At 67.1% G+C, this 214,885-nt stretch carries 218 protein-coding genes, 5 tRNA genes, 3 pseudogenes and 5 riboswitches (2 of these 231 only partly in view); of the genes and pseudogenes, 118 read left to right on the forward strand and 108 right to left on the reverse strand.

Annotated features, from left to right (window positions below; translation table 11 throughout):
• The 7 genes in view from FHW81_RS06535 to murB are tightly spaced (at most 37 nt apart) and all read left to right on the forward strand, a layout consistent with a single transcriptional unit that may run on beyond the window.
• Positions 1-418, forward strand: partial view of a MotA/TolQ/ExbB proton channel family protein gene (locus FHW81_RS06535; protein ID WP_003091163.1) — the 3' portion only. It extends 218 nt beyond the left edge of the window; 418 of the gene's 636 nt are visible here — the last part of the coding sequence; the start codon falls outside the window, past its left edge; the stop codon is at positions 416-418.
• Positions 415-855, forward strand: a complete 441-nt coding sequence (locus FHW81_RS06540; protein ID WP_003091161.1) for an ExbD/TolR family protein — start codon at positions 415-417, stop codon at positions 853-855. Before FHW81_RS06535 ends, FHW81_RS06540 begins: the two co-directional genes overlap by 4 nt.
• Positions 855-1,853: a tetraacyldisaccharide 4'-kinase gene (lpxK, locus tag FHW81_RS06545; RefSeq protein ID WP_003091159.1), complete on the forward strand. Its 999-nt coding sequence runs from the start codon at positions 855-857 to the stop codon at positions 1,851-1,853. Before FHW81_RS06540 ends, lpxK begins: the two co-directional genes overlap by 1 nt.
• A 37-nt stretch (positions 1,854-1,890) precedes the next feature.
• A complete protein-coding gene (locus FHW81_RS06550; RefSeq protein WP_003091157.1) occupies positions 1,891-2,076 on the forward strand; it encodes a Trm112 family protein in 186 nt (61 codons plus the stop codon).
• Positions 2,076-2,840 (forward strand): 3-deoxy-manno-octulosonate cytidylyltransferase, encoded by a 765-nt coding sequence (gene kdsB / locus FHW81_RS06555; protein WP_003091155.1) that lies wholly within the window; start codon positions 2,076-2,078, stop codon positions 2,838-2,840. Before FHW81_RS06550 ends, kdsB begins: the two co-directional genes overlap by 1 nt.
• Positions 2,840-3,304 (forward strand): low molecular weight protein-tyrosine-phosphatase, encoded by a 465-nt coding sequence (locus FHW81_RS06560; RefSeq protein WP_003091154.1) that lies wholly within the window; start codon positions 2,840-2,842, stop codon positions 3,302-3,304. The genes kdsB and FHW81_RS06560 overlap by 1 nt, the downstream gene beginning before the upstream one ends.
• Entirely contained in the window at positions 3,301-4,320 is a 1,020-nt protein-coding gene (gene murB / locus FHW81_RS06565; protein ID WP_003124431.1) for a UDP-N-acetylmuramate dehydrogenase, read from the forward strand. Before FHW81_RS06560 ends, murB begins: the two co-directional genes overlap by 4 nt.
• Before the next feature lie 158 nt (positions 4,321-4,478).
• Here the strand turns inward: murB and rne are convergent, their stop codons facing one another.
• Positions 4,479-7,652, reverse strand: a complete 3,174-nt coding sequence (rne, locus tag FHW81_RS06570) for a ribonuclease E (protein ID WP_031758917.1) — start codon at positions 7,650-7,652, stop codon at positions 4,479-4,481.
• 576 nt (positions 7,653-8,228) lie between these two features.
• On the opposite strand from rne, the gene rluC reads away from it, so the two are divergent.
• The 3 genes from rluC to sppA are packed head-to-tail and all read left to right on the forward strand — an operon-like array spanning position 8,229 to position 10,843.
• Complete coding sequence (gene rluC, locus FHW81_RS06575; protein ID WP_003104143.1) at positions 8,229-9,185, forward strand: 23S rRNA pseudouridine(955/2504/2580) synthase RluC; 957 nt, start codon at positions 8,229-8,231, stop codon at positions 9,183-9,185.
• Positions 9,178-9,870 carry an HAD-IA family hydrolase gene (locus tag FHW81_RS06580; protein ID WP_003104140.1) on the forward strand — a complete coding sequence of 231 codons (693 nt, stop codon included), beginning with the start codon at positions 9,178-9,180 and terminating at the stop codon, positions 9,868-9,870. The genes rluC and FHW81_RS06580 overlap by 8 nt, the downstream gene beginning before the upstream one ends.
• On the forward strand, positions 9,863-10,843 hold the full coding sequence (gene sppA, locus FHW81_RS06585) for a signal peptide peptidase SppA (protein WP_003091146.1): 981 nt from the start codon (positions 9,863-9,865) through the stop codon (positions 10,841-10,843). The genes FHW81_RS06580 and sppA overlap by 8 nt, the downstream gene beginning before the upstream one ends.
• 66 nt (positions 10,844-10,909) lie before the next feature.
• Here the strand turns inward: sppA and FHW81_RS06590 are convergent, their stop codons facing one another.
• Entirely contained in the window at positions 10,910-11,488 is a 579-nt protein-coding gene (locus tag FHW81_RS06590; protein ID WP_023091174.1) for a Maf family protein, read from the reverse strand.
• A gap of 109 nt (positions 11,489-11,597) precedes the next feature.
• Here FHW81_RS06590 and FHW81_RS06595 point away from each other — a divergent pair, with 109 nt between their 5' ends.
• From FHW81_RS06595 to FHW81_RS06655, 13 genes are all read left to right on the forward strand, one after another.
• Positions 11,598-12,134, forward strand: coding sequence for a YceD family protein (locus FHW81_RS06595; RefSeq protein WP_003091144.1), 537 nt, complete (start codon positions 11,598-11,600; stop codon positions 12,132-12,134).
• Between the two features lie 13 nt (positions 12,135-12,147).
• Positions 12,148-12,330 carry a 50S ribosomal protein L32 gene (gene rpmF, locus FHW81_RS06600; RefSeq protein WP_003091143.1) on the forward strand — a complete coding sequence of 61 codons (183 nt, stop codon included), beginning with the start codon at positions 12,148-12,150 and terminating at the stop codon, positions 12,328-12,330.
• 3 nt (positions 12,331-12,333) lie between these two features.
• Positions 12,334-13,344, forward strand: a complete 1,011-nt coding sequence (plsX, locus tag FHW81_RS06605) for a phosphate acyltransferase PlsX (RefSeq protein ID WP_071533934.1) — start codon at positions 12,334-12,336, stop codon at positions 13,342-13,344.
• Between the two features lie 105 nt (positions 13,345-13,449).
• On the forward strand, positions 13,450-14,388 hold the full coding sequence (gene fabD, locus FHW81_RS06610; protein WP_003104134.1) for an ACP S-malonyltransferase: 939 nt from the start codon (positions 13,450-13,452) through the stop codon (positions 14,386-14,388).
• A 22-nt stretch (positions 14,389-14,410) separates the two neighbouring features.
• On the forward strand, positions 14,411-15,154 hold the full coding sequence (gene fabG / locus FHW81_RS06615) for a 3-oxoacyl-ACP reductase FabG (RefSeq protein ID WP_003091137.1): 744 nt from the start codon (positions 14,411-14,413) through the stop codon (positions 15,152-15,154).
• Positions 15,155-15,349: 195 nt separating this feature from the next.
• A complete protein-coding gene (gene acpP / locus FHW81_RS06620; protein ID WP_003091135.1) occupies positions 15,350-15,586 on the forward strand; it encodes an acyl carrier protein in 237 nt (78 codons plus the stop codon).
• Positions 15,587-15,714: 128 nt separating this feature from the next.
• The gene (fabF, locus tag FHW81_RS06625; protein ID WP_003104132.1) at positions 15,715-16,959 is read left to right on the forward strand and encodes a beta-ketoacyl-ACP synthase II; all 1,245 of its coding nucleotides are present in this window, start codon (positions 15,715-15,717) and stop codon (positions 16,957-16,959) included.
• Positions 16,959-17,774 (forward strand): aminodeoxychorismate lyase, encoded by an 816-nt coding sequence (gene pabC, locus FHW81_RS06630; protein WP_003110198.1) that lies wholly within the window; start codon positions 16,959-16,961, stop codon positions 17,772-17,774. The genes fabF and pabC overlap by 1 nt, the downstream gene beginning before the upstream one ends.
• 5 nt (positions 17,775-17,779) lie before the next feature.
• Entirely contained in the window at positions 17,780-18,829 is a 1,050-nt protein-coding gene (mltG, locus tag FHW81_RS06635; protein WP_003104128.1) for an endolytic transglycosylase MltG, read from the forward strand.
• 28 nt (positions 18,830-18,857) lie between these two features.
• A complete protein-coding gene (gene tmk, locus FHW81_RS06640; protein WP_003091125.1) occupies positions 18,858-19,490 on the forward strand; it encodes a dTMP kinase in 633 nt (210 codons plus the stop codon).
• A complete protein-coding gene (locus FHW81_RS06645) occupies positions 19,483-20,469 on the forward strand; it encodes a DNA polymerase III subunit delta' (RefSeq protein WP_003104126.1) in 987 nt (328 codons plus the stop codon). The genes tmk and FHW81_RS06645 overlap by 8 nt, the downstream gene beginning before the upstream one ends.
• A gap of 33 nt (positions 20,470-20,502) precedes the next feature.
• The gene (locus tag FHW81_RS06650) at positions 20,503-20,859 is read left to right on the forward strand and encodes a PilZ domain-containing protein (RefSeq protein ID WP_003091119.1); all 357 of its coding nucleotides are present in this window, start codon (positions 20,503-20,505) and stop codon (positions 20,857-20,859) included.
• A 14-nt stretch (positions 20,860-20,873) separates the two neighbouring features.
• A complete protein-coding gene (locus tag FHW81_RS06655; RefSeq protein ID WP_003091117.1) occupies positions 20,874-21,650 on the forward strand; it encodes a TatD family hydrolase in 777 nt (258 codons plus the stop codon).
• Between the two features lie 225 nt (positions 21,651-21,875).
• On the opposite strand, the gene FHW81_RS06660 is transcribed toward FHW81_RS06655, so the two are convergent.
• Complete coding sequence (locus FHW81_RS06660) at positions 21,876-23,009, reverse strand: aminotransferase class V-fold PLP-dependent enzyme (RefSeq protein WP_003118082.1); 1,134 nt, start codon at positions 23,007-23,009, stop codon at positions 21,876-21,878.
• An 85-nt stretch (positions 23,010-23,094) separates the two neighbouring features.
• Between FHW81_RS06660 and FHW81_RS06665 the strand changes: the two genes are divergently transcribed.
• From FHW81_RS06665 to FHW81_RS06680, 4 genes are all read left to right on the forward strand, one after another.
• Positions 23,095-23,733: a TetR/AcrR family transcriptional regulator gene (locus FHW81_RS06665; RefSeq protein ID WP_003091114.1), complete on the forward strand. Its 639-nt coding sequence runs from the start codon at positions 23,095-23,097 to the stop codon at positions 23,731-23,733.
• 149 nt (positions 23,734-23,882) lie between these two features.
• Positions 23,883-24,779 carry a radical SAM protein gene (locus FHW81_RS06670; RefSeq protein ID WP_003091113.1) on the forward strand — a complete coding sequence of 299 codons (897 nt, stop codon included), beginning with the start codon at positions 23,883-23,885 and terminating at the stop codon, positions 24,777-24,779.
• 64 nt (positions 24,780-24,843) lie between these two features.
• On the forward strand, positions 24,844-25,476 hold the full coding sequence (locus FHW81_RS06675; RefSeq protein ID WP_003091112.1) for a DUF4823 domain-containing protein: 633 nt from the start codon (positions 24,844-24,846) through the stop codon (positions 25,474-25,476).
• Entirely contained in the window at positions 25,469-26,038 is a 570-nt protein-coding gene (locus tag FHW81_RS06680) for a DUF1285 domain-containing protein (RefSeq protein ID WP_003160628.1), read from the forward strand. Before FHW81_RS06675 ends, FHW81_RS06680 begins: the two co-directional genes overlap by 8 nt.
• 48 nt (positions 26,039-26,086) lie before the next feature.
• Here FHW81_RS06680 and FHW81_RS06685 read toward each other — a convergent pair whose 3' ends face one another.
• Positions 26,087-27,742 carry an electron transfer flavoprotein-ubiquinone oxidoreductase gene (locus FHW81_RS06685; protein ID WP_003102932.1) on the reverse strand — a complete coding sequence of 552 codons (1,656 nt, stop codon included), beginning with the start codon at positions 27,740-27,742 and terminating at the stop codon, positions 26,087-26,089.
• Between the two features lie 320 nt (positions 27,743-28,062).
• Between FHW81_RS06685 and FHW81_RS06690 the strand changes: the two genes are divergently transcribed.
• The 3 genes from FHW81_RS06690 to fabV all read left to right on the forward strand — a co-directional run bounded on the left by FHW81_RS06690 (position 28,063) and on the right by fabV (position 31,122).
• Positions 28,063-28,812: an electron transfer flavoprotein subunit beta/FixA family protein gene (locus tag FHW81_RS06690; protein ID WP_003091107.1), complete on the forward strand. Its 750-nt coding sequence runs from the start codon at positions 28,063-28,065 to the stop codon at positions 28,810-28,812.
• Positions 28,812-29,741, forward strand: a complete 930-nt coding sequence (locus FHW81_RS06695) for an electron transfer flavoprotein subunit alpha/FixB family protein (RefSeq protein ID WP_003091099.1) — start codon at positions 28,812-28,814, stop codon at positions 29,739-29,741. Before FHW81_RS06690 ends, FHW81_RS06695 begins: the two co-directional genes overlap by 1 nt.
• Before the next feature lie 184 nt (positions 29,742-29,925).
• The gene (fabV, locus tag FHW81_RS06700) at positions 29,926-31,122 is read left to right on the forward strand and encodes an enoyl-ACP reductase FabV (RefSeq protein ID WP_003102929.1); all 1,197 of its coding nucleotides are present in this window, start codon (positions 29,926-29,928) and stop codon (positions 31,120-31,122) included.
• A gap of 72 nt (positions 31,123-31,194) precedes the next feature.
• On the opposite strand, the gene FHW81_RS06705 is transcribed toward fabV, so the two are convergent.
• The 5 genes from FHW81_RS06705 to FHW81_RS06725 form a co-directional block, all read right to left on the reverse strand.
• Positions 31,195-32,142, reverse strand: coding sequence for an alpha/beta fold hydrolase (locus FHW81_RS06705; protein ID WP_003091085.1), 948 nt, complete (start codon positions 32,140-32,142; stop codon positions 31,195-31,197).
• Positions 32,143-32,270: 128 nt separating this feature from the next.
• Positions 32,271-33,023: a precorrin-4 C(11)-methyltransferase gene (gene cobM / locus FHW81_RS06710; protein WP_003102926.1), complete on the reverse strand. Its 753-nt coding sequence runs from the start codon at positions 33,021-33,023 to the stop codon at positions 32,271-32,273.
• Positions 33,020-33,448 carry a cobalamin biosynthesis protein gene (locus FHW81_RS06715; protein ID WP_003118080.1) on the reverse strand — a complete coding sequence of 143 codons (429 nt, stop codon included), beginning with the start codon at positions 33,446-33,448 and terminating at the stop codon, positions 33,020-33,022. The genes cobM and FHW81_RS06715 overlap by 4 nt, the downstream gene beginning before the upstream one ends.
• Positions 33,449-33,520: 72 nt before the next feature.
• On the reverse strand, positions 33,521-34,222 hold the full coding sequence (locus FHW81_RS06720; RefSeq protein WP_003091061.1) for a CbtA family protein: 702 nt from the start codon (positions 34,220-34,222) through the stop codon (positions 33,521-33,523).
• A gap of 17 nt (positions 34,223-34,239) precedes the next feature.
• Entirely contained in the window at positions 34,240-34,422 is a 183-nt protein-coding gene (locus FHW81_RS06725; protein WP_003091059.1) for a CbtB domain-containing protein, read from the reverse strand.
• A 102-nt stretch (positions 34,423-34,524) separates the two neighbouring features.
• Positions 34,525-34,674: riboswitch (cobalamin riboswitch) on the reverse strand.
• A 58-nt stretch (positions 34,675-34,732) separates the two neighbouring features.
• Positions 34,733-34,923, forward strand: a riboswitch (cobalamin riboswitch).
• Positions 34,924-35,044: 121 nt separating this feature from the next.
• Between FHW81_RS06725 and cobW the strand changes: the two genes are divergently transcribed.
• Both cobW and cobN read left to right on the forward strand, forming a co-directional pair.
• Positions 35,045-36,097, forward strand: coding sequence for a cobalamin biosynthesis protein CobW (gene cobW / locus FHW81_RS06730; protein WP_003102922.1), 1,053 nt, complete (start codon positions 35,045-35,047; stop codon positions 36,095-36,097).
• Between the two features lie 75 nt (positions 36,098-36,172).
• The gene (gene cobN / locus FHW81_RS06735) at positions 36,173-39,919 is read left to right on the forward strand and encodes a cobaltochelatase subunit CobN (protein ID WP_003113999.1); all 3,747 of its coding nucleotides are present in this window, start codon (positions 36,173-36,175) and stop codon (positions 39,917-39,919) included.
• A gap of 28 nt (positions 39,920-39,947) precedes the next feature.
• On the opposite strand, the gene FHW81_RS06740 is transcribed toward cobN, so the two are convergent.
• Positions 39,948-41,042 carry a 3-deoxy-7-phosphoheptulonate synthase gene (locus tag FHW81_RS06740; RefSeq protein ID WP_003114000.1) on the reverse strand — a complete coding sequence of 365 codons (1,095 nt, stop codon included), beginning with the start codon at positions 41,040-41,042 and terminating at the stop codon, positions 39,948-39,950.
• A gap of 570 nt (positions 41,043-41,612) precedes the next feature.
• Between FHW81_RS06740 and FHW81_RS06745 the strand changes: the two genes are divergently transcribed.
• The 3 genes from FHW81_RS06745 to FHW81_RS06755 all read left to right on the forward strand — a co-directional run bounded on the left by FHW81_RS06745 (position 41,613) and on the right by FHW81_RS06755 (position 44,555).
• Positions 41,613-42,629 carry an ATP-binding protein gene (locus FHW81_RS06745; RefSeq protein ID WP_003114001.1) on the forward strand — a complete coding sequence of 339 codons (1,017 nt, stop codon included), beginning with the start codon at positions 41,613-41,615 and terminating at the stop codon, positions 42,627-42,629.
• A 20-nt stretch (positions 42,630-42,649) separates the two neighbouring features.
• On the forward strand, positions 42,650-43,294 hold the full coding sequence (locus FHW81_RS06750) for a vWA domain-containing protein (protein WP_023123122.1): 645 nt from the start codon (positions 42,650-42,652) through the stop codon (positions 43,292-43,294).
• 121 nt (positions 43,295-43,415) lie between these two features.
• The gene (locus tag FHW81_RS06755; protein ID WP_003114002.1) at positions 43,416-44,555 is read left to right on the forward strand and encodes a thiolase family protein; all 1,140 of its coding nucleotides are present in this window, start codon (positions 43,416-43,418) and stop codon (positions 44,553-44,555) included.
• Positions 44,556-44,641: 86 nt separating this feature from the next.
• On the opposite strand, the gene paaP is transcribed toward FHW81_RS06755, so the two are convergent.
• Complete coding sequence (gene paaP, locus FHW81_RS06760) at positions 44,642-46,252, reverse strand: aminopeptidase PaaP (protein WP_003101464.1); 1,611 nt, start codon at positions 46,250-46,252, stop codon at positions 44,642-44,644.
• A gap of 428 nt (positions 46,253-46,680) precedes the next feature.
• Between paaP and FHW81_RS06765 the strand changes: the two genes are divergently transcribed.
• A complete protein-coding gene (locus tag FHW81_RS06765) occupies positions 46,681-48,210 on the forward strand; it encodes a nucleobase:cation symporter-2 family protein (RefSeq protein ID WP_003162544.1) in 1,530 nt (509 codons plus the stop codon).
• Between the two features lie 55 nt (positions 48,211-48,265).
• Here the strand turns inward: FHW81_RS06765 and FHW81_RS06770 are convergent, their stop codons facing one another.
• Together FHW81_RS06770 and FHW81_RS06775 are read right to left on the reverse strand one after the other, a co-directional pair.
• Complete coding sequence (locus FHW81_RS06770) at positions 48,266-48,514, reverse strand: hypothetical protein (protein ID WP_003091048.1); 249 nt, start codon at positions 48,512-48,514, stop codon at positions 48,266-48,268.
• A gap of 155 nt (positions 48,515-48,669) precedes the next feature.
• The gene (locus tag FHW81_RS06775) at positions 48,670-49,251 is read right to left on the reverse strand and encodes a cytochrome b (protein ID WP_023123123.1); all 582 of its coding nucleotides are present in this window, start codon (positions 49,249-49,251) and stop codon (positions 48,670-48,672) included.
• 457 nt (positions 49,252-49,708) lie between these two features.
• Between FHW81_RS06775 and FHW81_RS06780 the strand changes: the two genes are divergently transcribed.
• Positions 49,709-49,840, forward strand: coding sequence for a hypothetical protein (locus FHW81_RS06780; RefSeq protein WP_003091046.1), 132 nt, complete (start codon positions 49,709-49,711; stop codon positions 49,838-49,840).
• Between the two features lie 19 nt (positions 49,841-49,859).
• Here the strand turns inward: FHW81_RS06780 and cif are convergent, their stop codons facing one another.
• The 3 genes from cif to FHW81_RS06795 all read right to left on the reverse strand — a co-directional run bounded on the left by cif (position 49,860) and on the right by FHW81_RS06795 (position 53,194).
• Complete coding sequence (cif, locus tag FHW81_RS06785) at positions 49,860-50,819, reverse strand: CFTR inhibitory factor Cif (protein ID WP_003114004.1); 960 nt, start codon at positions 50,817-50,819, stop codon at positions 49,860-49,862.
• A 21-nt stretch (positions 50,820-50,840) separates the two neighbouring features.
• Positions 50,841-52,019, reverse strand: a complete 1,179-nt coding sequence (locus tag FHW81_RS06790) for an MFS transporter (RefSeq protein ID WP_003091044.1) — start codon at positions 52,017-52,019, stop codon at positions 50,841-50,843.
• Between the two features lie 65 nt (positions 52,020-52,084).
• The gene (locus FHW81_RS06795) at positions 52,085-53,194 is read right to left on the reverse strand and encodes an alkene reductase (protein WP_003101455.1); all 1,110 of its coding nucleotides are present in this window, start codon (positions 53,192-53,194) and stop codon (positions 52,085-52,087) included.
• Positions 53,195-53,319: 125 nt separating this feature from the next.
• Here FHW81_RS06795 and FHW81_RS06800 point away from each other — a divergent pair, with 125 nt between their 5' ends.
• Positions 53,320-53,910 (forward strand): TetR/AcrR family transcriptional regulator, encoded by a 591-nt coding sequence (locus FHW81_RS06800; RefSeq protein ID WP_003119828.1) that lies wholly within the window; start codon positions 53,320-53,322, stop codon positions 53,908-53,910.
• A 10-nt stretch (positions 53,911-53,920) separates the two neighbouring features.
• Here FHW81_RS06800 and FHW81_RS06805 read toward each other — a convergent pair whose 3' ends face one another.
• Positions 53,921-54,847 carry a LysR family transcriptional regulator gene (locus tag FHW81_RS06805; protein ID WP_003110292.1) on the reverse strand — a complete coding sequence of 309 codons (927 nt, stop codon included), beginning with the start codon at positions 54,845-54,847 and terminating at the stop codon, positions 53,921-53,923.
• Positions 54,848-54,912: 65 nt separating this feature from the next.
• Here FHW81_RS06805 and FHW81_RS06810 point away from each other — a divergent pair, with 65 nt between their 5' ends.
• Together FHW81_RS06810 and FHW81_RS06815 are read left to right on the forward strand one after the other, a co-directional pair.
• A complete protein-coding gene (locus FHW81_RS06810) occupies positions 54,913-55,527 on the forward strand; it encodes a LysE family transporter (protein WP_003114008.1) in 615 nt (204 codons plus the stop codon).
• A 122-nt stretch (positions 55,528-55,649) separates the two neighbouring features.
• Positions 55,650-57,158: a PA2928 family protein gene (locus FHW81_RS06815; protein ID WP_023123124.1), complete on the forward strand. Its 1,509-nt coding sequence runs from the start codon at positions 55,650-55,652 to the stop codon at positions 57,156-57,158.
• 55 nt (positions 57,159-57,213) lie between these two features.
• On the opposite strand, the gene FHW81_RS06820 is transcribed toward FHW81_RS06815, so the two are convergent.
• The gene (locus tag FHW81_RS06820; RefSeq protein WP_003101445.1) at positions 57,214-58,545 is read right to left on the reverse strand and encodes an esterase/lipase family protein; all 1,332 of its coding nucleotides are present in this window, start codon (positions 58,543-58,545) and stop codon (positions 57,214-57,216) included.
• 99 nt (positions 58,546-58,644) lie between these two features.
• On the opposite strand from FHW81_RS06820, the pseudogene FHW81_RS06825 reads away from it, so the two are divergent.
• Positions 58,645-58,857, forward strand: a pseudogene (locus FHW81_RS06825) (GNAT family N-acetyltransferase); the annotation flags it as partial.
• A 9-nt stretch (positions 58,858-58,866) separates the two neighbouring features.
• Here FHW81_RS06825 and FHW81_RS06830 read toward each other — a convergent pair.
• Genes FHW81_RS06830 through FHW81_RS06850 form a run of 5 tightly spaced genes read right to left on the reverse strand, consistent with a single transcriptional unit; the run spans position 58,867 to position 63,124 of the window.
• A complete protein-coding gene (locus FHW81_RS06830; RefSeq protein WP_003091036.1) occupies positions 58,867-59,634 on the reverse strand; it encodes an ABC transporter ATP-binding protein in 768 nt (255 codons plus the stop codon).
• A 20-nt stretch (positions 59,635-59,654) separates the two neighbouring features.
• Positions 59,655-60,368 (reverse strand): ABC transporter permease, encoded by a 714-nt coding sequence (locus FHW81_RS06835; protein WP_003091035.1) that lies wholly within the window; start codon positions 60,366-60,368, stop codon positions 59,655-59,657.
• A complete protein-coding gene (locus FHW81_RS06840) occupies positions 60,365-61,054 on the reverse strand; it encodes an ABC transporter permease (RefSeq protein ID WP_003091034.1) in 690 nt (229 codons plus the stop codon). Before FHW81_RS06840 ends, FHW81_RS06835 begins: the two co-directional genes overlap by 4 nt.
• 55 nt (positions 61,055-61,109) lie before the next feature.
• Complete coding sequence (locus tag FHW81_RS06845; RefSeq protein ID WP_003114013.1) at positions 61,110-61,895, reverse strand: ABC transporter substrate-binding protein; 786 nt, start codon at positions 61,893-61,895, stop codon at positions 61,110-61,112.
• A 59-nt stretch (positions 61,896-61,954) separates the two neighbouring features.
• Positions 61,955-63,124: a M20 aminoacylase family protein gene (locus FHW81_RS06850; protein ID WP_003101441.1), complete on the reverse strand. Its 1,170-nt coding sequence runs from the start codon at positions 63,122-63,124 to the stop codon at positions 61,955-61,957.
• A gap of 100 nt (positions 63,125-63,224) precedes the next feature.
• Between FHW81_RS06850 and FHW81_RS06855 the strand changes: the two genes are divergently transcribed.
• Together FHW81_RS06855 and FHW81_RS06860 are read left to right on the forward strand one after the other, a co-directional pair.
• The gene (locus tag FHW81_RS06855) at positions 63,225-64,214 is read left to right on the forward strand and encodes a LysR family transcriptional regulator (protein WP_003119833.1); all 990 of its coding nucleotides are present in this window, start codon (positions 63,225-63,227) and stop codon (positions 64,212-64,214) included.
• A gap of 84 nt (positions 64,215-64,298) precedes the next feature.
• Positions 64,299-65,936 carry a methyl-accepting chemotaxis protein gene (locus tag FHW81_RS06860; RefSeq protein WP_003114016.1) on the forward strand — a complete coding sequence of 546 codons (1,638 nt, stop codon included), beginning with the start codon at positions 64,299-64,301 and terminating at the stop codon, positions 65,934-65,936.
• Positions 65,937-65,944: 8 nt separating this feature from the next.
• On the opposite strand, the gene FHW81_RS06865 is transcribed toward FHW81_RS06860, so the two are convergent.
• The gene (locus tag FHW81_RS06865; RefSeq protein WP_003101434.1) at positions 65,945-66,202 is read right to left on the reverse strand and encodes a hypothetical protein; all 258 of its coding nucleotides are present in this window, start codon (positions 66,200-66,202) and stop codon (positions 65,945-65,947) included.
• A gap of 50 nt (positions 66,203-66,252) precedes the next feature.
• Complete coding sequence (locus tag FHW81_RS06870; RefSeq protein WP_003101432.1) at positions 66,253-67,026, reverse strand: SDR family oxidoreductase; 774 nt, start codon at positions 67,024-67,026, stop codon at positions 66,253-66,255.
• Between the two features lie 210 nt (positions 67,027-67,236).
• Between FHW81_RS06870 and FHW81_RS06875 the strand changes: the two genes are divergently transcribed.
• The 3 genes from FHW81_RS06875 (at position 67,237) to FHW81_RS06885 (ending at position 69,703) form a co-directional block, all read left to right on the forward strand.
• Positions 67,237-68,073: an AraC family transcriptional regulator gene (locus FHW81_RS06875; RefSeq protein WP_003091026.1), complete on the forward strand. Its 837-nt coding sequence runs from the start codon at positions 67,237-67,239 to the stop codon at positions 68,071-68,073.
• Positions 68,074-68,123: 50 nt separating this feature from the next.
• Complete coding sequence (locus tag FHW81_RS06880; RefSeq protein WP_023123125.1) at positions 68,124-68,717, forward strand: LysE family translocator; 594 nt, start codon at positions 68,124-68,126, stop codon at positions 68,715-68,717.
• Between the two features lie 119 nt (positions 68,718-68,836).
• Positions 68,837-69,703, forward strand: coding sequence for an MBL fold metallo-hydrolase (locus tag FHW81_RS06885; protein ID WP_003101427.1), 867 nt, complete (start codon positions 68,837-68,839; stop codon positions 69,701-69,703).
• Here the strand turns inward: FHW81_RS06885 and FHW81_RS06890 are convergent, their stop codons facing one another.
• The 4 genes from FHW81_RS06890 to FHW81_RS06905 are packed head-to-tail and all read right to left on the reverse strand — an operon-like array spanning position 69,704 to position 74,682.
• Positions 69,704-70,735 carry a FecCD family ABC transporter permease gene (locus FHW81_RS06890; protein ID WP_003101425.1) on the reverse strand — a complete coding sequence of 344 codons (1,032 nt, stop codon included), beginning with the start codon at positions 70,733-70,735 and terminating at the stop codon, positions 69,704-69,706. It abuts the gene before it with no gap.
• A complete protein-coding gene (locus FHW81_RS06895; RefSeq protein WP_003101423.1) occupies positions 70,732-71,703 on the reverse strand; it encodes an ABC transporter substrate-binding protein in 972 nt (323 codons plus the stop codon). The genes FHW81_RS06890 and FHW81_RS06895 overlap by 4 nt, the downstream gene beginning before the upstream one ends.
• Positions 71,700-72,473, reverse strand: coding sequence for an ABC transporter ATP-binding protein (locus FHW81_RS06900; protein WP_003101422.1), 774 nt, complete (start codon positions 72,471-72,473; stop codon positions 71,700-71,702). The genes FHW81_RS06895 and FHW81_RS06900 overlap by 4 nt, the downstream gene beginning before the upstream one ends.
• A 52-nt stretch (positions 72,474-72,525) precedes the next feature.
• A complete protein-coding gene (locus FHW81_RS06905; RefSeq protein WP_031806069.1) occupies positions 72,526-74,682 on the reverse strand; it encodes a TonB-dependent receptor in 2,157 nt (718 codons plus the stop codon).
• Positions 74,683-74,781: 99 nt separating this feature from the next.
• A riboswitch (cobalamin riboswitch) is annotated at positions 74,782-74,986 on the reverse strand.
• 157 nt (positions 74,987-75,143) lie between these two features.
• Positions 75,144-75,312, forward strand: a riboswitch (yybP-ykoY riboswitch).
• 6 nt (positions 75,313-75,318) lie between these two features.
• Here FHW81_RS06905 and mntP point away from each other — a divergent pair.
• Positions 75,319-75,888, forward strand: a complete 570-nt coding sequence (mntP, locus tag FHW81_RS06910; RefSeq protein ID WP_003091017.1) for a manganese efflux pump MntP — start codon at positions 75,319-75,321, stop codon at positions 75,886-75,888.
• 54 nt (positions 75,889-75,942) lie between these two features.
• On the opposite strand, the gene FHW81_RS06915 is transcribed toward mntP, so the two are convergent.
• From FHW81_RS06915 to FHW81_RS06925, 3 genes are read right to left on the reverse strand one after another with little or no spacing between them, the layout of a single operon-like run.
• Positions 75,943-76,671, reverse strand: coding sequence for a cobalt-precorrin-6A reductase (locus FHW81_RS06915; RefSeq protein WP_003119843.1), 729 nt, complete (start codon positions 76,669-76,671; stop codon positions 75,943-75,945).
• Positions 76,668-77,768: a cobalt-precorrin-5B (C(1))-methyltransferase gene (locus tag FHW81_RS06920; protein WP_003114022.1), complete on the reverse strand. Its 1,101-nt coding sequence runs from the start codon at positions 77,766-77,768 to the stop codon at positions 76,668-76,670. The genes FHW81_RS06915 and FHW81_RS06920 overlap by 4 nt, the downstream gene beginning before the upstream one ends.
• The gene (locus FHW81_RS06925; protein ID WP_023100938.1) at positions 77,761-79,008 is read right to left on the reverse strand and encodes a bifunctional cobalt-precorrin-7 (C(5))-methyltransferase/cobalt-precorrin-6B (C(15))-methyltransferase; all 1,248 of its coding nucleotides are present in this window, start codon (positions 79,006-79,008) and stop codon (positions 77,761-77,763) included. The genes FHW81_RS06920 and FHW81_RS06925 overlap by 8 nt, the downstream gene beginning before the upstream one ends.
• Positions 79,009-79,093: 85 nt before the next feature.
• Positions 79,094-79,344: riboswitch (cobalamin riboswitch) on the forward strand.
• Positions 79,345-79,434: 90 nt separating this feature from the next.
• Here FHW81_RS06925 and cobG point away from each other — a divergent pair.
• From cobG to FHW81_RS06990, 13 genes are all read left to right on the forward strand, one after another.
• Positions 79,435-80,805, forward strand: coding sequence for a precorrin-3B synthase (cobG, locus tag FHW81_RS06930; protein ID WP_023100939.1), 1,371 nt, complete (start codon positions 79,435-79,437; stop codon positions 80,803-80,805).
• A complete protein-coding gene (locus FHW81_RS06935) occupies positions 80,802-81,428 on the forward strand; it encodes a precorrin-8X methylmutase (RefSeq protein WP_003107929.1) in 627 nt (208 codons plus the stop codon). The genes cobG and FHW81_RS06935 overlap by 4 nt, the downstream gene beginning before the upstream one ends.
• Positions 81,425-82,177, forward strand: a complete 753-nt coding sequence (locus FHW81_RS06940) for a precorrin-2 C(20)-methyltransferase (protein WP_074241074.1) — start codon at positions 81,425-81,427, stop codon at positions 82,175-82,177. The genes FHW81_RS06935 and FHW81_RS06940 overlap by 4 nt, the downstream gene beginning before the upstream one ends.
• On the forward strand, positions 82,170-83,849 hold the full coding sequence (gene cobJ, locus FHW81_RS06945) for a precorrin-3B C(17)-methyltransferase (RefSeq protein ID WP_012613915.1): 1,680 nt from the start codon (positions 82,170-82,172) through the stop codon (positions 83,847-83,849). Before FHW81_RS06940 ends, cobJ begins: the two co-directional genes overlap by 8 nt.
• Before the next feature lie 69 nt (positions 83,850-83,918).
• Entirely contained in the window at positions 83,919-84,767 is an 849-nt protein-coding gene (locus FHW81_RS06950) for a substrate-binding periplasmic protein (RefSeq protein WP_003091009.1), read from the forward strand.
• Positions 84,764-85,123, forward strand: coding sequence for a DUF4398 domain-containing protein (locus tag FHW81_RS06955; protein WP_003091008.1), 360 nt, complete (start codon positions 84,764-84,766; stop codon positions 85,121-85,123). The genes FHW81_RS06950 and FHW81_RS06955 overlap by 4 nt, the downstream gene beginning before the upstream one ends.
• A complete protein-coding gene (locus tag FHW81_RS06960) occupies positions 85,123-85,932 on the forward strand; it encodes an OmpA family protein (RefSeq protein ID WP_003091007.1) in 810 nt (269 codons plus the stop codon). The genes FHW81_RS06955 and FHW81_RS06960 overlap by 1 nt, the downstream gene beginning before the upstream one ends.
• A gap of 193 nt (positions 85,933-86,125) precedes the next feature.
• Positions 86,126-86,764 carry a response regulator transcription factor gene (locus FHW81_RS06965; RefSeq protein WP_003091005.1) on the forward strand — a complete coding sequence of 213 codons (639 nt, stop codon included), beginning with the start codon at positions 86,126-86,128 and terminating at the stop codon, positions 86,762-86,764.
• A gap of 85 nt (positions 86,765-86,849) precedes the next feature.
• Entirely contained in the window at positions 86,850-87,218 is a 369-nt protein-coding gene (locus FHW81_RS06970; RefSeq protein WP_003107036.1) for a hypothetical protein, read from the forward strand.
• A 221-nt stretch (positions 87,219-87,439) separates the two neighbouring features.
• A complete protein-coding gene (locus FHW81_RS06975) occupies positions 87,440-88,879 on the forward strand; it encodes a PLP-dependent aminotransferase family protein (protein WP_003091003.1) in 1,440 nt (479 codons plus the stop codon).
• Positions 88,880-89,207: 328 nt separating this feature from the next.
• Positions 89,208-89,792, forward strand: a complete 585-nt coding sequence (gene sbrI, locus FHW81_RS06980) for an ECF family RNA polymerase sigma factor SbrI (RefSeq protein ID WP_031628350.1) — start codon at positions 89,208-89,210, stop codon at positions 89,790-89,792.
• On the forward strand, positions 89,789-90,553 hold the full coding sequence (gene sbrR, locus FHW81_RS06985) for an anti-sigma factor SbrR (protein ID WP_033981080.1): 765 nt from the start codon (positions 89,789-89,791) through the stop codon (positions 90,551-90,553). The genes sbrI and sbrR overlap by 4 nt, the downstream gene beginning before the upstream one ends.
• 345 nt (positions 90,554-90,898) lie before the next feature.
• On the forward strand, positions 90,899-91,321 hold the full coding sequence (locus FHW81_RS06990; protein ID WP_003091000.1) for a hypothetical protein: 423 nt from the start codon (positions 90,899-90,901) through the stop codon (positions 91,319-91,321).
• Between the two features lie 13 nt (positions 91,322-91,334).
• Here the strand turns inward: FHW81_RS06990 and FHW81_RS06995 are convergent, their stop codons facing one another.
• From FHW81_RS06995 to FHW81_RS07030, 8 genes are all read right to left on the reverse strand, one after another.
• The gene (locus tag FHW81_RS06995) at positions 91,335-93,161 is read right to left on the reverse strand and encodes a long-chain-acyl-CoA synthetase (RefSeq protein ID WP_003117644.1); all 1,827 of its coding nucleotides are present in this window, start codon (positions 93,159-93,161) and stop codon (positions 91,335-91,337) included.
• Between the two features lie 161 nt (positions 93,162-93,322).
• A complete protein-coding gene (locus tag FHW81_RS07000) occupies positions 93,323-94,147 on the reverse strand; it encodes an SDR family oxidoreductase (RefSeq protein ID WP_003101741.1) in 825 nt (274 codons plus the stop codon).
• Between the two features lie 51 nt (positions 94,148-94,198).
• The gene (gene atuF, locus FHW81_RS07005) at positions 94,199-96,184 is read right to left on the reverse strand and encodes a geranyl-CoA carboxylase subunit apha (protein ID WP_003160590.1); all 1,986 of its coding nucleotides are present in this window, start codon (positions 96,182-96,184) and stop codon (positions 94,199-94,201) included.
• A 45-nt stretch (positions 96,185-96,229) separates the two neighbouring features.
• Positions 96,230-97,024 (reverse strand): isohexenylglutaconyl-CoA hydratase, encoded by a 795-nt coding sequence (gene atuE, locus FHW81_RS07010; RefSeq protein ID WP_003143706.1) that lies wholly within the window; start codon positions 97,022-97,024, stop codon positions 96,230-96,232.
• 20 nt (positions 97,025-97,044) lie between these two features.
• On the reverse strand, positions 97,045-98,205 hold the full coding sequence (gene atuD, locus FHW81_RS07015) for a citronellyl-CoA dehydrogenase (protein ID WP_003101733.1): 1,161 nt from the start codon (positions 98,203-98,205) through the stop codon (positions 97,045-97,047).
• A 116-nt stretch (positions 98,206-98,321) separates the two neighbouring features.
• Entirely contained in the window at positions 98,322-99,938 is a 1,617-nt protein-coding gene (atuC, locus tag FHW81_RS07020) for a geranyl-CoA carboxylase subunit beta (protein WP_003114738.1), read from the reverse strand.
• 1 nt (position 99,939) lies between these two features.
• Complete coding sequence (locus FHW81_RS07025) at positions 99,940-100,818, reverse strand: SDR family oxidoreductase (RefSeq protein ID WP_060774208.1); 879 nt, start codon at positions 100,816-100,818, stop codon at positions 99,940-99,942.
• Between the two features lie 69 nt (positions 100,819-100,887).
• The gene (locus tag FHW81_RS07030) at positions 100,888-102,690 is read right to left on the reverse strand and encodes an acyclic terpene utilization AtuA family protein (protein ID WP_003130781.1); all 1,803 of its coding nucleotides are present in this window, start codon (positions 102,688-102,690) and stop codon (positions 100,888-100,890) included.
• A 253-nt stretch (positions 102,691-102,943) separates the two neighbouring features.
• Here FHW81_RS07030 and atuR point away from each other — a divergent pair, with 253 nt between their 5' ends.
• The gene (atuR, locus tag FHW81_RS07035) at positions 102,944-103,567 is read left to right on the forward strand and encodes an atu genes transcriptional repressor AtuR (RefSeq protein ID WP_003117641.1); all 624 of its coding nucleotides are present in this window, start codon (positions 102,944-102,946) and stop codon (positions 103,565-103,567) included.
• Here atuR and FHW81_RS07040 read toward each other — a convergent pair whose 3' ends face one another.
• Positions 103,568-104,332, reverse strand: coding sequence for a CPBP family intramembrane glutamic endopeptidase (locus FHW81_RS07040; RefSeq protein ID WP_003090986.1), 765 nt, complete (start codon positions 104,330-104,332; stop codon positions 103,568-103,570).
• A 232-nt stretch (positions 104,333-104,564) separates the two neighbouring features.
• Positions 104,565-104,732 carry a DUF2897 family protein gene (locus FHW81_RS07045; RefSeq protein WP_003090984.1) on the reverse strand — a complete coding sequence of 56 codons (168 nt, stop codon included), beginning with the start codon at positions 104,730-104,732 and terminating at the stop codon, positions 104,565-104,567.
• A 236-nt stretch (positions 104,733-104,968) separates the two neighbouring features.
• On the opposite strand from FHW81_RS07045, the gene FHW81_RS07050 reads away from it, so the two are divergent.
• Together FHW81_RS07050 and FHW81_RS07055 are read left to right on the forward strand one after the other, a co-directional pair.
• Positions 104,969-106,270, forward strand: coding sequence for a sensor histidine kinase (locus tag FHW81_RS07050; RefSeq protein WP_003160587.1), 1,302 nt, complete (start codon positions 104,969-104,971; stop codon positions 106,268-106,270).
• A gap of 1 nt (position 106,271) precedes the next feature.
• Positions 106,272-107,183 carry a response regulator gene (locus tag FHW81_RS07055; RefSeq protein WP_003122517.1) on the forward strand — a complete coding sequence of 304 codons (912 nt, stop codon included), beginning with the start codon at positions 106,272-106,274 and terminating at the stop codon, positions 107,181-107,183.
• Between the two features lie 8 nt (positions 107,184-107,191).
• On the opposite strand, the gene FHW81_RS07060 is transcribed toward FHW81_RS07055, so the two are convergent.
• Complete coding sequence (locus FHW81_RS07060; protein WP_003101714.1) at positions 107,192-107,662, reverse strand: multidrug/biocide efflux PACE transporter; 471 nt, start codon at positions 107,660-107,662, stop codon at positions 107,192-107,194.
• 91 nt (positions 107,663-107,753) lie between these two features.
• Here FHW81_RS07060 and FHW81_RS07065 point away from each other — a divergent pair, with 91 nt between their 5' ends.
• Complete coding sequence (locus FHW81_RS07065; protein WP_003090978.1) at positions 107,754-108,644, forward strand: LysR family transcriptional regulator; 891 nt, start codon at positions 107,754-107,756, stop codon at positions 108,642-108,644.
• 22 nt (positions 108,645-108,666) lie between these two features.
• On the opposite strand, the gene FHW81_RS07070 is transcribed toward FHW81_RS07065, so the two are convergent.
• Positions 108,667-109,308 (reverse strand): DUF924 family protein, encoded by a 642-nt coding sequence (locus FHW81_RS07070; RefSeq protein ID WP_003122518.1) that lies wholly within the window; start codon positions 109,306-109,308, stop codon positions 108,667-108,669.
• A gap of 45 nt (positions 109,309-109,353) precedes the next feature.
• On the opposite strand from FHW81_RS07070, the gene FHW81_RS07075 reads away from it, so the two are divergent.
• From FHW81_RS07075 to FHW81_RS07105, 7 genes are all read left to right on the forward strand, one after another.
• Positions 109,354-110,247, forward strand: a complete 894-nt coding sequence (locus FHW81_RS07075; protein ID WP_003101696.1) for a LysR family transcriptional regulator — start codon at positions 109,354-109,356, stop codon at positions 110,245-110,247.
• Positions 110,248-110,343: 96 nt separating this feature from the next.
• Positions 110,344-111,042, forward strand: a complete 699-nt coding sequence (gene pyrF / locus FHW81_RS07080; protein ID WP_003090975.1) for an orotidine-5'-phosphate decarboxylase — start codon at positions 110,344-110,346, stop codon at positions 111,040-111,042.
• Between the two features lie 229 nt (positions 111,043-111,271).
• The gene (locus FHW81_RS07085; protein ID WP_106120630.1) at positions 111,272-112,189 is read left to right on the forward strand and encodes an AAA family ATPase; all 918 of its coding nucleotides are present in this window, start codon (positions 111,272-111,274) and stop codon (positions 112,187-112,189) included.
• Positions 112,189-113,142, forward strand: coding sequence for a DUF58 domain-containing protein (locus FHW81_RS07090; RefSeq protein ID WP_003122519.1), 954 nt, complete (start codon positions 112,189-112,191; stop codon positions 113,140-113,142). Before FHW81_RS07085 ends, FHW81_RS07090 begins: the two co-directional genes overlap by 1 nt.
• The gene (tgpA, locus tag FHW81_RS07095) at positions 113,139-115,145 is read left to right on the forward strand and encodes a protein-glutamine gamma-glutamyltransferase TgpA (protein WP_043086523.1); all 2,007 of its coding nucleotides are present in this window, start codon (positions 113,139-113,141) and stop codon (positions 115,143-115,145) included. The genes FHW81_RS07090 and tgpA overlap by 4 nt, the downstream gene beginning before the upstream one ends.
• On the forward strand, positions 115,142-115,912 hold the full coding sequence (locus FHW81_RS07100; RefSeq protein ID WP_003117634.1) for a CHAD domain-containing protein: 771 nt from the start codon (positions 115,142-115,144) through the stop codon (positions 115,910-115,912). The genes tgpA and FHW81_RS07100 overlap by 4 nt, the downstream gene beginning before the upstream one ends.
• 80 nt (positions 115,913-115,992) lie before the next feature.
• Complete coding sequence (locus tag FHW81_RS07105) at positions 115,993-116,790, forward strand: acyl-CoA thioesterase (protein WP_003090970.1); 798 nt, start codon at positions 115,993-115,995, stop codon at positions 116,788-116,790.
• Positions 116,791-116,798: 8 nt separating this feature from the next.
• Here FHW81_RS07105 and FHW81_RS07110 read toward each other — a convergent pair whose 3' ends face one another.
• From FHW81_RS07110 to FHW81_RS07130, 5 genes are all read right to left on the reverse strand, one after another.
• Positions 116,799-118,376: a GGDEF domain-containing protein gene (locus tag FHW81_RS07110; RefSeq protein WP_003119859.1), complete on the reverse strand. Its 1,578-nt coding sequence runs from the start codon at positions 118,374-118,376 to the stop codon at positions 116,799-116,801.
• Positions 118,377-118,385: 9 nt separating this feature from the next.
• Positions 118,386-118,874, reverse strand: coding sequence for a hypothetical protein (locus FHW81_RS07115; protein ID WP_003119860.1), 489 nt, complete (start codon positions 118,872-118,874; stop codon positions 118,386-118,388).
• 86 nt (positions 118,875-118,960) lie between these two features.
• The gene (locus tag FHW81_RS07120; protein WP_060774209.1) at positions 118,961-119,320 is read right to left on the reverse strand and encodes an Mpo1-like protein; all 360 of its coding nucleotides are present in this window, start codon (positions 119,318-119,320) and stop codon (positions 118,961-118,963) included.
• 125 nt (positions 119,321-119,445) lie between these two features.
• Positions 119,446-120,918: a methyl-accepting chemotaxis protein gene (locus FHW81_RS07125; protein WP_003110283.1), complete on the reverse strand. Its 1,473-nt coding sequence runs from the start codon at positions 120,916-120,918 to the stop codon at positions 119,446-119,448.
• A 138-nt stretch (positions 120,919-121,056) separates the two neighbouring features.
• Positions 121,057-121,860: a TatD family hydrolase gene (locus tag FHW81_RS07130; protein WP_003160580.1), complete on the reverse strand. Its 804-nt coding sequence runs from the start codon at positions 121,858-121,860 to the stop codon at positions 121,057-121,059.
• Between the two features lie 246 nt (positions 121,861-122,106).
• On the opposite strand from FHW81_RS07130, the gene FHW81_RS07135 reads away from it, so the two are divergent.
• Together FHW81_RS07135 and FHW81_RS07140 are read left to right on the forward strand one after the other, a co-directional pair.
• Positions 122,107-123,537, forward strand: a complete 1,431-nt coding sequence (locus FHW81_RS07135) for a transglycosylase SLT domain-containing protein (RefSeq protein WP_003452390.1) — start codon at positions 122,107-122,109, stop codon at positions 123,535-123,537.
• Between the two features lie 98 nt (positions 123,538-123,635).
• Positions 123,636-124,070: a DoxX family protein gene (locus FHW81_RS07140; RefSeq protein ID WP_003090958.1), complete on the forward strand. Its 435-nt coding sequence runs from the start codon at positions 123,636-123,638 to the stop codon at positions 124,068-124,070.
• 167 nt (positions 124,071-124,237) lie between these two features.
• On the opposite strand, the gene FHW81_RS07145 is transcribed toward FHW81_RS07140, so the two are convergent.
• The 3 genes from FHW81_RS07145 to thpR form a co-directional block, all read right to left on the reverse strand.
• Positions 124,238-125,260: a lipase secretion chaperone gene (locus FHW81_RS07145; protein WP_106120631.1), complete on the reverse strand. Its 1,023-nt coding sequence runs from the start codon at positions 125,258-125,260 to the stop codon at positions 124,238-124,240.
• 49 nt (positions 125,261-125,309) lie between these two features.
• Positions 125,310-126,245 carry a triacylglycerol lipase gene (gene lipA, locus FHW81_RS07150; RefSeq protein WP_003143713.1) on the reverse strand — a complete coding sequence of 312 codons (936 nt, stop codon included), beginning with the start codon at positions 126,243-126,245 and terminating at the stop codon, positions 125,310-125,312.
• Between the two features lie 195 nt (positions 126,246-126,440).
• Entirely contained in the window at positions 126,441-126,989 is a 549-nt protein-coding gene (thpR, locus tag FHW81_RS07155; RefSeq protein WP_023084132.1) for an RNA 2',3'-cyclic phosphodiesterase, read from the reverse strand.
• A 176-nt stretch (positions 126,990-127,165) separates the two neighbouring features.
• On the opposite strand from thpR, the gene FHW81_RS07160 reads away from it, so the two are divergent.
• Positions 127,166-127,483, forward strand: a complete 318-nt coding sequence (locus FHW81_RS07160; RefSeq protein ID WP_003104187.1) for a hypothetical protein — start codon at positions 127,166-127,168, stop codon at positions 127,481-127,483.
• 12 nt (positions 127,484-127,495) lie between these two features.
• Here the strand turns inward: FHW81_RS07160 and greB are convergent, their stop codons facing one another.
• From greB to FHW81_RS07175, 3 genes are read right to left on the reverse strand one after another with little or no spacing between them, the layout of a single operon-like run.
• A complete protein-coding gene (gene greB / locus FHW81_RS07165; RefSeq protein ID WP_003090951.1) occupies positions 127,496-128,002 on the reverse strand; it encodes a transcription elongation factor GreB in 507 nt (168 codons plus the stop codon).
• A gap of 51 nt (positions 128,003-128,053) precedes the next feature.
• Positions 128,054-130,546, reverse strand: a complete 2,493-nt coding sequence (locus FHW81_RS07170; RefSeq protein WP_079280093.1) for an ABC transporter permease — start codon at positions 130,544-130,546, stop codon at positions 128,054-128,056.
• 8 nt (positions 130,547-130,554) lie between these two features.
• Positions 130,555-131,238, reverse strand: coding sequence for an ABC transporter ATP-binding protein (locus FHW81_RS07175; protein ID WP_003119866.1), 684 nt, complete (start codon positions 131,236-131,238; stop codon positions 130,555-130,557).
• 10 nt (positions 131,239-131,248) lie between these two features.
• Here FHW81_RS07175 and tesA point away from each other — a divergent pair, with 10 nt between their 5' ends.
• The 3 genes from tesA (at position 131,249) to FHW81_RS07190 (ending at position 133,237) form a co-directional block, all read left to right on the forward strand.
• Positions 131,249-131,854, forward strand: a complete 606-nt coding sequence (gene tesA / locus FHW81_RS07180) for an esterase TesA (protein WP_003114753.1) — start codon at positions 131,249-131,251, stop codon at positions 131,852-131,854.
• A gap of 55 nt (positions 131,855-131,909) precedes the next feature.
• Entirely contained in the window at positions 131,910-132,188 is a 279-nt protein-coding gene (locus FHW81_RS07185; RefSeq protein WP_003090947.1) for a hypothetical protein, read from the forward strand.
• A gap of 77 nt (positions 132,189-132,265) precedes the next feature.
• Positions 132,266-133,237, forward strand: coding sequence for a L,D-transpeptidase family protein (locus FHW81_RS07190; RefSeq protein WP_023091193.1), 972 nt, complete (start codon positions 132,266-132,268; stop codon positions 133,235-133,237).
• Between the two features lie 123 nt (positions 133,238-133,360).
• Here FHW81_RS07190 and oprI read toward each other — a convergent pair whose 3' ends face one another.
• Positions 133,361-133,612 carry an outer membrane lipoprotei OprI gene (gene oprI, locus FHW81_RS07195; protein WP_003090944.1) on the reverse strand — a complete coding sequence of 84 codons (252 nt, stop codon included), beginning with the start codon at positions 133,610-133,612 and terminating at the stop codon, positions 133,361-133,363.
• 413 nt (positions 133,613-134,025) lie between these two features.
• A tRNA-Ser gene (locus tag FHW81_RS07200) sits at positions 134,026-134,115 on the reverse strand.
• 155 nt (positions 134,116-134,270) lie between these two features.
• Between FHW81_RS07200 and earP the strand changes: the two genes are divergently transcribed.
• Together earP and efp are read left to right on the forward strand one after the other, a co-directional pair.
• Positions 134,271-135,401, forward strand: a complete 1,131-nt coding sequence (earP, locus tag FHW81_RS07205; protein ID WP_003143720.1) for an elongation factor P maturation arginine rhamnosyltransferase EarP — start codon at positions 134,271-134,273, stop codon at positions 135,399-135,401.
• 42 nt (positions 135,402-135,443) lie between these two features.
• On the forward strand, positions 135,444-136,010 hold the full coding sequence (efp, locus tag FHW81_RS07210; RefSeq protein ID WP_003090942.1) for an elongation factor P: 567 nt from the start codon (positions 135,444-135,446) through the stop codon (positions 136,008-136,010).
• Between the two features lie 87 nt (positions 136,011-136,097).
• Here the strand turns inward: efp and ohrR (FHW81_RS07215) are convergent, their stop codons facing one another.
• The 3 genes from ohrR (FHW81_RS07215) to FHW81_RS07225 form a co-directional block, all read right to left on the reverse strand.
• On the reverse strand, positions 136,098-136,526 hold the full coding sequence (gene ohrR, locus FHW81_RS07215; RefSeq protein WP_003104171.1) for an organic hydroperoxide resistance protein OhrR: 429 nt from the start codon (positions 136,524-136,526) through the stop codon (positions 136,098-136,100).
• 144 nt (positions 136,527-136,670) lie between these two features.
• Complete coding sequence (gene ohrR, locus FHW81_RS07220) at positions 136,671-137,126, reverse strand: hydroperoxide stress response transcriptional regulator OhrR (RefSeq protein ID WP_003090940.1); 456 nt, start codon at positions 137,124-137,126, stop codon at positions 136,671-136,673.
• Between the two features lie 85 nt (positions 137,127-137,211).
• Positions 137,212-138,168: a LysR family transcriptional regulator gene (locus FHW81_RS07225; protein WP_003104167.1), complete on the reverse strand. Its 957-nt coding sequence runs from the start codon at positions 138,166-138,168 to the stop codon at positions 137,212-137,214.
• A 100-nt stretch (positions 138,169-138,268) separates the two neighbouring features.
• On the opposite strand from FHW81_RS07225, the gene FHW81_RS07230 reads away from it, so the two are divergent.
• A complete protein-coding gene (locus FHW81_RS07230; protein WP_003104166.1) occupies positions 138,269-139,018 on the forward strand; it encodes a sulfite exporter TauE/SafE family protein in 750 nt (249 codons plus the stop codon).
• A 1-nt stretch (position 139,019) separates the two neighbouring features.
• Here the strand turns inward: FHW81_RS07230 and FHW81_RS07235 are convergent, their stop codons facing one another.
• Positions 139,020-139,874 carry a LysR substrate-binding domain-containing protein gene (locus FHW81_RS07235; RefSeq protein ID WP_003090936.1) on the reverse strand — a complete coding sequence of 285 codons (855 nt, stop codon included), beginning with the start codon at positions 139,872-139,874 and terminating at the stop codon, positions 139,020-139,022.
• 96 nt (positions 139,875-139,970) lie between these two features.
• On the opposite strand from FHW81_RS07235, the gene FHW81_RS07240 reads away from it, so the two are divergent.
• Both FHW81_RS07240 and FHW81_RS07245 read left to right on the forward strand, forming a co-directional pair.
• Positions 139,971-140,204 carry a DUF1127 domain-containing protein gene (locus tag FHW81_RS07240; protein WP_003104163.1) on the forward strand — a complete coding sequence of 78 codons (234 nt, stop codon included), beginning with the start codon at positions 139,971-139,973 and terminating at the stop codon, positions 140,202-140,204.
• Between the two features lie 82 nt (positions 140,205-140,286).
• Positions 140,287-141,495, forward strand: coding sequence for a winged helix-turn-helix domain-containing protein (locus FHW81_RS07245; RefSeq protein ID WP_014833944.1), 1,209 nt, complete (start codon positions 140,287-140,289; stop codon positions 141,493-141,495).
• A gap of 40 nt (positions 141,496-141,535) precedes the next feature.
• Here the strand turns inward: FHW81_RS07245 and FHW81_RS07250 are convergent, their stop codons facing one another.
• Positions 141,536-142,882: a class II 3-deoxy-7-phosphoheptulonate synthase gene (locus tag FHW81_RS07250; RefSeq protein ID WP_003104160.1), complete on the reverse strand. Its 1,347-nt coding sequence runs from the start codon at positions 142,880-142,882 to the stop codon at positions 141,536-141,538.
• 175 nt (positions 142,883-143,057) lie between these two features.
• Between FHW81_RS07250 and FHW81_RS07255 the strand changes: the two genes are divergently transcribed.
• Positions 143,058-143,807 carry a spermidine synthase gene (locus FHW81_RS07255; protein ID WP_003119872.1) on the forward strand — a complete coding sequence of 250 codons (750 nt, stop codon included), beginning with the start codon at positions 143,058-143,060 and terminating at the stop codon, positions 143,805-143,807.
• 25 nt (positions 143,808-143,832) lie between these two features.
• On the opposite strand, the gene FHW81_RS07260 is transcribed toward FHW81_RS07255, so the two are convergent.
• Positions 143,833-144,624: a crotonase/enoyl-CoA hydratase family protein gene (locus FHW81_RS07260; RefSeq protein WP_003104155.1), complete on the reverse strand. Its 792-nt coding sequence runs from the start codon at positions 144,622-144,624 to the stop codon at positions 143,833-143,835.
• Positions 144,625-144,934: 310 nt separating this feature from the next.
• Here FHW81_RS07260 and FHW81_RS07265 point away from each other — a divergent pair, with 310 nt between their 5' ends.
• Entirely contained in the window at positions 144,935-146,638 is a 1,704-nt protein-coding gene (locus FHW81_RS07265) for a DEAD/DEAH box helicase (RefSeq protein WP_003119873.1), read from the forward strand.
• Positions 146,639-147,004: 366 nt separating this feature from the next.
• Here FHW81_RS07265 and FHW81_RS07270 read toward each other — a convergent pair whose 3' ends face one another.
• From FHW81_RS07270 to FHW81_RS07295, 6 genes are all read right to left on the reverse strand, one after another.
• Positions 147,005-147,775 (reverse strand): DODA-type extradiol aromatic ring-opening family dioxygenase, encoded by a 771-nt coding sequence (locus tag FHW81_RS07270; protein WP_003106098.1) that lies wholly within the window; start codon positions 147,773-147,775, stop codon positions 147,005-147,007.
• A gap of 90 nt (positions 147,776-147,865) precedes the next feature.
• Entirely contained in the window at positions 147,866-148,837 is a 972-nt protein-coding gene (locus FHW81_RS07275; protein ID WP_003106096.1) for a LysR family transcriptional regulator, read from the reverse strand.
• A 36-nt stretch (positions 148,838-148,873) separates the two neighbouring features.
• Positions 148,874-150,313: an efflux transporter outer membrane subunit gene (locus FHW81_RS07280; RefSeq protein WP_003114759.1), complete on the reverse strand. Its 1,440-nt coding sequence runs from the start codon at positions 150,311-150,313 to the stop codon at positions 148,874-148,876.
• The gene (locus FHW81_RS07285; protein ID WP_009876715.1) at positions 150,310-151,374 is read right to left on the reverse strand and encodes an HlyD family secretion protein; all 1,065 of its coding nucleotides are present in this window, start codon (positions 151,372-151,374) and stop codon (positions 150,310-150,312) included. Before FHW81_RS07285 ends, FHW81_RS07280 begins: the two co-directional genes overlap by 4 nt.
• Positions 151,375-151,385: 11 nt before the next feature.
• Positions 151,386-152,978: an MFS transporter gene (locus FHW81_RS07290; protein WP_003114761.1), complete on the reverse strand. Its 1,593-nt coding sequence runs from the start codon at positions 152,976-152,978 to the stop codon at positions 151,386-151,388.
• Between the two features lie 137 nt (positions 152,979-153,115).
• Positions 153,116-154,075 (reverse strand): LysR family transcriptional regulator, encoded by a 960-nt coding sequence (locus FHW81_RS07295; protein ID WP_003143729.1) that lies wholly within the window; start codon positions 154,073-154,075, stop codon positions 153,116-153,118.
• A 129-nt stretch (positions 154,076-154,204) separates the two neighbouring features.
• On the opposite strand from FHW81_RS07295, the gene FHW81_RS07300 reads away from it, so the two are divergent.
• Positions 154,205-154,651 (forward strand): universal stress protein, encoded by a 447-nt coding sequence (locus FHW81_RS07300; protein WP_003106084.1) that lies wholly within the window; start codon positions 154,205-154,207, stop codon positions 154,649-154,651.
• A gap of 55 nt (positions 154,652-154,706) precedes the next feature.
• The gene (locus tag FHW81_RS07305) at positions 154,707-155,363 is read left to right on the forward strand and encodes a thiopurine S-methyltransferase (RefSeq protein ID WP_003106082.1); all 657 of its coding nucleotides are present in this window, start codon (positions 154,707-154,709) and stop codon (positions 155,361-155,363) included.
• 31 nt (positions 155,364-155,394) lie between these two features.
• On the opposite strand, the gene FHW81_RS07310 is transcribed toward FHW81_RS07305, so the two are convergent.
• From FHW81_RS07310 to FHW81_RS07325, 4 genes are all read right to left on the reverse strand, one after another.
• Positions 155,395-156,522 (reverse strand): M14 family metallopeptidase, encoded by a 1,128-nt coding sequence (locus tag FHW81_RS07310; protein ID WP_003114765.1) that lies wholly within the window; start codon positions 156,520-156,522, stop codon positions 155,395-155,397.
• 140 nt (positions 156,523-156,662) lie between these two features.
• Positions 156,663-157,538, reverse strand: coding sequence for a protease HtpX (gene htpX, locus FHW81_RS07315; protein ID WP_003090915.1), 876 nt, complete (start codon positions 157,536-157,538; stop codon positions 156,663-156,665).
• Between the two features lie 133 nt (positions 157,539-157,671).
• The gene (locus FHW81_RS07320) at positions 157,672-158,124 is read right to left on the reverse strand and encodes a hypothetical protein (RefSeq protein ID WP_003115276.1); all 453 of its coding nucleotides are present in this window, start codon (positions 158,122-158,124) and stop codon (positions 157,672-157,674) included.
• Between the two features lie 51 nt (positions 158,125-158,175).
• Positions 158,176-159,387 carry a pyridoxal phosphate-dependent aminotransferase gene (locus FHW81_RS07325; protein ID WP_003090913.1) on the reverse strand — a complete coding sequence of 404 codons (1,212 nt, stop codon included), beginning with the start codon at positions 159,385-159,387 and terminating at the stop codon, positions 158,176-158,178.
• A gap of 184 nt (positions 159,388-159,571) precedes the next feature.
• On the opposite strand from FHW81_RS07325, the gene msrB reads away from it, so the two are divergent.
• The 3 genes from msrB (at position 159,572) to ospR (ending at position 161,055) form a co-directional block, all read left to right on the forward strand.
• Positions 159,572-159,970, forward strand: a complete 399-nt coding sequence (gene msrB, locus FHW81_RS07330) for a peptide-methionine (R)-S-oxide reductase MsrB (protein WP_003090911.1) — start codon at positions 159,572-159,574, stop codon at positions 159,968-159,970.
• Positions 159,971-160,081: 111 nt separating this feature from the next.
• On the forward strand, positions 160,082-160,567 hold the full coding sequence (locus FHW81_RS07335; RefSeq protein WP_003090910.1) for a glutathione peroxidase: 486 nt from the start codon (positions 160,082-160,084) through the stop codon (positions 160,565-160,567).
• The gene (gene ospR / locus FHW81_RS07340) at positions 160,564-161,055 is read left to right on the forward strand and encodes a hydroperoxide stress response transcriptional regulator OspR (protein ID WP_003114767.1); all 492 of its coding nucleotides are present in this window, start codon (positions 160,564-160,566) and stop codon (positions 161,053-161,055) included. Before FHW81_RS07335 ends, ospR begins: the two co-directional genes overlap by 4 nt.
• A gap of 18 nt (positions 161,056-161,073) precedes the next feature.
• On the opposite strand, the gene sagS is transcribed toward ospR, so the two are convergent.
• A complete protein-coding gene (gene sagS, locus FHW81_RS07345; RefSeq protein WP_003158678.1) occupies positions 161,074-163,434 on the reverse strand; it encodes a two-component system sensor histidine kinase/response regulator SagS in 2,361 nt (786 codons plus the stop codon).
• 82 nt (positions 163,435-163,516) lie between these two features.
• Here sagS and FHW81_RS07350 point away from each other — a divergent pair, with 82 nt between their 5' ends.
• The gene (locus tag FHW81_RS07350) at positions 163,517-164,407 is read left to right on the forward strand and encodes an ATP-binding protein (protein ID WP_003090906.1); all 891 of its coding nucleotides are present in this window, start codon (positions 163,517-163,519) and stop codon (positions 164,405-164,407) included.
• Positions 164,404-164,886, forward strand: a complete 483-nt coding sequence (locus tag FHW81_RS07355; protein WP_003090905.1) for a GAF domain-containing protein — start codon at positions 164,404-164,406, stop codon at positions 164,884-164,886. The genes FHW81_RS07350 and FHW81_RS07355 overlap by 4 nt, the downstream gene beginning before the upstream one ends.
• Before the next feature lie 9 nt (positions 164,887-164,895).
• On the opposite strand, the pseudogene FHW81_RS07360 reads toward FHW81_RS07355, so the two are convergent.
• Together FHW81_RS07360 and FHW81_RS07365 are read right to left on the reverse strand one after the other, a co-directional pair.
• Positions 164,896-165,557 (reverse strand): annotated as a pseudogene (locus FHW81_RS07360) (glutathione S-transferase family protein).
• 61 nt (positions 165,558-165,618) lie between these two features.
• Positions 165,619-166,392 carry a hypothetical protein gene (locus tag FHW81_RS07365; RefSeq protein WP_003090903.1) on the reverse strand — a complete coding sequence of 258 codons (774 nt, stop codon included), beginning with the start codon at positions 166,390-166,392 and terminating at the stop codon, positions 165,619-165,621.
• A 217-nt stretch (positions 166,393-166,609) separates the two neighbouring features.
• Between FHW81_RS07365 and FHW81_RS07370 the strand changes: the two genes are divergently transcribed.
• From FHW81_RS07370 to FHW81_RS07380, 3 genes are all read left to right on the forward strand, one after another.
• Positions 166,610-166,685 (forward strand) — tRNA-Glu (locus FHW81_RS07370).
• A 2-nt stretch (positions 166,686-166,687) separates the two neighbouring features.
• A tRNA-Gly gene (locus FHW81_RS07375) sits at positions 166,688-166,763 on the forward strand.
• A gap of 84 nt (positions 166,764-166,847) precedes the next feature.
• Positions 166,848-166,923 (forward strand) — tRNA-Gly (locus tag FHW81_RS07380).
• Positions 166,924-167,132: 209 nt separating this feature from the next.
• Here the strand turns inward: FHW81_RS07380 and FHW81_RS07385 are convergent.
• From FHW81_RS07385 to FHW81_RS07445, 13 genes are all read right to left on the reverse strand, one after another.
• On the reverse strand, positions 167,133-167,453 hold the full coding sequence (locus FHW81_RS07385; protein ID WP_003108983.1) for a RebB family R body protein: 321 nt from the start codon (positions 167,451-167,453) through the stop codon (positions 167,133-167,135).
• 62 nt (positions 167,454-167,515) lie between these two features.
• Positions 167,516-167,836 carry a RebB family R body protein gene (locus tag FHW81_RS07390; protein WP_003108980.1) on the reverse strand — a complete coding sequence of 107 codons (321 nt, stop codon included), beginning with the start codon at positions 167,834-167,836 and terminating at the stop codon, positions 167,516-167,518.
• Between the two features lie 150 nt (positions 167,837-167,986).
• The gene (locus tag FHW81_RS07395) at positions 167,987-168,532 is read right to left on the reverse strand and encodes a hypothetical protein (RefSeq protein ID WP_003116566.1); all 546 of its coding nucleotides are present in this window, start codon (positions 168,530-168,532) and stop codon (positions 167,987-167,989) included.
• A gap of 53 nt (positions 168,533-168,585) precedes the next feature.
• Positions 168,586-168,825 carry a hypothetical protein gene (locus FHW81_RS07400; RefSeq protein ID WP_003116567.1) on the reverse strand — a complete coding sequence of 80 codons (240 nt, stop codon included), beginning with the start codon at positions 168,823-168,825 and terminating at the stop codon, positions 168,586-168,588.
• Positions 168,826-168,848: 23 nt separating this feature from the next.
• On the reverse strand, positions 168,849-169,043 hold the full coding sequence (locus FHW81_RS07405) for a hypothetical protein (RefSeq protein WP_003090898.1): 195 nt from the start codon (positions 169,041-169,043) through the stop codon (positions 168,849-168,851).
• Positions 169,044-169,053: 10 nt separating this feature from the next.
• Entirely contained in the window at positions 169,054-171,195 is a 2,142-nt protein-coding gene (locus FHW81_RS07410) for a hypothetical protein (protein WP_023912603.1), read from the reverse strand.
• 50 nt (positions 171,196-171,245) lie between these two features.
• A complete protein-coding gene (locus tag FHW81_RS07415) occupies positions 171,246-171,878 on the reverse strand; it encodes a hypothetical protein (protein WP_003108962.1) in 633 nt (210 codons plus the stop codon).
• A gap of 30 nt (positions 171,879-171,908) precedes the next feature.
• Complete coding sequence (locus tag FHW81_RS07420; RefSeq protein ID WP_003090893.1) at positions 171,909-172,151, reverse strand: RebB family R body protein; 243 nt, start codon at positions 172,149-172,151, stop codon at positions 171,909-171,911.
• A gap of 68 nt (positions 172,152-172,219) precedes the next feature.
• Complete coding sequence (locus tag FHW81_RS07425) at positions 172,220-172,813, reverse strand: RNA polymerase sigma factor (protein WP_003116572.1); 594 nt, start codon at positions 172,811-172,813, stop codon at positions 172,220-172,222.
• Between the two features lie 65 nt (positions 172,814-172,878).
• Positions 172,879-173,604: a Crp/Fnr family transcriptional regulator gene (locus FHW81_RS07430; protein WP_003090891.1), complete on the reverse strand. Its 726-nt coding sequence runs from the start codon at positions 173,602-173,604 to the stop codon at positions 172,879-172,881.
• A gap of 264 nt (positions 173,605-173,868) precedes the next feature.
• The gene (locus tag FHW81_RS07435; RefSeq protein WP_003090890.1) at positions 173,869-174,279 is read right to left on the reverse strand and encodes a PA2817 family protein; all 411 of its coding nucleotides are present in this window, start codon (positions 174,277-174,279) and stop codon (positions 173,869-173,871) included.
• Between the two features lie 58 nt (positions 174,280-174,337).
• On the reverse strand, positions 174,338-174,718 hold the full coding sequence (locus FHW81_RS07440; RefSeq protein WP_003119883.1) for a PA2816 family glutamine-rich protein: 381 nt from the start codon (positions 174,716-174,718) through the stop codon (positions 174,338-174,340).
• 128 nt (positions 174,719-174,846) lie between these two features.
• A complete protein-coding gene (locus FHW81_RS07445) occupies positions 174,847-177,294 on the reverse strand; it encodes an acyl-CoA dehydrogenase (RefSeq protein WP_003108955.1) in 2,448 nt (815 codons plus the stop codon).
• A 152-nt stretch (positions 177,295-177,446) separates the two neighbouring features.
• On the opposite strand from FHW81_RS07445, the gene FHW81_RS07450 reads away from it, so the two are divergent.
• From FHW81_RS07450 to FHW81_RS07465, 4 genes are all read left to right on the forward strand, one after another.
• Positions 177,447-178,118 (forward strand): transglutaminase-like domain-containing protein, encoded by a 672-nt coding sequence (locus FHW81_RS07450; protein ID WP_003098789.1) that lies wholly within the window; start codon positions 177,447-177,449, stop codon positions 178,116-178,118.
• Positions 178,119-178,232: 114 nt separating this feature from the next.
• Entirely contained in the window at positions 178,233-178,853 is a 621-nt protein-coding gene (locus tag FHW81_RS07455; protein WP_003108953.1) for a glutathione S-transferase family protein, read from the forward strand.
• Between the two features lie 75 nt (positions 178,854-178,928).
• The gene (locus FHW81_RS07460) at positions 178,929-179,861 is read left to right on the forward strand and encodes an ABC transporter ATP-binding protein (RefSeq protein WP_003090885.1); all 933 of its coding nucleotides are present in this window, start codon (positions 178,929-178,931) and stop codon (positions 179,859-179,861) included.
• Positions 179,858-180,637 carry an ABC transporter permease gene (locus FHW81_RS07465; protein ID WP_003090884.1) on the forward strand — a complete coding sequence of 260 codons (780 nt, stop codon included), beginning with the start codon at positions 179,858-179,860 and terminating at the stop codon, positions 180,635-180,637. Before FHW81_RS07460 ends, FHW81_RS07465 begins: the two co-directional genes overlap by 4 nt.
• 49 nt (positions 180,638-180,686) lie before the next feature.
• Here the strand turns inward: FHW81_RS07465 and FHW81_RS07470 are convergent, their stop codons facing one another.
• Entirely contained in the window at positions 180,687-182,018 is a 1,332-nt protein-coding gene (locus FHW81_RS07470) for a sensor histidine kinase (protein ID WP_016852701.1), read from the reverse strand.
• Entirely contained in the window at positions 182,015-182,695 is a 681-nt protein-coding gene (locus FHW81_RS07475; RefSeq protein WP_003098784.1) for a heavy metal response regulator transcription factor, read from the reverse strand. The genes FHW81_RS07470 and FHW81_RS07475 overlap by 4 nt, the downstream gene beginning before the upstream one ends.
• A 125-nt stretch (positions 182,696-182,820) precedes the next feature.
• On the opposite strand from FHW81_RS07475, the gene ptrA reads away from it, so the two are divergent.
• The 3 genes from ptrA to queF all read left to right on the forward strand — a co-directional run bounded on the left by ptrA (position 182,821) and on the right by queF (position 184,749).
• Complete coding sequence (ptrA, locus tag FHW81_RS07480; protein WP_003090881.1) at positions 182,821-183,012, forward strand: T3SS anti-activator PtrA; 192 nt, start codon at positions 182,821-182,823, stop codon at positions 183,010-183,012.
• Between the two features lie 171 nt (positions 183,013-183,183).
• A complete protein-coding gene (locus FHW81_RS07485) occupies positions 183,184-183,801 on the forward strand; it encodes a cupredoxin domain-containing protein (protein ID WP_004344471.1) in 618 nt (205 codons plus the stop codon).
• 117 nt (positions 183,802-183,918) lie between these two features.
• Positions 183,919-184,749 (forward strand): NADPH-dependent 7-cyano-7-deazaguanine reductase QueF, encoded by an 831-nt coding sequence (gene queF, locus FHW81_RS07490; protein WP_023091197.1) that lies wholly within the window; start codon positions 183,919-183,921, stop codon positions 184,747-184,749.
• A gap of 66 nt (positions 184,750-184,815) precedes the next feature.
• On the opposite strand, the gene FHW81_RS07495 is transcribed toward queF, so the two are convergent.
• From FHW81_RS07495 to FHW81_RS07505, 3 genes are all read right to left on the reverse strand, one after another.
• Positions 184,816-185,079 carry a DUF4404 family protein gene (locus FHW81_RS07495; RefSeq protein ID WP_003090878.1) on the reverse strand — a complete coding sequence of 88 codons (264 nt, stop codon included), beginning with the start codon at positions 185,077-185,079 and terminating at the stop codon, positions 184,816-184,818.
• Between the two features lie 73 nt (positions 185,080-185,152).
• Positions 185,153-185,734, reverse strand: a complete 582-nt coding sequence (locus FHW81_RS07500) for a phosphonate degradation HD-domain oxygenase (protein WP_003090877.1) — start codon at positions 185,732-185,734, stop codon at positions 185,153-185,155.
• Positions 185,731-186,474, reverse strand: coding sequence for a phosphonoacetaldehyde phosphohydrolase-related protein (locus tag FHW81_RS07505; RefSeq protein WP_003162384.1), 744 nt, complete (start codon positions 186,472-186,474; stop codon positions 185,731-185,733). The genes FHW81_RS07500 and FHW81_RS07505 overlap by 4 nt, the downstream gene beginning before the upstream one ends.
• Before the next feature lie 133 nt (positions 186,475-186,607).
• Between FHW81_RS07505 and FHW81_RS07510 the strand changes: the two genes are divergently transcribed.
• On the forward strand, positions 186,608-187,327 hold the full coding sequence (locus tag FHW81_RS07510; RefSeq protein ID WP_003104061.1) for a UTRA domain-containing protein: 720 nt from the start codon (positions 186,608-186,610) through the stop codon (positions 187,325-187,327).
• A gap of 1 nt (position 187,328) precedes the next feature.
• On the opposite strand, the gene FHW81_RS07515 is transcribed toward FHW81_RS07510, so the two are convergent.
• A complete protein-coding gene (locus tag FHW81_RS07515; protein ID WP_004350269.1) occupies positions 187,329-187,733 on the reverse strand; it encodes an acyl-CoA thioesterase in 405 nt (134 codons plus the stop codon).
• Between the two features lie 102 nt (positions 187,734-187,835).
• Here FHW81_RS07515 and FHW81_RS07520 point away from each other — a divergent pair, with 102 nt between their 5' ends.
• The gene (locus FHW81_RS07520) at positions 187,836-188,540 is read left to right on the forward strand and encodes an MlaA family lipoprotein (protein WP_003114777.1); all 705 of its coding nucleotides are present in this window, start codon (positions 187,836-187,838) and stop codon (positions 188,538-188,540) included.
• A gap of 57 nt (positions 188,541-188,597) precedes the next feature.
• Here the strand turns inward: FHW81_RS07520 and pilZ are convergent, their stop codons facing one another.
• Positions 188,598-188,897 carry a cyclic di-GMP-binding protein PilZ gene (gene pilZ, locus FHW81_RS07525; protein WP_003104055.1) on the reverse strand — a complete coding sequence of 100 codons (300 nt, stop codon included), beginning with the start codon at positions 188,895-188,897 and terminating at the stop codon, positions 188,598-188,600.
• 246 nt (positions 188,898-189,143) lie between these two features.
• Here pilZ and rssB point away from each other — a divergent pair, with 246 nt between their 5' ends.
• Complete coding sequence (rssB, locus tag FHW81_RS07530) at positions 189,144-190,328, forward strand: two-component system response regulator RssB (protein ID WP_003119890.1); 1,185 nt, start codon at positions 189,144-189,146, stop codon at positions 190,326-190,328.
• Positions 190,325-190,807 (forward strand): anti-sigma factor antagonist RssC, encoded by a 483-nt coding sequence (gene rssC, locus FHW81_RS07535; protein WP_003104052.1) that lies wholly within the window; start codon positions 190,325-190,327, stop codon positions 190,805-190,807. The genes rssB and rssC overlap by 4 nt, the downstream gene beginning before the upstream one ends.
• An 87-nt stretch (positions 190,808-190,894) precedes the next feature.
• Here rssC and tal read toward each other — a convergent pair whose 3' ends face one another.
• Complete coding sequence (gene tal, locus FHW81_RS07540) at positions 190,895-191,818, reverse strand: transaldolase (protein WP_003090868.1); 924 nt, start codon at positions 191,816-191,818, stop codon at positions 190,895-190,897.
• Positions 191,819-191,897: 79 nt separating this feature from the next.
• Complete coding sequence (dusA, locus tag FHW81_RS07545; protein ID WP_003104050.1) at positions 191,898-192,896, reverse strand: tRNA dihydrouridine(20/20a) synthase DusA; 999 nt, start codon at positions 192,894-192,896, stop codon at positions 191,898-191,900.
• Positions 192,897-193,197: 301 nt separating this feature from the next.
• On the opposite strand from dusA, the gene FHW81_RS07550 reads away from it, so the two are divergent.
• The 5 genes and pseudogenes from FHW81_RS07550 to FHW81_RS07570 all read left to right on the forward strand — a co-directional run bounded on the left by FHW81_RS07550 (position 193,198) and on the right by FHW81_RS07570 (position 199,222).
• Positions 193,198-194,514, forward strand: a complete 1,317-nt coding sequence (locus FHW81_RS07550) for a sialidase family protein (RefSeq protein WP_003119892.1) — start codon at positions 193,198-193,200, stop codon at positions 194,512-194,514.
• 437 nt (positions 194,515-194,951) lie between these two features.
• Complete coding sequence (locus FHW81_RS07555) at positions 194,952-195,986, forward strand: hypothetical protein (protein ID WP_003090863.1); 1,035 nt, start codon at positions 194,952-194,954, stop codon at positions 195,984-195,986.
• An 80-nt stretch (positions 195,987-196,066) separates the two neighbouring features.
• On the forward strand, positions 196,067-196,663 hold the full coding sequence (locus FHW81_RS07560; protein ID WP_003114780.1) for a hypothetical protein: 597 nt from the start codon (positions 196,067-196,069) through the stop codon (positions 196,661-196,663).
• Between the two features lie 93 nt (positions 196,664-196,756).
• Positions 196,757-196,962 (forward strand): annotated as a pseudogene (locus tag FHW81_RS07565) (hypothetical protein).
• A gap of 328 nt (positions 196,963-197,290) precedes the next feature.
• Positions 197,291-199,222 carry a right-handed parallel beta-helix repeat-containing protein gene (locus FHW81_RS07570; RefSeq protein ID WP_023088218.1) on the forward strand — a complete coding sequence of 644 codons (1,932 nt, stop codon included), beginning with the start codon at positions 197,291-197,293 and terminating at the stop codon, positions 199,220-199,222.
• A gap of 77 nt (positions 199,223-199,299) precedes the next feature.
• Here FHW81_RS07570 and FHW81_RS07575 read toward each other — a convergent pair whose 3' ends face one another.
• A complete protein-coding gene (locus tag FHW81_RS07575; protein WP_106120632.1) occupies positions 199,300-199,785 on the reverse strand; it encodes a hypothetical protein in 486 nt (161 codons plus the stop codon).
• 434 nt (positions 199,786-200,219) lie between these two features.
• Complete coding sequence (locus FHW81_RS07580) at positions 200,220-201,299, reverse strand: hypothetical protein (protein ID WP_003104038.1); 1,080 nt, start codon at positions 201,297-201,299, stop codon at positions 200,220-200,222.
• Between the two features lie 243 nt (positions 201,300-201,542).
• On the opposite strand from FHW81_RS07580, the gene mcpN reads away from it, so the two are divergent.
• A complete protein-coding gene (mcpN, locus tag FHW81_RS07585) occupies positions 201,543-203,138 on the forward strand; it encodes a nitrate chemoreceptor McpN (protein WP_003114783.1) in 1,596 nt (531 codons plus the stop codon).
• A gap of 21 nt (positions 203,139-203,159) precedes the next feature.
• On the opposite strand, the gene FHW81_RS07590 is transcribed toward mcpN, so the two are convergent.
• The 6 genes from FHW81_RS07590 to bamI all read right to left on the reverse strand — a co-directional run bounded on the left by FHW81_RS07590 (position 203,160) and on the right by bamI (position 208,514).
• Positions 203,160-204,398, reverse strand: a complete 1,239-nt coding sequence (locus FHW81_RS07590; RefSeq protein WP_017149136.1) for a M20/M25/M40 family metallo-hydrolase — start codon at positions 204,396-204,398, stop codon at positions 203,160-203,162.
• A 66-nt stretch (positions 204,399-204,464) separates the two neighbouring features.
• On the reverse strand, positions 204,465-204,932 hold the full coding sequence (locus tag FHW81_RS07595; protein ID WP_003104034.1) for a GAF domain-containing protein: 468 nt from the start codon (positions 204,930-204,932) through the stop codon (positions 204,465-204,467).
• A 114-nt stretch (positions 204,933-205,046) separates the two neighbouring features.
• On the reverse strand, positions 205,047-205,241 hold the full coding sequence (locus FHW81_RS07600; protein WP_023109912.1) for a helix-turn-helix domain-containing protein: 195 nt from the start codon (positions 205,239-205,241) through the stop codon (positions 205,047-205,049).
• Between the two features lie 8 nt (positions 205,242-205,249).
• Positions 205,250-205,807 carry a DUF2975 domain-containing protein gene (locus FHW81_RS07605; protein ID WP_003090849.1) on the reverse strand — a complete coding sequence of 186 codons (558 nt, stop codon included), beginning with the start codon at positions 205,805-205,807 and terminating at the stop codon, positions 205,250-205,252.
• Positions 205,808-205,977: 170 nt separating this feature from the next.
• Positions 205,978-207,777 carry a metalloendopeptidase Mep72 gene (gene mep72 / locus FHW81_RS07610; RefSeq protein WP_023122016.1) on the reverse strand — a complete coding sequence of 600 codons (1,800 nt, stop codon included), beginning with the start codon at positions 207,775-207,777 and terminating at the stop codon, positions 205,978-205,980.
• Positions 207,778-207,854: 77 nt separating this feature from the next.
• Positions 207,855-208,514, reverse strand: coding sequence for a biofilm-associated metzincin protease inhibitor BamI (gene bamI, locus FHW81_RS07615; RefSeq protein WP_003124476.1), 660 nt, complete (start codon positions 208,512-208,514; stop codon positions 207,855-207,857).
• 154 nt (positions 208,515-208,668) lie between these two features.
• Between bamI and FHW81_RS07620 the strand changes: the two genes are divergently transcribed.
• Positions 208,669-209,277, forward strand: a complete 609-nt coding sequence (locus FHW81_RS07620; RefSeq protein ID WP_071537008.1) for an NAD(P)H-dependent oxidoreductase — start codon at positions 208,669-208,671, stop codon at positions 209,275-209,277.
• Between the two features lie 53 nt (positions 209,278-209,330).
• On the opposite strand, the gene FHW81_RS07625 is transcribed toward FHW81_RS07620, so the two are convergent.
• Positions 209,331-209,675: a helix-turn-helix domain-containing protein gene (locus FHW81_RS07625; protein WP_003115217.1), complete on the reverse strand. Its 345-nt coding sequence runs from the start codon at positions 209,673-209,675 to the stop codon at positions 209,331-209,333.
• A gap of 407 nt (positions 209,676-210,082) precedes the next feature.
• Here FHW81_RS07625 and FHW81_RS07630 point away from each other — a divergent pair, with 407 nt between their 5' ends.
• The 3 genes from FHW81_RS07630 (at position 210,083) to FHW81_RS07640 (ending at position 212,481) form a co-directional block, all read left to right on the forward strand.
• On the forward strand, positions 210,083-210,481 hold the full coding sequence (locus FHW81_RS07630) for a PA2779 family protein (RefSeq protein ID WP_003090843.1): 399 nt from the start codon (positions 210,083-210,085) through the stop codon (positions 210,479-210,481).
• 32 nt (positions 210,482-210,513) lie between these two features.
• Complete coding sequence (locus FHW81_RS07635; RefSeq protein ID WP_009876701.1) at positions 210,514-211,443, forward strand: PA2778 family cysteine peptidase; 930 nt, start codon at positions 210,514-210,516, stop codon at positions 211,441-211,443.
• A gap of 81 nt (positions 211,444-211,524) precedes the next feature.
• Complete coding sequence (locus FHW81_RS07640; RefSeq protein ID WP_003107204.1) at positions 211,525-212,481, forward strand: formate/nitrite transporter family protein; 957 nt, start codon at positions 211,525-211,527, stop codon at positions 212,479-212,481.
• A 50-nt stretch (positions 212,482-212,531) separates the two neighbouring features.
• Here FHW81_RS07640 and FHW81_RS07645 read toward each other — a convergent pair whose 3' ends face one another.
• Entirely contained in the window at positions 212,532-213,815 is a 1,284-nt protein-coding gene (locus tag FHW81_RS07645) for an NAD(P)/FAD-dependent oxidoreductase (protein ID WP_003114430.1), read from the reverse strand.
• A gap of 183 nt (positions 213,816-213,998) precedes the next feature.
• Between FHW81_RS07645 and FHW81_RS07650 the strand changes: the two genes are divergently transcribed.
• The 3 genes from FHW81_RS07650 to tse4 form a co-directional block, all read left to right on the forward strand.
• Positions 213,999-214,075: transfer RNA gene (locus FHW81_RS07650), tRNA-Val, on the forward strand.
• 191 nt (positions 214,076-214,266) lie between these two features.
• Positions 214,267-214,704 carry a type VI secretion system immunity protein Tsi4 gene (gene tsi4, locus FHW81_RS07655; RefSeq protein WP_003099162.1) on the forward strand — a complete coding sequence of 146 codons (438 nt, stop codon included), beginning with the start codon at positions 214,267-214,269 and terminating at the stop codon, positions 214,702-214,704.
• A 4-nt stretch (positions 214,705-214,708) separates the two neighbouring features.
• Positions 214,709-214,885, forward strand: the 5' end (the start) of a protein-coding gene (gene tse4 / locus FHW81_RS07660; protein ID WP_003099160.1) for a type IV secretion system toxin Tse4. 411 nt of this gene lie beyond the right edge of the window; 177 of the gene's 588 nt are visible here — the first part of the coding sequence; it begins with the start codon at positions 214,709-214,711; the stop codon falls past the right edge of the window.

A 214,885-nucleotide genomic window follows, 5' to 3' on the forward strand; every position in this document is an offset into this window, starting at 1 on the left:
CCTCGCCGCCGGTCTGGCCAACTCCAAGCACGGTCGCGAGATCATGAAGGAGTGCATCGAGGAGGCTGCTTCCGGTGTCATCCACGAGCTGGAGCGCTACCTCAACGCCCTCGGCACCATCGCCGCGATGGCGCCGCTGCTGGGCCTGCTGGGTACGGTGTTCGGCATGATCCAGATCTTCGGCGCCTTCATGGACAACGGCATGGCCAACTCGCCGATGCTCGCCGCGGGCATCTCCAAGGCATTGATCACCACCGCCGCCGGCCTGCTGGTGGCGATTCCGGCGGTGTTCTTCCATCGCTACCTGCTGCGGCGGGTCGACGAACTGGTGATCGCCATGGAGCAGGAGGCCATCAAGCTGGTGGAAGTGGTGCAGGGCGATCGTGAAGTCGACTACGTCGAGGAAGGCAAAGCGTGAAATTCCGCCGCAGACGGGCGGGTGCCGCCCGTGAAGACGTCTTCATCAACCTGGCGTCGCTGATCGACGTGATCTTCGTCCTGCTGCTGTTCTTCGTGGTCAGTACCACCTTCACCCGCCCTGAGCAGCTCAACATCGAGCTGCCATCGGCGGAGAGCGGCGAAACCGCCGGCACCGAGCAGAAGCAACTGGAACTCTCGGTGGATGCCGAGGGGCACTACGCCTTGAACGGGCAGGCGCTGGCCAAGAGCGACCTGGCCACCCTGATGGCGGCGATGCAGCGTGAATCGGCGGGCGACAACAACCTGCCGGTGGTGATCAGCGCCGATGCCAAGTCCACCCACCAGTCGGTGGTCACGGCGATGGACGCAGCGGGCAAGCTGGGCTTCGTCCACCTGCGCATCACCACGGTCGAGAACACGGCGGCCAAGCCCTGATGTCGTTCTCCGAGCGACTGCTCGCCGCCTGGTACCAGGGGCATCCGGCGCTGGCGCTGCTGCGTCCGCTGGAGGCTCTCTATCGTCGGGTGGCGAACGGCCGCCGGGCGGACTTCCTGTCCGGGCGCAAGCCCGCTTACCGGGCACCGCTGCCGGTGCTGGTGGTAGGCAATATCACCGTCGGCGGAACCGGCAAGACGCCGATGATCCTCTGGATGATCGAGCACTGCAGGGCTCGCGGCTTGCGGGTTGGCGTGATCAGCCGCGGCTATGGTGCCCGGCCGCCCACCACGCCGTGGCGGGTGCGGGCCGAGCAGGACGCCGCGGAGGCCGGCGACGAACCGCTGATGATCGTCCGGCGCAGCGGCGTGCCGCTGATGATCGACCCGGATCGTCCGCGCGCCCTGCAGGCGCTGCTCGCCGAAGAGCAGTTGGACCTGGTCCTCTGCGACGATGGCTTGCAGCACTATCGCCTGGCGCGCGATCTGGAACTGGTGCTGATCGATGCCGCGCGCGGTCTCGGCAATGGTCGTTGCCTGCCGGCCGGTCCGTTGCGCGAACCGGCGGAGCGTCTGGAAAGCGTCGACGCGCTGCTTTACAACGGCGCCGACGAGGATCCTGACGGCGGTTACGCATTCCGCTTGCAGCCTACTGCGCTGATCAACCTGCAGAGCGGCGAGCGCCGACCGCTGGAGCATTTTCCCGCGGGCCAGGAGGTCCATGCCCTGGCCGGGATCGGCAATCCGCAGCGTTTCTTCAGGACGCTCGAGGCGCTACACTGGCGGGCGATTCCGCATGCCTTCCCGGATCACGCGACCTACACGGCGGCCGAACTGGCGTTCAGCCCGCCGCTGCCGCTGCTGATGACCGAGAAGGATGCCGTTAAATGCCGGGCTTTCGCAGCGGCCGACTGGTGGTACCTGGCGGTCGATGCGGTGCCTTCCCCAGCATTCGTCGCCTGGTTCGACGCCCGACTCGAGCATCTCCTGGCGCGCTGACCGGCGGCCGTGCCGCCATTGTATGAAGGACTCCGCCATGGACCCGAAACTCCTCGATATCCTTGCCTGCCCGTTGACCAAGGGCCCGCTGGTGCTCAGCGAAGACAAGACCGAACTGATCAGCAAGCAGGCCGGCCTGGCCTATCCGATCCGCGACGGCATCCCGGTGATGCTGGAGAGCGAGGCTCGCTCCCTGAACGTGGACGAGCGGCTGGACAAGTAATGACCCAGGCGTTCACTGTCGTCATTCCCGCCCGCTACGCCTCCACTCGTCTGCCCGGCAAGCCATTGCAGGATATCGCCGGCCAGCCAATGATCCAGCGCGTCTGGAACCAGGCCCGCAAGAGCGCCGCCAGCCGCGTGGTCGTCGCCACCGACGACGAACGCATCCTGGCGGCGTGCCAGGGATTCGGCGCCGAGGCGCTGCTGACACGTGCCGAGCACAACTCCGGCACCGATCGCCTGGAGGAAGTCGCTTCCCGGCTCGGCCTGGCCAGCGATGCCATCGTGGTCAACGTCCAGGGCGACGAACCGCTGATCCCCCCGGCGCTCATCGACCAGGTGGCGGCCAACCTGGCGGCGCACCCGGAAGCTGCCATCGCTACCCTGGCCGAGCCGATCCATGAGGTCTCCGCGCTGTTCAATCCGAACGTGGTCAAGGTCGCCACCGACATCGACGGCCTGGCCCTGACTTTCAGTCGTGCGCCCTTGCCCTGGGCTCGTGACGCCTTCGCCCGCGATCGCGACAGCCTGCCGGAGGGCGTGCCCTATCGTCGCCACATCGGCATCTACGCCTATCGCGTGGGTTTCCTTGCCGATTTCGTCGCCTGGGGACCGTGCTGGCTGGAGAACGCCGAAAGCCTCGAGCAATTGCGCGCGCTCTGGCACGGGGTGCGAATCCATGTGGCCGATGCCCGCGAAACCATGCTTCCGGGCGTGGATACGCCGGAAGACCTCGAACGCGTTCGCCGCGTGCTGGGGGGCTGATGCGCGTCCTGTTCGTCTGCCTGGGCAACATCTGCCGGTCGCCCACCGCCGAAGGCGTGTTCCGGCGCAAGGTCGAGGAGGCCGGGCTGGCCTCCCGTATCCATGTCGATTCCGCCGGCACCGCCGGCTGGCATGTCGGCAAGGCACCTGACCAGCGCACCCGCCTGGCCGCGCAAAGGCGCGGCTACGATCTGTCGGCACTGCGTGGACGCCAGGTCGGCATCGAGGATTTCTCCTGCCATGACCTGATCCTGGCCATGGACCTGTCCAACCTGGCCGACCTCGAGACCCTGCGTGCCGGGCGCGGTGCCGCCGAACTGGATCTGTTCCTGCGTCGCTACGGGTCCGAGCGGGACGAAGTACCCGATCCCTACTATGGCGGCGAAGAAGGCTTCGAGCAGGTCCTCGACCTGATCGAACATGCCTGCGACCGTCTGTTGATCGAAGCCAAGGGGCGACTGTGAGCCTGGAACTGCAAGAGCATTGCTCGCTGAAGCCCTATAACACCTTCGGCATCGACGTGCGCGCCCGCCTGCTGGCCCACGCCCGGGACGAGGCTGATGTGCGCGAGGCCCTGGCCCTGGCTCGGGAGCGTGGATTGCCGCTGCTGGTGATCGGTGGTGGCAGCAACCTGCTGCTGACCCGTGACGTCGAGGCGCTGGTTTTGCGCATGGCCAGCCAGGGGCGGCGAATTGTTTCCGATGCCGCGGATTCGGTGTTGGTCGAGGCGGAGGCGGGCGAGGCCTGGGACCCATTCGTACAATGGAGCCTGGAGCGGGGCCTGGCCGGTCTGGAAAATCTCAGCCTGATTCCCGGCACCGTGGGTGCGGCGCCGATGCAGAACATCGGCGCCTATGGCGTGGAGCTGAAGGATGTCTTCGACAGCCTGACGGCGCTGGATCGCCAGGATGGAACCCTGCGTGAGTTCGATCGCCAGGCCTGCCGTTTCGGCTACCGCGACAGCCTGTTCAAGCAGGAGCCTGATCGCTGGCTGATCCTCCGCGTGCGCCTGCGCCTGACACGGCGGGAGAGGCTGCACCTGGACTACGGGCCGGTACGCCAGCGCCTGGAGGAGGAGGGCATCGCCAGTCCGACGGCCAGGGACGTAAGCCGGGTAATCTGCGCCATTCGCCGGGAAAAGCTGCCCGACCCCGCCGTATTGGGCAATGCCGGCAGCTTCTTCAAGAACCCGCTGGTGGATGCGGCGCAGGCCGAACGCTTGCGTCAGGCCTTCCCGGATCTGGTTGGCTATCCGCAGGCGGACGGTCGGCTGAAGCTGGCTGCAGGCTGGCTCATCGACAAGGGCGGCTGGAAGGGCTTTCGCGATGGCCCGGTGGGGGTACACGCGCAGCAGGCGCTGGTTCTGGTCAACCATGGCGGTGCCACCGGTGCCCAAGTCCAGGCATTGGCGGAGCGTATCCAGGAGGACGTCCGTCGGCGTTTCGGCGTCGAATTGGAGCCTGAACCCAATCTCTACTGAGGGTGCGGCTGGAGAATGAAAAAGGGATGCCGGCGGCATCCCTTTTTCATTGTGCGTGTTCGGCGGCTCTGGTCATGACGGGCGGTATGCCGGAGTGCCGCGGAATGACACGCAAAAAAAAGGGGATGCCATGGCATCCCCTTTTTTCAGTCTGTCACTCAGGCATGCGGGCGCGAGGTTTCGCTTTCCTCGGTCTTTTTCGCGTGCTCCGTGTCGGTGGCGTCTTCGCCGGAAGCTTCAGGCTCGGCCTGTACCGCTTCCTGGGCTTCGTCCGCCTGGGACGGAACGTCGGCCTGGGCGATTTCTTCAGCCTGGGGTGCAGCAGGTTCCTCCTGGGCCGACGCTTCCTCGCTCGCTACAGCCGGGACCTCCTCGACGGCGGGAGCGGCCTGAGCTGCCGCTTCGGCTGCTGCTGCGGCTTCGCGTGCCAGACGCTCGGCTTCGCGTTGCAGGCGACGTTTTTCCCGTGGGTCGTTGAGGGCACGGCCGGTCGCGTTGGCCGGCACCGCCGCGATGGCCGGGGTCGGCTCCTCGGTGGTTGCGGGCTCGCTAGGGGCTGCTGCTTCGACGGGCACCGGGGCGGCAACTTCTTCGGCCGCTTCCGTTGCCGGTTGCACGGCGCTCTCGGCGTCTTCGCGGCTTTCCACGCTTTCGCTGGCGAAGGGAGCTTCTTCAGTGGCTTGCGCGACCAGCAGGGTGCTCTGGCCGGCTTCGTCCCGGACCACGCTGACGGTCACCGGCGCTTCGATGTCGGCGGTTTCGCCGGTATTGGCCTCGCTGTCCGCGTCCTGGGTTTCGACGGCTTCGCTGGTCGACGCGTCGGTCTCATCGCTTGCCGTGGTTTCGCTGGCAGCCTCGCTGGTAGTGGCCGGGGCTTGCTCCACGTTTGCTTCTACGGCTTCGCTGGCGACAGCGATACCGGCAGCGGCGGCGGCTGCGACGGTGTTCAGCGGCGCGGCGGCATTATCGGTCGCCTCGCTGCCTTCCAGCTCACCGCTGACCTCGCGCTGGCGTTCGCGGCGGTTGCTGCGACGACGCTGGCCGCGGGAGCGGCGGCGCGGGCGCTCGCCATCGGTATCGTCCTGCTCGTCCTGCTCCAGGCTCTCGTCGTTCGGCAGCGCCTCGGCTTCCAGGGCCGCGGCGTCGCGAGCCTGGCGATCCTCGCGCGGCTGGCGCTCTTCGCGGGCCGGGCGCTCGGCGCGTTCTTCACGGCCTTCGCGGGGTTGGCGCTCTTCGCGGGCCGGGCGTTCGGCGCGCTCTTCGCGGCGGCGTTCGCTGCGTTCCTCGCGACCTTCGCGGCCTTCGCGCGGCTGGCGCTCTTCGCGGGGTGTCCGCTCGGCGCGCTCTTCACGGCCTTCGCGCGGCTGGCGCTCCTCGCGAGCCGGGCGCTCGGCGCGCTCTTCGCGGCGACGTTCGCTGCGCTCTTCGCGGTTCGGGCGTTCGGCGCGCTCTTCGCGCGGTTGGCGCTCTGCGCGTTCCTCGCGGGGCTTGCGCTCTTCGTCGCGGCGATTGCCATCGCGGCCATCGCGGCGGCGGTTCTGCTGGCGGCCGTTGCGACGCTCGTCCTGGCGGGTTTGGCGCTCGGCAGCCGGCTTGCTGGTTTCAGCAGGCTTGGCGGCAGGTTGATCCTTGCCTGCGAACAGGCCGACCAGGGACTTCACCAGGCCCTGGAACAGGCTCGGCTCGGGCATCGGCTTGGCCGGCTCGACCGGTGCTTCGGTGTGTTGCGGTGCGGGCTGCTGGGGAGCGACGGTCTTGACTGCTGCTTCCTGGCGGACCAGGGTGCGGGTCGAGCTGACCGGCTGGGCTTCTTCGTGCTCGACGGTGGCCATTTCGTAGCTGGTCTGGCCGGCAACCAGTTCGGGGCTGTCATCGCGCAGACGCTGGACTTCGAAATGCGGGGTTTCCAGATGATCGTCCGGCAGGATGAAGATGCGCGCGCGGGTACGCAGTTCGATCTTGGTGATGGCGTTGCGCTTCTCGTTGAGCAGGAAGGCGGCGACCTGGAAGGGCACGCGGGCGCGGACTTCCGCGGTGCGGTCCTTCAGGGCTTCTTCCTCAATCAGGCGCAGGATGGCCAGCGACAGCGACTCGACGTCGCGGATGATGCCCTGGCCGTTGCAGCGCGGGCAGACGATGCCGCTGGTCTCGCCGAGGGACGGACGCAGGCGCTGGCGGGACATTTCCAGCAGGCCGAAGCGCGAGATGCGACCGACCTGGACGCGCGCGCGGTCGGCCTCGAGGGCTTCGCGGACACGCTCTTCCACGGCGCGCTGGTTCTTCGCCGGGGTCATGTCGATGAAGTCGATGACGATCAGGCCGCCGATGTCACGCAGGCGCAGCTGGCGGGCGATTTCCTCGGCCGCTTCCAGGTTGGTCTGCAGGGCGGTTTCCTCGATGTCGCCGCCCTTGGTGGCGCGCGCCGAGTTGATGTCGATGGAAACCAGGGCCTCGGTCGGGTCGATGACGATGGAGCCGCCGGACGGCAGCTTCACTTCGCGCTGGAAAGCGGTCTCGATCTGGCTCTCGATCTGGAAGCGATTGAACAGCGGAACGCTGTCCTGGTACAGCTTCACCTTGCTGGCGTACTGCGGCATCACCTGGCGGATGAAGTTCAGGGCTTCTTCCTGGGCGTCGATGCTGTCGATCAGCACTTCGCCGATGTCCTGGCGCAGGTAGTCGCGGATGGCGCGGATGATGACGTTGCTTTCCTGGTAGATCAGGAAGGGCGCGCCACGTTCGCCGGACGCTTCCTTGATCGCGCTCCACAGTTGCAGCAGGTAGTCGAGGTCCCACTGCAGTTCCTCGGTGCTGCGGCCGAGGCCGGCGGTGCGCACGATCAGGCCCATGTCGGCCGGTGCGTTGAGGCCGTTCAGGGCCTCGCGCAGCTCGTTGCGCTCTTCGCCTTCGATACGGCGGGAGATGCCACCGGCGCGCGGGTTGTTCGGCATCAGCACCAGGTAACGGCCGGCCAGGCTGATGAAGGTGGTCAGGGCGGCGCCCTTGTTGCCGCGCTCTTCCTTCTCGACCTGGACGATGACTTCCTGGCCTTCGCTCAGGACTTCCTTGATGTTGATCCGGCCTTCGGGGGATTTCTTGAAGTATTCGCGGGAGATTTCTTTGAGGGGGAGGAAGCCGTGGCGTTCGGCGCCGAAGTCGACGAAGGCGGCTTCGAGGCTGGGTTCGACGCGAGTGATGCGGCCTTTGTAGATGTTGGCCTTCTTCTGCTCGCGGGCGCCCGACTCGATGTCGAGGTCGAACAGGCGTTGGCCGTCGACCAGTGCAACACGCAACTCCTCGGGTTGAGTCGCGTTGATCAGCATTCTTTTCATGTAGTACCAATGGTTTCCGGGGCTACCGGAAACGGCGATCGGCACACACGACTCTCACGGTCGGTGCTCGGGCGCGTATTCAGGAATGGCGGGCCATTCCCGTGTCCAGCGGCGCTCGGCACTGGGTGCCGGTCCGCGACTACGTCTCCTGCTTCCTGTGTTTCAGAAGCACTTGAGTCAGGAGGAGGAATCGGCTGTCGGAGGCGGACGAAAAATGCGTCTGGATCAAGCTAGAAGCTACGCAGTCCAACAGCCGTACATCTCCACCCTACACATGTTCCTTAAGAATCGGGCGCCGCTCGCAGTATCCGGAGCGGGTTGGCATCTCGCGCTCACCGAAGTGGTCGCGGCTCATGTTTCAAGGCTTTGGTTTCGAGTCGTTAGCGGGTTGGAAATTTTCGTATTTCCGCTGAAACGCCTCTGTAGGACGGCCTGACGTCCGTTCAAAGTGTTTGCAGGCGAGGGGGAAATGCAGGTTGGCAATCATCCGCAGGCCAGGCCGCTTATGGCGGCTTCCCGACTATAGCAGCAATGATTAAGTGCTTCAATTGAATGAAAAATTGTTATGATGTACGGATGACTACTCCCGCCTCTCCGACCACCGGTGTCCAGCTGCTCGATGTGCCGCCGGAACTGGCTGGTCAACGTATCGACAATTTCCTTATTGCCCGTCTCAAGGGTGCGCCCAAGACCCTGATCTATCGCATCCTGCGTAAGGGCGAAGTGCGCGTGAACAAGGGGCGGATCAAGCCCGACTATCGGCTCCAGGCCGGAGACCAGGTGCGCGTGCCGCCGCTGCGCCTGGCCGAGCGTGATGAGCCGGCGCCGCTGGCGCAGGGGCTGCTGGAGCGGATGGAGGCGGCGATCGTCTACGAGGACAAGGCGCTGATCGTGGTCAACAAGCCCGCCGGGATCGCCGTGCATGGCGGCAGCGGCGTGAGCGCCGGGGTCATCGAGGTGTTTCGCCAGTTGCGCCCCGATGCCAAGGATATCGAATTGGTGCATCGTCTCGATCGCGATACCTCCGGCCTGCTGATGATCGCCAAGAAGCGCAGCATGTTGCGTCACCTGCATGAGGCCCTGCGGGGCGAGAAGATCGTCGACAAGCGCTATCACGCCCTGGTCCGTGGCCACTGGCCGGCTGGCAAGAAGAACGTGCGCGCGCCGCTGCTGAAGAACAACCTGCGTTCGGGCGAGCGAATGGTAGAGGTGAACGTCGAGGGCAAGGACGCGCTGACCGAGTTCCGGGTGCTGCGTCGCTTCGGCGATTTCGCCACCCTGGTGGAAGCGCGCCCGATCACCGGGCGGACCCACCAGATCCGCGTGCATGCCAAGCACGCCGGGCATGCCATCGCCGGCGACCCGAAGTATGGCGACGAGGATTTCTCCCGCGAGATCCGCGAGCTGGGCGGCAAGCGCCTGTTCCTGCATGCCGCGCAGTTGCGCGTGCCGCTGCCCGACGGGCAGGTGCTGGAGCTGGAGGCGCCGGTGGACGAGATGTGGCAGCGTTCGCTGGAGCGTTTGAATGACTGACTACGCGTTGCTGGTATTCGATTGGGACGGCACCCTGGTCGACTCGATCGCGCGCATCGTCGATTCGATGAAGGCGGCGGCGCGGGAAACCGCTCTGCCGGAGCGGGACGATACCCGGATCAAGGGCATCATCGGCCTCGGCTTGCCCGAGGCGATCGCTTCGCTCTATCCGGAGGTTGGCGATCCTGCTCTGGTCGAGCGTTTCCGGTGTGCCTACAGCGAGCATTACCTGGCGCAGGAAGCGCAGCCGTCGCGGTTGTTCCCCGGCGTGGCCGAAGCCATGGTGCATTTTCGCGAGGCCGGGTTCCGCCTGGCGGTCGCCACCGGCAAGAGTCGGCGCGGCCTGGACCGGGTGCTGGCGGGGCATGGCTGGAGCGATTTCTTCGATATCACCCGCTGCGCCGACGAAACGGCCAGCAAGCCGGACCCGTTGATGCTCCACGAGATCCTGGCGCACTGCCGGGTCGAGCCGGGGCGGGCGCTGATGATCGGTGATTCGCCGTTCGACCTGGAAATGGCGCGACGGGCGGGGATGGATTCGGTTGCGGTGGCCTATGGCGCCCAATCGCTGGAGCAGTTGCGGCCTTATGCGCCGCGGCTGGAAGTTGAGCATTTCACCGAGTTGCGCGCCTGGTTGGGCGGTGCTCGACGTGAGGCGGTTTCAGGAGTGGTTGAGCATGTCTGACGAGTGGAAGTCGGAAACGCCGAAGGCGAATGACGACAAGAGCTGGAAGCTGCTGGAAAAGGCGGTCCTCGCCGGGGTCCAGGAGCAGCGGCGGGCGCGGCGCTGGGGGATATTCTTCAAGTCGCTGACCTTCATCTATCTCTTTGTCGTGCTGCTGGCCTTCAGTCCGTTCGGCAGCCTGGAGAAATCGGCCTCGCGCAGCGGTAGCCACACGGCACTGATCGAGGTGAAGGGCATGATCGCCGACGATGAGCCGGCCAGTGCCGACAATATCGTCACGGCCCTGCGCGCGGCGTTCAAGGATGAGGGTACCAAGGGGATCGTCCTGCGGATCAACAGTCCGGGCGGCAGTCCGGTGCAGTCGGGCTATATCTATGACGAGATTCGTCGCCTGCGCGGCGAGCACCCGAACGTCAAGGTCTATGCGGTGATCAGCGACCTGGGTGCCTCCGGCGCCTACTACATCGCCAGCGCCGCCGACCAGATCTACGCCGACAAGGCCAGCCTGGTCGGTTCCATCGGCGTGACGGCGGCCAGCTTCGGTTTCGTCGGCACCATGGAGAAGCTCGGTGTCGAGCGGCGCGTCTATACCTCCGGCGAGCACAAGTCGTTCCTCGATCCTTTCCAGCCGCAAAAGCCCGAGGAGACCCAGTTCTGGCAGCAGGTGCTGGATACCACCCACAAGCAGTTCATCGACAGCGTGAAAAAAGGGCGCGGCGACCGGCTCAAGGTCGAGGGGCATCCGGAGCTGTTCTCGGGTCTGGTTTGGTCCGGCGAACAGGCATTGCAGCTGGGTTTGATCGACGGCCTGGGCAATGCCAGCTATGTGGCGCGCGAAGTGGTGAAGGAGAAGAAGATCGAGGACTACACCGTGCAGGAGTCGCCTTTCGATCGCTTCGCCAAGAAGTTCGGTGCCAGTGTGGCGGAGCGCCTCGCGCTGTGGATGGGCTGGCAGGGGCCGGTACTGCGCTGAGGGTGTTTCCCTTCCTTATATAAAGAAGCCCGGCCGAAGCCGGGCTTCTTTATATGGAATGCCGGCTCAGGGGATTTCGACGCCTTCCTCGAGGAGCATGTCGACCAGGCGGATCAGGGGCAGTCCCACCAGGCTGGTGGCGTCCTCTCCTTCGGTGGAGCGGAACAGGCTGACGCCCAGGCCTTCCGCCTTGAAGCTGCCGGCGCAGTCCAGCGGGCGTTCCGCTTCGACGTAGCGGCAGATGCGGCTCTCGTCGAGGTGGCGGAAGTGCACGGTGAACGGCACGCATGCCACCTGGATGCGTCGGCTGGCGCTGTTGAGGAGGGCCAGTCCGGTGAGGAAGGTCACGCTCTTGCCGCTGGCGTCCCGTAGCTGCTGGATGGCGCGTTCGGGGGTGTGCGGCTTGCCGAGGATGTTGCCGTCGAGTACGGCGACCTGGTCGGAGCCGATCACCAGGTGTTGCGGATAGCGTCCGGCCAGCGCTTCGGCCTTGCTGGCGGAAAGGCGGCGCACCAGTTCCTCGGCACTTTCCCCGGCGCGATGGCTTTCGTCGATATCGGGGCTGGCGCTTTCGAAGGGAAGGCGCAGGCGGGTCAGGAGTTCGCGTCGGTAGGGGGAGCTGGAGGCGAGGATCAGGTCGGGCATGAGGTTCTCCATGGCGAGCGGCCGATTTTAACGAAAAGACTCGTCCTTACAGCGGTTTATGGCTAATTTCCTTTGACAGGCGCGGGGGCGTCCCTATAATGGCGCGCTTATGTTGAATGGGCCGATTCCACCTCATATCGATCCGCGCAAGTTGGTCGACCGCGGCGCCACCCTCGAGGGTGTGTACGCGCTCGCCGATATGCCGCGTGTATGCGAGCAACTGACCAGCGATGCCGGTGAGGTGCGCGTGAAGGTTTCCTTCGAGCGCGACCACCAGAAGCTGGCGGTCATGCATATGCAGCTCGATACCGAGGTGAGCATGGTATGCCAACGCTGCCTGGATGCGGCGGCCATTCCCGTGCATGGCGAATATACCTACGCCATTCTTCGGGAAGGTCAGTCCGCCGACGGTCTGCCGAAGGGGTACGATGCGCTGGAAGTGGGGGAGGAACCCCTGGACCTGCTGGCGCTGGTCGAGGACGAGCTGTTGCTCGCCTTACCCATCGTTCCGGCCCATGACCCCGAAGTATGTCAGCACCCGGCTGGATTCGTCGTCGAAGACGAGCCGGAGTCGAGCGAAGTCGAGGACAAGCGTCCTAATCCGTTCAGCGTACTGGCACAGTTGAAGCGTGACCCAAACGTTTAGGAGTTAATCAATCATGGCTGTTCAGCAGAACAAAAAGTCTCGTTCCGCTCGTGACATGCGTCGTTCCCACGATGCGCTCGAGTCCAATGCTCTGTCCGTGGAAAAGAGCACCGGTGAAGTCCACCTGCGCCACCACGTATCCCCGGACGGCTTCTATCGCGGCCGTAAGGTAGTAGACAAGGGCTCCGACGAGTAATCCTTGTCCGCACCAATCATCGCGATTGATGCAATGGGTGGGGACTTCGGTCCCCACTGCGTTGTTCCGGCCTCTATTGCCTTCCTGGCCGAGAATTCCTCTTCGCAACTGATCCTCGTCGGTCAGCCTGCCCTCCTCGAAGAACTCCTTTCCCGCTATCCGTCGCTCGACCGGCAGCGCCTGCGTGTGCATGCGGCCAGCGAAGTGATAGGTTCAGACGAACGTCCCTCCCAGGCCTTGCGTGGCAAGCCGGACGCTTCCATGCGCGTGGCGCTGGAGCTGGTCCGCGACGGCCGGGCGCACGCGTGCGTCAGCGCCGGCAATACCGGGGCGTTGATGGCGCTGTCGCGGCACCTGCTGAAGACCCTGCCCGGTATCGACCGCCCTGCGATGGTGACGGCGGTTCCGACCGAGAAGGGGCATTGTCATCTGCTCGACCTCGGCGCCAACGTGGATTGCAGTGCCGAGCATCTCTATCAGTTCGCGGTGATGGGCGCGGTGGCGGCAGAGGCCTTGGGCTGCGTCTCGCCCCGGGTCGCCCTGCTCAACGTGGGGACCGAGGAGATCAAGGGCAACCAGCAGGTCAAGCTGGCGGCGAGTCTGTTGCAGAAGGCGCAGGGGTTGAATTTCAGCGGATATATAGAGGGCGATGGCCTGTATCGCGGCGAGGCCGACGTGGTGGTCTGCGACGGTTTCGTCGGCAACATCCTGCTGAAAGCCAGCGAAGGCCTGGCTGCCATGGTGTCGGCGCGGATCGAACAGCGCTTCCGCGATGGACTGGCGGCGAAGCTGGTCGGTGCGCTGGCGTTGCCGCTGCTGCGCCGGCTGCGCGGCGATATCGCTCCGGCACGCTATAACGGCGCCAGTTTCCTCGGATTGCAGGGGATAGTGGTGAAAAGCCATGGGTCTGCCGCCGAGGAGGGTTTCCAGAGCGCCTTGCGTCGCGCGGCACTGGAAGTCCGGGAAAACCTGCCGCAACGATTGCATGGCCGTCTCGAGCATCTGCTGCTCTAATGTGTGACCGGGCGGTCCAGGCAGCCATCCAACACTCAGTTTCCTGCGCCAGTCGCGGCTGGCGCGTTATCTCCGACGAGCAAAAGACCACAAGGGACCTATTCAATGTCTGCATCCCTCGCATTCGTCTTCCCCGGCCAGGGTTCGCAATCCCTCGGCATGCTGGCCGAGCTGGGCGCCCAGCAGGCGCTGGTGCGCGATACCTTCGCCGAGGCCTCCGAGGCGCTCGGTTACGACCTTTGGGCGCTGGTCCAGAATGGTCCTGAAGAGCACCTGAACCAGACCGACAAGACCCAGCCGGCCATCCTCACGGTTTCGATCGCGCTCTGGCGCCTCTGGCTGGCCGAGGGCGGTGCGCGCCCGGCGTTCGTCGCCGGGCACAGCCTGGGCGAATATTCCGCGCTGGTCGCGGCCGAAAGCCTGGCGTTCGCCGATGCGGTCAAGCTGGTCGAGCGTAGGGGCCAACTGATGCAGCAGGCGGTTCCGGCGGGGCAGGGCGGCATGGCCGCGATCCTTGGCCTGGAAGACGCCGATGTATTGGCGGCCTGTGCCGAGGCGGCCCAGGGCGAGGTGGTCAGCGCGGTCAACTTCAACGCGCCGGGGCAGGTAGTGATCGCCGGTGCCGCGGCTGCCGTTGAGCGTGCCATCGAGGCATGCAAGGCACGCGGCGCCAAGCGCGCGGTGGCGCTGCCAGTCAGCGTGCCGTCGCATTGCGAACTGATGCGTCCGGCCGCCGAGCAGTTCGCCGCCTCGGTCGAAAGCCTGCAGTGGCAGGCGCCGAAGATTGCGCTGGTGCAGAACGTCAGCGCCGCCGTGCCGGCTGATCTCGATACGCTGCGCCGCGACCTGCTGGCACAGCTGTACAGCCCGGTTCGCTGGGTGGAGAGCATCCAGCTGCTGGCGGAAAAGGGCGTCACCGAGCTGGTCGAGTGCGGGCCGGGCAAGGTCCTGGCAGGCCTCAACAGGCGCTGCGCGAAGGGCATCAATACCCATGGCCTGGATGGCGTCGAGGCGTTCGCCGCCACGCGCGCCGCCCTGGCCTGAGAGAGAGAAAGGAGAGAATCCCATGAGTCTGCAAGGTAAGGTCGCATTGGTAACCGGCGCCAGCCGTGGCATCGGCCAGGCGATTGCGCTGGAACTGGGGCGCCTGGGTGCCGTGGTCATCGGCACCGCGACCAGCGCGTCCGGCGCCGAGAAGATCGCCGAAACCCTCAAGGCCAATGGCGTCGAGGGTGCGGGCCTGGTCCTGGACGTTTCCAGCGACGAATCCGTAGCCGCGACCCTGGAGCACATCCAGCAGCATCTCGGCCAACCGCTGATCGTGGTCAATAACGCCGGCATCACCCGCGATAATCTGCTGGTGCGCATGAAAGACGACGAGTGGTTCGATGTGGTCAACACCAACCTGAACAGTCTCTACCGTCTGTCGAAAGCCGTTCTGCGCGGTATGACCAAGGCCCGCTGGGGGCGCATCATCAACATCGGTTCCGTGGTCGGCGCCATGGGCAATGCCGGGCAAACCAACTATGCCGCGGCGAAGGCCGGCCTGGAGGGCTTCACCCGTGCGCTGGCCCGGGAAGTCGGTTCGCGTGCCATTACCGTGAATGCGGTGGCGCCGGGCTTCATCGACACCGACATGACCCGCGAGCTGCCGGAAGCCCAGCGCGAAGCGCTGCTGGGCCAGATTCCGCTGGGTCGCCTGGGGCAGGCGGAAGAGATCGCCAAGGTGGTCGGCTTCCTCGCTTCGGACGGCGCAGCCTATGTGACCGGGGCCACCGTGCCGGTCAATGGTGGGATGTACATGAGCTGAATGTGACGTTACCTTTCTCGGGTCTGTCATAAGCGCTGTCTAGAATTCGTTGCGGAATTGCAGCCGGGTTATTAGATAGAATTATCGAAGTGGCCGTGGGAAGGTGAGGCGTTCAGCTTGAAAAGCAGAAAACCCTTTCTATACACTTACCCGCAGCCCAGCTGCTCGGATTTTCCATAGGAGTGAAAACAAGGTATGAGCACCATCGAAGAACGCGTTAAGAAGATCGTCGCTGAACAACTCGGCGTGAAGGAAGAAGAAGTCACCAACAGCGCTTCCTTCGTCGAAGACCTGGGCGCCGACTCCCTTGACACCGTCGAGCTGGTGATGGCTCTGGAAGAGGAATTCGAGACCGAAATCCCTGACGAGAAAGCTGAAAAGATCACCACCGTTCAGGAAGCCATCGACTACATCGTTGCTCACCAGCAATAAGTAGTCGTCGGATTTTCCGACGTGGAAAAGCCGCACAGCCTGTAAGGGCGTGCGGCTTTTCTTTAGCGCCTTACCTACTCTGGTAGTCTGTCGGCGCAACCCCGTGAAATGAGAAAGAGGAAGTCGTAGTGTCGCGTAGACGCGTCGTCATTACTGGCATGGGCATGCTGTCGCCGCTGGGCCTGGATGTCCCGAGCAGTTGGGAAGGTATTCTCGCCGGTCGCAGCGGGATCGCCCCGATCGAGCATATGGACCTGTCCGCCTATTCCACCCGCTTCGGTGGTTCGGTCAAGGGTTTCAATGTCGAGGAATACCTGTCCGCCAAGGAAGCCCGCAAGCTCGACCTGTTCATCCAGTACGGTCTCGCCGCCAGCTTCCAGGCCGTTCGCGATTCCGGCCTGGAGGTCACCGACGCCAATCGTGAGCGTATCGGCGTATCCATGGGTTCCGGTATCGGCGGCCTGACCAATATCGAGAACAACTGCCGATCCCTGTTCGAGCAGGGGCCGCGGCGCATCTCGCCGTTCTTCGTGCCCGGTTCGATCATCAACATGGTTTCCGGCTTCCTGTCGATCCACCTGGGTCTGCAGGGGCCCAACTACGCCCTCACCACCGCCTGCACCACCGGTACCCACAGCATCGGCATGGCTGCTCGCAACATCGCCTATGGCGAGGCCGACGTGATGGTCGCCGGCGGTTCCGAAATGGCTGCCTGCGGTCTCGGCCTGGGTGGTTTCGGCGCGGCTCGCGCGCTCTCCACTCGCAACGACGAGCCGACCCGTGCCAGCCGTCCGTGGGACCGGGATCGCGACGGCTTCGTCCTGTCCGACGGTTCCGGCGCCCTGGTGCTCGAAGAACTGGAGCACGCCCGTGCCCGCGGCGCGCGGATCTATGCCGAGCTGGTTGGCTTCGGCATGAGCGGCGACGCCTTCCACATGACCGCGCCGCCGGAAGACGGCGCCGGTGCCGCCCGCTGCATGAAGAACGCGCTGCGCGATGCCGGCCTGGATCCTCGTCAGGTCGATTACATCAACGCCCATGGCACCTCCACCCCGGCCGGCGACATCGCCGAGATCGCCGCGGTGAAGAGCGTGTTCGGCGAGCATGCCCATGCGCTGTCGATGAGTTCGACCAAGTCGATGACCGGCCACCTGTTGGGTGCCGCCGGTGCGGTGGAGGCGATCTTCAGCGTGCTGGCCCTGCGCGACCAGGTCGCCCCGCCGACCATCAACCTGGACAACCCGGACGAAGGTTGCGATCTCGACCTGGTGGCCCATGAAGCCAAGCCGCGCAAGATCGACGTGGCCCTGTCGAACTCGTTCGGTTTCGGCGGGACCAACGGCACCCTGGTGTTCCGCAGGTTCGCCGACTGATGCTGGACTGGGTCGACGGCCGGCCCGCCGCCGAGCTGTCCGTGCGCGATCGCGGACTGGCCTATGGCGACGGGCTGTTCGAGACCCTGGCGGTGCGCGCCGGCACGCCGCGTCTCCTGGAGCGCCACCTGGCGCGCCTGGAAGAGGGGTGTCGGCGCCTGGCAATCCCTCTCGACGCCGCGGCGTTGCGCCAGGAGTTGCTGGCGTTCTGCGCGGCGCTGGGCGACGGTGTCGCCAAGCTGATCGTCACCCGCGGCGAGGGTTTGCGTGGCTACGCGCCGCCTGCCGAGGCCTCGCCGCGGCGAATCCTCTCCGGATCGCCGCGTCCGGCCTATCCCGAGCGCCACTGGCAGCAAGGCGTGCGCCTGTTCGCTTGCCGCACGCGCCTGGCCGAGCAGCCCCTGCTGGCCGGCCTCAAGCACCTCAATCGCCTGGAGCAGGTCCTCGCCCGTGCCGAGTGGAGCGACGCCGGGCATGCCGAAGGGCTCATGCTGGACGTGCACGAGCGGGTAGTGGAGGGCGTGTTCAGCAACCTGCTGCTGGTTCTCGACGGCACCCTCGTGGCGCCTGACCTGCGGCGCTGCGGCGTCGCTGGAGTGATGCGCGCGGAATTGCTCGAGCGCGCCGAAGGAATCGGCGTCCCGCTGGCGATACGGGATGTTTCCATGGCTGAACTGGCGACGGCCGACGAGGTCTTTCTGTGCAACAGCCAGTTCGGCATCTGGCCGGTCCGGGCATTGGACGAGCACGTCTGGCCGGTCGGCGAGCTGACCCGTAAACTGCAAGACCAACTTCGCGACGACCTGGATTTCTGACTTTGATGCGCAAACTGCTGGTGCTGCTGGAGAGTGGCCTGTTGTTCGTTGGCCTCTGCGTCGGCCTGGCTGCATGGCAGCAGCAGCGGGCGCTGGAGCAGCCCCTGCAATTGACCGAGGAGCGCCTGCTGGACGTTTCCTCGGGCTCCACGCCGGGCGGCATGCTCGCGCGTCTGGAGCAGGAAAAGGTGCTCCATGGCGCGTTCTGGCTGCGCCTCTACTGGCGTTTCAACCTGCCGGGCCAGGCCCTGCACAGCGGCGAATACCGCCTCTTGCCGGGGATGAAGGGCGCCGACCTGCTGGAACTCTGGCGTGAAGGCGAGGTGGTGCAGTACAGCCTGACCCTGGTCGAGGGCTGGAGTTTCCGCCAGGTGCGCGAAGCGCTCGCCAGGCAGGGCAAGCTGGAGCAGACCCTGGCCGGCCTGAGCGACGGCGAGATCATGCAACGCCTCGGCAAGCCCGACGAAGTGGCCGAAGGGCGCTTCTTCCCCGATACCTACCGCTACACCCGTGGCATGCGCGACATCGACATACTGCGCAAGGCCTACCAGCGCATGCAGACCATCCTCGCCAAGGAATGGGATGGCCGCAGCCAGGACCTGCCTTATCGCGACGCCTACCAGGCGCTGATCATGGCCTCGCTGGTGGAAAAGGAAACCGGCGTGCCGGAAGAGCGTTCGCAGATCGCCGGCGTCTTCGTCCGCCGCCTGCAGCGCGGCATGCTGTTGCAGACTGATCCGACGGTGATCTATGGCATGGGCGAGCGCTACAACGGCAAGATCACCCGCGCCGACCTGCGCGAACCGACCCCTTACAATACCTATGTGGTGCCGGGCATGCCGCCGACCCCGATCGCCCTGGCCGGGCGCGAGGCGATTCGCGCCGCGCTGCATCCGGCCGAGGGTGAGACCCTGTATTTCGTGGCGCGCGGCGATGGCAGCCATGTGTTCTCCAGCAGCCTGGACGAACACAACAAGGCGGTCCGCGAGTACCAGTTGAAGCGTCGCTCGGACTATCGCTCCAGCCCCGCGCCCATCACCCCGCCGCCACAATGAGCGGCGCAGCCAAGATAAGGAGTGCCGTGTGACCGGCCTGTTCGTCACCCTGGAGGGCCCGGAAGGGGCCGGCAAGAGCACCAACCGCGACTACCTGGCCGAGCGCCTGCGCGAGCGCGGCATCGAGGTGCAGTTGACCCGCGAGCCTGGCGGCACGCCTCTCGCCGAGCGCATCCGTGAACTGCTGCTGGCGCCCAGCGACGAGCCGATGGCCGCCGATACCGAGCTGTTGCTGATGTTCGCCGCGCGGGCCCAGCATCTCGCCGGGGTCATCCGCCCGGCGCTGGCGCGCGGGGCCGTGGTGCTCTGCGATCGCTTCACCGATGCCACCTATGCCTACCAGGGCGGCGGGCGCGGTTTGCCGGAGGCGCGCATCGCCGCGCTGGAAAGCTTCGTCCAGGGCGACCTGCGGCCCGACCTCACGCTGGTCTTCGACCTGCCGGTGGAAATCGGCCTGGCGCGGGCGGCGGCGCGTGGCCGGCTCGACCGTTTCGAGCAGGAGGACCGACGCTTCTTCGAGGCCGTGCGTCAGACCTACCTGCAGCGCGCCGCGCAGGCCCCGGAGCGTTACCAGGTGCTCGATGCCGGGTTGCCGCTGGCCGAGGTGCAGGCTGGCCTGGATCGGCTGCTGCCGAATCTGCTGGAGCGTCTGAATGGCTGATATCTATCCCTGGCAGCAGGCGCTCTGGAGCCAACTGGGCGGCCGCGCCCAGCACGCCCACGCCTATCTGCTCTACGGTCCCGCCGGGATCGGCAAGCGTGCCCTGGCCGAGCATTGGGCCGCCCAACTGCTCTGCCAGCGGCCTGCCGCCGCTGGCGCATGCGGCGAGTGCAAGGCCTGCCAGTTGCTGGCCGCCGGTACCCATCCGGACTACTTCGTGCTGGAGCCGGAGGAGGCGGAGAAACCGATCCGGGTCGATCAGGTCCGCGACCTGGTTGGCTTCGTGGTGCAGACCGCGCAACTGGGCGGGCGCAAGGTCGTGTTGCTCGAACCCGCCGAGGCGATGAACGTGAACGCCGCCAACGCCCTGTTGAAAAGCCTTGAAGAGCCGTCGGGCGATACTGTGCTGCTGCTGATCAGCCACCAGCCCAGCCGCCTGTTGCCGACCATCAAGAGCCGCTGCGTGCAGCAGGCCTGCCCTTTGCCGGGCGCGGCGGCGAGTCTGGAATGGCTGGCGCGGGCCCTGCCCGACGAGCCGGCCGAGGCCCTGGAGGAACTGTTGGCGCTTTCCGGCGGCTCGCCGCTCACCGCCCAGCGCCTGCACGGCCAGGGCGTGCGCGAGCAGCGCGCGCAGGTGGTCGAGGGGGTGAAGAAGCTGCTCAAGCAGCAGATCGCCGCCAGCCCACTGGCCGAAAGCTGGAACAGCGTGCCGTTGCCATTGCTCTTCGACTGGTTCTGCGACTGGACGCTGGGCATCCTGCGCTACCAGTTGACCCACGACGAGGAGGGGCTGGGGTTGGCCGACATGCGCAAGGTGATCCAGTACCTGGGCGACAAATCCGGGCAGGCCAAGGTGCTGGCCATGCAGGACTGGCTGCTGCAACAGCGGCAGAAAGTGTTGAACAAGGCCAACCTCAACCGTGTCCTGCTTCTCGAAGCCCTGCTGGTGCAGTGGGCAAGCCTGCCCGGGCCGGGCTAGAATCCCGCTGATATTCGACTGGCAGGAACCTGCATGAGTTTGCCACCCAATCTGGGGCCGCGTAACGGCATCCTGTCCTTGACCATCAAGGACAAGTCCGTGCTGTACGCCGCCTACATGCCGTTCATCAGGAACGGCGGGCTGTTCATTCCCACCAACAAGAACTACAAGCTCGGCGACGAAGTCTTCATGCTGCTCAACCTGATGGAAGAGCCGGAGAAGATCCCGGTGGCCGGCAAGGTCGTCTGGATCACCCCGAAGGGCGCCCAGGGCAACCGTGCGGCGGGCATCGGCGTGCAGTTCAACGACGGTGACAACACCGCCCGCAACAAGATCGAAACCTACCTGGCCGGGGCGCTGAAGTCGGACCGGCCGACCCACACGATGTAACGCTAGACAGGATCATGCTGGTCGATTCCCACTGCCACCTCGATCGCCTCGACCTGGCCGCCCATGGCGGCTCGCTCGATGCGGCGCTGGATGCCGCGCGAGCGCGTGGCGTCGGTCAATTCCTCTGCATCGGCGTCAGCGCCGACAATGCCCAGGCGGTGAAGGCCCTGGCCGAGCGCTATGCCGACGTGCACTGTTCGGTGGGCGTGCACCCGCTGGACCTGGAGCCCGGAAGCGCGCCAGCGCTGGACTGGCTGCTGGGCGAACTGGCGCATCCGCGGGTGGTGGCGATCGGCGAGACCGGCCTCGACTACCACTACGAACCGGAAGCCGCCGAGTTGCAACAGGAGGCGTTTCGCCTGCACCTGGAAGCCGCGCGGATCACCGCCAAGCCAGTGATCGTGCACACCCGCGAGGCGCGCGCCGACACGCTGGCGCTGCTGCGCGAGGCGGCGTTGCCGCAGGCCGGCGTGCTGCATTGCTTCACCGAGGACTGGGAAATGGCGCGATCGGCGCTGGACTTGGGCTTCTACATTTCCCTGTCCGGCATCGTCACCTTCCGCAATGCCGATGCCCTGCGCGAGGTGGCTCGCCAGGTACCGGCCGACCGGCTGTTGGTGGAGACCGACTCGCCCTACCTGGCGCCGATTCCCCATCGCGGCAAGCCGAACCTGCCGGAATACGTGCGCGATGTCGCCGAATTCCTCGCGACGTTGCGTGGCGTCAGCCTGGAAACCCTGGCGGAGCAGACTACCGCCAATTTCCATCGGCTGTTTCCGTTGGCCCGCTAGGCCGGCGCACGGATAAAAAAAACCCGGGTTCTGGGGGATGAATCCGGGTCAAGACCATTAGGAGTGGAACAAAGGTACGCATTCCTCGGTACCTTCACTGGCTGGGTACTTGGGGGGAGATACCGCGCGCCAGTACCTTTCAGTATTGGTCATGTTCGTGGGGCGTCCAGACAGGGCTGGCGGTTTTTTAAACAGATTTGGAATACCCTTGCGGTCCTTGAGTACCTAGGTGCCTGCGACCTGGCGCAAGATCGCCAGGGTATCGTCGATCACCGTCGAACTCGTGTAGAAGTGCGGGGAAAAACGGATACCTCCGCCACGCTGGGCGCAAATGACCCGTTCCTGGCGAAGCGTTTCGAAGAGTGTCCGATTGTCCTGGCCGTCCAGGCTGAAGGTCAGGATGCCCGCGCGTCGGCTCGGGTTCCGCGGGCTGTGCAGGCGTACCCCGGGAATTCCCGACAGACCGTCCTGTAGCCACTGGACGCGCTCGGCGATGTCTCTGCCGACCCGCTCCATGCCGACCTCCTCCAACAGCCCCAGGCTGGCCTCCAGGGCCATCGCGCCGAGCATGTTCGGGCTGCCGCATTCGAAGCGCCGGGCGCTGCGCGCCGGCCGCCAGTCGCGACGCTCGTAATCGAGGGCATGTTCCAGCATGTGCCAGCCATATTCGTGCAGCGCCAGGCGCTCGCGCTGCTCGGGATGGCAATAGAAGACGCCCAGCCCTTCGGGGCCGAGCATCCACTTGTGCCCATCGGCCATGGCGAAGGCACAATCGTAGGCCTGTACGTCGAAGGGCAGGGCGCCGAGCTGCTGGATCGCGTCGATGCAGAACAGCACCCCGCGGCGGCGACATCCCGCGCCGATGCGCTCCAGGTCAAGGCGCAGGCCGCTGGCGTACTGCACCGCGCTGATCGACAGCAGGCGGGTGCGCGGGCCGCAGGCGGCGAGCAGGGCGCTCTCGGGATCGTCGCCGGCGAGACCGACCTCGACCACTTCGACGCCGCGCGGGCGCAAGGCTTCCCAGACCACTCTATTGGAGGGGAACTCCTCGTTGCCGATGACGACCTGGTCGCCCTCTCGCCAATCCAGGCCGAAGGCTACGAAGGAAAGCGCCTCGGAGGTGTTCTTGACCAGGGCGAGGTCGCTGCCGGCGCGCGCATTGAGCAGTCGGGCAAGGCGCTCGCGCAGGCGATGTTCTATCTTCAGCCATTCCGGATAGTCGCTGGCGCCGTGGGCGACGTTCTCCCGGGCGAAGGCGCTCACCGCGTCGGCGGCGCGTCTAGGCCAGGGTGCGACCGCTGCGTGGTTGAGGTAGCGCAGACCGTTGGTCTGGTCGAATTCGTCCTGGTAACAATTCATCGTCGGATGTTCCGTGCATTTTCGTGCTGAATAGGCATAATACGCGGCTTCGATTTTTGACTCATTTTGACCTGACAGTCTTTTTATGCAGAAAGAGCCTCGCAAAGTTCGTGAATTTCGTCGCCGTGAACAGGAGATTCTCGATACCGCCCTCAAGCTGTTCCTCGAACAGGGGGAAGACAGCGTAACGGTCGAGATGATCGCGGATGCCGTCGGCATCGGCAAAGGCACGATCTACAAGCACTTCAAGTCCAAGGCGGAGATCTACCTGCGCCTGATGCTGGACTACGAGCGCGATCTCGCCGCCCTGTTCCATTCCGAAGACGTAGCCCGCGACAAGGAAGCCCTGTCGCGTGCCTACTTCGAGTTCCGCATGCGCGATCCGCAGCGCTACCGCCTGTTCGACCGCCTGGAAGAGAAGGTGGTGAAGACCAGCCAGGTGCCGGAGATGGTCGAGGAGCTGCACAAGATCCGCGCCTCCAACTTCGAACGCCTGACCCAACTGATCAAGGAGCGTATCGCCGACGGCAAGCTGGAGAACGTTCCGCCGTACTTCCATTATTGCGCTGCCTGGGCGTTGGTGCATGGCGCCGTGGCGCTGTACCACTCGCCGTTCTGGCGCGAGGTGCTGGAAGACCAGGAAGGTTTCTTCCACTTCCTGATGGATATCGGCGTGCGCATGGGCAACAAGCGCAAGCGCGAAGGCGACGCTCCCAGCGCCTGATACCTGTGGTGCCGGGACGCAGTCACTGCGCCCCGCGCACTCTTTGCCGGCAGGGATATACTCGTCGCCCATCGATCCGCCGGCGGGACGTCGGCTGCCCATTTCCGGCGAATCCGCCGGTGGCTCCACGTTCGTTCAGGAGTTCTCCGATGAGTGTCCGTGAATTCCCCATCCACTACATCGAACCGGTGTTCCGGCCCCCGAGCGAGGCGCATTCGCTGATCCTCCCGGTGACCAATGGCTGTTCCTGGAACAAATGCGGCTTTTGCGAGATGTATACCCAGCCGCAAAAGAAATTTCGCGCCCGCGACGAGAACGAGGTACTGGAGGAGATCCGCCGCTGCGGCGAGCGCCTGATCGTCAAGCGGGTGTTTCTCGCCGATGGCGACGCCCTGGTATTGCCGACCCGCCGGCTGCTCGCGGTGCTGCAGGCGATTCGCGAGCACTTGCCGGAGGTGGAGCGGGTATCCAGCTACTGCCTGCCGCGCAACCTGCGCAGGAAGTCGGTCGACGAGTTGCGCGAACTGGCCGACGCCGGGCTGCGAATGGCCTATGTCGGCGCCGAGTCCGGCGACGACGAAGTGCTGGCGCGGGTCAACAAGGGCGAGACCTATTCCTCTACCCTGGATGCGCTGGAAAAGCTTGGCGAGGCGGGGATCAGTCGTTCGGTGATGATCCTCAACGGTCTGGGCGGAATGACCCTGAGCGCGCAGCACGCGGACAACTCCGCGCGCCTGATGAACGCCGCCCAGCCGGAGTACCTGTCGACCCTGGTGGTGAGTTTCCCTACCGGCGAGCAGCGTTTCCGTGCTGGCTTCGCCGATTTCGAGGCGCTGGATCGGCGTGCCCTGTTCGTCGAGGTCGAACGCCTGTTGCAGGGTTTGGAGCTCGAAGACACGGTATTTCGCAGCGACCACGCTTCCAACTATCTGGTGCTCAAGGGCGAACTGGGTGCCGACAAGGCGCGCCTGCTGGCCGAGGTCCGCCAGGCCATCGAGCAGCCGCAGCACGCTGCCCTGCGCCAGGAGTGGCAGCGTGGCCTGTGATGGCGCGGAAGCTGCATCGGCTCGTCATTCGCCGGTTTTCCGACGCCGGCAGGGGAGATGACCGATGTTGCACCTGTTCCGTATCGCCCTGGCGATGCTCCTCCTGGGCAGCCTGTCCGCCTGCATGAAGCCCAGCGACCTGGCCGACGGCGCCGACTACTACCTGCGCGACGCCGGGGTGCTCGATCACAGCGCCAGCCAGCGCAGCAACAACCGGCGGATCCAGGCCGACTCCTTCATCTACATCGGCCAGGGCCCGTTCGTGCCGCCGGGCTACCGGTACGCGCGGCCGAACGTGGTGGCCGAGCAGGCCTTCGAAGGTTTCGTCGAGTATTTCCCGCTGGTGCGCCGCGCCAAGGCGCCGCTCGGCCTGGACGACGCGATGCGCGAGGCGCGTGCCGCCGGCGCTCACTACCTGCTGTACTGCCGTTTCGCCCGGGGCGACAACAGGATCGGCAACTGGGAGGAGTGGGAAGACGAAGAGGAACTCGGCCGGGTCGGGCGCGATCGCAGTGTCATCCAGGTCATGCTGATCGAGACCAGCACCCGTTTCCTGGTGGACAGCGCGACCATCCGCAGCCGCGGCGGTTTCCTGACGTTCTACGACGCCACCCCGGAAGACCTGCTGCGTCCCCCGCTGGAGCAATACGCCCAGGAATTGCTGGGCCTGAACAGTCGAGGAACAGGCTATGAGTGATACCGGCAAGGCCAACGACCTGCTGGCGCAGATCCCCAGGGGCGAAAAGAAGGGCCTGCCGCCCGTGCACCTGTGGAATCCGCCGTTCTGCGGCGACATCGACATGCGCATCGCCCGCGACGGCACCTGGTTCTACCTGGGCACGCCGATCGGACGCAAGCCGATGGTGAAGCTGTTCTCCAGCATCATTCGCCGCGACGGCGACGACTATTTCCTGGTGACTCCGGTGGAAAAGGTCGGTATCCGCGTCGACGATGCGCCCTTCGTCGCGGTGACCCTGCAGGTGCAGGGCGAGGGCGGGGCGCAGGTACTGCGCTTCGCCACCAACGTCGAGGACGAGGTCGAGGCGGACGCCGGGCATCCGCTGCGCGTCGAGATCGACCCCCGCAGCCAGGAACCCACGCCCTACCTGCGGGTGCGCGACAACCTCGAGGCGCTGGTGCATCGCAACGTGTTCTACCAGCTGGTCGAGCTGGCGGTGCCGCGCCGGATCGACGGCATCGAATGGCTCGGCGTCTGGAGCCACGGCGAGTTCTTTCCCATCGGCCCGCAGCCGGACTGACAGGCGCAGCATGAAAAAAGGCTCCCGAGGGAGCCTTTTTCGTTTGCCTTACATGTTGGGGTAGTTCGGCCCGCCGGTACCTTCCGGCGCCACCCAGGTGATGTTCTGCGCCGGGTCCTTGATGTCGCAGGTCTTGCAGTGCACGCAGTTCTGCGCGTTGATCTGGAAGCGCTTGCTGCCGTCGTCGTTGGCCACCACTTCGTACACGCCTGCCGGGCAGTAGCGCTGGGCCGGCTCGTCGTAGAGCGGCAGGTTCTTCTCGATCGGAATGCTCGCATCGGCCAGCTTGAGGTGGATCGGCTGGTCTTCCTCGTGGTTGGTATTGGAGAGGAACACCGAGGACAGCTTGTCGAAGCTGAGCTTGCCGTCCGGCTTCGGGTAGTCGATCTTCGGCGCTTCGCTGGCCTTTTTCAGGCAGGCGTAGTCCGGCTTGTCGTCATGCAGGGTGACGGGGATCTTGCCGCCGAAGATGTTCTGGTCGATGAAGTTGAACGCGCCGCCGCCGATAGCGCCGAACTTGTGGATGGCCGCGCCGAAGTTGCGGCTGCGGAACAGTTCGTCGTACAACCAGCTGGCCTTGAACGCATCGACGTAGCTGGACAGCTCGTCGCCGCCTTCGCGGCCGGCGGCCAGGGCCTCGGCGATCGCGTCGGCGGCGAGCATGCCGGACTTCATCGCGGTGTGGCTGCCCTTGATCTTGGCGAAGTTCAGGGTGCCGAGGTCACAACCGATCAGCGCGCCGCCGGGGAAGACCATCTTCGGCAGCGAATTCAGGCCGCCCTTGCAGATGGCCCGGGCGCCGTAGGCCACGCGCTTGCCGCCTTCCAGGTACTGCTTGACCACCGGGTGGTGCTTGTAGCGCTGGAACTCGTCGAACGGCGACAGGTGAGGGTTGCTGTAGGACAGGTCGATGATCAGGCCGACGAACACCTGGTTGTTCTCCAGGTGGTAGAGGAACGAGCCGCCGGTATTTTCGTCGTTCAGCGGCCAGCCGGCGGTATGGACCACCAGGCCGGGCTTGTGCTTGGACGGGTCGATGTCCCAGATTTCCTTGATGCCGATACCGTAGTGCTGGGCATCGGCCTCGCTGTCCAGGTTGTATTTCTTGATCAGTTGCTTGCCGATGTGCCCGCGGCAGCCTTCGGCGAACAGGGTGTACTTGGCCCGCAGCTCCATGCCGGGGGTGTAGTAGCCTTCTTTCGGGTTGCCTTCGCGGTCGACGCCGAGGTCGCCGGTGACGATGCCGCGGACCACGCCGTTCTCGTCGATCAGCGCTTCCTGGGCGGCGAAGCCCGGATAGATCTCCACGCCCAGTCCTTCGGCCTGCTGGGCCAGCCAGCGGCAGAGGTTGCCCAGGGAGATGATATAGTTGCCCTCGTTGTGCATGGTCTTGGGCACGAAGAAGTTGGGCACCTTGGTAGCGCTCTCGGCGCTCTTCAGGACGTAGATGTCGTCGCCGGTCACCGGGGTATTGAGCGGCGCGCCGAGTTCCTTCCAGTCGGGGAACAGCTCGTTCAGCGCGCGCGGCTCGAACACCGCGCCGGAGAGGATGTGGGCGCCCACTTCGGAACCCTTCTCGACCACGCAGACGCTGATCTCTTGACCGGCTTCGGCGGCCTTCTGCTTCAGTCGGCATGCGGCGGACAGACCGGCGGGGCCGGCGCCGACGATGACGACGTCGAATTCCATGTATTCGCGTTCCACTATCGATCTCCTACTCAAGGCTCACGGTATCTGTTTATTGGTGGCTGAGATCTTTCCCTGATCAGAGCGGGCGCATTATATATAGCTGCATGGGCAGGTCCAATACAAACGTTTGTTTGAATTCTTTGGAAGCCTGATAGAATCGGCATTCGAGGGGGGGAAACCACCCTTTTGCCGTATTGACCGAAAAGGGTGATCCGGTCAAGATACGGGCGGTTTTGCGGTCGCTGTCTAGCAGAGTGTCGGTTTCCGGCCGGCGAGCATCACCGGCCAGGCCTGTCTGGCGACATCCTTATTCACCGGAGAATAACGAGGAATCCATGAAGGTTCTTGTAGCAGTCAAACGAGTGGTCGACTACAACGTCAAGGTCCGCGTCAAGGCGGACAACTCCGGCGTCGACCTCGCCAACGTCAAGATGTCCATGAACCCCTTCTGCGAAATCGCCGTGGAAGAAGCCGTGCGCCTGAAAGAGAAGGGCGTGGCTACCGAGATCGTCGCTGTCTCCGTCGGCCCGACCGCCGCCCAGGAGCAACTGCGCACCGCGCTGGCGCTGGGCGCTGACCGTGCGATCCTGGTGGAGAGCAACGACGAGCTGAACTCCCTGGCCGTGGCCAAGCTGCTCAAGGCCGTGGTCGACAAGGAGCAGCCGCAGCTGGTGATCCTCGGCAAGCAGGCCATCGACAGCGACAACAACCAGACCGGCCAGATGCTCGCCGCGCTGACCGGCTACGCCCAGGGCACCTTCGCCTCCAAGGTCGAGGTCGCTGGCGACAAGGTCAACGTGACCCGCGAGATCGATGGCGGTCTGCAGACCGTCGCGCTGAACCTGCCGGCCATCGTCACCACCGACCTGCGCCTGAACGAGCCGCGCTACGCGTCGCTGCCGAACATCATGAAAGCCAAGAAGAAGCCGCTGGACGTGGTGACCCCGGACGCCCTGGGCGTTTCCACCGCTTCCACCGTGAAGACCCTGAAGGTCGAGGCGCCGGCTGCACGCTCCGCTGGCATCAAGGTCAAGTCCGTGGCTGAACTGGTAGAGAAACTGAAGAACGAGGCGAAGGTAATCTAATGGCTATCCTGGTTATCGCTGAGCACAACAACGCGGCCCTGGCGGCTGCCACCCTGAACACCGTTGCCGCTGCCAAGGCCATTGGCGGCGACATCCACGTGCTGGTCGCCGGACAGAACGTTGCCGCCGTGGCCGAAGCCGCCGCCAAGGTCGAGGGCGTCTCCAAGGTGCTGGTCGCCGACAACGCCGCCTACGCCCACCAACTGCCGGAAAACGTTGCACCGCTGATCGCCGAGCTGGGCAAGAACTACAGCCACGTGCTGGCCCCGGCTACCACCAACGGCAAGAACTTCCTGCCGCGCGTCGCCGCGCTGCTGGACGTCGACCAGATCTCCGAGATCGTCGAAGTGGTCAGCCCCGACACCTTCAAGCGTCCGATCTACGCCGGTAACGCCATCGCTACCGTGCAGTCCTCGGCTGCGGTCAAGGTGATCACCGTGCGTACCACCGGCTTCGACGCCGTCGCCGCCGAAGGCGGTTCGGCTGCCGTCGAGCAGGTTTCCGGCCCGGCCGATGCCGGCAAGTCCGCCTTCGTCGGCGAAGAGCTGGCCAAGTCCGACCGTCCGGAACTGACCGCTGCCAAGATCGTGGTCTCCGGCGGCCGCGGCATGCAGAACGGCGACAACTTCAAGATCCTCTACGCCCTGGCCGACAAGCTGGGTGCCGCAGTCGGCGCTTCCCGCGCCGCGGTCGACGCCGGTTTCGTGCCGAACGACATGCAGGTCGGCCAGACCGGCAAGATCGTCGCCCCGCAGCTGTACATCGCGGTGGGCATCTCCGGTGCCATCCAGCACCTGGCGGGCATGAAGGACTCGAAGGTGATCGTCGCGATCAACAAGGACGAAGAGGCGCCGATCTTCCAGGTCGCCGACTACGGCCTGGTCGCCGACCTGTTCGACGCCGTACCGGAGCTGGAAAAGGCCGTCTGAGCCCGATTCCAAGCCGACAAGACCCGCTCCCCGGAGCGGGTTTTTTTATGTCCGGGCTGCGACGCGTGACCCTTTGGTCACGATTCCTGCCTTCGGTCCGCCCAAGCGGAGGTGTCTCATTTACAATGCGCGACGTCTCTAGCTCCTGAATGTGCTTTTCCGGCATCTAGCAACCGAGGTTTTCATGATCATCAAACCGCGCGTGCGTGGCTTCATCTGCGTCACTACCCATCCGGCAGGCTGCGAGGCCAACGTCAAGCAACAGATCGACTACGTCGAGGCCAAGGGCCCCGTCGTCAACGGACCGAAGAAGGTCCTGGTCATCGGTTCCTCCACCGGCTATGGCCTGGCTGCCCGCATCACCGCCGCGTTCGGTTCCGGCGCCGATACCCTCGGGGTGTTCTTCGAGCGTCCGGGCAGCGAGAGCAAGCCGGGCACCGCCGGCTGGTACAACTCGGCGGCCTTCGAGAAGTTCGCCCACGAGAAAGGCCTGTATGCCCGCAGCATCAATGGCGACGCTTTCTCCGACGAGGTGAAGCGGCTGACCATCGAGACCATCAAGCGCGATCTCGGCAAGGTCGACCTGGTGGTCTACAGCCTGGCCGCGCCGCGCCGTACCCATCCGAAGAGCGGCGAAGTGTTCTCCTCGACCCTCAAGCCGATCGGCAAGTCGGTCAGCTTCCGTGGCCTGGACACCGACAAGGAAGTGATCAAGGACGTGGTCCTGGAGGCGGCCAGCGACCAGGAAGTCGCCGATACCGTTGCGGTGATGGGCGGCGAGGACTGGCAGATGTGGATCGACGCGCTGCTGGAGGCCGACGTGCTGGCCGACGGCGCGAAGACCACCGCGTTCACCTACCTGGGCGAGAAGATCACCCACGACATCTACTGGAACGGTTCCATCGGCGCAGCCAAGAAGGATCTCGACCAGAAGGTCCTCGGTATCCGCGACAAGCTCGCCCCGCTGGGCGGCGACGCGCGCGTGTCGGTGCTCAAGGCGGTGGTGACCCAGGCCAGCTCGGCGATCCCGATGATGCCGCTGTACCTGTCGCTGCTGTTCAAGGTGATGAAGGAGCAGGGTACCCACGAAGGTTGCATCGAGCAGGTCGACGGCCTGTACCGGGAGAGCCTGTACGGCGCCGAGCCGCGCCTCGACGAGGAAGGCCGCCTGCGTGCCGACTACAAGGAACTGCAGCCGGAAGTGCAGTCCCGTGTCGAGGAGCTGTGGGACAAGGTAACCAACGAGAACCTTTACGAATTGACCGACTTCGCCGGCTACAAGAGCGAGTTCCTCAACCTGTTCGGTTTCGAGGTCGCTGGGGTCGACTACGAGCAGGACGTCAACCCGGACGTGCAGATCGCCAACCTGATCCAGGCCTGAGGCCTGGATCCGAGCCGTCCTCGCGACGGCTCCCGCTCCCCCGAACCGGCGCCCAGGCGCCGGTTCGCGTTTTCAGCGACCGGCCACCTGGGCGTTCCGTACGCCGTCGAGGAAGGCCTGGTAGTGCTGCGCGGTTTCCTCCGGGCGTTCGACCATCGGCACGTGTCCGCAGTTTTCCATGATCACCACGCTGGGCCGCTTCAGCAGCGGACGCATCACCTCGATGCTGGAGACGTCCAGCACGCGGTCGCGGTCGCCCCAGAGCAGCAGGGTCGGTGCCTCGATCTTCGGCAGTTCCGGCTCCAGCGGGATGTAGCGCTGGCGCAGTTGTTCGAATATCTGCGCGTTGAACGCCGACGCGGCTACCGCGCGTTCGCCGAGGTAGCGCTTGAGCGGCGCCGGCAGCGGCGGTTGCTGGACGAACACGAAGTCGAGCAGCTTCTGGAAGTCTTCCGGCTGGCGCACCACCAGGGGATTCTCGCCGCGCTCCAGGTCCTCGAACAGTTCGCTCTTGCGCGCCGGCATCACCCCGGCGTTGTCGATCAGCGCCAGCGATAGCACCTGTTCCGGATGGCGCGCCGCGTAGAGCGCGGCGATGTGCCCGCCCATGGAGTTGCCGGCCAGGTGCAGGCGGCGCACGCCGATGGCGGCGGCGAAATTGGCGACTCGCTCGGCCTGGGTGCCGACGTCGTAGCTGGCCTGTTGCGGCTTGCTGCTGTCGCCGAAGCCGGGCAGGTCGAGGGCGACCACATGGTAGCGCTCGGTCAGCGGCCGGGCGAAGCGCAGCCAGTTGTCCTTGTCGGCGCCGAAGCCGTGGATCAGCAACAGGGTCGGGTTCTTCTCCGAGCCACCTTCCAGGTAGGCGATCTCCAGGTTGTCGACCTGCACGCTGTGCTCGCTGAGACCGGCGAGACCGCGCTCGACGGTGCGTACGCTGGCGAGGAGGGTAGCCGGGACGAAGTAGAGGACGCCGGCGGCGACCGCCAGCAGCAGAACCAGACCGAGGAGGAATCGTTTCATGGGTGTCCGAAGGCTTCAGGAAAAAAGGGGCCAGCGCTGAACGCTAGCCGTGCCGGCCCGCTGTCGCAAGCCTTGTGACGAGTCTAGGCGTGCTGCCGGTGGTCGGCGCCGAACCTAAGGACGGCGGTTCATTCGCCGGGTCGATAGAGATGTCGATGCTCGGCGCGGTACAGCGAAGAGTCGGCGAAGCCTTCGGCGGCCAGCACCTCGCCGACCAGGATCAGCGCGGTGCGGCGGAAATTCCTGGCGGCGACCTTGGGCAGGATGTCGCCGAGGGTGCCGCGAACCTGTTCCTGGTCGGGCCAACTGGCCCGGTGGATCACCGCGACCGGGCAGTCGGCGCCGTAGTGCGGCAGCAGTTCCTCGACGATCTTCGCCAGGTGGGCGACGCCCAGGTGGATCGCCAGGGTCGCCCGGTGCCGCGCCAGGTCACCCAGGCTCTCGCCTTCCGGCATCTTCGTGCGTGCGGCGTAGCGGGTCAGGATCAGCGTCTGGGACACTTCGGGCAGGGTCAGCTCGCAGCCGAGCAGGGCGGCGCAGGCGGCGGTGGCGGTGACCCCGGGGACGATCTCATAGGGGATGCCGAGTTCGCGCAGGTGGCGGATCTGCTCGCCGATGGCGCCGTACAGGGAGGGATCGCCGGAATGCACGCGGGCTACGTCGAGGCCGCGGCGATGGGCTTGCGCGAGTAGCTCGACGATCTGTTCGAGGTCCAGCTCGGCGGTGTTCACCACCTGGCCGGCCTGGTGCCCCTCGAGCAGCGCTTGCGGAACCAGCGAGCCGGCGTAGAGGATCACCGGGCACTGGCGGATCAGGCGCTGCCCCTTGACGGTGATCAGGTCGGGGTCGCCGGGACCGGCGCCGATGAAATAGACGGTCATGGGAGTTCTCGTTCGGTGAGAAGACGTGCCAGGGCGATGCTCGCCCGATCGTTGCTGCGTTTCGCCCCGAGCAGATCGGCGCGACCGCCACCCAGGCGTTCGGCCAGGGCCAGGGCGGCGGCCTCGGCGACGCTGGAGCAGCCGGTTTCGCGCAGCGCGACGGCGGAGGGGCTGAGCAGGCGCGGCTCGTAGTCGTGCAGGACGGCGGGTGCGAGGAAATGCAAGGGGCGTTCGAGCAGCGTGGCCAGTTGCCGCAGGCCGGGTTCGTCGCGTTTGCCGTCGATGCTGGCGAGGGCGTCCAGCTCGGCCAGGCTGCGCCCGTGTTCGCCCAGCGTTCGCTCCAGCAGCGCGCGCAGATGCTCGGCGCTACAGCCTCGGCGGCAGCCGATGCCGGCGATCAGCAGGCTGGGGATGGGCAGGGGCATGCGCGCACCGGAGGAAATGGAAGGAGAGGCACTATGGACCCGCGACCGGCAAGGGTCGCGGGTGGCAGGCGGTCAGGCGTCGACGCCGCCCCGGTTGCGCCGGAACAGCCAGGCAGCGGCCAGGCCGAGGGCGGCCCAGAACAGCGCATTGCTGACCAGCGAGGCGACCACGAAACGCTGGGCCAGGGCTTCCGGCGCCAGGCTGGCATGGACCTCGGGCTGCGGCGCGCCGAACAGGTGCGGCAGCGCCAGCAGGACGGCGCCGACCAGCTTCAGCGGCCAGTTGCCGCCGAACACCAGCAGGGCCAGGCCCACCGCGGTGGCGGCGGCGGTGGCGATCCACCAGTACTGGCGTTGCACCAGGTCGGCCGCGGCGGTACCCGGCAGCTCCGGCGGCAGGCCCAGCGACGGCGCAAGGCAGAACACCGCGTAGCCGGCCAGGCCCCAGAGCAGGCCCTGCCAGGTCTGGCCCGGCGCGCGCAGGGTGAAGAGGCCGGCGAGCATCAGGGCGAAGCCGACCGCCACCACCAGGTTGCCGCCGGTGGTGGAGAGGGTACGCTGCCAGCCGTCCTCCGGCTCCCAGGCCTCCTCGTCGTGGACATGGGCGGCGACGCCGGGGGCGTGTTCGTGGGGCTGGGCCGCGACCGGCTCGCTCTTCTCGTAGGTCTCCGCCTCGAGGATCAGCGGGGTGACCCAGAGAATCTGCAGCAGGGTCAGCAGCAGGGCGGCGAGCAGGCCGGCGAAGCCGGCGGTCTGGGCGATGCGCTTGATCATTCTGGTTCCCTCGCGACTCAGTGGCAGGGGAAGCCGGAGCTGTGCCGGGTATCGTGGGCGGCGTTGTGTACCGCGTCGATGTGCGAGAAACCGGCGAAATAGACCAGCAGCGCGCCGAGCAGGCCGGCGCCGATGGCCAGGCTCAGTCGCTTCGACAGGGAGGTGGTGGAGCTGGCGTGCGCCAGGGTGCTGCTGGACATTGTGCGTTCCCTCTGGATTGGCATGGGCGTGGCAGAGGAGTACGCACGAGGAACGGGCCCGGACGGCCCGCTTCACGCTTGCGCCCGCCCACCGCGGGTGAATCAAACGAAAGGTTCCAGGCCGGTCTCCGGGCTCGCGCGCGATGCGCTTACCGTTGCGGGGGCAGCGCCGGACTGGCTCGGAGAGCGTCACCGGCTTCCCGTTTCACCTCGTGCGCGCCGGCACGAGACACCTGGGACAACCCGCCTAGGACAGCATGAAGGACCGCCGGGCGTCAACCGGCCCGATTGACCCTGGCCCGCGCACTGCGTAGCCTTGCCGGTTCGAGGTTCCTCGCCGGCGACGGCGGGGCTAAGAGGGAACGCGGTCGATGCCGCGGCTGCCCCCGCAACTGTGAACGGCGATCGTTCCCCAATGCCACTGCGTGACGCGGGAAGGCGGGGAACCGGCGGAGACGCCAGACCGTGAGCCAGGAGACCTGCCTCGTCGATCCCGTGGCGCGATGCCCGGGGACAAGACTTCCATACAACCGGGCGGGGTGATCCGGTGGCGAATCCGTTGCGCGGCCCCTGCGTCCGCGCCACTCGTCCGCATGCCCGCCGAGCTGAACAAGGGCTGCCCATGAAAACCCTGGCGAAACTCCCCGTCACCATCGTCACCGGCTTCCTCGGCGCCGGCAAGACCACCTTGCTCCGGCACATGCTGGACAACGCCGAAGGCCGGCGCATCGCGGTGATCGTCAACGAGTTCGGCGAACTCGGCATCGACGGCGAGATCCTCAAGCAATGTTCCATCGGCTGCAGCGAAGAAGAGGCGCAGGGCCGCGTTTTCGAGCTGGCCAACGGTTGCCTGTGCTGCACCGTGCAGGAAGAGTTCTTCCCGGTGATGCGCGAGCTGGTGGCGCGCCGCGGCGACCTTGACCAGATCCTCATCGAGACCAGCGGTCTGGCCCTGCCCAAGCCGCTGGTGCAGGCTTTCCAGTGGCCGGAAATCCGCAACGCCTGCACGGTCGACGCGGTGATCACCGTGGTCGACAGTCCGGCGGTGGCGGCCGGTACCTTCGCCGCCCATCCCGAGCAGGTGGACCAGCAACGCCGCCAGGACCCCAACCTCGACCATGAATCGCCGCTGCACGAACTGTTCGAGGACCAGTTGGCCAGTGCCGACCTGGTGATCCTGAACAAGGCCGACCAGCTCGACGCCGAGGCCCTGGCGCGGGTCCGCGCGGAGATCGCCGGGGAGCTGCCGGCGGCGGTGAAGATCGTCGAGGCGAGCCGGGGCGAGCTGCCGCTGCCGGTCTTGCTGGGACTCAACGCCGAGGCCGAGCTGCACATCGACGGCCGGCCGACCCACCACGACCACGAAGGCCACGAGGACCACGACCACGACGAGTTCGACTCCTTCCACGTCGATCTCCCCGAGGTGGAGGAAGCTGCGCTGCTCGAGGCCCTCGGCGAGCTGGTGGAGCGTCACGACATACTTCGCATCAAGGGTTTCGCCGCCATTCCGGGCAAGCCCATGCGCCTGTTGGTGCAGGGCGTCGGCAAGCGCTTCGACAGGCATTTCGACCGCAAGTGGCTGGCCGACGAAGTCCGCAGCACCCGGCTGGTGGTGATCGGCCAGGAGCTGGACCAGGCCGCCATTGCCAACCAGCTGCGCACAGCGCTTGCCTGATCCGTGATCCCCGGCCGGGGCCGGCGATGGCGATTCGCCGGCCCCAGCTTCTTGCGTCCTACCGGTAGAACGTCCATGCACCTGTTGCGCACCCAACCCGGCGGCTTCGTTCCCGACGACGGCATCGCCCACCTGGCCCAGACTCCCGCCGAGCTGGTGATCCTCTGCAGCGGCGATTCGCACCTCGCATTGCTGGCCGAGGCCGCCCGTGCGCTGCCGGACGACTACCCGAGCCTGCGCCTGGCCAACCCCATGCAGTTGCAGAACCACGCCTCGGTGGACCTCTACGTCGAGGAAGTGCTGCGGCACGCGCGGGTGATCCTGCTTTCGCTGCACGGCGGCATCGGCTACTGGCGCTACGGCGTGGAGCAACTGGTGGCGCTGGCCGAGCGCGGCGCGCTGCTGATCCCGGTGCCCGGCGACGACCGCCCCGACCCGGAGCTGAGCGCCCTCGGCAACCTGCCGGCGGAGCAGGCCGAGCGCTTCTGGCAATACTTGCGCCAGGGCGGCCTGGAGAACGCCGGGCAGTTCTACCGCTGCCTGGCCAGCCAGTGCCTCGGCCGCGACTACGCCTGGCGCGAACCGCAGGCGCTGCCGCGGGTGGCGCTGTTCCATCCACGGCATGCCGAGGCGACCCTGGAACACTGGCGTGCCGACTGGCAGGCCGGGCGTCCGGTGGTCGCGTTGCTGTTCTATCGCACCCACCTGCAGGCAGCCAACACCGCCTTCATCGCACGCTTCTGCGAACGCCTCGCGGCGCAGGGGCTCAACCCGTTGCCGATCGCGCTGGCCAGCCTCAAGGAAAGCGCCTGCCTGGCGCAGGTGGAAGACTGGCTGGAGCGCAGCGACGCCGCGCTGATCGTCAATACCACCGGTTTCGCCCAGTCCAATCCGGAGGCGCCCGAGTTGCGTCCGTTCCGTCGCGACGTGCCGGTGTTGCAGGCGATCTGCTCGCTGGACAACCGCCCGCTCTGGCTGGACAACCCGCAAGGCCTGGGGCCGCGCGACCTGGCCATGCACGTGGCGCTGCCGGAGCTGGACGGGCGCATCGTCACCCGGCCGATCAGTTTCAAGGGCCTGGCCTGGCGCAGCGAACGCAGCGAGAGCGACGTGGTCTGCTATCTCGCCGACGACGAGCGCATGGATTTCGTCGCCGAACTGGCGCGGCGCTGGGCCGAGCTGGCGCGCAAGCCAAACGCGGAAAAACGGGTGGCGCTGGTGCTGGCCAACTACCCGACCCGCGATGGCCGGATCGGCAATGGCGTCGGCCTGGACACCCCGGCGGCGGCGCTGAACATCCTTCGTGCCCTGCGCCAGCAGGGCTATCCGGTCGACGGACTGCCCGCCAGCGGAACCGAGCTGATCCGCCAGTTGCTCGGCGGCGTCAGCAACGACCTGGAGCATCTCGACCTACGGCCCTGCGCCCAGAGCCTGGCGCTGGACGACTACCTGGCCTGCTTCGCACGCCTGCCGGAGCGCAATCGCCAGGCGGTGCTGGCGCGCTGGGGCGAGCCGCAACAGGACCCGATGTTCCGCGACGGACGGATGATGGTCGCCGGCCTGCGCTATGGCCTGACCTTCGTCGGCATCCAGCCGGCGCGCGGCTATCAGCTCGATCCGGCGGCGGTCTACCACGATCCCGACCTGGTGCCGCCGCACGGCTACCTGGCGTTCTACTTCTGGCTGCGCCACGCCTACCGCGCCGATGCCCTGCTGCACGTCGGCAAGCACGGTAACCTGGAATGGCTGCCGGGCAAGGGAGTCGGCCTGTCCGCCGAATGCTGGCCGGACGCGTTGCTCGGTCCGCTGCCGAACATCTATCCGTTCATCGTCAACGATCCGGGGGAGGGCGCCCAGGCCAAGCGCCGCACCCAGGCGGTGATCATCGACCACCTGATGCCGCCGCTGACCCGCGCCGAGAGCTACGGCCCGCTGCGCGACCTGGAGCGCCTGGCCGACGAGTTCTACGATGCCTCGCTGCTCGACCCGCGCCGCGCCGAACAGTTGCGCGGCGAGATTCTCGTCCTCCTGCGCGACAACCGTCTCGACCGCGAGATCGGCTTGCAGCTCAGCGACGATCCGGACAGCTGGCTGCCGCAGCTGGACGCCTATCTCTGCGACCTGAAGGAGTCGCAGATCCGCGACGGCCTGCATGTGTTCGGCGAGTCGCCGAGCGGGCGATTGCGCCTGGATACCCTGCTGGCGCTGCTGCGGGTTCCGCGCGGCGATGGCAAGGGCGCCAACGCCGGGTTGCTGAAGAGCCTGGCGGACGACCTTGGCCTGGGCTTCGATCCGCTGGCCTGCGACATGGGCGAGGCCTGGCAGGGCGCGCGGCCTGCCTGCCTGGAAGAGCGGGGCGGGGAGCCCTGGCGTACTCTCGGGGATACCCGCGAACGCCTGGAATTGCTGGCGTTGCACTGGATAGAACGCTGCCTGGGCGGCGAATCGCCGCCTGCCACCTGGCGTGCCAGCGGCGAGGTGTTGCGCGGCTTGTGCGAACAGGTGGCACCGACCCTGGACGCCTGTGGCGGGGCCGAGATCGACGGGCTGCTGGCAGCCCTCGAAGGGCGCTTCGTACCGGCCGGTCCGAGCGGCGCGCCGAGTCGCGGGCGACTCGACGTGCTGCCCACCGGACGCAACTTCTTCTCGGTGGACGTGCGCAACCTGCCGACCCCGACCGCCTGGCGCATCGGCTTCCAGTCGGCCAACCTGCTGCTCGAGCGTCACCTGCAGGAACATGGCGATCACCTGCGCCAGCTCGGTCTCTCGGTGTGGGGCACGGCGACCATGCGCACCGGCGGCGACGACATCGCCCAGGCCCTGGCCCTGCTCGGCGTGCGACCGGTCTGGCAGGCCGGCAGCCAGCGCGTCGCCGATTTCGAGATCCTCCCGGTCTCCCTGCTGGACCGCCCGCGGGTCGACGTGACGCTGCGGGTCTCCGGGTTCTTCCGCGACGCCTTCGCCAACCTGATCCGCCTGTTCGATGCGGCGGTGCAGGCGGTCGCCGAGCTGGACGAGGCGGAGGAGCTGAACCCGCTGGCCGCTCGCGTACGCCTGGAACGCCAGCGCCTCGAGGCGCAGGGCACGGCGCCGGCGGAGGCGCGCCGGCAGGCCGGCTGGCGGATCTTCGGCGCCAAGCCGGGTGCCTACGGCGCCGGCGTGCAGGGCGCAATCGAAGAGCGGCTGTGGGAGACCCGCGCCGACCTTGCCGAGGTCTACCTGAACTGGGGCGGCTACGCCTACGGTGCCGCCGACGACGGCACGCCGGCGCGGGAACGCTTCGCCCAGCGCCTGGAACGCCTGCAGGCGGTGCTGCACAACCAGGACAACCGCGAGCACGACCTGCTCGATTCCAACGACTACTACCAGTTCCAGGGCGGCATGCTGGCGGCGGTGGAAACCCTGCGCGGCGCGCCGGTGGCCAGTTACCACGGCGACCACAGCCAGCCGGACAACCCGCGCATCCGCACGCTCAAGGAAGAGCTCAACCGGGTGGTGCGGGCGCGGGCGGTGAATCCGAAGTGGATCGCCGGGATGAAGCGCCACGGCTACAAGGGCGCCTTCGAACTGGCGGCGACGGTGGACTACCTGTGCGCCTTCGATGCCACCAGCGAGCTGATCGACGACCACCAGTACGCGCTGCTGGCCGACGCCTACCTGCTCGACGCGGAGACCCGCGAGTTCGTCCGCCAGCACAATCCGCAAGCCTTGCGCGACATGGCCGAGCGCCTGGTGGAGGCGCAGCGGCGCGGGCTCTGGCAGGAGCCGGGGGCCTATCGCGAGGCCCTGGAGAACCTGCTGCTGGACGTCGAAGAGGAATAGCGGAGCGGCATGGCCGCTCCCACCGCTTTCAGCGCCGCTCGGCGAGCCGCCGGGCGGCGTCGCGGAGAATCCGCTCGGTGCCTTCCCAGCCGAGGCAGCCGTCGGTGATCGAGACGCCGTAGCGCAGTTCGCCGCCGAGCGCCTGGCAACCGTCGAACAGGTGGCTTTCCAGCATTACCCCGACCAGGTCGCTGGCACCGGCCAGGCGCTGGTCCAGCACGCTGGCGAGGACGCCGGGCTGGTTCAGCGGGTTCTTGCCGCTGTTGGCGTGACTGCAATCGACCATCATCCGCGTGGCGATGCCCTGGCTTTCCAGGGCCTGGCGCACGGCCTGCACCTGCTCGGGGCCGTAGTTCGAACCGTGGCGGCCGCCGCGCAGCACCACATGGGTGTCCGGATTGCCGCGGGTCTCGATCAGCGCCGGGTGACCGTGCGGGTCGAGGCCGAAATGGCGGTGGCCGTGGGCCGCCGAACGGATCGCGTCGCAGGCGATGCCGACGCCGCCGTCGGTGCCGTTCTTGAAGCCCACCGGCAGGCCGAGGCCGCTGACCAGCTCGCGGTGGATCTGCGATTCGCTGGTGCGCGCGCCGATCGCCGCCCAGCTCAGCAGGTCGTCGAAGTAGCCGGCGGCCAGCGGTTGCAGGAGTTCGGTGGCCAGCGGCAGGCCGAGGCGCAGCATGTCCAGCATCAGTTGCCGGGACAGCGCCAGGCCGGCGGCCATGTCGTCGCTGCCATCCAGGTGCGGATCGTAGGCGAGGCCCTTCCAGCCCACCGTGGTGCGTGGCTTTTCCACGTAGGCGCGCATCACCAGGAGCAACTGGCCGTCGAGTTCGTCGCTCAGCGCGGCGAGGCGTTCGGCGTATTCGAGGGCGGAGCGGGGATCGTGGATCGAACAGGGACCGACTACCACCAGCAGGCGCGGGTCGTCGCCGTCGAGGATGGCGCGGATGGCGTCGCGGCTGGCGGCGACCTGGCTGGCCAGCTCCAGCGGCAACGGCTGGCGGGCCTTGAGTTCGAGCGGGCTGGGCAGGCGTTCCAGGGCGGTACGGGCGGTGGCGCTGGGCAGGGCGACGGCCTGGACGTTCGGCGAAAGGGTGGTCAGTGCGGATACGGATGAGTTCATGGTCTGGCTTCCTGGGCTGGCGGCGGGCGTCCCGCGCGCGTCGTGCCCTATCGAGGTGTTCGGCAATGTCGTGGGTTGGCGAGCGGCTGGCGGCCGTCGCTAAATCGCCAGGTGTTGAGCGGGTAGCCAGTGCGGTAGCGGTATGCGGTCATGATCGATGTCCTGTGCGTTGGTCTGTGGTTGTGGCCTTGTGGGCCGGAAAAACGGGCCGGAAAAACAAAACCCCCGGTCGGGGAGCCGACCGGGGGTTTGCGTGTGCAGGGTAGGCGTCCCGTATACCGTGGGCGCCGTTGGGGTATCAGGCGCCGGAGTGGCTAAACCAATACCCGAAGAAATACGCGGCACGGGGTGCCTGCGGCGCACGCGCGCGCAACGACAAGCCAGGGCGCGAGGCACTGGAATGCAGGTGCGGATGGCGGGTGTGCGGCATGGGTTTCTCCCGTGAACGAGTCCCGAGCTTACTGCAAGCGAGGCGGCCGGTTCAACGACTGTTTCACGGTTCGATACCGGCGCCGCCGGCCTGATAGACTTGGCGGTCCGTATTTCCGTCCGTCCGCCGCAGGAATCCCCATGAGCGCTACCGTGCATTACCCCCTGTCCGCCGTGGTCGCCGCCGACGAACTGAAGCTGGCGCTGTGCCTGGCCGCGGTCGATCCGGCGATCGGCGGGGTACTGATCGAGGGGCCGCGCGGAATGGCCAAGTCGACCCTGGCGCGGGGCGTCGCCGAACTGCTGCCGGCGGGCGAGTTCGTTACCCTGCCGCTGGGCGCCAGCGAGGAGCGCATCGTCGGCAGCCTCGACCTGGACGCCGCCCTCGGCGAAGGTCGCGCGCGGTTTTCCCCGGGCGTGCTGGCCAAGGCCGACGGCGGCGTGCTCTACGTCGACGAAGTGAACCTGCTGCCGGACCACCTGGTGGATTTGTTGCTCGACGTCGCCGCCAGCGGCGTCAACCTGGTCGAGCGCGATGGCATTTCCCACCGGCATCCGGCGCGTTTCGTGCTGATCGGCACGATGAACCCGGAAGAGGGCGAACTGCGCCCGCAACTGCTCGACCGTTTCGGCCTCAACGTGCGCCTCGATACCCAGCCGCCGCCGGCCGAGCGGGCAGAGATCATCCGTCGCCGGCTGGCCTTCGATGCCGACCCGCAGGCCTTCGTCGAACGCTGGGAAGGCCAGCAGGACACCCTGCGCCGCCGTTGCGCCGAGGCGCGCCGGCGGCTGGCGCGGATTCCCCTGGACGATGCGGCGCTGGACAGCATCGCTCGACGCTGCTTCGAGGCGGCTGTCGATGGCCTGCGCGCCGACCTGGTCTGGCTGCGCGCGGCGCGCGCCCATGCGGCCTGGCGCGGCGGCGAGCGGATCGAGGCGGAGGACATCGATGCGGTGGAACATTTCGCCCTGCTGCATCGCCGTCGCCAGTCGAACCCGCCACCATCGGCGGCCAATCCACCGCCACCGCCCGCGGCGGCCCCTGTCGCGCTCCCGGAGCGCACTGGCGACGGCGAAGGGCAGTGGGGCGAATTGCCGGCTCGGCCGGTGGCCATGGGGACCGCCCGCGAGCTGCCGCGCTGGCCAAAAAAGCCCTGAGCATCCGCCCGCGCTCGGTCATGGGTGCGGATGCCAGGAGCAGACCCGGAGCCCTGCGCGGCGGACTTGGCGGCGCCCTGAGCCAGGGTGCGGAGGGCGCCATCCAATGGTTGCCGACCCTGCTGCGCGGACGTCCCCGACAGCGCCGCGACCTGCTTCGCCAGCCGCGCAGCCGGCGCCCGGGCGAACTCTGGCTGGTGATCGTCGATGCCTCCGCCAGCACCCGCCGGTACGGCGCCCTGGCCCAGGCCAAGGGAGTGTTGGCGACGCTGTTCGAGGAGGCTTATCGGCAGCGCATCCGCCTGGCCGTGCTGCATGCCACAGGGCAGCAGGCGCAATGGCTCTGGCAGGGGCAGAAGGCCTCGCGGGAGTTGCAGGGCTGGCTGCGCCAGCTGGGCGCCGGCGGCGGTACGCCGCTGCTCGACGCCCTGCACCAGGCCGCTGGCTGGCTGGCGCGCCGACAGCGGCAGAAACCCGCCGAGCATCAGCGTCTGCTGGTGCTTACCGACGGCCGTCTGCGCGACTGGCCGGCGCTGCCGGAGGCTGCCTGCCCGAGCCTGCTGGTCGACCTCGAAAGCGGCCCGTTGCGCCTGGGCAAGGCCGAGCGCCTGGCCCGGGAACTGGGGGCCGAGTATCGGCATATCAGTGAATTGAACGAAGTCTGAGGGCGTTTCGGCGAGTCCTGCGGCTTTTTCGGTCAAATTGTATTTCGACTGTAATTCAATAAATATTATGCGCGTAATATCTTCCTGCGATCCAGCCAATCCATCTCACGGAGATATCCTCATGTCGCCGATTTCAGTCGTTATCGCCGGTTACGCCCGTTCGCCGTTCCACTTCGCCAGGAAAGGCGCGCTGGTCGATATCCGCCCGGATGACCTGGCCGCCGCGGTGCTCAAGGGGCTGGTGGAGAAACTCGATCTCGACCCTGCGCTGCTGGAGGACGTGGTCATGGGCTGCGCCTATCCGGAGGCGGAACAGGGCATGAACATCGCGCGCATCGCCAGTTTCCGTGCCGGCTTCCCGCAGAGCCTCGGCGGTGCGACCCTCAACCGTTTCTGCGGTTCGTCCATGAGCGCCGTCCACTACGCCGCCGGGCAAGTCCTGCTGGGCGCCGGAGAAGCCTTCATCGCCGCCGGGGTAGAGTCGATGACGCGGGTGCCGATGGGCGGTTTCAACCTGTCGCCCAATCCCGCGTTGCTGCAGGACTATCCGGCGGTATACATGAGCATGGGGCAGACCGCCGAGAATGTCGCCGAGCGCTACGCCGTCAGCCGCGTCGAGCAGGAAGAGATGGCCGTACGCTCCCACGCCAAGGCAGTCGCCGCGCGCGAGGCCGGCTTGCTGCGCGAGGAGATCGTCGCCATCGACACCCCCGCCGGCCGGGTCGCCGAGGATGGCTGCATCCGCCCGGGTACCAACCTGGAGAGCCTGGCCCAGTTGAAGCCGGCGTTCGGCGGCAGCGTCACCGCCGCCACCTCGTCGCCGCTCACCGATGGCAGCGCCGCGCTGCTGGTCTGTAGCGAGGACTTCGCGCGCCGCCACGGGCTGGTGATCCTGGCGCGGATCAAGGCGGTGGCGGTGGCCGGTTGTGCGCCGGAGATCATGGGCATGGGGCCGGTGCAGGCGACGCGCAAGGTTCTGCAACGGGCCGGGCTGGGCATCGCCGACATCGACCTGGTGGAGATCAACGAGGCCTTCGCCAGCCAATCCATCGCCTGCATCCGCGAACTGGGGCTGGACATGGACAGGATCAACCTGGATGGCGGCGCCCTGGCCATCGGTCATCCGCTGGGCGCCACCGGCGCGCGGATCACCGGCAAGGCCGCTGCGTTGCTGCGGCGCACCGGCGGGCGCTATGCCATCGCCACCCAGTGCATCGCCGGCGGCCAGGGCGTGGCGACCCTGCTGGAAGCGGTGGAGTGATCGCGCGCCGATGAAAAAAGGCCCGGTGGATGAGCCGGGCCTGGATGGGGAACCTGCGCCGGCGGCCCGGCGCAGGGTAGTCGCGGTTACTTGATGAAGTCGTGACCCCAGCGTTCGATCTGGCTGGCGCTCTTCTGCATCTGCAGCGACCGCGATTGTGCTTTCTGGCCGGCGGCGGCGATCTCGTCGTCGACCACCTTGGTCGACAGCGACAGCCAACTGGTCACGAAGGCCATGGCGTCGCTGTGGATCTCCAGGGCGTCCTGGTTGATGTTGGCGATGCCGTCGCACTTGCTGTGGTAGCACTCGTCGTAGGCCTTGCCGGCGGTGCCGCCGTACTTCTGCGCCTGCTCTTCGGTCTTCAGGCCCTCGGCGCCGGTGAACAGGCCGCCGAAGGCGATGCCGCTGTTGAAGAACTCGGCGTAGTCGGAGCGGAAGTCGATCTCGGTGCCTTCCGATTGCTGGCCGCGCAGGCGGAAGTAGGCTTCGAACAGGCGCTCAATGGCGGCCGAGCCGGGCGGACCCTGGAGGCCGAAGTCGGAACCGTCGCCGTCATAGATGAAGTTGCCGAAGTTCGGCGAGCCGATCATGTCGAAGTTCAGGTAGGCCTTGATCTTCTTCTTCTCTTCCGGGGCGAGGTTCTGCACGTAGTGGGTCGAGCCCACCAGGCCGGCTTCCTCGGCGCCCCACCAGGCGAAGCGCACCTTGTTGACCGGCAGCGCCTTGGCCAGCAGCACGGCCATCTCCAGTTGGGCGGCGCTGCCCGAACCGTTGTCGTTGATACCGGGGCCTTCGAACACCGAGTCGAGGTGCGCGCCGACCATCACCACGTTGTTCGGGTTGCCGCGACGGGTCTCGGCGACCACGTTGTAGGTCTCGGTCTTCTTGCGTACCACGTCGACCACCAGGTGCAACTGCAGGTCCGGGGTCTGCGACCAGGCCACGCCGTTGTCGTAGGTGGCGAAGATCACCGGGATGCCGCCCTCGTAGGACTCGCCCACGGTGACGTTCTCCAGGCCCTTGCGGTCGTCGGTGTTGCCCTGGTTGAAGATGATCACCCCGGCGGCGCCGGCGGCCGCGGCGTTCTCGGCCTTCTGCTCGAAGTTGCAGGTGCCGCGCTGGATCAGCGCGATCGAGCCGGCCGGGAAGTTGGCGAAGTCTTCCGCCTCGCAACCGCTGGTGGAGGTGTTGCCGGCGCCGAGGGACAGGTCCACCGGGACCACCTTGGCGGTGACGTCGCCTGCCTCGGTCTGCGACAGGTAGGTGAAATCCTTCTCCCATTCGTAGGTGACCGGCTGCGGCACGGTGGCGCTCAGGCTACCCGGGCCTTTCGGGTAGTAGGCGGTGAACGGGAAGGGCTGCACGCTGACCTTGTAGCCGGCTTTCTGCAGGGTCTGCTTCACGTAGTCGACGGAGGCCTGGTAGCCCGGCGTGGCGGCGGCGCGGTTGCCGTCGTTGAGACTGGCGATGTCCTCCAGCTTCTGCAGGCGCTTGACCACGTTGCTGGCTTGCAGGCAGCGCGGCAGGCCAAGCGGAGTGCTGACCAGCAACGGCGATTTGCAGATCGACGGGTTGGGTTTGCCGGGCGTCCAGAACTCGGTGAACTGTTGCGCTTCCGAAGGTGCCGCCAGGGATGCGGCGGAAACCGAGAGGGCGAGGGCGCCGAGTGCGTATCTGAGATTGTTCTTGTTGCTCATGAGACTCCGTTCCTTGTGAGGCGATGATCGATAAGCCGTTGATGGCATGGCGCTATTGCCCGAAATGCCGCCTCGGGCACGGCCTGACTGCCAGACTAGGAGCGCTTTCCGGGCTGTCCTGGCGTAATTCCTGAAATGTGAATTTCATCAACTTTTTGTGGAAGAATTGCTGATAGCTCGCTGGCGGGATGGAGGGCGGCTTTCTATCGTTAATGCCCTTCGGCGCGGGCCCATGGCCGTTGGTCGGGGCTGGGAGGATGGTGCAGCAGGAAGGAAACCGTCTGGCGCGCGGATAAGCGCGCGAGCGGAAGTGGCTGGCACCAGCGCTGTCACAGATTTGTCGGAAATTTTGTATACATTTGTCTGGATATTTTCGGATCGAATTGTCTACAGTGTGCGCACAACAATAAAAGCGAGAACAGCGCACCATGAAAACGACGTCCTCCGGAACCCCACCCGTTCCACGGCCTGAAGACGAGAACCTCGGTGTCGGCGCCAACATGGCCTACGGCCTGCAACATGTGCTGACCATGTATGGCGGTATCGTCGCGGTCCCCCTGATCCTCGGCCAGGCCGCCGGCCTCGCGCCCGGCGACATCGGCCTGCTGATTGCCGCTTCGCTGTTCGCCGGCGGCCTGGCGACCCTGTTGCAAACGCTCGGCGTGCCGTTCTTCGGCTGTCAGTTGCCGTTGGTCCAGGGGGTGTCCTTCGCTGGCGTGGCGACCATGGTGGCGATCATCGGCAGCGGTGGCAGCGGCGGCATTCCCGCAGTGCTCGGCGCGGTGATGGCGGCCTCGCTGATCGGGTTGCTGATCACGCCGATCTTCTCGCGCATCACCAAATTCTTCCCGCCGCTGGTGACCGGCATCGTCATCACCACCATCGGCCTGACCCTGATGCCGGTCGCCGCGCGCTGGGCGATGGGCGGCAACAGCCACGCGCCGGACTTCGGCAGCATGGCCAACATCGGCCTGGCGGCGATCACCCTGGTCATCGTGCTGCTGCTGAGCAAGCTCGGCAGCGCCTCGATCTCGCGCCTGTCGATCCTCCTGGCGATGGTCATCGGCACCGTCATCGCGGTGTTCCTCGGCATGGCCGACTTCTCCAAGGTCACCGAAGGCCCGCTGGTGGCGTTTCCCACGCCGTTCCACTTCGGCATGCCGACCTTCCAGGTCGCCGCGATCATCTCGATGTGCATCGTGATCATGGTGACCCTGGTGGAAACCTCGGCGGACATCCTCGCGGTAGGCGAGATCATCGACACCAAGGTCGACTCACGGCGCCTGGGCAACGGCCTGCGCGCGGACATGTTCTCCAGCATGCTGGCGCCGATCTTCGGCTCCTTCACCCAGAGCGCCTTCGCCCAGAACGTCGGCCTGGTGGCGGTGACCGGGATCAAGAGCCGCTACGTGGTCGCCACCGGCGGGTTGTTCCTGGTGATCCTCGGCCTGCTGCCGGTGATGGGCCGGGTGATCGCCGCGGTGCCCACCGCCGTGCTCGGCGGCGCCGGCATCGTGTTGTTCGGCACGGTCGCCGCCAGCGGCATCCGCACCCTGTCGAAGGTGGACTACCGCAACAACATGAACCTGATCATCGTCGCCACTTCGATCGGCTTCGGTATGATCCCGATCGCCGCGCCGACCTTCTACGATCACTTCCCCAGTTGGTTCGCCACCATCTTCCATTCCGGCATCAGTTCCTCGGCGATCATGGCGATCCTGCTCAACCTGGCGTTCAACCACTTCACCGCCGGCAACTCCGACCAGCAGTCGGTGTTCGTCGCCGCCAGCGAGCGGACCCTGCGCTACCAGGACATCGCCGCCCTGCACGAAGGCGACTATTTCCTCGACGGCAAGCTGTACGACGCCCAGGGCAACGAAGTGCCGCTGGCCGGCGACGACAGCCATGGCGCGCCGCCGCGACGGCGCAGCGAAACCGCTGAAGCCGGCAGCGCCTGAGCCGCGCCGCGATGAACGACGGCCCTCCTTGCGAGGGCCGTTTTCGTTGTGCGCTTCAGAACAGCGCCTTGCCGCGGTCCAGGCGCTGGTCCACCAGCCATTTGCCGTGGGCGATGGAGGCGCGCTGGGCGTTTTCCAGGTCGGCGAGGAAGGCGAAGCGCACGGGCAGGGCGATGCGCTTGCTGGTGTGGCCTTCGGGATCGGTGATGTGGCAGCCACCGGCCCAGGGCGTGGGAATGCCCGGATGCTCGACGACGTCGGCGGTGATGGTGTAGCTGCGGTGCTGGCAGTGCAGGCTGGCCATGGCATGCTCCTCTCTGTCGGAGGCCGACCCGGCTACCTGCGCGACGCCTGTGGTTGCCACGGAGGAGCCTCGGGGCGGCGAGGTTTTCCCTGCGTGTCCCTACCTCTATAGCAGATCGTCGCCGGTCCGCCGCGAGAGCCGACGAAGGGCCGCGCTCAGCGGCGCTGGCGACGGCCGAGCATGCGCTCCAGGGTGCCGTCGCGGCGGACCCACTGGTGGTAGCCGGCGGCGAGCGCATGGAGCAGCACCACCGAGGTGCTCAGCCACAGGCCGACCACGCGGTGAACGGCGTCGAAGGGCTTCTCGAACGCCTCCCAGTTCAGGTTCCAGGTTTGCGAAATCCAGGCGAACAGCGCGGTGTCCTTGAAGCTGGGTACCACGAACAGGCCGAAGTCGGTGGGCAGGCGGGTGCCGACGTAGCCGGTGAGCGGCATCACCAGCATCAAGGCATACAGCGACAGGTGCGCGTAGTGCGCCAGGCGGTGCTCCAGCGGCGTGCCGGGGACCGCTGGCAGGCGCGGCCCGCGCAGCCGCGAGACGATCCGAGGGACCAGCAGCAGGCCGACCAGCAGGCCCAGCACCCAGTGCAGGTTGAGTACCGGCAGGCGCTGCGGGTGGTCGTGGCCGAGCACCCAGATGACGAAATAGGCCAGCACGATCGCGCCGATGAAACAGAACGCCATGCTCCAGTGCAGCAGGCGGGTGGACAGGCTGTAGACGGTCGCTGGATGCGTCACGGGAATGCCTCGCAGAGAGTGAAGGCGTGCAATCTATGAAACGTCCGGAGAGCGATCAAACGTATTTATGGATAATCGATAACGGAAAACTTAATCGAAACTTTCAAATGTGACGTTATTGCACCGAAACAGTGCTGCGAGTCGCTTTTTTCCGAAACGGAAGCTACTTGGCGGAATAATTCCGGGTCGGGATCATTGTAAGTTGGTTTTTCCTTCGCCCCGGCACTCGCGCCACGCCGGCAGAGCCTGGGGCGGGGCGCGGCTGACCCCCAAGCATTATCGGGAAATATATTCCGTTGTCTTTCCGCTGACGTTTTGCCGACAGCAAGCTGACACAGATGTAATTGAACTCGATCGCTTCGTTTCTATAGTCTTCGAACACTTCGCCGTGCACTTTCAAGGACGGCAAGTGCATATCCTGCGTCTTTTCCGCCATGACGATTCTCGAGGTGAGAGCATGAGTAGTGAGCACGATGGCAAGGACCAGGACGACCTGTTCTCCCCGTTGCCTTACCTGCTGGTTTCCGGCGCTGTCGTGCTCATGACCCTGCTGCTGCGCTGCCTGTTCTGCCCGGGCGAGCAGTTCTGATCGCCCGGACCGGGACGACTCAGCGACCGCGGCTGAGGAAGTCGATCACCAGGCGATTCATCGGCGCGGCGCACTCTTCCGGCAGCCAGTGGCCGCAGCCGGGCAGGACATGGCCTTCGACGTCGTCCGCATAGGCTTTCATCTGCTCCAGCTGGAACGTGCCCATGCCGCCGTGGCCGCCGCCGGCGAGGGTCATGGTTGGCATCTGCAGGCGGGTCTTCGCCAGTTCGGCGTTCTGCCGCACGCTCTCGTTCAACGCGCGGTAGTACTCGAACGAGGCGTTCAGGCTGTGCGGCTTGGCGTACGACCTGGCGTACAGATCCAGCAGGCGCTCGCTGAACACCTCGGTGTTGCTGGAATGGGACTTGATGAAGTGCTCGAGGAAGAAGCGTTCCTTGCCGGCAATCAGGGTTTCCGCCAGGCGGTCGTCGGCGGCGAAGAAACTGAAGTGCCAGACCAGCGACTCGCCCTGGGCGGTGAAGGCCGGGAAGCGGTAGATCCGCGCGTCCGGGATCGGCGCTTCCATGTACACCAGGCGGGCGATGTCGGCCTGGTTCTTCACCACCATCGGGTAGGTGTTCCAGATACCGATGTCGTGGGCCACCAGGTCGAACGGGCGATCCGGGCTGAATTGCCGGGCCAGCTTGTGCAGGTAGACGGCGACCTGTTCGCCGCTATAGCCGGTCTTCGGCGGCTCGGACTGGCCGAGGCCGGGCAGGTCCGGCGCGATCACGGTGAAGCGCTTGGCCAGTTCCGGCATCAGTTGGTGCCATTCGTACCAGGTCTGGCCGAAACCGTGTACCAGCATCACCAGCGGCCCCTGGCCGCCTTTCACGTAGTGCAGCTTCACGCCGTCGACTTCCCGGTAGGCGCTTTCGAAGCCATTCGGGACGGGGAATTCCTCGGCGGCGAAGCCGCCCAGGGAGAAGGTCAGGGCGATGCCGGCCAGGAGGCCGCGGCAGAGTCTATCGAGGATCATGGTTGTGCTTCCTTGGTGGGCTCAGTGAGGGATGTGGCCGCCGAGGGACGGCTCGGTGGCAGCTTGGCGTGGCGCCAGCATCAGCAGCAGGGCCACGGCCATCGCCGCCAGGCAGACCAGCGCGCCGACCTCGCCGAGCGGCGCCAGGCCGCTGCCGTCGATCACCCGGCTGCCGGCGAGGGCGCCGATGCCGATCCCGGCGTTGCAGGCGGAGATGTTCAGCGAGGCGGCGAACGCCGGGGCCCGCGGCGCGGACTTCATCACCCGCACCTGGCCGACGATGAACAGTGCTGCCTGGGCCACGCCCCAGGTCGCCAGGGTGGCGGCGAGCAGCCAGGCGTTGCCGAGGGTCGGCACCAGGGCGAGCATGCCCAGCGCCATCAGCAGGACGAACAGCAGGGTTGCGCCCAGCGGGCTGCGATCCACCAGGCGCCCGCCGAGCCAGTTGCCGAGCAGGCCTACCGCGCCGAAGCCCATCAGCGTCCAGCCGACCAGCGAACCGCTGAAGCCGGCCAGGCGCTGGAGGATGTCGGCCAGGTAGGTGTAGGGGGTGAACATGCCGGTGAAGACCAGCAGCGACAGCAACAGGTGGCCGAGCACCAGCGGTTGGCGCAACACGCTCGCCTGGCTGCGCAGCGAGACGCCCGGTCGTCCGGGAATGCGCGGCAGCCAGGCGGCCAGCAGCAGCGCCTTGGCCAGGGCCAGCGCGGCGAGTGCGGCGAATGCCAGGCGCCAACCCCAGGCGTCGGCGATCAGCGTGCCGATGGGAATGCCAAGCACGGTGGCGGCGACGATGCCGAAGAACACCAGCGCCACGGCGCGCCCTTCGCGCGAGGGGCCGGCCAGGTGCGCGGCGGTTTCGCTGGCCATGGCCCAGAACACCGGGAGCGCCAGGGCCGGGACGAAGCGCGCCACGGCCATCGTCCAGATATCGCCGGCCACGGCGGCCAGCGCATTGGCCGCGGCGAACAGCAGCAGGCAGGCGACGAACAGCCGCTTGCGTTCGACGCCCGCCAGCGCGGCGGTGAGGAACGGACCGAAGGCGGCGACGCTGAAGGCGAACAGGCTGACCAGCAGGCCGGCCTGGGCGACGCTGACCTGGAGGTCTGCGGCAAGTGCCGGGAGCAGGCCGACGATGACGAACTCGGTGGTCAGGATGGTGAAGCCGGCGGCGGCCAGCAGGAGGATCGGCAATAGCACGGCAAGACTCCTCCGCGAGCGCAGCCGTGGCCGCGCCCGGGAACGATGCATGGGAGGGAAGGGAATCAGGCCGTAGCGGACTGGCCGAGGGTCGGGTAATCGGTGTAGCCGGCGGCGTCGCCACCGTAGAACCGCGCCTGGTTGGCCTCGGCCAGCGGCGCGCCGAGACGGATCCGCTCGACCAGGTCGGGGTTGGCGATGAACGGCCGGCCGATCGCCACCGCGTCGGCCAGTCCGGCCTGGAGTATCGCTTCGGCGCGCTCGGCGTCGTAGTTGCCGCAGACGATCAGCGGCGCGCGGAAGCGTTCGCGCAGGCGCTCGCGGAAGCCTTGCGGGTAGGCCGGGCCGCCGCTCCATTCCCACTCGGCCAGGTGCAGGTAGGCGATGCCGCGTCGCTGCAGGGCTTCGGCAAGGTAAAGGGTCATCGCTTCCGGCTCGTCGTCGTGCATGTCGTTGATCGTGCCCCAGGGCGACAGGCGCAGGCCGACGCGCTCGGCACCGACCGCGGCGACCAGCGCGTCGACGATCTCCAGCAGGAACCGCGCGCGGTTCTCCAGGCTACCGCCATAGGCATCGCTGCGCCGGTTGCTGGCGCTGGCGAGGAACTGGTCGATCAGGTAGCCATTGGCGCCATGCAGCTCGACCAGGTCGAAGCCGGCGTCGAGCGCGTTGCGTGCGGCGCGGACGAATTCGTCGCGGACCCGGCGGATGTCTTCCAGGGTCATTTCCCGCGGCGCGTCGGCGGGCGCCATGGACCCGCCGCCCTGGCCATCGGCGATGAACACCTGGGCCTTGGCCTGGATCGGCGAGGGCGCGATCGGCGCCTCGCCGCCGGCCTGCAGCGAGCGATGCGACATGCGCCCGACATGCCAGAGCTGCGCGGCGATCAGTCCGCCGGCGGCGTGCACCGCCTCGGTGACCTGGCGCCAGCCGGCCAGTTGCGCCTCGCTGTAGATACCGGGGGTGTAGGCGTAGCCCTGGCCGAGGCGGGAAATCTGCGTGCCCTCGCTGACGATCAGCCCGGCGCCGGCGCGCTGCGCATAGTAGAGAGCGTTCAGGGCGGTCGGCACGTCGCCCGGCTGTTGCGCCCGGGAGCGGGTCATCGGCGCCATGACGATGCGGTTGCGCAAGGCCAGGTTGCCTACGGCGAGCGGGGAGAGGAGCAGGTTGGACATGGTCTTTTCCTTTCGAAGGCGGCAGGGAGATGGCTTGAATATCTGTATCGGTCGCTAAATAATATGGCGATGGCAACGCTCGTCAAGTAAATTTATAGTGATCGATACAAATAATGGAGGTCAGGATGGCAACGCGAGGCAGGCCACGGGCATTCGACAGGGACACCGCCCTGCAGCGAGCCATGGACGTGTTCTGGGTGCGTGGCTACGAAGGCGCTTCGCTGGCGGCCCTGACCGAGGCGATGGAAATCAGGCCGCCCAGCCTGTACGCCGCCTTCGGTAGCAAGGAAGGGCTGTTCCGCGAAGCCCTGGCCCACTATCTCGGCCAGCACGGCCGCTATCGCCGGGATGTCCTCGATGGCGCGCCGAGCGCCCGCGAGGGCGTGGCCGAGCTGCTCCGCGAGACCGTCGCGCGCTTCTGTTCCGACGAGTTCCCGCGCGGTTGCCTGGTGGTGCTCGCGGCGCTGACCGGAACCCCGGAAAGCGAGGCGGTGCGGGACGCGTTGAGCGCCGAGCGCGGCGAGTCGATCCGCCTGTTCCGTGAGCGCATGCGGCGCGGCATCGCTGACGGCGACCTGGCGGCGGACACCGACGTGGAGGAGTTGGCGACCTTCTATGCCACCGTGCTGTTCGGCCTCAGCGTGCAGGCCAAGGACCGGGTGCCTTGCGAGCGCCTGCTGGCGGTGGTCGAACGGGCGCTGCGCGCCTGGCCCTGAGCGGGCCGCATCAGGCCGCCGCGCTGCGGCGCAGCCATTCCAGCAGCAGCGTGGCAGGCTCTCCGGCCTGCAACGGTCGCGGGGTCAGCAGGTGATAGCTGCTGCCGTCGGCGAGGAATCCCAGCGGCGCCGCCAGCAGGCCGGCGGACAGATCGTCGCGCACCAGTTGCCAGGGGCCGATGGCCACGCCGAGTCCGGCGCCGGCCGCCTGCAGGCTCAGGTAGAAGTGCTCGAAGCGCTGCCCTTCGGTCGTCGCTGGCGCCTGTCCGGCGAGACGGGTCCAGGTGTTCCAGGCTTGCGGGCGGGTCGCCGTGTGCAGGCGCGGTGCGACGGCGCGAAGCCCGGGCGGGCCTGCATCGAGGTGGAAATGCCGTTCGACGTCGCTCGCCCGGCAGACCGGCCCGACCTGCTCGTCGAACAGCCAGTGGGCATGGCTGCCGGGCGGCCAGGGGAAGTCGTTGCGGCGGATCGCCAGGTCGATGCCGCGGCCGAAGGCGAACGGCCCGCCGCCGGCGACCAGCTGGATCGACAGTCGTGGCTGTTCCTGCATGAATCCGGCGATCCGCGGGATCAGCCAGCGCATCAGCAAGGTCGGTTCGCAGGACAGCACCAGCGCGGTGGGGCCGGCCTCCGCGCGCAGGGCCTCGCCGGTGCGCTCGATCAGGTCGAGGGCCGGGCCGGTGCCGGCGAGCAGGCGCCTGCCGGCCTCGCTGAGGAAAACCCGCTGGCCGCGGCGTTCGAAGAGCGCACAACCGAGTTCCTCCTCCAGGGTCCGCACGGCGCGGCTGATGGCACCGTGGGTCAGGCACAGGGCCTCGGCGGCACGGGAAAAGTTCTCCAGGCGGGCGGCGGCCTCGAAGCAGCGCAGGGCGTTCAGCGAGGGCAGGCGACGGCGCCTGAATGGTGAGTTTTCCTCACCATGATTGTCAGTATTCATCGTTCTCGCTCGGCGCTGGAGACCGGTAGATTGTGTCGTCCATTCTACCTTGGAGCCTTCCAGGCATGACAGAGTTGCTAGCTTTCCTGACCATCACTGTGCTTGCGGTGATCAGCCCCGGCGCCGATTTCGCCATGGTCTCGCGCAACAGCCTGCTGTATTCCCGCCGCGCCGGCCTGCTCACCGCGCTGGGCATCGGCGCGGGGGTAACGGTACATGTCGGCTACAGCATCCTCGGCGTCGGCGTGCTGGTGCGCGAGTCGCTGGCGCTGTTCACCGCGCTGAAGCTGGCGGGCGCCGCCTACCTGGTGTTCCTCGGCCTGCGCATGCTGCTGGCGCGAGAGGACTCGGTGGCGGAGGAGGCGGCGGGCGGCGCCGGGGTTTCGTCCTGGGCGATGTTGCGCAGCGGCTTCCTGACCAATGCGCTCAATCCGAAGACCTGCCTGTTCGTGGTCAGCCTGTTCATGCAGGTGATCGATCCGCATACCGCGTTGCCGGCGCAACTGGGCTACGGGGCCTTCATCGCGCTCGCCCACGTGGCCTGGTTCGGCCTGGTCGCCTGCTTTCTCTCGAGCCCGGCGGTGCGCGGCCGGCTCCTGCGTTTCCGCCGGCGCATCGACCAGTTCTTCGGCGCCCTGCTGGTTGGTTTCGGCGTCCTGCTGGGGGCGAAAAGCCCATGAGCATGGACCACTGATGGCCGCTTGCCGCCTTTGAAGCGAGGCCGGCGGCTCCCTAGAATGCGCCGTTCATGCCGTCGCCAGTTGAGGGACGGTCCCAGGATCGCGGGACGCATGGGAGTTGCATGAAGAAGGGAGCGACGCTTTTCGCCGTCCTCTGGGCGGTACTCGGCCTGGGCCTGCTGGTCGGTTTGCCGGTGGCCATCCATTTCATTCTCGGCCAGTACGACGAGGCCGGGTTCAGCGGGCCGCAACTGGTCTTCGAGGAACAGGGCCATTCCTACCTGGCGTTCACCCTCGACGACTATCGCGCCAACGAAGTGGACAACGGCGTGGTACACGGCAGCAGCCGCAGCTATGCCCAGGTGGTCGACCTGGAGGACGGCAGCCTGCGCTGGAGCATGCGCCTGGATGCCGACAACGAGCGCGGCGACGACTGGGGTTCCGGCGAACTGCTGGGCCAGTCGTCGCGCTACCTGTTCTTCCTGCGCAACGAACTCTACGTACTCGACCGGCGCGCCGCCGCCCCTGCGCTGGCGTTCGACGAGCTGGAGCGGCGCACTGGCGGCCTGCCGTTGAAGTCGGCGCCCTGGGGGAAGGACGCCTATCGCTACGACGAAGGCCGGGGCGGATTGCTGATGCTCGCGCTGGACGGCCGCGTCTGGTTCCTCGACGGCGACAGCCTGGCCCTGCGCGAAGCTCCGGAAGTCGATGCCGCGCGGTATTTCCACGGCGACCCGCCGCCGCCGGCGAATGCCGGGATCGACTGGCAGGCGCCGGGCCTGACGCGCCTGCCCGACGGACGCCTGCTGATCCTCGCCAGCGATCACGAGGCCCGAGCGCTGGAGCGTGGCGAGGCGCTGCCGGCAGCGAACCAACGGGCGCGACGCCAGCGCCTGTCACTGGGCACCCTGGATTGGCGGTCGCCGGCGGAGAATCGACTGCGTCCGCTGCTCGACGCGGCCTTCCTGCAGGCTGGCCTGCTGCCCGATCCATCCGCTGCCGAAGAGCCGCAGCGGCTGCTCGATCGACCGTCCGAGCGGCAGCGTCAGCATCCGTCGCTGCCGTCCGAGCCGCAGCCGCCGGAAGAGTTCGACGAGCGCGTGGAGCGTTTTCCCAGTACCCGTGCGTTCCTTGCGGCGCGTGACGCCTACCGCCAGGAACGGCGACGCTGGATCGCCGCGCACGATGCCTGGCGGGAACGGGTCGCCGACCTGGAGGCGGCGGCGGATGCCGAGTACCGTCGCCGGCGCGACGAGCAGACGCGCGAGGAGGCGTTGTACCGTCGCTATGCCTCGGCGCTGCCGGGCGGCGATTCCAGGTTGGCGCGCCGTCCCTGGCGAGTCGACGGCAACTGGCTGGTGCTGCACCGGCGCAGCCTGGCCGAGCGTAGCGAGCTGCTGCTCAGCTCGGTGTCTGGCGACGGCAGCTTGCTCTGGACCCTGGAGCTGCCCATCGAGCGTCCCGAGCGGCTGTTCCGCCTGGATGCCCACAACCTGCTTCTCAGCGGCCGTGGAGAGGAAGGCGGGCGGTTGGTGCGGGTCGATCTGCGCCGGGGCAGCGGCATCGTCCATCGCCTCGGGCGCGGCGGCGCGCCATTGCAGCGGGTCGAGTGGCCCGAAGGCCAACCGTGATCGCCTGCGCCCAGCCTGGGTGTCTGCCCAGCGGGGCGGGGGGCCGGGCGCCGATTCAGGGGTTCCTGAAGACGAATACGCCGCTGTCCACCAGGCGCGTCAGGCGGATGCGCAGCAGCAGGGTGCGGTGGGCTGCGAGGAAGCGCGGCACCTGCGCCAGCGGAATTGCCAGGCCTTCGCTGTCGCCGGGGCCCACCGCGGTATAGCCGACCGGCTGGCGCGGCGGATCGAACGGCGGCTGGGCCGACACGCTGAGCGACAGGGTGTCCACGGCGAAGCCGGCGAGCAGGTCGTCGAGGGACTCGATCGACAGGTACAGCGAGCGGTAGGCGGGGTTGTCCTCGTAGGGATGGACGTCGGCGATGACCTGCTCGTAGAAGCGCTGTTCGAAACGCCGGTCGCTGTTCAGCTTGCGGAAGAACTGGATGAAGTAGTCGCGCACCTCCTGGTCGAGGTCGTCGCAGACGTGGCTGACCAGGTTCAGGTAGCGCGGCGAGCGGCGCTCGATGCCGGGGTCGAGCTGATCGATGCGGCGCTGCCAGGGGAAGCTTGCGCCGCTGCTCCGGTAATCGGCGTCCTCGACCTCCAGCGCGGCGCGGATCAGCTCCAGGGTATGCGGGTTCTTCGGTCCGCGGTCCTTCAGCGCCACGCTGGCGTGGTTCTCGCCGTCGACGATGGCGAAGGCGATCTCGCCGCGCGATTCTTCCAGGCGCCAGCCGGGCCTGGCGCGCTGGCGGACATCCAGTTCGAGGCTCAGGCGGCAGGCGTTGAGGTTCGCCGTGGCGATCCGCACCGTGCCGTCGCCGCCGGCTTCGTTGGCGATGGCTTCGACGCCGCTGTAGCCGGCATTGCCCACCAGCACCGTGGCGAGCAGGCGGCCGGCGCCGTACCAGGCCTCGGCGCCGAACAGGTCGCGCTCGGCGAGTTGCCAGGAGTACGGCGAGCCCAGCTCCAGTCCCTTCAGCACCTGGGTGCCGGTCTGCCCGACGAAGCGGTTCCAGCCTTTCAGTACGCGACCGATGAAGGAGCGTCCCTTGTGCGCCAGCGGCGAGCCGAAGTTGGCCGGGGCGAGCATCAGGAAGCGCTTGACCGGCGCGCTGGCGGGGTCGAAGTGGCGGGTCAGCCAGTCGCGCAGCACCAGGGCGCCGGTGCTGTGCACCACCACGTCAACCGTGCGCGGTGCCCGCGACAGCCCCTGGGCGGTCCAGGCGCGATCCAGGGCGGCGGCGAGGTCGGCGTAGGTGACGTCGTCCTGCAGGGAGATCCAGTCGGCGAGGCGGATCTGCGTCGGCGCGCTGCCGAACCAGGCTTCCAGCTGCTCGGCGAGGCGGCGGAACGACTTCGAATCGTCGCTCCAGCCGTGGACGATGACGATCGAACGGGGCATGTCCGGCATCCTCTGGGGCTGATCCGGGCGACTATAGATCATGCGCCGCGGCGACGTGCCCTGACCTGTGAAAACGTCTAGGATGCGGCGGTCGCCCCCGACTGCCGCCGGCGCGGCATCGCCAGCGCGTTGCTGCGGCAGGCGCGGGACGACTGTCGCGGCGACCGCCTGTTCACTTCCTGCAACCGCTCCAACCTGCCGATGCGGCGCCTGCTGGAGCGCGAGGGATTCCAGCCGAGCGGGGTGATCGACAACCTCGACGAAGGTGATCCGGAGCTGGTCTTCGTGCGTTTCCTCGCGCCGTCGCGCTGAGCCCCGGACTCATTTCAGGTTGCCGGCGAGGAACTGGCGCAGGCGCTCGCTGCGCGGCGCGCCGAACACCTGGTCCGGCGTCCCTTGCTCTTCGATCACGCCCTGGTGGAGGAAGATCACATGGCTGGAAACCTGGCGGGCGAAGGCCATCTCGTGGGTGACCAGGACCATGGTGCGACCTTCCTCGGCCAACTGCTGCATGACTTTCAGCACTTCGCCGACCAGTTCCGGATCGAGCGCCGAGGTCGGTTCGTCGAACAGCATCACCTGCGGCTCCATGGCCAGGGCGCGGGCGATCGCCACGCGCTGTTGCTGGCCGCCGGAGAGTTCGCAGGGATACTGCCGTTCGACCTTCTCCGCCAGGCCGACCTTGGCCAGGTAGTGGCGCGCGCGGGCCACGGCGTCGTCGCGGTTCATTCTCAGGACGTTGACCGGGCACTCGACCACGTTCTCCAGCACCGTCAGGTGGCTCCACAGGTTGAAATGCTGGAAGACCATCGCCAGCCGGCTGCGGATCCTCTGCAACTGCCTGGGATCGGCGGCGCGCAGCTCGCCCAGGGCGCCGGGACGGGTGCGCAGTTCCTCGTCGCCGACGCGGATGCGCCCGGCACAGGGCTTTTCCAGGAAGTTGACGCAGCGCAGGAAGGTGCTCTTGCCCGAGCCGGAGGAGCCGATGATGCTGATCACGTCTCCCTTGCCGGCCCTGAGCGAAACGCCCCTGAGCACCTCATGGCTGCCGTAGCGCTTGTGGATGTCTTCGACCTGCAGGCTGTACATGCGCGTGTCTCCGGGAGAGGTCAGTGGGTTTGCGGTCTGAGGTAGGCCAGCCAGCGCAGCTCGCCGCGGCGGAACAGCCAGATCAGCAGGAAGGCGGTGCCGGCGTAGAGCGCGCCGGCGATGCCGAAGGACAGGAACGGCGCATAGGTGGCGGAATTGACGTCGCGGGCCACCTTGAGCAGGTCCGGCACTGTGGCGGTGAACGCCACCGAGGTGGAATGCAGCATCAGGATCACTTCGTTGCTGAAGTACGGCAGTGCCCGGCGCAGCGCCGAGGGCAGGACGATGCGCCGGTAGAGGGTGAAGCCGCCCATGCCGTAGGCGCGCGCCGCTTCCACTTCGCCGTGGGGCGTGTTCCTGATCGCGCCGGCGAAGATTTCCGTCATGTAGGCGCAGGTGTTGAGGACGAAGGCCAGCACCGTGCAGTTGAAGCCGTCGCGGAAGAACGCGTTGAGAAAGTCCTGGGCGCGTATGGCATTCAGGCTGTAGACGCCGGTGTAGAAGAACAGCAACTGGATGTACAGCGGGGTGCCGCGGAACACGTAGGTGTAGAGCCAGACCGGGTAGCGCAGCAGCGGGTTGCCGCAGGTCCGCGCCACCGCCAGCGGGATGGCCAGCAGGAAGCCAAGCGCCACGGCGAGGATCAGCAGCCACAGGGTCATCGCCAGTCCGGTCAGTTGCAGGCCGTCGGTCCACAGGTAGGCCTGCCAGTATTCGTCGAGTACCGCGTTCATGGCAGCGGCCTCCTGACGCCCAGCGAGCTGCGCCGCTCCAGCCACAGCAACGCGGCGTTGGAGATTGCGGTGATGGCCAGGTAGATCAGCCCGCAGACCAGGGTGAAGTGGAAGAACTGCAGGGTGCCCTTGCCGGCGTCCTGGGTGGCCTTGACCAGGTCGCCGAGACCGATGATCGAGACCAGCGCGGTGGACTTGACCAGCACCTGCCAGTTGTTGCCGATGCCCGGCAGGGCGTAGCGCAGCATCTGCGGCAGGAGTACCCGGCGGAACACTCGCCAGCGCCCCATGCCGTAGGCTTGCGCGGCTTCGACCTGGCCGGCCGGGACCGCCTGGAAGGCGCCGCGGAAGGTTTCCGTGAAGTAGGCGCCATAGATGAACGCCAAGGTGACGCAGCCGGCGGCGAACGGGTCGATGTCGACCTGGCCGATGCCGAGGGCGTCGGTGACGCGGTTGAGGAGGATCTGCAGGCTGAAGAACAGCAACAGCATGATGACCAGGTCGGGGACGCTGCGGATCAGCGTTGTATAGCCGCTGGCCAGGGCGCGCAGCGGGCGGTTGGCGGCGAGCTTGGCGCTGGCGCCGAGGAGCCCGATGAGCACGGCGCCGAGCAGGGAGCCCAGCGCCAGTTTCAGGGTCACCAGGGTACCGGCGAGTATCTGCGGGCCGAAGCCGTCGAGGAACATTTCACTCTCCATTGCTTGTTGTTGTCGGTCGAGGTGAAAAGCGGCCGGACGCCGTTCAGGGCGTGCCGTAGAGGTCGAAGTCGAAGTAGCGGGCGTTGATTCGCGCGTAGGTTCCGTTGGCGCGGATCGTCGCCAGCGCCTTGTTCAGGTCCTCGCGCAGCGCCACGTCCTCCTTGCGCAGGCCGATGCCGTCGCCGACCCCGAAGTAGCGAGGGTCGTCCAGCACCGCTCCGGCCAGTTCGAAATCCTTGCCGACCGGCTTGTCGAGGAAGCCGTAGCTGGCCTGCACCGCGCCTTGCAGCGAGGCGTCGAGGCGGCCCATGACGAGGTCGGCGTAGACCTGGTCCTGGTTCTGGTAGGAGACGACCCGCACCCCCTTGGCGGCCCATTCGGCCTTGGCGTAGGCCTCCTGGTTGGAGCCCTGGCCGACCCCCACGCGCTTGCCGCGCAGGCTCTCGGCGTCGGGCAGGAGCGCCGAGCCACGGCGTACCACCAGGCGGCTCGGCGCGTTGGAGACGCGGTCGGTGAAGGCGATGTGCTGTGCGCGTTTCGGCGTGATGGTCATCGACGAGACGATGGCGTCGATCTTGCGCGACAGCAGCGCCGGGATGATGCCGTCCCAGTTGCTTTCGACCCATTCGCAGCGGGCTCGCAGCTCCGCGCAGAGGGCTTCGCCGATCTCGATGCCGAAGCCTGCCAGGCGGCCGTCCGGCTGCTTGTATTCGAGCGGCGGGTAGGTCGGGTCGACGCCCAGGCGCAGGACCTTGCCGGTCCAGTCGGCGGCGCCGGCCGGTGCGGCGAGGAGGAGGGAGAGGGCGATGCTGCCGAGGGTTCTTGTCATTGTGGTTGTCCTCTGTCGATCCGCGCGCGCCAGGCCGCGCGCCCGTTGAAAACCCTGGCTCAGGCCAGGAAGCGCTCGGCCAGTCGCACCCAGTAGCTGGCGCCGACGGCCAGGCAGTCGTCGTTGAAGTCGTAGCCGGGGTTGTGCAACTGGCAGCCGCTCTCGCCCTGGCCATTGCCGATCACCAGGTAACTGCCGGGACAGCGTTCGAGGATGAAGGCGAAATCCTCGCTGGCGGTGAACGGCCGCAGTCCGTCGATCAGGCATTCCTCGCCCAGCCAGTCGCGGGCCACCTCGCGGGCGAACGCGGTCTGCCCGGGATGGTTGACCAGCACCGGATGGCAATGCCGGTAGTCGACCTCCGCCCGCGCGCCGAAGCTGGCGGCCTGGCCGCGGGCCAGTTCGCCGATGCGGCGCTCCAGCAGGGCACGGGTTTCCGCGGTCAGGGCCCGGACGCTGAGGATCATTTCGGCGCTGGCCGGGATCACGTTGGAGACCGTCCCGGCATGGATCGCGCCGACGCTGACGATCGCGGTGTCCTGCGGGTCGACGTTGCGCGAGACGATGCTCTGCAAGGCCAGCACGATGGCGGAGCAGACCACCACCGGGTCGACGGTGCGCTGCGGCACCGCGCCGTGGCCGCCGCTGCCGATCACGCGGATGACCACGGTATCGGCCGAGGCCATGAAGGGGCCGGGATGGAAGCCGAGGTGGCCGACGGGGTATCCCGGGACGTTGTGCATGGCGAAGATGGCGTCGCAGGGGAAGCGCTCCAGCAGCCCGTCGTCGAGCATCGCGCGGGCACCGCCGAGGCCCTCTTCGGCAGGCTGGAAGATCAGTTGCAGGGTGCCGCGCCAGCGCGGCGACTCGACCAGGTGCCTGGCCGCGGCGAGGAGCATCGCGGTATGGCCGTCGTGGCCGCAGGCGTGCATCACGCCGTCCACCTGGCTGGCGTAGGGCAGGCCGGTGGCTTCCTGGATCGGCAGCGCGTCCATGTCGGCGCGCAGGCCCAGCGCTGGGCCCTCGCCGCGGCACAGGGTGCCGACCACGCCGGTGCGACCCACCCCACGGCTGACCTGGTAGCCCCAGGCCTCCAGGCATTCGGCGACCAGCGCGGCGGTTCGCCGTTCCTCGAAACCCAACTCCGGGTGGGCATGGATATGGCGGCGCAAGGTAACCATCTCTTCCCGCAGCGCCGCGATGGCGGGCAGGACGGCAGGCTCGGTCATTCTTCTTGTTCTCCTCAAGGGCTCCGACCGGTGGGCGGCGGGGCGTTGTCGAAGCCGATGGTAGGCAAGCGGGGGACTGGCGGGGAGGCTCGCTTTGGCTATGATGACAACCTTTCGTTGTCACCTCGGTAAGCCCGTGAAACTCCACCAGTTGCAAGCCCTGGTCGCCAGTGCCGACGCCGGCGGCATCCGCGCCGCCGCCCGCGTCCTGGGGATTTCCCAGGCGGCCGTGACCCGCGCGCTGCGCGAACTGGAAACCGAACAGCATCTGCCGCTGTTCGTCCGCACGCCCAGCGGCCTGACCTTCACCGAATACGGCAAGGCGCTGCTGATCCACGCCCGGCTGGTGCTCAAGCAACTGGAGCACGCGCAGGTCGAACTCGACCACCTGCGTGGCCAGGCCAGCGGCCGGCTGTGCATCGGGGTGACGCCTTGGGTGGCGCTGACCTTCCTCTCGGAGGCGGTGCAGGCGTTCCGCGAGCGCATGCCGGAGGTGCGCCTGGAGCTTTTCGAAAGCCTGATGGCGGTGGCCCAGCCATTGCTTCGCGACGGCAGCATGGATTTCGCCATCGGCCCGCTGCACGGCGCCCAGGCGGCCCAGGAATTCGCCTGCGAGAAGCTGCTCGACTACGACACCGCGGTGCTGGTCCGCCAGGGGCATCCGCTGGCGGGTTGCGGCTCGATCCACGAGCTGCTGGAACAGGACTGGGCGTTGAACTACACCGGCGACGGCCACGACGCCCTGATGCGCGAGCTGTTCTGGCGCCACGGTGCCTTGATCGACGAGCGGCGCATCGTCCGCGCGCACTCCGTGGCGATCCTGCAGACCCTGGTGGAGCAGGCCGACATGTGCACCTGGGTGCCGGCGATCATCGGCGCCGCCCCGCCGTTGCTCGGCCGGGTGGTGCCGCTGGCGCTGCGGGAAACCTTCGAGCCACGACGGCTGGGCATCATCACCCGGCGCGGCGGAGCCCTCAGCAATCCGGCGCAATGTTTCGTCGAGTGCCTGCTGCAGGTGATCCGCCGCCACGCCCGCTCGGCGAAGAAGGATGACCGGCGCCTGTTCGAAACCCTGCGCCTGCTAGTCTGATTCCTACTGGCACGGACGTACGGTCGCTCAAGATCGGTCGTGCTGCGACCGATAGCCTGGAAAGCCACGAGCGAGGATGCCGGCATGCTGCAATGGTTCGCTAACCTGTCGTTCCGCAGGAAAATCGCTCTGCCGATCCTCCTGCTGGCGGTGCTTCTGCTGCTGGTGGGCGCGCTCGGCGTGCATGGCATCGCCCAGCTGAACGAATCCAACCAGCGCCTGGGCAAGCGTTTTCTCCCCGGCATCGCCCTGCTGCTCAACGCCGACCGCGATCTCTACCAGGCCTTCGTCGCCGAGCGCAGCCTGCTCGAGGGCCACCTGAGCGCCGAGCAGATCGCCGGCCTGAGGAACGATCACGCGGAAAACCTGCAGCAGGCCCTGGATCGGGTGCGCCAGTACGCGGCGATGCAGCCGGGCGAGGCGGAACTGGCCAAGGTCGCCGAGTTCGAGCGCGGCTATGCCCTCTGGAGCGCGACCTCGGCGCGGGTGCTGAGCCTGGCGGCCAGCGATCCGAGCGCCGCGGCGCAGCTCAGCTACGGTGACAGCGATCGCCAGTTCGGGGCGATGCGCGAGGTGATCAACCAGCTCGACGAGATGGAAGAGGCGGCCGCGGCCGCCGACGGCGAGGCGTCCTCCGCGCTGGGCGAGCGCCACCGCTGGCAGCAGGTGGCGCTGGTGGCGTTCGGCCTGCTGGTGTGCCTGTCGCTGGTGCTGGTGTTCCCCGGCCTGGTGACCCGTCCGTTGCAGCGTCTGCTGCAACGCCTGGAAGAGATCGCCAACGGCGATGGCGACCTGCGCGTGCGCCTGGAGGTCACTTCGCGCGACGAACCCGGCCGCCTCGGCAGCGCCTTCAACGCCTTCCTCGACAAGTTGCAGCCGCTGATCCGCGAGGTCGGCCGGGTCACCGGCGAGGTCGCCGATTCCGCCGGTTCGCTGGCCGGCATGACCGCCGCCAACGATCGTCTGATCAACAGCGAGCACGCATCGGTGGACCAGGTCAGCACCGCCGCGACGCAGATGAGCAGCGCCGTCCACGAGGTGGCGCGCAATGCCCAGAGCGCCGCGCAGGTGGCCGATGACGCCCGCCGGCAGGCGCGCGAGGGCGCCAACGTGGTGGAAGCGACCATCGAGGTGATCCGCCAGTTGGCGCAGGAAGTGGAGAGCAGTTCCGAGAGCATCCAGCAACTGGCCCAGGAAACCGCCAGCATCGACGCGGTGCTGACGGTGATCAAGGGCATCGCCGAACAGACCAACCTGCTCGCCCTCAACGCCGCCATCGAAGCCGCGCGGGCCGGCGAGCAGGGTCGCGGTTTCGCCGTGGTGGCCGACGAGGTGCGGGCGCTGGCGGCGCGCACCCAGGATTCGACCAAGGACATCCAGGCGCGCATCGAGCGCCTCCAGGCCGGGGTGCAGAACGCCGTGCGGGCCATGCAGTCGGGCAGCCTCAAGGCGCGCGACAGCGTCGAGCGCGCCGCCGGGGTCGACGGCGTGCTGGCCGCCACCGGCGACGCGGTGGGGCGGATCAACGACCTCGCCGCGCAGATCGCCTCGGCCTGCGAGGAGCAGAGCCGGGTGATCGACGAAATCGCCCGCAACATCAGCGAGGTGCGCGAGCTTTCCGCCCAGGCGGCGGAACATTCGGAGCAGGGTACCGGGGCCAGCCGCCGGCTGTCCGAGCTGTCCTCGGAACTGGCGCGGCTGGTCGGCCGTTTCCGCGTCTGAAGCGCCGCCTAGCGCGGCGCCAGCCAGATCGCCACGCCTGCCAGTGCCGCCGGGACCAGGAAGACCAGCAGCAGGATCGGCAGTTCTTCGCGCAAGCCGTAGCCGGCGTGCTGGACGCCGACCCACAGGTTGACCAGCGCGACGGCCAGCCAGGTCGGCAGGAACAGGCCGGCAGCGAGCGCCGGCCCGGCATCCCAGAGTTTGCCGAAGAGCAGGAACAGGCCGAGCAGGACGATGCCGCCGGCGATTACCAGGGTCACGTGCATGAAGGGTTTCCGCAGGCAGGCAGCGACCGCCGTGGCGGCCGCTGCGTGGCTCACTTGGTGGAGAAGCCGCCGTTGATGAGGATGGTCTGGCCGGTGATCCACCAGCCTTCGCTGACCAGGTGGCGGATGAACGGCACCACGTCGTCGATGTCGGTCAGGCCGGTTTTGGAGAACGGCGACAAGGCCGCGGCGTTCTTCAGGTAGTCCACCGCATCGGCACCTTCGGCGGGGTAGAAGAAGGGCGTGTCCATGGGGCCCGGGCCGACCGCGGTGACCGAGATGCCGCGCGCGCCGAACTCCTTGGAAGCGGCACGGGTGAAGTGCTCCACCGGCGCCTTGGTGCCGGCATAGGCGGCGTAGTACGGGGTATAGGCGCCAAGCAGGGAGGTCACCAGGGTGCAGATCTTGCCGTTGTCGTTGACGTGCTTGCCGGCTTCGCGCAGGAAGAAGAACGCAGACTTGGAATTGACCGCGCTCATCTCGTCGTATTCGGTCTCGCTGATCTCGGTGATGGGTTTCTTCAGCACCTTGCCGACGGTGTTGATGGCGATGTCCGGCTTGCCCACCGCGGCGATGGCGTCGGCGAACAGCTTTTCCATGGCCGCGGCGCTGGTGAGATCGCCCTGCAGCGCTACCGCCTTGGCTCCGGCTGCCTGCAGCGCGGCGACGGTGGCGTCGGCATCGGCCTTGCTCGCGGCGCTGTTGTAGTGGATGGCGATCGCCTTCGCGCCGTGGGCGGCGAGATCACGGGCGATCAGCCCGCCCAGGTTCTTGGCGCCGCCGGTGATGAGGACGGTCTTGCCTTTGATGGAGTGGTCGACCATGGGGTGTTTCTCCTGCGGTGAGTGGAGAACCCAGTCTAGGGAGGGCGGCCTTGCGGAGTAATCGCGGCGGCCTGGATAGATTGTCCAGAAACGCCGATCAATTCCCGCCTCCGGAGGAGCGCAGCCGCCTGCACGAATCTTCTAGAACCCCGGGACGGGCGCGTTATAGTCGCGGCGACGAAACCAACGAGTGGGAAGACCTGACGCACGATGGGGAGCCGAGACTGGATCGACCTGGCCCGCGACGCCGAGACCGGGATCGAGACCCTGCGCGCCCATTTCGAGGGCCACGCCTACGATCCGCACTGGCACGACAGCTACCTGATCGGCTACACCGAGATCGGCGTGCAGCAATTCAACTGCCGCCGACGCCGACACGACAGCACCGCCGGCCAGGTATTCCTGGTCGAACCGGGGGAGATCCACGACGGTCGCGCGCCGATCGCCGGCGGCTTCACCTACTCGATGCTGTACCTGCAGCCGGACTGGCTGCGGCGCGAACTGCGGGCGACCTTCGACGATGCGCCCAGCGACCGCGACCCCGGCTTCCACGCCAACCTCACCGAAGACCCGCGCCTGACCCTGGCCATCGCCCAGGCCTTCCGCGTCCTGCATGGCCGCGAGCTGCGACTGCTGCGGCAGACCGCCCTGGAGCTGGTGCTGGAGCGGCTGCGCGTGCACCTCGGCTGGCGCGAGGCGAAGCCATTCGATCCGCGCCTGCCGCTGGTGGCGCAGAAAGCCCGCGACTACCTGCATGCGCACTTCTACCAGGACATCGGCCTGGACGAGCTGGCCAGCGCCTGCGGCACCGACCGCTTCCGCCTGAACCGTGCATTCAAGGCCGCCTACGGCTTGCCACCCTACGCCTACCTGGTCCAGTTGCGCCTGGCCAAGGCGCGGCAGATGCTCGCTGTCGGCGGGCAACCGGCGGACCTCGCCAGCGCCCTCGGTTTCGCCGACCAGAGCCATCTCGGCCGCTGGTTCCGGCGCGCCTACGGGATGACCCCGGCGGCCTACCGCCGGCAGTGCACCCAGCTTCCAGACTGAGGCCCGGCGCGTCGCCAGGATGAAGGCTCCCCCGCCACAGGAGCCCGTCCATGCAATCCCTCGTGCCCTTCCTGCTGTTCGCCGTCGTCGCCTCGATCACCCCCGGACCGACCAACATCCTGGTCCTGAGCAACAGCCAGCGCCACGGCCTGGCCGCCGCCTGGCCGATCGTGCTCGGCGCCTGCGCGGCGGTGGCGGCGCTGATCCTGCTGCTCGGGCTCGGCCTGGGCGAGTTGCTGCGACGCCATCCGCTGCTCCAGCAGGGGCTCGCCTGGCTCGGCGTCGGCTGGCTCAGCTACCTGGCCTGGAGCCTGTTCCGCAGCGCGGGCGGCATCGACGGCGCGGAGCCGCCGCGGCGCCTCGGCGTGCTCGGCGGCGCGGCGTTGCAACTGGTCAATCCCAAGGCCTGGATGATGGCCCTCGCCGCGCTGGCACTGTTCGCCGGGGAAGGCGCCGGACAGGCCGGGCGGATCGGCCTGCTGGCATTGCTGTTCTTCCTGGTTTCGCTGCCGTGCCTGGCCAGTTGGGCCTTGCTCGGCGTCGGCAGCGCGCGGCTGCTGCGCTCGCCGTCGCTGATGAAACGCTTCAACGAAGGCATGGCGCTGTTGTTGCTGGCATCGGCCTGGGCCGCCCTGCTGCTCTGAGGCGGTCCGGTAGCTTCCTGACAAACCTGTGGGTTGGTACGCCGGGCCCGGGTTGGCTATGGTGGGACGATCCGTAGCCATGGCGCGGTCGCCGTCAGCACGCCGCGCAAGGAACCTCCATGTTGAAACCCGACATCACTGCCTTCTTCGACCCGGCCACCTCCACCTACAGCTACGTGGTGCGCGACCCGTCCAGCCGCGCCTGCGCCATCGTCGACCCGGTGCTCGACTACGACCCGGCCGCCGGGCGCACCAGCCATGCCAGCGCCGAACGCCTGATCGCCCATGTTCGCCAGCACGACCTGCAGGTGGAATGGCTGCTGGAGACCCACGTGCACGCCGACCACCTGTCGGCGGCCATCTTCCTGCAGCGCGAACTGGGCGGGTGCCTGGCCATCGGCGCGCGAATCACCCAGGTCCAGGCGAAATTCTCCGGCCTGTTCAACCTCGGCGAGGCGTTCCCGGTGGACGGCCGCCAGTTCGAGCACCTGTTCGAGGACGGCGAGTCGTTCCGCATCGGCGCCCTGGAATGCCGCGCGCTGCATACCCCGGGGCATACCCCGGCGTGCATGACCTACCTGGTCGGCGACAGCGCCTTCGTCGGCGATACCCTGTTCATGCCCGACTACGGCACCGCCCGCTGCGATTTCCCCGGCGGCGACGCGCGCCAGCTGTATCGCTCGATCCAGCGCCTGTTCGCGCTACCCGACGCGACCCGCCTGTTCATGTGCCACGACTACACGGCTCCCGGCCGCGACGAGCACCGCTGCGAAACCAGCGTCGGCGAGCAGCGCCGGCACAACGTGCACGTCCGCGAAGGCGTCGACGAGGAGGCGTTCGTCGCCATGCGCCAGCAGCGCGATGCCACCCTCGGCATGCCGACCCTGATGCTGCCGGCGATCCAGGTCAACATGCGCGGCGGCAACCTGCCGCCGGTGGAAGGCAACGGGGTGCGTTACCTGAAGATCCCGCTGGATCTGTTCTGATCAGCTGCGGCGACGCAGCAGGAGAATGAAGAACAGCCCGCCGATGGCCGCGGTGGCGATGCCGATGGGCAGGTCCTGGGGGGCGATCAGGGTGCGCGCGGCGACATCCATCCAGACCAGGAACAGCGCGCCGAGCAGGGCGCACACCGGCAGCAGTCGGCGGTGCTCGGCACCCACCAGCAGGCGCGCGGCGTGCGGCAGCATGAGACCGACGAAGCCGATGGCGCCGCTCACCGAGACCAGCACGCCGGTCAGCAGCGAGCAGCAGACGAAGACCCACAGGCGTACGCGACGGGCGTCCAGGCCGAGGGTCACGGCGGTCTGTTCGCCGGCCATCAGCGCGTTCAGCGCACGGCCCAGCCCGAGCAGTACCAGCAGGCCGCCGGCCACGCACAGCGCCGGCAGCCAGATCAACGACCAGCGCGCCAGGCCGAGGCCGCCGAGCATCCAGAACAGCACAGAGGAGGCGGCGCGGTGGTCGCCGAGGAACAGCAGCAGGTTGGCCAGCGCCAGGAGCACGAACGACACCGCGACCCCCGCCAGCAACAGCCGGTCGCTGCCCAGGCGGCCGCCGCGACTGGCCACGCCGAGCACCAGCAGCATGCTGCCGAGGGCGCCGAGGAAGGCCGCCAGCGGCAGGGTCAGCAGGCCGATCACCTCGCCGATGTAGAGCACCACCAACACCGCGCCGAGGGTCGCGCCGGAGGTGGCGCCGAGCAGGTGCGGATCGGCCAGCGGATTGCGCGTGACCGCCTGCAGGGCCGCTCCCACCAGCGCCAGGCCGGCGCCGACGCAGGCGCCGAGCAGTACCCGTGGGGCGCGGATCAGCCAGACGATGTGCTCCTGGCCGGCGCTCCAGGCACCGGGCTCCGCCGCCACGCCGAACAGGCGCTGGAGGACGATGCGGCCGACCAGGCCGCTGTCCAGTCGCGCCGGACCGAAGCCGAGGGCGACCACGCAGGACAGGCCGAGCAACATGACCAGGCTGCCCAGCAACAGGCAATAGGCGCGAGGGCTGCGGAACAGGGTCATGGACGTGGCGCCCGAGGGTGGAGGCCGGCGACCAGGGTTTCTATCGCCGCGGCGTTGCCGATGCCCGGCGTGGCCTGGTTATAGGGCAGGACGATGAAGCGTCGCTCGCGGATCGCGGTCAGGCTGCGCAGCGCCGGGTTCTCTTCGAGGAAGCGCTGCTTCTGCGCGGCGCTGGTCTCGCCGTAGTCGACGATGACGATGACCTGCGGATCGCGGGCGACCACGCTTTCCCAGTTGACCTGGGTCCAACTGGCCGCCACGTCGTCGGTCACGCTGCGGCCGCCGGCGGCCTCGATCAGCGCCTGCGGCATGCCCAGGCGGCCAGAGGTGAAGGGGCGGTCCTCGCCGCTGTCGTAGAGGAACACCCGCGGCGCCTCGGCGTTCGCCGGGATGCCGGCGCGGGCGCGCTCGATGCGTGCCTGGAGGCTGGCGACCAGGCGCTCGGCGCGCGGTTCGACGTCGAAGATCCGCCCCAGGTTGCGCAGGTCGCGGTACAGCTCGTCGAGGCTGGCGCGGCGCGGCTCGCCGATCTGCGCGCAGGATTCGCTCAGCTCGTAGACCTTCACCCCCAGCGGCTCCAGGCTGGCCGGAGTGAGGTCGCCGCCGACGCGCATGCCGTAGCCCCAACCGGCGAAGAAGAAGTCGGCGTCGACATCGAGCAGGGTTTCCGCCGTGGGGTAGCGCGCCACCAGCTCGGGCAGCGGCTTGAGCGCGGCGATCAATCCGGGATCGGCATTCTTCCACCAGCCGCTGATGCCGGTATAGCCGACCATGCGCGTTTGCAGACCGAGGGCGACCATCATCTCGGTGAGGTTGATGTCGTGGCTGACTGCGCGCGACGGCGCGCGCTCGAACGTCACTTCGCGCTCGCAGCTGCGCACGCTGAGCGGGTAGCGCTCGGCCAGCGCGGCATCGGCGCAGGCGAGCAGGGCGCCGAGCAGCAGGTGGTGCAGGATCGGGTGCTTCATGCTTGGGTAATCCAGGTCAGGCGCGGGTGGTCGGCGAGGGGGTGGCGGTCGACCAGGGCGCGGACGCCGAATACCCGCCACAGCAGGTCGGCGTCGAGCACCTCGGTCGGCGTGCCCTGGGCGACGATGCGGCCGCCGTCGAGCACGTAGAGGCGGTCGCAGAAGGCCGCCGCCAGATTGAGGTCATGGAAGCTCGCCAGGGTGCTCAGGCCGAGGCTGCGCAGCAGGCGCAGAAGCTCCAGCTGGTAGCGCGGGTCGAGGTGGTTGGTCGGTTCGTCGAGGATCAGCAGGCGCGGCTCCTGAACCAGCGCGCGAGCCAGCAGGGCGCGCTGCTTCTCGCCACCGGAGAGGCTGGCGAAGGGGCTCGCGGCACGCCCTTCGAGACCGACCTGGAGCAGCGCCTGGCGGACCCGCTGGCGGTCGTCCGCGCCGTGGCCGTCGAACAGGCCCTTGTGCGGCGTGCGGCCCATGGCGACCACGTCCTCGACGGCAAGGCCGAAGTCCTCGGGGAACTCCTGCAACACCACCGCGATACGCCGGGCGGCCCAGCGCGGCGGCTGGCGCCAGAGGTCGTCGCCGTCGAGCACCACCCGGCCGCGCTGCGGTCGCGCATAGCGGAAGGCGCAGCGCAGCAGGCTGGTCTTGCCGCTGCCGTTGGGGCCGATCAGGCCGACGAAACTGCCGGCCGGGACTTCCAGATGCACGCCGCGCAGCAACTCGGTGGAGGCGTCGGGCGACCAGTGCAGGGCATCGAGGTGAAGGGACGACATGGCTACTCGCAGGTCCGGTGGTTCAGCAGAGACGATTGCCGCGGCGCCGGCTTCAGAAACTGAAGTCGGCGGTGACGTTGAACGAGCGCGGCTGGCCCATGATCCATTGCTGGCCGTTGTTGTTGTCAGCCAGGGCGTACTGGCGGTCGAACAGGTTGTACAGCTCAAGGCCGAGGGTCAGGTCCGGCCGTACCCGCCAGCCCAGGTTGGCGTCGACCACCGTGTAGCCGGGCAGGCTGGCCTGGTTGGCGGCGTCGGCGTAGCGCCGGTCGACGTAGCGCAGCCCGGCGCCGACGCGCAGGGTCTCGGCGAAGGACTTGTCCAGCCAGAGGTTGGCGGTGCGCCGTGGCACGTTCCTGGGGCGATTGCCGTTGCGCGAGTAGGTCTGCCCGTCGATCGTTTCGTCGAAGTCGTCGTATTCGGCACGCACCAGCGCGGCGTTCGCCGACAGCCGCCAGTCCTGGGCCAGGTTCAGTTCCAGGCTGGCCTCCAGGCCGTCCGAACTCTGCTGGCCGACCTGCTGCGCGTCGTGCGGCGGCAGCGGGTTGGCGCTGAGCAGCTTCTTCTTGACGATATGGTAGGCGGCCAGGGTCCATTCGCCGCGACCGTCCGGGAACAGCTGCTTGAGGCCGACCTCGGTCTGCTTCGAGTGGGTCAGGTCCATCTGCTGCTGGGCCGCGTTGAGGGTGATCAGGTTGCTCACGCCGTCCTCGCTGGTGGAGTACTGGCCGTACAGCGACAGTTCCGGGGTCAGCGCGAAGACCAGCCCGGCGCGCCAGTTGCCGCCCTGCAGGCTGCGGTCGCTGCGGGTGCCGGCGCGCAGGTCGTCGCGGTCGATATGGTTCTGGTCGCGGCGCACCCCGGTCACCAGCGACAGGCGCTCGTTGAGCTGCAGGCGGTTCTCGGCGAACAGGGCGAAGGTGCGGGTCTGGCTGCGCGAGTGCGGCCGGTAGGGCGAGCGGCTTTCGAAGTAGCCGGGCGCGGGATGCCAGGGGTCGATGTAGTCGCCGCCGACATCGGTATAGGGCGAGTTGTTGCTCAGGCGGAAGCGGATGCGGTTGTACTCGGCGCCGACCAGGGTGCGGCTGTCGAGGCCGAACAGGGCGTGCTGGAAGGCGAAGGTCTGGCGGTCGCCGATCTGCTCCTGCTCGTGGCTGATGCGCAGGTAGTCCCTGCGCAACAGCTCTTCGCGCGGGACGTCCCATTCGTAGGTTTCGGCGTTGCGCCAGTGACGGCGGGCCTTGATGTAGTACAGCTGGTTGCTCGCGGTGACGCTGTCGGAAAGGCTCCAGTCGCTGGTCAGGCGGGTCCACTGGTCGTTGTAGCGCTGCACGTCGTTGCGCACGTTGTAGTTCTTCTCGCGCAGGCGCTTGTGGTACTTGCCGCCGACCAGCGGGGTGCCGAAGTCGTTCATCGGCTCCTGGTCGCCATAGTCGTGGGCGAGGGTGAAGGCCAGATCGTCGCTGGCCTGCCAGCGCAGCGCCGCGCTGATGCCCAGGTTGCGCGAGTCGCCACGGTCGATCCAGCCGTGGCTCTGCTGCTGGTTCAGGTTGAGCCGGTAGCTGAGGCTGTCGGTCAGCGAGCCGCCGCTGTCCAGGGCCAACTGGCGGTTGTCGTAGGAGCCGTAGCCGAGGCGCAGGTGGTTGCGGATCTCGCCGGCGAAAGGCTTCTTCGGCACCACGTTGATCACCGCGCCGGTGGCGCCTTCGCCGTACAGCACCGAGGCCGGGCCGCGGATCACGTCGATGCGCTCGACCATCCACGGATCGCTGGGGAAGTTCACCGTGCCCATGCCGGTGTACAGGCGCGTGCCGTCGAACAGTTGCATCACCGATGCGTGGCCGCTGAAGCCGCGCGCCGAGAGGCCGGTACCGCCATCTCCGGGGGTGCCGATGAAGCTGATGCCGGGGCTGCGGGTAACGGCGGCCTGGACGCTGGGGTTGTTGCGCCGGCGAACTTCCTCGCCGCTGATGCTGCTGGTGCTCGCCGGGGTGTCCAGGGCGCTGAGGCCCAGGCGCGAACCGGCACTGACCGGCGTGGCGAGGTCGATGTGGTCGAGTTCGGCGGGGTCCTGGCGAACGCTGACCAACTGGCTGGGCAGGGCGAGGGCGGCTTCCTCGGTTTCGGCGAGGGCGGGCGGTACCAGCAGCAGGCTGGTGGAGAGGCCGAGGGCGAAAGGCTCGGTGCGCAAACGGCTGAAGCGGGGCATGGGCGTTCCATCTCATGACCGGGCAGGACGGAACGCGCAGGAAATCGCAGGCGCGACAGCGCCTCGAACAACCGGCTCGCTCCCGCCCACCGCGGGTGTGCCAACAGGGCGTTGCAGGCCGGTCTCCGGGCTTGCGAGGGTCGTGAAATCCTCGCCTTCCCATGCCGGAGCACAGTGGCCTGAAGAGGATTTCGCTCGCTTACCGTTGCGGGGGCAGCGCCGGACTGATCACCGAAGTGACGCACCGGCTTCCCGTTTCACCTCCTGCGCGGCGGCAGGAGGCACCTGGAACGGGCCGGATGGGAACATCCGCACCGTTTCCAGTCAAGCCTTGAACGATCTGGATTGAATAAAATGTTATACTATAACAATTCGCTTGTGCAGTCTTTCTTCGCCGGACCCCACGCCCTGGCGCAGCTTCCCGGGTCATCACATTTTCTTCACGCCGGTCTGCTATGCTGCCGGCCTTCCTTGGGGAGTAGCCTGCCGTCACCCGTTGACGGCGCGCTGGTCAACATTCTTGGCAACCTGCCATGGCCAGCGCATCCAACCGGATTGGTGAGACCAACGACATTCCTGCGCCGAAGCCGGGCCGCGGGGTCATGTCGTTGACTCATGCCCGGCTGGAGTATCCGCGTGAATCCCGTTTCCCTGATCTTCCTCGCCTTCGCCATGTCCACCGATGCCTTCGCCGCGGCCATCGGCAAGGGCTCCAGCCTGGATCGGCCGCGCCTGTCGGAGGCGCTGCGCACCGGGATAATCTTCGGCGTGATCGAGGCCATCACCCCTCTGGTCGGCTGGCTGCTTGGCCAGGCCGCCAGCCAGTTCGTCGCCGACTGGGATCACTGGATCGCCTTCGTCCTGCTGGTGCTGCTCGGCCTGCACATGATCCACAACGGCCTGCGCGCGGATCATGCGACGGAACAGGAAAAGCCCGGCCAGCATTCGTTCTGGATTCTCGCGGTGACGGCGCTGGCCACCAGCATCGACGCGCTGGCGGTGGGCGTCGGCCTGGCCTTCGTCGACGTCAACATCTTCCTCGCCGCCGGTGCCATCGGCCTGGCCACCATGACCATGGTCACCCTCGGCACCATGCTCGGCCGGGCGCTCGGCGCGGTGACCGGCAAGCGCGCGGAGATGGTCGGCGGGGTGGTGCTGATCCTGGTCGGCGCGACCATTCTCTACGAGCATCTCAGCGCGGCGTGAGCGGCGCCGGAGACGGAGGCGGGACAGGTCGCAGCGAGTGGGTGGGCGTTCGCTTCAGGCGCTTTCCCAATCGCGGATCGCCGTCAGCAGCGCCTCGCCGTCGGCGAACTCGCGGTCCGCCGGCGGCAGCGCCGGACGCGCCAGGACCAGCACCGGCAGGCCCATTTCCCGCGCCACCTGGAGCTTCGGCTCGGTGGCCTGGCTACCGCTGTTCTTGCTCACCAGCACGTCGCAGGCGAGGCGCTCGAACAACGCCCGTTCGCCATCCAGGCTGAACGGCCCGCGCGCGCCGATCACCTCGGCGCGCGGCGCGGCCGGCTGGCCTTGCAGGCAGCGCACGGTCCAGTGCTGGTGCGGCGGGACCTGGCCGAGATGCTCCAGCGGTTCGCGGCCGAGGGTGAACAGCGGACGGCGGAAGGGTGCGAGGGCGGCGATCAGCTCGCGCCAGTCGGCTACCTCGCGCCAGTCGTCGCCGGGCCCGGCCTGCCAGCCGGGCCGGCGCAGCGCCCAGCAGGGCACTCCGGCCAGTCGCGCGGCGCGCACGGCGTTCCGGCTGATCCGTGCGGCGTAGGGGTGGGTGGCGTCCACCAGCAGGTCGAAGCCCTGCTCGTCGATGAACGCCGCCAGCCCTTCGGCGCCGCCGTAGCCGCCGACCCGGACCCGGCAGGCCAGGTCGCCGGGCACCTTGCCCAGCCCGGCGAGGCTGTAGAGATGCGCCGGACCGAGCCGGCGGGCGAGGGCCAGGGCCTCACCGATCCCGCCGAGCAGCAACAGGCGCTTCATCGGCGCTCCTCGCAGGCCTGGCCGACCAGGTTGCCCTGGCGGTCGATGGCGAAGACTTCCAGCGCCACCTCGGTGGGCACGATGCCGCGGGCGAAGCGCAGGGCGTGGGCGCAGACCGCATCGCCCAGGGCCACGCCTTCGGCGTGTGCCTGGGCCAGCGCCTGCTGGCTGGTGTTGGCGGCGCGCATGCTGTCCTGTAGCGCGGTGCTGGCACCGAGCGCGGCGGCCCAGCCGGCCAATTGCGGCAGGTCGATGCTGGAATGGCGGCTGTGCAGGTCGAGGTGGCCGCCGGCGAGCTTGCTGATCTTGCCGAAGCCGCCGCACAGGCTGAGCTTTTCCACCGGCGCCCTGCGCAGGTGCTTGAGCACCGCGCCGGCGAAGTCGCCCATCTCGATCAGGGCGATCTCCGGCAGCGCATAGCGCCGGCGCATGGCGTCCTCGCTGGCGTTGCCGGTACAGGCGGCGATGTGACGGACGCCGTTGGCGCGAGCGACATCGATGCCCTGATGGATCGAGGCGATATAGGCCGAGCAGGAGAACGGCCGGACGATGCCGCTGGTGCCGAGGATCGACAGCCCGCCGAGGATGCCCAGGCGCGGGTTCATGGTCTTCAGCGCCAGCTCGGCGCCGCCCTCCACGCCGATGGCGACCTCGAAGCCGCCGGCGTAGCCCCGTTCGGCGGCGAGCTGGGCGAGGTGGCGTTCGATCATCTGTCGCGGCACCGGATTGATCGCCGGCTCGCCGACCGCCAGGGTCAGCCCCGGGCGGGTCACCGTACCGACCCCGGGGCCGGCATGGAAGCGCACGCCAGGCTCGGCGCTCAGGCGCACCCGGGCGAACACCAGGGCGCCATGGGTGACGTCGGGATCGTCGCCGGCATCCTTGAGGGTGCCGGCTTCCGCGCCGTTTTCCCAGGCGCGGCAGAATTCCAGGCGCATCAGCACCTGCTGGCCCTTGGGCAGGACGATCTGCACCGCGTCGCTGATCGTGCCGCCCAGCAGCAGGCGCGCCGCCGCCAGGCTGGTGGCGGTGGCGCAACTGCCGGTGGTGTAGCCACTGCGCAACGGCGCGGGCTGCTCGGGGGTTTCCTCACGCATCGCGGGGAGGCTTCCTGGCGGCGGGCTTGCGCAATTCCAGCAGGGTGATCGGCAAGGCCTGGCGCCAGGTGTCGAAACCGCCCAGCGGTCGCGCGTGGGCGACGCCGAGGCGGGTGAGGTCGCCACCCAGGCGTTGCTGCCAGTCGAGCAGCACCCGTTCGCTCTGCAGGGTGACCGCGTTGGCGAGCAGGCGGCCGCCGGGCCGCAGGCGCTCCCAGCAGGTTTCCAGCACGCCCTCGGCGGTGACTCCGCCGCCGATGAAGATGGCGTCCGGCTCGGGCAGTTCCAGCAGCGCCTCCGGGGCGCTGCCGGCGACCAGGTGCAGGGTCGGTACGCCGAGGGCGTCGCGGTTGTGGCGGATATGTTCCTGGCGCTCGTCGTTGGCTTCGATGGCGATCGCCCGGCAACTGGGGTGCGCGCGCATCCATTCGATGCCGATGGAGCCGCAGCCGGCGCCGACGTCCCAGAGCAGCTCGCCGGGGCAGGGCGCCAGGCGCGCCAGGGTCACGGCGCGGACGTCGCGCTTGGTCAGCTGGCCGTCGTGGCGATAGGCTTCGTCGGCCAGGCCCGGGGTCAGCGGCAGGCGCACGGCGCCGGTGCCGGCGCGGCATTCCACCGCCACCAGGTTGAGATCGGCGGCGCGCGGCAGCGACCAGTCGCCGGCGAGGCCGTCGAGACGGCGCTCGAGCGGCCCGCCGAGGTGTTCCAGCACGCTCAGGCGACTGGCGCCGAAGCCACGGGCGTTCAACAGGCGGGCGATGGCGGCCGGGCTGTCGCCGTCGTTGCTGAGGACCAGCAGGCGCCGGCCGTCGTGGACCTGTGCCTGCAGCGCCGCCAGCGGACGCGCCACCAGTGACAGGCAGGCGACTTCCTGCAGGGCCCAGCCGAGGCGGGCGGCGGCCAGCGAGAGGGAGGAGGGCGCCGGCAGGACTCGCAGTTCGGTCGCCGGCAGTTGCCGGGCGAGACTGGCGCCGACGCCGAACAGCATCGGGTCGCCGCTGGCCAGCACGCAGGTCGGCTGGCCGCGCCGGGCCAGCAATGGTTCCAGGGAGAACGGCGTCGGCCAGGTTTCGCGGGCGCCGCCGATGCACGGCGGCAGCAGTTCCAGCTGGCGCGCCGCGCCGACGATCCGGCTGGCTTGCAGCAGGGCACGCCGGGCCTGCTTGCCGAGGCCGGGATAACCGTCCTCGCCGATGCCCACCAGGGTCAGCCAGGGCGGCGTCGAGTCTGCCGATGACACGGTTCCGATACTCCTGAAATGCGTCTGTGAAGGGCCCGCGACGGCTTCCGGACGGAATGGGTTTTCCCGGCCCCGGGCTGGGCGGCATAATAGCGCGTTCGTCGGTGCCCGGCCCTTTCGCGTTAGCGCGGGGCCAACGAGGGCCGAAGAGGGAACACGGAGCCGCGGTCTTTTCGAAGCCCGGGCCTAGCCGTGGCTGCCCCCGCAACTGTATGCAGCCTGTATTCGCGCCATTCGCCACTGGATTACCGGGAAGGCGGCGCGAAGCGGAGGTTCCTCCCCCGGGTGGAACGCCGGGCTGCGAGCCAGGAGACCTGCCGCCGAAACCAGTCGCGAGTGCCAACATCGGGCGGGGTGTACCGATGCCGTGGTCTGTCCCTGGGGGACAGCGGTGCGGTCGCCGCGACGCCGATTCGAGTAGCGTTTTTGAACGACGACCAGACCCCGGCGCCCCTGCCCGTACCACGTCCGTCACCCTGTCCCGGCCTGCTGCGTATCGTCCAGGCGCTGGACGGCGGCATCTGCCGCATCAAGCTCGATGCCGGTCGCCTGGACGCCGCCCAGGCACGCGCCGTGGCGGCCGCGGCGCGGGATTGCGCCAGCGGCGTGATCGAGGCGACCAACCGTTCCAACCTGCAATTGCGCGGCGTCCGTCGCGGCGAGGAAGAGCGGCTCGTCCGCCGCCTGCTGGACGCCGGCCTCGGTCCCCGGCATGGGTCCCTGGCCGGCGCCGACGACGTGCGCAACCTGATGCTCAGCCCGGCCGCCGGGCTCGATCCGCACCTGTCGCTGGACGTGCGCCCGCTGGCCGCTCGGCTGTTGCTGCGGCTCCAGGCGGACAGCCGCTACCACGCGCTGTCGGCCAAGTTCGCCATCCAGCTGGACGGCGGCGAAGACCTGGCGATGCTCGAACATCCCCATGACATCTGGCTCTCGCCGATGCCCGCGGCGCCGACCGCGACGCTGGTCTTCGGACTCGCCGGCTGCCCGGCCCGCGACCGCCCCCTGGCGGCGTTGCCGGCGGAGCGGGGCGAGTCCCTGGTGCTGGCGCTGCTCGACCTGTTCCTCGAACGCGCCCAGCCGCAACAGACGCGGATGCGCCACCTGTTGCAGGAGCTGGCCGGAGAATCCTTGCTGGAGGCCTTGCAGGCGCGCCTGGATTTCCCTCTGCGGCGTGACGAGCGGGTGGCGGCCTGGCGGCGTCCGCCGGGGCGTGCGTGGAGTCATCTCGGCGTCCAGCCGCAACGCCAGCCGGGCCTGGCGATGGTCGGCGCGGCGGCGCCGCTCGGCCGGCTCGACAGCGCTTGCCTGGAAGGCCTGGCCGAGCTGGTCGAGCGCCATGGCGACGGCAGCCTGCGCCTGACCCCCTGGCAAGGCGTGCTCCTGCCGAACCTGGCGCAGGCCGAGGCCCACCAGGCGCTGCTCGGCCTGCGCGGACTCGGCCTGCTGACCGAGCCCGACGCGCCGTTGGCGCGGCTGATCGCCTGCAGCGGTTCCAGCGCCTGCGCCAGGGGCTTGGCCGACACCAAGGGCGACGCCTTGCGCCTGGCCGAACGCCTCGGCCCGCGCAGCGACCTGCCGCAACTGCACCTGTGCGGCTGCGAACGGTCCTGCGCCGCTGCCCACCGCGCGCCGCTCACCCTGCTGGCGCGCAGCGGCGGGTTCTACGAACTGTACCGGCGCGACCCATGCCACCCCGGATTCGGCCAGTTGCTGGCCAGCCGCCTGACTTTCGCCACGGCCGCCGATTACCTGGCGGCCCTGCCTTCCCAGCCCACTTCCGGAAAACCCGCATGATTGACTACATCCGCGATGGCCAGGCGATCTATCGCCAGTCGTTCGCCACCATCCGCGCCGAAGCGAACCTCGCCGGCATCCCGGCCGACCTGGAAAAGCTCGCGGTCAGGGTGATCCACGCCTGCGGCATGGTCGACGTGGTCGACGACCTGCGCTTCTCGCCCGGCGCCGGCGCCGCCGGCCGCGCCGCGCTGGCCGCCGGCGCGGCGATCCTCTGCGACGCGCGGATGGTCGCCGAAGGCGTGACCCGCTCGCGGCTGCCCGCCGCCAACCGGGTGATCTGCACCCTCAACGAAGCGGACGTGCCGGCGCTCGCCACGGAACTCGGCAATACCCGCTCGGCGGTGGCCCTGGAGCACTGGCGCGAGCACCTGGAGGGCAGCGTGGTGGTGATCGGCAACGCGCCGACCGCGCTGTTCTACCTGCTGGAAATGCTCGACGCCGGCGCGCCGAAACCGGCGCTGATCCTGGGCTTCCCGGTCGGCTTCGTCGGCGCCGCGGAATCCAAGGAGATGCTCGCCGCCGATAGCCGCGGGGTGCCCTACGTGATCGTCCGCGGTCGCCGTGGCGGCAGCGCCATGGCCGCCGCGGCGGTGAACGCCCTGGCCACGGAGCGCGAATGATGAGTGTCGTGAAGGGCCGCCTGCTGGGCCTGGGCGTCGGGCCCGGCGATCCCGAACTGATCACCCTCAAGGCCCTGCGCCTGCTGCGCGCGGCGCCGGTAGTCGGCTATTTCGTGGCCAAGGGCAAGAAGGGCAACGCCTTCGGCATCATCGAGGCGCACCTGGACCAGGCCCAAGTGCGCCTGCCGCTGGTCTATCCGGTGACCACCGAGAAGCTGGAACCGCCGCTGTGCTACGAGACCATCATCAGCGATTTCTACGACACCGCCGCCGCACAACTGGCCGCGCACCTGGACGCCGGCCGCGACGTGGCGGTGATCTGCGAGGGCGACCCATTTTTCTACGGTTCCTACATGTACCTGCACGACCGCCTGGCGACGCGCTACGAAAGCGAGGTGGTGCCTGGCGTCTGCTCGATGCTCGGCGGCGCGGCGGTGCTCGGTGCGCCGCTGGTGTACCGCAACCAGAGCCTCTCGGTGCTCTCCGGAGTGCTGCCCGAGGAGGAGTTGCGCCGGCGCCTGGCGGATGCCGACGCGGCGGTGGTGATGAAACTCGGACGCAATTTCGACAAGGTCCGCCGCGTGCTGGTCGAGCTTGGCCTCGAGCGCCGCGCGCTGTACGTCGAGCGGGCGACCATGGCCAACCAGCGGATCGTGCCGTTGGAACGGGTCGAGCCGATGGCCTCGCCGTACTTCTCGCTGATCGTCGTCCCCGGCGACAAGTGGCAGGGAGGGGCCGGCGGTGAGTGACGCCCAGCAGGTTCCGGCCATCGTCATCCTCGGCCAGGGCGCGCTGGATACCGCGCGGCGGGTCCAGGCGCGCTATCCCGGGGCGCTGGTCCACGGGCTCGCCGGGCGGGTCGAGGCCGACCGTTCCTATACGGACTTCGGCGACACCCTGCGCGAACTGTATTGCGCCGACCGCCCGATCGTCGCCCTGTGCGCCGCCGGCATCGTCATTCGCAGCCTGGCGCCGTTGTTGCAACGCAAGGGAGCGGAGCCGCCGGTGCTGGCCCTGGCCGAGGACGGTAGCGCGGTGGTGCCGCTGCTCGGCGGGCTGGCCGGGGTCAACCGGCTGGCGCGGGAAATCGGCGAGGTGCTGGCCGTGGCGCCGGCGATCACCACCAGCGGCGAGCTGCGCTTCGGCACCTGCGTGCTCAACCCGCCCGCCGGTTATGTCCTGACCGACCTGGAGCAGGGCAAGCGCTTCGTTGCCGATTTGCTCGGTGGCCAGCCGGTGCGCGTCGAGGGTGCCGCCGACTGGCTCGACGCGGCCCGTTTGCCGCGCGACCCGGAGGCAGCGCTGGCGATTCACGTGACGCCCTCGGCGCGTGCGCCGCGGGCCGAGGAACTGCTGATCCATCCGCGCTGCGTGCTGGCGGCGCTCGAACCTGCCGACGCGGCGGCGGACGCGGTGCGCCAGGCGCTGGTCGATGCCGGCCTGGCCGCGGCGGCGCTCGGCGGCTTGCTGGCCGACAGCGCGCGGATGGCCGATCCGCGCCTGCAGGCCGCCGCCGATGCGCTCGGCGTACCGCTGCGCTTCCTGCCGCAGGCCGATCCCGCTGCGCGCCTGCGCCAGGCCTTGCCCGCCGCCGAGCAGGTCGGCGACCGGCTGGCGGTGGCCGCCGCGCCCTTGGCGATGGACCGCATCGGCCAGCGTCGCGGCCGACTCACAGTGATCGGCCTGGGGCCCGGCTGCGCCGAGCTGATGGTGCCTGCGGCGCGGCGGGCACTGGACGAGGCCGAGGACATCCTCGGCTACCAGACCTACGTCGACATGGCCGGACCCTTCCGCGCCGGACAGGTGCTGCATGGCAGCGACAACCGCGAGGAATTGCAGCGCGCCCGGCATGCCTTCGAACTGGCGGCGACGGGCAGGGCGGTGGTGCTGGTATCGTCCGGCGACCCCGGCGTGTTCGCCATGGCCGCCGCGGTGCTGGAAGCCCTGCATGGCGCTGGCGAGCCGGCCTGGGACGCGGTCGAGCTGCGGATCTTCCCTGGCGTCTCGGCGGCCCTGGCCACCGCGGCCAGGGCGGGGGCGCCTCTGGGCCACGATTTCTGCGTGCTGTCGCTGTCCGACAACCTCAAGCCCTGGGAGGTGATCGAGCGGCGCCTGGACCTGGCCGGCGCCGCCGACCTGGCGATGGCTTTCTACAATCCGATCTCGCGGGCGCGGCCCTGGCAACTGGGACGGGCGCTGGAGATCGTCGCCCGCCATCGTTCGCCGCAGACCCTGGTGGTGCTCGGTCGCGACATCGGGCGGCCCGGTGAGCGCCTGCTGCGCACCACCCTGGGCGAGCTGCGTGCGGAGCAGGTGGACATGCGCACCCTGGTGATCATCGGCTCGTCCACTACCCGCAGCTTCCCGCGCGCCGACGGCGAAGCCTGGGTCTACACGCCGCGCTGGTACCCATCGGAATAGCGGGGCGGGAGCGCGCGCGGAAATGTGGCAGACTGCTGCGCGCATCCCTGTACCGCGGAGCCTGAATCCATGTCCTTTCGCTGTTCCCCGTGCCGCCTGGCCGGCATCCTGCTGGCGGCGCTGTTCGTTCCGGGGCTGGCCGCGGCGGCCGGCTCCTGCGAGCGCCTGGTGGCCACCGGCAACCCGGAGTACCCACCCTACCTGTGGCGCGACCCGCAGGATCCGAAGCGCCTGATCGGAGCCAATGCCGACCTGTTGCAGCGCCTGGGCAAGGAGCTCGGCGTGCGCATCGACGTGCTCTATAGCGGCTCCTGGGAGAAGGCCCAGGAAGAGGTGACCAGCGGTCGCGCCGACCTGCTCGCCGGGGCCTACCTGACCCTGGCACGGCTCGGCAGCATGGACTATGTGCATCCGCCCTTCCTGATGACCAGCGGGGTGGTCTGGGTGAACAAGGACGCCGCGTTCCCGTTCATCGGCCGCGACGACCTGATCGGGCACAAGGGCAGCGTGCTGGCCGGCAGCAGCCTGGGCGAGGAGTTCGACCGCTTCGCCAAGGCCAGTCTCGACCTGAAGCCGGTGCCGAGCCTGACCCAGGGCTTGCAGGACCTGATGCTCAAGCGCAGCGAGTTCCTCCTCTACCAGGCGTTGCCCGGGCAGGCCCAGGTCGAGGCGCTGGGCATGGCCGACGACCTGGAGGCGCTGGAACCGGTGCTGAGCAGCGAGGGGCTGTACCTGACGCTGTCGCACAACTCCGCCTGCAACGATCCGTGGCTGCGCGGACAACTGGCGAAAAAGATGACAGAATTGTCGGCTGCCGGCGTTCCCGTAACGCTCTTGCAGGACAATCTCGAACGCTGGAAAGCCCAGCAATTGCCGGCTTCCGGCGCCAGTTCGACTACGCAGGAAAGTGACTTGTGAGCATTCGATGGATGATGGCCGCAGGCCTCGCCGCGCTGACCCTGAGCGGTTGTGCGAGCAACGACCCGGCTCCGCTGGAGCAGATGCGCCTGACCGAACAGGCGCTGGAGCAGGCCAAGGCGGTGGGTGCCACCGACGACGTGGCCGAGCTGAAACTGGCCCAGGACAAGTACGCCGCGGCGCAGATCGCGATGACCGCGGAGTCCTACAAGAAGGCGCGCCTGTTGGCCGAGCAGGCCGAGCTGGACGCACGCCTCGCCGAGTCCAAGGTGCTGACGCAGAAGAGCAAGGACCAGCTCGGCGAGCTGGACAAGAGCCTGAAACGTCTGCGCAAGCAACTGGGGGAGACCGACTGATGCCGGGCAAAGCGACTCTCTTCGCCACCCTGCTGGCCTGCGCCGCGCTGGCTGGCTGCGCCGACCACAAGCTCAGCGAACAGTCGCTGGCCAAGGCGCAGAGCGAGTTCGACCAGGTCAAGGAAGATTCCGACGTGCTCCGCGCGGCGCCCAAGGATGTGATCCGCGCCGGCGAATCGCTGGCCCGCGCCGAACGCCTGTCCAGCTACTGGGGCAGCAGCAGCGACGTGATCCAGTATGCCTACCTGAGCCAGCGCTACAGCGAGATCGCTCGCCAGCACGCCTTGCTCAACCTCAACCAGGAGCGCCTGACCCGCCTGCAACTGGAGCGCGAGCGCCTGCAACTGGCCCTGCGCGAAGCCAAGCTGCTCAGCGTGCAGGAGCAGGGCCAGCGCCTGAGCGAGGAGATCGCCAGTCTCAGCACCGAGGAAACCGAGCGTGGCCTGGTGCTCACCCTTGGCGACGTGCTGTTCGACTTCAACCGCGCCGAACTCAAGCCGGCGGCCAACCGCACCGCGCTGAAGCTGGTGCAGTTCCTCCAGCTCAATCCGCGGCGGGTGATCCGCATCGAAGGCTATACCGACAGCGTCGGCGACAGGCAGGCCAACCTCGACCTGTCGCGCGAGCGCGCCCAGGCGGTGGCCGACGTGCTCGCCGATCTCGGCGTGGATCCCGCGCGCATGCAGGTGGTCGGCTACGGCGAAGCCTTCCCGGTCACCGACAACGCCTCCAACCGGGGGCGGGCGCAGAACCGCCGGGTGGAGATCGTCTTCTCCAACGACAAGGGCCAGCTCAGCGCGCCGCGCTGAGTCCCGCGCTGCCGCAGGGAGCCCCGGTACCCCAAAGGGTCCGGGGCTTTTTTCGCCTGGCGAACCGGGTGGCGCCGGATTTCTCTGTCAGACCTTGCGCAAGAGCGGGCTATCATCGGGATCGAACTAGTTCGAGCAGCAATCCGTGCAGCATAAGCACCTTGTATTTCGTTATAACGAGTAGAGAGGCGCAATGAGTTCGAACGAAACCCTGCCGGGGCTGGTGATCGCCGATTCCTTCCCGGTCATGCAGTGGGCGCTGCAGCGCTACCTCAGCGAGGAGTGCGGACGCCAGGTGCTGGCGGTGGTCGGCGATAGCGACAGCCTGGTGGAGCGCCTGGCCGACCTGCCGCCGGAAAGCATCCTGATCACCGAGCTGGGCTTGCCTGGCCAGCGCAGCCGCGACGGTATCCACCTGGTGGAATGGCTGACCCGGCACTGCCCGCAAATGAAGGTGATGGTCTACTCGGTGTTCAGCGCGCCGTTGCTGGCCAAGGCGGTCCTGCGCAGCGGCGCCTCGGCCTACATCAGCAAGCGCAGCCCGCTGGAGACGTTGAAGGCGGCGCTGGAGTGCATGGCGCTCGGACAGACCTTCCTCGACCCCGGCCTGCACCCGCAGCGGCATACCGGCAAGCCGCTGAGCCCCACCGAGGTGGACATCCTCCGGCGCCTGGCGCGTGGCGACACGGTCAGCGAGATCGCCCAGCGGACCATGCGCAGCGTGTCGACCATCAGCACCCACAAGAAGAACGCGATGGTCAAGATAGGCCTCAACAGTGACGCCGAACTGATCGCCCTGGGCGTGATGAACTGGCTCCACGAACTCGCCTGACCGGGTTCGAAACATCTCGACCGCCAGTTGCGGAACAATCCTCGCCAGCCCCCGGGAGCCATCCCGCCGCAGCCGAGGAATCCGCATGATCCGCCAGCCCCGCTTTGCCCGTTTCGTCCTGCCGTTGTTGCTGAGCCTGTGCCAGCCGTCCTTCGCCGCCGAACTCCGCGCGGTTGCCGAAGCACGCCGCCAGGAACTCCTGCTGGAGGACTCGCCGGTGGCGTGCGGCGAGGCGGGCTGCACGGCGCGGGAAAGCCTCAGCCTGGTGGCGTTGCAGGTGCAGGCCCGGGTTCTGGTCACCCGCCTCGGCCGCGATGATTTTTCCCCGGCCGCCCGCCAGCCCGCCGCCGTCCCGGACTACCGCCTGTTCGGCGATCTCGGCCTGGCGCCAAGCCCCTTCGCCTGGCAAGCGTTGACCGGCGAGAGCGCGGCGGCGGACGCGTTGCGTTTCTGACTTTCCCTATGGCCGCTCCCCAGGCGGCTCTTGGCGGACTGTTTCCCGCCCGCACCCGGCCGGTGGCGACCGACCGGGTTTTCTTTTTCTCGCGAACGCGCCGTCTCTGCGACCGACCCGTACAGTTTTGCGACTGTATGCCTGGTTGTCGGCCGAACTGTTCTGGAGCAGTTTCACGAATTGAGCTACTGTTTCGGTTCAATCGCCGAGGAAAACCCGCCATGACCAATCTGCTGCTTTACCAACGCATCGCCCAGCAGTTGGCCGAGGACATTCGCCGTGGCGTCTACCAGCCGGGCGAGCGGGTACCGTCGGTGCGCAAGCTCAGTACCCAGTTGAACGTCAGCCACGCCACCGTGCTGCAGGCCTACGCCACCCTCGAGGACCAGGGACTGATCCGCGCCCGTCCGCAATCCGGCTTCTACGTCCACCGCACCCCGGCGCTGACCGCGCCGACCCCGGATATCGCGCGGGTCGAGCGTCCCGGCCTGGTCACCCGCAGCAGCATCATCAACCAGGTGCTCGCCGAGTCCCGCCGCGAAGGGGTATTCCCGCTCGGCGCGGCGGTGCCGCACGTGGACTACCTGCCGGTGCGCGCCTTGCACCAGCAACTGGCCAAGGTCACCCGCTTCCAGAGCCCACGGGCGTTCAGCTACATGTTCAGCCCCGGTTTCGAGCCGCTGCGGCGGCAGGTGGCGATCCGCATGCGCGACGCCGGCGTGGTGGTCGACCCGTCGCAGGTGACCATCACCCACGGCTGCGTGGATGCGATCCACATGGCCCTGCGGGTGCTGACCCGTCCCGGCGACCTGATCGCCACCGAGTCGCCGAGCTACTACGGCCTGCTGCAACTGGCCGACGTGCTGGGCCTGAAGGTCATCGAGATCCCCAGCGACCCGCGCACCGGGATCAGCCTTGAAGCGCTGCAACTGGCGGCCAACCAGTGGTCGATCAAGGCCTTGGTGCTGACCGCGCGGCTGAGCAATCCCTTCGGCGGGACGATTCCCGAGGATCGCCAGAAGCAACTGCTGAAACTGACCGCCGAACACAACATCGGGGTGGTCGAGGACGACATCTACGGCGAACTGATGTTCGACCAGGGCCAGGCGCGCTCGCTCAAGTCCCACGACCGCGACGGCCGGGTGATCTACTGCTCGAGTTTCTCCAAGACCATCTCGCCCGGCGTACGCATCGGCTGGATCATCGCCGAGCGCTACCAGGAGGAGATCCGTCGCTTGCAGACCTTCACCACCCATTCGGCCTGCACCGTGACCCAGATGGGCGTCGCCGCCTACCTGGAGAACGGCGGCTACGACCGCCACCTGCGCTACATCCGCCAGGAGTACCGGAAGAACATGACCGCCTACCAGTTGGCGGTGCAGCAGTACTTCCCGGAAGGTACGCAGATGACCCGGCCCAAGGGCGGCTTCATCCTCTGGGTCAGCCTGCCGGCCAAGGTCAACACCAAGGAACTCCACGTGCGGGCCCTGGAGCAGGGCATCAGCATCGCCCCGGGGCTGATCTTCAGCAACACCGAGCAGTTCAACAACTGCCTGCGGCTGACCTGCGGGATTCCCTGGAACCGCGAGGCGGAGCGGGCGATCATGACCCTCGGCATGCTTGCCGGGCAGCTTTGCCAGGAAGGCCTTATCGCCGCCTGAGCGCGAGGCGCTCCCCTGGCTGAGGGGCGCCCCGCGACAGTCCGCGAAGAATTTTCCCGGGGATTAACCCGAATCCACCGACAGCTTCGTCTCAGCGGGTATCTCCGCTGCACGACGAGGTCGTCTCGATGTTTTTCCCGGCTTCCATCCGGACCGGCACTTTCGCCGAACTGTCCGACGCTGGAAAATGTCTACCGATAGCCGCTCCGGCCGCGCTTCTGGCGACGGCCCGGGCGTTTCGTGGCGACGCCGATGCGTGCCGCGAAGGATGTGGCCGATGAGCCTGCTCTCGGTCGCCTTTGACACAGGACAGGAGTCGACCAGCGGCATGCATGCCTCCACCAGCGCCACGACGGCCGCCGGCAGCGACGAAACGCTGCTGGCGCGTTACCGCAAGGGCGACAGCTCGGCCTTCGAGGTGCTCTACCAGCGCCATCGGCAAGGTCTCTACCGTTTTCTCTGCGGCCTGGCCGGACAGACCGAACTGGCCGACGAGATCTACCAGGAAACCTGGCTCAGCCTGATCCGCAGCGAGAGCCAGCCGCAGGGCCGGGCGAGCTTCCGCACCTGGCTCTACCAGATCGCCCGCAACCGCTTGATCGATCATTGGCGCAAGCATGGCCAGCGCCAGCCGTTGCAGGACAGCTACGACGAACAGTTGCACGCGCAACCCGACCAGGGCGCCGGCCCCGAGCAGCAGCTCAGCCTGAGCCGCGACGGCGAGCGCTTGCAGAGCGCGCTGGAGACCCTGCCCGAGGAACAGCGCGAGGTATTCCTGATGCGCGCCCACGGCGAACTGGAACTGGCCGAGATCGCCACGCTCACCCAGTCGCCGCTGGAGACGGTGAAGAGCCGTTTCCGCTACGCGGTGCAGAAGCTGCGCCGGCTGCTGGCCGAGGAGGTGGCGGTATGAACCCACAGAAGCATTCCGCGAGCGTCGCCGAAGAGCAGATGCTGGCGCATTTCCGCGCCCACGCGTCGCAGCAGCCGGCGCCGGCGCTGGACCAGGCGATCCTCGCCGCCGCGCGACGCCAGGCGGCGCATGTCGAACCCGCCCGGTCCTGGTGGCGGCGCTGGCTGGAAGCCTCCCGCAGGCCGCGTTGGCAGGCGGCTTTCGCCAGCCTGCTGGGCGTGGCGCTGGTGCTGGGGCTGGTCAGCCACAACGTGCTGGACGACGCCGAGCGCCAGGCCCGCCCCGAAGTGGCGTTCAGCGATGTGCCCCTGCGCGACGGAGTCGCCGGGGCCGCTGCGGCGAAGCGGGCCATGCGCGCGCCGGCGGCGCCGGCTCCGCTGTCCAGCGAGATGTCGGAGCCCCCGGCCTTGCTGGCCAGCTACGCATCGTCCGGGGAGGCGCCGCAACTGATGGCCGAGGCCGCGCCGGCGGCTCCGGCTGCCCTGGCCGACCGACCGCCGGCCCAGGCCGCGCAGCAGGCGAAGGTCCAGGCGGCGCTGGCCGGCGACTTCGTCGCCCAGGCCAGGGGCAAGGCGGTTGCGGTGAAGCCGGAGGTGCTCGACGAGGCGCTCGGGGCGGTCCTTGCCCTGCGTGAGCAGGGCAAGACGGAGCAGGCCGCGACCCAGTTGGCCGAGCTGCAGAAACGTTTCCCCGGAGAGAACCTGGTGGAACGACTGGAACGCCTCGCGACGATAGCCGCGAGCGCCAAGAAACGGCCGTGACGACCATGGCCCGCGACGCGGCGGCGGCGTCGCGGGCTGACATCAAGCGGTTATCCGCGCATGACAGGTTAGACATGGGGCGAACAACAGAGAGAGTGCCAGGATGACGATAGTGACCCCTTGCCTTGGTTGCAGTCTGCCGTCAGCATTGCCGCAATTGGCCATACCTGCGTGACTATGAAACGTCTTTGCCGAATTTGCGTCGTTGTTCTTTTCGGTTGCTTCCTGGCGGCCTGCGATGACGGCTCCAAGGCACCGGAAAAGAAAGCCCCGGAAGCACCGCCGCAGGAGCAGCGCGCCCCTGCCAAGCCAGTGAAGCCTGCACGAGCGGAGCCAGCGCCTGCCGTGCCTGCCGCGCCGAAAACAGCTTCGAAGAAGGTCGCGCCAGCCGCGGAGCAGGTTGCCGAACCCAAGCCGCCGGCCAAGCCGAAGCCTGCGGCTGCGCCGCCGAAGCCGGCCAGCAGGCCGGTCGCCAAGGACAAGCCGGCGCCGGCGAAGCGCGCTTCCACCGCTCGTCTCGACCCCGAGGTACGCAAGCCGCTGCCGAGCGCCAAGCTGGACCTGCGCCTGCCGAAGGAACTGGTGCAGAAGATGGCGCCGCCCGGCACGGAAGAGACCCATAAGCCCAAGCCGCTGTTGCCGCCGATGTTCGAGGAAAAGGACGACAGCGACTTCCGCCTCAACGGCCAGTTGCTCTATCGCGACCGCGAACTGGGCGTGTCGCGGCCCCTGGAAGGGGCCGAGTTGCAGTTCGAGTTCCGCCAGTAGGCCGCCACGGTGCTCAGAAGCGGTAGCGCTGCTCCTGCAACGCCTGGTACAGCTCCGCGTCCAGCGGCTGGTAGCCGGCGCTGCCGGGCAACCTGACGAAGAGTTTGTCGCTGACCCGCGCGGGATCGTAGGCGTCGCGCTTGAGGTCGGTCTTCTTGTACTTGAAGGTGCCGGTGGTCTCGACTTCGCGCAGCAGGCGCAGGAACACCGGTGTGGCATAGGCCGGCAACTCGCGGTCGAGGTGCGCGGCGAGAGCGTCGCGGTCCAGTTCGACGCCATCGGCCAGGCGCAGCGCGGCCATCCCGCAGCGGCCGTTGGTGCCGGGAATCTCCACGCCGTAGACCACCGCATCCTCGACCCCGTCGAAGGCGCCGAGGGCGTTTTCCACCTCGGTGGTGGAAACGTTCTCGCCCTTCCAGCGGAAGGTGTCGCCGAGACGGTCGACGAACTGGGTGTGCTTGAAACCGATGTCGCGCATCAGGTCGCCGGTGTTGAACCAGGCGTCGCCCTTCTTGAACACGTCGCGGAGGATCACCGCTTCGCTCTTGGCCGGATCGGTGTAGCCGTCGAACGGCCACTTCGCACTGATCTCGCTGATCAGCAGGCCGACCTCGCCCTTGCCGACCTTCTCCATGAAGCCCTTGGCGTCGCGCACCGGATGGTCGTTCTCCAGGTCGTAGCGGACGATGGCGTAGGTGGCTGGGGAGAAGCCCACCGTATTGTCGAAATTGAATACATTGGTGAAGCCGATGTTGCCTTCGCTGGAAGCGTAGAACTCGGTGATCCGCTGGATCTCGAAGCGTTGCTTGAACTCGGCCCAGATCGACGGGCGCAGGCCGTTGCCGATCATGCAGGTCAGGCTATTGCCGCGTTCCTCGGCGCACGGTGGCTGGTTCAGCAGGTAGCGGCAGAGCTCGCCGATGTAGCCGAAGCAGGTCGCCCGGTAGTGTTGCACGTCCTTCCAGAAACCGCTGGCGGAGAACTTGCGGCGCAGGGCCATGGCCGCGCCGCCGGCGAGCGCCGCGCTCCAGCAGACGGTCACGGCGTTGTTGTGGTAGCAGGGCAGGGTCAGGTAGAGCACGTCGTCGCGGCCCAGGCCCAGACCGGAATGGCCGAAGCCGCCGTAGGCCTTGATCCACTTGCCGTGGCTCATGATCGAGGCTTTCGGCAGGCCGGTGGTGCCGGAGGTGTAGATGTAGAAGCAGGAGTCCTTGAGCCGCACCCTGCCGGTGTCCTCGAGGTTCTCCGAGGTCTGTCCCTGGGCCAGGCGCATCAGGTTGCGCCAGCCCATCGGCGGCGAGCCGGGATCGCCGAGGGTGTCGCCGTCGTCGACCCAGTAGCAATGGCCGGCGTTGCCGAGCACCTCCTGGCGGACTTCCTCGAACACCTCGCGCAACTCTTCGCCGACCACGAAGTGGCCGGGCTTCACCAGGTTCAGGCTGTGCACCAGGACCTTGCCGCGCTGGGTGGTGTTGACCAGTGCGCCGATGGCGCCGAGTTTGGCCAGGGCGGCGAGGATCGCCAGCAGCTCGACGCGGTTTTCCAGCATCACCGCGACCACGCTGCCGTGGCCTACGCCCTCGGCCTTGAAGGCGCGCGCCAGGCGATTGGCCCAGCCGTTGAACAGGGCGTAGCTGATCCGCCGCTGGCCGTCGAGCACCGCCGGGTTGTCCGGGTACAGGCGTGCTGCGCGCTCCAGCGCCCAGCCCAGGGACAGGCTCTTCTCGCGGTTACGGATCGCGGTGTAGTACAGGCCGCGCAGCATGCGCGGCACGCGGCCGAAGGTGGCAGGCAGGCGGGCAACGAAACGGTTGAAAGTGATCAGGTCGGCGTGGGTCATGGCTCTCGCGCTTGTCGTTGTTGTGCGGGGCGTAGGACGCTCCCGCGACTCTAGACCGCAGCCGCCGCCTCGGCTATGACCGTTGCGCGGTCGCCCCGGGGCACTTCGGCAAATAGCCCGGAAGCCCGCCGCAGAGCGCCGCGCGCCTTTCGTCGGAGACCTCAGTCGAGGAACAGGTCGGGCACCAGCGCGCCACCCTCCGGGTCGTAGCGGTACTGCTCGAAATCGCTCTGGCCGCGCTCGCGCAGCAATTCCTCGTCGACCAGCAGGCGCCCGCTGAGGCTGCGCCCCTCGCTGGTGAGAATGGCGTGCGCGGCGTCGGCCATGATCGCCGGGGTGCGCGCGCGGCGGAAGGCGTCACGGCTGCCCAGCTCGAACTCGATGGCGGCGGTGGCGATCATGGTCTTCGGCCACAGCGCGTTGACGCTGATGGCGTATTTCCCGAACTCCTCGTGCATCCCCAGGGTAAGCATGCTCATGCCGTACTTGGTGACCGTGTAGGGGCCGTGCTGGGCGAACCACCTGCCGGCCAGGTTGATCGGCGGCGACAGGCTGAGGATGTGGCCGTTGGCGCTCCTGCGCAGGTAGGGCAGGGCGGCCTGGCTGCAGACCAGCACCGCGCGGGTGTTGATCTGGTACATCAGGTCGAAGCGCTTGGGCTCCAGCTTCTCCACCCCGACCAGGCGGATCGCCCCGGCGTTGTTGACCAGCGCGTCGATCCCGCCGAAGCGTTCGGCGGCGCGGGCCATGGCCGCCGCCACGGCCTGCTCGTCGCGCACGTCGAGTTGCAGCGGCAGGGCCTGGCCGCCGGCGGCCTCGACCTCGGCGGCGACGCTGAAGATGGTGCCTTCCAGCTTCGGATGCGGCTCGGCGCTCTTCGCCGCGATCACCAGGTTGGCGCCATCGCGCGCGGCGCGCAGGGCTATCTCCCGGCCGATGCCGCGGCTGGCGCCGGTGATGAACAGGGTCTTGCCGTGCAGTGACATGGGCGTCTCCGTTTTCTTGTCGTTGTCGTTGCGGATGAGCGGCGGGGTGTCTCAGGCGTCGGCTTCCACCTCGACCAGCACCTGCCGGTTGCGCACCTGCTCGCCACGGCCGACCTGGACGCGGCGGACCACGCCGTCGACTCCGGCCTTCAGCGGGTGTTCCATCTTCATTGCCTCCAGCACCAGCAGCAGTTGGCCCTTGCCGACCCGTTCGCCCTCGCCGACCAGCACCTCGACGATGGCGCCGTCCATCGGCGCCTTGAGCGTGCCGGAACTGGCGCCGACCTGGGCGCTGGCGCCGGCGTGGGTGACGTCGAGCAGTTCGAGGTTGCCGCCGTGGCCGTATAGCCAGAGGCGCCCGCCGTCCAGGTGGTAGGCGTGGCGGCGGCGAATGCCGTCGAGTTCGGCGCTGGCCCAGCGTCCGTCGCAGTCGAGCAGGCGCACGGCGATCTCGCGTCGCTCCAGGCGCGCCAGCAGTCGCGGCCGGCGACCGCTTTCGAGGACGTCCAGGCCGATCTCCAGGCGCTGTTCGGCGTGCTTCAGGACGATCTTCCACGGTGCCCCGGCGGCGCTGCGCCAGCCGGCCAGGCCGGGCTGGTGCGCACTGGCCTCGGCGCCGGCCTGGTAGAGCAGGGCGGCGGCCAGGGCCAGTTCCTCGGCGCCCGGCTGGCGCGGTTGCAGGCTGGGGTCTTCGGCGAAGCGTTCGCCGATGAAGGCGGTGGTCGCCTCGCCGGCGGCGAAGTCCGGATGCGCCAGGAGGTTGGCGAGGAACCGCTGGTTGCCGTCGACCCCCAGCAGCACGCAGCGCTCCAGCGCGCGGATCAGCTTGCGCCGGGCTTCGTCGCGGGTCGCCCCGTAGGCGATCAGCTTGGCCAGCATCGGGTCGTAGAAGGGCGTCACCGCCTGCCCCTCGACCAGGCCATGGTCGATGCGTACGCCGGGCAGCAGTTCCGGGTCCCAGCGCAGCACCGTGCCGGTCTGCGGCAGGAAGCCGCGACCGGCGTCCTCGGCGTAGAGGCGGACCTCGATGGCATGCCCGCGCAGTTCCACCTGTTCCTGCCGCAGCGGCAGCGGATGGCCCTCGGCGACGCGGATCTGCCAGGCCACCAGGTCCTGGCCGGTGACCAGTTCGGTGACCGGGTGTTCGACCTGCAGGCGGGTATTCATCTCCAGGAAGTAGAAGCGGCCATCCTCGCCGAGAAGAAACTCGACGGTGCCGGCGCCCACGTAGTTGACCGAAGCCGCGGCCTTCACCGCCGCCTCGCCCATGGCGCGACGCAGGTCGGCATCGAGCACCGGGCAGGGGGCTTCCTCGATGACCTTCTGGTGGCGGCGCTGCACCGAGCAGTCGCGTTCGCCGAGGTAGAGCAGGTTGCCGTGGCGGTCGCCGAACACCTGGATCTCCACATGGCGCGGGCGCAGCACGGCCTTCTCCAGGATCAGTTCGGCGCTGCCGAAGGCGCCCAGCGCTTCCGAGCGTGCGGTGCGCAACTGCTCCAGCAGTTGGTCGGGTTCCTCCACCAGGCGCATGCCGCGGCCGCCGCCGCCGGCGCTGGCCTTGATCATCAGTGGGTAGCCGATGCGTTCGGCCTCGCGCCGCAGGGTCGCGTCGTCCTGTTCGGCGCCTTCGTAGCCGGGGATGCACGGCACCCCGGCGGCGAGCATGGCGATCTTCGACAGGCGCTTGCTGCCCATCAGGTGGATGGCTTCCGCATCCGGGCCGATGAAGACGATCCCGGCGGCTTCGCAGGCACGGGCGAACTCGGCGTTCTCGGAGAGGAAGCCGTAGCCGGGGTGGATCGCCTCGGCGCCGCTGCGACGGGCGGCGTCGAGGATCGCCTCGAGGTTCAGGTAGGACTGCGCCACCGCTGCCGGGCCGATGCACACGGCCTCGTCGGCCAGTTGCACATGGCGGGCGTCGGCGTCCGCCTCGCTGTACACGGCGACGCTGCGGTAGCCCAGTTCATGGGCGGTGCGCAGCACCCGGCAGGCGATTTCACCGCGGTTGGCGACGAGGATCTTGTTGAAGCTGGGCATGTCGTTCGGCTCCTGGAGGCTGTTGCCCTGTTTCGCGGTCGTGGCTCACTGGGCCCAGACCGGCTTGCGTTTCTGTACGAAGGCCAGGGTGCCTTCGCTGCCTTCGGCGCCGCCCACCGCTTCGGCGAACTGGCGCGCCGCATCGTCCAGCAGGGCGCCGAGTTCGCCGCTTTCGCTGGCCAGCAGCAGGGCCTTGGTGGCGGCGTTGGCGTTCGGCGCGCAGCGGCGCAGTTGCTCGAGGGTTTCCTCCAGGCGCTGTTCGAGGGCATCGGCGTCGGCCTCGCAGAAATGCACCAGGCCCAGGCGCAGCGCCTCGCGGCCGTCGAAGCGGGCGGCGGTGAGGGCCAGGCGGCGGGCCTGGGTCAGGCCGATGCGGCGGACCACGAAAGGCGCGATCTGCGCCGGGAGAATGCCGAGGCTGGTTTCCGGCAGGCCGAACTGCGCATCGGCGGCGGCGATCGCTACGTCCGACACGCAGGCCAGGCCGAAACCGCCGCCGAGCACCGCGCCTTCCACCAGCGCCACCAGCAGTTGCGGGGCGGCCTGGGCTTCCTCCAGCAGGCTGCCGAAGGCGCGGTTCAGCGTGCGGTAGGCTTCCGCCCCGGCGGCGCGGGCACCGGCCATGTCCTTGATGTCGCCGCCGGCGCAGAAGTGCCCGCCGGCGCCGCGCAGCACCAGCGCCCGCACGCTACGGTCGTCGCGCACGGCGGCGAGCACCGCGCGCAGTTCGCCGACCATCGCCAGGCTCATGGCGTTGCGGCTTTGCGGGCGGTTCAGGGTGATCCGCAGGACGCCCTCGATGGGTTCCAGCAGCAGGGTCTCGCAATGCGGCAGGCTCATGCCGGTTTCCTCCTGGAACGTCAGCCTTTCTTCTTGCCCGGCAGGATGCCCATCAGCTTGCAGATGATGCCGAGCATGATCTCGTCGGCACCGCCGCCGATGGATACCAGGCGGGTGTCGCGGTAGGCGCGGGAGACCGGGTTGTCCCACATGAAGCCCATGCCGCCCCAGTACTGCAGGCAGGCGTCGCTGACCTCGCGGCCGAGGCGGCCGGCCTTGAGCTTGGCCATGGAAGCCAGGCGCGTCACGTCCCTGCCTTTCACGTACAGCTCGGTGGCCTGGTAGACCAGGGCGCGCAGCGCCTCGACCTCGGTCATCATCTCGGCCATGCGGAAGTGGATGACCTGGTTGTCGATCAGCGGCTGGCCGAAGGTCCTGCGCTCCTTGCAATACTCGATGGTGACGTCGATGCAGTGCTCCAGGCCCTTGATCATGTTGGCCGCGCCGAACAGCCGTTCTTCCTGGAACTGCAGCATCTGCATCATGAAGCCGGCGCCTTCCGCGCCGATGCGGTTGCGCTGCGGTACGCGGACGTTATCGAAGAACACCTGGGCGGTCTCCGAACTGCGCATGCCGAGCTTGTCCAGGTGCGGGCTGAGGGTAATGCCCGGGGTCTTCATCGGGACCACGATCAGCGACTTGTTGACGTGCGGCTTGTCGTCGGAGGTATTGGCGAGCAGGCACATGAAGTCGGCCGACGGCGAGTTGGTGATCCACATCTTGCTGCCGTTGATCACATAGTCGTCGCCGTCCTTGCGCGCGGTGGTCTTCAGGCCGGCGACGTCGGAGCCGGCGCCGACCTCGGAGACGCCGATGCAGCCGACCATCTCGCCGGCGATGGCCGGGCGGAGGAACTCCTCGCGCAACTCGTCGGAACCGAAGCGGGCCAGGGCCGGGGTGCACATGTCGGTCTGCACGCCGATGGCCATCGGGATGCCGCCGCAGGTGATGCTGCCGAATTCCTCGGCGGCGACGATCGAGTAGCTGTAGTCCAGGCCCATGCCGCCGAACTTCTCCGGCTTGGAGATGCCCAGCAGGCCGAGTTCGCCGGCCTTGCGGAAGATCTCGTGGATCGGGAAGCGGCCGTCCTTTTCCCACTGGTCGACGTTGGGGTTGATTTCCCGCTCGACGAAGCTGCGAACGGTGCGGCGGAGTTCCTCGTGTTCCTGGGTGAAGATCATGGGTTGTCTTTCCTCCTGGGCATCATTGTTTTCCGGCAGGATCCGCTTGCTCTCTCCCAACCCTCTTCCTTCAGGGAGAGCGGGGAGAGGGGCTGTCGCCGGCTCGCCTGTTTCAGTCAGAACCTCGCGACCCCGAAGCTGTTGCCCTTCAGCGGCCGCGCCTCGGCTTCCGCGCAGATATCCAGCAGGTAGCCGAGCAGCCTGCGGCTGTCGCGCGGGTCGACCAGGCCGTCGTCCCACAGGCTGGCGGTGCCGTAGAGCGCGGTGGACTGGCTGTCGAGCTTCTGCGCGGTGACGGTTTCCAGCATCTCGAGCATCTTCGGATCGGCTTCCTTGCCTTCCTTGGCGTGTTTCTCCTCGGTGACGATGCGCAGCACCTTGCCGGCCTGGGCACCGCCCATCACCGCGGTGCGACTGTTCGGCCAGGCGAAGATGAAGCGCGGGTCGAGGCCGCGTCCGCACATCGCGTAGTTGCCGGCGCCGTAGGAGCCGCCGACCACCAGGGTCAGCTTGGGCACGCGGGCGTTGGCCACCGCCTGGATCATCTTCGAGCCGTGCTTGATCACGCCCTGGCGCTCCGACTCGGTGCCGACCATGAAGCCGGTGGTGTTGTGCAGGAACAGCAGCGGCGTGTTGCTCTGTTCGCAGAGCTGGATGAACTGCGCCGCCTTGGCCGCGCCCTGCGGGGTGATCGGTCCGTTGTTGCCGATCAGGCCGCAGGCGTGGCCCTCGATGCGCAGGTGGCCGCAGACGGTCTGGCCGTCGAACTCGTTCTTGAAGTCGAGGAACTCGGAGCCGTCGGCGATGCGCGCGACGATCTCGCGGACGTCGTAGGGCTTCTTCGGGTCGGCCGGAACCACCCCGAGCAGCTCCTCCACCGGGTACAGCGGTTCACGCCAGGAACGCGCCGGGCGCGCCGGCAGTTGTGCGTTCCACGGCAACATGCCGACGATCTCGCGGGCCAGGCGCACGCCGTCGGCGTCGTTTTCCGCCAGGTATTCCGCGGTGCCGGCGACCTGCGCGTGCAGTTCGGCTCCGCCGAGCTCCTCGTCGCTGGCGATCTCGCCGGTGGCGGCCTTGAGCAACGGCGGCCCGGCGAGGAACATCTTGGCCTTGCCGCGCACCACCACCACGTAGTCCGACAGCCCCGGCTGGTAGGCACCGCCGGCGGTGCTGGAACCATGCACCACGGTGACCTGGGGAATGCCCATGGCGGAGATCCGCGCCTGGTTGGCGAAGCCGCGCGCACCTTCGACGAAGATCTCCGCCGCGTAGTTGAGGTTGGCGCCACCGCTTTCGGTGAGGGTCACCACCGGCAGCTTGTTCTCCATGGCGATCTGCTGCAGGCGCAGGGTCTTCTTCAGCCCGGTCGGGGAGATGGTGCCGCCCTTGATCGCGCTGTTGCTGGCACTGACCAGGCAGCGCACCCCGGCGATGTAGCCGATCCCGGCGATGATCCCGCCGCCGGCCTGGGTGCCGTCCTTGTCGTCGTGCAGCTTGTAGCCGGCCAGCGAGGACAGTTCGAGGAACGGCGCGCCCGGGTCGAGCAGCAGCGCCAGGCGTTCGCGCGGCAGCAGCTGGCCGCGTTTCTCGAACTTCGGCCTGGCCTCGGCGGCCTTGTCCAGGACCTTCTGCTCCAACTCGCGGAAGCCGGCCACGGCGGCGAGCATGGCCTCGCGGTTGCGGGCGAAGTCCTCGCCGTTGACGTCGAGTTCCGACTGGATCGCGGGCATGTCAGTCCTCCTGGTCCTTCAGTACGTCGGGCAGGTAGGCGCGGTGGAAGCCGTTGTACGCGCGGCTCTGTCCCGGCTTGCCCTTGAATAGCGGGAAGGCGCGGCTGCCCTGGCTGGCGGCGCCGTCGATGCGGATCGTGTTGCCGCTGACGAAGGCGGCGCCGGGGGAGAGCAGGAAGACGATGGCGGCGGCGACTTCCGACTCGCTGCCGATGCGCTTGAGCGGCACGTGCTCGCGCAGGGTCGGGATCACCGCCTTGAACGCGCCTTCGTAGGTATCCATGCCGCTGGACGCGATCCAGCCCGGCGCCACCGCGTTGACCCGCACGCCGGCATGGCCCCACTCGACGGCGGCGGTCCTGGTGAAATTCTCCATGCCCGAGCGTGCGGCGCCGGAGTGACCCATGCCGGGCATGCCGCCCCACATGTCGGCGAGCATGTTGACGATGCTGCCGCCGGTCTTGCTCATCGACTGGTTGAACACTTCGCGGGCGACCTGGAAGCCGCCGACCAGGTTGGTGCGGAGCACGGTCTCGAAGCCCTTCTGGCTGATCGAGGCGAGGGGCGAGGGATACTGGCCGCCGGCGTTGTTGACGAGGTGATGGATGGTTCCGCGTTCGGCCAGGATATTCGCCACCAGCGTCTTCACCGCTTCCTCCTCGCGGATGTCGCAGGCGTGCCAGCTGACGCTGCCGCCGTCCTCGACGATCTCGCCGGCGGTCTTCTCCAGCTTTTCCGCCTTGCGTCCGACCAGCACCACGTGGGCGCCGAGGGCCGCCAGCTCGTGGGCGGTGCAGCGGCCGATGCCGCTGCCGCCGCCGGTGACGATGATGGTCTGGCCGTCGAACAGGCCAGGTCGGAAGATCGAGTCGTAGCTCATTGTTCTGGTGACTCCGATGAATCCTGTAGAGGGTCAGCGGAACGCCGCATTCGCCGTTCCTGGTTGTGGTTATCTGCCTTGCGTTTCCAGCGCGTCGGCGAGCGCCTGCGGCACCGCCACCGGGAACTCCAGCAACTGCTGGGCAAAGGCCTTGCCCTGCGGGTCGATGCGCAGGCTGGCGACGCCGCCGCCGCCGAGGGCGTTCTCCAGCAGGAAGTTCAGGCTGTGGCTGCCCGGCAGGTACCAGCGGCCGACCCGGCCGGTCTGCGGGTCGAGCACATGCTGCATCCAGTCCACCACCGCGCCTTCCTCCAGCGCCTCGGCGATCCACGGCAGGTACTCCGGGCGCCGCGCCATGACCCCGATGTTGCTGTGGTTGCCTTTGTCGCCGGAGCGCGCCACCGCTAGCTTCACCAGCGGCACGCTGGCGCTGGCGGGCTGCTCCGGGCGTGGCGGCTGGCGCGCCTCGGCCAATCGTGCCGGGTCGAAGGCTTCGAGGACCGGCAGTTCCAGCGGATGGCGCTGGCCGTCGATCTCTACGCTCAACGCGCATTGCGCCTTGTCGATCAGGAAAGAGAACAGGCGGATCACCGGATACACCGTCGGCCGGCCGCCGACGATGCCGGTCAGGCCGGGCGCCATCCCGGTGGCGGCCTGGGCGATCTCGCGGGAGAACAGCACCAGGGCTTCCTTGCGCGGATGCCGGACGGCCAGCTTGACCACCACTTCGCGGCTGTCCTGCCGTCGCCCGTGGGGACCATAGGTGGCTTCGCTGCCGAGCAGTTCGACATTGACCTCGCGGTAGGGCTCCCAGCCGCGCTCGGCGAAGATTTCCTCGGTCCTGGCGATGATCGCCTGGCTGACCCGCTCGGCCTTCTTCAGCGCATCGATGCCGGCGATCAGGCAACTGGCGGTGCAGCGGAAACCGTCCGGATAGGTGGCGCTGACCTTGTACCGGTCGGTGGGCGGCAGGCCGCGCGCGCCTTCCACCGCGACCCGGTCGGGTCCGACCTGGCGCAGGCGCACCTCGGTGAAGTCGCAGACCACGTCGGGCAGCAGGTAGGCGCGTGGGTCGCCGATCTCGTAGAGCATCTGTTCGCCGACGCTCAGTTCGCTGACCAGGCCACCGGTGCCGGGCGCCTTGGTCACCACGAAGCGCCCGTCGGCCTCGACCTCGACGATGGGGAAACCGATGTGCTCGTAGTCCGGCACCTGCTCCCAGTCGGTGAAATTGCCGCCTGTGCATTGCGCGCCGCATTCGACGATGTGCCCGGCGAGGGCGGCCTGGGCCAGTCGGTCGTAGTCGTCCCAGGCCCAGCCGAACTCGTGCACCAGGGCGGCGCTGACCACCGCGCTGTCGACCACCCGGCCGGTGATCACGATATCCGCGCCCAGGCGCAGGGCCTCGACGATGCCCGGCGCGCCGAGGTAGGCGTTGAGCGAGACGCACATCGGTGGGAAAGGCGCGTCGCTGAACATCTCGCGGATGCCGGCCTTGGCCAGTTCGGCCTGGCGCGCTTGCAGGTTGTCGCCATGGAGCACGGCGATCTTCAGCTGCACCCCGGCCTTCTCGCAGGCCGCGGCGAGGGCGGCGGCACAGGCCTGCGGATTGATCCCGCCAGCGTTGCTGATGACGCGGATCTTCTTCTCGGCGATCTCGCCCAGCAGTGGTGCGAGGACCTCGACGAAGTCGGTGGCGTAGCCGGCGTCCGGCTGTTTCAGGCGGGCGCCGGCCATGATCGACATGGTGATCTCGGCCAGGTAGTCGAACACCAGGTAGTCCAGCGGCGCGCCGCGCACCAACTGGGCGGCCGCGGTGCAGGTGTCGCCCCAGAAGGCCGAGGCGCAGCCGATGCGTACGGTCTTTTGCATTGTTCTTGACCCGTGACGGCGGAAGTGTGGGGCGACATTACCAAGCAAGCGCTTGGTTGAGAAGGGGGCAGAAACAAATCCGTTCTCGGCTGTTACCCAAGCGCTTGCTCGGTCGTCTTCGCAGGCATACATTTCATGAATGCCGACAAGCACTTGCGGGGCAATCCCGAGGCCGGTCGGCAAATACGGAGCGGCCGGGCGCGCGGATGAGCGGCACCGAGCCGCCGACGATCCGGAAAAGGGGTACTCAGCGTTGGACGATCAGAAAGCCCGGGAAGTGATGCTGGAGCTGGTGGCTACCGGACAGCTCACCGATCCGGAAAGCGCCCGCGGCAAGCTGCTGCAGACCGCCGCCCACCTGTTCCGCAGCAAAGGCTACGAACGCACCACGGTGCGCGACCTGGCCAGCGCGGTGGGCATCCAGTCGGGCAGCATCTTCCATCACTTCAAGAGCAAGGACGAGATCCTGCGCTCGGTGATGGAAGAGACCATCCTCTACAACACCGCCCTGATGCGCGCCGCCCTGGCCGACGCCGAGGACCTGCGCGAGCGGGTGCTGGGACTGATCCGCTGCGAGCTGCAATCGATCATGGGCGGTACCGGCGAGGCGATGGCGGTGCTGGTCTACGAGTGGCGCTCGCTGTCCGCCGAAGGCCAGGCGTACATCCTCGGCCTGCGCGACATCTACGAGCAGATGTGGCTGGACGTGCTGGGGGAGGCGCGGCTGGCCGGCTACTGCCAGGGCGATCCGTTCATCCTGCGGCGCTTCCTCACCGGCGCGCTGTCCTGGACCACCACCTGGTTCCGTCCGGAAGGACCGATGAGTCTCGACCAGCTCGCCGAGGAGGCCCTGGCGCTGGTGATCAAGGACGCCTGATCACTCGGAGATCAGGCGGAACGGGTAGCTCAGCAGGAGGAAGTGCAGGGTGTTGATCGAGGCGTGCAGCAGCACCGCCAGCGACAGCCGCCCGCTGAAGTGCAGGACCATGCCGTAGCCCAGCCCGGCGATCCCGGCCAGTAGCGCATACACCGGGTTCACCAGCAGGTGCAGCGCGGCGTAGGCGAGGGTCGCGACGATGATTCCCGGCCAGGCGCCGAACCAGCGGATCAACTGGCTTTGCAGCAGGCCGCGGAAGAAAGCCTCCTCGGCCAGCGAGACCACCCCGACGTTCAGTACCAGCCACCACCAGAAGGCATCCGGCCACTTCGGCTGCCAGCTCGCGGCATTGGTCATGATCGACAGCAGCGGCACCACGAAGAAGGTCAGGCAGAAGGCCAGCGCGGTGATATCCAGCGACACCAGCGGCTGCTTCGGCCGGCGTAGCCACCAGGCGAGCAGGGTAAGGGCGACCAGGGCCTTGTCCCAGGGCAGCCAGATCATCTGGATCGGCGGGCTGGCGCTGGCAAGGTCCCAGGGGAACAGGCGCAGGGGAATGAAGCCGGGCAGGTAGTGGATGGCGATCAGGGCGCTGGCGGCGAGGCTCACCGGCCACCAGAGCAGGGTCGGCAGCCAGCGCTCGGCGTAGGTCACCCAGATGATGTAGAGCAGGACGATGACCGCCGTCAGCAGCGCGATGTGCCCGGTGAAGAAGCCCCCGAGCAGGAACAGAATGGGTAGAAGCGGTATCAGACGCCCGAGCATGCAGCCTCCCGTTTAAAGGAGGGATTCTAAAGGCATTTCGACCCGCGGATGGGAAAAGCGCAAGGAACGAACCTTCTGCCAGAGGGAAACACACGGGGAACGAACCCCAGGTTGCGCAGGAAAAACCACGCGCGGCCCGCATGACTCCGCCCCGCGAGCCTTCGCCTCGCCGGTTTTTCGCCCGCCGGGGTTTTCCTACGAGACCTAGTGACCCGCCGGCAGGCCAATAGGTTCAGCGGTCCTTCGCCTCCTGCGCGTCCAGCTCGGCGTTGCGTTCATGGATGCGTTTGAGCTGTTCCTCGCTCAACGGCAGCTTCTTCGCCGAGTCGCGTAGCAGCAGGAGTCCGCCGACGATGGAGCCCAGGGCGAGGACGATGATCAACCAGGCGTACCAGGGCATGTTGTTCTCCCTCATCGATATGAATGTTCACCATACGCCGGGTTTGCCTTTCTGTCAGACAACGCTCCGGCGCGAGGCCCTGTGGTTGAGACTCCCGGCGGCGCTCGGAAGTTGCGGGCGGAGAAAGCGCTGAGCCTGGCCGGCGTGATGCCTGTCACATGTTGGCAATCTGACATTGCTTAACTGGCGGGTATCCCTTCATTGCCCCGTCCGGGCCTGCCAGCGAGAGGTTGCCGATGTCTCCGAGCGCGTTGTCCCGTCTGTTGCGCCCGGTGGAACCCCTGACTCCGGCGATGAGCATCAGCGACGTCGCCGACCGCCTGCTGATGCCGGAGCACCGTGCCTTCCTCTCGCTGCCGGTGGTCGACGACGAGCGCCGGGTCCTCGGCCTGGTCAGCCGCTACACCCTCCAGGACATCTTCATGCAGCGTTTCGGCCGCGACCTCTGGGGCCGCCATCCGGTGCGCGACGTCATGAACCGGGCGCCCCTCAGCGTCTCCCTCGGCGCCAGCCTGGAGGAGGCGGCGCAGCAAGTCACCGGTCGCCTGCAGTATCCGATCACCGAGGACTTCGCCCTGGTCGACGAAGAGGGCCGCTACCGTGGCCTGGGCACCGTGCTCGACCTGCTGAAGGCCATGGAGGCGCGCATCGCCCAGCGCAACCGGGTGCTGCGCAAGGCGCTGGTGGACCTCAAGGAGTCCCAGGCGCAACTGGTGCAGTCGGAAAAGATGGCTTCGCTCGGGCAGATGGTGGCCGGGGTCGCACACGAGCTGAACACGCCGCTCGGCTACGTCGGCAACAACCTGGCGCTGCTGGAGGAGCTGAGCGATCCCTTGTTGCGCCTGGCCGATGCCCAGGCGGCGCTGGTCGACTGCCTGGGCGACCCGCAGTGCGACGAAGCGCGCCTGGCGCAGGCGCTGCAGGCGGCCGACGCGGTGCGCCGCGAAGCCGCCGTCGAACAGTTGCGCGAGGACCTGCGGCAATTGTTCGTCGATACCCGCTACGGCCTCGGCCAGATCGGCGAGCTGGTTTCCGGGCTCAAGGACTTCGCCCGCCTGGACCGCGCCTTCAGCGAGGAGGTCGACCTCAACGACTGCGTGCGCAACGCCGTGCTGATCGCCCGCACCGCCATCAAGGACAAGGCCGAGATCAGCAGCCAGCTCGGCGAGCTGCCGCTTATCGCCTGCGCGCCGTCGCAGATCAACCAGGTGCTGCTGAACCTGCTGACCAACGCCGCGCAGGCCATGGAGCGTTTCGGTCGCATCCTGCTGAAGAGCTGGGCCGACGAGCGCCAGGTGTTCCTCTCCGTGCAGGACAACGGCAAGGGCATGCCCGCCGAGGTCCTCGGCCGGATCTTCGACCCGTTCTTCACCACCAAGCCGGTGGGGCAGGGCACCGGGCTCGGCCTGTCGATCAGCTACAAGATCATCCAGCAACATGGCGGGACCATCCGCGTGGCCTCCGAACCGGGCCGCGGAACCCGCTTCCTCATCAGCCTGCCGCGAGAGCAGGCCCGCGAACTGAAACGGAGCGCCTGACATGAGCCCATCTCCCGTCCGCATTCTCTTCGTCGATGACGAGGAGCGCATCCTGCGCAGCCTGGCCATGCAGTTCCGCCGCCATTACGAGGTGTTCACCGAGAGCGACCCGCGGCGCGCCCTGGAGCGCCTGAAGACGGAACGGATACAGGTGCTGGTCAGCGACCAGCGCATGCCGCAGATGAGCGGCGCCGAGCTGCTGGCGCAGGCTCGCGAGCGCTATCCGGAGACCCTGCGGATTCTCCTCACCGGCTATTCCGACCTCGATGCCGCCGTCGACGCGCTCAACGATGGCGGCATCTTCCGCTACCTGACCAAGCCCTGGAATCCCCAGGAAATGGCCTTCACCCTGCGCCAGGCGGCGGAGATCGCCAGCCGCCAGGGCCTGCCGGCGCCGCCCGCGGCCACGCTGGCGGCGCCGCTGAGCGTGCTGCTGCTCGACGACGACCCGGAAACCCTGGACTGCGTCGGGGCCTTCTGCCATGCCGGCGGGCATCGCCTGCTGCGCGCGCGCAACCTGGCCGAGGCGCTGGTGTGGCTGAACACCGAACCGGTGGAGGTGCTGGTCAGCGACCTGAAGCTGGCCGGGGAGCATACCGCGCCGCTGCTGAAATCCCTGGCCCAGGCCCATCCGCGCCTGCTCAGCCTGGTGGTCACGCCGTTCCGCGACACCCAGGCCCTGCTCGAACTGATCAACCAGGCGCAGATATTCCGCTACCTGCCCAAGCCGATCCGCAGGGGATTGTTCGAGAAAGGCCTGAAGGCGGCCGCCGAGCAGGCCTTGCTGTGGCGCGGGCGAAGCCTGCCGGAGGTCGACCGGCTGGCCGAGGTGCCGCGCGACGAGCGCGAGAAGGAACGGGTCGGCAGCCTGCTCGGCATGCTCGGCCGCCTGCGCGAGCGGCTGACGGCCTGAACGCCGGCCTAGCCGGCGTCGCAACCGGCGGCCTTGGCCTGGCGGCTTTCCACCAGGCGTGCGCGGAGGACGTCGTAGCTCCAGTTGAAGGCCATGGTGTAGGGCAGGAAGAACAGGATCAGGCCCATGTCGAGGAGGAACGCCTCGACCAGTCCGATTGACAGCCACCAGGCGGCCAGCGGTACCAGCACCACGATCAGGCCCAGCTCGAAGAGCATCGCATGCAGCACCCGGACCTGCAGGGTGCGCTGGAAGCCCATGCGCCGCTGGGCGCGGTCGAAGAGGCTGTTGAAGAGCATGTTCCAGAGCATCGCCACGGTGGAGAACATCAGCGTCAGCGCACCCATGTGCGCCAGTGGCTTGTTCATCACCAGCGACAGCACCGGCGCGGTGAGGAGGACGGCCAGGCCCTCGAAGGCCAGGGCGTGGAAGATCCGCTCCTTGAGAGTCTTGTCGAGGGCGGTGTGGGTGTGGGTCATGGCGAACGCTCCCGGTTCGTCGTTGAAGTCGGGCTGTATTGTCATCGGTCTTTGGGATAGGGTTAAGTTGGATACCATCGGAAAAACCGATATGCATTTGTCGCCCGAATCCCTCGAGGCCTTCGTCCAGGCCGTTTCCCTCGGCTCCTTCAGCGCCGCCGCGCGCAAGCTGGGCAAGAGCCAGTCGACCGTCAGCGAGGCCATTGCCCGGCTGGAGATCGACCTCGGCCTGGAACTCTTCGATCGCAGTGGCCGCCAGCCGCAACTGACCGAGGCCGGGCGCACCCTGCTGGGACGGGTCGAGGAGGTCCTCGGCGCATCCGACCGCCTGCGCCGGGTCGCCGCGCTGCTCGCCGGCGGCTCGGAGCCACGGGTGACCCTGGCGCTATCCGACACCTACCATTCGGCGCGCTACGAGGCGCGCCTGGCCGAACTGGACGAGCGTTACCCTGAGCTGGAGTTCGAATGCCTGATCGCCGAGGACCAGGACGTGATCGCCCAGGTCAGCCGCGGCCGCGCCACCCTCGGCCTGCTCGCCGCGCAGCCGCACTACCCGCCGGAGCTGGGCGTGGCGGCGGTCGCCGAGCGTGCCGAGTTCGGCCTGTTCGCCGCCGTCGACCATCCGCTGGCGGGCCTGGAGCGGGTCAGCGAGCGCGACCTTTCCGAATGGCGTCTGCTGCGCCTGAACACCTATAGCGAGACCGGCGCGGCGATCAACGACGGCCTGCCGTCCAGCGGCGGGCGCTGCTGGTCGGCGCCCAACTACCTGTTGCTGCTGGAAATGGCCACCCACGGCTTCGGTTGGGCCGAGCTGCCGCGCTGGCTGGTCAGCGGCTACGCCAACGGACGGCTGAAGGAGTTGCCGGTGTCCGGCTGGCCGCGCAGCCAGGCGGTGGACGTGGTCTGGTCGCGGCAGCGGCCGTTGGGACCGGCGGCCAACTGGTTGCTGGACCGCTTGCTGGATCGCGACCTGCCTATCTAGGGAGGGCCGGCTGAGCCCCGGTTCAGCCGGCGAAGCCGCCAGCGGCGAGGAAGGCGAGTTCCTCGGCGCTGGACGGGCGACCGAGGATCGGATTGCGATGGGGAAAGCGCCCGAAGCGGCGGATGATCTCGCGATGCTCACGAGCGTGGGCGAGGAAGGGCTGGCCGAGTCCGTGGTTCAGCGCTACCGAGCGATCCTGGTCGGCAAGGTTCTCGGCATGGGCGAACGGCAGGTAGAAGAACAGCCGCAGCGCGTCCCCGACCTGGCGGTCGAGGCCTTGTCCCAGAGCCCGCTCCGCCCAGCGCCGCGCTTGGGCGTCGCTGGCGTACATGCGCGGGGTTCCACGGAAGGCGTTGCGCGGGTACTGGTCGAGCAGCAACAGCAGGCCGAGATGGTCCTCGGCTTCATCGGCAGCCGGGCGCAGCGCGTCGGCGCAGGCAAGCTCGTAGAGGTGGGCGAAGCGCTCGCGGAAGCGCCGGTCGAAATCGGCGTTCCTGGCGAACCAGAGGGTAGGGCCGGCATCGCGCCAGAAACCGACCACTTCCGGCAGCGGGGACGCGCTGGGAGGAAGCAAAAGCGCTGCATGGGGCATCTGCGGATCCAGGAAGTAGAGTAGGGACTCCAGGCTATTGGTCCGGGTTCTTTGGATAAACGTAGGTGGCATGGATAGACTGTCCAGCCATCCCGAATAGAGAGAAGGGGCCTGCCCATGGATCGTCTGGACAGCATGCGCGTGTTCCTGCGCGTTGCCGAAACCGGCAGCTTCACCAAGGCCGCGGACCTGCTGGACATGCCGCGGGCGACGGTCTCGGCGGCGGTCCAGCAGCTCGAAGCGCAACTCGGCAGCCGGCTGCTGCATCGCACCACCCGGCAGGTCCAGCTGACCCACGACGGCAGCGTGGTGCTGGAGCGTTGCCGCCACCTGCTGGAAGACATGGAGGAGCTGGAGAGCCTGTTCCACGACGGCAGCCGCGCCAGCGGCCGGCTCAAGGTCGACGTGCCGAGCCGGGTGGCGCGACTGCTGATCGCCCCGGCGCTGCCGGAATTCTTCCGCCAGCATCCGGACATCGAACTGGAACTGGGCTCCAGCGACCGTTCGGTGGACCTGGTGCAGGAGGGCGTCGACTGCGTCCTGCGGGTCGGCCAGTTGGGCAACAGCAGCCTGGTGGCGCGACGCCTCGGCGAGATGCAACTGATCAATTGCGCCAGTCCCGCCTACCTGGAAGAGCATGGCGAGCCACGGACGCCAGCCGACCTCGACCGGCACTGGGCGGTCAACTATGCCTCGCCCAGCAGCGGCCGGGTGTTGCCCTGGGAGTACCGCGAGGATGGGCGCACCCTGACCCGCGCGTTGCGCAGCCGGGTCACGGTGAACAACGCGGAAAGCTACATCGCCTGCTGCCTGTCCGGACTGGGCCTGATCCAGATCCCTGCCTACGACGTGCGCGAGCACCTCCAACGCGGCGAGCTGCGCGAGGTGCTGCCGCAGTGGCGGGCCGAAGCGATGCCGGCGTACGCCCTGTATCCGCACCGGCGGCATCTGTCGCGGCGGGTCAGGGCATTCGTCGACTGGCTGGAGCAACTGCTCCGCGCCCGCCTCTAGTCCACGACGTTCATCTCCCCGGCGCGTTCCGGGCTACGGCAAACGGCCGGATTCTGCGACAATGCGCGCCGTTTTCGATTCGCCGCGAGAGAGCCCATGTCCGCCTGCCAGTCCCCCATCATCGTCGCCCTGGATTTCCCCACCCGTGAGGCCGCCCTGGCGCTGGCCGATCAGCTGGACCCGAAACTGTGCCGGGTGAAGGTCGGCAAGGAACTCTTCACCAGTTGTGCCGCGGGTATAGTCGAGACCTTGCGTGGCAAGGGCTTCGAGGTGTTCCTCGACCTGAAATTCCACGACATCCCGAACACCACGGCGATGGCGGTGAAGGCCGCCGCCGAGATGGGCGTGTGGATGGTCAACGTGCACTGCTCCGGCGGCCTGCGCATGATGGCCGCCTGCCGCGAGACGCTGGAGGCCTTCAGCGGGCCCAGGCCGTTGCTCATCGGCGTGACCGTGCTGACCAGCATGGAGCGCGAGGACCTGGCGGGCATCGGCCTCGACATCGAGCCCCAGGAGCAGGTGTTGCGCCTCGCCGCCCTGGCGCAGAAGGCCGGCATGGACGGCCTGGTCTGCTCGGCCCAGGAAGCGCCGGCGCTGAAGGCTGCCCATCCGGGCCTGCAACTGGTCACGCCGGGCATCCGCCCGGCCGGCAGCGCCCAGGACGACCAGCGGCGCATCCTCACCCCGCGCCAGGCCCTGGACGCCGGCTCCGACTACCTGGTGATCGGCCGGCCGATCAGCCAGGCCGCCGACCCGGCCAAGGCGCTGGCGGCGATCGTCGCCGAACTGGGCTGAGGCGGCTTCCCCCACGCCTGCCGTCGGCGACCGTCGCGCGCCGTGTCGAGCCGGACTGGCGCAGGCATCATCCGCGCCTGTCCCTCCCCAGCGTCTAGGCTTGTAGCGGGCACTCCGGCAAGTACCGGTGGCAACGGTTTCACAGTTTCGTGAGGAAAAATTGCAAGTGCCTTGCCGGCTGGCCCCAGGCCAGTAGGATCGCTGTTTTCCCCGGAAACGCGAGGTCGGGATGCTGAACACCCTGGAAGCCTGCCTGAAGGCGGTCGATGAGATTCTCCTGGGCAAGGACCGCCAGGTGCGCCTGGCCCTGGCCTGCCTGCTGGCCCGTGGGCACCTGTTGATCGAAGACCTGCCGGGGATGGGCAAGACCACCCTCAGCCATGCCCTGGCGCGGGTGCTCGGGCTCAGTTTCCAGCGCATCCAGTTCACCTCGGACCTGCTGCCGGGCGATATCCTCGGTACCTCGGTGTTCGACAAGGACAGCGGGCAATTCGTCTTCCATCCCGGGCCGATCTTCGCCGAACTGGTGCTTGCCGACGAGATCAACCGCGCCACGCCGAAAAGCCAGAGCGCCTTGCTCGAGGCGATGGAAGAAGGCCAGGTGACCATCGAGGGCGCCACCCGGCCCTTGCCGGAACCGTTCTTCGTCATCGCCACGCAGAACCCGGCCAGCCAGGGTGGCACCTTCTCCCTGCCGGAATCGCAGCTGGATCGCTTCCTGATGCGCCTGTCGCTGGGTTACCCCGGGCGCGCGGCGGAACGCTCGCTGTTGCTCGGCGAAGCCCGGCGCGATCTGCTGCCGCGCCTGGAACCCTTGCTCGACCACGCGGCGCTGGCCGCTTTCCAGGCCGAAGTGCCGAAGGTCCGCGCCAGCGATGCGCTGGTGGACTACGTGCTGCGCCTGGTCGAAGCGACCCGCACGCAGCCGGCCTTCGCCCTCGGCCTGTCGCCGCGCGGTAGCCTGGCGTTGCTCGCCGCGGCGCGTGCCTGGGCGCTGCTGGCGGGACGCGACTATGTGATTCCGGAAGACGTCCAGGCGGTGTTGCCGGCGGTCGCCGGGCATCGCCTGCGCGACCAGGCGGACCCCACCGGGCAAGGTGGCGGCGCGCTGGTGCAATGGCTGCTGCGCGAAGTCCCGGCGCTCTGATGCGCCTGCGCAACTGGCCGCGCTGGCAGCGCTGGCTGAACCGACGGATACCGCCGGCGAGCAGCGTCGAGCTGAACCAGCGCCGCGTATTCATCCTGCCGACCCGCCAGGGCGGCGCTTTCGGCCTGGCGCTGCTGGTGATGCTGCTGGCGGCGATCAACTACCAGAACAGCCTGGCCTACGGGTTGACCTTCCTGCTGCTGTCCCTGGGCGTGGTGACCATCCTCCATACCTATCGCAACCTTGCCGGCCTGCGCCTCACCGCGTTGGGAGCGGACCCGGTGTTCGCCGGCGAGCGCGCCGGTTTCCGGGTGCGCCTGGAAAGCCCGCGGCGGGCGCGCCAGGCCATCGCCGTCGGCTGGCCGGAGCGGCCGCTGGAATACGCCGACCTGGCAGGCGACGCGGCTGCCGAGGTGCTGCTGTTCCACCCGACCGAGCGACGCGGCTGGCTGCGGCCGGGGCGCCTGCGGGTGGAGAGTCGCTTTCCCCTCGGCCTGCTGGTGGCCTGGAGCTGGGTCGACCTGCGCCAGCAGGCGCTGGTCTACCCTCGGCCGCAGGCCGGCGAGCCGTTCCTCGCGCCGGGCGCGGAGGATGCCGAGGACCAGGGGCGCGCGCTGGCGAGCGCGGGCGTCGACGACTACCAGGGACTGCGCGCCTACCAGCCGGGCGACTCGCGGCGGCGCCTGCACTGGAAGGCGTTTTCCCGTGGCCAGGGGCTGCTGGTGAAGGACTTCGCCGCGCTCGGTGGGGAAGACTTGTGGCTGGAATTCGAGCGCCTCGGCGGGGATCTCGAAAGTCGCCTGGGCCGCTTGTGCCATGCAGTCCTGGAACTCTCCGCGCGGCAGCAGCCCTATGGCCTGGCGCTGCCCGGCACACGCCTGCAACCGGCCAGCGGCGAGGCCCAGCGCGAGGCCTGCCTGCGTGCGCTAGCGTTGTTCGGAGCGGCGCGATGAACGCGATTCCGCGGGTCGCGCTGGTCTGGCTGCTGGTGGCGCAGGTACTGGTGATCCTGCCGCACCTGGCCTACATGCCGCTGTGGATCGCGGCCATGTGGCTCGGTTGCGCGGCCTGGCGGGTGCAGATCTTCCGCATGCGTGCCGGCTATCCGCGCGCCTGGGTCAAGCTGGCCCTGGCGCTGCTCGCCGGGGCCGGGGTCTGGTTGTCGCGCGGCAGCCTGGTGGGCCTGGACGCGGGGGCGGTGCTGCTGATCGCCGCGTTCATCCTCAAGCTGGTGGAAATGAAGACCCGCCGCGATGCGCTGGTACTGGTGTTCCTCGGTTTCTTCGCAGTGGTGGTGGGCTACCTGTTCGACGACGGTTTCCTCGCCGCGCTGTACAGCCTGCTGCCGGTGACCGCGTTGCTGGCGGCGCTGATCGGCTTGCAGCAGAGCGCTTTCGCCAGCCGGCCCTGGCCGACCCTGCGGCTGGCCGGCGGGCTGTTGCTGCAGGCGCTGCCGCTGATGCTCCTGCTGTTCCTGTTCTTCCCCCGCCTGGGGCCGCTGTGGTCGTTGCCGATGCCCGGCAACAAGGGGGTCACCGGACTCTCGGAGAGCATGGCGCCAGGGGATATCGCCGAGCTTGGGCGCTCCGCCGAACTGGCGTTCCGGGTCCGCTTCGAGGGCGCACCGCCGCCGCGCGAGCAGCTCTACTGGCGCGCCTTGACCATGGAGCGTTTCGACGGACGACGTTGGGCTCAGGCGCCGCAATGGCCGGGCGAGGATGCTCTGCACTGGCAGAAGCGTGGCCCCGAGCTGCGCTACGACGTGATCATGCAGCCCAGTTCGCAGCCCTGGCTGTTCGCCCTCGACGTGGCGCAGACCGACCAGACCGACACGCGCCTGATGAGCGATTTCCACCTGCAGCGGCGGCAGCCGGTCGAGCAACGTCTGTTCTACCGAGTCAGTTCCTGGCCACAGGCGCTGCGCGAGTCCAGCATCGATCCGCGCACGCGCTGGCGCAACCTGCAGTTGCCGATGCACGGCAATCCGCGCGCGCGAGCGCTGGCCGACGAGTTGCGCCAGGCCCATGCGCAACCGCAGGCGCTGGTCGCGGCCCTGTTGCAGCGCTTCAACCACGAGCCCTTCGCCTACACCCTGAAACCGCCAGCGACCGGCGCCGACGGGGTGGACGATTTCCTGTTCGACACGCGCAGCGGCTTCTGCGCGCATTACGCCGGGGCGATGGCTTTCGTCCTGCGCGCCGCGGGCATTCCTGCGCGAGTGGTGGCCGGTTACCAGGGCGGCGAGCTGAATCCGGCGGGCAACTACCTGCTGGTGCATCAGTTCGACGCCCACGCCTGGGTCGAGTATTGGCAGCCGGAGCAGGGCTGGCTGAGCGTCGACCCGACCTACCAGGTGGCGCCCGAACGGATCGAACAGGGGCTGGAGCAGGCCCTGGCCGGGGACAGCGAGTACCTCGCCGACGCGCCGCTGTCGCCGTTGCGCTACCGTGGCCTGCCCTGGCTCAACGACATGCGTCTGGCCTGGGACAGCCTGAACTACGGCTGGCAACGCTGGGTCCTGGCCTACCAGGGTGAGCAGCAGGGCGCCTTCCTGCAGCGCTGGTTCGGCGGGCTCGATCCGACCCGACTGGGCCTGTTGCTCGGTGCCGCGGCGATATTGTCGGTCGGTCTGCTCGCGCTGTTCCTGCTCAAGCCCTGGCAAGGCCGTGACGATCTGCGCAGCCGCCAACTGCGCCGCTTCGAACGCCTGCTGGAGATGCATGGCCTGCGCCGTTCCCCCGGCGAAGGGCTACGCTCCTACGGCGAGCGCGCCGCCCGCGTCCTGCCGGCGCAGGCGCCAGCCATCGCGGCCTTCGTCGGCGCGTTCGAAGCGCAACGCTATGGACACGGCGGTGCCGATGATCCAGGGTTGCGTCTGCGCGCATTGCGCCGGGCGCTGCCCTGGCGCCTGGTGCGCACGCCCACGCGGGATGGCCGGGGAGAGGAGCAGGCATGACGGGGTTCATCGATGAACTGCTGGCCGAGGTGATCGGCCAGCAGGTGGCGTTGATGTCGGCGGTCGCCCGCCTGGAGGCGCGCACGGATGGCGAGGCACTGCACGACCTGCGCATCGCCCTGCGCCGTCTGCGCAGCCTGCTGCGGCCGATCCGCGGAGTCCCCGGCGTCGAGGAGCTGGAGCATGCCGCCGCCGAGGTCGGGCGGCTCAGCGGGCCGATCCGCGACCTGGAGGTGCTGCTGCCGGCGCTCGCCGCCGAAGGGCTGCGGGATGCGCTGGCGGTGCGCCGGCCGGTGCTGGAGTCCGGCTACGTGGCGGTTCTCGCCAGCCAGCCGCTGCACCGCCTGCAGCTTTGCCTGGACGTCTGGCCGGCCCTGTTGCGTACGGCCCAGCGGCATGCCGTGCTGGATGGCCTGCACGGCCGGGTGCGCAAGCGCCTGCGCCGGCAATGGAAGACCCTGCGCGCCGAGCTGGCGGACACCACCTACGAGCACTGGCACCCGCTACGGCTACGGATCAAGCGCGTGCGCTACGGGCTGGAGGCCTATCCGCACGATTGCAGCATTCCCGGCTCGCTGCTGGCGCCGCTCAAGGCGGCCCAGTCGGCGCTGGGCGATTGGCACGACCTCGAACAGTGGCTGTTGCGATGCCAGCGCGAGCCGGACCTGGCGCCCGTGCGCGAGGTCTGGACGGCACGCTTCGAACTGGCCCGGGAGCGTGCCGGACGGGCCCTGTCGACATTGCAGCAGGCGCTTGCCGAGCACTGAGGCCGCCGGTATTCCGATCGGCTTTTTCCCAAGGATCGCCTCGCCTAAGATGGGCCCTCGAATCCCCTCGCGAGGCACACATGAATTTTTCCGAATTGATCCAGGCGGTCCGCCGCGACCCTTCCTCGGTGGTAGTACCGGCCAGTTGGGGCCAGGGCCGCGCCACCTTCGGTGGCCTGGTGGTGGCGTTGGCCTACGAGGCCATGCTTGCGGTGGTCGAGGCGGGGCGTCCGTTGCGCTCCATCGGCGTCAGCTTCGTCGGACCGCTGGCCCCCGAGCAGCCGGCGAGCTTCAGCGCCCGGTTGTTGCGCGAGGGCAAGGCGGTGAGCCAGGTACAGGTCGAGGTCCGTCAGGGCGAGCAGGTGGTGACGCTGGTCCAGGCCAGTTTCGGCGTCGCCCGCGCGTCGGCGGTGGCGGTGGAAGCGTTGCCGGCGGCCGGGATGAAGGGCCCCGAAGAGAGCCAGGAGCTGCCCTATATCCGTAACGTGACCCCGGAGTTCACTCGCTACATCGCCATGCGCTGGGCAGTGGGCGGCCTGCCGTTCTCTTCGAACAAGTCGCGCCAGATGGGCGGCTGGATGCGTTTCCGCGACGAACCCGAGGGAGAGCCCATGGAGGTTTCCCACCTGCTGGCGCTGCTCGACTCCTGGCCGCCGGCGCTGTTGCCGCACCTGGGCACCCCGGCGATGGCCAGCTCGCTGACCTGGACCGCCGAGTTCCTCCAGCCGCTGCCGCAGCAGGGCAGCGGCGACTGGTGCCGTTACCTGGCGGAGATCGAGGAGGCGCGCGACGGCTACGGCCACGTGGCGGCGCGGATGTGGAGCGCCGACGGCCAGTTGCTGGCGATCAGCCGGCAGATGGTCACGGTGTTCGGCTGAGGCGCATGTCAGGCGGGCGCGTACTCGGTGCGGTTGCGCCCGCCGCTCTTGGCCTGGTAGAGCGCGCTGTCGGCGCGCACCAGCAGGCTTTCCAGGTCGTCCCCGGCGTCCCTGCGCAGGGCGACGCCGATGCTCACGGTCATCCGCAGCGGTTCGCCGTCGGGATTGTTCACCCGTAGCGCCTCGACGCCGGCGCGCAGCCGTTCGGCGACGTCCAGCGCCTGGTCCAGGCTGACCTCTGGAAGCAGCGCGGCGAATTCCTCGCCGCCCAGGCGACCGAGCAGGTCCACCTCGCGCAGGCCCTGGCGCAGGGTCTCGGCGACACGTTGCAGGGCGCGGTCGCCGGTCAGGTGGCCGTGGCTGTCGTTGATGTTCTTGAAGTGGTCGATGTCCAGCATCAGCGCCACGCAGGGGTGGCGGAAGCGTTCGGCGGCCTTGAGCATGAGTTCCGCCTGGTGCAGGAACGAGTGGCGGTTGTGCAGGCCGGTCAGGGTATCGGTGCTGGCCAGCAGGCGCAGTTCCTGCTCCATGGCCTTGCGCCGGCTGATGTCGTAGCACCAGATCAGGGTCGCCGGCTCGCCGTCGATTTCCAGGTGGCGCGCGCAGATCACCGCCCAGCAAGGCGTTTCCCCGCATAGCTGGGCTTCCCAGCCATCCACCTGGCCGCGCGCCTCCAGGGCGTTCTGCAGGCGGCTGTATTCGCTGGTGCTGGCGAACAGCCGGGGCAGGTTGAAGTCGTCCTGGGCCTGGCAACCCAGGCGCTTGAGCAGGCGTGGGCTGACGTAATGGATGCTGGCGCCGCAGGCGCTGAGCAGGACCACGTCGCTCGGGCTGGCCTCGAGGATGAAATGCAGCAGCGCCTTGCCTTCGCTGAGCTGGCGGGTGCGCTCGCCGACGCGTTTCTCCAGGGTGGCGTTAAGCTCGATCAGATGCCCGGCCAGTTGCTGTGCGCGTTTGAAGTCGGTGACCAGGCGCAGCACCAGCAGGGCACCGCCGGCACCGATCCCGAGCAGGGCCCAGAACAACGCGTAGAACGCCCGGTGCAGGCGCTTGCGGTCGACGTCCAACTGGTTGGTCAGGGCGATGTTGCTGGCGACGACGATCTGGTGGGTCGGTTCGAGCAAGGGCGGAACCTGCTGGACGATCTCCGCGGCCAGGCGGCGCGCGGCGACGGGATCGCCCCAGGGGGCCTGGTTCGACCAGCGATCGCTGAGCTCGATCAGGCGTTGCAGGGTGGCCTGTACCTCCGGACGCGGTTCGGCGAGATGCCTGAACAACGACTGGCGGCGCAGCGGCGCGATCAGGCTGGCGAGGACTTCGAGACGGATCGCCAGGTCGTCGGCTTGGCCTTCGCCGCTCTCGGTATGCCGCGCGGCGTCCAGCGTGCGATCCAGTTCGGCGCGCAGCGAGTAGGTCTGCCACAGCTCGTTGTGCAGGTTCGGCTGGGCCAGTTGCTGGGCCTGGCGCACCGCCAGCCACAGCGCAGCCCCGGCGATCAGCGCCATGAGCAGCACCAGGCCGAGCAACAGCCCCATGATCTGGCGTTGCCGGCGCAGCTTTGTCGGATCGAGCAGCGGCACAGTCATGTCCGTTACTTACTCAAGAGTGATGGAGCTGACCTGCCAGACGGTACGGTTGTAGTAGACCTGGTTTCTCAACTCAGGATAGCGGGCCATCGGGTAGATGATGAAAAGCGGTCCGCGTTCGCGGATCGCCATGTAGGCGCCGTTGCGGCGATAGGCGAGGATGGGCTGGTAGCTGTCGAGGTCGCTGTACGGGATGATCGCCGAGTAGTCGTTCAGCGCCAGCACGCGCAGGCGCGTGGGCGGCGCCAGGTCCAGGTGGCGCAGCAACAGGCTGAGGCGCACGCCTTGCCAGCGGGCGTTGGCCTCGCCGGGGAGCTGGGCTTCCAGGGTCTCGCTGGGCAGGGCTTCGAGGTCGGACAGGGTCAGCCGTACGGGAGCGTCGCCGGACCGCTGCAGGGTGACGATCGGACGTCCGCCCAGCGGCACGGGCTCCGCGGCCTGGGCAAGAGGCAGCCCCAGGCAACAGAGAAAGACGATTAATTGACGCGTTGACGGCATGTTGTCGGTCCACGACAGGATTCCGTCGATTATATCGGCAGCGTCGTGCTAAAACTGAAGGGCTGTGCAAAATCCCGGACGAACTGTCACTTATGCCGTTCGCGCCAAGCCCGCCACCAGGCGCCGCTGAGGACGAAGCGGGGGAAGGTGACGAACTGCTCGACGAGCAGGCGACTGACAGCGTCGCGCCGATCGCTGAATGGCTCGGGTGCCTGTTTCTCCAGCGCGTGTCCCTTGGCCTGGATCGCCAGGCCGGCGCCGATGCCGATGACACCGAGCACCACCTGCAGCAGGTCCAGGGCGAACAGGCCGCCGAGCAGCAGGATCGCAGCGACGATGAACAGCGGCACGGCGATCAGGTGCAGGACCAGGTTGGTCGGGTTGCGGTGGTTGGCGGCATAGCCGCGCCATTGCCAGGCGAGCAGGTTGGGATGACGTTTGCCCATGTTCTCGGTACTCCGTGACGGCGACCCGCGGGGCGGGTCGTTGCATGTCGTCGAGTCTAGGCGGGGTGCGGCAGCGCGGCGAATGATTCCTGCCTATCCGGGCGATAGGCAGGTGCGCCTGCGGATCAGAGGCGTAGCTGGCCGATGGCGCGGGTCAGATCGCCCGCCAGGTCGACCAGTTGCTGACTGGTGGCCGCCGACTCGACGGTCTGCTGCACGGTGAGTTCGGTGACGTCGCGGATGCCCACCACCGAACGGGTCATCTCTTCCGCGACCTGGCTCTGCTGTTCCGCGGCGACGGCGATCTGCGTGTTGCTTTCACGCATCTGCGCCACCGCGTTGGCGATCGCCGCCAGCGCCTCGCCGGCGTCGCCGGCCTGGCTGACGCAACCGTCTGCCTTGAGCGAGCTTTCCTGCATGAACTCCACGGCGTCGCGGGTACCCGACTGCAGGGCGAGGATCATCTGGGTGATCTCGTCGGTGGAGTCCTGCACGCGACGGGCGAGGTTGCGCACCTCATCGGCCACCACGGCGAAGCCGCGGCCCATTTCCCCGGCCCGCGCGGCCTCGATGGCGGCGTTGAGGGCAAGCAGGTTGGTCTGTTCGGCGATGCCGTGGATCACGTTGACCACGCCGCTGATCTTCTGGCTGTCCTCGGCCAGCTTCTGGATCATCTCGGCGGTGTCCTGGACGCCCTGGGACAACCCGGCGATCGACGCGCTGACCCGGCTCACCGCCTGCTGGCCGGCGCCGGCCAGGCGGTCGGCTTCCTGCGACTGGTCACGGGTGTCGGCGGCGTGCTGGGCGATATGGAAGACCGTGGTGGACATCTCGTTGATCGCGGTGGCGGTCTGGTCGGTCTCGCTCTGCTGGCCGAGCATGCCCTGGCGTACCTGGCCCATGCTGCGGGCCAGCGCCTGGGCGCCTTCGTCGAGCTTGGTAGCGGCCGCGGCGACGGTGCCGACGATGCGCTGGTAGCCGGCCTGCATGGCGTTGAAGGCACTGGCCATCTGGCCGACTTCGTCGCGTCCCTGCAGCGGTACGCGAGCGGACAGGTCGCCGCTCTTCTCGACGTGCAGCATCACGTCCTTGAGGGTATGCAGGTGGGTGAGGATGAAGCGGATCAGCAGTTGCGAGGCCGCCAGCAGCGCCAGCATCAGCACCAGCACGGCGACGGCGTAGGCGCCGGCCCGGTCGGCGAAGACCTGCCACAGGTCGCTGGCCGGGGCGAGCACGGCGAAGCGCTGGCCGGAGCCGGTCTGGCCGACCCAGGCGCCGAGCAGCGGGGTATCGCCCTGGCGCGCGCCGGACAACTCGATCCAACCCTGCCCCTTGCCCAGCGCCTGGGCAGCGGTGCCGCCCAGGCTCGCGGCCTGTTCCAGCGGCAGCAGGTTGCTGCGGGCGGGCAGGGCGCTGCCGGCTGGCCAGCTCTGAACCAGCTCGCCCTCGGCGGCGGCGGCGCGCTGGGCGGAAGCGTTGCGCCCGGCGGCTTCCTGCTGCATGGCGAACAACACCAGCAGCAGGGTGGTGAAGAAGGCCACCGCGTTGACGGCCCAGAACTTGTATTTCAGTGGAATGTCGCTGATCCAGGTGCCCATAGGGGGATTTCTTCTTATCGGCAAGCTAATGGCAAGGCGCCATTATCTTGAAAGCTGAGTAAGGGGCAATCGTTGATGCGGGTCAACGAGACCGTTCGTCAGCTTAGCGGCCGATCCGCCGGGAGCTTGAGGGCGATCTCAGTCGATCGTCGGCAGGCCGAAGAACTCCCGCGCCGCGGCGCTGGTGTGAGCGGCCAGGCGCTCCGCGCTCTCGCCGCGATGGCGGGCCACGCAGTCGAGCACCTCGACCAGGTAGGCCGGCTCGTTGCGCCCGTTCTTCGGCTTCGGCCGCAGGCTGCGCGGCAGCAGGTAGGGCGCGTCGCTTTCCAGCATGAGACGGCCGACCGGGATCTCGCCTACCAGATCATGCAGGTGGGTGCCGCGGCGCTCGTCGTTGATCCAGCCGGTGATGCCGATGTGCAGGTCGAGGTCGAGGTAGCCATACAGCGCCCGGCGCTCGCCGGTGAAACAATGTACGACGGCGGCCGGCAGGCGATCGCGGAAGTCGCGCAGGATCGCCAGCAGGCGCTCGCTGGCGTCGCGTTCGTGGAGGAACACCGGACGCTGTAGCTCGACGGCCAGTGCCAGTTGTTCCTCGAGGGCCTTTTCCTGGGCCGGACGGGGAGAGAAGTCGCGATTGAAGTCGAGGCCGCATTCGCCCACCGCGCGTACCCGCGGGTCGTCGAACAGGGCGCGCAGGCCGCGAGCGGTGTCGGCGTTCCAGTGGCTGGCCTCGTGGGGGTGGACGCCGGCGGTGGTAAACAGCCGGCCGCCCTCGTCGAGTTCGCCGCAGAGCTGCAGCGCCTGTTCGCTGTCGGCCAGGCTGGTGCCGGTGATGACCATCTGCACCACCCCGGCGGCGCGCGCGCGGGCGAGCAGTGCTTCACGTTCCGGGGCGAAGCTGGCGTGGGTCAGATTGACGCCGATATCGATGAGTTGCATGGTGCCTTCCTGGAATTCGCAGCGAGGCGGCGCCCCCTCGATCGCGCCGGACCCGCCGGGAGATGGGTGGCAAACCGCTTGTAGAACAATCCGTTATAATCGCAGATCGGGTTCTTCGGCGCCCGGATTATCTACCCAATGCCTCCGTTTGCAGCCGCTGTCGGAGAGGAACTTGCCAAGACTGCCATGCTCTGATTGATCCGGTCCCCCGGAGAGGGACATCGAGCCTGGCCTCTGGAGACCTGGATGACGCGTCTGTTGCTGCTTTCGCTTTGCCTGCTGGTGCTCGCACCCTTGCCGGCGGCTGCGCGCATCACCGGCCAGCCGGACAACTGGCACAGGGAACAGCCGGAGACCCGCGACCTGGCGAGCATCCGCCGCGCTGGCGTGCTCAAGGTGCTGGTCAACCAGAGCCGCAACAGCTCGGGCGAGGTGAAGGGCGAGCCGATCGGCGTCGAGTACCGTCGCCTGCGCGCCTTCGAGCAATACCTCAACAGCCGTTCGCCGTCCGCGCGGAACCTCACCCTCAAGCTCATACCCAAGCCCAAGGACCAGTTGCTTGCCGCCCTGCAGCGTGGCGAAGGCGACCTGGTCGCCCCCGGCGAACTGCTGCCGGCGCACGACGGCCTGCAGGTCAGCCCGAGCGCGCCGGTGCGCGCCGATGTGCCGCTGGTGCTGGTGGCGCGCAAGGGCAACCGGCGCTACACGCGCCTGGAGCAGTTGTCCGGGCGGACCATCCCGCTGCCGGCCGGCAGCGCCGCCGAGGGCGCCATCGAACTGGTCAACCAGCGCCTGGCGCAACGCCGCATGGCACCGATCCGGATCGAAAAGCTGGACGCTTCCCTGGCCGTCGAGGATGTGATGGAAATGGTCCAGGCAGGCATCCTCGGCTTCACCGTGGTCGAGCAGCCCATCGCCGAACGCTGGGCCAAGGTGCTGCCGAAGCTGCGCGTCGACCGCCACCTGGTGCTGGACAATCGCGCCGACATGGCCTGGTACGTGCGCCGCGATGCCAGCACCCTGCGCGCGACCATCGACCGCTTCCTCGCCGACTACCGCGCGCCGGCCGACCAGGACGTGGCTTTCCAGCGCGTCTACCGGCGCGCCTACAAGGTCCGCAACCCCCTCGGCGCGGCGGACCGCAAGCGCCTGGAAGCGGTCCGTCCACTGCTGCAGCGCTACGCGCAGCAGAGCAGCATGGACTGGCTGGCGCTGGCGGCGGTGGCCTACAAGGAGTCGCACCTGAACCCGAAGGCGCGCGGTTCCGGCGGCGCCAGCGGGCTGATGCAGATCACCCCGGCGGCGGCGCGCAGCGTCGGGGTCGGCAATGTGCACGACAAGGACAGCAACGTGCTGGCCGCCAGTCGCTACCTGACCAAGATCCGCAAGCAGTTCTTCTCCAGCAAGCACCTCGACGAGCGCGAGCGCCTGGCGTTCACCCTGGCGGCCTACAACATGGGCCCGGAGCGGGTACAGAACCTGCGCACCCAGGCGCGTCGCCGGGGGCTCGATCCGAATCGCTGGTTCTTCCAGGTCGAGCGGGTGGCTGCGGAAGAGATAGGCATGGGTGTGGTGAGTTATGTCAGCAGCGTCAACAAGTACTACCTTGCATATGAACGCGAACGGGTTCGCCTGGAGCCCGGGGTGCGTGCGAAGACGGCGACGGCTCAAAAATAATCTATAAATTCGATATTGATAACGCGTTTTTTGCGGTTTTAATATCGAATTATCTTGCCTATAGTGTGCCCATCTTATCCCACACCTGAGGACGCACCATGAATCCACTGATCAAGACCATCCTGTCGACCAACGCCGGTGCCGGCCTGGCCATCCTGCGTATCGTCACCGGTCTTACCCTGATGTCCCACGGTTCGCAAAAGCTCTTCGGCATGTTCGGCGGCGCCGGCCTGAACGGCATGGCGCAGTGGTTCGAATCCATCGGCCTGACCCCTGGCTACCTGCTGGCGACCCTGGCCGGCAGCGCCGAGTTCTTCGGCGGCCTGGCGCTGGTGATCGGCCTGCTGGTGCGTCCGGCGTCGGTGGTGGTGGGCTTCACCATGATCGTGGCGATCTTCAGCGTGCACATCGGCAATGGCTTCTTCATCACCGACAACGGCTATGAATATGCCCTGACCCTGCTGATGATCAGCGTGGCGCTGCTGATCGATGGCGCCGGCAAGTTCTCGCTGGACGGCAAGCTGTCCCGCTGAACCGGGCTGGCGACGAAAAAGGGCGGACACCTTCGGGTGGCCGCCCTTTTTCGTTGCGGCGCGCAGCACAAGGTTTCCGCCTCGCCGGCCACGCCAGGGCTGCACCCCTGAGGGTAGCGTTATCCGCCGAAGCGCCCTTCGCCGCGTTCTTGGCGTTTCCGTGTCGGTCAGCGCTGCTCGGCCTGGCGCATCTGTTCCAGCGCGCCCAGGCGCAAGCGTTCCTGTTCGCTGAAGCGCTCCTCGGCCAGGCGTTCGACCGCCGCGCGGCGGTCGGCTTCGCTCAGCCCGGTATTGCCTTCGATCCGGCTCTTCTCGGCGAAATAGTCGTCCAGCCGGCCCTTCCAGGCCGAGCGTTGCCGATCGAGTTGCTCCAGGCGGGTGGTGGCTTCGGCGCCCACCAGTTGCTGACGCATCTGGCGGATGGCTTCCGGGCCGGCGCCAGCGGCCTGGAGGGCGGCGGTCTGCTGCTGCAGTTCGCTTTGCAGTTGCGGCAGCACGCTTTCCTGCTGGTCTTCCGGCAGGCTGGCGCGCAGGCGGTCGATGGCGGCGGCCTTTTCCTCGGCGCTGAGCTTGCCGTCCTGGCGGATCGCCAGGCGCTCCAGGGTGAACTGGTTGTAGGTTTCCTCGTCGGCGAAGAACGCCACGTGCGCTTCGTTGCTGAAGATCCGCGCGCGCAGGGCTTTCACCGCGGCTTCCCGCTGGCGCAGGGCGTCGAGGTCGGCCAGGCGCGGCAGGTCGCGTTCGAGCAGCACCAGTTCCTTCTTGTAGTCGATGTATTGCTGCATCAGCGCCAACGCCTGGCCGCGCGCCGGCTCCTGGAGTTCGGCGGCGATGTAGGCGCGCAGGCGGTCCAGGCTTTGCTGCAGGGGCTCTTCGCCGACGGCGCTGAGGAAGTAGTCGAACAGGTTGCGGATGTCGCGGGTGATCAGCAGGTTGCCGCTGGCGTCGACACTGAAACTGCCATCGACGCTGGTGCCCCTGAAGGAGGTTGGCAGCGGCGCGACCTTGGCCGGCATGACCTGGGGGGCCGGCACCGCTTCTCCCGCGGAGGCTGCTGGCGGGGCGTGGACTGCGCCCGCCTGCGCGCTGGCCGGGGGCGCCGTCTCGGGTGCGGGGGAAGGTTCCAGCCAGACGAACCAGACCAGGCTGGCGGCGAACGCCAGTGGAATCAGCAGGAGGATTTTCTTCACGCGAGGGGGCTTCCGGGAAAGGGCCGGGGCCGAGGCCCCGGCCGGGGTCCTACAGGCTGGCGTTCTTCAGGCGGTTGGCGTGCTGGCGGTAGACGCTGACCGGGCTGGTCTCGAACAGGCTGGTGAGGCCGAAGACCTGGTTCACCTCGTCCAGGTGGTTCATCCGGTAGTTGTCGCGGATCACCATGCCCAGGTGCGAACTGCAGGTGCCGACCAGGCCGTCGTTGGCGGTGCCGTTCTTGAAGGTCAGCGACGAGGCGCCGAGGAAGGCGTCGCTCGGATCGAGGAAGTTGGTCAGCGGCGAGGAACCGCTCCAGGAGTAATAGCTCACGCCGTTGACCTTGTAGGCGCCCTCGCCGCAGGCCGAGGTGGGGACGCCCTGCGGGTACTTGGCGTTGAAGCGCGCGGCCCCCTCGCTGTTCAGCGACTCCAGCGAGCCCAGTGAATTCTGCGTACCGGTGCTGCCGCTGGAAAGGAAGCTGATCAGCGCGCCGAGGCTGTTGACCAGCCCGGAGAGGATTGCCTCGCCGGCCGAACCCGGTGGGATCTGGCGCAGGAAGTCGGCGGTGTCCGAACCCTTGTGCGGGGCGCCGACGCTGGTGGCGGAAGCGATCAGGTCGGGACGTACGGCGGCGACGTAGCGGATGGTCGGCCCGCCGTGGCTGTGGCCGATCAGGTTGACCTTGGGCTGGCCGCTGAGGGCGACGATTTCCTCCACCTGTTGCAGCAACTGCTCGCCGCGGACTTCCGAGGTGTCCAACTGGCTGACTTCGGTGACGTAGACCTGGGCACCGTCACGGCGCAAGGCGCTGGGAATGCCGAACCAGTAGTCGACCCCGAGGATGTTGTCGAAGCCGAGCATGCCGTGGGCCAGCACGATGGGGTATTTGGTCTGGGTGTAGGTGCTGGCCTGGATCAGAGGGCTGGCAGCGAGAGAGGCGAGGCCGATGGCCAGGCCGAGGGGGAGCAGAGACTTCTTCTTCATGTTGTTCTCATCTCAGGTTGATGGGGCCGAGGGGCGCGTCCTGCCAGCCATCGCCCGAATCCTTCCGGGAGAACCGCTTCGCTGTCCCTTGCGCAGGAACCGTGCCAGCTTCGGCTTTTTTCCTCCAGGCCAGGAAATCCGCGGCTTCCTGGCGGCCGGTCATAACCTGCGTGGCAGAGCGGAAGAGGCGGGTTGTTACGGCGCGAAACGCTCGTTTGAATCTTCCCCGCACAACGCCCAGCGACCGAGTGTGCGGTAGCGCACGCCCGCGGCGTCGTTTTGCGAGCAAAACAGGCTGAAATGGTCGACCTGCCATACGAAGGTTGGGGGTGGCGGGGCGTCCTCCAGCGGCGCGGCATCGCGAGCCAGGGTCAGATGGGCGCTGAATAAGCGGGTTTCCACGGGCAGCTCCAGTTCGGCAAGGCCGGAGCGCAGGGCGCGGCGCAGGCGCAGGAGGGCGCCGGGCGGTTGGCTGGGGGCCAGCAGCAGGATGCCGTTCCTCCAGCGCAGCAGGCGGTCGAGACACAGGTCGAAGGGCGCGGCCTCGATGGCCGCGGCCATGTCCAGCAGGGCCTCGAGCCGAGCGGACGGGACCTGCCCGAGGAAGGCCAGGGTCAGGTGCAGGTTCGCCGTCGCCACCTGGCGTCCGGGCAGTGGCCGGTCATCGCGCCACCGGCCGATCCGCTCGGCGAGGGGAGGTGGGCAGGGCAGGGCGAAGAACAGGCGAAGAAAGCGATCGGGCATGGGCGCCTCCGCGTGTTTCTTGACAGTCTCCATGCGGCTTTTCTAGGATGCGCGTGCGCCGATTTAAACAGCAACTTGCGGGGCGCCCGGCAGCAGCCGAAATACCGCTAAAGCGCTGGCTCGGTGTTGCCTCTCACCGCTGTCCAGCGGGACCGAAGAGGCGGAGACATGACGTCATGACCTGTCCCAGCACGCAATTGCGCCTGGCACCCATCACCACCGGCCTGGTCCGGCGGAACCCGAGGATTCTCCTCAGCGGCCCGCACCAGCCGACCCTCGTCCGTTACCTCGAAGGCTGGCCGAAGCGCTGGAACGGTTCGCGTACCTTCCTTATCCAGTTCGCCCAGGACGGCAAGGACCTGGCGCGCTTCCCCAGCGACGCGTTCGACTTCGCCGTGGTCCAGGCCCCCGAGGCGGAAGACCTGGACCTGGTGGTCCGGCAACTGATCCGGGTCGCCCGCCAGGGCCTGATCACCCGCCGTATCCTGCGCTGAGCGCGTGACCCCTCAGGGCGCCGGCGGATACTCGATCTCGACGACGAACCAGAGCTTTTCCCCGGCCGGGGTGCGCACCAGCACCTCGGCGTCCAGCTCCTTGCCGACCAGTGCGCGGGCGAGCGGCGAGTCGATGCTGATCTGGTTGTTGCGCAGGTCCAGTTCGTCGGGGCCGACGATGCGATAGCGGGCCTGCTCGCCGTCTTCGTCTTCCAGGGTCACCCAGGCGCCGAAGTACACCCGGTTCGGATCCGCCGGCCGCTCGCCGACCACTTTCAGGTTCTCCAGGCGCTTGCGCAGGAAGCGCACGCGACTGTCGATCTCGCGCAGCATCTTCTTGCCGTAGATGTATTCGGCGTTTTCCGAGCGATCGCCGAGGGCGGCGGCTTCGCTGACCGCCTGGGTCACCTGGGGACGGCGCACGTGCCAGAGTTCATGCAGCTCTGCGCGTAACCGCGCGGCGCCCTCCGGAGTGATCAGCGGGGTGCCGGCGGTGCGCGGTGGACGATAGCGACTCATGGTTCGGGTGGTTCCACAAATGAACGGATGAAAGCCTGCCAGTGTATCCGATCAGCCCTCGCGCAGGACCCGCAGCGGGCTGCTGTTGAGGGCGCGACGGGTGCCCAGCAGGCCGGCGCCGCCTACCAGCACGGCGCCCACCAGAGGCAGCGCGAGCAACCAGGGATGCGCTTGCCACGGCAGGTCGAAGACCAGTCGGTAGAGCAGCAGGCTGACCGCCTCGCAGCCGAGCGCCGCGAGCAGGCCGCTGACTGCGCCGAGCAGGGCGAACTCGACCCGCCGGGTACGTTGCAGCAACTCGCGCTCGGCACCCAGCGCGCGCAGCAGGGCACCCTGGCGCACGCGCTCGTCGAGGGTCGCCTGGAGACCGGCGAAGAGCACCACGAAGCCCGCCGCGAGAACGAACACCAGCACGTACTCCACGGCCAGGGTGACCTGGTCGAGGATGCTCCGCAGCTGGCTCAGCAGGGCGTCTACCGGCAGCAGGGTGACGGTGGGGAAGGCGCGGGCCAGTTCGATCAGGTCGCGTTCCTGGCTGGCCGGCAGGTAGAAGCTGGTCAGGTAGGTCACCGGCAGGTCGGTCAGGGTGCCGGGCTGGAAGACCATGAAGAAGTTCGGCTGGAAATTGTCCCACTTCACCTTGCGCAGGCTCTGGACCTGGACCTCGCGATTCTGCCCGGCGACGCTGAAGGTGAGCCGGTCGCCGACCTGGATACGCAGGTTGGCGGCCAGCTTCTCTTCCACCGACACGCCCGGCAGGGCCCCCGGCTGCGGCGCGCTCCACCAGCGTCCGGCGGTGAGCTGGTTGCCGGAGGGCAGTCGCTCCGACCAGGTCAGGCCGAGGTCGCGCTGCAGGGCACGCTCGCTGCGCACGTCTTCGTCGAGCGCCTGGACCGGCTTGCCGTTCACCGCTACCAGGCGCCCGGGAACCATGGGGAACAGCGGCTCGGCGCCGGGGGAGAGCTTTTGCACGCGACGTTCGAAGGCTTCCTTTTCCGTCGGCAGGATGTTCAGGGCGAAATGGTTGGGGGCGTCCGGCGGCAACTGGGCCTGCCAGGTATCCAGCAGTTCGCCGCGAAGCAGGGCGATCAGGGCCATGGCCAGCAGGATCAGGCCGAAGGCCAGGCTCTGTCCGGCGGCGGCCAGCGGGTGCCGCAACAACTGGCCGAGTCCCAGCCGCCATGGCAGGCTGGCACGCGCCAGTGCCCGGCGCAGGCCGTTCAGGCCGAGCAGCAGGAGGGCGCCGAGCACCAGCGTGGCGACCAGGCCGCCGCCGAGCAGGGCGAGGGTCAGCTTCAGGTCGAGACTCAACCGCCACATGATCAGGCCCAGGGCGAGCAGGGCGCAGGCGTAGGCCATCCAGGTGCGCACCGGCACCGGCAGCAGGTCGCTGCGCAGGACCCGCAACGGCGGTACCCGGCCCAGGGCTGCCAGCGGCGGCAGGGCGAAGCCGGCCAGCGCTACCAGGCCGGTGGCGATCCCGGCGAAGGCGGGGAACAGGCCGCCGGCTGGTACGTCCGGCGGCAGCAGCGTGGCGAGCAGGCGGAACAGGCCGAGCTGTGCCAACCAGCCGAGCAGGGCGCCGATGGCGCTGGCGAGCAGGCCCAGCAGCAACAGTTGCAGCGCGTAGAGGAGCAGGGTTTCGCTGCGCGACAGACCGAGGCAGCGCAGCAGCGCGCTGGCGTCGTAGCGCCGTGCAGCGAAACGGGCGGCGGACAACGCCACGGCGACGCCGGCGAGCAGCACCGCGGCCAGGCTGGCCAGGTTCAGGTAGCGCTCGGCACGGCCGAGGGCATCGCCCACCTGGCGGTTGCCGTCGCGGGCATCCTGCAGGCGCTGGTTGGCGGCGAGGCTGCCCTTGACCTGCTGGCGATAGGCCTGGAGGGCTTCCGGCGGGCCTTCCCACAGATCGCGGTAGCGCACCCGGCTGCCCGGCTGGACCACCCCGGTGGCATCGAGGTCGGCCAGGCTCATCATGGCGCGGGGCGTCAGGCTGTAGAAGTCGCCGGCGCGGTCCGGCTCGTAGGTAAGGATGCGCGCGATGCGCAGAGGCTTGCGGCCGATCTCGATGCTGTCGCCGACCTTCAGGTCGAGGCTGACCAGCAGGCGCGATTCGACCCATACCTCGCCCGCCTGCGGACGACCGCCGGCCTGCTCGGCGGCGAACGGCGCGGCAGCGCTCTTGAGCTGGCCGCGCAGGGGGTAGCGGTCGCCGACCGCCTTGATGCTGCTGAGCTGGATGCCCTGGTCGGTGGCGATCACGCTGGAAAACTCGACGCTGTCGGCGTGGCGCAGGCCCAGACGGGTGCCGCGTTCGATCTGTTCGGCGCTTGCCGGCTGGGTACCGTTGAGCACCAGGTCGGCGCCGAGGAACTCGGCGGCGCGGGCGAGCATGGCGCCGTTCAGGCGGGCGCTGAAATAGCCGATGGCGGTGCTCGAGGCGACCGCGATCAGCAGGGCGAAGAACAGCACGCGCAGCTCGCCGCTGCGCGACTCGCGGAACAATTGGCGACCGGCGAGGCTCAGCAGGCGGGAGAGGGGCACCGGCTTCATCAGGGTTCGACCCGGTCGATCAGGCGTCCGCTTTCCAGACGGATCAGGCGCCGGCAGCGATGCGCCAGACGCTCGTCGTGGGTAACCAGGACCAGGGTGGTACCGCGTTCGCGGTTGAGTTCGAAGAGCAGATCGCTGATCCGCTCGCCGGTGGCGCTGTCGAGGTTGCCGGTGGGTTCGTCGGCGAACAGCACGTCCGGCTGCGCCGCGAAGGCACGGGCAATGGCGACCCGCTGCTGCTCGCCGCCGGAGAGCTGGCGCGGATAGTGGCCCAGGCGTTGGCCGAGGCCGACTCGCTCAAGCAGTTCTCTGGCGCGCTGGCGAGCGTCGGCGCGGCCTTCCAGTTCCAGGGGCAGCATCACGTTCTCCAGCGCATCGAGGCTGTCGAGCAACTGGAACGACTGGAACACGAAGCCTACATGGGCCGCGCGGACGCGCGCCCGCTGGTCCTCGTCGAGGTCGCCGAGGGCGTGCCCGGCGAGACGGACCTCGCCGCCGCTGGGCTGGTCGAGCCCGGCGAGCAGGCCGAGCAGGGTCGACTTGCCGGAGCCGGAGCTGCCGACGATCGCCAGGCTGTCGCCGCGGGCGAGGTCGAGGGAGAGGTCGTGGAGGATGGTCAACTTGCCTTCCGCGCTACCGACAACCTTGCTAAGGTTCTGCGCGTTGAGAATGCTGGCGCTCATGGAGGTTCCGATGCGTGCATTGCTGTTGAGCGGCTGCCTGGCCCTGGTCCTGCTGACCCAGCAGGCCGCGGCGCAGACGCTGTTGGTCGTGGGCGATAGTATCAGCGCCGCTTTGGGACTGGATACCAGCCAGGGCTGGGTCGCCCTGTTGCAGAAGCGCCTCGCCGACGAAGGTTACGACTACCGGGTGGTGAACGCCTCGATCAGCGGCGACACCTCCGCGGGCGGCCTGGCGCGCCTGCCGGCGCTGCTTGCCGAGGAGAAGCCGGCGCTGGTGGTGATCGAGCTGGGAGGCAACGACGGGCTGCGCGGAATGGCACCGGCGCAATTGCAACAGAATCTTGCCAGCATGGCGCAAAAGGCCCGGGCGGAAGGAGCGAAGGTGCTGCTGCTGGGTATCCAGTTGCCACCGAACTACGGCCCGCGCTACATCGAGGCCTTTTCCAGGGTCTACGGCGCGGTCGCGGCGCAGGAAAAGACCGCCCTGGTGCCGTTTTTCCTCGAAGGGGTCGGCGGGGTCCAGGGGATGATGCAGGCGGATGGCATCCATCCGGCGCTCGCCGCCCAGCCGAGGCTCCTGGAAAATGTCTGGCCGACGCTGAAACCGCTGCTTTGAGACTTCCCCGGGAAACCGCTTTCGGCTAAGGTTGCGCACCCCTCAGGAGCCCCCCATGCCGCGTCCCGCCTGGACCCTCTACGCCTATCAACTGATCGAGCCCGACGATCAGCTGGACCTGTTCGCCTGTCGCGAGGTCCGGGTGCATGTGGTGGCGCGTCAGCTGGAGCTGGATACCCCGGCGGACCGCACGCTTTGCGGCAAGCTGCTGCCGGCCCAGCCGCGCTGGCAGCCGCTGGAACGGGCGCGTCTGCGCGACCGGCTGCTGTGTCCCGATTGCCGGAAACAACTGGAGGCGGAAAAGCGCGGGGAGCGCCTGTCCTGGTTGGTCTGAGCCCTCCCGGTGAAACCTGGCGGGGTGTTACACTGTCTTTCCTACTCCTTCATCGCACTCGCCAAGGATTCTCCGGAATGTTGTCGCGCGTACCCGTTGTCTCACTGTCTTTCGCCGCGCTGCTTTCGGCCGGCTCCGCATCGGCCCTGGAACTGCAGCTCCCGCCTCCGGGCGAGGACGTCGTCGGCCAGGTCCAGGTGATCAAGGCCAAGTACGAGGACACTTTCGCCGACCTCGGCGAGCAGTACAACCTGGGCTACAGCGAAATGGTCGCCGCCAACCCCGGTGTCGATCCCTGGCTGCCGGGCGTCGGCACCGAGGTGATCATCCCTACCCGCTTCGTGCTGCCGCCTGGCCCGCGCGAAGGCGTGGTGATCAACCTGGCCGAATACCGCCTGTACTACTACCCGAAAGGGCAGAACGTGGTGCACACCTATCCGCTGGGCATCGGCCGCGAGGGCTGGGGTTCGCCGATCGCGAACACCCGCATCACCGCCAAGACCAAGGACCCGGCCTGGTATCCGCCGGCCTCGATCCGCGCCGAGCACGCCGCCGATGGCGATCCGCTGCCGACCGTGGTGCCGCCGGGCCCGGACAATCCGCTGGGGCCGTACAAGCTGACCCTGGGCGTGCCGGGCTACCTGATCCATGGTTCGAACAAGAAGTTCGGCATCGGCACCCGCACCAGCCATGGCTGCTTCCGCATGTACAACGCCGACGTGACCCACCTGTTCTCGATGATCAGCGTCGGCACCAGCGTGCGTATCATCAACGAGCCCTACAAGTTCGGCGTGAGCAACGGCAAGGTCTACCTGGAGGCGCATACGCCGCTGAACGACCATGGCGACCCGTCGGTGGTGGACAAGCACACCGCGGTGATCAACACCCTGCTCAAGCGCGACGACCTGGCCAAGCGTATCCAGTTGAACTGGGACGTGGTCCGCGAAGTGGTGGCCTCGGAGGATGGCGTGCCGGTGGAAATCGCCCAGGAATCGGCGCCGGCGATGACCGCGACGGTGGATAGCGATCCTACCCAGCATACGCCCTGACGGAGAGCGTCGAGGCAGAGGCCCGCGTACCCGCAAGGGACGCGGGTTTTTTCATGCCCGGCGAAACGCAGGCATAAAAAAACCGGCCCCGAGGGACCGGTTTTCAACAGGTCGTGAGACCTATTACTTGCGGCTGGCTTTTTCCAGCATGCGCAGGGCACGCTCGTTAGCCTCGTCAGCGGTCTGCTGAGCTTTCTGAGCAGCGCCCAGAGCTTCGTCAGCCTTGCGATAGGCTTCGTCAGCGCGAGCCTGAGCACGAGCAGCTGCGTCTTCGGTAGCGGTCAGACGAGCTTCGGTTTCTTTGGAGTGGCTGCTGCAACCGGTGGCCAGAACAGCAGCCAGAGCCAGAGCAGAGAATTTCAGAACGTTGTTCATCGTGTTCCCCTTAAGGTGGACATTTCCATAACAGCAATCTCCCCAGCCGGGGAAATTAGCCGGCTACATACTACCCATTACTTGTAGTAAGTAAACTGACCAAGCGCAAGCCGAGCAACTTTTTTTTTAGTCCCCCCGACTTTAGCAGTAGTTGGAGTGTCGTTTGTTCAAAAAATATCCAGCGTGCGGCGCAAGTAAGCAATTTCCCGGACCTTGGGTAGAGTTGCTGCAAGAGGCGGGGGATGAGGGCTGCCGGGTTGTCGAGAATGTTCCGGAGTGGCTGGCGCTTATCGACTTGGCGGGGAGTGGCAAGTAACAACTAAGTTGCCAGCATGTTGCCGGAAATGCCGTAAGTATTGGTGCGGAAATGAAAAAGGCCCGGCTAACTTGATTAGCCGGGCCTTCTTGCGATCTGGCGGTGAGGGAGGGATTCGAACCCTCGATACGGTTTCCCGTATACACACTTTCCAGGCGTGCTCCTTCAACCACTCGGACACCTCACCAGGTTCTCGACAGCGCCGTGTCTGTCGAGGCGCGCAATTTACTCGAACATTTCCCGCTTGGCAAATATTTTTTTAACTTTTTCATCGGCTTAGGTCGTCGGAGGAAAGTCCGCGGGGTGCCTTGGTAGACTGCCGGGCACGAAGAGGAGAGGCGGATGGCGAGCTGGGACATTTTCTGTAGCGTGGTCGACAACTATGGCGACATCGGCGTCACCTGGCGCCTGGCTCGCCAACTGGCCGCCGAGCACGGTCAGGCCGTGCGCCTGTGGGTGGACGAGCCGCAGGCCTTCGCCCGGATCTGTCCGCGGGCGGACCCGGCGGCGCACGTGCAGTGCCTGGATGGGGTCGAAGTGCGTGCCTGGGGCCGACCGTGGGCACCGGTGGCGGCCGCCGATGTGGTGATAGAGGCCTTCGCCTGCGAACTGCCGGAGGCGCACCGGCAGGCCATGCGCGAGCGCAAGCGGCCGTCCCTGTGGCTGAACCTGGAGTACCTGAGTGCCGAGGAATGGATCGGCAGTTGCCACGCATTGCCGTCGCTGCAGGCGTGCGGGCTTTCCAAGTACTTCTTCTTTCCCGGGTTCCGCGAGCCCAGTGGCGGCCTGTTGCGCGAGGCCGGCCTGCTGGAACGTCGGCGCCGTTTCCAGGCCTCCGTCTCGGCGCAGGATGAGTTTCTCGCCTCCCTCGGCGTGCGGCGGAAGGTTGGCGAGCGACTGATTTCGCTGTTTGCCTACGAAAACCCGGCGCTGCCTGGCTGGCTGGAACAACTGCGCGACGCCCGCCAGCCGAGCCTGCTGCTGGTGCCGGAGGGGCGGGTGCTGGCGGATGTCGCCGATTGGCTGCGGGTGGCTACCCTGGCCGTCGGGGACGTCCACGTGCGCGACGCGTTGCGGGTCCAGGTGCTGCCGTTCATGGCGCAGGACGACTACGATCGCCTGTTGTGGTGCTGCGACCTGAACGCGGTGCGCGGCGAGGATTCCTTCGTTCGCGCGCAGTGGGCGGGACGGCCGCTGCTCTGGCACATCTATAGACAGGAAGAGGAGGCGCACCTGGCGAAGCTCGAGGCATTCCTCGAACTCTATTGCGCCGGCCTGCCCGCCGACCTGGCGGAAAACCTGCGCACCTTCTGGCTGGCGTGGAACGCCGGCGGTGGACTTGCCGGGGCCTGGGAGGGGCTGGAGAGGCAACTGCCCGAGTGGCGTCGGGAAGCGCAGCGCTGGGCCGACGAACAGGGCATGCGTCCGGATCTTGCGGCAAGGCTGGTGCAATTTTACGCAGATTGGCTATGATACGCGGCCTGATTTTTTGTCTTTCATCCATCGGATATTCGTATGAAAACCGCTCAAGAGTTCCGCGCCGGCCAGGTTGCCAACATCAATGGCGCTCCCTGGGTCATCCAGAAGGCCGAGTTCAACAAGTCCGGCCGTAACGCTGCCGTCGTCAAGATGAAGCTGAAGAACCTGCTGACCGGCGCCGGTACCGAGACCGTGTTCAAGGCCGACGACAAGCTGGAGCCGATCATCCTCGATCGCAAGGAAGTGACCTACTCCTACTTCGCCGACCCGCTGTACGTCTTCATGGACAGCGAGTTCAACCAGTACGAGATCGAGAAAGACGATCTGGAAGGCGTGCTGACCTTCATCGAAGACGGCATGACCGACATCTGCGAAGCCGTGTTCTACAACGACAAGGTGATCTCGGTAGAGCTGCCGACCACCATCGTTCGCCAGATCGCCTACACCGAGCCGGCCGTCCGCGGCGACACCTCGGGCAAGGTGATGAAGACCGCGCGCCTGAACAACGGCGCCGAGCTGCAGGTTTCCGCGTTCTGCGAAATCGGCGACTCGATCGAGATCGATACCCGCACCGGCGAGTACAAGTCCCGCGTCAAGGCCTGATCCTTTCGTGCGACGAGAAAAAGCCCGGCATTCGCCGGGCTTTTTCGTTTCCGCTGTCCGCCGCCGCGGCGCGGAGAGTCGGAAGCTTCAGACCGACACGTTCAGGCGTACGTCGATATTGCCGCGGGTAGCGTTGGAGTAGGGGCAGACCTGGTGGGCGGCGGCTACCAGCGCTTCGGCGGCTTCGCGCTCCAGGCCCGGCAGGTTGATGTGCAGTTCGACCTCCAGGCCGAAGCCGCCGGGAATCTGGCCGATGCCGACCTTGCCGGTTATCGAGGCGTCGGCGGGAAGGGTCTGCTTGCGCTGGCCGGCAACGAACTTCAGGGCTCCGATGAAGCAGGCGGAGTAGCCGGCGGCGAACAGTTGTTCCGGGTTGGTGGCCGCGCCGCCCTGGCCGCCCAGTTCGCGCGGAGTGCTGAGTTTCACGTCGAGCACGCCGTCCGAGGATACCGCACGGCCGTCACGGCCTCCGGTGGCGGTTGCGGTTGCGGTGTAGAGAGCCTTGATGGTTTGCATGAGGGTCACCTGTCTGATTTGCACGTTAAGTTCTTGCGCGCTAAGTAAGTGCGTGAAGTGAAATTTATCGTCATGTTATTTTGTGCGCAAGATAAATCGTTGGAAGATTTGGCGATAAAAACCAGACGGGTAGGTATAAGCCCCTCAATCCGGTGCTTGCAGGTTGCCGCGCAGGGCCAGCAGCTCATCCTTTAGGGCGACCAGCTGTGGCAAGTCGAGGCCGGTACTCTCCAGGATGCAGGCGGGAATGCTCTCGGCCTGTCGCTGCAGGGCGCGGCCCTTGTCGGTCAGGCGCAGCAGGACTACCCGCTCGTCTTCGCTGCTGCGAGTGCGGGTAATCAGACCTTCGCCCTCCAGGCGCTTGAGCAGAGGCGTGAGCGATCCCGGGTCGGTAAGCATGCGTGCGCTGATTTCGCCCACGGTCAGGCCGTCGCGTTCCCACAGCACCAGCATGGCGATGTACTGCGGATAGGTGAGGCCGAGCGCTTGCAGCAGGGGCTTGTAGACCTTGGTCATCTGCAGCGAGGTGGAATACAGGGCGAAGCACAGCTGGTTGTCCAGCTTGAGCTGCTCGCAAGGGGTGGTGGGCAGTCGGGACATGGCTGTCTTCCAAGTAAGTAGGGCACTGTGCATGAATTTAGCGTAGTGGCTATTGGCTTTCCAGGTTTCCCGCCGGGTGGTGTCCTCAGCGCTCGCCGAGACGCTGCTGCAGGGCCTGGTCCCAGGGCGGCGGAAAGCCGAAGCGCTCGCGGAGGAAAGCCAGCAGCAGACGGGTTCGCGAACTGGCTTCGCGTTCCAGGCGCAGGGCATAGATGCAGGTGGGCTCGGCGGCGGGCAAGCCGTCGTCGCAGAACAGCGCCTGCAGTTCGCCGCGTAGCAGGTACTCGCTGCACAACCAGGTCGGCAGGTGGGCGATGCCGAGGCCGGCCAGCGCCGCGTCGACCATCGCTTCGGCGTTATTGGTGGCCAGCCGCGCCCGTTTCGGCCGCAGGTGCTGGAGCTTGCCGTCGTGCTGGAAGCGCCAGGCATAGGGTGGCGACAGGTTGTCCCAATCGATGCCGGCATGCTCCGGCAGTTCGCCTGGGGATGCGGGAACGCCGTGTTCGCGCAGGTATTCCGGGCTGGCGCAGACCACCCGCACCATCGGCGCCAGCGAGGTGGCCACCAGGCGGCTGTCGGGTAGCGGGCCGGCGCGCAACACCAGGTCGACCTCGCCGAGATGTTCGCCCTGCAGGTCGATGAAGCTGCCGATCAGGCGCAATTGCACGTCGAGGCCGGGGTTGGCCTTGAGGAAGTCGGCGACCGCCGGGGCCAGGTGGCGGCGGCCGAAGGGCACCGGCGCATCGATACGGATCAGGCCCTGCGGCGCGGTGCTCAGGGACACCGCTTCGGCACGGGCCAGGCGCAGTTCGGTGACGATCCGCCGGGCGCGGTCGGCGAAGGCCAGGCCGGCCGGAGTAGCGCGCACCGCATGGGTGGTGCGCACCAGCAGAGTGCTGCCGACGGCGCGTTCCAGGGCGTCCATCCGGCGCGCCACGGCGGACGGGGTGAGCGGGTGCTTGCGCGCAGCGGCGGAGAAGCTGCCGCCATCGAGGACATCGAGGTAGAGAACGAACTGTTCGCTGAGGGTATCGGGCAACATGCTCATGCCTTTGCGTAATTGGCATAGCCATTGTGCTTTCTTGTGCGTTTCCCATCCAGCCACGCTTGCCTAGCATGGAGGCGTCGAAAGAGGGGCTGACATGCTGGATGTATTTCTCGATTTCCTGCTGGGGATGGTGCTCGGTTGCCTGGGCGGTCTGTTCGGGATAGGCGGCGGCTTGCTGGCGATCCCGGCGCTGGGGGTGATCTTCGGTCTCGACCAGCAACTGGCGCAGGGTACCGCGCTGGTGATGGTGGTACCGAACGTGGTGCTGGCGTTGTGGCGCTACCACCAGCGCAACCGCATCGATCCGCGCCAGGCCGGAGTCCTTGCCCTGACCGGCCTGCTTTGCGCGTTCCTGGCGTCCAGCGTGGCCGCGCGGATCGATGCGGCGCGGATGCGCGAAGCGTTCGTGATCTTCCTCCTGGCGCTGGCCGGCTACATGTTCTGGCGCCTGTTCCGGCGCCCGCCGCAGGGCGGCGCGACGCCGCGCTACGGTTTGCCCTGGATGGGCGTGCTGGGCCTTGGCGCGGGCTCGCTCGGCGGGCTTTTCGGGGTCGGTGGCGGGGTGCTGGCGACACCGGTGCTGACTTCGGTGTTCGGCCTCGCCCAGGTCGTCGCCCAGGGCCTCGCGCTGGCCCTGGCCGCGCCGAGCACGGCGGTGGCGCTGGGGACCTACGCCATGCACGGCCATGTCGACTGGCGGATGGGGATCCCCCTGGCGCTGGGCGGCCTGCTGAGCATTTCCTGGGGCGTGAGGCTGGCCCACGCCTTGCCCGAGCGCAGCCTGCGCATGGCCTTCTGCGCCTTCCTCGCATCGTGCGCGGTGCTCCTGCTGGTGCGCGGTTGAGTCAGAGACGGAAGCCCTCGCCGATGTATTCGGCGAGCTTCTCGGTGACCGGTGACTGGCTGTGCGGGTTGCGCATCAGCATGATGCTGGCCGAGGGCAGGGCGGGCAGGCCCTCGCTCTCGTCGAGGATGCGCAGGTTGCCGGTGAGCAGGCTGCGCAGTTGCACGGTCACGGCGAGGCCGGCGCTGACCACCGCGAACAGCGCCGACAGGCTGGGGCTGCTGTAGGCGATGCGGTAGTCCAGTTCCGCCGCCTCCAGGGCGTTGCAGGCCCAGGCCCGGCAAAAGCAGGTGGTGTTGAACATGGCCAGCGGGATCGGCCGCTGGTCGTGGGGGCAGAAGCCCTCGGCGGCCATCCAGACGAAGGGCTCCTGGCGCAGCAACTGGCCGATCTCGGTGCCCGGCTCGCGGGTGACGATGGACAGGTCGAGGTCGTTGCGCGCCAGCAGGTTGAGCGAGGTGTCGCAATGCACCTCGACCTGCACCAGCGGATAGGCTTCGGCGAAGCGCGACAGGATCGCCGGGAGGAAGCGCATCACGTAGTCGTCCGGGGTGCCGATGCGCACCGAACCGACCATGTGCGGGCGGCGCAGGGTGTTGAACACCTCGCCGTGCAGCTTGAGGATCCGCCGGGCATAGCCGAGCAGCACCTGGCCTTCGGCGGTGAGGCGGGTCTGCCTTCCGTCGCGCTCGAACAGCGAGCGCTGCAGGACGTCCTCCTCGAGCCGCTTCATCTGCATGCTGACCGCCGACTGGGTGCGATTCACCGCCTCCGCGGCGCGGGTGAAACCACCGTGCTCGGCGATGGCGACGAAGGTGCGGAGCAATTCCGTATCGATGCCGGGCTGGTAGCTCATTCATCAATCTCCAAGATGCATTGCATAAGAATGATTCGTTGGATTGATCCTATGCCTGGCGGGACACTGTGCCTATCCCGAACGGAGGGCAAGACGATGAAAGGTCAACAGGATTATTTCGGCAGTCACTTCCACGCTGCATCCCATCCCGCCTCGACCGCTGCGCCGTCGTTGTGGCGTCGCTGGCGGCGCTGGTTGCAGTTGGCCCGCGAGCGCCGGGAACTGCTGAGGATGAGCGACGAAGCGCTGAAGGACCTCGGCCTGAGTCGGGCGGATATCTTCCAGGAGGGCGAGCGGCATTTCTGGGACGACCCGCTGCGTCGGCATTGAGCGAACCGCAGCGGCGCGCCAGGCTGGCACGGCGGCGGAGGCGCGATAGACTCGCAGTCTCCTTCATCGACTGGGGCGCTCCATGAGTCTTTCGCTTTCCCTCGCCGAAGCCCGCCGCCTGGCCCTGGCCGCGCAGGGCTTCGACGGCCGGCGGACGCGCCGCAGCGTGCAGCGGCGGCATCTGCGCGAAATGCTCGCGCGCCTTGGCCTGTTGCAGATCGATTCGGTGAATGCGCTGGTGCGCTCGCACTACCTGCCGCTGTTTTCCCGTCTCGGTCCCTACTCCATGACGCTGCTCGACGAGGCGGCCTGGAGTGTCGGCCGTCACCGCCAGTTGTTCGAATACTGGGGGCACGAGGCCTCGCTGCTGCCGCTGGAACACTACCCGTTGATGCGCTGGCGGATGCGCCAGGCCGCCGACGGCCAGGGCATCTACCAGCAACTGGCACGTTTCGGCCGGGAACAGCAGCCACTGATCCGCCAGGTGTTGCAGGCGGTGCGCGAGCAAGGTGCGCTAGGTGCCGGCAGCCTGAGCACGCGGCAGGAGCGGGCCGGTCCCTGGTGGGACTGGAGCGCGGAAAAGCATGCGCTGGAATGGCTGTTCGCCGCCGGCGAGCTGACGGTGGCCGGACGGCGCGGCTTCGAGCGGCTCTATGACCTGCCGGAGCGAGTGTTTCCCGCGGAATTGCTGGCGCGTCCCGAGCTTTCGGAGGCACAGGCCCAGCGCGAGCTGTTGCGGATGGCGGCGAGCGCCCTGGGCGTGGCCACCGAAAAGGACCTGCGCGACTACTATCGGCTGAGCCCGGCGCAGAGCCGCGCGCGCCTCGCCGAACTGGTGGAGGCTGGCGAGCTGCTGCCGGTCCGGGTCGAGGGCTGGAGCCAGCCGGCCTACTGCCCCGGCGAACCGCAGGTGCCGCGGCGGCTAGGCGCCAGTGCCTTGCTCTCGCCCTTCGACTCGTTGGTCTGGGAGCGGGCGCGGGCCGAGCGCCTGTTCGATTTCCGCTATCGCCTGGAGATCTACACGCCGAAGGAAAAACGCGTGTACGGCTACTACGTGCTGCCATTCCTGCACAACGGCCGTCTGGTCGGCCGCGTCGACCTCCGCGCCGAGCGGGCGCGGGAGCGCCTGGCGGTGCATGCGCTGCATGCCGAGGTGAACGGCATGGACGATGCCGCCCTGCACGAGCTGGCCGAGCAACTGCGCAGCATGGCCGCCTGGCTGGGCCTGGCGACGGTGGTGATCGAGGGGCGCGGGGAGTTGGCGGTACGCTTGCGCGGGGTGCTGCTCTAGCGAGCGCTCCCGCCGGGCGGCGGGAGCGGCCGCGGCGCGCTCAGCGGCGCACCTGCTTCAGGGTTTCGGCGATCAGGAAGGCCAGCTCCAGCGACTGGTCGGCGTTCAGCCGCGGGTCGCAGTGGGTGTGGTAGCGGTCGCTGAGGCCGTCTTCGGTGATCGGTCGCGAACCGCCGATGCACTCGGTGACGTTCTGCCCGGTCATCTCGATGTGGATGCCGCCGGCGTAGCTGCCTTCGGCCTGGTGCACTTCGAAGAACTGGCGGACTTCGGCGAGCACGCGGGCGAAGTCGCGGGTCTTGTAGCCGCTGGAGGCCTTGATGGTATTGCCGTGCATCGGATCGGAACTCCACAGCACCTGGCGGCCCTCGCGCTGGATGGCCTGGATCAGGCGCGGCAGGTGGTCGCCGACCTTGTCGGCACCCATCCGCACGATCAGGTTGAGGCGGCCCGGATCGTTGTCCGGGTTGAGAATATCGATCAGGCGGATCAGCTCCTCGCTGTCCATGCTCGGCCCGACCTTGACCCCGATCGGATTGCCCACGCCGCGCAGCATCTCGACATGAGCGCCGTCGATCTGGCGGGTGCGGTCGCCGATCCAGAGCATGTGCGCCGAGCAGTCGTACCACTCGCCGGTCAGGCTGTCGCGGCGGGTCAGGGCTTCCTCGTAGTTCAGCAGGAGCGCTTCGTGGGCGGTGAAGAAGCTTGTTTCGCGGAGCTGCGGCGCGCTGTCCAGGCCGCAGGCGCGCATGAAGGCGAGGGTCTCGTCGATGCGGTCGGCGAGTTGCTGGTAGCGCTCGGCCAGCGCCGAGTTGGCGATGAAATCGAGGTTCCAGCGGTGCACCTGGTGCAGGTCGGCGAAGCCGCCCTGGGCGAAGGCGCGCAACAGGTTGAGGCTGGCGGTGGACTGGTGGTAGGCCTGCAACAGGCGCTCCGGGTCCGGCACGCGGCTCTTCTCGTCGAAGCCGATGCCGTTGACGATGTCGCCGCGATAGGCGGGCAGGGTCACACCGTTCTGCGTTTCGTCGCCGGAGGAGCGCGGCTTGGCGAACTGGCCGGCCATGCGCCCGACCTTCACTACCGGGCAGCCGGCGGCGAAGGTCATTACCACCGCCATCTGCAACAGTACCTTGAAGGTATCGCGGATCTTCGCCGCGGAAAATTCGGCGAAGCTTTCCGCGCAATCCCCGCCCTGGAGCAAGAAGGCGCGTCCGGCGGTGACTTCGGCGAACTGCCGGCGCAGCTCGCGAGCCTCGCCGGCGAAGACCAGCGGCGGGTATCCGGCGAGGGTCTGCTCGACCCTGGCCAGGTGCGCGGCATCGGGGTACTCGGGTTGTTGCTGGATCGGCTTGGCCCTCCAGCTCTCGGGGCTCCAGGACTGGCTCATCTACGACTCTTGGCAATGCTCGGGAAAGCGGATTGCGGCATGGTAGAGCAGCTCGCCGCAGCGCCGCCAGCGATCGTTGCAATAGCGGAAATCCATCGTCGGGCCGGCTTTGCTATGCTGCGGTGCTTTTGCCGGAGCGCCTGGCGATAGCCGGCGAAGCGGCGGGGGGAGGTGAGTGGTGAGCGAAGAACGTCTGCTGGTCGAGGAGCGCGACGAATACGGGGTCATCCGGGTCATCGAGTCCGGCGACTATCGCTTCCTCGAGTTCGGCGACGGTGTCGAGCAGAGCTGCGTGTTCATGCCCGATCCAGCCTGGCTGGAATACGACTACACCCGCGCCATGCTGCTCGGCGGGCTCTGCCATTCGCAACCGCGTCGCGCGTTGTTCCTCGGTTTCGGCGCCGGCAGCCTGACCCAGGCCTGCCTGCGCCACCTGCCGCTGGAGGAGGCCGAGGCCATCGAGCTGCGCCCGGCGATTCCGCGCCTGGCCCGCGAGCATCTGGGGCTGCGCGACGACCCGCGCCTGCGATTGCGCATCGGCGACGCACTGGAGAGCCTGGGCGAATGCGCGGAGGCCGACCTGATCTTCCTCGACCTCTATACCGATACCGGCCCGTCGGCCGCGCACCTGGCCTGGAATTTCCTCGGTGCCTGCCAGGAGCGCCTCGCCGAGGATGGCTGGCTGGTGATCAACCAGTGGAGCGGCACCGATGGCAAGCCGCTGGGCGCGCCGCTGCTGCGCGGGCGCTATCACCATCATTACTGGGAGTGTCCGGTGGCCGAGGGCAACGTGGTGATGCTGGTGCCGGCGAACCTGGCCCTCGAACTCGACCAGGAAGCCCTGCGGACGCGTGCCGCGGCGCTGGAGCCGCAACTCGGCTATTCGTTGCAGGGCTATATCGACAGCCTGCGCCCGGCCCAGTAGCCAGGGCGCGCGGACAAGGGCCCGGCTAGCGTCCTTCGAAGCGTCCCGGGCGGCGTTCCTGGAGAGCGCGCAGGCCTTCCTTGGCGTCCTCGCTGTCGAGCAGGCGCCTGGCGGCTTCCGGCAACGCAGCGGCGGCGACCGCTTCGCCTTCCAGCAGGGCCTGGCGCGCCGAGCCGAGGGTGGCGCGCACGCCCAGCGGCGCCTGGGCCGCGACCCGTTCGGCGAGGGCGATGGCGTGGTCGAGGAGGTCCTCCGGGGCGGTGACTTCCTGCACCAGGCCGAGACGATAGGCTTCGTGGGCGTCGAATTCGTCGCCGGTGAGCAGCCAGCGCATGGCGTTGCCCCAGCCGGCGACCTGATGCATGCGCAGTGTCGCGCCACCGAACGGGAGGATTCCGCGCTGCACTTCGAGCTGGGCGAAGCGCGCGTTGCTGGCGCAGAGGTTGATGTCGGCCGCCAGCATCAGTTCGATGCCGATGGTGTAGCAGTAGCCTTGCACGGCCACCACCAGCGGCTTGCTTGGACGCCGGCCGCCGAAGGTGCCCCAGGGATCGACGGCGCCTTCGGGGAGTTTCCAGCCCTGGCGGAAGGTCTCGCCGACATTGGCCAGGTCCAGCCCGGCGGTGAAATGCTCGCCGTGGGCGAAGAGCAGGGCACAGCGCAACTGGTCGTCGGCCTCGTATTCGCCGAGCGCGGCGACCAGGTCGTCGAGCATCGGCAGGTCGAAGGCGTTGCGCTTGGCCACGCGGTCGAGGCCGAGCAGCAGCAGGTGGCCGCGCCGTTCGCGGCTGATGCGTCCTGGGAGGGTGTCGTTCATGCGGCGGTTTCCTGGCGGGGGGCGGGCAACGTCGGTATAGACGTCTGGAATCGGGATGTCCATTGTCAGTCTCTCCGATGACGCATGTCGGAAAAAACGCACACAAACGTCAAAATTCCGGTATGATGCGCGCCGGTCAAAACTGACCCCGTTCAGGACCTGCATTTTTCGGAGCGCTGTGCTCTGGCTGTGTATCCGCTCTGCGGATTTCCTTTACGTAATCTTCTAATTCAAAAGCAATCTCGCAAATCCCCGCCCCAGCTGCCTGGGTGGCCGTTTCGGCCGTACAGGGCATGAGCAGCCATGGGTCATGGGTCTTTGCGGATGTATACGAGGCAAACCCATGACTCAGGAAACCGTCGGCTTCGCCGCGCTCGGTATTCACCCCAATGTGCTCGCGGCAATCGTCGCCGTAGGCTACGAAGAGCCTTCGCCTATCCAGGCTCAATCGATTCCGCTGATCCTCGAAGGCCACGACATGATCGGCCAGGCGCAGACCGGTACCGGCAAGACCGCCGCGTTCGCCCTGCCGCTGCTGTCGCGCATCGACCCGAGCCGCCGCGAGCCGCAGATGCTGGTGCTGGTGCCGACCCGCGAGCTGGCCCTGCAGGTCGCCACCGCCTGCGAAACCTATTCCAAGCAATTGCCGGGCGTCGGCGTGGTCGCCGTCTACGGCGGCGCGCCCATGGGGCCGCAGCTGAAGGCCCTGCGCCAGGGCGCACAGATCCTCGTCGCTACCCCCGGCCGCCTGTGCGACCACCTGCGCCGCGACGAGAAGCTGCTGGCCACCGTCCAGCGCCTGGTGCTCGACGAAGCCGACGAGATGCTCAAGCTCGGCTTCATGGACGACCTGGAAGTGATCTTCGAGGCGCTTCCCGAATCGCGCCAGACCGTGCTCTTCTCGGCGACCCTGCCGGCGTCCATCCGTGGCATCGCCGAGCGCCACCTGAAGCAGCCCAAGCACGTCAAGATCGCCGCCAAGACCCAGACCGTGGCGCGCATCGAGCAGGTCCACCTGATGGTCCATGCCGACCAGAAGGCCGGTTCGATCCAGCGTCTGCTGGAAGTCGAGCAGTTCGACGCGCTGATCGCCTTCGTCCGCACCAAGCAGGCCACCCTCGACTACGCCGAATTGCTCGAGCGCCAGGGCTACCGCGCCGCCGCGCTCAACGGCGACATGCCGCAGGCCCAGCGCGAGCGGGTCATCGAGTCGCTGAAGGACGGTTCGCTGGACATCGTCATCGCCACCGACGTTGCCGCCCGGGGCCTGGACGTACCGCGCATCACCCACGTGCTGAACATCGACATGCCGTACGACCCCGAGTCCTACGTGCACCGCATCGGCCGTACCGGCCGTGCCGGCCGGGAAGGGCGCGCGCTGTTGCTGGTGACTCCGCGCGAGCGGCGCATGCTGCAGGTGATCGAGCGGGTCACCGGGCAGAAGGTCGGCGAAGTCCGCCTGCCGGATGCCGAGACCGTGCTGGAGGCCCGCCTGGCGCGCCTGGCCGCGAGCCTGACGCCCTTGCTCGACAGCGCCGTCGAGCAGCGCGGCGCGGTGCGCGACGAGCTGTGCCGTCGCCTCGGCTGCGATGCCGAGACCCTGGCCGCCGCATTGCTGGCACGCCTGACCGCCGGCAAGGCGCTGGACCTGGAGTCGGTGCGCCGCGAACAGCCGCTGACCCCATCGGCACCGCGCGAGCGTGCCGACCGTGGCGAACGCGGCGAGCGTCCGGAGCGCAGCGGCGAGCGTCGTCCGATGGCGCCGCCGAGCGAAGGCCGTGCCCGCTGCCGCACTGCCCTCGGCGCGCGCGACGGGGTTGCGGCGAAGAACCTGCTGGGCGCGATCCTCAACGAGGGCGGCCTGTCCCGCGAGGACATCGGTCGCATCCAGATTCGCGATACCTTCAGCCTGATCGAGCTGCCCGAGGCCAATCTCGAGCGCCTGCTGACCAAGCTCAAGGACACCCGCGTCGCCGGCAAGGCCCTGCGCCTGCGCCGCTATCGCGAGGACTGAGGTCCAGCGCGATGAACAAAAGCCCCGCTTCGGCGGGGCTTTTTCATGGGCTTGATGTTTGCTGGCCAGGCTGTTTTTCGCGCCTGCCCCGGCTTCTCGCTTCGTCACCCCGGGCGAGTCCCTTTGGCAAGCGTCTAAAGGAAACAAAGGACTCGCCCAGCCGCTAGGGCAGGCACCACGTCGTGCATGCCAGACCTGCACATACCGGAGCCCTGATCCGCCGCCTATCCATGACATCGCGGATAACGCCTATGGCGTTATTCGCGCTACAGGACTATGTCGCTCGCGATTTCCTGGCTGCCAGCCGAGTCCACCCAGCTTGCGGCGGGAAGCCGATGCTCTCCGCCAGTCCCCCGAGAAACCCTGTCAATCGAAGCGATAGATATCCATCCCCAACGAGCCCAGGGTAAAGCCGCTGTGCTCGACGCGCATCCCGCCGCCGCCAGCGCCGCGGGCGAAGAACAGTGGCAGCAGGTGCTCGTCGCTGGGGTGGTTGCGCGCCGCCCAGGGCGCCTGCCGGCGGTAGTCGTGAAGCGCGGCCTCGTCGTCGGCCTGGAGCTTTTCCACCATCCAGTCACGGAACTCCCGCGCCCAGGGCGCGATGGCTTCCGGCCCGGCGCGCCAGTCCAGTTCGCCCAGGTTGTGGGTGATGCTGCCGGAACCGATCAGCAGCACGCCTTCCCCGCGCAGTTGGCGCAGGGCCTGGCCGACGCGGCTCTGCAGGGCCGGACCGAGGCGGCTCGGCAGGGACAGCTGGAGCACCGGGATGTCCGCCTGCGGGTACATCAGGCTCAGCGGCACCCAGGTGCCGTGGTCGAATGGTCGCTGTGGGTCGGCCTGGGCCGGCAGGCCGGCGGCCTGGAGCAGTTCGATCGTCCGCTGTGCCAGCGCCGGCTCGCCTTTGGCCGGGTAGCGCACGGCGTAGAGGGGCGGCGGAAAGCCGTAGAAGTCGTGCCAGATATCCGGCACCGCGGCGCCGGTTACCCGCAGGTCGTCGCTTTCCCAGTGCGCGGAAACCACCAGGATCGCCTTCGGCCGCGGCAGCTCTGTAGCCAGGCGGCGCAGTTGTACGCCGCTGGCGCCCGGTTCGAGGGCGAGCATCGGTGAGCCGTGGGAAATATAGAGAGTCGGTAGCATGATTCACCTCGTGACTCGGATGAGCCATGTTCCTCCCTCGATCAATCGAAAACCAGTATATGTTTTTGAGGATACCTATCGACCCAGGCGTTAGGTCGCGGTCTCGCGCGCTACGCCGGTTGGGCTTTCCGCCCAGTAGCGCCGATCGTCGAGGATCGCCCGGTCACGCTCGAACGCCAGGGGCAGGCGTTCCCTGAGGAAGTCCACCCAGGTGCGGATCTTGGCGTCCAGGTAGCGCCGCGAGGAGTACAGCACGAACACCTCGCGGACATGCAGTCGATGGCCCGGCAGTAGCCGCAACAGGCTGCCTTCCTGCAGCGCGCGGGCGGCGACGAAGCCGGGCAGCAGGCAGACGCCGAGCCCGGCCGCGGCGGCGGCGCAGGCGGCCTCGGGAAGGTTGACCTTGAGCGCCTCGTCGAGATCGAGCAGCGTTTCGCCGCGTTCGCCGACGAAGGCCCAGCCCTGCGGGCAGGACGGCGCGGCCACGTTCAGGCAGCGATGCCGCAGCAGGTCCTCCGGCGTGCGTGGCACGCCATGCCGTGCCAGGTATTCCGGCGCGGCACAGACCACGCTGAACACCTGGCCGAGATCGCGGGCGACCAGGGTCGAGTCCGGCAAGGTTCGGCCGAGGGTGATCAGCACGTCCAGGCCTTCCTCGAGCAGGGCCGGGGTGCCCTGGGCCAGCGTGAGGTCGACGGAGACGTCCGGATGGCCGTCCAGGTAGTCCACCAGTAGCGGCATCAGGTGCTCGAGGCCCAGTTCGGTCACCGCGTGGAGGCGCAGGCGACCGCTGGCGTGGGACTGGCTGTCTTCGACGTCCGCCGCGGCGGCGGCGACCGTGCGTAGGATCTGCTTGCAATGCTCGTAGTAGCGCAGACCGCTTTCCGTCACCACGACGCTGCGCGTATTGCGTTGCAGCAGGCGCGCCGAGAGCGCCTGTTCGAGCCCGGCGACCTGGCGCGAAACGGTCGCCGGAGAGGTCCCCAGCGCTTGGGCGGCCTGGGTGAAGCTGCCGTGCTCCACCACGCGGACGAAGGTCCGGATACCTTGCAGCAGGTCCATTTCCAACTCCTTCGCCGGTCCGCGCCCGGCGCCGTCTCAGCCCGACGCCGGGTCGGACGTTGGGCTCCAGCCGCCGCCCAGCGCCTTGTAGAGGTTGACCAGGGTCAGCGACACCGCTTCGTCGCTGGCGACCTGCTGTTCCTGGTTGTCCAGCAGTTGCCGCTGGCTGTCGAGCACGCTGAGGAAGTCCACCGCGCCGGCGCGGTATTGCTCGCGGGCGCTCTGCAGGGCGCGGCGGTTCTGCGCCACGGCTTCGCCGAGGCGCTCCTGGCGGCGCTGGTTGGCGGCGTAGTCGTGCATCGCGTCGTCGACTTCCTGCCAGGCACGCAGCACGGTGCGCTGGTAGTCGATGGCGGCTTCCTGCTGCTGTGCCTCACGTAGCTCCAGGCGTCCGCGCAGGCGTCCGCCTTCGAAGATCGGCAGGCTGAACGCCGGGCCGATGGCGAACTGGCGATGGTCCCAGTCGCCCAGGCTGGACAGTTGCAGGGATTCGAAACCGAAGTTGCCGTTGAGCGTGATGCGCGGATAGAAGTCCGCCTTGGCCACGCCGATGCTGGCGGTAGCGGCGTGCAGGCGTGCTTCGGCACGGCGGATGTCGGGGCGGCGCTGGGCCAGTTCGGACGGCAGGCCGACCGGCACGCTGCCCGGCGGACGCGGAATCGCCCGCGCCGGGCCGAGTTCGGCGAGCAGGCTGCCGGGGCTGGCACCGACCAGGTAGCCAAGGGCGTTGACCAGGTGCGCCTGGTTCTTTTCCACCTCGGGCAGGCGTGCCTCCATGCTGGCCACCTGGGCCAGCGCCTGGGCTACCTCGAGGTCGGTGGCGACGCCGTTGGCCAGGCGCGTGCGGGTGAGTTCCAGGCTGCGCCGTGCGGTCTCGAGGTTGTCGCGGATGATCGCCGCACGGTTCTGTTCGCCGCGCAACTGGATATAGTCGCGCGCGGCTTCCGCCAGCACCGAGACCTGCACGTCGCGCAGTTCGTTCTCGCTGGCTTCCACCGTCGCGTCGGCGGCTTCCAGCTCGCGTCGCACGCGGCCCCAGAAGTCCAGCTCCCAGGAGGCGTCGAAGCCGGCCAGGGCGTGGTTGTAGTTGCCTTTGCCGGCCTTGCCGGAGGGATCGAACAGGCCGGCGCTGGTGGTCCGCTGGCGCTGGTAGTTGCCGCTGGCGTCCACCGAGGGCAGGGCGTCACCGCCGAGGCTGCGACGGATCGCGCGGCTCTGCTGCAGGCGCGCCGCGGCGCTGCGCAGGTCGAGGTTGGCACGCTGGACCCGTTGCAGCAGGGCGTTCAATTGCGCGTCGTCGAACAGCGTCCACCATTGGGCTGCGAGCGGCGCGGCGGCGAGGTGGCTGGGGTTGCCGGCAGCGGCCTGGAGCGACCATTCGCCGGGCGCAGGGCGGTCCGGGCGGGTGAAGTCGGGGCCGAGGCTGCAGGCGCCGAGTGCCAGGCTGGCAATAAGCAGGAGCGGAGTGCCTTTCATTGCTGGGCGACCTCGGCGGAGCGGGTGCCGGTCGCGGTGTCGATCCGTGCTTCCACCGACATGCCCACACGCAACTTGCCCGCCATGGCCTGGCGCGGCTCGAGAACGATCTTCACCGGGATCCGCTGGACCACCTTGGTGAAGTTGCCGGTGGCGTTGTCCGGGGCGATCGGCGCGAAGCTCAGGCCGGTGGCCGGTGCGATGCTGTCGACATGGCCGCGCAGAACCTTGCCGGGGAAGGTGTCGACGCGGATTTCCACGGCCTGTCCGGGAGAGACGTGGGTCAGTTGGGTTTCCTGGAAATTGCCGACCACGTAGGCCTGCTGCAGTGGCACCACCGCCAGCAGCGCGCTGCCCGGCGTGACATAGGCGCCGACGCGCAGTTGGCGGCGACCGACCTGGCCGTCGAAGGGGGCGCGGAGTTCGCAGTAGGAGAGGTCCAGGCGGGCCTGGTCGCGTCGCGCCTGCATGCGTTGCAGGTCGCCACGGGCCTGGCCGACGCGGGCTTCGAGGACGCTCACCTGCTTGCGCGTGGCATCCACCGCGGCCTGGCCCTCGGCCAGCCGGGCGCTGGCGGTATCGATCCGCGATTGCGCCTGCTGGGCGTTCTGCAGGCTGCCGGCGCCCTTGCTGGCGAGGGTCTGGTAGCGGCTTTGCTCGTGACGGGCGAAGACCAGCTCGGCCTGCTCGGCGCGGACCTTGGCCCGCGCCTGTTCGATCAGCGCCTGCTGGCGTTGCAGGTTGGCCTCGGCATTGGCCAGGTTGGCCTCGGCACCGAGCACGTCGGCTTCGGCGGCGGCCAGGGCGGTGCGGAAGTCGCGGTCGTCGAGGCGGGCGAGCAACTGGCCGGCCTTGACCGGCTGGTTGTCCTCGACCAGAACGTCCTGGACGAAGCCGGCGACTTTCGGCGCGACCAGGGTGAAATCGGCGTGCACATAGGCGTCGTCGGTGCTCTGCACGACCCGTGGGGCGAGCAGGTGGAACAGCAGGTAGACCAGTAGGGTCAGGACCAGCAGGGCGGCGAGCAGCAGGCTGCCCTTGCGCGAAGTGATGAACGACATACAGCGACCTTTCAGTGTGTGGGAGCGACCGGGCGGGGCGGGTAGGCCCGTTGCGGCAGGATCGGAATCAGGATCAGCAGGGCGCAGGCCAGGCCGGCCATTGCCAGCAGCACGTCGGCGTTGCCCAGCACCTGGGCCTGTTGGCGGGCCTGTTCGGCCAGGTGCTGCCAGTGCGCGCCGGAGTCGGCGCCCGGTTGCAGGCCGGCGATCTGTTGCAGGCGCAGTTCGACGGCCTGGGGCGCATTGCCCAGGTGATCCACCAGGCGGTTGGAGTGGTAGTGCTCGCGGGCGGTGCCGAGGGCGCCGATCACCGCGGTGGCGACTACCCCGGAGAAGCCGCGGACGGTGTTGAACCAGGCCGAGGCGAAGGGTCCCTCGATGGGCGCGATGACGCTGGTGGAGAGCATCAGCAGCGGAATCACCGCCATCGGCTGGCCGACCACCAGTAACAGCATCGGCAGGTAGAAGTCCTCGCGCACCCAGTCCGCCGTCAGTTGGCTGAAGCTCAGGCAGGCACCGGCGCACAGGCACAGGCCGCAGGCCAGCACCCAGCGGCAGTCGACCCGCGGGATGTTACAGAGGGCCGCCACCAGCGGCAGTGCGACGAGCTGCGGAAGGGCCACCAGCAACACCATGGGTACGCTCTGCAGGGGGCGGTAGCCGCGGATCTCGGCGAGGAATTCGGTCGGCACGCCCATGCTCGCGCCGAGCACCACCAGCACGCCGGCCAGGGTGATCAGGGCGAAGGTCAGGTTGCGGCGCTTCAGCAACTGCAGGCGGAAGAACGGCAGCGGGTGGCTCCATTCGTTGACCAGGAACAGCCCCAGCAGGAGGCTGCCGCTGCCCAGCAGCAGGCAGATCAGCGGCGACTCGAACCAGTCCAGGCGTTCGCCTTGCAGCAGACCGATCACCAGGGCGCAGATCGCCGGGAAGCCGGTGAGCAGGCCGATGCCGTCGAACTGGCGGAAGCGTTCCAGGCGCACCGGGTCCTGGGGGATGCCATGGGACACCGCGGCCATCGCCACCAGGCACAGTGGAATGACCTGCCAGAACACCCACTGCCAGCCGACGTATTCGAACCAGAACGCCGCCAGTGGCAGGCCCAGGTTGGGCCCGAAGGTCGCGGTGAGGGCATAGGCGCCCAGGCCATAGAGCTTTATCCCGGGTGGCAGGAAGCGTAGCGCCACGGTCATCAGCATCGGCGGCAGGCAGCCGGCCATCAGCCCTTGCAGGGTGCGCAGGACCAGCAGGCTCTCGAGGTTCGGCGCGAACGGACAGAGCAGGGCCAGCAGGGCGAAGCCGCCGATGGCGAAGAGCGTGAAGCGGCGCAGGGAAAAGGTCACCGAACACCAGGGCGCGAATGCCATGGCGGCGACCTGGGTGGCTTCGTAGAGCACGGTCAGCCAGGTGCCTTCGTCATGGCCAATGGCGAGTGCGCCGCGCACATCGGTCATGGCGATCTCGGTGACATGACCATTGAGACCGGCGGTGAGCGAGGCGAGCAGCACGCCGAGCAGGCCTACCACGATGCGCGTGCCGAAAGGCTGGGCGGCGGGGGCTGCGGTTGGCGTCGGCTGGCCGAGCGGGGTGGCGAGCGAAGTCATCGCGACCTCGCTACGGCGAGGGTGGGGAAACAAGGCATGGGCGGAAACTCTTCTGATTTCCGCCGCAGTCTAGGAGCGTCCCGGTAGTGTGAAAATTGAAATGATCGAAATGAATCAGTGCATTTTGTGCATCTGTTTCAGTTGGAGCCAAGCAGCGGATGGGGATCGCTCTGCACTTCCTCGCAAATCCGCTTGATCGTTTGCCGGAACCAGCGGTGCGCGGGATCGTTGTCGAAGCGTGGATGCCAGGCCTGGACCACCATCACGGTCTTCAACGGCACCGGGATGTCGAACTGGCGCAGGCCCAGGCCCAGTCGGTTGGCCCGCCACAGGGAATGCTCGGCGATCGGCAGCAGCAGGTCGGAGCCGGGCAGGGCGAAGATCGCCGAGTGGAAGGTCGGGCTGATCAGCTTGACGTCGCGCTTCAGGCCGAGTTCTCCCAGGGCCTGGTCCAGCGGTCCATGGTTGAGGCCACGACGCGAGACGGCGATATGCGGAAAAGCGACGAAGCGCTGCGGAGTGATCTCGCCGTCGAAGATCGGGTGCCCCTGGCGGGCCAGGCCGACGAAGCGGGTGGTGAGCAACTGCTGGGTCTTGACCTCGGGTTCCATCCAGGACGAGGCGCCGATGTAGAGGTCGATGCGGTTCTGCCGCAGTGCCTCGTCGTCGATGTCCGACTCCTGCACGAAGCGCAGGGTGCAGCGCGGCGCCTCCTCGGCGAAGATCTCCAGCAGGCGTATCGACAGACCGCCGACCAGGGTGTTGTTGGAACGCAGGGTGAAGCAGCGCTCCAGCTTGTCCAGTTGGATGGTCTCGCGAGTGTTGAACAGGTCGCGGGCCTGGTCCACCAGTTGCCGGACCTGCTCCTGCAGTTCCAGGGCACGGGGCGTGGGCACCAGCTTGCGGCCGGCGCGGACCATGATCGGGTCGCCTACCGCCTCGCGGATCCGTGACAGGGTACGGCTCATCGCCGGTGGGCTGAGGTGCATGCGACGCGCGGCTCCGACCACGCTGCCCTCTTCGAGAAGAACGTTGAGGGCGACCAGGAGATTCAGATCGGGAAGATGCATGGAGTGGAAGTATAAGCACGCTGGCATGCGCAGGGTGCAGTCTTTCGTTCTCCCAGGCGTGCGTTCGCTGCATTGCTGGATTGCGTTCGCGGTGCCTTTACGCGCACCGGTGGCTGCCGAAGAATGCCGGTGCACGCTCTATCCGAGGATTTGCCGATGTTCCATACGCTCCTGGTCGCCATCGACGGCGGCCCGCAGACCCGTCGCATTGCCGAGCTGGCGCGGCAGGCCGCCGCGCCGGGCGCGCGGGTCCACCTGCTGTGCGCGGTGGACGCCGGCTATGCGTTGCCGGGCCGGCCGACGCTGCTCGACTATCCGCCCGCCGCGCACGAGTGCGAAGAGGCTCGGCAGGTGCTCGACGAGGCTTGTGCGCTGCTAGCCGGGTGCGAGCTGGAGGTACGGGCCGAGCTGCGTGCCGGCGACCCGGTGCAGGTGATCCTGGGCGAGGCGCGGCGCCTGGGCTGCGAGCTGATCGTCATCGGCCATCGGCACCTGGGACGGCTGGAGCGCCTGCTCGATCCTTCGGTCGGCGACCGGGTGATCCGCGAGGCGCCGTGTCCGGTGCTGGTGGAAGTGCGCGAGGGAGATGCGCAGGGGAGTTGACCTGCCGGCCGATTGTCGCCACCTTGCGGTTTTTCCCACGAATGCGGAGGACAGGATGCAGGCGGATTTTTGGCACGCCCGCTGGGCGAACAACCAGATCGGCTTCCACCTGGACGAGATCAATCCCTACCTGATGCGCCACCTGTCGCGGCTGCGACTGCAAGCGGGCGAACAGATCCTGGTGCCGTTGTGCGGCAAGACCCTGGACCTGGCCTGGCTGGCCGCCCAGGGACTGGAGGTGCTGGGGGTGGAGCTTTCGGAAAAGGCCGTGAGCGACTTCTTCGAGGAGCACGACCTGCGCCCCGAGATCGATCAACTGGATGGTTTCCGCCGCTACCGGGTCGCCGGCATCACCCTGCTGCAGGGTGATTTCTTCGCCTTGCAGGCAGAGCACCTGGCGCAGTGCAGGGCGTTCTACGACCGCGCCGCGCTGATCGCCCTGCCGCCGGAGATGCGCGAGCGCTATGCCGGGCATCTCCAGGCGGTCCTGCCGACGCGCAGCCTCGGCTTGCTGGTCACCATCGACTACCCGCAGGCGGAGATGGCCGGTCCGCCGTTCGCCGTGCCCGACGAGGAGGTGCGTGGCTACTACGCTGGCGGTTGGCGGATCGAGGAACTGGAGCGCGGCGACGTGCTCGGCGTCAACTGGAAATTCCTCGAGCGCGGGGTGTCCTGGCTGGACGAGGCCGTCTACCTGCTGGAGAGAGGCTGAAACGGGGCGCCGCGCGGCGCCCCGTCCATTTTCAGCGGAGTTCGTCGACCAGCACCGCAAGGGTGCTCAGGACGTCCTGGCCGAGCCGCTTGGAGCGGGCGCCGGACCAGCCGGTCCCGGGCTCCGGGTTGTCGTCGTGGTCCTTGAACGGCATCTCGATGGTGAACGCCAGGCAGTCGTAGGTCTGCCCGACGAAGTTGCAGGCCAGCGCCAGGTTGGCCTGGCCCGGCGCACTGCGTGGGTAGCCATGGCGGATCTGGAATTCGCCGCGCGCCATCAGTTCCTCGCGGAAGCGTTGCTCGAGCCGTTCCAGGCGGGGCGTATAGCCCGGGTTGCCCTCGCAGCCGGCGGCGAATACGTGGGGGATTTCCTCGTCGCCGTGGATGTCGAGGAACAGGTCGACGCCATGGCGCTTCATCTCCTGCTGGACGAACCAGACTTCCGGGCTGCGCTCGGCGCTCGGCTCCAGCCAGGCCCGGTTGAGATCCTGGCCGGCGGCGTTGGTGCGCAGGTTGCCGTGGAACGCGCCGTCCGGGTTCATGTTCGGCACCAGGTACAGGTCGGCCTTTTCCAGCAGGCGCTGCATTTCCGTATCGTCCGGCCGCTGCAGGCGCTCGATCAGGCCTTCCATGAACCATTCGGCCATGTGTTCGCCGGGATGCTGCTGGGCGATGACCCACAGCTTCAGGTGGCTGTCGGGATGGCGCCTGACCCGCAGCAATTCGATGTCGCGGCCTTGCACGCTGGTGCCGACGGCGAGCCGTTCGACGCCCTCGATGCCGAGCGCACGTTCGACCAGGCGGGCATGCCGTTCGCGGCTGTAGGGCTCGAAGTAGGCGAAGCGGACTTCGCTTTCCTCCGGTTCCAGCTGGAAATGCAGGCCGTCGGCGTCGTATTGCGACGGCACGCGGAACCAGCGTTCGCCATCGTACGAGGCGACTGCCTGGTAGCCGCTCCAGGCATGGCTGTAGGCCGACTGGCCGGCGTTGACCAGGGTGAAGCAGTGCTCGGTGGCGGGAGCCATGCCCTCGACCTTGAAGTGGAACCACTGGAAATGCTGGCTGGCCAGGTCGGGACGGATCGCCAGGCGGATCCGGCGGGGATCGCTGGCATCGATGACCTGGATGTTGCCGCTGTCGAAATCGGCGCGGATCTGCATGGGAACCTCATCGGGCGAAATCACGGACCCGCATGTTCCGGGGCTGGCTCGCGGCTGTCAAAGCGACCATGGATAGGTGGCTTTCCCGGGCATAAAAAAAGGGCGACCGATGGTCGCCCTGTCCCAAGTGTGAAAGCGGATCAGCGTGCGCTGGCGCGCAGCGCTTCGATACGATCTTCCAGCGGCGGGTGGCTCATCAGCAGGCCGGCCAGGCCGTGCTTGAGGCCGCCATTGATGCCGAAGGCGTTCAGGGTGTCGGGCATCTGCACCGGCACGCCCTGTTCCGAACGCAGGCGTTGCAGCGCGGCGATCATCGCGCCGGTGCCGGCCAGGTGGGCGCCGGCGGCGTCGGCGCGGAACTCGCGGCGGCGCGAGAACCACATGACGATGATGCTGGCGAGGATGCCGAGCACCAGTTCGGCGAAGATGGTCGCGACGAAGTAGCCGATGCCCGGGCCGTCCTCGTTCTTCAGGATGGCCTTGTCGACGAAGTTGCCGAAGATCCGCGCGAAGAACATCACGAAGGTGTTCACCACGCCCTGGATCAATGCCAGGGTGACCATGTCGCCGTTGGCGACGTGACCGATCTCGTGGGCGAGGACGGCTTTCACCTCATCGGGCGAGAAACGTTCGAGCAGGCCCTGGCTGACCGCGACCAGCGCGTCGTTCTTGTTCCAGCCGGTGGCGAAGGCGTTGGCCTCGTAGGCGGGGAAGATGCCGACCTCCGGCATCTTGATGCCGGCTTCGCGGGACAGCTCTTCGACGGTTTGCAGCAGCCACTGTTCGTGACGGGTGCGCGGCTGGCTGATGACTTCGGTACCGGTGCTCATCTTCGCCATCCACTTGGAGATGAACAGCGAGACCAGCGAACCGGCGAAACCGAACACGGCGCAGAAGACCAGCAGGCTGCCGTAATTCTGGCCGGTGAAGCGGTCCACCCCGAGCAGTTTCAGGGTGATGCTGGCAATCACCAGGACTGCCAGGTTGGTGGCCAGGAACAACAGGATGCGCATCATGGTGTAAAGCTTCTCCTCACGGCTGAAGGCACGGAGCGCGGTTCGCAGGCCGCCGGGGCGGGCGAACGGGCTCCTGATAATCATGCGGGGTTATATAAGGGGCGGTCCATGGCGATTCAATCGAGGGACTATTTCAAACTGTGTCGCCTTGCGCGCCCAGATTGCCCTCGAACAGCAGTCGGGTCAGCCCGGCCAGGCGTTCGCCGTCGCCCTGCGCCAGCGCCTGGCGCAACTGGTTGGCCAGGCTGGCCTGTTCGCGGCGCACGCTGGCCGGCGCCTCGGCCAGCGCCGCCGCGGCCCGGGGGACGATACGGGTAAGTCTTAGGAAGGCCTTTTCGCTGAGTACCGCCTGGTCGAGAGCCTCGTAATGAATGGTGTTGGCGAAGCGCAGGTAGCCTTCCTCGGCGAGCCAGAGCAACGCGCCCAGACAACTTTGGTGACGTTTGCTCGGCAGGCCGAACTCGTCCGGCGCCTCGCGGCCGATCAGGTCTTCGACGTAGAGCGCGGTCTTGCGCGGAAACGCCTGGTAGAGAAGCAGGAGGCCGCCAGCGGCGTCCTTGTGGAAGTCGTCGATCTGCAGGTCCATGGATGGGTCGCCGGGCAGGGCGGCGCCAGCGGCGCCGCGGGAGCGGGGGGGTTACTGCTGGTAGCCCTTGAGAAAGCTGCCGATGCGCAGGATCGCCTGCTCCAGGTCGTCGACGCGGGGCAGGGTGACCACCCGGAAGTGGTCGGGCCACGGCCAGTTGAAGGCGGTGCCCTGGACGATCAGCAGTTTTTCCGAGAGCAGCAGGTCGAGGACGAACTTTTCGTCGTTGTGGATCGGGCAGACCTTCGGATCGATCCGCGGGAAGGCGTACAGCGCGCCCATCGGCTTCACGCAGCTGACGCCGGGGATGTCGTTGAGCAGTTCCCAGGCGCGGTTGCGCTGCTCCAGCAGGCGCCCCGGCGGCAGGACCAGATCGTTGATGCTCTGGTAGCCGCCCAGGGCGGTCTGGATCGCGTGCTGCGCCGGGACGTTGGCGCACAGGCGCATGTTGGCGAGGATGTCGAGACCTTCGATATAGCTCTGCGCCCGCTGCTTGGGCCCGGAGATCGCCACCCAGCCGGAGCGGAAGCCGGCCACCCGGTAGGATTTGGACAGGCCGTTGAAGGTCAGGCAGAGCACGTCCGGCGCCAGCGAGGCGGTGGAGACGTGGACGGCGCCGTCGTAGAGGATCTTGTCGTAGATCTCGTCGGAGAACAGCACCAGGTTGTGCTGGCGGGCCAGTTCGACCATGCCTTCCAGCACTTCCCTGGAATACACCGCGCCGGTGGGGTTGTTCGGGTTGATGATCACCATCGCCCTGGTGTTCGGCGTGATCTTCGCCTTGATGTCTTCCAGGTCCGGCCACCAGTTGGCCTGCTCGTCGCACAGGTAGTGCACCGGCTTGCCGCCGGCGAGGCTGACGGCGGCGGTCCACAGCGGGTAGTCGGGAGCGGGGATCAGCACCTCGTCGCCGTTGTTCAGCAGCGCCTGCATGGACATCACGATCAGTTCCGACACGCCGTTGCCGAGGTAGATGTCCTCGATGCCGACGCCTTCCACCTGCTTCTGCTGGTAATACTGCATCACTGCCTTGCGCGCGCTGAACAGGCCCTTGGAGTCGCTGTAGCCCTGGGCGGTCGGCAGGTTGCGGATGACGTCCTGGAGAATTTCCTCGGGAGCTTCGAAACCGAACGGCGCCGGGTTGCCGATATTCAGCTTGAGGATGCGGTGACCCTCTTCCTCTAGGCGTTTGGCGTGCTTGAGCACCGGCCCGCGAATGTCATAGCAGACGTTGGCGAGCTTGTTCGATTTGCTGACCTGCATGATGTGTCGAGTCCCGAAGTGAGCGAACACCGTGGAACAGGCTGCGAAAAGCCCGCTGGATCGCGGCTTGGCAGGCTGTAACGCGGATGACAGACTGGCGTCTATAAGGAGCACGCATGATACGTGCGGCCCGTCCCCCGGAAAAGGGAGCGCCGGGCATTTTTCAGATCGCGAGGTAGAGCCGATGAGCAAGATCGACAAACCCCTGGACTCCTGGCGCGAGGAGTTGACCGAAGAGCAGTTCCACATCTGTCGCCTGGGCGGTACCGAACGCGCCTTCAGTGGCGAATACCACGCCACCAAGACCCCCGGGATCTATCATTGCACCTGCTGCGGCACGGCGTTGTTCGACTCCGACGCCAAGTACGACTCCGGCAGCGGTTGGCCGAGCTATTTCCAGCCGGTGGACGCCGAGGCGGTCCGCGAACTGGACGACTTCAGCCACGGCATGCATCGCATCGAAGTCCGCTGCGGTCGCTGCGATGCCCACCTGGGGCACGTCTTCCCGGATGGCCCCCGGCCCACCGGGTTGCGTTACTGCATCAACTCGGCCTCGCTGAAGCTGGTGCCGCGGGAGAGCTAGAGAGCGACGACCCGTCTTTGGTTCGGGTCGTTTTTCATTCAATCAATTTGTGTGCAATTGAATTGCGAGCTACTTTGTTTCGAGACCCACCCTCAACAAGGAAGACAAGCCATGAGCGATTCGCTGCTGAGCATTCCCTGCACCACCATCAAGGGCGAACAGAAGACCCTGGCCGACTTCGGCGGCAAGGCGCTGCTGGTGGTGAACACCGCCAGCAAGTGCGGCTTCACCCCGCAGTACCAGGGGCTGGAGGCCTTGTGGGAAAAATACCGTGAGCGCGGACTGGTGGTGCTCGGGTTCCCCTGCAACCAGTTCGGCAAGCAGGAACCGGGCGACGAGGGCGAGATTTCGCAGTTCTGCGAACTGAACTACGGGGTGAGCTTCCCGCTGTTCAGGAAGATCGAGGTCAACGGCGCCGGCGCCCACCCGTTGTTCGTCAGCCTGAAGAAGCGCGCGCCGGGCCTGCTCGGCAGCCAGGGCATCAAGTGGAACTTCACCAAGTTCCTGATCGGCCGCGATGGCCAGGTGGTGAAGCGCTATGCGCCGACCACCAAGCCGGAGGAGCTGAGCTCGGCGATCGAGGCGCTGCTTGAATGAGCACCCGGGGAAAAGTCGCCAGGCCGGATGGCGTCGAAGAATCGCTGCTGCTCGACAACCAGCTGTGTTTCAAGCTGTACGCCGCCTCGCGCGCGGTGATCCGCGGCTATCGGCCGCTGCTCGAACAGATCGGCCTGACCTACCCGCAGTACCTGGTCATGCTGGTGCTCTGGGAGTGGCATGCGAGCCCGCCGGAGCAGCCGACGGTGAAGGCCTTGGGCGACCGCCTGCTGCTCGACTCCGGAACCCTGACGCCCTTGCTCAAGCGTCTCGAACAGCTCGGCCTGGTGGATCGCCGTCGCGCCAGTCACGATGAGCGGGAAGTGCACCTGACGCTGACGGTGCCGGGGATCACCTTGCGCGAACGGGTCATTCCGCTGCGCCAGCAGCTGATCTGCAGCACCGGTTTCGACCTCAACGAGATGTTCGACCTGCACCAGCGCCTGGGCGGATTGCTGTCGCGCTTCCGTCTGGTGGTAGGAGGCTAGCCGTCGTCGCGAGGCCGGCTAGTCGCTCGCGGTGAGCGGGCACCAACGGTCGAGGATGGCTTTCAGTTCGTCGCGGTGGAAAGGCTTGGCCAGGTAGTCGTCCATGCCGGCGGCACGACAACGTTCGCGCTCGTCCGGCAGGGCGTTGGCGGTCAGCGCGATGATCGGCAGGCCGCCCCAGCGTCCGCTGTCGCGGATCTGCCGGGTCGCTTCGTAGCCGTCCATCACTGGCATGTTGCAGTCCATCAGGACCAGGTCGATGGGATGCTCCTCCAGCATCTTCAGGGCATTCAGCCCGTGTTCGGCGATCCATACCTGGCAGCCGAGCTTGTGCAGCAGGCCCTTGGCGACCAACTGGTTGACCGGGTTGTCCTCCACCAGCAGGACCCGGGTGTTGCGCTGTTCTCCCGTGGTGTCCGAGGCGCTCGACGGGGCTATGGCAGTGTGTTCGAGCACGTGTTTCAGGGCCTGGTACAACTGGTTGCGACTCAGCGGCCTGGCCAGTTGGCGCAGCGGCGACAGGCGGCGGGCCAGCTCCGGTTCGAGGAAACTGCCGTAGGCGGTGACCAGCAGGATCGGCGTACCGATGCTCGGACGCAGTCCCATCAGACAGTCCGGGCAATCCGATATCAGTACGTCGAGCGAGTGGCCGAGCAGGCTGTCGTCGGTCTCCAGACGCTTGTACTCCAGGCCCCAGCGCGGCAGCCAGGTTTGCAGCAGCTGCGCCAGCCCGCTGTTGGCCGAGCATTGCGCGATCACCCGGCCGCGCAGCGGCAGCGCCTGCAGCGGAGGGCTGACCGGCGCCAGCGGCAGGCCGACGCTGAACAGGCTGCCCAGGCCGACCGTCGACTCCACCGTCAGCTCGCCCTGCATGGCCTCGCACAGCTTGCGCGTGAGGGCCAGGCCGAGGCCTGTGCCGCCGTATTGGCGGGTGATACCCGCGTCGGCCTGGGTGAACGGTTGGAAGATGCGATCCAGCGCCTCCTGGGCGATGCCGATGCCGGTGTCGCGCACACTGATGCGCACACCCTCGGCGGTGGCTTCCACGCGAACGTCGACCCGCCCCAGGCGGGTGAACTTCAGCGCGTTGGACAGCAGGTTGCTGACGACCTGGCGAATCCGCGTCGGGTCGCCGGAAACCTGGGCGGGCAGGGCGGGGTCGACCAGGCAGGTCAGCTCCACGCCGGCCGCGGCGTTCTGCGAGAGGAGGCTGGCGGTGTCTTCCACCAGGACGCCCAGGTCGAACGGGATCTGTTCCAGGACCAGTTGCCCGGCCTCGAACTTGGAGAGGTCGAGCACGTCGTTGAGCAATTCCACCAGCACCTTGCCGGAGTCGTGGGCGATCGACAGCTGCTGGCGCTGTTCCGGGGTGAGCGGGCCGTCGAGGCTCAGCGAGAGCATGCCGAGCAGGCCGTTCAGCGGCGTGCGGATCTCGTGGCTCATGTTGGCCAGGAAGCTGGCGCGGGCCTGGGCCATATCGAGAGCGGTCTGGCGGGCTTCTTCGAGTTCCTGGTTGGATAGCGTCAGGCGCGCGTTGGCGGCCTTCAGCTCGGCGGTACGGGCGGCGACGATGCTTTCCAGCTCCTCCAGGTACTGGGTCAGGCGGTTCTCCGCCTCCCGGCGCTGTTCGATCTCTACCGAGATGCGCCCGAGCTGGCGGTTGATGACTTCCACCAGCACGCCGATCTCGTCGCGTTCGTGGCCCTTGGGGCAGGGCAGGCGCATGCGTGCCGGCGAGCGTGGATCGTGTCCGCTGAGGGCCTGGATCAGGCTGACCAGGGGCTTGGTCAGCAGGGTATAGAAGAGCACCAGCAGGATCAGCGACAGCAGCAGGCTGCGCACGAAGCCGGAGAGCAGGGTGATGCCGGCGCGACGGAGGAAGTCGTTGCCGAACACGAAGGTGTCGATTTCCAGGTGCAGTACGCCGAGGGCCTCGCCCGGCGCATGGTCGACATGCAACGGGTCCTCGTAGACCCGCTTGTGGCCGAAGAGGAAGTCGCTGAGCGGCCGCAGGCGGCTTTCGGCGGATTCGCGCGAGGCGCTGGCCAGCGGCAGGCCGGAGGTGTCGATGATTTCCGCGCGGACCACGGCGGGCGAACGGAGCAGGCCGAGGACCAGCTCCTGGGCCAGCTCCGCATCGATGTTGTAGGCGATTCGCGCGGCGGGGTTGTGGCTGACGTCCAGCAGCGCGCGCACTTCGCGATTGATGGATGCGTCCTGGCTGGCATAATCGACGCCAACCTGAATCAGGCTGAGCAGGGTTCCCAGGATAAAGGCCACCAGCACGGTGAGGCTGGCCTGTTTGAACGACAGGCGATGGGTCAGCGCTATATCCATGGGGGCGGGGATCAGCCTTGGCGAGGTTCTGCCGCCTAGCATAGCCCATCCCGACCGTCTGTCGGGGTTCCTGGGCGCAACCGATGATCGATCCGTGACGTCAGTCCGATCCGAGGAGAACAGAGTGGATTCCCGATTGAGCGATTTTCTTGCCCGCGCCGAAAGCGTGCTCGCGCGCCTGGAGCCGCTGCTGCCGGCCGTACGCGAAGCCGTCGACTGGGAGCGCAGCCTGGCGGCGCGCTGGCACCGCGACGGCCGTAGCGGCTACCTGCAGCCGCTGGAGGTCAGCCTCGACCTGCGCCTGGCCGACCTGCTGGGCGTAGAGCGGCAGCGCGAGCAACTGGAACGCAACACCCGCCAGTTCGTCGCCGGCCAGCCGGCCAACCACGCCTTGCTCTGGGGGGCCCGCGGGACCGGCAAGTCCTCCCTGGTTCGTGCGCTGCTGGCCGAGCTGGCCGGCGCCGGGCTGCGCCTGATCGAGATCGAGCGCGACCACCTGGCCGACCTGCCGCGCGTGGTGGAGCAACTGCAAGGCCTGCCACAGCGCTTCGTGCTGTTCTGCGACGACCTCTCGTTCGATGCCGGGGAAGGCGACTACCGGGTACTCAAGAGCGTGCTCGACGGCTCGCTGGAACAGGCGCCGGACAATGTGCTGCTCTACGCCACCTCCAACCGCCGGCACCTGGTTTCGGAGAAGCAGAGCGACAACGAGAACTGGAAGATGGTGGACGGCGAGCTGCATCCCAACGAAGCGGTGGAGGACAAGATCGCCTTGTCCGACCGTTTCGGCCTGTGGCTGTCGTTCTATCCCTTCACCCAGGAGCATTTCCTCAGCGTGGTTCGCCACTGGGTGGACGTGCTCGCGGAGAAGGCCGGGCTGGCCTGGAGCTGGAGCGAGGAACTGGAGAAGGAAGCGATCCGCTGGGCGCTTGGCCGCGGCAACCGCAACGGCCGTTGCGCCTATCAGTTCTCCCGCTACTGGGTGGGCAAGCAACTGCTGGAGCGCCAGGCATGATCGATCTGCAGCAATCTGGCGCCGGGCTGGCCGGCTACGCCCTGCTGGCGGCGCAGGCCGAGGCGCTGTTCGCCGACGAGCGCGATTTCATCGCCAACGCCGCGCAGTTCTCCGCCTTTCTCTTCCATGAGCTGGGCGACCTGAACTGGGCCGGCTTCTATCTGAACCGCAACGAGGAACTGGTCCTGGGACCGTTCCAGGGCAAGGTCGCCTGCGTCCGCATCCCCTTCTCCAAGGGCGTCTGCGGCGCCGCGGCGCGTACCCGGCTGACCCAGCGGGTCGACGACGTCCACGCGTTTCCCGGCCACATCGCCTGCGACAGCGCTTCCAGCAGCGAACTGGTGGTGCCCCTGCTCAAGGACGGCCGCCTGGTCGCTGTGCTCGATCTGGACAGCCCGAGCGTGGGACGCTTCAGCGCCGAGGACCAGGCCGGGATCGAAGGCCTGGTGGAGATATTCCTGCGCCTGACGGACTGCTGAGCGACGCGTTCAGGCTTTCGCTGCGAGCTTGTCGAGGGTCCGTCGTTCCCCCGGCAGCAGCGCTTGCATCGCCGGGCGTTCGAGCATCCGCGCGAAATGCGCGGCGAGGGCCGGCCAGCGTTGCTCGTCCAGGTTTTCGCCGGCGTGACGCAGGTTGACCAACTGGCTGGCGATCGCCAGGTCGGCGAGGGTCAGTCGCTCGCCGACGAAGAAGGCCCGGCCGTCGAGATGGTTTTCCAGGTAATCGAAGTGCGCTGGCAGCTTTTCCTCCAGCGCGCGACGCACGTCGTTCTCCTCGCAGGCCTGGCCCATCGCCGGCTTGAGTATCCGGTTGCGGAAGATCGTCAGCGTGGCCAGGGGAGCGATCTCGTAGTCGGCGTATTTTTCCAGCCAGCGCACCGCTGCGCGGCCGGCGGGGGCGTCGCCCTGGAGATTCGGCGGTTCGGGATAGCGTTCTTCCAGGTACTGGCAGATCACGCGGAGTCGGCGAGGGCCAGGTCGCCGTCGCGTAACGCCGGGATGCGGCCCAGCGGACTGATCTCGCGATACCAGGCCGGCTGGCCGAACGGGGCGATCGCTTCCAACTGGTAGTCGAGGCCCTTTTCGGCCAGGAGCAGGCGGACCTTGCGGACGAACGGAGACAGCGGGGCTCCGTAGAGTGTCAGGCTCATAACGATTTCCTCGGTCGATATGAGCCTGGGTTATAGCACGGCTGCCGTGGGCAGGCCGGAATCAGTCGTAGACGTTCTTCTTCTTCCACAGGTCGTCTGCATCGAGGGCCTTCAATCCCTCGTTGAGTTCGCTGGGCTCCTCGCTCGCCGGCTGGCTGTTGTTCAGCACCATCGCGTTGGCGCGGGCCAACTGCGCTTCCATCTGCTGCAGCTCCGCCTGGTAGCGCGCCAGCTCGGGCTGCTTGCGCAGGTACTGGGCGCCGCGTTCGAAGGCCAGGCGCGCCTGGCGCGGTTCGTTCTGCTGCAGGGCCTGCTGGCCGAGATTGCCGAAGAACTCGATATGCAGGCGCACCAGGAGGTGGCGAATCTCCTTGACCCAGATCTGCGCCTCGCTGCGCGGCAGGTGGCCGTCCTGGGTGAAACGGGTGAGCTGGGCATGCAGGGCTTCGAAGAGGAAGCGGACTTCCTTGGCCTTGTCCTCGGTCAGGATCGCCTGGGGCGGATTGCGCACCGGGATCGACTCGCCCTTGGCGACCAGCGCGCGCAACTCTTCTATACGAGCCTTGAGCCCGGCATCGGCTTTCTTCTCCAGCGCCAGTTGCTGCTCGCTGAGGCTGAGCTCGATCTGGCTCATCAACAGCTTCAGCGACGGGCTGACGAACTGGCCGGGAAGGCTCTCGGAAATCTGCGCGCAGCGCCGGACCCGGTCGTTGAGTTCGGCCTTCAGGCGCGCTTTCTCCAGCTTGCTGTTTTCCACCACGTGGTTGATATAGCCAATGGCGATGAGGAGGGCGATCCCGCCGATGATGAGGGCGGTAATGAGGAGTGGCGACACCTTGGGACTCCGCTGTAAGAATTTTCTCAGTCTAATGTCTTGGTGCTACCACTGATAGCAGCAGCTCATTATTTGCACAGAAGTCTTTGATTTAAAAAAATTTTCTCAGAAGGGTTGACGCCTCCCCGGACGCTCCATAAAATGCGCGCCACTTCCAGCGTGAAGCCAAACGCGAAACACTGGAAGCCGGAAAGATCTGTTGTAAGTTCCGGGCCGCGTCCCCTTCGTCTAGTGGCCTAGGACACCGCCCTTTCACGGCGGTAACAGGGGTTCGAGTCCCCTAGGGGACGCCATTGCGGGAATAGCTCAGTTGGTAGAGCACGACCTTGCCAAGGTCGGGGTCGCGAGTTCGAGTCTCGTTTCCCGCTCCAAATTCTACAACCTGGCTTCGGCGGGGTTGGTGAAAGTTAGGCGTCAAAGGTTCGGTTTCGGCCGAACGGGCAACAAGTTGTAACGCGGGAATAGCTCAGTTGGTAGAGCACGACCTTGCCAAGGTCGGGGTCGCGAGTTCGAGTCTCGTTTCCCGCTCCAAACATGATCCAGGTTTCGGCCTGGGTCGAAGAGAAAAGGGCCTTCGGGCTCTTTTTTCGTTTCTGCGATCCGCACCGCCCTGGTGCTTTTCCCGATTCCCCCCATGTTCCCCTCGGCAGGCCGCTGTCCCGCCGCATCTGCTCGCTCGATCGTCGAGACGAAAAAGGCCACTCGTGGAGTGGCCTTCTCTGGTGGAGCGACGGCGGCGATCAGGGCAGCGCTTTGAGCACCGTCAGCAGGCTGGTGAGGTTGTCGGCCACGCCCAGCTGGCCGATCTTCTCGGTGGCGCCGCCGGCGGCGCTGGTATCCAGACTGTAGATCTGCATCACGCCCATGTTGGAAGCGGCCAGGGCAAGGGCGTTCTGCTGTTGCTGGGCAGCTACCGAATTCTCGAACAGGATGCCGGTGGAGTGGGCCATGGTCTGGAAGATCGAGCCCAGCGCCATGGCCGGGGCTTCACCGATCACCTTGACGTTGGACTGGGTGACGGCATCGGTGATCTGGTTGTTTACTGCGGTTGGGAAGCTCATGGTGATTCTCCTGAATCATTGCGAAGGATGTACGGCGATTGCTTGGACCCGGCGGGTCAGGCTCAGGTGAAGGATTTCAGTACGGTCAGCAGGCTGGTGAGGTTGTCGGCCACGCCCAACTGGCCGACTTTCTCGGTGGCTCCGGCATCGGCGGCGGTGTCGAGGCTGTAGATCTGCATCACGCCCATGTTGGAGGCGGCCAGGGCCAGGGCGTTCTGCTGTTGCTGGGCGCTCACCGCGTTCTCGAAGAGAATCCCGGTGGAGTGGGCCATGGTCTGGTAGATGGTGCCCAGCGCCATGGCTGGCGCCTCACCGACGACCTTGACGTTGGACTGGGTGACGGCATCGGTGATCTGGTCGTTGACTGCGGTCGGAAAACTCATGATGTGACTCCCTGTGAGTGAACGGCACGGCTCATGTCGTGCTGTCTTGATGAACGCTCCAGCCAGGGAGTTGTGAATCCGTCGGCGCCAGGCCTGGCGGGCGGCGAAAATGCAAGCGCCCCGCGAGGCGGGGCGCTTGTCGGTGCGGTCTCATGCGGCGGGCGGGTCGGGCTTGTCCGGCGGCGGTGCGGACGTGTTGTGGTTGCTCTGGTTGAAGATGGCGATAGCGTTCTCCAGTTGCTGCTTGAGCGAGCCGAAGTTCTGCTCGAAGCACAGGCGTACCTCGCTCTTCACTAGGTTGGCCAGGCGGTCGGCAATCTGCGACATCACCAACTGGTTGGCGCTTGCCTGGCCGCTCTGCAGGTGGCTGGGACGCAGTTCGGCCAGGCTGCCGGCGGCATTGACCGCCTCAAGAATCGCCTGCTCGCCGCTGTCCTGGGCGCGGAGGGCCTGGGTCGAGGCCTGCTGGACGTTCTGCAGGATCTGGCGGATGGAGCCTTCGGAACGCTGCCGGCCGTTCTCGATCACCTGTTCGGCCTGCTGTCGCGCGTGCACGGCCGGATCGCTGCTGGCGTCGTTGCCGAGGCCGAGCTGGAACTGTCTCAACTGCTCGTGTTCTTCGCTGGTGAGGGGGCGTTTCAGCCAGCGTTGCGCCAGCTGGACCAGATTCCTTCCCAATTCTTCCGAGATCGACATGCGCGGACTCCTCTGCGATAGACGCGCGGTGCGCGGGGTGTCGTGGCGAGGCTTCAGTACTGCTGCGTGCCGTCCGCCGAGGGGGCCTGCGCGCTGCCGCCGGTATCGCCGGGGTAGGCGGCGGCAGCGGCCTGCAGGGTGCTGTAGGCGGTGCTCAACTGCACCGCCAACTGTCCAAGGCTGGCCGGGTCGTCCACGCTGTCTCCCTGGGACAGGGCCTGGAGCCAGCCTTGCAGGCATTCGGTGAGGAGTGCCTTGACCTGGGTGACGAGGGTTTCGAGTTCTTCCTTCATGACGCTTCTCCTGGGGTGGGTGCTCATCCGAGCAGTTTCAGCACGGCCAAGAGCTTGGCCGCATCGCTGTCCGATATTTCCAGCAGGCGCTTTCCGCTCGCCGGCCTGCTGGGGGGCGGTTGGTCCCGTGCCTCCTCGCTGGCGTCCGGCGAACGCTGCGCCGGGCGGTCCGCAGCGGCGAGCGCGCGGCGTCTGATGTAGCGTGCGTAGGCGCTCATCGGTCGCTCCTCAACTGCTGCGGGTGGAGATGCGCACGACCGAGGCGGGGGCGGCGAACCCTTCGAAGCGCTGCAGCTCTCGGTCCCGATGGGGCGCGCCGGCCAGGTCGACGGCGCCGATGGTTTCCTCCCAGTAGGCGCTGCCCAGTTGCACCAGCAGGCGTTGGGCATTCTCCAGCGAAGCGACCGGTACCCGGCCGTGGCGGTCCGCGGCGGCATAGTTGAGCAGGAGCGCCATGCGGATCGCTTCGTCCTGTACGTTGGAGTGCTCGACACCCTGGCCGTCGGCGCCCAGCAGATAGGAGCGCCAGTTGAGGACCTGGGCGAAGAGGCGCCGGTAGGCTTCGAACTGGAAGTAGCGATCCTCCTCGGAGCGGTAGAGCGCGCACTGACTTGCGAAGAACTGTTCCAGCGCGGGTTTCGCCCAGCCGGGTGTACCCGGGAGGTGTTCGCCCAGTTCGTCGAAGCCGCTCTGGCTTTCCGCCAGGGCATGGACGTACTGCATCTGTTGTGGGTCCAGGCGCTGTTCGCCCTGGTAGGCGATGGCCAGGCTGAGTTCCTTGAGCTGGTCGGTGCCGACGTATCCGTCGAGATGGCGCAGGCCACGGTTCAGGCGGTATTCCTGCAGCGAGTCGAAGAGGCCGGAGGCGCCGGTAATGAAATTGCTTCCCAGGTTGGTGTCGAAGCACAGCTCGGGGAACTTGCTGGCCAGATAGTTGCGGTAGTAGTAGGCATGGCCGATGCGCAGGCTGAACAGATCGCTCTCCAGCAGGCGGCGGTAGTAGCTGTTGCCGTCGGCGTCGCGGCTGGCCAGCGCCTGGCAGAGGTTCACGACGTTGGTGCGGGCGTAGTAGGCGACCAGGGCCTGGGTAGTCCCGCTGGTGATGTCGAAGCGGCGTAGCCGCAGGCCGGAGGAGGTCAGGCTGTTGCCGAAAAACAGTTCGTCGAAAAGGCCGGCGAGGGCGCTGGGCGCCTTGTCACGGTCCTGCAGGTTCTCCCGTTCGCGTAGCCGCGCCTTGCCCTGGCGGATGGTGTTGCCATAGCACTTCCAGGCATAGGCGGAGAGCGCTGCGTAGAAATCGTCCAGCGCGTTGGCGTTGCGCAGGAAGTAACCGCACAGCGACCGGTTGTCGTCGGACACCCCGGTCCCCTCTCCACAATGGATGTGCAGGACCACCTTGCGGGTTTCCGGCTTGCCGTCCAGGTAGCGGCGAAACACCGCGGCCTGTCCGAGGAGGAAGTCGAAGAACTGTCGGTACAGGCCGGTAGCGGTCTCCATGCCGAGCAGGTCGATGCCGACCAGCCGGGCCTGCGGTGGCTGCCCCTGCTGTATTTCGAAATGACGGAGGATCCTGTGCAGCTCGGCATCGAAGGCGGCTTCGCTGGCATAGCCATGCGCGGTGTGGGCGAGCAGGCGGTAGGCGGTCTTCTCGGAGGCGTTGAATTGTTCGAACAGGGAATCGAGGACGGCCACCTCGTCTTCCCCCGTCGCCGTCTGGGTATGGCTGATTCCTTCGTGGAGGAGGAACCCCAGCGTCAGGCAGGCGAATTCGCCCGGATGGCGATCGCGGATGGCGCCGCGGGCCCAGTAGGCGTCGTCGAACGGCGTGTACTTGTTGCCGCTCCAGATCTTGCGGTTGAAGTAGCGGACGAACTGGTCCGTCTCGCTGTCGCGAACCGCGCTCGCACCGAGCAGTTCCAGGGTGCCGAGGTAGATCGCCGGCTGGTCGATGGCCGCTGGCGGCGAGGTCCGGCCAAAACGTTGTGCCAGGATGAGGCAGGCGAGATAGATGTTCTCCGCCGCGCATTCGCCGCGCAGGTAGCCCTGACGGTCGGTCGCGGCGAACGGATTGCGCCTGACCATCCGCTGCAGAGCCAGTTCGAACAGCTCATAGTGCGCGGCCTGGCGAGCCTCCTCCAGCGCCTTGCCGTCGACGTCCGGGGCGACGCCGCGGGCACTCATCAGCAGCCCGATCAGGGAAAGCTCCTGGCCTTTCTCCAGGCTCACCTGCCGCTCGCCGACGCGGAAGACCCGGCGGTCGCGCGTCCAGCGGCTGTTGCTTTCCACCGGCAGGATGCCGGCGAAGTGACTATGGAAGTCGAAGGGATAGCGATGGAACCTGACCGGTTCTTCCAGCTTGAAATAGGCCATGACGGCTCTCCTGTGCCAGGGCCGGGCGCCGCCGGCCCCGTCGGTGGTGGCTACGATTGGGTGTCCTTGCCGCCGCGACTGGCGAGGGTCTCGCTGTACTTGGCGATGCTCTGGTCGATCTTGTCGATGGCGAAGCTGGCCGATTCTGCCTCGATCGCCCCGGCCGCCGCGGCTACCGCGGCGGCAGCGCCCATCAGCAGGTCGGTGGCAAGGGCGCCGAGCGCGTCCTCGGCAGCCTGGGCCAGCTTGTTTTCGGCGATGTTCTGGGTCATCTGCCGGAGCAGGATCGCCTGGCTGGCCAGGGCGATCTTGCTGACTCCGTCGAAGTAGCTGGCGGCGGATTGCGCCACCAGCCCGGAGGCCTGGCTGATCATCATGTTCGGCGCGATGGCGATCTGCGACGGCGCATAGCCGGCGGTTTCGCTGTTGCTCATCTGCACCGCCTGCACGACTTGACTGTTCAGGGCGCTGGTGTCCGGTGGCGGCGCCTCGGTCTGCTTGAGCAGGCGCTCGCTCATGCCGGCCAGCGGCGAAGGGCGCGACGGCAGCTTCACGTCGCCGTTGGCGGACGCCCTGCCGCCGCTGGCTGGCGTCTGCCGGCCGGCCTCGCCAGGGGCGGCGGCTTGCTCGCTGTCGCCGGATGGCGCGGGCGCGGGCGCGGATTTCTTGCCGAAGCCGAACATGTCTGGGCACTCCTGGGATCAAGGGGCGGGTCAGATACCTTTCTTGTCTTCTATCGCCATGATCATCGACACCGCCTTGGAAACCACCGCGGTGGAGATCTGGTTCAGGGCCTGCTGGCTGTAGACTGCGTTCTGCAGGGACAGGCCGGCGGAATGGCTGGCGATCTGGTAGAGCGCGGCGATGGCCTGGGCCGGGGCTTCGGCGACCACCTTGACGTTGGTCTGGGTGACGGCATCGGTGATCTGGGCATTCACAGCCGTGGGGTCAGCCATGGGACTCTCCTTGAATGGGCAGGTGCTCGTCGGGCAGGGGGCCGGTCGCACGGGCCTCGACTCGCTTGTCAGGAATGAACGCGGCTGCGTCTGTCTTGTGAAACGTCGCCGGCGAAAAAGTCGGCGCTCAGCCGCGAGCGCAGCAACTGCACGCGCTTGCGCACCAGCGGCGGGGCGATGCCGAGTTGGCTGGCGATGTCGGCATAGGGCAGTTCTTCGATGAAGCGCAGCTCGAAGAGCTGCTGCTGTTGGCGCGACAGCGAGGCCAGGGCCTTGTCCACCTGGTCGAGACGTTCCAGCTGCTCCAGGCGTTCCAGCGGCGAGCCGACGGCGGCGAAGCGCTCCAACTGGCCATCGTGCAGGTCGATGCCGCGGTCGATGAGGCGGTCCTCGCGGATCTGGTGGCGCGCGCTGTCCAGGTAGACGTGTTCCAGGACCAGGAACAGGAAGCCCTGGGGGTCGCGTACCCGCTCCGGTGACTGGCGCAGGAACAGCATCGCCTTGACCGCGGTGCTCGACAGCCATTCTTCGGCCCGATGGCTGTTGCCGCGCGCAAGGCGTTGCGCGCGTTTGCGCAGGCCAGCCTGCGCGGCACGCCAGCTTTCCTCGAACAGGCGATCGGAACCGGTTTCGTTGCCGCCTGGCTGATTCGGACGATCCATAACCGCTACCTCCCTGGTTGCTCGTGTCGGCGAGCAGTCTGTGAGGCGGGCGGTGGGCGAGGCTGTTACCTGGGTGACAGGGGCGCGGCCGGCAGTTCGGCCTTGCGTCGTAGGCGACCGAGGTCGTTGATCAGGATCCGGTCGTTGTGGCAGCTGATCAGCCCTTCGCGTTTCCATATTTGCAGTTGCGCGTTGAGCTTCGGGCGGCTGGCGTTGAGCATCGCTGCTAGGATGCTCTGGTTGGTCGGTAGCGTCGCGCAGGCTCCCTCGGGCTGTTCGCTCGCCAGGCTGGCCAGGAGATGGCGCGCCAGGCGCGACTCCAGGCGATGCAGGCAGACCCTCTCGACGAAACCGGAGGCTTCGCGCAGGCGCGAACAGAGGAGGGCCAGCGCGCGGTTGAGGAATTCCGTGTCGGCGATCAACGGGGCGAAGTGACGTCGGTGGAGGATCAGCACCGACGCCGCGCCGGAGGCGTAGGCGGAGGTCTCGCGGCGGTTCGGCTGGATCAGCGCGGTTTCCCCGATCACTTCGCCAGGACGGATGTCATTGACGATCAGTTCCCGCCCGTCCGGCCCGTAGAGCACGGTATAGAGGTGTCCGCCGAGGACCAGGCCGATGAAGTCTTCAGGGTCGTGCTTGAGGAACAGGACGTCCTTGTCGCGCAACCGGCGCTCCGACGCATGGGTCGCCACGTGCCGCAGCAGATCGGGCAGCCCGTGCAGCAGCGGGCACCGTTGCAGCAGGGTGTAGTGGCGTGAACAGCGGTCTTCCGTTGACTCGTTCGAGTGCATGCCTGCGCCTTCGCCAGATTGATCGGCAGCTCCGGCGAGGTACGACATGCTCGCTGCAGAGCAATCAGTGGGGACGTGTGCGGCGAAGGGGTGTGAAGCTCCGGCTACCCGGCAGAACTGCTAGGTACGGACTCGGCGCGCTCCGGCAATCGGGCGGGCGGTCCGTTTTTTATTCGGAAAGGGTAGCGAGGTTTGGGCTGGCGGGAGGCGGCCCCGAGCGCACGGATGGCGGTCGGGGCGGGACGGCCGGTGGCCGTGGCGGGCTCAGTGCCGCGGGCTGTCCTCGGGCAGCGCGAGCAACTGCTTTTCGCGGTTCCAGTCGAACGTTTCGCCGCGCTCTTCGGCTTCGTAGCGGCGCTCGTCGAGGCGCTGGAACAGGTCGATCTCTTCGTCCGGCATGAAGTGCAGGCAATCGCCGCCGAAGAACCACAGCAGGTCGCGAGGTACCAGGTGGGCGATCTGCGGATAGCGGTGGAAGACCTGGGAAATCAGGTCCTGGCCGAGGTATTGGGCGCCTTCCGGGTCGCGCGGCAGTTCGTCCATCAGTTCGTCGAAACGCTCGAGGAACAGCCCGTGGTTTTCTTCCGGCACCTGCTCGGCCTCGCCCAGGGCGCCGAGGATGTTGCGCAGGTGCTGGAGCAGGGCGAGGTGGTGCTCGAGGTAGGAGTTGGCCATGACGGGTCCTCTGGAAAAAAGCTGGGCAGTATAAAGGGTTTCGCGGCGCCGGCCAGTTTCAGCGGATCGCCGGGGACTGGCTCTGGCGCCGGCGGTTTTCCAGTTGCCGGCGTTCGCTGTCGAGGCGCCGCTGGTCCTGCTCCAGGCGCCAGCGCTGCTGGTCCAGTTGCTGCTGGCGGATCAGGTTGTCCTGCATCTGTCGCTGCTGCCGTTGCCGCTGCAGGTTCTGCTGCTGGCGTTGCAGTTGATCCTGCTGCAATTGCAGGCGTTGTTCGTCGAAGCGCTGGCGCTGTTCCTGGAGCTGGCGTTGGCGCTGTTCGCCGGCGCGCTGCACCGCCTGCTGGTGCGGCTGCACGCCATAGGGCGCAGGCGGTGCGGCCTGCGCCGGGGGCAGGAGGAGAAACGAGGCTGCCAGGCCGGTGGCAAGTAGCTTGAGCATGATGGCCTCCCGTACGTCAGGGATGTGCCCGTCGATTCTAGCCAATCGCCCGGGTTTGGGTGGGTGAAGACGACAAAGGCGCCGGAAGGCGCCTTTGTCGGTTGCGACCGTCGCTTTGCCGCGGAGTGTCAGCGGATCCTGCCGTCGGCCAGTTGCAGTTCCTCCTTGGCGAAGTCGTCGACGTCGATCACCTTGCGCCGTGCCGCTTCGGCCTGGTGCAGGGCCTGCGCCTGCTCGGCGCTCAGCACGCCGGCGGCGGCGCCGGCATCGATCGGGTTCTGCCCCGCTTGCGGCTGGACCCTGCCTTCCTTGATCGCCTTGTGCAGAGTTTTCTCCAGCGCGGCGCTTTCGCGTACCGCGTCGAAGGCGTGGGCGAGGGCACCGACCGGGTCCTGCGGGTCTTTCGGCAGGAACGCGCCGGCGAGGATCGCCTGCAACGCCGGGTCGTCGTCCGGACGGCCGAGGATTTCCGCGATCTCGGCGTCCAGTTCGTCGCCCGGCCCTTTGTGCCGGCGGCCGAACGGCAGTACCAGGACCTTCAGCGCGCAGCCGAAGAAGCGGCTGGGGAAGTTGTTCAGCAGGTCCTCCAGCGCCGCCTCGGCCTTGCCGAGGTTTTCCTCCATGGCCCAGCGCAGCAGCGGATGCAGGTAGTCCGGGTTGCCCAGGTCGTGGTAGCGCTTGAGCGCCGCCGAGCCCAGGTAGAGATAGCTGAGGACATCGCCGAGACGCGCGGAGAGGCGTTCCTTGCGCTTCAGTTCGCCGCCCAGCAGCATCATGCTGAAGTCGGCGAGCAGGGCGAAGGACGCCGCCAGGCGGTTCAGCGCGCGGAAGTAGGGACGGCTGATGCGGTCGCCGGGCGCGTTGCCGAGGTGGCCGCAGCTGAGACTGAGGAGGAAGCTGCTGGCGGCGTTGCCGACGGCGAAGCCGATGTGCTTCACCAGCAGCGCGTCGAACTCGCGGGCGGCCTGGTCCTTGTCCTCGCGCTGGGCCAGTTCCATTTCCTTGAGTACGTACGGATGGCAACGGATCGCGCCCTGGCCGAAGATCATCAGGTTGCGCGAGAGGATGTTCGCGCCTTCCACCGTGATGAAGATCGGCGCGCCCTGCCAGGAACGACCCAGGTAGTTGTTCGGGCCCATGATGATGCCCTTGCCGCCATGGATGTCCATGGCATGGGCGATGCACTCGCGGCCGCGCTCGGTGAGGTGGTACTTGAGGATCGCCGAAAGCACCGAGGGCTTCTCGCCGAGGTCCACCGCGTTGGCGGTGAGGATTCGCGCGCTGTCCATTAGCCAGGCGTTGCCGCCGATGCGGGCGAGCGCCTCCTGGATGCCTTCGAAGGCGGCGATCGGCACGTTGAACTGCTCGCGGACCTGAGCGTAGCGACCGCTGACGTAGCTGCTGGCCTTGCCAGCGCTGGTGCCCACCGCCGGCAGCGAGATGGAGCGTCCGACCGACAGGCAGTTCATTAGCATCATCCAGCCTTTGCCGATCATTTCCTGCCCGCCGATGATGTACTCCAGCGGCACGAACACGTCCTTGCCGGAGTTCGGACCGTTCATGAAGGCGGCGCCCAGCGGCACGTGGCGGCGGCCGATCTCGACCCCGGGGGTGTCGGTGGGAATCAGCGCCAGGGTGATGCCCAGGTCCTCCTCGTCGCCCAGCAGATGGTCCGGGTCGTGGCACTTGAAGGCCAGGCCGAGGAGGGTGGCCACCGGGCCGAGGGTGATGTAGCGCTTTTCCCAGGTCAGGCGCAGGCCGAGCACCTCGCGACCTTCCCATTCGCCCTTGCAGACGATGCCGACGTCGGTCATGCCGCCGGCATCGGAGCCCGCGTAGGGGCCGGTGAGGGCGAAGCAGGGGATGTCGTCGCCCTTGGCCAGGCTCGGCAGGTAGCGCTGGCGCTGCTCGTCGGTGCCGTAGTGGAGCAGCAGCTCGGCCGGGCCGAGGGAGTTCGGCACCATCACCGTCGAGGCCAGGTCGCCGCTACGGGTGGCGAGCTTCATCACTACCTGCGAGTGGGCGAAGGCGGAGAAGCCCTTGCCGCCGTACTCCTTGGGAATGATCAGGCCGAAGAAGCCGTGCTGCTTGATGAAGGCCCACGCTTCTTCCGGCAGGTCCATGCGCTGGCCGATGTCCCAGTCGCTGACCATGGCGCAGAGTTCTTCGGTCGGGCCGTCGACGAAGGCCTGCTCTTCTTCGGTGAGTTGCGCCTTGGGGTAGTCGAGCAGTTTCTGCCAGTCCGGGCGGCCGCTGAACAATTCGCCATCCCACCACACGGTGCCCGCCTCGATGGCCTCGCGCTCGGTGTCGGACATCGGCGGCAGGACTTTCTGGAACCAGGCGAACAGCGGACCGCTGAGCACGCGCCGGCGCAGGTCGGGCAGGGCGAGGGGAAGCGCCACCGCCAGCCAGAGCAGCCAGAAGACCAGCAGCAGCCAGCCGGGCGCGTGGCTGAACACGCCCATCAGGATCAGGTAGGCGGCGCTGATGCCGAGCGCGGGAGCGGGTGGGGTACGCCGATGGGCGAGGTAAGCGACACCGAGTACCAGTACGACTAACCAGAGCAACAACATGCGGAATCCTCCATGAAGACGCCAGGCGGCGTCTCGAGCTTAGCCCGTTTGCCGCCGTTTGGCGGCAGGGCCGGTCAGCTTGGCCGGTTTGTCACGTTATAGGCGAAAACTTCCCGTTTAGACTGGGACAAATTGCCCGCCGGGAGCCCGCCATGCAGTCCTACCTACAATCCGGCCGCTTCGTGGATAGTGACCACCCGGTGGTGGTGGAGTTCGCGGAAAAATCCCGGGGGAATTCGGCGAAACCGCGTGACCAGGCGGTCGCGCTGTACTACGCGGTACGCGACGGGGTGCGCTACAACCCCTACGTGTTCAGCCGCGATCCGCAGACCCTGAAGGCCAGCCACGCCCTGCAGCAGGGCGAGTCCTATTGCGTGCCCAAGGCCATCCTGCTCGCCGCCTGCGCCCGGCATTGCCGGATTCCGGCGCGGATCGGCCTGGCCGACGTGCGCAACCACCTGGCCACGCCGCGCCTGCTGGAAGCGCTGCGCAGCGAGGTGTTCGCCATGCACGGCTATACCGAGCTGTACCTCGAGGGCCGCTGGGTGAAGGCCACCCCGGCGTTCAACCGTGCCTTGTGCCGCGCCTTCGACGTCGCTCCGCTGGAGTTCGACGGCGTCGCCGACAGCGTCTTCCATCCATTCAACCGCCAGGGCGAGCGCTACATGGAGTACCTGGCCGATCACGGCCAGTTCGCCGACCTGCCGGAGGAACTGTTCTTCTCCCACTTGCAGCAGCACTATCCGCACCTGTTCTCCGGCCGCCCGCTGGCCCTGGACGGCGATTTCCAGGCCGAGGCCGGGCAAGATGAAGGGCGTCGATAGTCACCATCAGCCGGCGCGTCTTCCTTCTTCGGTCCATCCTCGGTAGGGTGCGGCATGTCGTCCGGGCGCTCCGGCGACCCATCCGCCGCATCAACCGAAGAGGGAACGCAGAGTATGTTGACCATCTGGGGCCGGAAGAACTCGAGCAATGTGCGCAAGGCGTTGTGGTGCGCCGAGGAGGCTGGCCTGGAGTACCGGACGGTGGATGCCGGCGGGGCGTTCGGCCTGGTGGATGAGCCGGCGTTCCGCGCGATGAACCCGAACGGTCGGGTGCCGGTGATCGAGGACGACGGCTTCGTCCTCTGGGAGTCCAACGCCATCGTCCGCTATCTGGCCGCCCGCTATGCGCCGGGCGACCTCTATCCGCAGGACCCGGTGCGCCGCGCCGACGCCGACAAGTGGATGGACTGGACCACCTCGACTCTCGCCGGGCCGTTCCGCGACCTGTTCTGGGGAACGCTGCGTACGCCGCCGGAGCAACGCGACGAGGCCCTGATCGCAAAGGCGTTGCAGACCTGCGGCGAGTTGCTGCGGGTGCCGGACCAGACCCTGGCCGGCCAACCCTGGCTGTCCGGCGAACGCTTCGGCATGGGTGACATTCCCCTGGGCTGTTTCATCTACGCCTGGTTCGAGATGCCCATCGAGCGCCCGCCGCTGCCCCACCTCGAGGCCTGGTACCTGCGCTTGCGCGAGCGCCCGGCGTTCCGCACCGCGGTAATGACCGAACTGACCTGAGCCGGCTACTGTTGCATTTTGTTACCCGTAGCCTTATCTAGCTCTTCCTCTTCACCTTCCGACACGGGAAGCCTAATGAGTTCCGCCCTGTCCATCCGTCAATTGACGAAAACCTACGGCAACGGTTTCCAGGCCCTCAAGGGCATCGACCTGGACGTCGCCGAAGGTGATTTCTTCGCCTTGCTCGGCCCCAACGGCGCGGGCAAGTCCACCACCATCGGGATTCTCTCGACCCTGGTGAACAAGACCAGCGGTTCGGTCTCGGTGTTCGGCCACGACCTCGACAAGGACCCGGCCGGCCTCAAGCGTTGCCTTGGCGTGGTGCCGCAGGAGTTCAACTTCAACCAGTTCGAGAAGGTCTTCGACATCGTCGTGACCCAGGCCGGCTACTACGGCATCCCGGCGAAGATCGCCAAGGAGCGCGCCGAGCGCTACCTGACCCAACTGGGCCTGTGGGACAAGCGCAACGAAGCCTCGCGGATGCTCTCCGGCGGCATGAAGCGGCGCCTGATGATCGCCCGCGCACTGGTCCACCAGCCGCGCCTGCTGATCCTCGACGAGCCCACCGCCGGGGTCGACATCGAGCTGCGTCGTTCGATGTGGAGCTTCCTCACCGAACTCAACCAGGAAGGCATCAGCATCATCCTCACCACCCACTACCTGGAAGAGGCGGAGCAGCTCTGCCGCAACATCGCCATCATCGACCACGGCGAGATCGTGCAGAACACCAGCATGCGTGACCTGCTGATGACCCTGCATTCGGAAACCTTCCTGCTCGACCTGAAGAACGTCCAGGCCCTGCCGCCGACTCTCGACGGCTACCCGACGCGGCTGGTGGACGATCACACCCTCGAAGTGCAGGTGGAGAAAAGCCAGGGTATCAACGATCTGTTCGCCCAGTTGGGCGCACAAGGCATCGAGGTACTGAGCCTGCGCAACAAGACCAATCGCCTGGAGGAGCTGTTCGTGTCGCTGGTGGAGAAGAACCTGACGAGGATCGCCCGATGAGCAGCGAGCTGAGCGCCAACCTGGTCGCCCTGAACACCATCGTCTACCGCGAGGTGCGCCGCTTCACCCGGATCTGGCCGCAGACCCTGCTGCCGCCGGCGATCACCATGGTCCTGTACTTCGTGATCTTCGGCAATTTGATCGGCCGCCAGATCGGCGACATGGGCGGCTTCACCTACATGGAATACATCGTGCCCGGCCTGATCATGATGTCGGTGATCACCAACGCCTACGGCAACGTGGTGTCGAGCTTCTTCGGCAGCAAGTTCCAGCGCTCGGTGGAGGAGCTGCTGGTGTCGCCGGTATCGCCGCACACCATCCTCCTCGGCTACACCATCGGCGGTGTGCTGCGCGGCCTGGCGGTGGGGGTGATCGTGACCATGCTGTCGCTGTTCTTCACCAAGCTGCAGGTGCACCACCTGGGCATCACGGTGCTGGTGGTGGTGCTTACCGCGACCATTTTCTCCCTGGGCGGTTTCATCAACGCGGTGTTCGCGCGCAACTTCGACGACATCTCGATCATCCCGACCTTCGTGCTGACGCCGCTGACCTACCTGGGCGGGGTGTTCTACTCGATCAACCTGCTGCCGCCGTTCTGGCAGACCGTGTCGCTGGCCAACCCGATCCTGCACATGGTCAACGCCTTCCGCTACGGCATCCTCGGCGTCTCCGACATTCGCATCGGCGTGGCCATCGGCTTCATGCTGCTGGCCACCGCGGTGCTCTATCTCGGCTGCGTAAGGCTGCTGGTGAGCGGGCGCGGCATGCGCCAATGAAACGCTCGAAGGCATGAAACAGAAGCCCCCGTCATGGGGGCTTCGCGTTTCATCGGCGCGGGCGAGCGAAATCGATGACGAAACGGGTCCAGCCGTCGGCAGACTCGCAGCGGATCTCGCCGCCGTGGGCCTGGACGATGGAGCGGCAGATCGCCAGGCCGAGCCCGGCGTGTTCACCCTGGCCTTCGCGGCGCGCCGGATCGGCACGATAGAACCGGTCGAACAGGCGCGGCAAGCGCTCGGGAGGAATCGCCGGACCCTGGTTCTCCACGCTCAGGCGTCGGTCGCCGAGACGGATACGTATCTCGCCGCCATCGGCGGTGAAGCGCAGGGCGTTGTCCAGCAGGTTGGCCAGCACCCGCCGCAGCATGCCGCGGTCGCCGGGCAGGCTCAGGCTGCCTTCGCGTAGCAGGCGGATGTCGCGGTCTTCCGCCAGCGGCTGGTAGAACTCCAGCAGCGAGTCGACTTCCGCGCCCAGGTCCAGGGCCTGGCGGCTGGGCGCCAGCAGGCCGTGGTCGGCCTTGGCCAGCAACAGCATGTCGTTGACCATCGCGGTGAGCCGTTCCAGCTCCTCGAGGTTGCCGTGCAGGGCCTCGCGATAATCCTCCCGCGAGCGTGGGCGGGACAGTACCACCTGGGTCTGGGTCAGCAGGCTGGTGAGCGGGGTGCGCAACTCGTGGGCGATGTCGGCGGAGAACGCCGAGAGGCGCTGGAAGGCTTCTTCCAGGCGCGCCAGCATGGCGTTCAGCTCGCCGGCCAGTCCGCGCAGCTCCTCTGGCATCCGGCTGGCGTCGAGGCGGGTGGTGAGGGAGTTGGCGGAAACCCGCGCGGCGACTTCGCGCATCCGTCGCAGCGGCGCCAGGCTGGCGCCGGTGGCCCAGGCGCCGAGCAGCGCCGTGGCCAGCGCCGACAGGCTCATGGTCAGCCAGATCAACTGGCGCATGCGTTGCAGGAAGTGCTGGTGATGACTGATGTCGAGGATCACGGTGAGTCGCGGCGAAGCGTCGTTGCCGGGCTCCAGCGGGGCGCCGAGTTCGCGGTTGGCGGGCAGGCCGGGATGCGCAGGCTGCGGCAGGCGCTCGAACCAGAGGTTGCCATCCGGGCCGTTCAGACGCAGGCCGAGGTCGGGATGGCGTGCCAGTTCGCGCAGCAGTTCCGCTTCGCGGCGGCGCATCTGTTGTTCCGAGCCGAGGCCGCGCAGTTCATCGCGAAACACCGCGAGCTTGGCGGACATCGCCATATGGTCGAGCTCGACGAAATGCTCGTCGATGGCCCTGCTGAAGATCAATCCGGCGATCAGCGAGACCGCCGCCGTGCAGGCGGCGAACAGCAGGCTCAGGCGGACGCCGAGGGACATCCGCGAGCCGAACCCGGCGCTCATTCGTCGCGCTCTTCGAGAACGTAGCCCATGCCGCGCACGGTATGGATCAGGCGCTGCGGGTAGTCGTCGTCGACCTTGGCGCGCAGGCGGCGGATGGCCACCTCGATGACGTTGGTATCGCTGTCGAAGTTCATGTCCCAGACCTGCGAGGCGATCAGCGACTTGGGCAGCACCTCGCCGCTGCGCCGCAGCAGCAGTTCGAGCAGGGCGAACTCCTTGGCGGTGAGGTCGATCCGCTTGCCCTGGCGTTGCACCCGGCGGCGCAGCAAATCGAGTTCGAGGTCGGCCAGTTGCAGGGTGGTCTCCTGCAACTGCTGGCTGCCCCGGCGCAGCAGGGTGCGCACCCGGGCGAGCAGTTCGACGAAGGCGAACGGCTTCACCAGGTAATCGTCGGCGCCTTGTTCGAGGCCGCGCACGCGGTCCTCTACGGCATCGCGGGCGGTCAGGAACAGCACCGGTACGGTCATCCCGGCGTCGCGCACGCTGCGCAGGATCTGCCAGCCGTCACGGCCGGGCAGCATGACGTCGAGGATCAGCAGGTCGTAGTCGCCGCCCAGGGCCAGTTGCTCGCCCTCGTTGCCATCGTCGCTCAGGTCGACGGCGAAGCCTGCCTCGGCGAGCCCCTGGCGCAGGTACTGGCCGATGCGCGGTTCGTCTTCGACGATCAGCAGTTTCATGTTCATCCCTCGTTACATTTGCCGGCCATGCCGACCTGTTTCTGACAGCATCGTAATCAGTGGGTAACGGGGGCGACAGTGGCCCCCGCGCAGACTACAGGGGAACTCATTCGAGGAGACTTCCCATGCGTACCTTCACTGCCTCCACCCTCGCTTTCCTGCTGGTCCTCGCCCCGACCGTTCCGGCCATGGCCGACAGCGGCGGCGACATCGTCTTCGAGCGCATGCAGGCCCAGGCCGCCAAGGCTCGTGCCGCGCACCAGGAGAAACTGGCGAAGCAGGCCGAAGCGACGAAGAAGGACAAGGAAAACTGCTGATCGCCAGTTCTTCCACCCCCGGTTCCACACGGGATGACGGAGGGCTCCGATCCCGTCTTCACCCGCCACCGGTTCCCTGGTTTCCGGTCGGCGGGTTTTTTATGCCCGTCGGTGGTGCTGGGCGATCTTAGCCTTCGCGGTCCGCAACGGCGGCAAGCTGACAAAGATGTAATGCTCCCGACAGCCAGCCGGCAGGCGCAGCGACACAGGATAGGCGACATCAACCCGATGGAGATTCCCCGTATGTTTCCGCGCCGCCTGCTTCCCGCTTCCCTGATCGTCCTCGGCGTGCTTTTCGGTGCCAGCGCCCAGGCTTCACCGGCCCACGGCCAGGCCTTCGGCAAGCCGGCCCAGGCCGCGCAGGCCAGCCGCAGCATCGAGGTGGTGCTCGGCGACATGTACTTCAAGCCGCGGGCGATCGAGGTCAAGGCCGGCGAGACGGTCCGCTTCGTGCTGAAGAACGAAGGCAAGCTGTTGCACGAGTTCAACCTGGGAGACGCGGCGATGCATGCCGAGCACCAGAAGGAGATGCTGGAGATGCAGCAGTCCGGGATGCTCACCCCGACCGGCATGGCGTCGATGGACCATAGTCAGATGGGCCACGGCATGGCCGGCATGGACCATGGCCGGATGATGAAGCACGACGACCCCAACAGCGTGCTGGTCGAGCCGGGCAAGAGCGCCGAGCTGACCTGGACCTTCACCAAAGCCACCCGGCTGGAGTTCGCCTGCAACATCCCCGGCCACTACCAGGCCGGGATGGTCGGTCAACTGACCGTGCAGCCCTGAGCCGGCGGACGGCCGGCGTGAAGATGCCGGCCGATCCGTATACACTTGCCGCCGCCCGCCAGTGCGGCGCGGCGCGCGGGGAAGGGCCCTGCGCGATTCATCCAGCAGGTTTCCCTCATGCAGCATCCCGCCGAACATTCGCCGCTGGGCAAGACCAGCGAATACGTCTCCAGCTACACGCCGTCGCTGCTGTTTCCCATTTCACGCACGGCGAAATGGGCCGAGCTTGGCCTGAGCGCCGAGACCCTGCCTTATCGCGGCGTGGATATCTGGAACTGCTACGAGCTGTCCTGGCTGACCCCGGCCGGCAAGCCGGTGGTGGCGATCGGCGAGTTCTCGATCCCGGCGGACTCGCCGAACATCATCGAGTCGAAGTCGTTCAAGCTTTACCTCAATTCCCTCAACCAGTCCGCCTTCGATAGTCGCGAGGCGCTTCGCGCGGTATTGGAGAAAGACCTCTCGGCCGCTGCCGGGGCGCCCGTGGGCGTGCGCCTGCGCAGCCTCGACGAAGTTGCCGAGGAGGGCATCGGGCGTCTGCCGGGGCGCTGCATCGACGAGCTGGACATCGCCGTCGACGGCTACGAGCAGCCGCGCCCGGAACTGCTGCGCTGCGACGCCGGGCGGATCGTCGAGGAGCAGCTCTACAGCCACCTGCTCAAGTCCAACTGCCCGGTCACCAGCCAGCCCGACTGGGGCACCCTGGTGGTCGACTACCGGGGCCCGGCGCTGGACCCGGCCAGCCTGCTGGCCTACCTGGTTTCCTTCCGCCAGCACCAGGACTTCCACGAACAGTGCGTCGAACGCATCTTCCTCGACCTGCAGCGCCTGTTGCAGCCGCAGGCGCTCAGCGTCTACGCGCGCTACGTACGCCGTGGCGGCCTGGATATCAATCCCTACCGCAGCCTGGCGGAGGTCGCACCGGACAACCGACGCCTGGTGCGCCAGTAACGCCTCGCAACACGCGGATACGAAAAAGCCCCGGCCATGCCGGGGCTTTTCATTTCGGCAAGTCGTTCAGATACCCATGTTGGCCAGGCTCTGCACGATGGAGCGGAGCGTGCCGGCGAGGGTCGGGTGGCTGACCTCGAAGCGCTCGACGGCGAGGTTGACCCCATCGACCAGGCTGCCTTCGTTGAGGGCGTCCTCGTTGGCCAGTTTCAGTTCGATGTCCCTGATCAGGAGTTCCAGTTCGGCGCGCTGCTCTTCGTTCAGCGGCGGTTGTTGCTCCAGTTGCTCGCGCAGGGCGGATAGTTCGCGCAGCAGACTCTCTTTCGGCATGGTATTTCCCTCGACGTACAAGTCTTCGGTGGACCTCCGGCGGGCGCCGAAAGGTCCGTCCATGCCGAACAGATTAACCTGTCGGGCGCAGATGTGCGCGATCCGGATCAATCCGCAGCAGGCGTTCCAGCAGCGGGAAGAAGTGCGTCAGTTCGGGGGTGCGCATGGCCGGGTCCTTGGCCAGGTCGTCGAGGCGGCGCAGGGTCAGGCCGTCCTGGGCATAGGGCGCCTTGATGTAGGCCGCGGCGGCACGCTCGTCGAACGGCCCGCCTTGCAGCACCAGGCTGTGCCGGGAGGCCGGCGACAGGCTGGCGTGGTAGCTCGGGTCCACCGCGCAGAGGAAGCGCTTGGCCGATACGTGCAGGCGCACCGGCTGCCAGACCGACTCTGGGAACAGCTCGCGCAGCAGGCGTGCGCCGAATTCCTCGTGGCGCAGGTCCTCCTCGTCGATCTGCGCCGGGTCTTCGTAGAGGTGGCCGATATCGTGCAGCAGGGCGGCGACTACAAGGCTGTCCGAGCAGCCGGCGCGCTCGGCCAGGGTCGCACACTGCAGCGCGTGCTCGGCCTGGCTGACTGCCTCGCCATAGGGCTCGGCGCCATGGCTGGCGAAGCGTTCGGCCAGTTCGTCGAGAAAGCGGTGACGGGCGCGGCTCATGGTTTTTCTCCTTTCAGGCGGCGGACGGCGAGGTCGTGCAGGCAGGGTTGCAGCTCGCCCAGGTGATCGATCACGGAATGCACGCCCAGGCGGTACAGTTCCAGGGTGGCGTCGGCACGCAAGCGGTCGCGCTCGGTATGTCCGAGAGCGTCCCAGTCGGCTGGCGAGAGGCCGCACGACGGCCCGCTGGCGGCCAGGCCGATGGTCCATAGCCCGGCATTGAGTCCGGCCTGGAGTTGACGCGGTTGGGCGCTGACCAGCACGCAGCCGTCGAGGCGCTCGATGCCCAGCTGGGCGAGGGCCTGCCAGCAGCCATCGGGGGCCGGCCAGGGGCGCGCGCCGGCGAGGGGAATCAGGGCGTCCGCTCGGCCGAGCGGCGCGGCAAGGCGCTGGCAGACCGATTCCGGTAGCTCGTCCTGCCAGGCGTAGGGAATCCGTTGTTCGTCCAGGCTCTCCAGCAGGGCCACGGCACCGGCGATGGCTTCGGCCTGTTCCTCGGCGGCTTCGTCGAGGGCCTGCTCCAGGCGCTGGCGCTCGTTCTTGTTCGGCTTGCGCTGCAACAGGAAGCTTTGTGCCTCGGCGAAGGGCAGCAGACTGGCGTCGCGGAGGTGTTCGGCAGGGCTATGCGGATGGCTGCGCAGCAGCGCCAGGGACAGGGTCCGGGCGCCGAAATCCACCAGGCCGCCGGAGAGTCCGAAGAGCAGGGCGGTGAAGCGCGGGAGTTGGTCGGAGCTGGGCATGCGAAAGGCGTCTGGCAAATGGTCTAGGCCAGCCTAGAGGGGTTTTGTGACGCCGCCGTGACGTTTTCGTGGCAGTGGCGATAGGCCGACGGGCTGCCGTTATAATCGGCCGGTCTGAATCAGCGAGGCCGTCATGCCGGTCGATCAATCTCGTCAGTACCTGCGCATCCGCGACCAGCTCGCCGCGGATATCGCCCAGGGTGTGCTGCAAGTGAAACTTCCCTCCGAGCGGGAGTTGGCCGAGCGCTTCCTGTGTACCCGCATCACCCTTCGCGAAGCCCTGCAGCAATTGGAAACCGAAGGCCTGGTCTATCGCGAGAACCGCCGCGGCTGGTTCGTCGCGCCGCCGCGGATCCGCTACAACCCGACCCGTACCACCGGCTTCATGGAATACGTCAGCGCCCAGGGACGCCAGCCGCGTACCGAGACGCTGCACGCCGAGCGGCGTGCAGCCGGCGCCTGGCTGGCCAAGCGGATGGGGCTGGAGGACAGCGCGCCGGTGTATTTCCTGCAACGGCGCCGCTGGGTGGACGAGCGTCCGGTGCTGATCGAACTGATCGCCCTGGATGCCGGGTGGTGCCCAGGCCTGCTGGACCACGACCTCGATACTTCGCTGATGAGCCTGCTGCGCGAGCGTTTCGGCCTGCAGCCGACGCGCTGCCAACTGGCGATGCACCCGACCGCGCTGAACGCGGCCCAGGCCGAGCCGCTGCAACTGGCGCCGGGTTCGCCGGCGCTGTACCTGGAGCGACTGAGTTACGCGGAGGGGCAGAGGGTGGTCGAGTTCGACCAGGAGTTCTGGCGCCCGGACGCTCTGGAGATCGTGCTCGACGCGGCCTATCCGGGCGCCTGAGTCAGGCGATCGCGGCGCGTATGCTGTCCGGCACGGGCGTCGAACGGTTTTCCGCGTGGCGCACCCAGACCAGCTTGCAGTGGCCTTCGCCATAGGTGCCTTGCGGATCTTCCAGGGTGCGCAGGCGATGTTCCAGTACCAGGCTGCTGGTGCCCAGCCTGCCGGCGTACAGTTCCACCACCACGGTGGCCGGATGCACCACCGGCTTCAGGTAGGTGTGCAGGCTTTGCAGCACGACCGGCCCCTCGGCAGCGCCTTCCAGGTCGATGCCGAGGGTTTCGAACCAGGCCACCCGGGCCTCTTCCAGGTACTGGAAATAAAGGGTGTTGTTGACGTGCCCGTAGCTGTCCATGTCGCCCCAGCGCACCGGGATATGGGCCGTGTGTAGCAATTGTCTGTCAGCCATCTCGTAACTCTTCTAGTCTCAAAATCGATGCGAGCCTATATACTGCGCGCACGCTGAAGCCGCGCTGGCGGCCAAGACTAGTCATGCAAAGGAGATACAGCAATGCGCGCCCGCGGCGTGAACTGGATCGAACGTAGTGCCCGAATCCTGGCTTGCGCCAGCCTCGCATTGGCACCCACGCTGTCCCTGGCGGCCAGTGAAGAAGACCCTTGGGAAAGCATCAACCGTCCCATCTTCACCTTCAACGACACCCTGGACACCTATGCGCTGAAACCGCTGGCCCAGGGTTACCAGAAGGTCACCCCGAACTTCGTTCAGGACGGCGTGCACAACTTCTTCAACAACCTCGGCGACGTGAAGAACCTGGCCAACAACCTGTTGCAGGCCAAGTTCCACAATGCCGGCGTGGACACCAGCCGCCTGCTGTTCAACAGCACCTTCGGCCTGGCCGGCTTGATCGACGTGGCGACCCCGATGGGCCTGCAGCGCAACGATGAGGACTTCGGCCAGACCCTGGGTTATTGGGGCGTCGGCAGCGGCCCGTACGTGATGCTGCCGTTCCTCGGCCCGAGCACGCTGCGCGATGCCCCGGCGAAGATCCCGGACATCTATGTCAGTCCCTACCACTACATGGACGACGTACGCGCGCGCAACGTGATGTTCGGCATCAATACCGTCGACACCCGTGCCAACCTGCTGAAGTCGGAAAAACTGATCAGCGGCGACAAGTACATCTTCATCCGCAACGCCTACCTGCAGAACCGCGAGTTCAAGGTCAAGGACGGCGAGGTGGAGGACGACTTCTAAGTCGACCCGCTTCGTGCGACACCTGGAAAGGCGGCCCTTGGGTCGCCTTTCGTCGTTTCAGTGGATCGCGACGATGCTCAGCCCCAGGCTATGCCGACCCGGGCCGAGGCGTTCGCAGCGCACCACGCGGGCTTCCAGTTCCAGGCCGGTGAGCGTCTCGTGGGTGGACGGGATGCTCACCCGCAGGTGGTCGCCCGGAGCCAGCTCGCTTTGCGCTTCCAGCAGCAGCCCGCTGGCGGACAGGTCCCGGCACAGGGCCACCGACTCGCGGCCTTCGCAGCGGATGGTGACCGGGGTGTCGAGCTTCATGCGGATGAAGTCGCGCTTCTCGCTGTAGTTGTGCTCGATGGGCTGCATGGGCTGATCCTCATGGTCGGGGCGATGGGAGGGCGACTGGCAATCCTGGCGATTATCGTCAAAGTTTATACCGTGCGGACGGGATCGGACGGACAAATGCGGATTTTCCGGCAAAGGTCAACGGCTTGAACTGCTCAACGGATGGGAGTACCGTCTGCGCCTTGTCGAACCCCGTAGCCGCGCTGTTGTCACTTACAATAAGCGCCTAGGACCCACTGTTTCCGGCGCCGTTTGCCTGGATGACCCATGCATAAAGTCAGTGCCACGCTGCTGATCATCGATGACGACGAGGTGGTGCGCGAAAGCCTCGCCGCCTACTTGGAAGACAGCAACTTCAAGGTGTTGCAGGCCCTCAACGGTCTGCAGGGCCTGCAGATCTTCGAAAGCGAACAGCCGGACCTGGTCATTTGCGATTTGCGCATGCCGCAGATCGACGGCCTCGAACTGATCCGCCGCATCCGCCAGACCGCTTCGGAAACGCCGATCATCGTACTTTCCGGAGCCGGCGTGATGAGCGATGCGGTGGAAGCCTTGCGCCTGGGCGCCGCCGACTACCTGATCAAGCCCCTGGAAGACCTCGCGGTGCTCGAGCATTCGGTGCGCCGGGCCCTGGATCGCGCCTACCTGCGGGTCGAGAACCAGCGCTACCGCGACAAGCTGGAAGCCGCCAACCGCGAATTGCAGGCCAGCCTGAACCTGCTTCAGGAAGACCAGAACGCCGGCCGCCAGGTGCAGATGAACATGCTTCCGGTGACGCCGTGGAGCATCGAGGGGCTGGAGTTTTCCCACCGGATCATTCCGTCGCTGTATCTCTCCGGCGACTTCGTCGACTACTTCCGGGTCGACGAGCGACGCGTGGCGTTCTACCTGGCCGACGTTTCCGGCCATGGCGCTTCCTCGGCCTTCGTCACGGTGCTGCTGAAGTTCATGACCACGCGCCTGCTCTATGAGTCGAGGCGCAACGGCACGCTCCCGGAGTTCAAGCCGTCCGAGGTGCTGGCGCACATCAACCGCGGCCTGATCAACACCAAGTTGGGCAAGCACGTGACCATGCTCGGCGGGGTCATCGACCTGGAGAAGAACAGCCTGACCTACAGCATCGGCGGCCACCTGCCGCTTCCTGTGTTGTTCGTCGAAGGGCAGGCGAGCTACCTGGAGGGCCGTGGCCTGCCGGTGGGCCTGTTCGACGATGCGACCTATGACGACCGGGTCATGGAGTTGCCGCCTTCCTTCAGCCTGTCGCTGTTTTCCGATGGCATCCTCGATGTGCTGCCAGGAGCTACGCTGAAGGAGAAAGAGGCTTCGCTACCGGAACAGGTGGCAGCCGCCGGAGGCACCCTCGACGGGCTGCGCCAGGTCTTCGGGCTGGCCAACCTGGCGGAGATGCCGGATGATATCGCCTTGCTGGTGTTGAGCAGGAACCTTGCATGAGTACCGGTAAAATCCAGTTTGCCGAACAGAACGGCTCCTTCGTTCTGAAATTCGTCGGTGAGGTCCGCCTCACCCTGTGCTCGGCCCTGGATTCCACCATCGAAAAGATCTTCGCTGCGCTGAATTTTTCGGCGATCATCATCGATCTTACGGAAACCCAGAGCATCGATAGCACCACGCTCGGCCTGCTGGCCAAGCTGTCCATCCTGTCGCGGCAGAAAATCGGCCTGTTGCCCACGCTGGTGACCACCAATCCGGACATTACCCGTCTGTTGCAGTCGATGGGCTTCGATCAGGTGTTCAATATCGTCGATCGTCCGATTCCGTGCCCGGAATGCCTGTCCGACCTGCCGCCGCAGGACCAGTCGGAAGATGTGGTGCGCGACAAGGTTCTGGAGGCGCACCGCATCCTGATGGGCCTCAACGAATCCAACCGCGAAGCCTTCCACGACCTGGTCAGCGCCCTGGAGCGCCATTAACCGGTCGATCCCTTCCCGAATTCCTGCTGAATCCTCCGCTGCGCCGGAACGGGACGCCCTGCATGCGCGTCCCGCCGGCAGCGGCGATCAGTGGCGGGTCGCCAACTGGTATTCGAGCTTTTCCTGGTCGCGTGCGAACAGGCGGATGCCTTCGGCCAGCTTTTCGGTGGCCATGGCGTCCTCGTTCATCTGCCAACGGAAAGCGCTCTCGTCGAGCACCTGGCGCGGCTCGCCTTCGCCCGGCAGCAGCAGGCGCGGCAGCTCGCCCTGGGCGTCAGCCAGTTGTTGCAGCAGGTCGGGACTGATGGTCAGGCGGTCGCAGCCGGCCAGTTGCTCGATCTGGCCGAGATTGCGGAAGCTGGCGCCCATCACCACCGTCTTGTAGCCGTTGGCCTTGTAGTAGCGATAGATGCGCGAGACCGACTGCACGCCGGGATCCTCGGCGCCGGCGTAGTCGCGGTTCTCGCTCTTCTTGTACCAGTCGTAGATGCGCCCGACGAACGGCGAGATGAGGAACACCCCGGCGTCGGCGCAGGCCACCGCCTGGGCGAAGGAGAACAGCAGGGTCAGGTTGGTCTGGATGCCCTCGCGTTCCAGAATCTCGGCGGCGCGGATTCCTTCCCAGGTGGAGGCGATCTTGATCAGCACCCGCTCGCGGTCGATGCCCTGTTCGTCGTACAGCTCGATCAGGCGGTGGGCGCGGGCGAGGGTGGCCTCGCTGTCGAACGACAGGCGCGCGTCGACTTCGGTGGAAATACGTCCGGGAATGACTCCGAGGATGTCCTTGCCGACTGCCACGGCGAAGCGGTCGCAAGCCAGTCCGGCGTCGCCGCCGCTACCCGCGGTAGCCTGTCGAAGGTGCTCGGCGTAGCGCGGCAGGGCGGCGGCCTTGAGCAGCAGCGACGGGTTGGTGGTGGCGTCCACCGGCTTCAGGCGGGCAATGGCATCGAAGTCGCCGGTGTCGGCGACCACCGTGGTGTATTGCTTGAGTTGTTCCAGCTTCGAAGTCATGGCGAGGTCTTGTCAGGTGGGTTCTTGGGAAGAAGAATTCCCCGACCTTACCCGAGCCGCAGGCGCGGCTCAATGGGAGCTATCGCCCCGCCAGAAGTTCCAGCGCCTGGTCGAAAACCCGCAGCGGATCGGCGGCCTTGTGCACGTCCACCGAGAGCAACTGGCGGAATCGCCGGGAGCCGGGGAAGCCCTGGGCCAGGCCGAGGATATGGCGGGTCACGTGATGCATCGCGCCGCCTTCGGCCTGGTGTCGCTCGATGTACGGACGCAGACGGAGCAAGGCCTCGCTGCGACTGAGCGGCGGCGCTTCGCTGCCGAACAACTGGCTGTCCACCGCGGCCAGCAGGTAGGGGTTGTGGTAGGCCTCGCGACCGAGCATCACGCCGTCGAAGGTCTGCAGGTGCTCGCGGCAGGCTTCGAGGGTCTTGATGCCGCCGTTGAGGACGATCTCCAGGTCCGGGAAGTCCTTCTTCAATTGCGCCGCGACCTCGTAGCGCAGCGGCGGCACCTCGCGGTTTTCCTTGGGCGAGAGCCCTTCGAGGATGGCGATCCGTGCATGCACCGTGAAGCTCCGGCAGCCGGCCTCGCGCACCTGGCCGACGAAATCGCAGAGCTCGGCATAGCTGTCGCGCCCGTTGATACCGATGCGGTGCTTCACCGTCACCGCTATCTCCACCGCATCCAGCATTGCCTTCACGCAGTCCGCCACCAGCGCCGGATGCCCCATCAGGCAGGCGCCGATCATGTTGTGCTGGACCCGGTCGCTGGGGCAGCCGACGTTGAGGTTGACCTCGTCGTAGCCGGCCTCTTCCGCCAGCCGCGCGCAGGCCGCCAGTTCCGCCGGCACACTGCCGCCCAGTTGCAGCGCCAGTGGGTGCTCGCATTCGTCGTAGCGGAGGAAGCGCTGGCGATCGCCGTGCAGCAACGCGCCGGTGGTGACCATCTCGGTGTAGAGCAAGGTGTGACGGGACAACTGGCGCAGGAAGAAGCGGCAGTGGCGATCGGTCCAGTCCATCATCGGCGCAACGGAGAAGCGGCGTGAGAGGGCGGCGGGGGCGTTGGTCGGTTCTGGGCGCATCGGGACTTCGGTAGGGGGAGCGGAGCAGGGCGAGGGATTTTATCAGGGATGGAGGTGGAGGAGGGGCGGGATGAGCGTGCTAGTGTGAATGCGTGCAAGAGCCGGGGCTGGTGGGATGCCGAGATGATTATAAGTCTGCCGTCGGTCCGGCACCTGTATTCATTCATGAGTTTTTCATCAGAAATTTTTTTCAATATTTATTTTTGAAGAATTTTATAGTTGGCCGGGTAGTCAAGGTTTGTAGGGTAGAGCTGTTGAGTGGGGCGAGTGTGTTGGCCTAATTTGACCGAAGGAGTGAAGGATGAATACTTATTTTGATATTCCGCATCGGCTAGTGGGAAAGGCTCTGTATGAATCATATTATGATCATTTTGGCCAAATGGATATATTGTCAGATGGAAGTTTGTACCTAATATATAGGCGGGCAACAGAGCATGTAGGTGGTAGTGATGGGCGTGTTGTTTTCAGTAAACTGGAGGGTGGTATTTGGAGTGCGCCTACCATAGTTGCCCAGGCGGGAGGACAGGATTTTCGAGATGTAGCTGGTGGGACGATGCCTAGCGGAAGGATCGTCGCGGCCTCGACGGTTTATGAAACAGGAGAGGTGAAGGTCTATGTATCTGATGATTCAGGTGTGACATGGGTACATAAATTCACATTGGCTAGAGGTGGGGCGGATTATAATTTTGCTCATGGAAAAAGTTTTCAAGTAGGGGCACGCTATGTGATTCCTCTTTACGCGGCGACGGGAGTCAATTATGAACTGAAATGGCTAGAGTCTTCTGATGGCGGAGAAACTTGGGGCGAAGGAAGCACGATCTACAGCGGGAACACACCATACAATGAGACTTCTTACCTTCCTGTGGGAGATGGCGTAATTCTGGCTGTAGCCAGAGTAGGATCTGGTGCCGGAGGAGCGTTACGTCAGTTTATAAGTCTGGACGACGGCGGCACATGGACTGATCAGGGTAATGTGACTGCACAAAATGGTGACTCTACCGATATTCTCGTAGCCCCTTCTCTCTCCTATATTTACTCTGAGGGAGGTACACCACATGTAGTTCTTTTGTACACGAACAGAACGACTCATTTTTGTTATTACAGAACAATCCTGCTGGCGAAAGCCGTAGCAGGCTCCTCCGGCTGGACGGAGCGTGTTCCTGTGTATAGTGCGCCAGCCGCCTCCGGTTATACTAGTCAAGTCGTTTTGGGAGGTCGAAGAATACTGGGTAATCTATTCAGGGAGACGTCTTCTACGACGTCGGGAGCTTATCAGTTTGAAGTGTATCTGGGAGGAGTCCCGGATTTTGAGTCAGACTGGTTTTCTGTTTCTTCAAATAGTTTGTATACCCTGAGTCATGGACTCCAGAGGTCGCCGCGTCGGGTGGTCGTTGAGTTTGCAAGGTCATCGAGTCCATCAACATGGAACATTGTCATGCCCAGTTATTTCAATGATGGAGGGCATAAAGGCAGTGGGGCTCAGGTTGAAGTGGGTAGCTTGAATATTCGGCTTGGAACTGGAGCGGCAGTATGGGGCACGGGATATTTCGGAGGAATCGACAATAGTGCCACGACTCGATTCGCTACCGGGTATTATCGGGTCAGAGCATGGATTTAGCTGCCCACTGACTAGAAATCAAGCGGAGCGATTGCTGAATCGCATCTACCGGACGGGCAGGAGGTCTAGCTTGCTCGGCCCATTAAAAACTGCAGCGGTAAGGGTAGGCTGCGACCGTTTTTCAGTCACTGACAAAACCTCCGTAATATAGTGCTGACGCCTGGTACATCTGGAAACTCTCCGAAGAGACTGGTGTGGCCTCAATGCGCGCGGGATTACCACTCTTCTGCACGTTTCCCGAGCCTGGCCTGCCAGACAACGCCGCTCCCAATGCCTGGAGGTCTGCGTAGGCGTAGAACCAACGAGAGCCGTGGCAGCTCCTGGCCCTGCCGGTGTGCCCCTGCCGACCTAGTTCATTTGAAATATTGCGATCCAGGCTGGGGCCAGTAAGATGGGCCGTCCGACGACCCGCACCAGCCTCTATCAAGGATCGATGCATGAGACTGCCCCGCCCGCGTTTTGCCCTTTCCGCCGCCTTGCTGCTTTGCCTTTCCGGTTGCGTGTCGGAACTCGATTCGGGCGCCTATGGCAGCATGGACGATCCGCGCAACGCGCAGATGCTGGACCTGGTGGACCAGGCGCTGAAGGGGAACATGGCCGTGGTACTGGTGGCCGACGTGATGCCGCACAAGTCCCTGAGCGATGCCCTGACCATGACCCAGTGGACGCCAACGGCGATCTGGGAGTACGAGAAGGACCCGAAGGTGACCTTCGGCCGCAAGTTCCAGACCAACGCGCTGCAGCGGAAGCCCGACGAGACCTATCTGTTCAAGGCCTTCGAGGTGCATATCCTGCCGCCCGGCAAGTACCTGCTGACCGGCGGCGACGACTACCAGATCCATGGCTTGCTCGACCAGGTCGGCGCCCGCAGCGGTCCGCCCGGTTCGGGCCATGGCGCCAACGGCACCGCGTACCTGTCCCCCGAGCTCTATCGCGAGTACTACCGGGAAGAAGTCTGGAAAGATGCCACCTATGGCAGCGAGATCAAGACCGAGAAGGTCTGCACCGCCGTGCATGTGGCCTCGGGCGCCTGCGTGAGCTGGGGCGAGCAGCAATACACGCAGACGACCCAGGGCTCCCAGGCCGGCTATTACCAGCAGACCGATTCCCGCGACGTGCCCTCGATCAAGGTCCAGGCGCGCCTGCCGGTCGACAAGGCGCTGGCCAGCTTCACCGTGCAGGGCGGGCAATTGCTGTTGGCCCCGCGCATGCACCTGAAGACCCCCGGCTACAAGTACCAGCAGTCGAAGTGCCGGGCGATCGATCCGAAGAAGATCGAATGCCCATTGGAAAACCTGACCGTCTATACCTGGCCGGCGCCGATGGACTTCAGCCAGTCCCTGATCGCCCAGCGGGCCCTGAGCGACAAGCACCGGCAACTGCTGTCCAGGCTCCAGCCCCTGCAGATCACGCCGCTGCGCAAGCAGGGCATGGAAGACCCGGTCTGGGGCGTGCCGCTGTCATTGAAATAGCGGGTGTTCGCTCAGGGGGGCGCCGGGTGCCGCCCCTATCCACGATCGGCAGGGAAGCATTTCCCCACAAGGAAGGTGACATGAACGTATATCGCAAGGTTTCCCGCAGTGCCGCGACTTGGCTGTGCGCCGCGCTGCTGGCCGCATCCGGCCATGCCTGGGCCGAAGACTGGTGGGTGGTACACAAGGGCGACGACCCTGCCGAGCTTGACGTGTTCCTGGCCGATGCCGATTCGCTGGCACCCGTGCCGGGTATCGAAAACGCCTGGCAGGTGCAGATCGCCATGCTGTTCGACTCCTTCCATCTGCTCAGCGCGCACCAGTACCGCTGCGATACGCGAGAGGTGAAGGTGGTCAACGCCAAGACCTTCTCCAACAACGGGCAACCCACGAACCTCCAGTTCACCTTCGCCAAGGGCTGGACCCCGCTGCCCAACGAAAGCCATGAGGCTGTCCTCCAGTTCATCTGCGCGCCGCAGGAGCGCGAACGCAATGGCATGCGCTCCACCGGCAGGGGCGTGCCATTGCAGGCGGTGATCACCGCCGTCGGCATGGTCGAGATGGAGCGCGCCCAGGCCAATCTCGCCGAGGCCCGGCGCAAGCTCGAAGAGGCCAAGAGCGATCGCGTCATGGGCGAGCTCGATCGTCTGCTCGGCAACGAGCCCCGGAAGCCCTGAGCCGCTCTGACTGAAGCAGGGTGAGGCGAGGCGGATCGGGCCGTTTTCCGGAGCGATCGGCGTAGGTCCGGAAGGCGCGTCGGGAGGGTCTCGATGAAGTGGTATAGCCGCATCAGCCTGGGACTCAGCCTCGCGGTCGCGAGCGCTTTCCTGCCTGCGCCCTGTTGCTGCATTCCACTGCGTTGGCATTCGTGCTCCAGCAGCGAAAGCTGGGAAGCGCTCGCGAAAGAGCGCTGCAATGGACGATCAACCTGGCGCTGTGGATGGCGCCGCTTTGTTATGTCCTTGCCAGCGTCTAGCCCGATGTACTTCCCCTCAACCCGCAGAGCGACAAGCCATGAGGGCCGTTTCATCATTTTCCTGGGGGCAATGAGTGCGTTGTCCATTTCAATGGGTGGACGTTCAGCCGGCCCCGCCAGTAAACCGTGTAGCGTAGCTTCGTTTTCGCAGGAATGATGCCGAGATTGGGACGGAAGTTGATGTCACGGTGCGATGGGGCTCAGAGGACTTGGGGCGGTGGGGCTTTGTCACGATCCCGGTCATATCATAGGCTGCTGACAAGGGAGCATGGCGATTGCGGCTGCCCTTTTCCCGGTGAAGTGCGAAACGGATTTTTCAGGAGGAAGCATGAGCTACGACACGACCGGTTCCATGGTGGGGGCCACAGTAGGAGACCCTAGCGATGAGCGATGGAATGCGTTGATTGACGAAACCGACCTCGTAAAGGGCGCATCACTTATAGGCAGATCGGCAATGGTTTTAGCCAGCCTGGCCGATCTTCCAGATGTTCCGCAAAGCTACACCCATGAGTACATCGTTCAAGGCCACAGACCCGGTATTACCACTGGTGGTGGCAGGTTCTACTGGGATGGGGCGGTTGCGCGGAATCGCCACAACGGCGGGACTATCATCAGCCCCACTGTTCCTGCGTACACTGCCCAGACGGGGTTGGCTGGCTATCTGGATGGCTCGGGGGAAACTGAGCCGTCCGCCTTTGGCTGCTTTGTCCGCAAAATCGAAGGCCATGGTATTCGCCTCGAATGGTTCGGCTGGCTGCCGGGGGAACTCGCTACCGCGCCAGCGCAAAAGCTTCTGCAACAAACCCGTTCGAACGAAGGCTCTGCGGCCCACATCGGTTACACGGCCATGTTTCCCCCGGCGACCGTTCGCTCCGGTCCATTGGTTATCGGTTCGGACCAGATCATCGCCGGAACCAGCCGGACTGTCATTCTCCAGGAGCCCGGTACGGTGACGATGGATGTCCAGCCGTTCATCAGCATGGCCGGACAGAGCAATGTGTTCATCTTCGGCAATGGAATGCAGATCAATGGACAGAAGAACGAGGCACGCAGCGGCGAAGGTCGATATGGACTTTTCATCTATGGCTCGAAAAAAGTCCTGGTCCAGGACCTGACAATCAACGCGTTCTCCGGTGATGGATTGGCCGTTACCGGCGATGCGGGGCGACCAAGCGAAGACGTACGCATCGACCGAGTCCTTTGCAACTTCAATGGACGCAATGGCTTTTCGGTCATCAATGCCAGGCGCGCGACGCTGCTGAATTGCCGAGCGACTAACACGAATACCAATGGACTTGGTGCATCAGCCAATGGACCCTGGGCGGCCTTCGACATAGAGCCCAATGAAGGAAGCGGTTACTTCATCGAAGATATCAACCTGATCGGTTGTTCGAGCGAGGGCAATGCTGGGAACGGACTCCAGTTCACCATCCCGAATACGGACTCCCCTGTCTCCGTCAGGGTGTCCGGATTCCAGTCCCGACGAGACGGTTCGGCTACTCAATACGGGGCGAAGAATGGCGGAGTGGGTTTCATATATGGAGGGGGCCTCTCTCCGAAAAACACTATGTCGGGTCTGATCCAACTGGTTGGCATAGTTGTCGACGAGCCTTTTGGCAGCGCTATGCGTTTCCGCAACTGGAGCGCCAGAAACGCGCCGGTACTCATCAGGGATGTCACGATAAGAAATGTGAACTTCGGCGTGGCCACGGGAAACATAAATCGATGCGGAGTCTGGCAGGACTCTTCTGACTCCATGGAAGTGATTGAACCAAAGGGCAATTTCGAAGTGGATGGGCTGACCGTCTTCGACGATAACCAACAGCTCATTCGACCCGTGTGGACCATGGGAATAGCGGCGGCTCCTACAATCGCCAAGGTGAGGAATGTCTACGTCAACCGACATGGCTATCCTGCTGTTTTGCCGTTACGTACGAAAGTACAAGGAGGCGTAGGGTGGAGCGAGCTGCCGATGGTGTCCTTGTCCTCGTCCTCAGCAATCGCAGGAACGGATTATGTCGGACAAATGGTCGAGTTGACGGGGAGCGGAGGATTCGTACTGCCGGAGGCCGCTCTTGCCTCGGGCTGTGTCTTCAGGATCAGGAATGGTTCGAGCGGCAGCATCAACGTCACGGCACTGGCTGGAGGAATCACGGGCAGTACCTACGGTAGCTACACCAACACAGGAAGCAGCCTGACCTTGATCAATGGGCAGTATGCCGAGCTATGGAGCAATGGAAGCACCTGGGTCCTGAAATGACGCGTAAACCTTTTATTTGGCTTGCCTCCGACTGTCGTGGCGTATGGTCGGTATGCCAGGACAGCTTTTCGAGCGGCTCAGCGCTTCGGCGCAAAGACCATCTTCACCGGCGCATCGTGCTTCAGGCGCGAGTCGTTCGGTTGGTTCCCGGGCTCGAAGCTAGGGTGCCAGGCCCTGAGTTCCGTATCGGACAGCCACTCCAGTTGCAATTGGTCCGCGGATGCGCGCAGGTCGAATTGCGCCAGCGACCGCACGACTGCATGGCACTTTTCCGATTTCCCGGTTTCGAGGAGGGAGACCTGTATTTCTTCGCCCCAGGTGATCGAACCTTTCTCCGGGCATTTCCGAACCTCGACGTGGTATTGCCCGTTCGGCGACGGCAGGTCGGAAATCAGCTTGTCGGGGCCGCACGCGGCGAGGAGTACGCTCAGTATCAGCAGGGGGCTTTTTTTCATCCATGACCTCTGTGGAAATCTCGGAAAGGAATTCCTCTCTTTTCCTGGCGGAAAATGGGCAGGAAGCGGGCCTGCCCATCCTACGCGCGGACTGCTGGATCTGCCCATGGGCGATCCACAGCTTCGTGCACGAGCGATATCAGATGGCGCTGAGCGATTTCAGGATCAGATAGGTGCAGATGAGCACCCCTGCCATGGACAACAGGCCCAGGGCGACAATGCTGAGTTTCATCGGGTTTCCTCGTTGAACTGCGATGGGCTGCTGTATCAAGGAGGGGAGAGGCAGCAGGCGGGGGGAAAGCCCCGGAGGGATGAGCGGCCCCCGGGGCTTTGGTGACCACCATAGGAGAAAGTCACATTGATAAGGCTAGCCCTGTTTCGCTGTGCGGCAAGCGAAGCGGCATCGCTTTTCCCGCAGGATCGGGAAAATGCCTAGCCATACCGCAGTGATGGCCACGGAGGGTCCATGCGCCTCGTCCATTTCCTGATTGCCCTTTCCGCCGCGCTGCTGGCTGAGCCTCAGATAACCGCGCGGCGCAGGTTCAGCGTTCGTCGCCGATCTCCAGTTCGATGAAGTCGATGACCCCTGCCGCGCGGTTGTCGAGGCGCTCAAGTTCCTGGCCGTCCAGCGTCTGCAACAGCGAGACGCCGTGTTCCAGGCGCTCGCCGGAGGCATGCGAAGCGGCTTCGCGGGTAGGACTGAACAGCCAGGCGTGCGGATGTTGCGCGCGCCAGGCGGCGCGGGGTGAAAGGCTGACCTCGGTGCCTGCCGGGTAGTGCCAGGCGCCCAGTTGCAAGGCCTCGGCGAGGACCGTACCGCCGAGGCCGTACAGGCGGCGGTCGCGGTCGAAGGCCAGGGCGCCGCCGCTCAGCGCGATGCCGCGCACCGACACCCGTTGCCCGGTTTCCGGCATTACCCGCCAGCGCTCGGCGTCGCGGTAGCCGTCGGTGTAGACCATGCCATCGCTGGCGAACAATCGCGCACCGGCGGGGAAGTCGATGTCGTCGGCGCGGTTGCCGGTCGCCAGGCTACAGCCTTCGAAGGCGGCGGGACGCCCGTCGCGCTCGCTGGCGAAGGCGATTTCCTGGCTGGCGTCGCAACGCCAGCCTTCGATCTCGGCGACTCCCTCGCCACGCAGGCGCAGCGAAGTGGGATGGACGCCGGTGGTTTTCCATGGGTCCTGCGGGTTGTCCTGCTCGCTCTGCAGCCAGCGTTGCAGGTGGCGGGTGGCGACGCCGCGGATCGTCACCGGGGTGGGGAATTCGGCTTCTCGGAAGCTTTCCGGCTGGTGCTTGAGTTCCAGCTTCAGCCGGGTGCCGGCAGGCATCTCGATTCCTCCGAGGCGGGTAGGGCGCTCGAGCACGGCGCTGTGCGCGGCTTCCTCGCGTGCACGTTCGCGCTCGTACTGCCAGAGACCGATCTCCAGCCAGGCGCGCAGTCCCAACGGGATCAGCAGGAGCAGCATCAGCAGGCCGCGGCTCGGCCAGCGGCGGCGCAAGCGCTGGCGCGCGCGCGGGCTGAAGGCCAGGAGCGATAGCCAGACCAGCAGCCAGATGCCGGCGACGAACGACGACAGGTAGATGAGCGGGACGATCAGGGGAAGAGGGGCGACGGGGATCACGCGGGCGTCCTTGCGGGTTGGGTTCCATGACGTCTCCGGCGCGGCGTGCCGGGTACCTGCCAGAGTTTACAGGGCGCGTCCCGATGCCGCAGCGGCAAACTGTCTTCAGGCCTTGTCCGCCGGGGGCCACGCTCTGGAGAGGGAGGCGCACGGGGATGGAGTCGGCGAAGTGCCGATTCAAGCCCAGGCGCGACGGGCCGATGGGGTGGTTATCGGTTTCTGTAGTCCAGTGGGGAAAAACCAATGAACGAAAGCGTCGCCAGGGTGTTCGATCGGATTCTACGGGGGCTCGGGTTGAAGACCCTGAACGCCCAGTTCCTGCTGTCCTATGCACTGATGTTCGGCCTGGCCGCCTGCGCCTCGGTGGCGTTGTACCTGAGCATGTCGATCTCGCCGGAAACCATCAACGTGGCCGGCGCGCAGCGCATGCTCAGCCAGAAGATGGCCCGCGAGGCGCTGCAATTGCGACTCGGCGCCGGCGACCCAAAGGCCCTGGCCGCGACCATCGCCCAGTACGAACGCTCGGCCGCCGATCTGGATGCGGGCAATGCCGAGCGCAACGTGAGCCGGATGGGCGCGCCGGAGATCGCCGCCCAGCGGCAGAAGGTGGCGCAGATCTGGGGCCGCTACCGGGCCATGCTCGACCAGGTGGCACAGCCTGCCAGCCAGGTCGATCTGCGCGGCTTCTCGCAGTATTCCACCGAGCTGTTGGGCGAGCTGAACAACCTGGTCTCGCTGATGAGCGCGCGCGCCGACAGTGTCCAGCACACCCAGATGTGGATCGCCTTCGGTTGCCTGTTGGCGATCCTGGTGCTGGTGGTGCTCGGCCGGCAGTTCGGCCTGGCGCCGCTGATGCGGCAGTTGCGTGGGTTGGAAGTGGCGCTGACCGAGGTCGGCGCGGCGAACTTCACCCATGCCCTGGCGGCGGGCCATGCGGACAACGAGATCGGCCGCATCGTCGCTGGCTACGAGCGGATGCGCCAGGACGTCAGCGGTTTGCTGGCGAACGTCAAGCGCAGCGCGGCAGAGACCGACAAGGACGTGGCCGAGGCCCTGGAGCAGGCGCTCGGCGCCGGCGACCAGGTGGCGCGCCAGCACCAGGACCTGGACCAGGTGGCCACCGCGATGAACGAGATGAGCGCCACCGTGGCCGAGGTCGCCCGCCACGCCAACCATGCGGCGCACTCCACGCGCGACGCCGCGGCCCTGGCCCACGAGGGACGGCGTCTGGTGGAGCACGCCAGCAGCCAGACCGGTGCGTTGGCGGAGGAACTGGAGCAGACCGCCCTGGCGCTGAACACCCTGCACCAGCATGCGGGCAGTGTCGGCCAGGTGCTTACGGTGATCAGCAGCATCGCCGAGCAGACCAACCTGCTGGCGCTCAATGCCGCCATCGAGGCGGCGCGGGCCGGGGAGGCCGGGCGCGGCTTCGCCGTGGTGGCGGACGAAGTGCGTTCGCTGGCCAACCGTACCCAGCAGTCGACCCAGGAGATCCAGGGGTTGATCGAGCAGTTGCAGGACGGCGCCAACGATGCGGTCGCCGCCATGCGCGGTAGCGCCAGCCATGCCCAGAGCAACCTCGTCGAGGCCGACAGCGCGGCCCAGGCGCTGGGGCGCATCGTCGCCACGGTGGAAGAACTGGACGGCCTCAACCAGCAGATCGCGACCGCCGCCGAGGAACAGAGCCAGGTGGCCCAGGACATCGACCGCAACATCACCAACGTCTCCGGACTCTCCGAGCAGGCCCACGAAGGGACCGCCGCAGTGCTTTCGGCCAACCAGAGGGTCAAGGAACACATGGCTGGCTTGCGCGTGGTGCTCGGTCGCTTCCGTACCTGAGGCTGGCTGCGGGCGTCGGCGCTAGTCGGCGGACAGCTCGCGGATCAGCGCCACCGTCAGGTACAGGCGGGGGGCGATGCTGGATAGTTCGAGGTATTCCGCCTCGCTGTGCAGGCCGGCGCCGACCACGCCGAGGGTTTCCAGCACCGCCGGTTTGTCGCTGCCGGGCACGTAGGCGTAGCCGGCGTCCGTGCCGAAGCGCATGGCGATCGGCTCGATGCGCTTGCCGATTCGGCCGTAGAGCGTCTGTGCGGTTTCCGCCAGGCGCTGCGAGGCGGGGTTCTTCACCAGAGGCGGACGACCCTTGTCGAGACGCAGACTGACTTCGGTATCGGCGACCAGGCGTTCGCCGGTCAGCTTCCGGGCGTCGGCCAGTACCCGCTCGCTCTCGGCCGGGTCCGAGTAGCGCATGTCGGCTTCCGCCGAAGCCTCGGCGGGAATGATGTTGCGCTTCTCGCCGCCCCTGGCGAGGGTCCAGTTCAGCGTGGTGCCTTTCGCCGGATCGCCGAGGTCCTTGAGACGCAGCAACTGGTGCGACAGTTCGAGAATGGCGTTGCGGCCTTGCTCGGGTGCCGAGCCGGCATGGGACGAGCGACCCTTCACCTCGAGCAGCAGGCCGTCGATGCCATTGGTGGCTACCGTCACTGCGTCCCGGTCCGGCGGCTCGTAGGAGAAGACGTAGTCCTGCTGCCGGGCCAGCTCGGCGATCAGTTGCTTCGAGCCGGCGGAGCCGGTCTCTTCGTCGGGATTGAACAGCACGGTGATCCGTCCGTAGTCCCTGAAGCCTTGCTGCCTGAGCAGCGCCAGGGCATGCAGCACCATCGCCACGCCGCCCTTGGCGTCGGCCACGCCGGGTCCGTAGGCGCGCTCCGCGTCCTCGCGGAACGGACGCTTCGCCGCGCTGCCGGCGGCGAACACGGTGTCGTAGTGAATCATCAGCAGGAAGCGCTTGCTGCCGGTGCCATCGAGGGTGGCCACCAGGTTGTCGCCGGCCGAGGGCGTCGCCGGTGCGCTGCGGACTTGCGCGCCGAGCGCCTGCAGGCGTTCGGCGAGCAGCGCGGACAACTGGCCGAGGCCTTCGGCCTGGCCGGTACCGCTGTCCACCGCGACCAGTTGCCGGAGCGTGTCGAGGTAGGCCGGGCGTTCGGCTTCGGCCTGGCGCAGCAGTTCGGCGGCTGGCGTGTCGGCAGCGAAGGCGGGGGGCGAAAGCAGGAAGGCGAGGGCGAACGGCAAGAGGCGGGGCAGGCGGCTGGCGTGCACGGAAGGTCCTCGTCTGGTGGGCGGAGGCGGCGCGGTTGTGCGCCGCGGTATCCGATTGACCTTAGGTCATGAGACGGTTTCCGCCAGCAGCGCCTCGACCTTGCGCCGCAATTCTTCCAGCAGGGCCCGTTCCTCGGCCGAATAGTCGCGCGGTCGGCTGTCGAGTACGCAGACGGTGCCGTACGGGGTGCCGTCGGGCGCATGAACCGGATAGCCAAGGTAGTTGCTCAGGCCGAACTCGACTTCATCCTCGTTGCCGGCCCATTCCGTCTCCTGGCGCGAGTCGCGCACGTGCAATGGGGCGTCGCGGTCGACCACGCGTTCGCAGTAGAGGGGTTTGGCGCCGTCTTCATGGACGCTCTTGCGGCCTTCGGCGCCGATCGGGTAGGTGTCCTCCAGGCGTCCGGCGGAAGCCTCGACGCGCATGTGCCGGGGCAGGGAACGCATGATCAGCACCGACGGCACGTCGAGCCGGCGGGCCAGTGCGTCGATATCCCGGCGCAGGGATTCGAATCGTTCGGAGGATTTCGCCATGCCCGGCCTCGCCCATGTCTGGTGGATGAACCGCGACTGTAGCGGCGAAAGGGGGCTTGGCCTAAATACCCTTTGGTGCGCTCCCCCTCGCTCGAGCGCATAAGCGCCCGGCTGTCACTCCTCGGTCGGGCCGGGCAGGTACTCCAGCAGGTTTCCCGGCTGGCACGCCAGGTAGGCGCAGATGGCCTCCAGGGTAGCGAGGCGAATGCCCTTTACCTTGCCCTGCTTGAGCAGCGACAGGTTTTGTTCGGTGATACCGATGGCCTTGCGCAGGGCGAGCATGACGTCCAGCCTGATTTCGATGGGCATGGCGGACCTCAGACGAACTGGCGGTTTTCCTCGGCGAGCAGGGCGGCCTTGCGCTGGATGCGCGCGATCACCATCACCGAGGCGGCGGCGAACAGGCTGACCAGTTCCGCCGAACCGAAGCTGAGACTGACGATGCGTTGCCCCTGGGGTTGGAGGAAGGTGACCCAGACTGTCAGCAGCGGTTCCAGCAGGAAGTTCGCCAGCACCCAGCAAGCCAGGCACAGGCCGACCTTGCCGAGCAGCGCCGCGGCGTCTTCGCAGAAATACTCGCCGCGCCCGTAGTGCTGGAACAGCCTTCGCAGCGCCTGCAGTCCACTGGCCAGGACCAGCAGCGGCAGGCTCGACAGGAGGATGCCGCCGAGGGCCTGCCAGAGCGGCATGTCCCGCGCCACAACGCCGAGGTCGCCGGCGACACCGGTGGCGGTGAGGGCGAAGCCGAGGCCGTGCTCGCTGGCGAGGTCGGGGAAGATCCAGCACGCGGCGTTGAGCAGCAGCATGCCGGCGATCAACAGCAGGGTCAGGGTAGCCATCAGGCGGCTGTAGCCGGCCAGGCGGTCGCTTGTCATCGGGGGTACTCCTGGGAAGGTGGGCAGGCCCCTCGGAAACGAGGGAAATTGGAGTGATCATAGTTTAATAATAAATTATCGTAAAACGATAATTTCATGATCGCTGCATCCAGCCTGGAGCGCTCCGCAAAATCCCCCCGTGCCTGCCGGGGGCACGGAGGGGAAGCGTCCTACTTCTGCAGCAACTGGACGTTGTCGATGAACATCGACTCCTGCTGGTTACCGCTGAGGATCATCAGTTCAGCACGCTTGATCGGCCCCTTCGGCAATTGCACCTGGCCGCGCAGGCTGGCCCAGCGGCCATTCTCGACCACCTTGTAGCCCAGGGGCAGGTATTCGCCGGGCCGACCCTGGCTTTCCAGGTAGAGGTAGGCATAGGTCATGGCCTGCGAGCCGCGACCGTCGCCGACCCGTACGTCCGCGCTGAACGCGTAGGTCCGGCCTGCTTCCAGGTTGCCCAGCAGGCTGGTGCTCGCGCCGGTGCCGGCGTAGCGCCGCTGGTAGGCTTCCAGGGCCAGCCGCCCGGCGCTGGCGACGCGCGTGGCGCGGGTGCTGGCATGCACGCCGCTCCAGCCGCCGATGCCGCTCTCGAAGTCGTAGGCGATGCGTTTCGGCGCCGGCGGTACGCTCGGCGGCGCGGACTGGGCTTCCTGCAGGTTCATCTCGTCGACCAGCAGGCTGGCGCCGCTGTCGCTCCAGACCGCCACGTAGAGGTTGCGCTGGTCGGCGGCGGGACGGTAGTCGAAGGTCTTCTCCAGGCGACTGAACTCGTTGCCGCTGACCGACAGTTCGACGCTCTGCGCCGGGTTGTAGGCCAGGGCGCCATCGGCGCGTTCGCTGAGCAGCGCCATGCGCACGGTTTCACGGGTATTGGCGGACTTGAGCATGACCTTGCCGCTCAGCCGGTAGCCGCTGCCGGCGCGCAGGGGGGCAATGGGGCGGACCAGCAGATCGAAGCCACGCACGTCGACCAGCAAGGCATTGTCGCGGCAGCCCTTGGCGACGTTCACCAGGCTCAGCTGAGCGTTGCCGGACCATGCGCGCCAGCCTTCCATGCTGGCGAACTCGCCATCGCCGAGCAGGCCGCCGAGCTTGGCTTTCGTGCACCATGGCAGGTCCGGCGGGGTCGGCGTGTCGCCGCCGGAGCCCGGGTTGAGCGTGCCGGGTACCTTGGTCGGGCGAAAGTCGGCGATCTGCGTGGCCATGCTGTTCAGCGCGCGTACGGCGTCGGCGTGTTCTTCGCGGCCGCAGGGCTGGTTGGCGCATTCGGCGTTGACCAGGCGCGGGTTGGCGAAGAACGGTGCCTGCTTGTTGGTGCCGAAGGCATGCGGGTAGGCCATCACGGTGGCGAAGCGCCCCTGCACGCCGTAGCCGCGGCTCCATTCGTAGGTGCCGCTGTGGGCGTAGCGCGGATCGTAGTAGCTGGACTCCAGGTCCTGTTCGTAGGAGTGGCGCAGGCCCATGTTGTGGCCGGCTTCATGGGCGAAGGTGTTGAGCCCGCAGTCGACCCCGGTGAGGTTGTAGGCAATGTCCTTGGCGTTGCCGTGGAAGCGCCCGCTGTTCTTATCGCCCGAGCCCATGTAGCCGATGCCGCAGGTGATGTAGCCGTTGCCGCTGTTCTGCGAGCGGTTGACCAGGCTGACCAGGTCGGCGCCGTACTGCTCGCGCAGGCGCTGCACCTGCGGGTCGCGCATGAAGCGATCGAGGTTGGCGCCGGTCACCGTCGGGTAGTCGGCCCAGTCCAGGCGCTGCTTGTGCACCAGACGCAGGCGCAGGTTGACGCCGCTCTTCTCGTAGGCGGTGTTGGCGAACTCGATGTAGCTGGCGATCCGCGCATCGATGTCGCGGCCATTTGCGGTCTGGGTCGCCGCGGTGGTGTAGAGGACCATGATGTCGACGGTCTTCGGCGCGGCCTGGGCGGCAGAGGCTACCGCCAGGGCTAGGGTGGAGCAGAGCAGGGATTTCTTCATGGGTTGCCTGTGTTCGGACAATAGGAAGCCATGGCGCCCCGAGGGCACCGCTGGGGAAACATGCTGGGAAGGTGGGCTCAGCCCTGGGCGGGCGGCGGCATCGGTGGCAGCTCGGCGAGCGGCGCGTCGACATGATCGCCGTGCGGGTCGCTACGCGCGGCGATGTCGTTCTCGTCGATCACCCGGGTCTTGCCGCTGCGGTTGTCGACGATGATCGAGTAGCTGCCGTCGAGGGTGGCGACATTGATGTGGGTTTCCAGGCTGCCACGCACCACGGTCAGGCTTTCCGCCTCGTCGCCGTCCACCAGGCCGCCGCGCCAGACCGGCAGGCCGGCGCTGTTATGGGTGCTGGCGAGGCGTGCCTGCAAGGGCCGCTCGCGACCCGGCAGGCTCATTTCCAGCACCTGGCCGAGCGCCAGCGTGTCGAGCAGGGCGGGTTCGACCTGCGCCAGGTATTCGGGAATGCCCTGGGCGCCTTCGCGGCTGCGCAGTTCGCCTTGCCAGAGCGTCACCCGCTCGCGTGGCGCGGGCGTCGTGACGGGGGTCGGGGCGAGCATGCGGGTAGCGTCCGCCGCCGGCGCCGCGAGCGCCGCTGTCGGGGCGGCGGCTGCCTGGGCGGCGGGGGACTGGCGGGCCTGCGGCGATGCCTCGGGCGGAGCCGGGTCGAGCAGCCAGCCGCCGATCAGCGCACCGCCGATGGCGGCGGCCGAGGCTGCGTAGATCCATGTCTTGGCCACGTTGTTTCTCCTCTGAGTGAACGTGGCGCGGAGTCTAGGAAGAAGCCTCTCCCAGCGTGGCGGCAACCGTTCACATTTGCGCCAGGCCGCGCGCCGGCGTGACGAAACTGCGAATCAGGCCGGAGCGCTGCGGGCGCCAGGTCACGTGCGCTCTGTGCGCTGCGGCAAGGCTGGCGTTCGGCCGCCACGCTGTTCGCGGCGGAAGGCTTCGGCGCATCTGGCCGTCCTCGCGCTTGAAGAACTGGACGAAGTTGCTCGGCTCGTCGAAGCCGATGCCATCGTCTACGGCAGCCCCACCTATATGGGCGGACCGGCCTGGCAGTTCAAGAAGTTCGCCGATGCCACCTCAAAGCCCTGGTTCGTCCAGCTGGCTTCGCTGACGCCTGGCGCTGGCTATGGGGTGTCGACATCCCGGCCGACGGTGGCATGTTCGCTCATCTCCAGGCAACCCGGTACGGCCTCTAGCCGCGCCGGGGCCTCAGCCTCGCGCCAGTTGCAGGAGACGGGCGCGCTCCTGCATCAGCGGCCGGCAACTGCGGATGCCTTCGACGATGCTGTAGAGGCTTTCGATCTGCTGCTGGCTGAGGCTGTTGTTCTGGGCCCAGCCGAGCAACTGCAGCCAGGTCCAGCGGGCGATGGTCTCGCTCTGCGTCTCGGCCTTCCTGCGGTCGTCCCCGTCGCTCTGTCCGACCAGGGTCTCCACCAGCCCCGAGGCGCACAACGGCAGCAGCTCCCGGTACTGCTCCGGGTGCGTGTCGCGTAGGCGACGCAGGGCCATTATGGCGGTGGTTATCGAGTCTGAATCCAAGCTTTTGTTCACAGTTCACTCCTTGTGCGTACAGGCTGGCGGCTGGTTGATCCCTGGGCCGCGAGCAACTGTTCGATGAAACGCGTCAGCTCTTTCTTGAACTCGGGTGTCAGGCTGGACACCTTGAGGATGAGCTCGGCCAGCTCGTCCTCGGGGCAATAGAGGTAGGCCATGGGGACCTGGAGGACCATGGCCAGCTGTTCGGAAGTCCGCATGTTGGGGGAGTGCCGTTCGCGTTCGTATTGGTTCATCCGTGCGCTGGCGGAAAACTCGTCCATTCCCACCAGCATGCCCAACTGTTTCTGCGAGTATCCCGCTCTGATTCTTGCGGCTTTTAGCCGGGTACCTAGCATCCATACAACTCCCGTCCCGTTGGCCCGCTCGCTCAAGGTTGGGCAAATCTGGACAAGATGGAAGCTCAGGAATCCTTAGTTTTCGCCGTGCCGGAGGCTCTGTCGTCCGGGGCGGCGCGCGGTTTCGACGCCGTGTACGAGGCTGCGGCGGGGATATGCGTCGATGTCGCCGAGATCGCGCATGCTCCGGTTTTCTCGCGGCGAGCCGGAGTATATGCGAATTGCATAAAGGCGGACGCCGTTTCGTCGCCTGGGGGCGGCGGGTCGTCGTCTCGCCAGAGGGGCGGGCATCGGCGCCGAGGCGGCGGAAAACGGCGATCGGGACGATACTCAGGAAAGGTGGGCGTTGCGGAACCAAGCCTCGCCTTCCAGGACTAATAGCCGGGTTTCACGCAGAGGTCATTCCCATGAGAACAACAACAAGCATCCGCCGTGTCGCTGCCGTCCTGGCAGCGCTGCACCTGCTCACCTTCGCCGAGGTTCCGCTCGCCCAGGCAGCGATGATCGGTACTGCGGAAGTCATGCAGCAACAACAGCACAACCTCGATCGCCAGCAACTGCTGAAGATGCTCGACGACCAGGGCGTCCAGAAGAAGCTGGAGGCCATGGGCGTGCCCCGCGACCAGGTGGCGAGTCGCATCAACAGCCTGACCAACGCCGAGCTGGCGCAGTTCAACCAGCAGCTGGACCAGGCGCCGGCGGGCGGCATCATCGGCATCATCGTGTTGTTCCTGGTGATCTTCATCATCACCGACATGCTTTGCGCCACGGATATCTTCAGCTTCATCAAATGCATCAATCGGTGAGGCGGCTGGCAGGGGCACTGCTGGTCTCCGCAATGCTCGGCGGCTGCGCGCAGCCGCCGAGACTGCCGCCGGAAAGCGCGGCGCTGCCCGCACGGGTGGAGCTGCGCGAAGTGCCGTTCTTCCCCCAGGAAGCCTACCAGTGCGGTCCCGCCGCGCTGGCCACGATGCTCGGCCAGCGCGGCCTGGCGTTGACGCCGGGGCAATTGAAGGACGAGGTGTTCATTCCCGGTCGCGAGGGCAGCCTGCAATTGGAGATGGTCGCCGCGGCGCGCCGCCACGGCATGCTGGTCTATCCGCTGCAAGGCGGACTGGAGGGCGTGCTCGAGGAGGTCGCGGCGGGCAACCCGGTGCTGGTGTTACAGAACCAGGCTTTCTCCTGGTGGCCGCGCTGGCACTTCGCGGTGGTGGTCGGTTTCGATCGGGAGCGCCGCGAACTGGTGCTGCGCTCGGGCATCACCCGGCGCTGGGTTACCGACTTCACCAGCTTCGAGTCGACCTGGAAGCGTTCGGGGCGCTGGGCGGTGCTGACCCTGCCGGGTGACCGCCTGCCGGCCACGGCAGCGGCGGTCCCGTGGCTCAAGGCCGCCAGTGACAGCGAGGAAACCGGCCACCCCAAGGTTGCCCGGCGCGCCTACGAAGAAGCCGTGCGACGCTGGCCTGAGGACGCCTTCGCCTGGTTTGCCCTGGGCAACAGTCGCTACGCCGCAGGCGATTCCGCCGCTGCCGAACAGGCCATGCTCACCAGCGTCGAGCGTCGCGTGGATTTCGCCGCGGGTTGGTTCAACCTGTCCCAGTTGCTGGCGGAACGCGGTTGCGCGGCGCCGGCGCGCCAGGCGCAGGCCTGCGCGCGGGCATTGCAGCCTGGGGAAGCCCGCTTCGCTGCGGCCTTGCCGCAGGCCGTCGCACCCGCGGCTCGGTGCGCCGAGCTGCCGGCCTGTCCCGTTGGCGCACCGCCCCGCTGAGGCGGCGGAGCCGAAGGTTGTCGGAACCCCGTTCCAGCGAGACGGCTCTATACCTGGGAGGACCCCACTCAGGTGCAGAACATGGCCAACGACAAGCGGACTTCGCCCCCCACCCCCCGGCAACCGGCCAAGGGCGGTGCGGCGGGCAAGCGCCAGGGGCATGCGGCGGAGGGCACGCGCAAGCCGCGTGCGCGCGGCGAGGAGCGGAAAGAGAAACCGGCCGACGGACGTTCGGCCACGGCGCTGACCGCCAACGAGCGGCGGGAGATCGACGACAAGCAGCCACCGCGCGCCGCTGTCCTGCACGAGGTGATTCGCGTCCAGGGCGAACACGAGTTGCAGCGCACGCTGGCGGCACTCTGGTGGTCGGCGGTAGCCGCGGGGCTGACCATCGGCCTCTCGTTGATGGGCATGGGCCTGTTCCGCGCTGCCTTGCCCGAGCAGGAGTGGGCGATCATCGTCAGCAGCTTCGGCTATCCCATGGGCTTCCTGGCAGTGATCCTCGCCCGCCAGCAACTGTTCACCGAAAACACCCTGACCGCCGTGTTGCCGGTGATGACCGAGCCGACCCTGGAAAAGGCCTGGCAACTGTTGCGTCTCTGGAGCGTGGTGCTGTTCGGCAATATCGTCGGTACGCTGCTGTTCGCCTGGGCGGTGCTGCATCTGCCGATATTCAATGAAGCGGCCGACGCGGCGTTCCTTGAGATCGGCCGCGAGGTGATGCACAACGACCTGGCGCAAATGTTCGCCAAGGGCATCGTTTCCGGCTGGATGATCGCCACCATGGTCTGGCTGATCCCGGCGGCGGAGGGCGCGAAGATCTGGATCATCGCGATGGTCACCTACCTGATGGCGCTGGGCAGCTTCACCCACATCGTGGTGGGCTCGGCGGAGGTAGGCTACCTGGCGTTCGCCGGGGAAATCGGCTGGACCGAGTTCCTGCTGAAGTTCGCCCTGCCTACCCTGGGCGGCAACATCGTCGGCGGTAGCCTGATCTTCGCCCTGATCAGTCATGCGCAGATCCGTAGCGAAGGTTGAGGCGCGGATGGAAAAAACGGCACCCCGGGGTGCCGTTCTGTCGACGCGGACTAGACCCCGAGCTTGTCGCGCAGGCTGTAGTACCAGGCGCCGATGGCGGTGAACGGTACGCGGAACAGCTTGCCGCCGGGGAAGGGGTAGTGCGGCAGGCCGGCGAAAGCGTCGAAGCGCTCGGCCTGGCCGCGCAGGGCTTCGGCCAGGACCTTGCCGGCGACGTGGGTGTAGGTCACGCCGTGGCCGCTGCAACCCTGGGAATAGTAGATGTTGTCGCCGATGCGGCCGACCTGGGGCAGGCGCGAGAGGGTCAGCAGGAAGTTGCCGGTCCAGGCGAAGTCGATCTTCACGTCCTTCAGTTGCGGGAAGGTCTTGAGCATCTTCGGCCGGATGATCGCCTCGATGTCCGCCGGATCACGAGCGCCATAGATCACGCCGCCACCATAGATCAGGCGCTTGTCGCCGGAGAGGCGATAGTAGTCGAGCAGGTAATTGCAGTCTTCCACGCAGTAGTCCTGCGGCAGCAGGCTGTGGGCCAGTTCCTCGTTCAGCGGCTCGGTGGTGATCACCTGGGTGCCGCAGGGCATCGACTTGGCCGCCAGTTCCGGGACCAGGCCGTTGAGGTAGGCGTTACCGGCGACCACGATGAACTTCGCCTTCACCTTGCCTTGCGGGGTATGCACCACCGGGCTGGCGCCGCGCTCGATGCGGGTCGCCGGGCTCTGCTCGTAGATTCTGCCGCCGAGCGACTCCACCGCCGCCGCTTCGCCGAGGGCGAGGTTCAGCGGATGGATGTGGCCGCCGCTCATGTCAAGCATGCCACCTATATAGTTGTCGGTCGCCACCACCTCGCGGATGCGCTTGGCGTCCATGATCTCCAACTGGTTGTGGCCGTAGCGTTCCCACAACTGTTTCTGCGCGCGCAGGTGATCCATCTGCTTCTCGGTGAAGGCGGCGAACACCCCGCCGTCCTTCAGGTCGCATTGGATACCGTAGCGGGCCACGCGCTCGCGGATGATGCGCCCGCCTTCGAAGGCCATCTCGCCGAGCAACTGCGCTTCGCGCTTGCCGACGGTGCGCTCGATCACGTCGATGTCGCGGCTGTAGCTGTTGACGATCTGGCCGCCGTTGCGCCCGGAAGCGCCGAAGCCGACCTTGGCGGCTTCCAGTACGGTGACCTTGAAACCATTCTCCAACAGGAACAGGGCGGTGGAGAGGCCGGTATAGCCGGCACCGATCACGCAGACGTCGGTTTCGACCTCGCCCTGGAGTTCCGGGCGGGGCGGCGCGGGATTGGCCGACGCGGCGTAATAGGAGGAGGGGTAGGGGGTGTGCGGCATCTTGCACCTCTGTTTTTTATTTTTTACGGATGCCCGGATGCTACCCGAGTCGAAATCGGCCGGCTAGCCTCCGTGCAAAATTTTCAACGGACCCCCTGAAAATAAAAATTCCACTTTTTCAGAGAGTTAGCGAAAAAAAAGCTTGACGGTGTTTTTGGGGTCTGTAGAATGCGCGCCATCAGCAGGCACGTAGCTCAGTTGGTTAGAGCACCACCTTGACATGGTGGGGGTCGTTGGTTCGAATCCAATCGTGCCTACCAAACAAATCCCGCGCTGCTGGCGGGACAAGAAAGGCGATCCGAAAGGGTCGCCTTTTTTCGTTTGCGCCCCGAAAAAGGCCGCTCGGCCCGTGCTCGCCTGGGCTCGCGCTTCATCGCATAGCCGCTATTGACAGCGGGGGCGGTCTTTTCCGACCCTAGCGCCTTCACGGATGATTCAGGCGACAAGGCTCATGACGACCTCTTCCGGTTCGCGTATCGGCGGACTTCTTCACGCTTCCCTTTTTTCCCTGCTCGGACTCGGTCTCCTGCTCGCCGGCGGTTTCAAGACCGTCGAGCGGTACCATTTCCTGCGTACTGCGCAGGAAGCCCAGGGGACGGTCAGCGCCTTGAATGCCGGCGGTTCGCATCCGCAGATCGATTTCACCAGCGTTTCCGGCGAGCGGATTTCCTATCCCCAGGGCGGCTTCATCTTCGGCTACCAGGTGGGCGAGCCGGTTCGCGTCCTCTACGAGGCTGGGCGGCCGGCGGCCAGCGCGATAGTCGACGATGCCGGCGCGCTCTGGGGAACCAGCGCTTTCCTCTGCGGCTTCGGCGCACTCTTCGGTATTGTCGGGTTCAGGGGATTGCTGGGCCTGCGTTCTTCCCAGCCGACCTCAAAAGGACATTGAAGTCATGTCGCAACTTCCCATTCCCTTGCCCCTCAACGAGAGTCGCTGGCGCTACGTGACGGCCAGTGGCGGAGGCATGACCGTGGCCTTCCTGGCGGGTAGCGGCGGCTCCATCACGTTGCTCTCGCCGGAGGGTGAGAACGTGTCCTTCCGCTATGGCGGGGTGGGCGGCGGGATCGGA

Origin of the sequence: Pseudomonas sp. RC10-4-2 (genome assembly GCF_050433085.1) — a bacterium.
GTDB lineage: Bacteria > Pseudomonadota > Gammaproteobacteria > Pseudomonadales > Pseudomonadaceae > Pseudomonas > Pseudomonas aeruginosa.

What these genes read in the sequence shown, in the direction of transcription:
- cobN (WP_003113999.1), top strand. Translation starts at nt 36,173, where the DNA reads ATGCACCTGTTGCGCACCCAACCCGGCGGCTTCGTTCCCGACGACGGC.
- cif (WP_003114004.1), bottom strand. Translation starts at nt 50,819, where the DNA reads ATGATCCTCGATAGACTCTGCCGCGGCCTCCTGGCCGGCATCGCCCTG.
- FHW81_RS07065 (WP_003090978.1), top strand. Translation starts at nt 107,754, where the DNA reads ATGCATTTGTCGCCCGAATCCCTCGAGGCCTTCGTCCAGGCCGTTTCC.
- FHW81_RS07235 (WP_003090936.1), bottom strand. Translation starts at nt 139,874, where the DNA reads ATGAGCTACCAGCCCGGCATCGATACGGAATTGCTCCGCACCTTCGTC.
- FHW81_RS07280 (WP_003114759.1), bottom strand. Translation starts at nt 150,313, where the DNA reads ATGAAAGGCACTCCGCTCCTGCTTATTGCCAGCCTGGCACTCGGCGCC.
- FHW81_RS06705 (WP_003091085.1), bottom strand. Translation starts at nt 32,142, where the DNA reads ATGAAACGATTCCTCCTCGGTCTGGTTCTGCTGCTGGCGGTCGCCGCC.
- FHW81_RS06645 (WP_003104126.1), top strand. Translation starts at nt 19,483, where the DNA reads ATGGCTGATATCTATCCCTGGCAGCAGGCGCTCTGGAGCCAACTGGGC.
- lpxK (WP_003091159.1), top strand. Translation starts at nt 855, where the DNA reads ATGTCGTTCTCCGAGCGACTGCTCGCCGCCTGGTACCAGGGGCATCCG.
- FHW81_RS06860 (WP_003114016.1), top strand. Translation starts at nt 64,299, where the DNA reads ATGCTGCAATGGTTCGCTAACCTGTCGTTCCGCAGGAAAATCGCTCTG.
- FHW81_RS07435 (WP_003090890.1), bottom strand. Translation starts at nt 174,279, where the DNA reads ATGGCCAACTCCTACCTCGAGCACCACCTCGCCCTGCTCCAGCACCTG.
- FHW81_RS07390 (WP_003108980.1), bottom strand. Translation starts at nt 167,836, where the DNA reads ATGAGTTTTCCGACCGCAGTCAACGACCAGATCACCGATGCCGTCACC.
- lipA (WP_003143713.1), bottom strand. Translation starts at nt 126,245, where the DNA reads ATGAAGAAGAAGTCTCTGCTCCCCCTCGGCCTGGCCATCGGCCTCGCC.
- ohrR (WP_003104171.1), bottom strand. Translation starts at nt 136,526, where the DNA reads ATGCAAACCATCAAGGCTCTCTACACCGCAACCGCAACCGCCACCGGA.
- FHW81_RS07450 (WP_003098789.1), top strand. Translation starts at nt 177,447, where the DNA reads ATGCAGTCCTACCTACAATCCGGCCGCTTCGTGGATAGTGACCACCCG.
- FHW81_RS07600 (WP_023109912.1), bottom strand. Translation starts at nt 205,241, where the DNA reads ATGCCCATCGAAATCAGGCTGGACGTCATGCTCGCCCTGCGCAAGGCC.
- FHW81_RS06865 (WP_003101434.1), bottom strand. Translation starts at nt 66,202, where the DNA reads ATGCACGTGACCCTGGTAATCGCCGGCGGCATCGTCCTGCTCGGCCTG.
- FHW81_RS07605 (WP_003090849.1), bottom strand. Translation starts at nt 205,807, where the DNA reads ATGACAAGCGACCGCCTGGCCGGCTACAGCCGCCTGATGGCTACCCTG.
- msrB (WP_003090911.1), top strand. Translation starts at nt 159,572, where the DNA reads ATGAGCAAGATCGACAAACCCCTGGACTCCTGGCGCGAGGAGTTGACC.
- FHW81_RS07425 (WP_003116572.1), bottom strand. Translation starts at nt 172,813, where the DNA reads ATGGATCGTCCGAATCAGCCAGGCGGCAACGAAACCGGTTCCGATCGC.
- FHW81_RS06835 (WP_003091035.1), bottom strand. Translation starts at nt 60,368, where the DNA reads ATGAACGCGGTACTCGACGAATACTGGCAGGCCTACCTGTGGACCGAC.
- FHW81_RS06795 (WP_003101455.1), bottom strand. Translation starts at nt 53,194, where the DNA reads ATGTCCAACCTGCTCCTCTCCCCGCTCGCCGTAGGCAACCTGGCCTTG.
- FHW81_RS07335 (WP_003090910.1), top strand. Translation starts at nt 160,082, where the DNA reads ATGAGCGATTCGCTGCTGAGCATTCCCTGCACCACCATCAAGGGCGAA.
- FHW81_RS06765 (WP_003162544.1), top strand. Translation starts at nt 46,681, where the DNA reads ATGAAAACGACGTCCTCCGGAACCCCACCCGTTCCACGGCCTGAAGAC.
- FHW81_RS06895 (WP_003101423.1), bottom strand. Translation starts at nt 71,703, where the DNA reads ATGAAGCACCCGATCCTGCACCACCTGCTGCTCGGCGCCCTGCTCGCC.
- FHW81_RS06870 (WP_003101432.1), bottom strand. Translation starts at nt 67,026, where the DNA reads ATGGTCGACCACTCCATCAAAGGCAAGACCGTCCTCATCACCGGCGGC.
- FHW81_RS06675 (WP_003091112.1), top strand. Translation starts at nt 24,844, where the DNA reads ATGTTGCACCTGTTCCGTATCGCCCTGGCGATGCTCCTCCTGGGCAGC.
- rssC (WP_003104052.1), top strand. Translation starts at nt 190,325, where the DNA reads ATGAGTACCGGTAAAATCCAGTTTGCCGAACAGAACGGCTCCTTCGTT.
- sbrR (WP_033981080.1), top strand. Translation starts at nt 89,789, where the DNA reads ATGAACCCACAGAAGCATTCCGCGAGCGTCGCCGAAGAGCAGATGCTG.
- FHW81_RS07415 (WP_003108962.1), bottom strand. Translation starts at nt 171,878, where the DNA reads ATGTTCGGCTTCGGCAAGAAATCCGCGCCCGCGCCCGCGCCATCCGGC.
- FHW81_RS07115 (WP_003119860.1), bottom strand. Translation starts at nt 118,874, where the DNA reads ATGCCGTCAACGCGTCAATTAATCGTCTTTCTCTGTTGCCTGGGGCTG.
- FHW81_RS07045 (WP_003090984.1), bottom strand. Translation starts at nt 104,732, where the DNA reads ATGCCCTGGTACGCCTGGTTGATCATCGTCCTCGCCCTGGGCTCCATC.
- FHW81_RS07430 (WP_003090891.1), bottom strand. Translation starts at nt 173,604, where the DNA reads ATGCACTCGAACGAGTCAACGGAAGACCGCTGTTCACGCCACTACACC.
- FHW81_RS07325 (WP_003090913.1), bottom strand. Translation starts at nt 159,387, where the DNA reads ATGCAGGTCAGCAAATCGAACAAGCTCGCCAACGTCTGCTATGACATT.
- FHW81_RS07050 (WP_003160587.1), top strand. Translation starts at nt 104,969, where the DNA reads ATGTCTCCGAGCGCGTTGTCCCGTCTGTTGCGCCCGGTGGAACCCCTG.
- rne (WP_031758917.1), bottom strand. Translation starts at nt 7,652, where the DNA reads ATGAAAAGAATGCTGATCAACGCGACTCAACCCGAGGAGTTGCGTGTT.
- FHW81_RS07190 (WP_023091193.1), top strand. Translation starts at nt 132,266, where the DNA reads ATGTTGTCGCGCGTACCCGTTGTCTCACTGTCTTTCGCCGCGCTGCTT.
- FHW81_RS07250 (WP_003104160.1), bottom strand. Translation starts at nt 142,882, where the DNA reads ATGAGCCAGTCCTGGAGCCCCGAGAGCTGGAGGGCCAAGCCGATCCAG.
- FHW81_RS06805 (WP_003110292.1), bottom strand. Translation starts at nt 54,847, where the DNA reads ATGAATACTGACAATCATGGTGAGGAAAACTCACCATTCAGGCGCCGT.
- FHW81_RS07405 (WP_003090898.1), bottom strand. Translation starts at nt 169,043, where the DNA reads ATGAGCGCCTACGCACGCTACATCAGACGCCGCGCGCTCGCCGCTGCG.
- FHW81_RS07560 (WP_003114780.1), top strand. Translation starts at nt 196,067, where the DNA reads ATGAACGTATATCGCAAGGTTTCCCGCAGTGCCGCGACTTGGCTGTGC.
- FHW81_RS06725 (WP_003091059.1), bottom strand. Translation starts at nt 34,422, where the DNA reads ATGTCCAGCAGCACCCTGGCGCACGCCAGCTCCACCACCTCCCTGTCG.
- FHW81_RS06890 (WP_003101425.1), bottom strand. Translation starts at nt 70,735, where the DNA reads ATGACCCTGTTCCGCAGCCCTCGCGCCTATTGCCTGTTGCTGGGCAGC.
- FHW81_RS06995 (WP_003117644.1), bottom strand. Translation starts at nt 93,161, where the DNA reads ATGACCCACGCCGACCTGATCACTTTCAACCGTTTCGTTGCCCGCCTG.
- FHW81_RS06920 (WP_003114022.1), bottom strand. Translation starts at nt 77,768, where the DNA reads ATGCGTGAGGAAACCCCCGAGCAGCCCGCGCCGTTGCGCAGTGGCTAC.
- FHW81_RS06550 (WP_003091157.1), top strand. Translation starts at nt 1,891, where the DNA reads ATGGACCCGAAACTCCTCGATATCCTTGCCTGCCCGTTGACCAAGGGC.
- sagS (WP_003158678.1), bottom strand. Translation starts at nt 163,434, where the DNA reads ATGCTAGGCGGCAGAACCTCGCCAAGGCTGATCCCCGCCCCCATGGAT.
- FHW81_RS07175 (WP_003119866.1), bottom strand. Translation starts at nt 131,238, where the DNA reads ATGAGCGCCAGCATTCTCAACGCGCAGAACCTTAGCAAGGTTGTCGGT.
- FHW81_RS06810 (WP_003114008.1), top strand. Translation starts at nt 54,913, where the DNA reads ATGACAGAGTTGCTAGCTTTCCTGACCATCACTGTGCTTGCGGTGATC.
- FHW81_RS07090 (WP_003122519.1), top strand. Translation starts at nt 112,189, where the DNA reads ATGCGCCTGCGCAACTGGCCGCGCTGGCAGCGCTGGCTGAACCGACGG.
- FHW81_RS07445 (WP_003108955.1), bottom strand. Translation starts at nt 177,294, where the DNA reads ATGTTGTTGCTCTGGTTAGTCGTACTGGTACTCGGTGTCGCTTACCTC.
- atuC (WP_003114738.1), bottom strand. Translation starts at nt 99,938, where the DNA reads ATGCCCGCGATCCAGTCGGAACTCGACGTCAACGGCGAGGACTTCGCC.
- FHW81_RS06875 (WP_003091026.1), top strand. Translation starts at nt 67,237, where the DNA reads ATGGGGAGCCGAGACTGGATCGACCTGGCCCGCGACGCCGAGACCGGG.
- FHW81_RS06935 (WP_003107929.1), top strand. Translation starts at nt 80,802, where the DNA reads ATGATTGACTACATCCGCGATGGCCAGGCGATCTATCGCCAGTCGTTC.
- FHW81_RS07160 (WP_003104187.1), top strand. Translation starts at nt 127,166, where the DNA reads ATGACCTGTCCCAGCACGCAATTGCGCCTGGCACCCATCACCACCGGC.
- FHW81_RS06975 (WP_003091003.1), top strand. Translation starts at nt 87,440, where the DNA reads ATGACCAATCTGCTGCTTTACCAACGCATCGCCCAGCAGTTGGCCGAG.
- ospR (WP_003114767.1), top strand. Translation starts at nt 160,564, where the DNA reads ATGAGCACCCGGGGAAAAGTCGCCAGGCCGGATGGCGTCGAAGAATCG.
- thpR (WP_023084132.1), bottom strand. Translation starts at nt 126,989, where the DNA reads ATGCCCGATCGCTTTCTTCGCCTGTTCTTCGCCCTGCCCTGCCCACCT.
- FHW81_RS07515 (WP_004350269.1), bottom strand. Translation starts at nt 187,733, where the DNA reads ATGGCTGACAGACAATTGCTACACACGGCCCATATCCCGGTGCGCTGG.
- FHW81_RS06820 (WP_003101445.1), bottom strand. Translation starts at nt 58,545, where the DNA reads ATGCCCCGTTCGATCGTCATCGTCCACGGCTGGAGCGACGATTCGAAG.
- FHW81_RS07260 (WP_003104155.1), bottom strand. Translation starts at nt 144,624, where the DNA reads ATGAACGACACCCTCCCAGGACGCATCAGCCGCGAACGGCGCGGCCAC.
- FHW81_RS06650 (WP_003091119.1), top strand. Translation starts at nt 20,503, where the DNA reads ATGAGTTTGCCACCCAATCTGGGGCCGCGTAACGGCATCCTGTCCTTG.
- FHW81_RS07475 (WP_003098784.1), bottom strand. Translation starts at nt 182,695, where the DNA reads ATGAAACTGCTGATCGTCGAAGACGAACCGCGCATCGGCCAGTACCTG.
- FHW81_RS07105 (WP_003090970.1), top strand. Translation starts at nt 115,993, where the DNA reads ATGAATTTTTCCGAATTGATCCAGGCGGTCCGCCGCGACCCTTCCTCG.
- FHW81_RS06855 (WP_003119833.1), top strand. Translation starts at nt 63,225, where the DNA reads ATGATGACAACCTTTCGTTGTCACCTCGGTAAGCCCGTGAAACTCCAC.
- FHW81_RS07625 (WP_003115217.1), bottom strand. Translation starts at nt 209,675, where the DNA reads ATGCTAGGTACCCGGCTAAAAGCCGCAAGAATCAGAGCGGGATACTCG.
- FHW81_RS07305 (WP_003106082.1), top strand. Translation starts at nt 154,707, where the DNA reads ATGCAGGCGGATTTTTGGCACGCCCGCTGGGCGAACAACCAGATCGGC.
- mep72 (WP_023122016.1), bottom strand. Translation starts at nt 207,777, where the DNA reads ATGAAGAAATCCCTGCTCTGCTCCACCCTAGCCCTGGCGGTAGCCTCT.
- FHW81_RS07040 (WP_003090986.1), bottom strand. Translation starts at nt 104,332, where the DNA reads ATGCTCGGGCGTCTGATACCGCTTCTACCCATTCTGTTCCTGCTCGGG.
- FHW81_RS06960 (WP_003091007.1), top strand. Translation starts at nt 85,123, where the DNA reads ATGCCGGGCAAAGCGACTCTCTTCGCCACCCTGCTGGCCTGCGCCGCG.
- tgpA (WP_043086523.1), top strand. Translation starts at nt 113,139, where the DNA reads ATGAACGCGATTCCGCGGGTCGCGCTGGTCTGGCTGCTGGTGGCGCAG.
- FHW81_RS06720 (WP_003091061.1), bottom strand. Translation starts at nt 34,222, where the DNA reads ATGATCAAGCGCATCGCCCAGACCGCCGGCTTCGCCGGCCTGCTCGCC.
- FHW81_RS07495 (WP_003090878.1), bottom strand. Translation starts at nt 185,079, where the DNA reads ATGCCGAAAGAGAGTCTGCTGCGCGAACTATCCGCCCTGCGCGAGCAA.
- FHW81_RS07240 (WP_003104163.1), top strand. Translation starts at nt 139,971, where the DNA reads ATGAAAGGTCAACAGGATTATTTCGGCAGTCACTTCCACGCTGCATCC.
- FHW81_RS07555 (WP_003090863.1), top strand. Translation starts at nt 194,952, where the DNA reads ATGAGACTGCCCCGCCCGCGTTTTGCCCTTTCCGCCGCCTTGCTGCTT.
- FHW81_RS07460 (WP_003090885.1), top strand. Translation starts at nt 178,929, where the DNA reads ATGAGTTCCGCCCTGTCCATCCGTCAATTGACGAAAACCTACGGCAAC.
- FHW81_RS06815 (WP_023123124.1), top strand. Translation starts at nt 55,650, where the DNA reads ATGAAGAAGGGAGCGACGCTTTTCGCCGTCCTCTGGGCGGTACTCGGC.
- FHW81_RS07520 (WP_003114777.1), top strand. Translation starts at nt 187,836, where the DNA reads ATGCGCGCCCGCGGCGTGAACTGGATCGAACGTAGTGCCCGAATCCTG.
- FHW81_RS07645 (WP_003114430.1), bottom strand. Translation starts at nt 213,815, where the DNA reads ATGCCGCACACCCCCTACCCCTCCTCCTATTACGCCGCGTCGGCCAAT.
- FHW81_RS07395 (WP_003116566.1), bottom strand. Translation starts at nt 168,532, where the DNA reads ATGTCGATCTCGGAAGAATTGGGAAGGAATCTGGTCCAGCTGGCGCAA.
- rpmF (WP_003091143.1), top strand. Translation starts at nt 12,148, where the DNA reads ATGGCTGTTCAGCAGAACAAAAAGTCTCGTTCCGCTCGTGACATGCGT.
- FHW81_RS06655 (WP_003091117.1), top strand. Translation starts at nt 20,874, where the DNA reads ATGCTGGTCGATTCCCACTGCCACCTCGATCGCCTCGACCTGGCCGCC.
- FHW81_RS07410 (WP_023912603.1), bottom strand. Translation starts at nt 171,195, where the DNA reads ATGGCCTATTTCAAGCTGGAAGAACCGGTCAGGTTCCATCGCTATCCC.
- acpP (WP_003091135.1), top strand. Translation starts at nt 15,350, where the DNA reads ATGAGCACCATCGAAGAACGCGTTAAGAAGATCGTCGCTGAACAACTC.
- dusA (WP_003104050.1), bottom strand. Translation starts at nt 192,896, where the DNA reads ATGCGCCCAGAACCGACCAACGCCCCCGCCGCCCTCTCACGCCGCTTC.
- FHW81_RS07285 (WP_009876715.1), bottom strand. Translation starts at nt 151,374, where the DNA reads ATGTCGTTCATCACTTCGCGCAAGGGCAGCCTGCTGCTCGCCGCCCTG.
- FHW81_RS06965 (WP_003091005.1), top strand. Translation starts at nt 86,126, where the DNA reads ATGAGTTCGAACGAAACCCTGCCGGGGCTGGTGATCGCCGATTCCTTC.
- efp (WP_003090942.1), top strand. Translation starts at nt 135,444, where the DNA reads ATGAAAACCGCTCAAGAGTTCCGCGCCGGCCAGGTTGCCAACATCAAT.
- mltG (WP_003104128.1), top strand. Translation starts at nt 17,780, where the DNA reads ATGCGCAAACTGCTGGTGCTGCTGGAGAGTGGCCTGTTGTTCGTTGGC.
- FHW81_RS07510 (WP_003104061.1), top strand. Translation starts at nt 186,608, where the DNA reads ATGCCGGTCGATCAATCTCGTCAGTACCTGCGCATCCGCGACCAGCTC.
- sppA (WP_003091146.1), top strand. Translation starts at nt 9,863, where the DNA reads ATGTCTGACGAGTGGAAGTCGGAAACGCCGAAGGCGAATGACGACAAG.
- FHW81_RS07455 (WP_003108953.1), top strand. Translation starts at nt 178,233, where the DNA reads ATGTTGACCATCTGGGGCCGGAAGAACTCGAGCAATGTGCGCAAGGCG.
- fabG (WP_003091137.1), top strand. Translation starts at nt 14,411, where the DNA reads ATGAGTCTGCAAGGTAAGGTCGCATTGGTAACCGGCGCCAGCCGTGGC.
- fabV (WP_003102929.1), top strand. Translation starts at nt 29,926, where the DNA reads ATGATCATCAAACCGCGCGTGCGTGGCTTCATCTGCGTCACTACCCAT.
- paaP (WP_003101464.1), bottom strand. Translation starts at nt 46,252, where the DNA reads ATGAGCAACAAGAACAATCTCAGATACGCACTCGGCGCCCTCGCCCTC.
- FHW81_RS07100 (WP_003117634.1), top strand. Translation starts at nt 115,142, where the DNA reads ATGACGGGGTTCATCGATGAACTGCTGGCCGAGGTGATCGGCCAGCAG.
- FHW81_RS06665 (WP_003091114.1), top strand. Translation starts at nt 23,095, where the DNA reads ATGCAGAAAGAGCCTCGCAAAGTTCGTGAATTTCGTCGCCGTGAACAG.
- FHW81_RS06770 (WP_003091048.1), bottom strand. Translation starts at nt 48,514, where the DNA reads ATGGCCAGCCTGCACTGCCAGCACCGCAGCTACACCATCACCGCCGAC.
- FHW81_RS07300 (WP_003106084.1), top strand. Translation starts at nt 154,205, where the DNA reads ATGTTCCATACGCTCCTGGTCGCCATCGACGGCGGCCCGCAGACCCGT.
- FHW81_RS07500 (WP_003090877.1), bottom strand. Translation starts at nt 185,734, where the DNA reads ATGAGCCGCGCCCGTCACCGCTTTCTCGACGAACTGGCCGAACGCTTC.
- FHW81_RS06885 (WP_003101427.1), top strand. Translation starts at nt 68,837, where the DNA reads ATGTTGAAACCCGACATCACTGCCTTCTTCGACCCGGCCACCTCCACC.
- cobW (WP_003102922.1), top strand. Translation starts at nt 35,045, where the DNA reads ATGAAAACCCTGGCGAAACTCCCCGTCACCATCGTCACCGGCTTCCTC.
- FHW81_RS06740 (WP_003114000.1), bottom strand. Translation starts at nt 41,042, where the DNA reads ATGAACTCATCCGTATCCGCACTGACCACCCTTTCGCCGAACGTCCAG.
- atuD (WP_003101733.1), bottom strand. Translation starts at nt 98,205, where the DNA reads ATGATCTTCACCCAGGAACACGAGGAACTCCGCCGCACCGTTCGCAGC.
- FHW81_RS06660 (WP_003118082.1), bottom strand. Translation starts at nt 23,009, where the DNA reads ATGAATTGTTACCAGGACGAATTCGACCAGACCAACGGTCTGCGCTAC.
- FHW81_RS07310 (WP_003114765.1), bottom strand. Translation starts at nt 156,522, where the DNA reads ATGCAGATCCGCGCCGATTTCGACAGCGGCAACATCCAGGTCATCGAT.
- FHW81_RS07595 (WP_003104034.1), bottom strand. Translation starts at nt 204,932, where the DNA reads ATGGCGAAATCCTCCGAACGATTCGAATCCCTGCGCCGGGATATCGAC.
- pilZ (WP_003104055.1), bottom strand. Translation starts at nt 188,897, where the DNA reads ATGCAGCCCATCGAGCACAACTACAGCGAGAAGCGCGACTTCATCCGC.
- FHW81_RS07440 (WP_003119883.1), bottom strand. Translation starts at nt 174,718, where the DNA reads ATGCTCAAGCTACTTGCCACCGGCCTGGCAGCCTCGTTTCTCCTCCTG.
- FHW81_RS07125 (WP_003110283.1), bottom strand. Translation starts at nt 120,918, where the DNA reads ATGGGCACCTGGATCAGCGACATTCCACTGAAATACAAGTTCTGGGCC.
- FHW81_RS07135 (WP_003452390.1), top strand. Translation starts at nt 122,107, where the DNA reads ATGACGCGTCTGTTGCTGCTTTCGCTTTGCCTGCTGGTGCTCGCACCC.
- atuE (WP_003143706.1), bottom strand. Translation starts at nt 97,024, where the DNA reads ATGAGCCTGCCGCATTGCGAGACCCTGCTGCTGGAACCCATCGAGGGC.
- FHW81_RS07025 (WP_060774208.1), bottom strand. Translation starts at nt 100,818, where the DNA reads ATGAGCTACGACTCGATCTTCCGACCTGGCCTGTTCGACGGCCAGACC.
- rssB (WP_003119890.1), top strand. Translation starts at nt 189,144, where the DNA reads ATGCATAAAGTCAGTGCCACGCTGCTGATCATCGATGACGACGAGGTG.
- FHW81_RS07000 (WP_003101741.1), bottom strand. Translation starts at nt 94,147, where the DNA reads ATGTCACTGCACGGCAAGACCCTGTTCATCACCGGCGCCAGCCGCGGC.
- FHW81_RS06695 (WP_003091099.1), top strand. Translation starts at nt 28,812, where the DNA reads ATGGCTATCCTGGTTATCGCTGAGCACAACAACGCGGCCCTGGCGGCT.
- mcpN (WP_003114783.1), top strand. Translation starts at nt 201,543, where the DNA reads ATGAACGAAAGCGTCGCCAGGGTGTTCGATCGGATTCTACGGGGGCTC.
- FHW81_RS06900 (WP_003101422.1), bottom strand. Translation starts at nt 72,473, where the DNA reads ATGTCGTCCCTTCACCTCGATGCCCTGCACTGGTCGCCCGACGCCTCC.
- FHW81_RS07505 (WP_003162384.1), bottom strand. Translation starts at nt 186,474, where the DNA reads ATGCCCAGCTCCGACCAACTCCCGCGCTTCACCGCCCTGCTCTTCGGA.
- FHW81_RS06680 (WP_003160628.1), top strand. Translation starts at nt 25,469, where the DNA reads ATGAGTGATACCGGCAAGGCCAACGACCTGCTGGCGCAGATCCCCAGG.
- FHW81_RS06905 (WP_031806069.1), bottom strand. Translation starts at nt 74,682, where the DNA reads ATGCCCCGCTTCAGCCGTTTGCGCACCGAGCCTTTCGCCCTCGGCCTC.
- oprI (WP_003090944.1), bottom strand. Translation starts at nt 133,612, where the DNA reads ATGAACAACGTTCTGAAATTCTCTGCTCTGGCTCTGGCTGCTGTTCTG.
- cobM (WP_003102926.1), bottom strand. Translation starts at nt 33,023, where the DNA reads ATGACCGTCTATTTCATCGGCGCCGGTCCCGGCGACCCCGACCTGATC.
- FHW81_RS07140 (WP_003090958.1), top strand. Translation starts at nt 123,636, where the DNA reads ATGAATCCACTGATCAAGACCATCCTGTCGACCAACGCCGGTGCCGGC.
- FHW81_RS07470 (WP_016852701.1), bottom strand. Translation starts at nt 182,018, where the DNA reads ATGAGCGCCGGGTTCGGCTCGCGGATGTCCCTCGGCGTCCGCCTGAGC.
- FHW81_RS06845 (WP_003114013.1), bottom strand. Translation starts at nt 61,895, where the DNA reads ATGACAAGAACCCTCGGCAGCATCGCCCTCTCCCTCCTCCTCGCCGCA.
- FHW81_RS06970 (WP_003107036.1), top strand. Translation starts at nt 86,850, where the DNA reads ATGATCCGCCAGCCCCGCTTTGCCCGTTTCGTCCTGCCGTTGTTGCTG.
- FHW81_RS06830 (WP_003091036.1), bottom strand. Translation starts at nt 59,634, where the DNA reads ATGTACAGCCTGCAGGTCGAAGACATCCACAAGCGCTACGGCAGCCAT.
- FHW81_RS07055 (WP_003122517.1), top strand. Translation starts at nt 106,272, where the DNA reads ATGAGCCCATCTCCCGTCCGCATTCTCTTCGTCGATGACGAGGAGCGC.
- FHW81_RS07400 (WP_003116567.1), bottom strand. Translation starts at nt 168,825, where the DNA reads ATGAAGGAAGAACTCGAAACCCTCGTCACCCAGGTCAAGGCACTCCTC.
- FHW81_RS07630 (WP_003090843.1), top strand. Translation starts at nt 210,083, where the DNA reads ATGAGAACAACAACAAGCATCCGCCGTGTCGCTGCCGTCCTGGCAGCG.
- greB (WP_003090951.1), bottom strand. Translation starts at nt 128,002, where the DNA reads ATGAGTCGCTATCGTCCACCGCGCACCGCCGGCACCCCGCTGATCACT.
- FHW81_RS07295 (WP_003143729.1), bottom strand. Translation starts at nt 154,075, where the DNA reads ATGCCAGCGTGCTTATACTTCCACTCCATGCATCTTCCCGATCTGAAT.
- FHW81_RS07075 (WP_003101696.1), top strand. Translation starts at nt 109,354, where the DNA reads ATGGATCGTCTGGACAGCATGCGCGTGTTCCTGCGCGTTGCCGAAACC.
- FHW81_RS06590 (WP_023091174.1), bottom strand. Translation starts at nt 11,488, where the DNA reads ATGCCCGACCTGATCCTCGCCTCCAGCTCCCCCTACCGACGCGAACTC.
- FHW81_RS07465 (WP_003090884.1), top strand. Translation starts at nt 179,858, where the DNA reads ATGAGCAGCGAGCTGAGCGCCAACCTGGTCGCCCTGAACACCATCGTC.
- earP (WP_003143720.1), top strand. Translation starts at nt 134,271, where the DNA reads ATGGCGAGCTGGGACATTTTCTGTAGCGTGGTCGACAACTATGGCGAC.
- FHW81_RS06580 (WP_003104140.1), top strand. Translation starts at nt 9,178, where the DNA reads ATGACTGACTACGCGTTGCTGGTATTCGATTGGGACGGCACCCTGGTC.
- FHW81_RS07265 (WP_003119873.1), top strand. Translation starts at nt 144,935, where the DNA reads ATGGGTCTTTGCGGATGTATACGAGGCAAACCCATGACTCAGGAAACC.
- kdsB (WP_003091155.1), top strand. Translation starts at nt 2,076, where the DNA reads ATGACCCAGGCGTTCACTGTCGTCATTCCCGCCCGCTACGCCTCCACT.
- FHW81_RS07230 (WP_003104166.1), top strand. Translation starts at nt 138,269, where the DNA reads ATGCTGGATGTATTTCTCGATTTCCTGCTGGGGATGGTGCTCGGTTGC.
- rluC (WP_003104143.1), top strand. Translation starts at nt 8,229, where the DNA reads ATGACTACTCCCGCCTCTCCGACCACCGGTGTCCAGCTGCTCGATGTG.
- tesA (WP_003114753.1), top strand. Translation starts at nt 131,249, where the DNA reads ATGCGTGCATTGCTGTTGAGCGGCTGCCTGGCCCTGGTCCTGCTGACC.
- FHW81_RS07385 (WP_003108983.1), bottom strand. Translation starts at nt 167,453, where the DNA reads ATGAGCTTCCCAACCGCAGTAAACAACCAGATCACCGATGCCGTCACC.
- FHW81_RS07270 (WP_003106098.1), bottom strand. Translation starts at nt 147,775, where the DNA reads ATGCTACCGACTCTCTATATTTCCCACGGCTCACCGATGCTCGCCCTC.
- FHW81_RS06880 (WP_023123125.1), top strand. Translation starts at nt 68,124, where the DNA reads ATGCAATCCCTCGTGCCCTTCCTGCTGTTCGCCGTCGTCGCCTCGATC.
- ptrA (WP_003090881.1), top strand. Translation starts at nt 182,821, where the DNA reads ATGCGTACCTTCACTGCCTCCACCCTCGCTTTCCTGCTGGTCCTCGCC.
- pyrF (WP_003090975.1), top strand. Translation starts at nt 110,344, where the DNA reads ATGTCCGCCTGCCAGTCCCCCATCATCGTCGCCCTGGATTTCCCCACC.
- ohrR (WP_003090940.1), bottom strand. Translation starts at nt 137,126, where the DNA reads ATGTCCCGACTGCCCACCACCCCTTGCGAGCAGCTCAAGCTGGACAAC.
- FHW81_RS07030 (WP_003130781.1), bottom strand. Translation starts at nt 102,690, where the DNA reads ATGCAAAAGACCGTACGCATCGGCTGCGCCTCGGCCTTCTGGGGCGAC.
- FHW81_RS06840 (WP_003091034.1), bottom strand. Translation starts at nt 61,054, where the DNA reads ATGTTCCTCGACGGCTTCGGCCCGCAGATACTCGCCGGTACCCTGGTG.
- atuF (WP_003160590.1), bottom strand. Translation starts at nt 96,184, where the DNA reads ATGCCCAGCTTCAACAAGATCCTCGTCGCCAACCGCGGTGAAATCGCC.
- FHW81_RS06670 (WP_003091113.1), top strand. Translation starts at nt 23,883, where the DNA reads ATGAGTGTCCGTGAATTCCCCATCCACTACATCGAACCGGTGTTCCGG.
- FHW81_RS07130 (WP_003160580.1), bottom strand. Translation starts at nt 121,860, where the DNA reads ATGCAACTCATCGATATCGGCGTCAATCTGACCCACGCCAGCTTCGCC.
- FHW81_RS06950 (WP_003091009.1), top strand. Translation starts at nt 83,919, where the DNA reads ATGTCCTTTCGCTGTTCCCCGTGCCGCCTGGCCGGCATCCTGCTGGCG.
- FHW81_RS06755 (WP_003114002.1), top strand. Translation starts at nt 43,416, where the DNA reads ATGTCGCCGATTTCAGTCGTTATCGCCGGTTACGCCCGTTCGCCGTTC.
- FHW81_RS07640 (WP_003107204.1), top strand. Translation starts at nt 211,525, where the DNA reads ATGGCCAACGACAAGCGGACTTCGCCCCCCACCCCCCGGCAACCGGCC.
- FHW81_RS07225 (WP_003104167.1), bottom strand. Translation starts at nt 138,168, where the DNA reads ATGTTGCCCGATACCCTCAGCGAACAGTTCGTTCTCTACCTCGATGTC.
- FHW81_RS07485 (WP_004344471.1), top strand. Translation starts at nt 183,184, where the DNA reads ATGCTCCCGACAGCCAGCCGGCAGGCGCAGCGACACAGGATAGGCGAC.
- FHW81_RS07185 (WP_003090947.1), top strand. Translation starts at nt 131,910, where the DNA reads ATGCCGCGTCCCGCCTGGACCCTCTACGCCTATCAACTGATCGAGCCC.
- FHW81_RS07275 (WP_003106096.1), bottom strand. Translation starts at nt 148,837, where the DNA reads ATGGACCTGCTGCAAGGTATCCGGACCTTCGTCCGCGTGGTGGAGCAC.
- FHW81_RS06595 (WP_003091144.1), top strand. Translation starts at nt 11,598, where the DNA reads ATGTTGAATGGGCCGATTCCACCTCATATCGATCCGCGCAAGTTGGTC.
- fabD (WP_003104134.1), top strand. Translation starts at nt 13,450, where the DNA reads ATGTCTGCATCCCTCGCATTCGTCTTCCCCGGCCAGGGTTCGCAATCC.
- FHW81_RS07245 (WP_014833944.1), top strand. Translation starts at nt 140,287, where the DNA reads ATGAGTCTTTCGCTTTCCCTCGCCGAAGCCCGCCGCCTGGCCCTGGCC.
- pabC (WP_003110198.1), top strand. Translation starts at nt 16,959, where the DNA reads ATGCTGGACTGGGTCGACGGCCGGCCCGCCGCCGAGCTGTCCGTGCGC.
- tsi4 (WP_003099162.1), top strand. Translation starts at nt 214,267, where the DNA reads ATGACGACCTCTTCCGGTTCGCGTATCGGCGGACTTCTTCACGCTTCC.
- queF (WP_023091197.1), top strand. Translation starts at nt 183,919, where the DNA reads ATGCAGCATCCCGCCGAACATTCGCCGCTGGGCAAGACCAGCGAATAC.
- FHW81_RS06560 (WP_003091154.1), top strand. Translation starts at nt 2,840, where the DNA reads ATGCGCGTCCTGTTCGTCTGCCTGGGCAACATCTGCCGGTCGCCCACC.
- FHW81_RS06780 (WP_003091046.1), top strand. Translation starts at nt 49,709, where the DNA reads ATGAGTAGTGAGCACGATGGCAAGGACCAGGACGACCTGTTCTCCCCG.
- FHW81_RS06915 (WP_003119843.1), bottom strand. Translation starts at nt 76,671, where the DNA reads ATGAAGCGCCTGTTGCTGCTCGGCGGGATCGGTGAGGCCCTGGCCCTC.
- FHW81_RS07085 (WP_106120630.1), top strand. Translation starts at nt 111,272, where the DNA reads ATGCTGAACACCCTGGAAGCCTGCCTGAAGGCGGTCGATGAGATTCTC.
- FHW81_RS07060 (WP_003101714.1), bottom strand. Translation starts at nt 107,662, where the DNA reads ATGACCCACACCCACACCGCCCTCGACAAGACTCTCAAGGAGCGGATC.
- FHW81_RS06715 (WP_003118080.1), bottom strand. Translation starts at nt 33,448, where the DNA reads ATGCCCCTGCCCATCCCCAGCCTGCTGATCGCCGGCATCGGCTGCCGC.
- FHW81_RS06800 (WP_003119828.1), top strand. Translation starts at nt 53,320, where the DNA reads ATGGCAACGCGAGGCAGGCCACGGGCATTCGACAGGGACACCGCCCTG.
- FHW81_RS06750 (WP_023123122.1), top strand. Translation starts at nt 42,650, where the DNA reads ATGGGTGCGGATGCCAGGAGCAGACCCGGAGCCCTGCGCGGCGGACTT.
- FHW81_RS06940 (WP_074241074.1), top strand. Translation starts at nt 81,425, where the DNA reads ATGATGAGTGTCGTGAAGGGCCGCCTGCTGGGCCTGGGCGTCGGGCCC.
- FHW81_RS06850 (WP_003101441.1), bottom strand. Translation starts at nt 63,124, where the DNA reads ATGACCGAGCCTGCCGTCCTGCCCGCCATCGCGGCGCTGCGGGAAGAG.
- tal (WP_003090868.1), bottom strand. Translation starts at nt 191,818, where the DNA reads ATGACTTCGAAGCTGGAACAACTCAAGCAATACACCACGGTGGTCGCC.
- FHW81_RS07420 (WP_003090893.1), bottom strand. Translation starts at nt 172,151, where the DNA reads ATGGCTGACCCCACGGCTGTGAATGCCCAGATCACCGATGCCGTCACC.
- FHW81_RS07290 (WP_003114761.1), bottom strand. Translation starts at nt 152,978, where the DNA reads ATGACTTCGCTCGCCACCCCGCTCGGCCAGCCGACGCCAACCGCAGCC.
- sbrI (WP_031628350.1), top strand. Translation starts at nt 89,208, where the DNA reads ATGCATGCCTCCACCAGCGCCACGACGGCCGCCGGCAGCGACGAAACG.
- FHW81_RS06690 (WP_003091107.1), top strand. Translation starts at nt 28,063, where the DNA reads ATGAAGGTTCTTGTAGCAGTCAAACGAGTGGTCGACTACAACGTCAAG.
- htpX (WP_003090915.1), bottom strand. Translation starts at nt 157,538, where the DNA reads ATGATGCGCATCCTGTTGTTCCTGGCCACCAACCTGGCAGTCCTGGTG.
- FHW81_RS07550 (WP_003119892.1), top strand. Translation starts at nt 193,198, where the DNA reads ATGAATACTTATTTTGATATTCCGCATCGGCTAGTGGGAAAGGCTCTG.
- FHW81_RS07070 (WP_003122518.1), bottom strand. Translation starts at nt 109,308, where the DNA reads ATGCCACCTACGTTTATCCAAAGAACCCGGACCAATAGCCTGGAGTCC.
- FHW81_RS07320 (WP_003115276.1), bottom strand. Translation starts at nt 158,124, where the DNA reads ATGGACCTGCAGATCGACGACTTCCACAAGGACGCCGCTGGCGGCCTC.
- FHW81_RS07120 (WP_060774209.1), bottom strand. Translation starts at nt 119,320, where the DNA reads ATGGGCAAACGTCATCCCAACCTGCTCGCCTGGCAATGGCGCGGCTAT.
- FHW81_RS07575 (WP_106120632.1), bottom strand. Translation starts at nt 199,785, where the DNA reads ATGGGCAGATCCAGCAGTCCGCGCGTAGGATGGGCAGGCCCGCTTCCT.
- FHW81_RS07570 (WP_023088218.1), top strand. Translation starts at nt 197,291, where the DNA reads ATGAGCTACGACACGACCGGTTCCATGGTGGGGGCCACAGTAGGAGAC.
- FHW81_RS06745 (WP_003114001.1), top strand. Translation starts at nt 41,613, where the DNA reads ATGAGCGCTACCGTGCATTACCCCCTGTCCGCCGTGGTCGCCGCCGAC.
- FHW81_RS07635 (WP_009876701.1), top strand. Translation starts at nt 210,514, where the DNA reads ATGCTCGGCGGCTGCGCGCAGCCGCCGAGACTGCCGCCGGAAAGCGCG.
- FHW81_RS07110 (WP_003119859.1), bottom strand. Translation starts at nt 118,376, where the DNA reads ATGACTGTGCCGCTGCTCGATCCGACAAAGCTGCGCCGGCAACGCCAG.
- FHW81_RS07355 (WP_003090905.1), top strand. Translation starts at nt 164,404, where the DNA reads ATGATCGATCTGCAGCAATCTGGCGCCGGGCTGGCCGGCTACGCCCTG.